Annotated in this window: 157 protein-coding genes, 1 tRNA gene, 1 other RNA gene and 1 riboswitch; of the genes, 105 read left to right on the forward strand and 54 right to left on the reverse strand. The window is 60.9% G+C overall.

All coding sequences use genetic code 11. The annotated features are described in order from the left end of the window. Positions 1–109: 109 nt before the first annotated feature. The 11 genes from WC421_01665 (at position 110) to WC421_01715 (ending at position 10,911) form a co-directional block, all read left to right on the forward strand. Positions 110–1,042: a metallophosphoesterase gene (locus WC421_01665; GenBank protein ID MFA5160927.1), complete on the forward strand. Its 933-nt coding sequence runs from the start codon at positions 110–112 to the stop codon at positions 1,040–1,042. Then, positions 1,039–2,598 (forward strand): hypothetical protein, encoded by a 1,560-nt coding sequence (locus WC421_01670; protein MFA5160928.1) that lies wholly within the window; start codon positions 1,039–1,041, stop codon positions 2,596–2,598. Before WC421_01665 ends, WC421_01670 begins: the two co-directional genes overlap by 4 nt. Before the next feature lie 40 nt (positions 2,599–2,638). After that, complete coding sequence (locus tag WC421_01675) at positions 2,639–3,709, forward strand: deoxyhypusine synthase (protein MFA5160929.1); 1,071 nt, start codon at positions 2,639–2,641, stop codon at positions 3,707–3,709. Between the two features lie 12 nt (positions 3,710–3,721). Continuing rightward, the gene (locus WC421_01680; GenBank protein MFA5160930.1) at positions 3,722–4,624 is read left to right on the forward strand and encodes a hypothetical protein; all 903 of its coding nucleotides are present in this window, start codon (positions 3,722–3,724) and stop codon (positions 4,622–4,624) included. A 20-nt stretch (positions 4,625–4,644) separates the two neighbouring features. Continuing rightward, positions 4,645–5,061 (forward strand): DoxX family protein, encoded by a 417-nt coding sequence (locus WC421_01685; protein MFA5160931.1) that lies wholly within the window; start codon positions 4,645–4,647, stop codon positions 5,059–5,061. Continuing rightward, a complete protein-coding gene (gene dnaX / locus WC421_01690; GenBank protein MFA5160932.1) occupies positions 5,058–6,773 on the forward strand; it encodes a DNA polymerase III subunit gamma/tau in 1,716 nt (571 codons plus the stop codon). The genes WC421_01685 and dnaX overlap by 4 nt, the downstream gene beginning before the upstream one ends. Then, positions 6,770–7,357, forward strand: coding sequence for a recombination mediator RecR (recR, locus tag WC421_01695; protein ID MFA5160933.1), 588 nt, complete (start codon positions 6,770–6,772; stop codon positions 7,355–7,357). The genes dnaX and recR overlap by 4 nt, the downstream gene beginning before the upstream one ends. Before the next feature lie 5 nt (positions 7,358–7,362). After that, complete coding sequence (locus tag WC421_01700) at positions 7,363–7,947, forward strand: SIS domain-containing protein (protein ID MFA5160934.1); 585 nt, start codon at positions 7,363–7,365, stop codon at positions 7,945–7,947. Positions 7,948–8,079: 132 nt separating this feature from the next. Beyond that, positions 8,080–8,526, forward strand: a complete 447-nt coding sequence (locus WC421_01705) for a GNAT family N-acetyltransferase (GenBank protein MFA5160935.1) — start codon at positions 8,080–8,082, stop codon at positions 8,524–8,526. After that, on the forward strand, positions 8,523–10,658 hold the full coding sequence (locus WC421_01710; protein ID MFA5160936.1) for a tetratricopeptide repeat protein: 2,136 nt from the start codon (positions 8,523–8,525) through the stop codon (positions 10,656–10,658). Before WC421_01705 ends, WC421_01710 begins: the two co-directional genes overlap by 4 nt. A gap of 70 nt (positions 10,659–10,728) precedes the next feature. Continuing rightward, positions 10,729–10,911, forward strand: coding sequence for a hypothetical protein (locus tag WC421_01715; protein MFA5160937.1), 183 nt, complete (start codon positions 10,729–10,731; stop codon positions 10,909–10,911). On the opposite strand, the gene WC421_01720 is transcribed toward WC421_01715, so the two are convergent. The 3 genes from WC421_01720 to WC421_01730 form a co-directional block, all read right to left on the reverse strand. Then, positions 10,912–12,507, reverse strand: coding sequence for a 1,4-alpha-glucan branching protein domain-containing protein (locus WC421_01720; protein MFA5160938.1), 1,596 nt, complete (start codon positions 12,505–12,507; stop codon positions 10,912–10,914). It lies immediately after the preceding gene. After that, on the reverse strand, positions 12,494–13,381 hold the full coding sequence (locus WC421_01725) for a DUF4912 domain-containing protein (GenBank protein ID MFA5160939.1): 888 nt from the start codon (positions 13,379–13,381) through the stop codon (positions 12,494–12,496). Before WC421_01725 ends, WC421_01720 begins: the two co-directional genes overlap by 14 nt. 188 nt (positions 13,382–13,569) lie before the next feature. After that, positions 13,570–14,619: a hypothetical protein gene (locus WC421_01730; protein MFA5160940.1), complete on the reverse strand. Its 1,050-nt coding sequence runs from the start codon at positions 14,617–14,619 to the stop codon at positions 13,570–13,572. 43 nt (positions 14,620–14,662) lie between these two features. Beyond that, a riboswitch (cobalamin riboswitch) is annotated at positions 14,663–14,808 on the forward strand. Positions 14,809–14,895: 87 nt separating this feature from the next. Between WC421_01730 and WC421_01735 the strand changes: the two genes are divergently transcribed. Further along, on the forward strand, positions 14,896–16,737 hold the full coding sequence (locus WC421_01735; protein MFA5160941.1) for a TonB-dependent receptor: 1,842 nt from the start codon (positions 14,896–14,898) through the stop codon (positions 16,735–16,737). Here the strand turns inward: WC421_01735 and tsaB are convergent. The 3 genes from tsaB to thiL are packed head-to-tail and all read right to left on the reverse strand — an operon-like array spanning position 16,709 to position 18,832. Then, positions 16,709–17,461, reverse strand: coding sequence for a tRNA (adenosine(37)-N6)-threonylcarbamoyltransferase complex dimerization subunit type 1 TsaB (gene tsaB, locus WC421_01740; protein MFA5160942.1), 753 nt, complete (start codon positions 17,459–17,461; stop codon positions 16,709–16,711). The two genes, WC421_01735 and tsaB, sit on opposite strands and share 29 nt — an antisense overlap. Next, entirely contained in the window at positions 17,458–17,922 is a 465-nt protein-coding gene (gene tsaE / locus WC421_01745; protein ID MFA5160943.1) for a tRNA (adenosine(37)-N6)-threonylcarbamoyltransferase complex ATPase subunit type 1 TsaE, read from the reverse strand. The genes tsaB and tsaE overlap by 4 nt, the downstream gene beginning before the upstream one ends. Continuing rightward, entirely contained in the window at positions 17,885–18,832 is a 948-nt protein-coding gene (gene thiL, locus WC421_01750; protein ID MFA5160944.1) for a thiamine-phosphate kinase, read from the reverse strand. The genes tsaE and thiL overlap by 38 nt, the downstream gene beginning before the upstream one ends. Before the next feature lie 24 nt (positions 18,833–18,856). Here thiL and WC421_01755 point away from each other — a divergent pair, with 24 nt between their 5' ends. The 9 genes from WC421_01755 (at position 18,857) to WC421_01795 (ending at position 29,284) form a co-directional block, all read left to right on the forward strand. Next, positions 18,857–20,020: a phospholipase D-like domain-containing protein gene (locus WC421_01755; protein MFA5160945.1), complete on the forward strand. Its 1,164-nt coding sequence runs from the start codon at positions 18,857–18,859 to the stop codon at positions 20,018–20,020. Then, positions 20,017–20,580 (forward strand): hypothetical protein, encoded by a 564-nt coding sequence (locus WC421_01760; protein MFA5160946.1) that lies wholly within the window; start codon positions 20,017–20,019, stop codon positions 20,578–20,580. The genes WC421_01755 and WC421_01760 overlap by 4 nt, the downstream gene beginning before the upstream one ends. Next, entirely contained in the window at positions 20,577–21,827 is a 1,251-nt protein-coding gene (gene amrB, locus WC421_01765) for an AmmeMemoRadiSam system protein B (protein ID MFA5160947.1), read from the forward strand. The genes WC421_01760 and amrB overlap by 4 nt, the downstream gene beginning before the upstream one ends. Further along, entirely contained in the window at positions 21,820–22,155 is a 336-nt protein-coding gene (locus tag WC421_01770; protein MFA5160948.1) for a hypothetical protein, read from the forward strand. The genes amrB and WC421_01770 overlap by 8 nt, the downstream gene beginning before the upstream one ends. A gap of 3 nt (positions 22,156–22,158) precedes the next feature. Beyond that, entirely contained in the window at positions 22,159–22,560 is a 402-nt protein-coding gene (hypA, locus tag WC421_01775; protein ID MFA5160949.1) for a hydrogenase nickel incorporation protein HypA, read from the forward strand. Next, positions 22,557–23,273, forward strand: coding sequence for a P-loop NTPase (locus WC421_01780; protein MFA5160950.1), 717 nt, complete (start codon positions 22,557–22,559; stop codon positions 23,271–23,273). The genes hypA and WC421_01780 overlap by 4 nt, the downstream gene beginning before the upstream one ends. A gap of 12 nt (positions 23,274–23,285) precedes the next feature. Continuing rightward, a complete protein-coding gene (locus WC421_01785) occupies positions 23,286–25,400 on the forward strand; it encodes a PBP1A family penicillin-binding protein (protein MFA5160951.1) in 2,115 nt (704 codons plus the stop codon). 8 nt (positions 25,401–25,408) lie between these two features. After that, positions 25,409–28,549, forward strand: coding sequence for a DEAD/DEAH box helicase (locus WC421_01790; GenBank protein ID MFA5160952.1), 3,141 nt, complete (start codon positions 25,409–25,411; stop codon positions 28,547–28,549). Between the two features lie 126 nt (positions 28,550–28,675). Beyond that, on the forward strand, positions 28,676–29,284 hold the full coding sequence (locus tag WC421_01795) for a hypothetical protein (protein MFA5160953.1): 609 nt from the start codon (positions 28,676–28,678) through the stop codon (positions 29,282–29,284). A gap of 43 nt (positions 29,285–29,327) precedes the next feature. Here the strand turns inward: WC421_01795 and amrS are convergent, their stop codons facing one another. Continuing rightward, complete coding sequence (gene amrS, locus WC421_01800) at positions 29,328–30,365, reverse strand: AmmeMemoRadiSam system radical SAM enzyme (protein ID MFA5160954.1); 1,038 nt, start codon at positions 30,363–30,365, stop codon at positions 29,328–29,330. Between the two features lie 33 nt (positions 30,366–30,398). Between amrS and WC421_01805 the strand changes: the two genes are divergently transcribed. Further along, the gene (locus tag WC421_01805; GenBank protein MFA5160955.1) at positions 30,399–31,583 is read left to right on the forward strand and encodes a hypothetical protein; all 1,185 of its coding nucleotides are present in this window, start codon (positions 30,399–30,401) and stop codon (positions 31,581–31,583) included. 2 nt (positions 31,584–31,585) lie between these two features. Further along, positions 31,586–32,431 carry a transglutaminase family protein gene (locus WC421_01810; protein MFA5160956.1) on the forward strand — a complete coding sequence of 282 codons (846 nt, stop codon included), beginning with the start codon at positions 31,586–31,588 and terminating at the stop codon, positions 32,429–32,431. Here the strand turns inward: WC421_01810 and WC421_01815 are convergent. Then, a complete protein-coding gene (locus tag WC421_01815) occupies positions 32,422–33,381 on the reverse strand; it encodes a glycosyltransferase family 9 protein (protein MFA5160957.1) in 960 nt (319 codons plus the stop codon). The genes WC421_01810 and WC421_01815 overlap by 10 nt on opposite strands. Positions 33,382–33,403: 22 nt before the next feature. Here WC421_01815 and WC421_01820 point away from each other — a divergent pair, with 22 nt between their 5' ends. Genes WC421_01820 through WC421_01830 form a run of 3 tightly spaced genes read left to right on the forward strand, consistent with a single transcriptional unit; the run spans position 33,404 to position 35,600 of the window. Continuing rightward, the gene (locus WC421_01820; protein MFA5160958.1) at positions 33,404–34,450 is read left to right on the forward strand and encodes an aminopeptidase P family protein; all 1,047 of its coding nucleotides are present in this window, start codon (positions 33,404–33,406) and stop codon (positions 34,448–34,450) included. A 1-nt stretch (position 34,451) separates the two neighbouring features. Further along, entirely contained in the window at positions 34,452–34,979 is a 528-nt protein-coding gene (locus WC421_01825) for an ORF6N domain-containing protein (protein ID MFA5160959.1), read from the forward strand. A 54-nt stretch (positions 34,980–35,033) separates the two neighbouring features. Beyond that, positions 35,034–35,600 (forward strand): LemA family protein, encoded by a 567-nt coding sequence (locus tag WC421_01830; GenBank protein ID MFA5160960.1) that lies wholly within the window; start codon positions 35,034–35,036, stop codon positions 35,598–35,600. On the opposite strand, the gene hypF is transcribed toward WC421_01830, so the two are convergent. Then, positions 35,570–37,834, reverse strand: a complete 2,265-nt coding sequence (hypF, locus tag WC421_01835; GenBank protein ID MFA5160961.1) for a carbamoyltransferase HypF — start codon at positions 37,832–37,834, stop codon at positions 35,570–35,572. The two genes, WC421_01830 and hypF, sit on opposite strands and share 31 nt — an antisense overlap. 25 nt (positions 37,835–37,859) lie before the next feature. Here hypF and queD point away from each other — a divergent pair, with 25 nt between their 5' ends. Genes queD through folK form a run of 3 tightly spaced genes read left to right on the forward strand, consistent with a single transcriptional unit; the run spans position 37,860 to position 39,551 of the window. Then, entirely contained in the window at positions 37,860–38,222 is a 363-nt protein-coding gene (queD, locus tag WC421_01840; GenBank protein MFA5160962.1) for a 6-carboxytetrahydropterin synthase QueD, read from the forward strand. Beyond that, positions 38,206–39,084, forward strand: a complete 879-nt coding sequence (gene folP, locus WC421_01845; protein MFA5160963.1) for a dihydropteroate synthase — start codon at positions 38,206–38,208, stop codon at positions 39,082–39,084. Before queD ends, folP begins: the two co-directional genes overlap by 17 nt. Next, positions 39,066–39,551: a 2-amino-4-hydroxy-6-hydroxymethyldihydropteridine diphosphokinase gene (gene folK / locus WC421_01850; protein MFA5160964.1), complete on the forward strand. Its 486-nt coding sequence runs from the start codon at positions 39,066–39,068 to the stop codon at positions 39,549–39,551. The genes folP and folK overlap by 19 nt, the downstream gene beginning before the upstream one ends. Here folK and WC421_01855 read toward each other — a convergent pair. After that, entirely contained in the window at positions 39,487–40,752 is a 1,266-nt protein-coding gene (locus tag WC421_01855) for a hypothetical protein (GenBank protein ID MFA5160965.1), read from the reverse strand. The two genes, folK and WC421_01855, sit on opposite strands and share 65 nt — an antisense overlap. A 20-nt stretch (positions 40,753–40,772) precedes the next feature. On the opposite strand from WC421_01855, the gene WC421_01860 reads away from it, so the two are divergent. The 8 genes from WC421_01860 (at position 40,773) to WC421_01895 (ending at position 51,975) form a co-directional block, all read left to right on the forward strand. Beyond that, positions 40,773–42,647 carry a tetratricopeptide repeat protein gene (locus tag WC421_01860; protein MFA5160966.1) on the forward strand — a complete coding sequence of 625 codons (1,875 nt, stop codon included), beginning with the start codon at positions 40,773–40,775 and terminating at the stop codon, positions 42,645–42,647. Then, positions 42,647–44,464 (forward strand): asparagine synthase (glutamine-hydrolyzing), encoded by a 1,818-nt coding sequence (gene asnB / locus WC421_01865; GenBank protein MFA5160967.1) that lies wholly within the window; start codon positions 42,647–42,649, stop codon positions 44,462–44,464. Before WC421_01860 ends, asnB begins: the two co-directional genes overlap by 1 nt. Before the next feature lie 18 nt (positions 44,465–44,482). Beyond that, a complete protein-coding gene (locus WC421_01870) occupies positions 44,483–46,045 on the forward strand; it encodes a bifunctional UDP-sugar hydrolase/5'-nucleotidase (protein ID MFA5160968.1) in 1,563 nt (520 codons plus the stop codon). Then, positions 46,042–47,475 (forward strand): 5'-nucleotidase C-terminal domain-containing protein, encoded by a 1,434-nt coding sequence (locus WC421_01875; protein ID MFA5160969.1) that lies wholly within the window; start codon positions 46,042–46,044, stop codon positions 47,473–47,475. Before WC421_01870 ends, WC421_01875 begins: the two co-directional genes overlap by 4 nt. Continuing rightward, complete coding sequence (locus WC421_01880) at positions 47,468–48,514, forward strand: DUF1646 family protein (GenBank protein MFA5160970.1); 1,047 nt, start codon at positions 47,468–47,470, stop codon at positions 48,512–48,514. The genes WC421_01875 and WC421_01880 overlap by 8 nt, the downstream gene beginning before the upstream one ends. A 115-nt stretch (positions 48,515–48,629) precedes the next feature. Further along, the gene (locus WC421_01885; protein ID MFA5160971.1) at positions 48,630–50,111 is read left to right on the forward strand and encodes a trehalose-6-phosphate synthase; all 1,482 of its coding nucleotides are present in this window, start codon (positions 48,630–48,632) and stop codon (positions 50,109–50,111) included. Continuing rightward, the gene (gene otsB, locus WC421_01890) at positions 50,108–50,884 is read left to right on the forward strand and encodes a trehalose-phosphatase (GenBank protein MFA5160972.1); all 777 of its coding nucleotides are present in this window, start codon (positions 50,108–50,110) and stop codon (positions 50,882–50,884) included. Before WC421_01885 ends, otsB begins: the two co-directional genes overlap by 4 nt. Then, positions 50,881–51,975, forward strand: a complete 1,095-nt coding sequence (locus WC421_01895; protein ID MFA5160973.1) for a mechanosensitive ion channel family protein — start codon at positions 50,881–50,883, stop codon at positions 51,973–51,975. Before otsB ends, WC421_01895 begins: the two co-directional genes overlap by 4 nt. On the opposite strand, the gene WC421_01900 is transcribed toward WC421_01895, so the two are convergent. Beyond that, positions 51,860–53,044: a glycosyltransferase family 4 protein gene (locus tag WC421_01900; GenBank protein ID MFA5160974.1), complete on the reverse strand. Its 1,185-nt coding sequence runs from the start codon at positions 53,042–53,044 to the stop codon at positions 51,860–51,862. The genes WC421_01895 and WC421_01900 overlap by 116 nt on opposite strands. 115 nt (positions 53,045–53,159) lie before the next feature. On the opposite strand from WC421_01900, the gene guaA reads away from it, so the two are divergent. From guaA to purH, 10 genes are read left to right on the forward strand one after another with little or no spacing between them, the layout of a single operon-like run. Next, positions 53,160–54,704, forward strand: coding sequence for a glutamine-hydrolyzing GMP synthase (guaA, locus tag WC421_01905; GenBank protein MFA5160975.1), 1,545 nt, complete (start codon positions 53,160–53,162; stop codon positions 54,702–54,704). Continuing rightward, positions 54,691–55,557, forward strand: coding sequence for a phosphoribosylaminoimidazolesuccinocarboxamide synthase (locus WC421_01910; protein ID MFA5160976.1), 867 nt, complete (start codon positions 54,691–54,693; stop codon positions 55,555–55,557). Before guaA ends, WC421_01910 begins: the two co-directional genes overlap by 14 nt. Continuing rightward, positions 55,548–55,994 carry a hypothetical protein gene (locus WC421_01915; GenBank protein MFA5160977.1) on the forward strand — a complete coding sequence of 149 codons (447 nt, stop codon included), beginning with the start codon at positions 55,548–55,550 and terminating at the stop codon, positions 55,992–55,994. Before WC421_01910 ends, WC421_01915 begins: the two co-directional genes overlap by 10 nt. A gap of 2 nt (positions 55,995–55,996) precedes the next feature. Beyond that, a complete protein-coding gene (gene purL / locus WC421_01920) occupies positions 55,997–58,411 on the forward strand; it encodes a phosphoribosylformylglycinamidine synthase subunit PurL (GenBank protein ID MFA5160978.1) in 2,415 nt (804 codons plus the stop codon). After that, entirely contained in the window at positions 58,408–59,142 is a 735-nt protein-coding gene (gene purQ / locus WC421_01925) for a phosphoribosylformylglycinamidine synthase I (protein ID MFA5160979.1), read from the forward strand. Before purL ends, purQ begins: the two co-directional genes overlap by 4 nt. 8 nt (positions 59,143–59,150) lie before the next feature. Then, positions 59,151–60,503 carry an amidophosphoribosyltransferase gene (purF, locus tag WC421_01930; GenBank protein ID MFA5160980.1) on the forward strand — a complete coding sequence of 451 codons (1,353 nt, stop codon included), beginning with the start codon at positions 59,151–59,153 and terminating at the stop codon, positions 60,501–60,503. After that, on the forward strand, positions 60,500–61,762 hold the full coding sequence (gene purD / locus WC421_01935; protein MFA5160981.1) for a phosphoribosylamine--glycine ligase: 1,263 nt from the start codon (positions 60,500–60,502) through the stop codon (positions 61,760–61,762). Before purF ends, purD begins: the two co-directional genes overlap by 4 nt. Beyond that, positions 61,750–62,238, forward strand: coding sequence for a 5-(carboxyamino)imidazole ribonucleotide mutase (gene purE / locus WC421_01940; GenBank protein MFA5160982.1), 489 nt, complete (start codon positions 61,750–61,752; stop codon positions 62,236–62,238). The genes purD and purE overlap by 13 nt, the downstream gene beginning before the upstream one ends. A 1-nt stretch (position 62,239) precedes the next feature. Continuing rightward, on the forward strand, positions 62,240–63,223 hold the full coding sequence (purM, locus tag WC421_01945; protein ID MFA5160983.1) for a phosphoribosylformylglycinamidine cyclo-ligase: 984 nt from the start codon (positions 62,240–62,242) through the stop codon (positions 63,221–63,223). After that, positions 63,220–65,370, forward strand: a complete 2,151-nt coding sequence (purH, locus tag WC421_01950) for a bifunctional phosphoribosylaminoimidazolecarboxamide formyltransferase/IMP cyclohydrolase (protein ID MFA5160984.1) — start codon at positions 63,220–63,222, stop codon at positions 65,368–65,370. The genes purM and purH overlap by 4 nt, the downstream gene beginning before the upstream one ends. On the opposite strand, the gene WC421_01955 is transcribed toward purH, so the two are convergent. The 10 genes from WC421_01955 to smc all read right to left on the reverse strand — a co-directional run bounded on the left by WC421_01955 (position 65,342) and on the right by smc (position 79,672). Further along, entirely contained in the window at positions 65,342–66,655 is a 1,314-nt protein-coding gene (locus tag WC421_01955; protein ID MFA5160985.1) for an FAD-dependent oxidoreductase, read from the reverse strand. The two genes, purH and WC421_01955, sit on opposite strands and share 29 nt — an antisense overlap. Then, positions 66,652–67,677 carry an MraY family glycosyltransferase gene (locus WC421_01960; GenBank protein ID MFA5160986.1) on the reverse strand — a complete coding sequence of 342 codons (1,026 nt, stop codon included), beginning with the start codon at positions 67,675–67,677 and terminating at the stop codon, positions 66,652–66,654. Before WC421_01960 ends, WC421_01955 begins: the two co-directional genes overlap by 4 nt. Continuing rightward, positions 67,674–69,659, reverse strand: coding sequence for a phospholipid carrier-dependent glycosyltransferase (locus tag WC421_01965; protein MFA5160987.1), 1,986 nt, complete (start codon positions 69,657–69,659; stop codon positions 67,674–67,676). The genes WC421_01960 and WC421_01965 overlap by 4 nt, the downstream gene beginning before the upstream one ends. Continuing rightward, the gene (locus WC421_01970; GenBank protein ID MFA5160988.1) at positions 69,656–71,065 is read right to left on the reverse strand and encodes a sugar nucleotide-binding protein; all 1,410 of its coding nucleotides are present in this window, start codon (positions 71,063–71,065) and stop codon (positions 69,656–69,658) included. Before WC421_01970 ends, WC421_01965 begins: the two co-directional genes overlap by 4 nt. 121 nt (positions 71,066–71,186) lie before the next feature. Next, positions 71,187–72,170 carry a hypothetical protein gene (locus tag WC421_01975; protein MFA5160989.1) on the reverse strand — a complete coding sequence of 328 codons (984 nt, stop codon included), beginning with the start codon at positions 72,168–72,170 and terminating at the stop codon, positions 71,187–71,189. Then, positions 72,167–72,793 (reverse strand): retron system putative HNH endonuclease, encoded by a 627-nt coding sequence (locus tag WC421_01980; protein MFA5160990.1) that lies wholly within the window; start codon positions 72,791–72,793, stop codon positions 72,167–72,169. The genes WC421_01975 and WC421_01980 overlap by 4 nt, the downstream gene beginning before the upstream one ends. After that, entirely contained in the window at positions 72,777–74,129 is a 1,353-nt protein-coding gene (locus tag WC421_01985) for an AAA family ATPase (GenBank protein MFA5160991.1), read from the reverse strand. Before WC421_01985 ends, WC421_01980 begins: the two co-directional genes overlap by 17 nt. Positions 74,130–74,168: 39 nt before the next feature. Beyond that, positions 74,169–75,425: a hypothetical protein gene (locus WC421_01990; GenBank protein ID MFA5160992.1), complete on the reverse strand. Its 1,257-nt coding sequence runs from the start codon at positions 75,423–75,425 to the stop codon at positions 74,169–74,171. Positions 75,426–75,458: 33 nt separating this feature from the next. After that, a complete protein-coding gene (locus WC421_01995) occupies positions 75,459–76,196 on the reverse strand; it encodes a metallophosphoesterase family protein (GenBank protein MFA5160993.1) in 738 nt (245 codons plus the stop codon). After that, a complete protein-coding gene (smc, locus tag WC421_02000; protein ID MFA5160994.1) occupies positions 76,193–79,672 on the reverse strand; it encodes a chromosome segregation protein SMC in 3,480 nt (1,159 codons plus the stop codon). Before smc ends, WC421_01995 begins: the two co-directional genes overlap by 4 nt. 102 nt (positions 79,673–79,774) lie before the next feature. On the opposite strand from smc, the gene WC421_02005 reads away from it, so the two are divergent. Beyond that, positions 79,775–81,097 (forward strand): PhoH family protein, encoded by a 1,323-nt coding sequence (locus tag WC421_02005; protein MFA5160995.1) that lies wholly within the window; start codon positions 79,775–79,777, stop codon positions 81,095–81,097. Positions 81,098–81,189: 92 nt separating this feature from the next. Further along, positions 81,190–82,548: a tetratricopeptide repeat protein gene (locus tag WC421_02010; protein MFA5160996.1), complete on the forward strand. Its 1,359-nt coding sequence runs from the start codon at positions 81,190–81,192 to the stop codon at positions 82,546–82,548. 3 nt (positions 82,549–82,551) lie between these two features. Here WC421_02010 and WC421_02015 read toward each other — a convergent pair whose 3' ends face one another. The 4 genes from WC421_02015 to pruA form a co-directional block, all read right to left on the reverse strand. Further along, positions 82,552–84,594 (reverse strand): cation:proton antiporter, encoded by a 2,043-nt coding sequence (locus tag WC421_02015; protein ID MFA5160997.1) that lies wholly within the window; start codon positions 84,592–84,594, stop codon positions 82,552–82,554. Between the two features lie 81 nt (positions 84,595–84,675). Beyond that, positions 84,676–85,188 (reverse strand): hypothetical protein, encoded by a 513-nt coding sequence (locus WC421_02020; protein ID MFA5160998.1) that lies wholly within the window; start codon positions 85,186–85,188, stop codon positions 84,676–84,678. Then, positions 85,163–85,528 carry a hypothetical protein gene (locus WC421_02025; GenBank protein ID MFA5160999.1) on the reverse strand — a complete coding sequence of 122 codons (366 nt, stop codon included), beginning with the start codon at positions 85,526–85,528 and terminating at the stop codon, positions 85,163–85,165. Before WC421_02025 ends, WC421_02020 begins: the two co-directional genes overlap by 26 nt. A 3-nt stretch (positions 85,529–85,531) precedes the next feature. Beyond that, positions 85,532–87,166 carry an L-glutamate gamma-semialdehyde dehydrogenase gene (gene pruA / locus WC421_02030; GenBank protein ID MFA5161000.1) on the reverse strand — a complete coding sequence of 545 codons (1,635 nt, stop codon included), beginning with the start codon at positions 87,164–87,166 and terminating at the stop codon, positions 85,532–85,534. Positions 87,167–87,268: 102 nt separating this feature from the next. On the opposite strand from pruA, the gene WC421_02035 reads away from it, so the two are divergent. The 6 genes from WC421_02035 (at position 87,269) to WC421_02060 (ending at position 91,197) form a co-directional block, all read left to right on the forward strand. Continuing rightward, complete coding sequence (locus tag WC421_02035; GenBank protein ID MFA5161001.1) at positions 87,269–87,979, forward strand: cytidylate kinase-like family protein; 711 nt, start codon at positions 87,269–87,271, stop codon at positions 87,977–87,979. After that, on the forward strand, positions 87,980–88,795 hold the full coding sequence (locus WC421_02040; protein ID MFA5161002.1) for an AraC family transcriptional regulator: 816 nt from the start codon (positions 87,980–87,982) through the stop codon (positions 88,793–88,795). A 72-nt stretch (positions 88,796–88,867) separates the two neighbouring features. Then, the gene (locus tag WC421_02045; protein ID MFA5161003.1) at positions 88,868–89,485 is read left to right on the forward strand and encodes a hypothetical protein; all 618 of its coding nucleotides are present in this window, start codon (positions 88,868–88,870) and stop codon (positions 89,483–89,485) included. Positions 89,486–89,492: 7 nt separating this feature from the next. After that, positions 89,493–90,071 carry a GNAT family N-acetyltransferase gene (locus tag WC421_02050; protein ID MFA5161004.1) on the forward strand — a complete coding sequence of 193 codons (579 nt, stop codon included), beginning with the start codon at positions 89,493–89,495 and terminating at the stop codon, positions 90,069–90,071. Beyond that, positions 90,068–90,580, forward strand: coding sequence for a methylated-DNA--[protein]-cysteine S-methyltransferase (locus tag WC421_02055; protein MFA5161005.1), 513 nt, complete (start codon positions 90,068–90,070; stop codon positions 90,578–90,580). The genes WC421_02050 and WC421_02055 overlap by 4 nt, the downstream gene beginning before the upstream one ends. Further along, on the forward strand, positions 90,577–91,197 hold the full coding sequence (locus WC421_02060) for a DNA-3-methyladenine glycosylase (protein ID MFA5161006.1): 621 nt from the start codon (positions 90,577–90,579) through the stop codon (positions 91,195–91,197). The genes WC421_02055 and WC421_02060 overlap by 4 nt, the downstream gene beginning before the upstream one ends. Before the next feature lie 69 nt (positions 91,198–91,266). Here the strand turns inward: WC421_02060 and WC421_02065 are convergent, their stop codons facing one another. The 4 genes from WC421_02065 to WC421_02080 form a co-directional block, all read right to left on the reverse strand. Next, complete coding sequence (locus WC421_02065) at positions 91,267–93,216, reverse strand: hypothetical protein (GenBank protein MFA5161007.1); 1,950 nt, start codon at positions 93,214–93,216, stop codon at positions 91,267–91,269. After that, on the reverse strand, positions 93,213–94,127 hold the full coding sequence (locus WC421_02070; GenBank protein MFA5161008.1) for a lysophospholipid acyltransferase family protein: 915 nt from the start codon (positions 94,125–94,127) through the stop codon (positions 93,213–93,215). The genes WC421_02065 and WC421_02070 overlap by 4 nt, the downstream gene beginning before the upstream one ends. Before the next feature lie 65 nt (positions 94,128–94,192). After that, a complete protein-coding gene (locus tag WC421_02075) occupies positions 94,193–95,353 on the reverse strand; it encodes a murein L,D-transpeptidase catalytic domain family protein (GenBank protein ID MFA5161009.1) in 1,161 nt (386 codons plus the stop codon). A 44-nt stretch (positions 95,354–95,397) separates the two neighbouring features. After that, on the reverse strand, positions 95,398–96,501 hold the full coding sequence (locus tag WC421_02080) for a hypothetical protein (GenBank protein MFA5161010.1): 1,104 nt from the start codon (positions 96,499–96,501) through the stop codon (positions 95,398–95,400). Positions 96,502–96,692: 191 nt separating this feature from the next. Between WC421_02080 and WC421_02085 the strand changes: the two genes are divergently transcribed. The 28 genes from WC421_02085 to WC421_02220 all read left to right on the forward strand — a co-directional run bounded on the left by WC421_02085 (position 96,693) and on the right by WC421_02220 (position 122,416). Next, entirely contained in the window at positions 96,693–99,176 is a 2,484-nt protein-coding gene (locus WC421_02085) for a TIM-barrel domain-containing protein (protein MFA5161011.1), read from the forward strand. A gap of 2 nt (positions 99,177–99,178) precedes the next feature. Beyond that, complete coding sequence (treA, locus tag WC421_02090) at positions 99,179–100,777, forward strand: alpha,alpha-trehalase TreA (protein MFA5161012.1); 1,599 nt, start codon at positions 99,179–99,181, stop codon at positions 100,775–100,777. 84 nt (positions 100,778–100,861) lie between these two features. Then, positions 100,862–101,680, forward strand: a complete 819-nt coding sequence (proC, locus tag WC421_02095; GenBank protein MFA5161013.1) for a pyrroline-5-carboxylate reductase — start codon at positions 100,862–100,864, stop codon at positions 101,678–101,680. A gap of 79 nt (positions 101,681–101,759) precedes the next feature. Continuing rightward, positions 101,760–102,065, forward strand: coding sequence for a preprotein translocase subunit YajC (gene yajC, locus WC421_02100; GenBank protein MFA5161014.1), 306 nt, complete (start codon positions 101,760–101,762; stop codon positions 102,063–102,065). 13 nt (positions 102,066–102,078) lie between these two features. After that, positions 102,079–103,494: a protein translocase subunit SecD gene (gene secD, locus WC421_02105; GenBank protein MFA5161015.1), complete on the forward strand. Its 1,416-nt coding sequence runs from the start codon at positions 102,079–102,081 to the stop codon at positions 103,492–103,494. Then, entirely contained in the window at positions 103,491–104,465 is a 975-nt protein-coding gene (secF, locus tag WC421_02110; protein ID MFA5161016.1) for a protein translocase subunit SecF, read from the forward strand. The genes secD and secF overlap by 4 nt, the downstream gene beginning before the upstream one ends. After that, positions 104,443–105,093 carry a hypothetical protein gene (locus tag WC421_02115; protein ID MFA5161017.1) on the forward strand — a complete coding sequence of 217 codons (651 nt, stop codon included), beginning with the start codon at positions 104,443–104,445 and terminating at the stop codon, positions 105,091–105,093. The genes secF and WC421_02115 overlap by 23 nt, the downstream gene beginning before the upstream one ends. Before the next feature lie 60 nt (positions 105,094–105,153). Then, a complete protein-coding gene (locus tag WC421_02120) occupies positions 105,154–105,810 on the forward strand; it encodes a lysophospholipid acyltransferase family protein (protein ID MFA5161018.1) in 657 nt (218 codons plus the stop codon). 47 nt (positions 105,811–105,857) lie between these two features. After that, on the forward strand, positions 105,858–106,406 hold the full coding sequence (locus WC421_02125) for an HAD family hydrolase (GenBank protein MFA5161019.1): 549 nt from the start codon (positions 105,858–105,860) through the stop codon (positions 106,404–106,406). After that, positions 106,390–106,974, forward strand: a complete 585-nt coding sequence (locus tag WC421_02130; protein MFA5161020.1) for a DUF1295 domain-containing protein — start codon at positions 106,390–106,392, stop codon at positions 106,972–106,974. The genes WC421_02125 and WC421_02130 overlap by 17 nt, the downstream gene beginning before the upstream one ends. Then, a complete protein-coding gene (locus WC421_02135) occupies positions 106,971–107,777 on the forward strand; it encodes a DUF3108 domain-containing protein (GenBank protein ID MFA5161021.1) in 807 nt (268 codons plus the stop codon). The genes WC421_02130 and WC421_02135 overlap by 4 nt, the downstream gene beginning before the upstream one ends. 3 nt (positions 107,778–107,780) lie before the next feature. Then, entirely contained in the window at positions 107,781–108,770 is a 990-nt protein-coding gene (gene rfaE1 / locus WC421_02140) for a D-glycero-beta-D-manno-heptose-7-phosphate kinase (GenBank protein MFA5161022.1), read from the forward strand. Then, positions 108,763–109,521 carry a 3-deoxy-manno-octulosonate cytidylyltransferase gene (kdsB, locus tag WC421_02145; protein MFA5161023.1) on the forward strand — a complete coding sequence of 253 codons (759 nt, stop codon included), beginning with the start codon at positions 108,763–108,765 and terminating at the stop codon, positions 109,519–109,521. The genes rfaE1 and kdsB overlap by 8 nt, the downstream gene beginning before the upstream one ends. Before the next feature lies 1 nt (position 109,522). Continuing rightward, entirely contained in the window at positions 109,523–111,145 is a 1,623-nt protein-coding gene (locus tag WC421_02150) for a CTP synthase (protein ID MFA5161024.1), read from the forward strand. Between the two features lie 17 nt (positions 111,146–111,162). Beyond that, positions 111,163–112,476, forward strand: coding sequence for a DUF262 domain-containing protein (locus WC421_02155; protein ID MFA5161025.1), 1,314 nt, complete (start codon positions 111,163–111,165; stop codon positions 112,474–112,476). Between the two features lie 103 nt (positions 112,477–112,579). Next, positions 112,580–112,972 carry a hypothetical protein gene (locus WC421_02160; protein MFA5161026.1) on the forward strand — a complete coding sequence of 131 codons (393 nt, stop codon included), beginning with the start codon at positions 112,580–112,582 and terminating at the stop codon, positions 112,970–112,972. A 3-nt stretch (positions 112,973–112,975) separates the two neighbouring features. Further along, on the forward strand, positions 112,976–113,875 hold the full coding sequence (locus tag WC421_02165) for an RES family NAD+ phosphorylase (GenBank protein ID MFA5161027.1): 900 nt from the start codon (positions 112,976–112,978) through the stop codon (positions 113,873–113,875). An 11-nt stretch (positions 113,876–113,886) separates the two neighbouring features. Beyond that, positions 113,887–114,726: a 3-deoxy-8-phosphooctulonate synthase gene (gene kdsA, locus WC421_02170; GenBank protein MFA5161028.1), complete on the forward strand. Its 840-nt coding sequence runs from the start codon at positions 113,887–113,889 to the stop codon at positions 114,724–114,726. After that, positions 114,723–114,986 carry a hypothetical protein gene (locus tag WC421_02175; GenBank protein ID MFA5161029.1) on the forward strand — a complete coding sequence of 88 codons (264 nt, stop codon included), beginning with the start codon at positions 114,723–114,725 and terminating at the stop codon, positions 114,984–114,986. The genes kdsA and WC421_02175 overlap by 4 nt, the downstream gene beginning before the upstream one ends. Beyond that, positions 114,953–115,957, forward strand: coding sequence for a KpsF/GutQ family sugar-phosphate isomerase (locus WC421_02180; GenBank protein ID MFA5161030.1), 1,005 nt, complete (start codon positions 114,953–114,955; stop codon positions 115,955–115,957). The genes WC421_02175 and WC421_02180 overlap by 34 nt, the downstream gene beginning before the upstream one ends. Beyond that, positions 115,947–117,038, forward strand: coding sequence for an LPS export ABC transporter periplasmic protein LptC (gene lptC, locus WC421_02185; protein MFA5161031.1), 1,092 nt, complete (start codon positions 115,947–115,949; stop codon positions 117,036–117,038). The genes WC421_02180 and lptC overlap by 11 nt, the downstream gene beginning before the upstream one ends. Next, a complete protein-coding gene (locus WC421_02190; GenBank protein MFA5161032.1) occupies positions 117,035–117,748 on the forward strand; it encodes a hypothetical protein in 714 nt (237 codons plus the stop codon). The genes lptC and WC421_02190 overlap by 4 nt, the downstream gene beginning before the upstream one ends. Further along, on the forward strand, positions 117,723–118,442 hold the full coding sequence (gene lptB / locus WC421_02195; protein ID MFA5161033.1) for an LPS export ABC transporter ATP-binding protein: 720 nt from the start codon (positions 117,723–117,725) through the stop codon (positions 118,440–118,442). The genes WC421_02190 and lptB overlap by 26 nt, the downstream gene beginning before the upstream one ends. Positions 118,443–118,479: 37 nt before the next feature. After that, positions 118,480–119,784 carry an ATP-binding cassette domain-containing protein gene (locus tag WC421_02200; GenBank protein ID MFA5161034.1) on the forward strand — a complete coding sequence of 435 codons (1,305 nt, stop codon included), beginning with the start codon at positions 118,480–118,482 and terminating at the stop codon, positions 119,782–119,784. Beyond that, positions 119,771–120,349, forward strand: a complete 579-nt coding sequence (locus WC421_02205; protein MFA5161035.1) for a hypothetical protein — start codon at positions 119,771–119,773, stop codon at positions 120,347–120,349. Before WC421_02200 ends, WC421_02205 begins: the two co-directional genes overlap by 14 nt. Next, positions 120,346–120,927, forward strand: coding sequence for a hypothetical protein (locus WC421_02210; protein ID MFA5161036.1), 582 nt, complete (start codon positions 120,346–120,348; stop codon positions 120,925–120,927). The genes WC421_02205 and WC421_02210 overlap by 4 nt, the downstream gene beginning before the upstream one ends. After that, complete coding sequence (gene tsaA, locus WC421_02215; protein ID MFA5161037.1) at positions 120,924–121,703, forward strand: tRNA (N6-threonylcarbamoyladenosine(37)-N6)-methyltransferase TrmO; 780 nt, start codon at positions 120,924–120,926, stop codon at positions 121,701–121,703. Before WC421_02210 ends, tsaA begins: the two co-directional genes overlap by 4 nt. Further along, complete coding sequence (locus WC421_02220; protein MFA5161038.1) at positions 121,700–122,416, forward strand: cysteine rich repeat-containing protein; 717 nt, start codon at positions 121,700–121,702, stop codon at positions 122,414–122,416. Before tsaA ends, WC421_02220 begins: the two co-directional genes overlap by 4 nt. A 59-nt stretch (positions 122,417–122,475) precedes the next feature. Here WC421_02220 and ssrA read toward each other — a convergent pair. Further along, positions 122,476–122,828: a transfer-messenger RNA gene (ssrA, locus tag WC421_02225) on the reverse strand. Positions 122,829–122,933: 105 nt separating this feature from the next. Between ssrA and WC421_02230 the strand changes: the two genes are divergently transcribed. Next, positions 122,934–124,085 (forward strand): ATP-binding protein, encoded by a 1,152-nt coding sequence (locus WC421_02230; GenBank protein ID MFA5161039.1) that lies wholly within the window; start codon positions 122,934–122,936, stop codon positions 124,083–124,085. A gap of 1 nt (position 124,086) precedes the next feature. Next, positions 124,087–125,052 (forward strand): ribosome small subunit-dependent GTPase A, encoded by a 966-nt coding sequence (rsgA, locus tag WC421_02235; GenBank protein MFA5161040.1) that lies wholly within the window; start codon positions 124,087–124,089, stop codon positions 125,050–125,052. Positions 125,053–125,085: 33 nt separating this feature from the next. Here the strand turns inward: rsgA and WC421_02240 are convergent, their stop codons facing one another. After that, entirely contained in the window at positions 125,086–125,988 is a 903-nt protein-coding gene (locus WC421_02240) for a hypothetical protein (GenBank protein MFA5161041.1), read from the reverse strand. 179 nt (positions 125,989–126,167) lie between these two features. On the opposite strand from WC421_02240, the gene WC421_02245 reads away from it, so the two are divergent. The 8 genes from WC421_02245 to WC421_02280 all read left to right on the forward strand — a co-directional run bounded on the left by WC421_02245 (position 126,168) and on the right by WC421_02280 (position 135,879). Continuing rightward, positions 126,168–126,485 carry an Hpt domain-containing protein gene (locus WC421_02245; GenBank protein ID MFA5161042.1) on the forward strand — a complete coding sequence of 106 codons (318 nt, stop codon included), beginning with the start codon at positions 126,168–126,170 and terminating at the stop codon, positions 126,483–126,485. Then, complete coding sequence (locus WC421_02250) at positions 126,469–126,852, forward strand: response regulator (GenBank protein MFA5161043.1); 384 nt, start codon at positions 126,469–126,471, stop codon at positions 126,850–126,852. Before WC421_02245 ends, WC421_02250 begins: the two co-directional genes overlap by 17 nt. Then, positions 126,845–128,008: an iron-containing alcohol dehydrogenase gene (locus WC421_02255; protein ID MFA5161044.1), complete on the forward strand. Its 1,164-nt coding sequence runs from the start codon at positions 126,845–126,847 to the stop codon at positions 128,006–128,008. The genes WC421_02250 and WC421_02255 overlap by 8 nt, the downstream gene beginning before the upstream one ends. A 235-nt stretch (positions 128,009–128,243) precedes the next feature. Beyond that, entirely contained in the window at positions 128,244–128,960 is a 717-nt protein-coding gene (locus tag WC421_02260) for a hypothetical protein (protein MFA5161045.1), read from the forward strand. Next, the gene (gene rlmD, locus WC421_02265; GenBank protein ID MFA5161046.1) at positions 128,957–130,126 is read left to right on the forward strand and encodes a 23S rRNA (uracil(1939)-C(5))-methyltransferase RlmD; all 1,170 of its coding nucleotides are present in this window, start codon (positions 128,957–128,959) and stop codon (positions 130,124–130,126) included. The genes WC421_02260 and rlmD overlap by 4 nt, the downstream gene beginning before the upstream one ends. A 128-nt stretch (positions 130,127–130,254) precedes the next feature. Next, positions 130,255–132,165: a protein kinase gene (locus tag WC421_02270; GenBank protein MFA5161047.1), complete on the forward strand. Its 1,911-nt coding sequence runs from the start codon at positions 130,255–130,257 to the stop codon at positions 132,163–132,165. Between the two features lie 2 nt (positions 132,166–132,167). Beyond that, positions 132,168–133,634: a glutamate--tRNA ligase gene (gltX, locus tag WC421_02275; GenBank protein ID MFA5161048.1), complete on the forward strand. Its 1,467-nt coding sequence runs from the start codon at positions 132,168–132,170 to the stop codon at positions 133,632–133,634. 7 nt (positions 133,635–133,641) lie between these two features. Continuing rightward, positions 133,642–135,879 carry a hypothetical protein gene (locus WC421_02280; protein MFA5161049.1) on the forward strand — a complete coding sequence of 746 codons (2,238 nt, stop codon included), beginning with the start codon at positions 133,642–133,644 and terminating at the stop codon, positions 135,877–135,879. Positions 135,880–135,930: 51 nt separating this feature from the next. On the opposite strand, the gene tdh is transcribed toward WC421_02280, so the two are convergent. Further along, positions 135,931–136,962 carry an L-threonine 3-dehydrogenase gene (gene tdh, locus WC421_02285; protein MFA5161050.1) on the reverse strand — a complete coding sequence of 344 codons (1,032 nt, stop codon included), beginning with the start codon at positions 136,960–136,962 and terminating at the stop codon, positions 135,931–135,933. A gap of 126 nt (positions 136,963–137,088) precedes the next feature. Between tdh and WC421_02290 the strand changes: the two genes are divergently transcribed. From WC421_02290 to uvrB, 3 genes are all read left to right on the forward strand, one after another. Next, the gene (locus WC421_02290; GenBank protein MFA5161051.1) at positions 137,089–137,664 is read left to right on the forward strand and encodes a hypothetical protein; all 576 of its coding nucleotides are present in this window, start codon (positions 137,089–137,091) and stop codon (positions 137,662–137,664) included. Positions 137,665–137,758: 94 nt separating this feature from the next. Further along, entirely contained in the window at positions 137,759–138,124 is a 366-nt protein-coding gene (locus WC421_02295; GenBank protein ID MFA5161052.1) for an FKBP-type peptidyl-prolyl cis-trans isomerase, read from the forward strand. Next, complete coding sequence (gene uvrB, locus WC421_02300) at positions 138,115–140,175, forward strand: excinuclease ABC subunit UvrB (protein MFA5161053.1); 2,061 nt, start codon at positions 138,115–138,117, stop codon at positions 140,173–140,175. Before WC421_02295 ends, uvrB begins: the two co-directional genes overlap by 10 nt. Before the next feature lie 108 nt (positions 140,176–140,283). Here uvrB and WC421_02305 read toward each other — a convergent pair whose 3' ends face one another. Continuing rightward, the gene (locus tag WC421_02305; GenBank protein ID MFA5161054.1) at positions 140,284–141,465 is read right to left on the reverse strand and encodes an acetyl-CoA C-acetyltransferase; all 1,182 of its coding nucleotides are present in this window, start codon (positions 141,463–141,465) and stop codon (positions 140,284–140,286) included. Positions 141,466–141,634: 169 nt separating this feature from the next. After that, positions 141,635–142,879 (reverse strand): aminotransferase class III-fold pyridoxal phosphate-dependent enzyme, encoded by a 1,245-nt coding sequence (locus WC421_02310; GenBank protein MFA5161055.1) that lies wholly within the window; start codon positions 142,877–142,879, stop codon positions 141,635–141,637. A gap of 107 nt (positions 142,880–142,986) precedes the next feature. On the opposite strand from WC421_02310, the gene gdhA reads away from it, so the two are divergent. Both gdhA and WC421_02320 read left to right on the forward strand, forming a co-directional pair. Next, positions 142,987–144,348, forward strand: a complete 1,362-nt coding sequence (gene gdhA / locus WC421_02315) for an NADP-specific glutamate dehydrogenase (protein ID MFA5161056.1) — start codon at positions 142,987–142,989, stop codon at positions 144,346–144,348. Between the two features lie 14 nt (positions 144,349–144,362). Beyond that, positions 144,363–144,521 (forward strand): hypothetical protein, encoded by a 159-nt coding sequence (locus WC421_02320; GenBank protein ID MFA5161057.1) that lies wholly within the window; start codon positions 144,363–144,365, stop codon positions 144,519–144,521. A 164-nt stretch (positions 144,522–144,685) separates the two neighbouring features. On the opposite strand, the gene pssA is transcribed toward WC421_02320, so the two are convergent. The 7 genes from pssA to WC421_02355 all read right to left on the reverse strand — a co-directional run bounded on the left by pssA (position 144,686) and on the right by WC421_02355 (position 149,639). Further along, entirely contained in the window at positions 144,686–145,528 is an 843-nt protein-coding gene (gene pssA / locus WC421_02325; GenBank protein MFA5161058.1) for a CDP-diacylglycerol--serine O-phosphatidyltransferase, read from the reverse strand. Further along, positions 145,515–146,204 (reverse strand): phosphatidylserine decarboxylase, encoded by a 690-nt coding sequence (locus WC421_02330; protein MFA5161059.1) that lies wholly within the window; start codon positions 146,202–146,204, stop codon positions 145,515–145,517. Before WC421_02330 ends, pssA begins: the two co-directional genes overlap by 14 nt. 14 nt (positions 146,205–146,218) lie before the next feature. Continuing rightward, positions 146,219–146,302, reverse strand: a tRNA-Leu gene (locus tag WC421_02335). 77 nt (positions 146,303–146,379) lie between these two features. After that, the gene (locus WC421_02340; GenBank protein MFA5161060.1) at positions 146,380–147,030 is read right to left on the reverse strand and encodes a hemerythrin domain-containing protein; all 651 of its coding nucleotides are present in this window, start codon (positions 147,028–147,030) and stop codon (positions 146,380–146,382) included. 91 nt (positions 147,031–147,121) lie between these two features. After that, positions 147,122–148,204 carry an LptF/LptG family permease gene (locus tag WC421_02345; GenBank protein MFA5161061.1) on the reverse strand — a complete coding sequence of 361 codons (1,083 nt, stop codon included), beginning with the start codon at positions 148,202–148,204 and terminating at the stop codon, positions 147,122–147,124. Further along, positions 148,201–149,301: an LptF/LptG family permease gene (locus WC421_02350; GenBank protein MFA5161062.1), complete on the reverse strand. Its 1,101-nt coding sequence runs from the start codon at positions 149,299–149,301 to the stop codon at positions 148,201–148,203. The genes WC421_02345 and WC421_02350 overlap by 4 nt, the downstream gene beginning before the upstream one ends. Positions 149,302–149,483: 182 nt before the next feature. After that, entirely contained in the window at positions 149,484–149,639 is a 156-nt protein-coding gene (locus WC421_02355; GenBank protein ID MFA5161063.1) for a hypothetical protein, read from the reverse strand. 63 nt (positions 149,640–149,702) lie between these two features. Here WC421_02355 and WC421_02360 point away from each other — a divergent pair, with 63 nt between their 5' ends. Continuing rightward, the gene (locus tag WC421_02360; protein ID MFA5161064.1) at positions 149,703–151,187 is read left to right on the forward strand and encodes a hypothetical protein; all 1,485 of its coding nucleotides are present in this window, start codon (positions 149,703–149,705) and stop codon (positions 151,185–151,187) included. After that, complete coding sequence (eno, locus tag WC421_02365) at positions 151,187–152,464, forward strand: phosphopyruvate hydratase (GenBank protein MFA5161065.1); 1,278 nt, start codon at positions 151,187–151,189, stop codon at positions 152,462–152,464. The genes WC421_02360 and eno overlap by 1 nt, the downstream gene beginning before the upstream one ends. Positions 152,465–152,935: 471 nt before the next feature. Here the strand turns inward: eno and WC421_02370 are convergent, their stop codons facing one another. The 7 genes from WC421_02370 to WC421_02400 are packed head-to-tail and all read right to left on the reverse strand — an operon-like array spanning position 152,936 to position 160,977. Further along, a complete protein-coding gene (locus tag WC421_02370) occupies positions 152,936–153,304 on the reverse strand; it encodes a response regulator (protein MFA5161066.1) in 369 nt (122 codons plus the stop codon). 13 nt (positions 153,305–153,317) lie between these two features. Next, positions 153,318–156,137, reverse strand: a complete 2,820-nt coding sequence (locus WC421_02375; protein ID MFA5161067.1) for a PAS domain S-box protein — start codon at positions 156,135–156,137, stop codon at positions 153,318–153,320. Then, on the reverse strand, positions 156,130–156,504 hold the full coding sequence (locus WC421_02380; protein ID MFA5161068.1) for a response regulator: 375 nt from the start codon (positions 156,502–156,504) through the stop codon (positions 156,130–156,132). Before WC421_02380 ends, WC421_02375 begins: the two co-directional genes overlap by 8 nt. A 40-nt stretch (positions 156,505–156,544) precedes the next feature. Further along, positions 156,545–156,979, reverse strand: coding sequence for a hypothetical protein (locus tag WC421_02385; protein MFA5161069.1), 435 nt, complete (start codon positions 156,977–156,979; stop codon positions 156,545–156,547). Continuing rightward, positions 156,966–158,069: a glycosyltransferase family 4 protein gene (locus WC421_02390; GenBank protein MFA5161070.1), complete on the reverse strand. Its 1,104-nt coding sequence runs from the start codon at positions 158,067–158,069 to the stop codon at positions 156,966–156,968. The genes WC421_02385 and WC421_02390 overlap by 14 nt, the downstream gene beginning before the upstream one ends. Further along, a complete protein-coding gene (locus WC421_02395) occupies positions 158,066–159,451 on the reverse strand; it encodes a glycosyltransferase family 39 protein (GenBank protein MFA5161071.1) in 1,386 nt (461 codons plus the stop codon). The genes WC421_02390 and WC421_02395 overlap by 4 nt, the downstream gene beginning before the upstream one ends. Further along, positions 159,448–160,977 (reverse strand): lipid II flippase MurJ, encoded by a 1,530-nt coding sequence (locus WC421_02400; protein MFA5161072.1) that lies wholly within the window; start codon positions 160,975–160,977, stop codon positions 159,448–159,450. Before WC421_02400 ends, WC421_02395 begins: the two co-directional genes overlap by 4 nt. Before the next feature lie 51 nt (positions 160,978–161,028). Here WC421_02400 and WC421_02405 point away from each other — a divergent pair, with 51 nt between their 5' ends. From WC421_02405 to WC421_02425, 5 genes are read left to right on the forward strand one after another with little or no spacing between them, the layout of a single operon-like run. Further along, a complete protein-coding gene (locus tag WC421_02405) occupies positions 161,029–161,940 on the forward strand; it encodes a glycosyltransferase family A protein (protein MFA5161073.1) in 912 nt (303 codons plus the stop codon). Then, the gene (locus WC421_02410; protein MFA5161074.1) at positions 161,937–164,183 is read left to right on the forward strand and encodes a fused MFS/spermidine synthase; all 2,247 of its coding nucleotides are present in this window, start codon (positions 161,937–161,939) and stop codon (positions 164,181–164,183) included. The genes WC421_02405 and WC421_02410 overlap by 4 nt, the downstream gene beginning before the upstream one ends. Before the next feature lie 46 nt (positions 164,184–164,229). Beyond that, positions 164,230–164,601, forward strand: a complete 372-nt coding sequence (locus WC421_02415) for a response regulator (GenBank protein ID MFA5161075.1) — start codon at positions 164,230–164,232, stop codon at positions 164,599–164,601. Beyond that, on the forward strand, positions 164,598–166,181 hold the full coding sequence (lysS, locus tag WC421_02420; GenBank protein MFA5161076.1) for a lysine--tRNA ligase: 1,584 nt from the start codon (positions 164,598–164,600) through the stop codon (positions 166,179–166,181). The genes WC421_02415 and lysS overlap by 4 nt, the downstream gene beginning before the upstream one ends. A 31-nt stretch (positions 166,182–166,212) precedes the next feature. After that, positions 166,213–167,442 carry an ABC transporter permease gene (locus WC421_02425; GenBank protein MFA5161077.1) on the forward strand — a complete coding sequence of 410 codons (1,230 nt, stop codon included), beginning with the start codon at positions 166,213–166,215 and terminating at the stop codon, positions 167,440–167,442. A 115-nt stretch (positions 167,443–167,557) separates the two neighbouring features. Here WC421_02425 and WC421_02430 read toward each other — a convergent pair whose 3' ends face one another. From WC421_02430 to WC421_02455, 6 genes are all read right to left on the reverse strand, one after another. Next, a complete protein-coding gene (locus WC421_02430; protein ID MFA5161078.1) occupies positions 167,558–170,212 on the reverse strand; it encodes an acyl-CoA reductase in 2,655 nt (884 codons plus the stop codon). Continuing rightward, positions 170,209–171,354, reverse strand: coding sequence for a hypothetical protein (locus WC421_02435; protein ID MFA5161079.1), 1,146 nt, complete (start codon positions 171,352–171,354; stop codon positions 170,209–170,211). The genes WC421_02430 and WC421_02435 overlap by 4 nt, the downstream gene beginning before the upstream one ends. Further along, positions 171,351–172,562, reverse strand: a complete 1,212-nt coding sequence (locus WC421_02440; GenBank protein ID MFA5161080.1) for a GNAT family N-acetyltransferase — start codon at positions 172,560–172,562, stop codon at positions 171,351–171,353. Before WC421_02440 ends, WC421_02435 begins: the two co-directional genes overlap by 4 nt. A 297-nt stretch (positions 172,563–172,859) precedes the next feature. Further along, on the reverse strand, positions 172,860–173,744 hold the full coding sequence (locus tag WC421_02445; GenBank protein MFA5161081.1) for a polysaccharide deacetylase family protein: 885 nt from the start codon (positions 173,742–173,744) through the stop codon (positions 172,860–172,862). A 71-nt stretch (positions 173,745–173,815) separates the two neighbouring features. Continuing rightward, on the reverse strand, positions 173,816–175,015 hold the full coding sequence (locus WC421_02450; GenBank protein ID MFA5161082.1) for a DUF882 domain-containing protein: 1,200 nt from the start codon (positions 175,013–175,015) through the stop codon (positions 173,816–173,818). A gap of 534 nt (positions 175,016–175,549) precedes the next feature. Beyond that, complete coding sequence (locus WC421_02455; protein MFA5161083.1) at positions 175,550–176,290, reverse strand: S24 family peptidase; 741 nt, start codon at positions 176,288–176,290, stop codon at positions 175,550–175,552. Positions 176,291–176,554 lie beyond the last annotated feature (264 nt).

Genomic DNA, 176,554 nt, shown 5'->3' on the forward strand with positions numbered 1-176,554 from the left:
ACGTAACCGCGCTCAACCCGGAAATTCCCTGCATGGCGGACGGGCAACTCGTTAACCTGAAACTTTCAGGCCAGCCCTGTGCGGGGCGGCTTTATTATATAATCATGCCATGCAGTCTAAATTTTTCAGGCCCAGCCGCAAGCTGCGCGACGCCGCGCTTAAAATACCCCCGGGCGGCGGCCCAGCCAAGAACCGGCGGCGGCTGCACGGCAGGGGCAAGGAGCTGGTGGCCGTGGGCGACCTGCACGGCGAGCTGGACGGCTTTCTTGAAATACTGCTTCACGCCGGCCTCATAGACAACCGCGCCAAATGGAAGGGGGGAAATAAAACCCTCGTTCAGATGGGCGATGTGATAGACAGGGGGCCGCACTCCATTCATCTGGTGAATCTGCTGGCGCGGCTTCAGCGCCAGGCGGAGCTTAAAGGCGGCAAAGTGGTGCGCCTTGCCGGCAATCACGAGCTGGAGCTGCTGCGCGGCAACACCTATCTGACGACTTTAAGCCCCGAGCAGGTGGAGCAGTACCGCCGCCAGCTTGCCTGCGATATTCTGGAGGGCAAGACGCTGTCCGCCTATTCCCAGCAGGGGTATCTGTTCACCCATGCCGGGCTTACCGGCGAGCTTGTGGCCATGCTCTCCAACGGCCAGCCGGACGAGGCCGCCCTGGCGGACATGATAAACAAAATCATGGTCGAATCCGTCATGCGCAACGATTACGGGCATCCGATTTTCAATGTGGGCGCGCTGCGCGGCGGGCGGCATCGCTTTGGCGGGATATTCTGGGAGGATGTGCGCGCGCTGTTTTGCTCTGAGGGGGCGGGGGCGATACGGCAGGTCATCGGGCATACGCCGTTAAAGCGGATAGCGCAGTCCGAAAACGGCAGGCTGGTGGCCATAGACGTGGGCATTTTCAACGGGGCGGGCGGGGGGCGCTCCTATATCACAATCAAGCGCGGCAAGGTAACGCCGGTTGAAATACGCCCGGTGAGGGAAATCCTGCCCGCGCTGCATATTCCGCCTCCTCCCCGCCCGCCGGAATTGTGATGCGCCGCGCGGCGTTGGCCGTCATAGCGGCGGCGATGCTGGCGGTTTCATTGCGCGCGCTGAAGGCGGACAGGTGGAGCGGCTGGGATTTTGGCGACGCGCAGACTCTGTTGTGCCTCAACCAGTGGGACAAACACGGCATTTTAACGGATAAATTCCTTTTCTCCCCGCAGGGATACGCGCCTTTCATGCAATTGCTGGACCGGGAGCCGCTGCGCCGCCATGCGCGCGGGATTTCGCCGCGCGCCTCCTCCGCCGGGCCCAGGCTTTTGTACACGCATTATCCGTCCGGCTATCTGCTGCCCCAGGCCGCCGCGTATTTCGCCGGATTTAAGGGGCCGGGGGCGCTCAGGCTTTTGCAGTCCGCTTTTTCCTGCGCCGCGCTGATTCTGCTGTTTCTGGTTTTTGAATCTTTGGCCGGGCCCGCCGCCGGGCTGGCGGGTATTGTTTTTTACGCGCTGTCGCCCGGATTTATGAATTTCGCGGATTCGCTGGCGAATCAGCCGCTTGACGATTTGCTGCGTTTTGCCTTCATGCTGTTGATTCTGCGCAAACGTTACCTGTGGGGCTGGCTGTGCCTGTTTGCGCTTTCGCTTTGCTCTTATGATTCGGTGTTGTTCTGCCTGCTGTGGGTTCCGGCGGCGGATTTTATAGCCGGAACGGACCGGGATTTCCGCCGCTATGCGGCTTTTGCCGCCGCGCCGATGCTGGCGGGCTGCGTTCAGTTAGCCCAGAATGCCTGGTATCTGGGATTTGCGGACGCGGCTGCGGACATGAAATCAACATTCCTGCTGCGCGCGATGACACATAGCGGGCTTAAAGAGCGGCTGGCCAATATGGCGTATCCGTATTACCACAGCTTCGGCTTGTATGGGCTGATTGCGCTGGCTGCGGGGTGCGGCGCGTTTTTCGCCGTCCGTGCGGACGGCGGAAAACGCGCCGCCATCGCGCTGCTGGCCTGCGGGGCGGTTTTCATGCTGGCATTGCCGTCGGCGGCGTCGCTTTCATACCAGACCCGGCAGCTTATGCCGTTTTTCGCGTTCTGCTTTGCCGCCGCAATGACACAATGGCGGGAAATCTCCGCGCGGACGGCGGCGGCTCTTTTATGCGGCGTTTTGGCCTTGTTCCTGCTGCGGCTGCCGGGGAGTTTCGGGCCGGTTCCGCTAACGCGGGACAGGAACATCGCGCTGGCCCGCGCGCTGGATAAACTGCCCGCTGAAAAGCCCGCCGTCCTGTTTGAAACCGGCTTTTTCGGCGATAACGGCTATTGGGAGAAGGATTATGTCAGGGGCTATCACCAGCCGCACCCGCTGCTGGAATACTATTTCGGCAAAAAACTGATTTTGAGCTTTTCGGACCCGCATGACCTGGCCCGCGACATGCGGCTTATTCTGGACGGCTCCGGCCCCGTGTTCACTCCCATTATCGCCGCAAAGGACAAAAAAACCCTGGATGCCGCCACAGCCGCGCTTAAATCAGAAAACATCATAAAAAACGGCTCGGAAGCGCGCGTTTTCGGCGTCGGGGACGAATGGGCGGCGGTTGTTCCTTTATAGTATAATAACCCGAATGCGAGTTTATTCAACGGGAGGCCCCATGGCATACAAAAAATCTGATTTTCTGAAAAAGACCATAGAGCATATAGACATCCGCAAGCATAACGTGGTCAAACTGGTGGAGGATATGGATAAAATGGCCTTCACCGCGCGCGACACCGCCCGCGCCGCCAAAGTCTACGACATGATGCTGCGCGACAAAAAATGTTCCGTGTTCCTGTGCCTGGCCGGCTCCATATTCTCCGCCGGGCTGAAAAAGACCGTTGTGGAGATGGTCAAAAACAACATGGTGGATGCCATAGTCTCCACCGGCGCGCTTATCGTGGACCAGGATTTCTTTGAGGCGATGGGCTTCAAGCATTACATCGGCACACCCTTCGGCATAGACGATAATGTGCTGCGCGACCTGCATATAGACCGCATCTACGACACCTTCATAGACGAGGACGACCTGCGCGTTGTGGACGAGACCATGCACAAAATCGCCGACTCTCTGGAGCCGCGCCCCTACTCCTCGCGGGAGTTCATATACGAGATGGGCAAATACCTCTCCAAAAACGCCAAAAACCGGGATTCCGTGGTGCTGGCCGCCTATCAGAAAGGCGTGCCGATATTTGTGCCCGCGTTTTCGGACTGTTCGGCGGGGTTCGGCATGGCGCTGCATCAGCATATGAACCCGGCAAAGCACATGTCGCTTGATTCGGCGGCGGATTTTCTGGAGCTTACCAAAGTCAAAATGGAAGCCGGCGAGACCGGCCTGTTCATGATAGGCGGCGGCGTGCCCAAGAACTTCGCGCAGGACACCGTGGTCTGCGCCGAGGTGCTGGGCGCGGATGTGCCAATGCACAAATACGCCGTGCAGGTTACCGTGGCCGATGCGCGCGACGGCGCGTTGTCGGGCTCCACACTTAAAGAGGCCAGCTCCTGGGGCAAGGTGTCCACCTCCTACGAGCAGATGGTGTATGCCGAGGCCACCCTGGCCGTGCCGGTCATAGCGGGCTACGGCTACCACAAGGGCGCGTGGAAAACGCGCAAAGCCCGGAATTTTGCCGCGATGTTTGGCAAAACGGAAACAAAACGCGGCCAGCTTTGCGGCTGCGGCTGTCATTAAGGAGGAGGGGAGATGAGAAAACTTATAGCGGTTGTCGCATTGTCGGTATTGCCTGTGTGCGGCGCGAGCGCGTATTTCGACGGCGGATTGGGCGGCGTCTCCGGGGCGGACAGTTACTCCGGTTTCAACGCCTTCGCCGAAGTCGGGATGGACAATTTCTATGTCCGCCCGGCCTACGGCTCTTACAAAAGCGACGCCACCAACAAGAACACCTATTCCACCTATTCCGCGCGGGTGGGGTATGAAAAGCTGATATTCGCGTTGGGCCTGGAAGGCGGAACAACGCCCAAAAAAAGCAACGGCTCCTACGAATACGGCAATAATTACATCTCCGGCGATATCACCTTTTCCGTCTCGCCCACCGGCGGCAGGGCGATGCGCCTGGCCGGCCCGCGTTCCGGCGGCGGCGGGGCAAAGGGCGAAGGCCTCACCCGCGTTGATTTCGGGGCCAGCCTCACCCGCATAAGCCACGACTTCAGCACGCTCTCCGACAAGGTGGGCGAGACCGACGGCTCGGTGTTCGCGGGGGTTATGTTCCTCGGCACGCAGATAAGCGCGAAGTTCGTGAAAAACCTCTCCTACAGCCAGGATATAACCGGCTCCATGCCCGTCCCCATGACGGTGGAACTGCCCGGCACCATGATATGCACGCAGGGGTATATCAATCAGGCGCTCAACGCGCGCGTTGATTTCACCATGCTGCCGCTGGTAACGCCTTTTATCTCCTATACGGCAACTCAGTATAAAGGGGATAATCCGCTGCTCTCGCTGGCCAGCATCTCCAAGGCCTACATGCTGGGCGCGACGGTGGGGCTGGACATGCTCAACATCAACGCCGCCTACCAGATATTTGACCCCGGCGTGGGGCATTCGTCCACCAATTATTTCTCGCTGGGCGCGGGCCTGAAGTTCTGACAGCAACGGACAGATTCTGAATGGTATTTGAAAGCAAGTCGCCGCCGCCGGCGCTGCGCGCCCTTGTTTTGCTGGCGGGGCGGCTGCTGGCGGCGCTTGCTTTTCTGGCGGTATCGCTGGGCCAGGCCCTGCATTATGGCGACGCATGCGCGGCGGCGCGTTCATTGGGAATGCCGTGGGCGGATGTTTATGTGGCCGCCGCGTCCGCCATGCAGTTTGCGGGCGGGCTGATGCTGGGGCTTGGCTGGCGGGCGCGGCTGGGCGCGGCGTTTTTATCTGCCAGCCTGCTGCCGGCGGTGTGGATGTTTACCCTGCCGGCGGCCAACAGGCTTTACCTGGCCGGCGCGCTTGCCGCGCTGGGCGGGCTTATGCCGTATCTGGTTACGGGCGCGGGGCCATACAGCCTGGATAATCTGCGCCGGGTGCTTTCAAAATGACCGAATCACAATACCGTAATTTCGCGCGCAAATACAGGCCGGAAACCTTCGCGGAGATGGCCGGGCAGGAGCATGTAACAAAGACCCTCTGCAACTCGCTCAAGCTTGGCAGGGTGGCGCACGCATACCTTTTCTACGGCCCGCGCGGCTGCGGCAAGACAACGGCGGCCCGCGTGCTGGCCAAGGCGCTCAACTGCCAGTCCAACGACGGCAAGCCCGCGCCGGAGCCGTGCTGCAAATGCCGCCCCTGCCAGGAAATCGCCGCCGGCGCCGACATGGACGTGCTGGAAATGGACGCCGCCAGCCATACCCAGGTGGAAAAAATCCGCGAGGTTATACTGGACACCGTCTCCCTAAGCCCGGCGCGCGACAGATACAAGGTTTTCATACTGGACGAGGTGCACATGCTCTCGGCCAGTTCCTTCAACGCGCTGCTAAAGACCGTGGAGGAGCCGCCCCCGCATGTGGTGTTCATCCTCGCCACCACCGAGCGGCACAAGGTTCCGGCCACCATAATATCGCGCTGCCAGTCTTTCCGCATACGGCCTTTCATGCCGGAGGCGATAGCGGAGCATCTGGCCCGCATCGCCGCGGCGGAAAAAATAGACATTTCGCGCGACGCGCTGGCCTTCATCGCCCGGTCCGCCGGCGGAGTGATGCGCGACGCGCACAGCCTGCTGGACCGCGCCGTGTCCCACTGCGCGGGGAAAATAGAGGCCGCCGACGTTTCCGAAATGCTGGGCGCCGCGCCGGAGGAGCTTATCGGGCAGGCGGTTTCCGCCGTGCTGGCGCGCGACGGCGCCGCGCTGCATGCGGTGTTTCGCAAGGCGAACACGGAGGGTTTTGAGCCCGCCGCCCTGCTGCGCGACATCAGAAACGGCTTTGCCTCCATGTTTTTCTGCCGCATAGACCCCGCCGCGCAGGAGCCTTTCCCCGGCGCCGCCGAACTTGCCAAAAGCCGCCAGTCCGCGGAGCTTGCCAGTCTGGCGCGCAGGATAGGCCGGCTGGCGGACGAGATTCGCTTTTCCGACACGCAGGCCGTCGCTGCCGAGGTGGGGCTGTTCACGCTGCTGGAGTCGGTTCCCGATATTGACGGGTTTGTGCGCAGGCTGGAATCTCTTGAATCCCGCCTGTCCGGCGAGGCCGCCGCGCCGCCCCGTCCTGTTTTGCCCGCCGCCGCAAAAGCCGAAACGGCGGCCGCTCCGCAGCCCCGGCCTTCCGCGGCGGCGCAGCCTGAAACGCTGCCGGAGCCGGCGCGGAAATCGGTTCTGCCGCAAAAGCCCGCGCAGGCCGCGCCGCCGGCCCCATCGGAGCCGGACGGCGTTGTCTGGAAAAAGCTGCTGGACTCGCTTGCCCGCAAGCGGCCCATGCTGCACGATTTGCTGAAGTCCGCTTCCGTTGAATTTTCCGCGCAGGCGTGGACGGTTTCCGTGCCCGGCAATTTCGCCTACCAGTCGGCGGGGCGCAACGCCGCCGCCGTCTCCGCGGAGCTGGAGGCGGTGTCAGGGCGGCATATCAAGCTGCTGTTTCACGAGGCTCCCGCGCAGGAGCCGCCGCCCGACGGCGGCGAAACCGCCCCCGCGGATTCCATCTCGGACGAGGATTCTCTTGCCGGGGCCGCCTGGCAGGACATAAATTCCGCCTCCGCGCCGCAGGACGCGGCGGTGCGCAAGGTGGTAAAGCTTTTTAACGGGAAAGTGATAAAGAAATGAAAACCGTTGAGCGTCTGAAAACCGCTTTCCGGCGGCTGCCGGGCGTGGGGCCCAGGCAGGCCGAGCGTTTCGCCATGCATTTCCTGCGCGCCTCGCCCTCCCAGGCCGAGGAGTTGGCCTGCGCGCTGCGCGATGTTAAAAATTCCGTCAAACTCTGCCGGGGCTGTTTCTCGTACTGCGAGGGCGACACCTGCGCGATATGCGCCGACCCGTCGCGCGACGGGCGCGTCATCTGCGTGGTGGAGGAGCCGCAGGACATAGAGGCTTTCGAGCGCGCCGGCGGCTTCAACGGGCGCTACCATGTGCTGCACGGCGCCATTTCCCCGGCCGACGGCAAAGGCCCCTCCGCGCTTAGGATTGCGGAGCTGCTGGAGCGCGTTAAAACCTCCGGCGCGGACGAAATCATAATCGCCACCGACCCGGACGCCGAAGGCGAGGCCTCCGCGCTTTATATTTCGCGCGAGCTGCGCGGCCTTGCCAGGGTTACGCGCATAGGCTACGGCGTGCCGCTGGGCGCGGACCTGGATTATACCGACGAGGCGACGCTGGGCTGCGCCATGAAAGGCCGCACGCCCATGGGGTGAAAATCATGTCATTTACGGACGATTTTTTCCGGCGGCTTGAGGCCGCGTTCAGAAAAGTTGAGGCAGCCGACGGCTCCGGCGCAAAGCTGTCCGTGCCGGAGGCGGCGGAGGCCGCCTACTCCCTCATGCGCCGCGCCGCCGCGGCGGGGGGGAAAGTCATCATCATCGGCAACGGCGGCAGCGCGGGCATAGCCAGCCACATCTCGCTTGATTTATGGAAAAACGGCGGCATCAGGTCGCTGGCTTTCAACGATCCGTCTCTTCTGACCGCGCTGGCCAACGACCTGGGGACGGAGCGGATTTTTGAAGCCCCCGTCCGCGAATTCGCCGAAAGCCGCGACGCGCTTATAGCCATAAGCAGTTCCGGCAAATCGCCCAATATCATCAACGCCGTGAAGGCCGCCGCCGAAAAAGGCTGCGCCGTCATCACCATGTCCGGCTTTGCGCCCGACAATCCGCTGCGCGGAGCCGGGGCGGTCAATTTCTATGTTCCGGACACCGGCTACGGCTTTGTGGAAACCGTCCACGCCGGCCTGTGCCACTGCCTCGTGGACATGGCCATCAGCGACAGAAAACCCCGCCCCGCATAACCAGTCTCCCGCGAATCCGGCTGTCAACCGCGATTTCCGGGTGCGGGAAAATTTGAAGGAAACAGGCTGCGCCGTTGCGGCCCGTCTGAGGAGAATGGGGTTGTCTGCCGGGAAAGTTCTGGAGCAAGCGTGATGAACTTTGAAATCCGCCGCGCCGGGCGGGAGGATGTGTCCGCGCTGGCCGGCATAGAGGCCGCGCAGCCGTTTGCCGCCGGCTGGGGCGAAAAGGGGCTGCTGGCGGAACTGGACAAGCGCGAATCTCTTCTGCTGGCGGCTTTCGGGCCGGACGGGGCGGCGGGATTTTGCTGCGCGGCGGTGCTGCCGCCGGAAATGCAAATACTCAATATAGCGGTGTCGCCGGCCCGCGCGCGGGCGGGGATAGCCTCCGCGCTTATCGCGGCGGCGCGCTCCCGCGCCGTGCAGGCGGGCTGCGCCCTTGTAACGCTGGAAGTCAGCGCCGCCAATTCCGCCGCCATCGCGCTTTACGGAAAGCTGGGGTTTTCTGTTGTGGGCCGCAGGCCCAAATTCTATAATGGTTGCTGCGATGCGCTGCTTATGAATTTGGAGATAATGCCATGAAATATCTGCTGCCCATGCTGCTTTCCGTTCTGTGCGCCGCGCCCGCCCGCGCCTCCCGGCAGGGCGAGGCGTATATGCGCTATATTCACGGCCTGCTAAGCGAATATGAGGGGAAAAGCGAGGACGCCGCCGCCGATTACGCCGAGGTCATCAAGCTGGACCCGAAGGCCTCCTCCGTGGGCCGGCAGGCGGTGCAGCTGGCCGCGCGGCTGGGCAAAATGGACGAGGCCGCCCGCCTGACCGAGGAATTGGTCAAAAACGACCCCGCCGAATCCGACAACTGGGCCATGAAAGGCGCCGTCGCCTGGGCCAGAAACGACAGGGACGGCGCAATCAAGGCCTACGAGAAGGCCGTCTCCCTCAACCCCGCCAACGCTCCGGCGCTTTACCAGGCGGCGCAGATATTAAAGCCCTCCAACCCGCAGGCCGCCTACGGCTATCTGGACAAATACATGGAGGCGGAGCCGGAAGCCGCGCCGCAGACTCTGGTGGAAATGGCCAACATAAAATTCAAAAACGGCGACCCGGCGCTTGCCGAGACGCTGCTTAAAAAATGCCAGTCTAAATTCCCGGACGTGATAACCTGCCGCTACGCGCTGGCGCAGCTCTATGAAATAAGCGGCGACACCGAAGCCGCGCTGGGCCAGCTTAAATCCGTAGAGCCGCTGGACCCGGCCAGCGCGGCGCTGATGTCGCATCTGGGCGGGGTGTGCATGGCGCTGGGCAAGACGGAAGAGGCGCGCCAGTACTTTCTTAAAACCAAAAAACTTGATGCCGGCAACTCCGACGCCGCCTTCTGGCTGGCCGCGCTGGCCGAGCATGACGGCGATTTCGCCGCCGCGGCGGATTACATCCGCGCCAGCTCCTCCTACGACAGCGACCCGGCCCTGTCGCTGCGCCTTAGCTATTACCTGACGCAGACCGGACGCTATTCCGACGCCGTGGGCGAGCTTGAGCAGGCCCGCAAAAAATGGCCCGATAATTACGAACTGGGCTACTTCCTTGCGTTGGGACTGGACGACACCGGACAGACCCGCAAGGCCATGGACATACTAAAGGACATCACCGCCGCCAAACCGGACTACCGCGAGGCGCAGCTTCAGTACGGCATCATGGCCGAAAAAACCGGCGACATGGCGACAGCGGAGGCGCAGTTCAAAAAACTGCTGGAAAAAACCCCGGACGACGCGATGGTGCTGAATTATCTCGGCTATTCGCTTGCCGACAGGGGCATGAAGCTGGATGATGCCGAAGGCTATATAAAACGCGCCCTGTCCGTTTCGCCGGACAACGGCGCATACATAGATTCGCTGGGCTGGATTTATTTCAAGAAAGGCCGCCACGCCGACGCGCTGGCCCAGCTCAAACGCGCCGCCGGCATAATCAACGGGGACGAAACCGTCTGGCAGCATCTGGGCGACGTGTTCTGCGCGCTGGGGGATTTCAAAAACGGCTGGCTGTCCTATAAAATCTCGCAGGGCATAAAGCCGGACCAGAAAGACATAGCCTCCAAAGCCGAAACCGCGGAAAAGAAACTTTCCCGCGCCGACACCGCCGCGCTGGCGCTGGATTTCATGAAGCAGGCGCGGCCCCGCGCGCTTAAATACGGCGCGCTGTGCGCGCTGACGGCCTCCGGCGGGGGCAAGGCGGCGGAGTTCGGCGCGATAATAAGCTACAGCAGCGCGGCGCTGTCGCTGGACGTGTCGGGGCCGCTGTTTACTCCGGCGGCGGGCTACAAACTATCAGTGGAGGAAGGCGGCGCGCGCGCCTTCTCGTCCTCCTACGGGGCAGGCTCGGATCAACTGGATAAAATAGCGCGGCGGATGATGAATCTGCTTTACGATTACTATTCGGGCGGGATATACCCGCCAAAGCCGGACAAATTCTCCGGCGGCTGCCTGAAAGCCCGTGGCGGGGAAGTCTGTCTGGATAAAACCGGCGCTTTCGCCGAGGAATTCACCCGCAGCGACGACGGCAAGGTATCGCTGAAAACCGGATTTTCAAAGCCGGGCGCGGGAAAAATGCCGGACCTGATGGAATTCAAATCCTCCGGGCTTAAAATCAGCTTCACCGTAACCAAATCGCAATTGGAGCAGCAGCCCCGCCGCTACACGGTCCCGGGACTGGAATAACAGCGCCTCCGCCCTGTTGGCTCCCGCATAAACCCGGAAATCGCAGTTATAGCGAGAACCGAGACGAAAAATGGCAAAGCAGATTCGGCACAAAAAAGCGCGAGCAGGCCCTCAGGCCTGTAAGCGCTTTTTTGGAGATGCGAAGCCGTTTTTCGTCGAATTCCGCTACTCAACTGCGATTTCCGGGCCAATATATCCTATGAAAAAACGCCGCCGCAGCATTGGCTGCGGCGGCGTTTTGTATGCCGAATGATTACGAGCGGTAGTAGCGGTAGTCTATGTGCGGGAATATGTTGTCGCGCCATTCAAGGCCGCGCACAAATTCCTCGTTAAGCCCGTTTCCCAGTATCTGGCTGTAGAGCTCGTTGAAGTTCCTGACATGCTCGGTGGTGCGCTTGGTGGAATAATTGGCCGCGCTGCCCACGGTCATCAGAAATCCCCAGTCCGAAGACTGCGCCAGCACAAGCTCCCGCGCCGCCTGGTTGAGCGCGCGCAGCAGCAGCCCGTCGGCGGACTGGAACCGGTTGGCAAGCTCCGACATGCGCTGGGCGCATTTGAGGAGGTGGCGGTAAATCCAGTCGTTGGTGCCGTTGAGCCAGACCTCGTTATAGCCCTTGTCGCCCCAGGAGGACATGGAGGGCTGTATAACCTGATTGTCCGGATTCTCGGCCAGGTATTCGCTGGCGGTAACCGGGCGGATTGTGTCCTGGTCGTAATGCATCTTGCGGAACAGGAATTCCAGGAAATCCGGCCCCTCGTACCACCAGTGGCCGAACAGTTCCGCGTCGTACATGGAGGTAATCAGCGGCTTTTTGCCCAGGAAACCGTGCAGATATTCTATTTGCCGCTCGCGGTTGAACAGGAAATTGCCGGCGTGGCTGGCGGCAACGTCGCGCGCCTCGCCCGGATTATAGGGCTGCTTTTCGCTGAGCGCGACCTTGCCGGTGATTTTGTGGTATTTGACCGCTATGTTGCGCCGCACCCCGTCGGAGTGCAGATAGGGCTTGATATACTCGTATTCCAGGTCATAGCCCAGGTCGCGGTAGAATTCGCGGTAACGGTGGTCGCCGGGATAGCCCATTTCGGCGCTCCAGACCTGGTGGGCGGATTCCATGTCGCGCGCGAAGGCTGCCACTCCCGAGGGGCAGTAAACCGGCGCGTACACCCCGTAGCGCGGACGGGGCGAGCCGTAAAGCACCCCGTGCGTCTCCATGAAAAAATACCGTATTCCGGCTGCTTTCAGATAGGCGTCGTCGCCCGGATTGTAGGCGCATTCCGCCAGCCATATGCCGCGCGGGTTCCTGCCAAAGCGCCGGGCATAATCGTCCGCCGCTATGCGGATTTGCGCGCCGACAGATTCTTTTCTGAGCTGGAGCGGCAAAAAGCCGTGGGTGGCGCAGCAGGTGATGATTTCCAGCTTGCCCATGTCCTGGAATTTTTTGAAACCCTCCAGCACATTGCAGTGGTAATAATCCTCGTAGAGCTCGCGTATTCTGCGGAATTTGCGGTGGTACATCTGCGCCACGGGAGCGTACGGGGTGTGCTGGGTGCGGCCCATTTCCTTTTCGGACAGCTCCAGCCGCTGATGCAGGTATTTGGAGAAGCGGTTTTTCAGCAGTTCGTCCGACATCATCGCGCAAAGCGGCGGCGTCAGCGACATGCTGATGCGGAAATCCACCCCGTCCTGCGCCAGCCTTTCGTAAACGTCCAGCAGGGGCAGGTAGGTCTCCGTCATCGCTTCAAAAAACCAGTCTTCCTCCAGGAAATCCTCGTACTCGGGATGCCGGATGAAGGGCAGATGCGCGTGCAACTGAAGAAGCAGATAGCCTTTTTCTTTACCGTTTTTCATCTGATGTGGTGACTCTGTTAGCGGTGATGGTTATGCTGCGATGGTCCACATCGTCATTGCTTGTGGCGTGTATGGGCAGTTCAAGCGTTCCGTCCGGGAACGAGAACCGCATGGAGAACGTGCCGTCCGGGTTCAGCTTGACGCTGCGTCCCGCCACGGTAACTTTGGCGTCCGGCTCGGTAGCGCCGTAAAGTATCAGTTCGCAGTCGGCAACCAGCCAGAACTGGCGTTGGCCGCCCTCGCGCCTGCCGCCGGGAAGGGAGGTGATTCCCCAGGAAGCCGCGCGCGAAAACACGGCCTTTAGCATCTCCCAGCGCTGGGCGAGAGCCTTGGCCACCTCTCCGGAACCTTTGCCTATGTACTCCACGCCGGAGAGCTTGAGCAGCCGCTCAAAATCGCCGCTGACCGACATCCAGTTCTCGTCCGTAACATCCGAGACGCGGCCCGCCGGCAGCGAAACGGCGTTGCTGCGGACTATGAGTATGAATTTGCCGTCCGGCGTAACAAGCCCCACGTCGCAGACATAGCTTTTGCCGGCTTCCGGCACGTTCAGATACCAGCTGCGCGCCGCCAGCACTATGGGAACGTCGTAATAGCCGCGGGCGTTGCCGCCGTCAAACTGTGCGATGCCGGTTACGTCGTAGACGCGCGCCACCGGCTTTGCGGCGGAAAAAATATCCTCGCCATGCGCCGCTTTTATGTTTCTGGTGGCATTTTCGGTGATGTCCCACATCAGGAACATCCAGAGCGGGTCCCGCGGCAGAAGATACGCCTCGGTATCGCCGTACGAATCCGGCAGCCTGCCGCCCTCAACCGGCGCGGGGCCGCGCTGGCCCTTCATGTATTCAGTGGATGACACGTTTTGCGAGCCCATGTTTTAGCTCCCCTCATGCTTTACGCCATGAAATCGGTGAACACCCTGCGCCCGTCCCGACATGCCGGACAAGGCTTCACCCCAAACCCGACCGGGCCCCTTCCGCACCCGGACTCCTGCTTAATCCCTTATATCTATTATAGAAATAAAGCGCTTCCCCCGTCAAGCCGCGGTTCCCGCCGCCTGTCTCACTCCGCAATGATTCTCAGCGCTTCGGCGGGACGTTTGAGCGGAAAATAATGGTCCCCGCTTACAATCCTCATTTCAAAAGAACCGGTCGCGTCCCTGAATACCGCGCCCGGCTGCGGCGCGGGAGGGGGCGTCATGTCAAAACGCGCCATCACCGTCCTGGCGAAAGCCCATTTCAGCAGTTGGTCGTTTGCGGAGGCGACCCAGGTCAGTTTGACGCCGTTGTCCTTTACGCGCTTGACGTCGGCATCGCCGAAGCAGAGCTTGGATACCGCGTGAGAGCGGCGCACAATCCCCTCCTGCCAGCCGGGCAGGGCGCAATCTTCGCGCAGCCGCCTGGCAAGCCTCAGCCGGATATGGTCTATCTTTTCCGGCCAGTGGGCGGACAAATGCTCCGCCGTCATGTCAACCGCGTATTTGGAAGCCGACGCCAGCGCCTGCGCCCGGCGCGCCGGCCAGGCCCTCGCGTCAAAATCCGGCGGAGGGGGCGACGCGGCGGCGTACCCGTCCTGCCAGTTCAGCCAGGACAGGAACTGCTCCAGTTGCGCGGCGGATTTGTAAAAATCCTCCAGCTCCGGGTCGCGCGAGGCGTCGCCGGTAAGCCCGTTGCAGAGAACCACCTTCGCCCCCCGCAGCCGCTGCAGCGCGGCGGCGGCCTCGCCGTTGGAATGAAGCTGAATCATTCTCTGAAAAACCACGGTGGCGTAGGAATGCAGCAACACATCCACGCGCGGCGCGTATGACGTCTGCGCCGCGAGGTTTATCATGTGCGCCAAGTCCAGCGCGTCGCAGTCGCCCACGGAAAGCGCGGGTTTCCAGCCGGTGGGGCGGTGGCCGCGCATCCAGTAGAAATACTCGTCCCGCTCCGGCCTGGTTTCCACGAAAAAGATGGATTCCGCCGTCTCCTGCACGGCCAGCCCGCCGGCGCACACCAGCGGGATGCTGCCCATATGCCCGCCCTGGCGGCGTTTATAGCATATCTCCAGCCCGTCGGCGGGACTGGAGAATTTGCCCATGGACCAGCCGTCGCCTTCAAAATAGTCGTTCATAAAATAACCCCAGTATAGTTTAGCATTTTTGATATACTGGACAAGCCTGTTCCGCGGCGGCGGCGCCGCCGCGCGAAAACGGGCCACGATACGGCGAAGGAACGCGGTTGAATTCCGCGGCTGCCCCGCAACGGTAAAGCCTCTGACGGCAGAGGACAAGCCCGGTCTATCGCCGGAATCCGGAATCTCCGCGGGGAGATGTGTGCGCGCGCCAACGCGTGAGACTTTCACAATTCCCCCCGGCATTTTTCCGGATATTCTCGCAAGGAGAGAACCATGACCCGGAAAATACCGCATATCATCCTCACAATATTCCTGTCTGCCGCCGCAGCGGCGGCGCAGGAGCAGTCCGTATACCTCTCGCTTGAGGGCGCGCCCGCCTCCGCGCTGGAGGCCGCCGCGCCGGCAGCGGGACAGTTCGCCATAAAACAGCGCGACGCCGCGCTGAAAATGCCGCAAACCCTGGGAGAGACGCTGGAGCTGGACCCCGAAGTGTCGCTGCGCAGGGGCGGCGCGCCGGGGCTTATGGAGCTTGCCGGGCTGCGCGGCTTTGCGTCCAAAAACACCGCCGTGATGTTCAACGGGAAGCGGCTGGCTCCTGATGTTACGGGAACCACGGACCTGTCGCTTCTCAACCCCGCCGGGGCGGATAAAATCCAGGTGTTCGGGGGCGCGGTCTCGCCGCTCTATGGCGCGAATGCCGAGGGAGGCGTCATAAACATTGTCCCGGCGGGCGCAGCCGGCCCGGCGGGAGCGTCCGCCTCCGGCATGGCGGCGGATTTCGGGACGGGGGCGGCCTACGTCCGGGTACGCGGCGGCGCGGGGCCGCTGCGCGCGGCGGTTTCCGGCGGAAGACGGTATTCCGGCGGCTTCCAGCAGAACGGCTGGTATTCCGGCGCGGACATGAGCGCGCAGGCCGTGCTGGCGGGCCGGGAGACGGGGGCGTTTTCGCTGGAAGCCGCCGGCTCAAGCCAGACAAACGGCATCCCCGGCGGCACGCCCGTGCCGATAGCGGAATGGGACGGCAAAAAGGAGCGGCAGGCCAACTCGCTGACGGATAGGCAGTCCGCCGCGCGCAGCCTGCTGGCGGCGGGATATTCGTCGCCGGAGGGCGCCCCGGTGTCGCTGAGGGCGGAGGCGTGGACTTCGCAATACGACATCTGCGCCTGGCAGTACGGCGGCGCAAACAGGACGAAAACATCGCTCAATTCGGGCAGGCTCACCGCCGCGTTTTCGCGGCGGAGCGCGCTGATGATTCAGTACGAGGACTCTTCCCTGGAGGATTCCTCCGGCTACGGGAATCACTCCATAACATCCAAATCCGCCGCGGCGGAGACGCGGCTGGACCTGGCGCGGAATCTGGAGCTTGCCGCCGGAGCGCGGCTTGAAAGCCCAAACCGCTGGGCGGACCAGCTTTCCCCGCGCGCCATGCTCGTCTGGCGGCCCGCGGCGGGCTGGAAGCTGTCGCTTTCCGCGGTGCGGGCCTGGCAGGCCCCCACCTTCGCCGATATGTACAACCCCTGGGCGCCCGCCAACCCCGGGCTCAAGCCCGAGCATTCCTGGCAGTACGACGCCGGCGCGCAATGGGAAACTTTAAGCGGCTGGGCGGCGAAGGCGTCCGTCTATTACTCCGCCATAGCCGATAAAATCGCGCTGGACCCGAACAACGGCTACGCCGCCTATAATCTGGACGAGGGGCGCATCCTCGGCTTCCAGCCGCAGCTTGTCTGGAAGAACGCGGCGTCAAGGCATGTTCTGTCATGCGCTTTGCTGCGCAGCGAGGTCCGGCCCGCGGGACTGCAATGGAAAACCGCCAATTTCGCGCCGTCGGCGCGGGCAACCTATTCCGGCGAGTTTTACCTGCCGCTTTCGCTGACGCTGGGGGTATTCCTGCGCCATGCCGGGAAGCAATACACGGATTTGGGACGGACAGGCGTGCGGCTGCCGGCTTTCACCACGGCGGATATCACCCTGCGCCGCGAGACAGGAGCCGTATCGGTTTCAGTGTCCGCGCAGAATATCTCGGACGAGCATTACGCCGAAAACGCAGACAGTTTCAACGGCTATTACCCCATGCCGGGCCGCGCCTTCAGGGCCGCGCTGTCGGTGTTTTTGTAGCGGAACAGCCCCGCCCGTTTCCCTCAGCGACCGCGGTTATAAGCAGTTCAAACCGCGCGGGTTTCAGATATAGCGGCGCGACGGGCTTTTTATGCGGTTTTGCGGCAAGGGCGGCGGCCATGAGCGTTTCGGCGGACGCGCCGGTTTTAAGCGGCGGCGCGGCAAAACAATTTTCCGGCAGATACGGCGCAAGGGAGGAGCGGCGTTCCGCCCAGCCGAAGCAATACAGCGGAAATTTAATCCCCGCGAGATATTCCTTCAACTGCGCCGCAGGCAGCCACAGCGGCGGCGCGGCGGGTTTGAGGCCGGAAAAAATCTGGCAGAAAAACTCGCTGCGGAAGGCGCTGGTTATCACCGCCAGCCTGCCGGAAGGGTTATTGCCGCGCCAGCGGAGGTATCCGGGTGTTTTGACGGCCTGCCGGGCCAGCGCCTCAAAAACGGTGGCGGAACATACTTCCGCGCCGTTTAATTCGCCCAGCACGGCGGCCAGAGCGAGCCCTATCCGTATCCCCGTGAATCTGCCCGGGCCGCGCAGCGCGAAAACCCTGTCCACATCCGCCAGCCCCAGCCCGCGTTCCGCCAGCAGCTTTTGCGCCAGCCTGACGGCATGCCGCTCCTGCTTTACGTCCGCGCTGGAGGCGGAAACGGTGTCGCCGCCGCCAAAGCTGATCGCCAGCCGAAGCGGCGTATCGGAGGAATCAACAGCCAGAATAGTTTTGCTCATGAAAGCAGCCTCCCGGACAGCGGGCCGCGCGCGGCGGCGGTTATGCGCCGTTTGCCGCCGGCCAGCAGCTTTATCTCAATCTCCAGCCTGTCCTGCGGCAGGAAATCGGCGGCGGGGTCCGGCCATTCGGCGGCGATTACAGCCGCCGGGTCCTCCAGCAGCGTCTCCAGCCCCAGGTTGGCGGTTTCGCCGGAGTTCAGCCTGAACAAATCTATATGGAAAAGCCGCAGTTTCGGGGAGCGGTATTGGCGCATCAGGTTGAAGCTGGCGCTGGAAGGCGCGGTTTTGACGCCCAGCGCCTTGGCCAGCCCCTGCACGAAAACGGTTTTGCCCGCGCCTATGGGGCCGCGCAGGAAAATTATCTCGCCGCCGCGCAGCCTGCGCGCAAGGCGCGCCGCCAGCCGCCGCGTCGCGGCGGCTGAATCAGAAATGCTCGAAACTTTCGGGGCGGCAGTTCGCATGAATTGTTTTGCCTTTTGTCATCACGCCCAGCGCGCGGGCCCGGGGGAATGTTTTGATGAATTCCGCCGCGCGGCGCGGGGGGACCGCCATCACCAGCCCGTAATCCTCCCCGCCGGAAAGAATATATTCCCGCCAGTCCTTTTTGCGCGCCTTGCAGTATCGCGCCAGCTCCGGCGACAGCGCGTCTTCGGTGATATCAATGAACGCGCCGCAGCCGGAGGCGGCGGCAAGCGTTTTGACGCTTTTATAAAGCCCGTCAGAATTGTCCATCATGGCGGAGGCCAGCTTTTTTTTGCCGATAACCGCGCCCGCCTCCGGTTGAATGCGCGGCAGCCAGAAAGCTTCAACAAGTTTGCCGGTTTTATGGCCGGAGAGCACAAGCTCCAGCCCCGCCCTTGCCTGGCCCAGCGCGCCTATGCCGAATATCAGGTCCCCCGGCTTTGCGCCGCCGCGCCGGATGATTTCCGACGGCCTGGCCTCGCCGGTTACGGTAAGCGAAAAGTGCATTTTGTCCGAGCGGGCCAGATTCCCGCCCGCCAGCGACGCGCCGAAGCGGTTGAGCTCCTTCATCAGCGCGCGGACGAAGGTTTTGGTCCATTCCCAACTGGCGTTGCGCGGCAGTCCCGCGCAGCACAGCGCGCAGACGGGTTTTACATTGCCCATCCCCGCCAGGTCGCTGAGATTTATGCGCGCCAGCTTGCGCCCCAGCAGCGCGGGCGGGCAGCCCGCCGGAAAATGGGTGCCTTCCGCCATCTCGTCGGCGGTCAGCGCCAGCGCATAGCCTGGCCGGGCGCGGACCAGCGCGCAGTCGTCGCCGGGGCCAAGCAGGATGCGCGGGTCTTTCTGGCTGGCCGCAAGCCTGCCGATATGCTCCAGCATTCTGAATTCGCCGACGCGGGCTATGTCCATGTGAATATGATATAAAATACTGCCATGATTGACTTCATCGCCGCATTGCTGCTGGCCGGGCGGCTGGCCGCCGCGCAGGACAGCGTATGGGTGTCCCAGTCCGTGCCGGAGGCGACCGTGTACGGCTCCACCTGCGCGCTGAACCCGCAGCAGACATGGATAGACATGATAAACTCCTCCAGAAAATCGCTGGAGCTGGCGGCTTTCTACATAGAAAGCAAGAAAGGCCAGGCGCTGGAGCCGGTGCTTTACGCCATACGCTCCGCGGCGGAGCGCGGGGTGGACGTCAAAATACTGGCCGACCGCGCGTTCTACAAAAAGATGCCCTCAGAGCTGGACGCGCTGCGCGCCACCGGCGGCATAGCCGTGCGGATTATTGACTTTTCAAAGGCCGGCGGCGGGGTGATGCACGCCAAATATTTCATCGTGGACGGGGAGGATGTTTTCTGCGGCAGCCAGAATATGGACTGGCGCTCGCTGTCTCAGATTCACGAAATCGGGCTGCGAATCAAAAACGCCCGCATCGCGACCGTCTTCCGCCGCGTTTTCTACACGGACTGGGAGGAGGCCGGCGGCGACGTGCCCCGCCTGCCGGGGGCCGAGCCGCTTTCCGCCTCGTCCACGGAAACGTTGGTGATGGGCGGCGTCCGTGTGGGCGCCTACGCGGTTTTCGGCCCGCCGGATTTCCTGCCGCGCCATTTCGGCAGCGAGATAGACGAGTTGATGCGCCTTATAGACGGCGCGCGCAAATCCTTCAGCGCGCAGGTGATGACCTATTCGCTTTCCCGGCGCAAAGGCGGCAAATGGCGGCTGCTGGACGATGCGCTGCGCCGCGCCGGCGCGCGCGGGGTGTCCGTGCGGCTGATATTTGCGGACTGGAGCATGAAAGAACGCAACGCCGCCGACATCAAATCGCTTGCCCGCGCGCCCGGGGTGAAGGTTAAAATATCATCGCTGCCGCAGCTGCCGGCGGGGTACATTCCCTACGCCCGCGTGGAGCATTGCAAGTACGCCGTCATAGACGGCGCGGTATCGGTGGTCAGCACCTCCAACTGGGAGCACGATTATTTTTACGCCTCGCGCGACGCCGCCGTGGTGCTGCTGGGGGAGAGACCAGCGTATATCCTGGGCGGCATATTTGAAAAAGCCTGGAACGGGCCTTATGTGAAACCGGCGGAGAAACTGTGAGGGTGTTCCTGTTTTTGTCTTTTGCCGCGGCGGCGCTGGCTTTTTCCCCGGCGCAGAAGCTGGCGTCGCAGGCGAAAGCCGCCCGCAAACCCGCCGATAAAATCCGGCTGTTTTCAAAGTCCATAAAGCTGGAGCCTTCCGCGCAGGCATACGCGGGCCGGGCGCTGGCGTGCCGCGCGCTGGGCGAAAACGAGGCCGCCCTGTCCGATTTTAATCATGCGGCGAAGCTGCTGCCGGGAGATTACTGGATTTACCTCCAGCGCGCACGCGCATTGGCCGCGTTGGGCAGGTTTGCCGCGGCGGAGGAGGATTTTTCCTCCGCAATCAGGCTTGACGCGGCCTGCTGGCCCGCCTACAACGGGCGCGCCGCCGCCCGCGCCGCCCGCGGCGCCTACGACGAGGCCGTGTCCGACTACAGCCGCGTCATAAACCATGCCTCCGGCGCGGACGCGCTTGAGGCTCGCAAGGGCCGTTCCGCCGCGTTTGCCAGGCTTGGAATGGCCAAACAGTCGCGCGAGGACGCCGCGCGCCTGAAGCCGGAAACGGGGAAAAAACGATGACCAATCTTCCTGTTGATTCGTCTGCGCCGCTGCCGCATTTCCGCCGCTCTATTGACGCTGCCATGGTGGAGCACGAGGGCGAACCCATGCTCATGCTGCGCGACGCCGAAGGCATAACCGAGCATGTGATGCTGGTTTCCCCCTCCGCGCTGATGGTGATAACCCTGATGGATGGCAGGAACAGCCTCTCCGATATAAAGGCGCTGATAATGAAGCGCACGGGCGTCGCCCTGCCGGAGATGGGGCTGGCCAGCCTTGTAAGCGAATTTCAGAAGCTGCATTTCATGGAGAACGAGGAGACCGCCGCGCTGCGGCGCGCCTCGCGCGAGGAGTTTTCGGCCAGCCCGGTCAGAAAGCCGGCGCTGGCGGGCATCTCCTACCCGCGCGACAGGGAGGGGGCGGAGCGTTTTATCGGAGAGGCGCTGAAAGCCGAAGGGGCGCCGCCGGATGACATGTCCGCGCCGTTTGCGGGCGCGCCCGCCGGGCTTGTGGCGCCGCATATAGACATAATGCGCGGCGCGCGCTGCTACGCCCGCGCATATAAAACGTTGCAAAAATGCGCCAGGCCGGACGTGATAATCGCCGTCGGAGTGGCCCATGCCGGGCCGGACGCGCCCTGGGTCCTGACGGACAAGCGGTATCAGACCCCGCTTGGCGAAATGCCGGCGGATGCGGATATGGTCCGGGCATTGTCCGGCTGCCTGTGGTACGACCGCAGGGCGGATGAGATGGTCCACAAAACCGAGCATTCGCTTGAATACCAGGCCCTGTGGCTCAAACACATCTGGGGCGGCGACGCGCCGCCCTGGGTGCCGGTGCTGGCGTCGGATTTCACGCGGTTTGCGCCGGAGAGGCCGCCGGAAAGCGGCAGTTCCGCCGGCGCCGGGCTGGATAAAATGTGCGCCGTCCTTTCCGCCGAGGCGGCCAAAGGCCGGAAAATAATGGTGCTGGCGGCTGTGGATTTGTCCCATGTGAATCTCAAGGAAGAGGGCAACTCGCCGGAGCAGACCGAGGGGCGGGACAAAGCCTCGCTGGAACTGGCCCTCAGGCCGGACCCGGACGGATTTTACCGCGACGTGTGCGCCGGCGGCAACCCGCGTTCGGTGTGCGGGCTTTCCGCGCTGTATACGGCGGCGCGGTTTATAGCCGCGGTTTCCCCTCAGGCGCGCGGCAAATTGCTGGATTACGCCGTTTCCCAGGACCCGGCGGGCGGCGCGGTCAGCTTCGCGGCGGCGATTTATGGATAAATATATTGAAGGGCTGGAAGCGGCGGTTACGGTGTGCGACGAAACCGGCGTCATAACCGCCATGAACGATAAGGCGGCGCAGGTGTTTGCCAAAGACGGCGGCAAAAATCTGATAGGCAAAAACTCGCTGGACTGCCATCCCGAGCCTGCCCGCTCCAAGCTGGCCGGTATGCTCAAAAACCCGCGCGCCAATGTCTACACGATTGAGAAAAAAGGCGTCAGGAAACTGATATATCAGGCTCCCTGGCGCGAGGACGGGAAATTCATGGGGTATGTGGAGCTGTCCTTTGAAATCCCTGCGGAAATGCCTCACCACGTAAGGAAATGACTTATGCACGAATGGGCATTGGTTGACGCCGTTGCCGAAGCCGCCCGCCGCGCCGCAGAGGCGGAAAAAATGAAGCGGGTGGACACGGTGGCGGTGGTGCTTGGCGAGCTGCAGAACATAGACCGCGCCGCGGCGAAAAGCCTTTTTCTGGAAATACGCAAAGGCAAGGGCCCCGCGCTGCGCGGCGCGCGGCTGGCGGTCTCGTCCGAGAAGGCGGCTTTCAAATGCCGCAACTGCGGGCGGGTTTTCGGGATGGCGAAACTTGCCCATAACAAGGCGGAGGCCGTGCATTTTCTGCCGGAAATGGCGCATGTCTGGCTGCGCTGCCCGCGCTGCAAAAGCGCGGATTTTTCGGTTGAAAAGGGCCGCGGAATCTACATAAAAGAAATAACCGGAGAGAAATGAAACTATCCGATTTCCGAGAATTGGGCGCGACGGCGCGGCTGTCCGAAGTGAAAAGGGTGCTGGTTGTAACCGGCTGGAAGGGCGGCATCGGCAAAAGCACGGTCGCCTGCTCGCTGGCGATGGCTTTGGCGAAAACCGGCGCGGAAACCGGATTGTTGGACGCAGACATCACCGGCGCCTGCTGCCATTCGATACTTGGCGTAAAGCCGACTTTCCCGCAGGAGATTGAAGGACTGGAGCCGCGTCCGGTGGCCGGGGTTAAATTCATGTCCGCCGCGTTTTTCAGCGGGGGCGGGGCGGTGGCGCTTAGGGGGGGGGATGTGTCGCGGTCGCTGCTTGAACTGCTGGCCGTTACCCAGTGGCGGGAGCTGGATTTCCTGGTGATAGACATGCCGCCCGGCATTTCCGACGCAGGGCTGGAATTGCTGCGCCTTGTGCCCCGCGCGGAGCTTGTGATAGTCTCCGTTCCCGGCAAGCTGGCGCAGGGGGCGCTGCGCCGCTCGCTGAAGCTGTTCGGGGAATTCGGCGCGCCGGTGGCTGGAATAGTCGCCAACGCCGTCGTCCCCGGCCACCGGCCCGCGGAAAAAAATCTGCTGGGCGCGATTCCCCACGATCCGCGCTATGAGGCCGCCATCGGCAACCCCGCCGTCATCGCCAAAACCCGCGTTTTCAAAGCCGCGCTGGACATAGCCGGCGCGCTGCGGCGTAATTGATATAATATTCCGATGCTTCTTGAAATTTGGCGCGACAAGTACCGGCGCTGGCTGTATCTGGGCGCGCTGGCTGTTGTTGCCTGCTCGGTTTGCGCGGCGGCGGGGCTGCGGTATGTATTCTCCGGCCTGCCGTCAACCGTCGGGCTGGAGGAATACACCCCGTCGCTCACCACCCGCGTTTTTGACGCCAACGGCAAATCCATAGCCGAATTCTCCATGCAGCGGCGCGCGCTTATCCCGCTGGCGCAGATTCCGGTGGATTTGCAGAACGCCGTAATCGCCACCGAGGACACAAATTTCTTCCATCACTACGGCATCTCGCCAAAGGGCATTCTGCGCTCCCTGCTGCGCGACGTTTTGCACCGCCGGGCGGCGCAGGGCGCCTCCACCATAACCCAGCAGCTTGCCCGCCAGATTTTCCTCACGCCGGAAAAAACCATACTCCGCAAAATCCGCGAGGTGATAATAACCTTCCAGATAGAAAGCCGCTTCAGCAAGGAAGAGATTTTGCAGATGTACCTGAACCAGATTTATTTCGGCGAAAGCGCGCATGGCGCCTCGGCGGCGGCGCGGGTGTATTTCAACAAGGAAGTCTCGCAGCTTACGCTGCCGGAGTCCGCATTGCTTGCCGGGCTGATACAGCTGCCGGGCCGCTACTCGCCTTTTTCCAGCCCGGCGCGCGCCAAATGGCGCAGAAGCGTGGTGCTGGAGCGGATGGAGGAGGAAGGCTACATCACCGAAAAGGAGCGCACCTCCGCCAAGAACGCCCCGCTGCCGGTTGAAAAGCCGGCGTTTCTGGCCACGCACGCGCCCTATTTCGTGGAATACGTGCGGCAGTATCTGGAGCCTAAATACGGTGTGAACATGCTCTGGCAGGGCGGCCTCTACATCTACACCACCCTGGACCTGGACGCGCAGCTTGTGGCCGAAAAAGTGATGGACAAGGACCTTTCCGCCATAGACGCCGACGTCGCCAAAACCATAGCCAAAGCGGAGCAGTCCGGCGATTACGAGGCGGATGTCTCCACAAGCGGCATGAAGCTGCAGGGCGCTTTCCTGATGATGGATGTCAAAAGCGGCGCAATCCGCGTGATGATAGGCGGCAGGGATTACAAGGAGACCAAGTTCAACCGCACGGCGCAGTCCAACCGGCAGCCCGGCTCCACCTTCAAGCCTTTTGTCTGGATGACCGCGCTGCAGAACGGCTACACCCCCGCCTCCATGGTGCCGGATTCGCCGCTGGCGTATTATTACGACGGGCGGGACTGGCGGCTTTTTGAGGGCGCCACCAGCCAGTATTCAATCGCCCTGGCCACGCAGCCTTTCGTGGGCAGCAAGGATTTCAAAATCTGGGTGCCGGAAAATTTTGACCATAAAATGCTGGGCGACATAACTCTGCGCAAGGGGCTGGAACTCTCGCGCAACGTGGTGTCGGTGGGCCTGGTGGACAAACTGGGGCCGACGCTGGTGGCCGAAACCGCCAGGAAGGCCGGCATCCGGCGCAAGCTGGACCCGGTGCCCTCGCTGGGGCTGGGAACCTCGGCGGTGTCGCTGCTGGAGATGGTCAACTCTTTTTCCACCTTCGCCAACGGCGGCATACGGACGGAGCCTTACGCCGTTGTCCGCGTGGAGGACCAGCAGCGCCGCGTGCTGGAAGAGCATATCCCATCCGAGACCGAGGTTTTCCCGCCCAATTATTCTTATGTGCTGGTGAACATGATGCGCGGCGTGGTGGACAGGGGAACCGGGCGCGCCGCCCATGTGCTCAACCGCCCGCTGGCCGGCAAAACCGGCACCAGTCAGGATCACCGCGACATGTGGTTTATCGGCATGACCCCCGATGTGGCCGCCGGCGCGTGGATGGGCTATGACGATTTCTCCTCCATAGAAAGCAAAGACTGGACCGGCGGCGGCACCGTCGTGCCCTGGTGGACGGAAATCATGGGCGGGCTGCTCAAAAACCAGCCGCCGCGCCCGTTCCCCGTGCCGGACGGCGTTACCTTCGCGCTGATAGATTCCGACAGCGGCAAGCTGGCCCTGCCCACCTGCCGCCGCAAATTCCTGGAAGCCTTCGTCAAAGGCACCGAACCCAAGGCTTTCTGCGAAATTGACCACGACGCAAATTGACGGTTCTTATGCCGGGCGACATTCAAAACATACACGGCCTTCCCAACGCTGCCGCGAAGGCGCATTTTGCGCTGCGGCTGGGGCTGCCGCGCATTATTTATTGCGCGCCGGACGAGGAGGCGGTGTCGGAATTCCTGCTATCGGCGCGGGCGCTGCGCGGGCTTTCCGGCGGCGCGGATTTTTCTTCCGTGCAGATAGGCGAGGAAGTTTTGTCCCGCTGCGCCGCGCTGGGCGCGCTTTGCGCGGCGGGGGACGGGCCGGTCATCGCGGGGGCCAGTTTCGCCAGCCTGCTGCTGCCGGCGGATGATTTGGCCGCTTTCGCCGCCGCCTCAAGGAGCATACGGCGCGGCGGCGCGCTCAAGCGCGCCGAATTGCTGGACTGGCTGGAAAAATCCGGCTATCAGCGCGCGGAATTCGCCGAGCAGCCGGGCGAATACGCCGCGCGCGGCGCGGTGGCCGATATTTTCGCCCCGGGCGCGCCAAAACCCGCGCGGCTCTACCTCTCCGGCGACGGGGTGGAAAGCATACGGTTTTTTGACCCGGAAACGCAGGACTGCGGCGCGTTTGCGGACGCAATCGCGCTGCCGCCCTGCCGCGCCGCCTCCGGCGAAACGCCGCTGCTGCAAAGGCTGTCCGGCTTCCGTTTCATTACGGACCTGACGGAGCCGGCCCATGAGGCCGTCCCCGCGCCGGAAATACCCGGCGCAATCGCAATCACCCCGCTTTCCGGGGAAAATTACGGGGCGGGCAAAAACCTCTCCTTCAGCGGGAATGTGGAGCTGCTTGTCTCCGAGGTTGCGCGGCTGCGGGCGGGGGGGATAAATCCGGTTGTCTCCTGCCTCAACCGCGGCGAGCTGGAACGGATAGGCGAGCTTGCGCCGGGGCTGGATTTGCGCGTCTGCGCGCTGCGGGAGGGTTTTGTCCACCCGCCGTCGGGCTTTGCCGTCATAACATCGGGCGATATATTCTCGCGCAGGTATTCGGGCGGCTCGCTGCTTAAGAAGTTCGATTCCCCCGGCTCAAAGCGCGTCCGTTTCCGCGACCTCAAGCCGGGCGATTTCGTGGTGCATGAAACCTACGGCATAGGCCGCTACCTGGGCATGAGCGCCCTGCGCCACGACGGGACGCCGGCCTCCCCCGATGATACCGACGCCGCGGACTGCCTGCGGCTGGAATACAAAAACTCCCACCGGCTTTTCGTGCCGTTGTTTGATTTTTCCAAGGTGCAGAAATACGTGGGCGCCGAGGGCAAAGCTCCCCGGCTGTCCGCGCTGGGCGGAAACGGCTGGGGCAATATAAAATCCCGCGTTAAAGAGGGGGTTGAAAAAGCCGCAAAGGAAATTCTGGCCATGGAGGCCGAGCGCGCCGCCGCCCAATCCCCCGCCCTGCCCGGCGACGAGCATATGGAGCGCGAATTCGCCGATTCTTTCCCCTACGAGGAGACGCCGGACCAGACAAAGGCCATCGCCGCCGTGGCCGCGCAACTGTCGCTGCCAAAGCCGATGGACGCCGTGATTGCGGGGGATGTGGGCTTTGGCAAAACCGAGGTCGCCATACGCGCCGCGCTGCGCTGCGTCCTCTCCGGCAGGCAGGCGGCGGTGGTCGTGCCCACCACGGTGCTGGCGGCGCAGCATTTCCGCACCTTCACGCAGCGGCTGGCGGGGTTTCCGGTCAAAACAGCCATGCTTTGCCGCTTCCAGTCAACGGCGGAACAGAAACAGACGGTTTTGGATTTGCGCTCCGGGGCCTGCGATATAATCATAGGCACGCAGCGGCTTTTGTCCAAAGATGTGGCCTTTGCCAGGCTGGGGCTTTGCATTATTGACGAGGAGCACCGCTTCGGCGTCCGCCAGAAGGAGAAAATACGCCGCATTTCCGCCGGCGCGCACACATTGCTGATGTCGGCCACGCCCATACCGCGCACTCTCTACCAGGCGATGTCCGGCCTGCGCGAGATAGCCGTCATAGAAACCCCGCCCGCCGGCAGAATGCCGATAGCCACCCGCGTCGCCCCCTGGGACGAAAAAATAGCTGCCGCCGCCATACGGGAGGAGCTTGCCCGCGGCGGGCAGGTTTATTACGTGCACAACAGGGTGCGCACGCTGGCCTCCCGCGCCGCTTTCCTGAAATCCGCCGTGCCGGAGGCCGCCATAATCTCCGCCCACGGCCAGATGCCGGGAGGCGAGCTGGAGCGCGCGATGTGGGACTTTTTCAACCGCCGCTACAACGTGCTGGCGGCTTCCACAATCATAGAATCCGGGCTGGACATGCCCGATGTTAACACGCTTATAGTGGAAAACGCGCACGAATTCGGCCTTGCCCAGCTTTACCAGCTGCGCGGGCGCATAGGCCGGGGCGACAAAAAGGCGTACTGCTATCTGTTCTATCCGCCCTGGCTGGACAAAAAACCCCCGCCGCCGGACCTCCCGGACGACGAGTATGAGCCGCCCCGCCGCCGCAGGCGGCACAAGGCCCCTCCCCGCCCGGCCATGACCGAGGACGCCGCCAAACGGCTTGCCGCGCTGACCGAGTTCGGCGAGCTTGGCTCCGGCTTCCGGCTGGCGATGCGCGACCTGGAAATACGCGGCGCGGGCGAGCTGCTGGGGCTGCGCCAGCACGGTTTCATAAACGAGGTGGGGCTGTCGCTTTACTGCGAATTGCTGGCGGCGGAGGTCAAAAGACTGCGCGGCGCGCCGGAAGAGGCCGCGCCGCTGGCCTATTTCGACGCGCCGGTTGCCGCCTATATCCCGCCCGATTATCTGCCGGACGAGGCCGCCCGGCTGGACTGGTACCGCCGTCTGCTGGGCGCGGACGAAAATTCCGCCCCGGGCGTGCTGTCCGGGCTGGAAGGGCTTTGCGGCCCCGCGCCGGAGAGCGTGCGCAACATAGCCGAAATAATGAAGCTGCGCCGCGCCGCCGCCCGGGCCGGCGCGCGCGCGCTGGAGATGCGCGACGGCGCGCTTGAAGTCTATTTCCGCAAAGACTCGCCCCCTTCGGCGGAGGCTGCGCGGCGGCTTGCCGCCCGCTACGGCGCAAGGCTGCGCTTTGTCCCCGCCTCGCTTGGCGACGGCGTGCGCATAGAATGCCCGGATGCGACGCCCCTGGCCTTCGCCCGGGAAGTCGTTTCCGCCATAGCATCAAATAAGTAGGTGTCTTTTGCGAGGGTTTGGGCCTTCCGGCCCATGCCCTCATGCCGGTCTTATGCGAGAATTGTAATTGTACTGCTTGGGGGCAGTCCGCGGCGCGGCCGCGGACCGGAAATCGCGGGAGTTGCTATGCCGGAAGCCGGGAATGCTGTCCTTATATGCGGGGATGCCTGTCCGTCTTTTACCACCGCGCATACCGTTTGCGCCTACGCGGCGGAAAAGCTGGCCGCCGCCGGCTGGCGCGCGCGGGTGGTGTTTGCCGGCGACCTGCTGCGCGAGGGGAACTGCGTCCGCAATCTTAAAATCCTGCTGGAAGGGTCCTCGCTGCTTATGGTGGCTTTCGCGTCGGCGGGCGGCTCGCTGCCGGCGCCGCTTGTCAAGATTTTAGAGGCCATAGCCGCCGCCCGCTCCGCCGGGCAGGATACCGGCCTGCTGCGTCTGGCGGCGATAGGCTGCTTTCCCTGCGGCGGCGCCGACGCAGAAAACGCGCTGGACATGTGCCGCTCTTTTGCCAAGGGCACGGGCATGGAATGGTCCGGCGGGCTGGCGGTGTGCGGTTGGTTCACCGGCGGCAAGCCTTTTGCCGCAACGGGCGCGGGCGCGGCCAGGCTGCGCAAAGGGCTGGACGCCGCGATGCAGTCGCTTGCCGCAGGCCAGGCCATCCCCGAATCCGCGATGGAGCAGGTCTCCCAGCCGCCGGATTTGTCCAGCCTGAAATCTTCCGTTAAAAAGTTCTGAATTCCCGTTCCGGCTGAGCCGGAGCCGTTTTCCGCCGGAAACCCTATCCTGCGGCAGGTCCGCTGAAAATCCCCGGTATCGCCGCGCCGCAGTGTTTGCAGGCGGCGGTTTTGCCGTCTTTTGAGGGGGCAAGTCCGGTTATTTTCGCGCCGTACCCCGCGCGTTCCACCAGCGTCTTTGAGCAGTCCGGGCAGACGGTGTTTTCGCTGCCGCCGGGGATATTGCCGGAATACACATATTTCAGCCCCGCCGCCCTGCCCGCGCGGGCGGCGCGCTCCAAATCCCGCGCGGCGGCGGGGCGGGAACCGGTCATCTTGTAATCGGGATGGAAGGCCGTAACATGCCACGGAATTTCCGGCGAGACCGACGCTATGAACCGCGCTGTTTGGGCAAGCCCGGCTTCCGAATCGTTGAAATCCGGCACGACCAGCGTTACAATCTCCGTCCAGATGCCAAGGCTGTGAACCAGCTTTATCGTGTCCAGCACCGGCTGGAGCCTTCCGCCGATGATTTCGCGGTATTTGCCGTCGTCAAAGCATTTGAGGTCTATTTTCCACGCCTCCAGCGCGGGGCGCATATATTCAACCGCCTTTTGCGAGGCAAAACCGTTGGAGACGAAAGCCCGGACAAGGCCTTTTTTGCCGGCCTCTTCAAAGACGGCTTTTGCCCATTCGGCGGAAATGAGCGGCTCGTTATAGGTGGCGGCCATTATGCGCGCGCCGCAGCCGGAGGCGGAGGCGGCCAGCTTTTCCGGGGAAATTTCCATGATTTCCGCGTTTTCGCAGGTCTGGGAAAGCTCCCAGTTCTGGCAGAAGCGGCAGCGGAAATTGCAGCCGGGCATGCCGAAAGAAAGCGCCTTTTCCCCCGGCAGCAGATGGAAAAACGGCTTTTTCTCCACCGGGTCGCAGGCCAGCGCGGACACATATCCCCAGGGCGCGAAAATCTCGCCGTCCCTGTTGAATCTCATGCCGCAGATCCCGCGCCCGCCGGAGGGGATTATGCAGTCGTGGGCGCAGGCATGGCATTGCCCCGCGCCGCCTTCGGTTTTGGAAAACAGTTCCGCGCGCCTTGAATAGTCCATGGTTTTTATATAGTCTCTTATCAGGATTATACTATGAAACTCGCCGCCGCTTTCCTTGCGATTTTCTGCTGCTGCTCCGCCGCGCAGGAACCGGAGCCGTCCGCGCCGGCGCAATTCAGCCTGGACGGGGACATAGACGCTGCCTGGCTTGCGGGGATACGGCATATGTATTCGCTGGATTTCGCGAAAGCCCGCGCGGAGTTCGAGCGGCTTGCCGCCTCAAGGCCGGAGCATCCCGCGGGCGACCTGGCGCTGGCCGGGCTGCTGTGGTGGCAGTATTCGCAGGATTACGACATCCCCAAGCATCAGGTCAAGGCCACCGCCGCCGAATTTGAAAAATACGCCGGTTCCGCCATTGAAAAATCCGAAAAATACCTCAAAACCCATCCCAAGGACGCCGGGACCTATTTCATCATGGGCACGGCCTACGGCCTGCTGGGCCGCTGGTGCGCGGTGGAGCGGCGCTGGTGGCGCGCGTACAGAAACGGCACCAAGGGACGAAAATATCTCAAAAAAGCTCTTGACCGGAACCCGGAAATATACGACGCCTATGCCGGGCTCGGAATATTTGACTATTATTCCGACACCGTGCCGGGCGTGCTGAAACTGCCGGAACTGCTGCTCATCCACGGCAGCAAAAAACGCGGTCTGGCGGAACTGGAACAGGCTGTTACAAAAGGCAGGTTTTTCGTTACCGAATCCAAGCTGTTCAAGATAGCGATAGAGGTCGCTTTTGAGCATGACTGCAAAACCGCGCTGTCGCTGGCGCAGGAGCTGCGCGCCTCCGAGCCGGGCAACGTTTTCTTCCGCTTCACGGAATTTGCCACCAGATTTAACTGCAACGACTGGGAAGGCGCCATGCGCCAGGGCCGGGAGCTGCTGGCCGACAAGGCCGCCGCCTCCGCGCTTGACAGGCAGCTCGCGCTTATCTATCTCGCGATAGGCGATGCGTATATGATGAGCGGCTCCTATACCCTGGCCATAAACGCATTCACGGAAGGCATTGCCACCCGCTACCCGGAAAAGGGCTGGGTTACCTACTGCTATATCCGGCGCGGCCAGTCCTACGAGCTGATGGGCGCGCGGGAGCGCGCGCTGGAGGACTACAAAACCGCCGCCTCGCGCGAGGATTTCTGGAGCACCATGGACGATGCCGAGCGGGGCCTGTCTAAACCCTATTCCAAAGCCGAAATAGAGGCCCAGCTTCAGGCGCACTGACTATGATAAAAACGCTGCCCGACAACGAGTTGAAAGCCCTTATAATTCTCGCGGGGGACGAGGAAGACTCCAACTCCGCCCTTCTGCGCGGGAAGCTGGCGCAGATAGCCGGCCGCGAGCCGGAGCGGCTAGAGGCTATCGCCGAAGCCGAGTTTTCCGGCGGGCTGCCGCCGGCGGTGGCCTCGCTGCTTGAGGAAGCGCGCTGGGCGCTGCTGGAAAACCTGTTTAGCAAGATTGCCGCAAGCCCGTCGCCGGACCTGGAGGAGGGGCTTTTCCTGATTTCCAAATTCGCGTATCCGCGCCTGTCGCTGGCGGATATTTCCGCTCCCGCCGACGCGCTGGCGGCGGACATAAAAAAGACCGCTTCCTCCGCCGGCAGTCTGGAGGAATACATAGCCGCCTTCAATGAAACGGTGTTCAGGAACCGCTCGTTCTCCTGCTGCGACGGCGCGGGCGCGGGGCCGGAAAGCGCGTATCTCTACACCCTGCTGAAAACCCGCCGGGCCGCGGCGCCCGCGCTGGGCGCGCTTTACATCATCGTGGGCAAAAGGCTGGAGGTGCCGGTGTGCGCCTCGGCCATGCCGGGGCATTTCATAGCGCAGTTCCGGGCCTGGGACGCGGAGGTTTTCGTGGATTTGTGCCGGGAGGGCAAAATAGTCTCCCGCCGGGAATGCCAGATGATGACGCTCTCGCGCGGGCTGCGCTGGGACGGCGATTATCTAAAGCCCGTGGATTCGCGCGCTCTGCTGTGCCATACTTTAAGCAGCCTCATCTACAACTACAACCGCGCCAAAGACGCCCGCCGCGCCACCCAGCTTACGCGCTACCTGCAAATTCTTCAGGGGTGAGTTTGCCCGCGCAGTTTCAGATACGCCTGCCAGACCTCGTCAACGGTTATGCCGCGCAGCGAATGCCAGTCTTTTGAGGCGACGGCTACGCCCTCTCCCTGAAGCGGTTTCCAGCATTTTTCGGTGTATCCGCTGTGCAGCGAAATCATGGGCGTTCCGGCGGCGGCTGCCAGATGCATGGTCCCCGTCGCGCTCACCACAAGCATGTTCATCTCGGATAAAATTCCCGCCATCAGCCCAAGCTCCGCCGGGGGGAGGATTGCGTCCACTCCCGCCATTTGCGCCGCGCGGCGGACCTGCGCCTCTTCTCCGGGGCCGCAGAGATATGCCACCCGCGCGCCGGAGGCGGAAATCCTTTTCGCCAGCTCCGCGAATTTCTCCTCCGGCCAGCGGTGGTCGAATTTCTTGTAATTGCCGGTGTGCATCGCGACTGTGAAATCGCCTTTTTTCACGCCGCAGGCGGCCAGAATTTCCCTGGCCCGGCGGCGGCGCTCCTCCGGGATTGAAATTTTCATTTCCGGCGCAAACGGCGCGCCGAAAAAATCCGCCAGACGGCGGTAGCGCTGCTGCATATGCTCGTCCTCGCGCGGCGCGGCCACTGTGGCGGTGTAGAACCAGCCTGCGCGGTATTTGTCAAAAGAGACGCGGCTTGCCGCGCCGCTCAGCCGGGTCAGCGCGCCCGACGCGCGGGAATAGGAGCAGTTCATGTCCACGCACAGGTCAAACTTTTTCAAAAGCAGGGTTTTTGCCAGCGCGGCGATATCGCGCGGCGCGGCGGAAAGGAAAACGGTTTCGTCAACAAAAGGCAGCAGTTCCCGCGCGCCGCGCACATAGCTCCGGGCAAGCAGCGTTATGCGCGCGTCCGGGTATTTTGCGCGCATCGCCGCCATAAAAGGGGTTGACACCAGCAGGTCGCCCAGCCTGCCTATCCAAACCAGCAGAATATTCACACATTTATTATACAATTGAGCCATGCTCAAAAAAACAGACGCCAGGCTTGGGGAATTTCAGGCTTTTATGTCAAAAAACGGGGTGGAAGCTTATGTGGTTTCCAGCCCGGCGGACCAGTATTTTCTGACGGGTTTCAGGATGGACGACTGGACTTTGCTTGTAACCCCCAAACACGCGCGCGGCTTCATGCCGGAAATGTTTGTTGGGCAGTTCCGGGACATAGCCCCGTTCTGCGATGCGGAGAAAGCGGTTTATCCGCACAAGGCGGTTGTCGCGGCGATTAAAGCCGCCAAAATAACCCGCGCCGCTTTTGACGGCGGAAACGAAACTTTCGTCTCCGGCATGTTCTGGCGCAAAAACGGGCTGCACGACCTGCCGGGCGCGGTGGCGCATCTGCGCCGCCGCAAGGACGCTTTTGAGGCCGGGCTTATCGCCAAATCCTGCAAAATCGCGGTGAAGGCGTATAAAACCCTGCTGCCGGAAATCAAGCCCGGAATGACCGAGAATCAGGTCCGCGCGCGGCTTGAATACCTGATGGACATGATGGGCGCCAAAGAGCCGTCTTTTTCCATAATCATCGGCTCCGGCCCCAATGCCGCGCTGCCGCATCACATCACCTCGGACAGAAAACTCAGGAAAAACGAGACGCTGCTGCTGGATTTCGGCTGCCGCTACAACGGGTACTGCTCGGATATAACCCGCACCATATTCCTGGGCAGGCCGACGGAAGAGTTCAGGAAAATCTACGCGATTGTGGACAAATCCCAGGAAGCCGGGGTGAAGGCGGTCAGGGCGGGCGTTATGACCGGCGATGTGGACAAAATCTGCCGCGGCATTATCTCCGATGCCGGCTACGGCGACAAATTCACTCACGGCACCGGCCACGGGCTGGGGCTGGACATTCACGAGCCGCCCCGGCTCAATAACAACCCGGCGCTCAACGTCTCTCTTGAAACGGGCATGGCCGTTACGGTGGAGCCTGGCATTTACCTGCCGGGCAAATTCGGCGTAAGGATAGAAGACACCGTTCTTGTAACAAAAACCGGCTGCGATGTGCTGACGAGATAGCATGGGCAATACAATGCCCGCAAGGGCGCTCAATCTGGAGCAGTCGGTAATAATGCTGCGCGGGCAGCGTGTCATGCTGGACGCAGACCTGGCTGTGTTATACGGTGTCGCCACCAGGGCCTTCAATCAGACTGTAAAGAGGAACCGGAAACGGTTCCCCGCCGATTTCATGTTTAAGCTGACGCGGGCGGAAGTTGCCGGCTTGATGTCACAATTTGTGACCTCAAGTTCCGGTCATGGCGGAAGGCGGTATATCCCTTATGCTTTTACGGAGCATGGCGCGGTGATGGCGTCAATGTTGCTGAATTCGCCGCGCGTCGTTGAAATGAGCATACATGTGGTTCGCGCTTTTATCCGTTTCCGGCAGGTTTTGTCGGCGAATGCGGAACTGGCGGGGCGGCTGGAAATGCCGGAGCGGCGGGTGCATAAACACGATAAATCTCTGGCGCGGGTGTTTGAGGCGATGCGGTTGCTGCTGTCCGGGCCGGAAGCGGAGCCCGGGCGCAAGGTTATAGGATTTTGCGGATAGGCCGGAGTTTCCGCGCAGGATATTCCGGCAGATTGTTAAAACACGGAGGATGATATGGTGATATTCACGGTGGCTGTGGTTGTTGTGCTGTTGTGGGGGGCGGTTACATACAATGCGCTGATAACGTTGCGCAACAATGTGGCCAACGGCTTCCGCCAGATAGACGTGCAGCTCAAACGCCGCTACGACCTGATACCCAATCTGGTCAACGCGGTAAAAGGCGAGATGAAGTTTGAAAAAGAGACGCTGGAGCGCGTCATCGCCGCGCGCGGCGCCGCGCTGGCGGCCAATTCCACCGGCAATGTGTCCGACATCTCCAAAAAAGAGGGCGAACTGTCGTCCGCGCTGGGCAGGCTGCTGGCAATCTCGGAAAATTACCCCAACCTCAAGGCCAGCGAGAACGTAAAAACGCTCATGGAGGAGGTCGCCTCCACCGAGAATAAAATCGCCTTCGCCCGGCAGTTTTACAACGACATTGTAACCGCCTTCAACACCAAACAACAGGTGTTTCCCAGCAATTTCGTGGCGCAGTTCGGCGGTTTTAAGCCGGCGGATTTGTTTGCGATACCCGAGTCGTCGGCGGAGGAGCGTCAGGCCCCTAAAGTGGATCTTGCCGCGTAAACCTGGCCCAGGGCGAGGCCTCCGTCGTTGGCGGGAACCTGCCGGTTGCAGTAAACCTCGTATCCGGCGCGGGCCAGCCGCCCGGTGCACAGACCCAGCAGCAGCCTGTTCTGAAATACTCCGCCGGAAAGCGCGATTTTTTTAGTCCCGCTTTCCGGCGATATTTTTTGAACCGCCGCCGCTGCCGCCGCGCACAGCGCGCCGTGGAAACGCCTCGCCGCCGCCGCGCGCGGAAGCGGATTTTCCAGCGCGGCGCGTATCAGCGGAGAAGGGTCCATAACCCAAAGCCCGTTTTCCTTGTAAATATCAAAATTCCAGCCGTCGTCCGCCCCGCCGCGGCAGAGCGATTCAAATTCCATTGCGGCCTGCGCCTCGTAGCCGGCTTTTGCCGGCCCGCCGCACAGGAAAGACATGGCGTCAAACAGCCTGCCCATGCTTGTCGTATACGGCGAGTTGAAGCCGCTTTCAATCATGCGGGCGGCGGTGTCAACGCCGTCCAGACCGCCAAAGACGCGGCCCGCCTTGTCGCGCCAGTTGTTGCCGTAAACCGACATTATCCACGACAGCGCCATGCGCCATATTTCAACCGCCGCAACGTCGCCGCCGGGCAGGCGCACGGCTTTCAGCGCTCCGCGCCTTTCCCATTTGGCGCCTTCGCAGACCAGTATTTCCCCGCCCCAGATTGAGCCGTCCGGCCCCAGGCCGGTTCCGTCAAAAGCCAGCCCTATGACGGGGCCGTTTATATCATGCTCGGCCATTACCGAGGCGATATGCGCGTAATGATGCTGCACGGCGACAGTCTTTACGCCCAGGGATTTGGCTATGCGCGTGGCGGCGTAATCGGGGTGCAGGTCATGCGCGGCGGTTTCGGCTTTCACGCCCAGCAGCGCCTGCATTTTCTCCAGCGTTTCCAGATAAAACGATTCGCAACCCGGCTCGTCCATCTCGCCGATATGCTGGGACAGGAAAGCCTCCGCCCCGCGCGCCAGGCAGAAAGCGCCCTTCATCTGCCCGCCCGCGCCCAGCGCGCAGCCGCCCCCGCGCCCGAGGCGCACGGACTGCGGAGTGTATCCCCGCGCCCGCCTTATAATACGCGGCTGCCCGTCCTGAACAAATGCCACCGAGTCGTCGCAGCGGTTGTGTATGCCGCGGTTGTGGTCCAGCACGGCGCCGGCCAGGCCGGGCAGCCTTTGCAGGACTTGCTCCTTACTGATGCAGATAGGCTCGTCGCGCAGATTAGCGGATGTCATCACCAGCGGGCCGTCAAAGCCGCGCTTTGCCAGCTCCGCAAACAGCAGCCTGTGCAGCGGGGTGTAGGCCGCCATCACCGCCGCGGTCGCAAGCCCCGGCGACACCGCCGGCGCGTTTTCTTTTTTTCGCAGCATCACCGCGGGCGCGGCGGGCGAGTTGAAAAGCGCCTCCTCCTCCGCGCTCATTTCGCAGAATTTTTTGGCGGCTGCGGCGCAGGCGGCCATGAGGGCGAAGGGTTTTGCCGGCCTGTTTTTGGCCTTGCGCAATCTGTCCAGTGCGGCGGCATTGGCGGCGTCGCAGGCCAGTTGAAATCCGCCCAGGCTTTTTACCGCCGCTATCGCGCCGGATAAAATCAGCCTTGCGGCCTCCGGCAGGGCGGTCTCGCCGGAAAATGTCCGCGCGCCGCATTCCAGCGTTATATGCGGGCCGCAGACGGGGCAGCAGTTGGGCTGCGCGTGGAAGCGGCGGTTGTCCGGGTCGCCGAACTCGCGCGCGCAGTCCGCGCACATTTCAAATTCCGACATGGTGGTGTTGGCCCTGTCATAAGGCAGCGATTTGACTATGGTAAAGCGCGGCCCGCAGTCCGTGCAGTTTGCAAACGGATAATTGAAACGGCGGTTGTCCGGCTCCGCAATATCGCGCGCGCAGGCGGGGCATACCGCCAGGTCCGCCGGGATGATGGCCGCTCCCGCCTGGCCGGAGCGGCTTTGGCGGATTTCAAAAACGGCGTCCCCCGCGGCGGGCAGCGGCGACATTGTGATGGAATCTATCCGGGACTGCGGCGGGCGGCGGGTTTTTAAATCCGCGGAGAAACGCTCCAGCTTTTCCGGTTCGCCCTCGGCCTCTATTATGACTCCGGCGGGGGTGTTGGCCGTCCAGCCGGTTATGCCGTGTTCTTTCGCCAGCCGGCTCACAAAAGGCCGAAACCCCACCCCCTGCACCACGCCTTCTATTTTTATACCGAGTCTGGTTTTGCCCGTCATAAAATAATGATATTATATTGCGGGTATGTTCCTCATAAAAACGTTCTCTTTTGACGCGGCGCATAACCTGGTTGAATACAAGGGAAAATGCGAGCGGCTGCACGGCCACACCTACCGACTTGCCGTTACGGTGGAGGGAAAACCCTCAAAAAAAGACGGCATGGTGATGGATTTTGCGGAGCTTAAAGACATGGTCCGGGAGCTTGTGCTGGAAAAACTGGACCATGCCTATATAAACGACATAATTCCCCAGTCCACCGCCGAGAATATGGCGCGGTGGATATGGGACAGGCTGTCCCCCGCGCTCAGGCGCAGAAAAGTCCGTCTTGCGCGGGTGGAGCTTTGGGAAACCCAAGACAGCGCCGCGGTTTATGAAGGCAAAGATTAAAATCCCGTCAACCGTTCTGGCCGGCGGCAGGGTCATCAAATACCCTTCCACCCGGATGATGGGCGTCATTAACGCCACGCCGGATTCGTTTTACGCCGGCTCGCGGTCGGAGAGCGTATCGGCCGTGCTGAAGTCGGCGGAGAAATTCCTCGCCTGCGGCGCGGATTTTCTGGACATAGGCGGCCAGTCCAGCCGGCCCTGGTCCCGTGAAACCGACGAGAAAACCGAGCGGCTGCGCCTTATCGCCGCCGTGGGCGCGGTGCGAAAGCGTTTTCCGAAAGCGGTCATTTCGGCAGACACCTACCGGGCCTCCTGCGCGGCGGCGGCCATAGACTGCGGCGCGGACATCATAAACGACATCAGCGCGCTGACCTTTGACCCGGAGATGGTTTCTGTCGCCGCCCGGAGCAAAGTCCCCGTCATTTTGATGCACACGCGCGGCAAGCCGCGCGACATGCAGAAAAACACCGGGTATAAAGACGCCCCGTCCGAAGTGCTGGCCTGGCTGAAGTCCCGCGCGGATTTCGCGCGCGAAGGCGGCATACCGGCGCGCAAGATAATCATAGACCCCGGCATAGGCTTTGCCAAGCTGCCGGAGCACAACTTCGCCCTTCTGCGCCGCATAGACGAATTTTTCCAGCCCGGCTATCCCGTGCTGGTGGGCCACTCGCGCAAGATATTCATAGGAATACTGCTCGGCTCCGAGGATGCGCCGCTTCCGCCGGACAGCCGGCTTTCCGGCACTCTGGCGGTAACCGCGTATCTGGCTTCGCGGGGGACGCATATAGTCCGCGTCCACGACGCGGAGGAGAATGCCGCCGTCCTCAAGCTCTCGTCCGCGTTATGGCGGCAGTCTATTTAAGCCTCGGCTCCAATCTGGGCGCGCGGGAGGAAAACATCGCCGCCGCCGTCGCCGCGCTGGTAAAAAGCGGGGTGCGCGTGCTGAAAGCCTCGTCCGTCGTTGAAACCCGGCCCTATGGGCTGGCCGGCCAGCCGGATTTCCTGAACTGCGCGCTGGAATGCGAAACGGAGCTTTCCCCGCCGGAACTGCTTGCCGCCGCCCTGCGCATAGAGGCCGGCCTGGGGAGGGAGCGGCGCGTCAGGTGGGGGCCGCGCACCGTGGACATAGATATTATTTTTTACGGCGGGGAAATCATAAATTCACCGGAACTAACGGTGCCGCATCCCGATATGGCCAACAGGGAATTCGTCCTGGGCCCGCTTTGCGAGCTGGCGCCGGACCTGGCGCACCCGGTGTTGAAGCTCACCGTTTGCGAACTGCGCCGACGTCTTGCAAAGTCTCAAGAACCAGCCCGGCAAGATAAATAGAGCCTATCACCAGAACGAAATTCTTCTCCGCCGGTTTGGGGCCTATCAGCCGCCGGACAAGCGCGGCGCAATCCTCCGTGCAATGCGCTCCGGTCTTTTTCAACTGCTCAAACGGCTTGGCGTGTCCCGGTATTTTAGCGGCGGTTATATCCGGGAAAGCCGCCGATACTTTTTTCAGGAAACCGGCGGCGTCCCTGTTGCCGGAGACGGCGAAGATGACTTTGCCCGGCGGCGGGATTATTTCAAGGCGGACCAGTTGTTTGATAACAGCCAAATCCGCGTCCAGAGACTGTTCGTTATGCGCGCAGGAAAACAGCGCGGGATTGCAGTTTTTGAGCCGGACGATTTCAAGCCTGCCCGCCCAGAAAGCCCCGGCCAGCGCTTTGGCCGCTTTTGGAAAACTGAAATTATTTCCAAGCAGGTATTGCGCGGCCTCCAGCGCGAGGCAGCCGTTTTCGGCGTAAATGCCGCCGAACATGGGGATGCGCAGGTTGTGCCCCCGGTATTCAAATTCCGTGCCGCGCACGGACAGCCGGACGCGGCGCGGCTTCGGCGAAAACGAAAGCTCCGCCCCAGCGCGCGCAGCGGTGTTTTTCAGGATTCTTCCGGCGGTTTGGGGCTGCCGGCAGGAAAACGCCCGGCGGCAGAATTTCAGCGGCGCGGCTTTTGTGCGCGCGATGGCTGACAGCGAATTTCCCAGCACGTCGCGGTGTTCAAGCGATATGGTGGTAAACACCAGGCAGGGGGAGCGGAATGCGCTTACCGCATCATGCTCGCCGCCAAGTCCTGTCTCCAGCACGGTAAAACCTGTTTTCTGCCGTTTGAAAAAATCGCAGGCCATCAGAGTAAGCCTTTCAAAATGGGTGAGGCCGTGTTTTTCAAAAACCGGTTTCAGAGTGAAATACAGTCGCCCGAATTGCGCGGGGGTTATGGCCTTGCCGCCGACGGCAATCCGTTCGCATGGCGAGACCAGATGCGGCGAGGTGTAGAGGCCGCACCGTATCCCGTGCGCCGCGATTATGCGCGAGACGAAAAAGGAGGTGGAGCCTTTGCCGTTGCTGCCTATTATCTGCGCCCGCCCGCAGCCAAGCCCGCCGGTCTCGGCCAGCGCGGCCTCCATGCAGGCGGTGTTGAGCCTGCCGGGCGGCGGGAAGCGCGGAATGGCGTCAAGCTCCGCGACGGCTTTGCCATAGAGATTCATTATGTACAATTATATTACAGATGGAGAGAACCGGCTGGAACAAATTTCTGCCTTTATTGCTGGCCGCGCTGACGGCGGCGGCTTTTCTGCCGTCGCTGTCCAACGGGTTCACCAACTGGGACGACCAGCTCTATCTCACCGCCAATACGGCGGTGCGCTCGCTTTCCCCGGCGGGGGTGGCGGATATTTTCTCGCATTTCCACAGGGGGCTTTACAAGCCGCTGGTTTTTCTTAGCTTTGCGGTTGAATATCATTTTTTCGGGCTTAACCCGGTTGTTTATCACGCGACAAACCTGCTGTTCCATGTCTGCAACGCGCTGCTGGTTTTCTGGTTCCTGTTTCTGGTTACGGAGCGGCGCGGGCTGGCCTTCTGCGCCGCGCTGCTGTTCTCGGTCCATCCGCTGCGCGTGGAATCCGTGGCCTGGATTGCCGAGAGAAAGGACATGCTCTCCTCTTTTTTCGCGCTGCTGGCGCTGGTTTTTCATGTATTGCGCCGCAGGCGGGGACAACCGGTGTTTGCTGTCCTGTCCGGCGTTATGCTGGCATTGTCGCTGCTGGCCAATGCCAAGGCGGTGATGCTGCCCTTCATCATGGCGGTTACGGATATTTATATGGGAACGCCGGTCCGCAAAAGTCTGCGGGACTGCCTGCCGTATCTGGGCGTAACCGTGATGCTGGGCCTGGTCAACCTGTTCGCGCTGCGCTCGGCGGATGCCGGGGCGCGGCTGCCTTCGTTTGCAAGCCCGCTGATAGCGTCTTACGGGTTTCTGCTCTACATCGCCAAGACGCTGCTGCCGGTCCATCTGTCGGTGCTATACCCGTATCCCAAAGGCTATCCCGCGAGCCTGCCGCCGGAATATTGGCTTGCGCCTTTGGCCGCGGCGGTTGCTGTCTGGCTTTTTATCCGCGTTACGCGCGCTGACGCCGCGGCCCGCTACGGCGGCGCGTTTTACGCAGTGTATATTTTCCCTTTTCTGCAATGGATGCCCGTCCAGCCCGGCGTGGCGATGGAGCATCTGAGCTATTTCCCGTCCATAGGGCTTTCGCTTGCGCTGGCGGCGGTGTTTGCCCGCTGGCGCAGCCGCGCCATGCCCGCCGTTTTCGCCGCCGCCATTGCGATGCTTTGCGTTCTCACCTGGCAGAGAAACAAGGTATGGAAGGACAGTTTTTCGCTCTGGAACGACAGAATCGCCGCCTATCCCGATTCAACGGTGGGCTATCTCAACCGGGGCATGGCCTGGTACGAAGCGGGCGACGCCGCCCGCGCCATCGCCGATTTCACCAAAACGGCGGAGCTAAACCCCAAATTCCGCTCCGCTTATGTAAAACGCGGCGAGGCGTATTTCGCCATTGGCGATTACGGCAAGGCGCTGGCCGACGCGCGGCTGGCGGTGGAGCTTTCCGCCTCCGCTGACGATACCGCGCCCAGCCGCGCCGTGCTGGCGGAAGCGCATTTTCTGGAAGGCAGCGTGCTTGCGCTCAACGGCGGCGGCAAAGCCGCCGAGGCCGCCTTTGACGCCGCGCTGGCCCTGGAGCCGGAACATCCGCAGTCGCTGGCCGCCAAGGCGCGCTTTGTGCTGGAGCGCGGCGAAACCGCGCGCGCGGCGGAGATGTTTGCAAAAGCGGCGGGAATATCCCCGCTTTCGCCGGATTTGTGGAACGGGCTGGGCGCGGCGCGCTCGGCCTGCGGGGATTACGCGGCGGCTGCCGCAAGTTACGGGCGCGCGCTGGAAATAAACCCGGCCTATGCCGACGCCTGGGCCAACTGGGCGGTAACCTGCCTCAATTCCGGAGATTTAGCCTGCGCCGGCGAGAAGCTGCGCAGGGCGCAAAGCCTGGGCTACAGGCCCGCGCCGGATTTGATAAAAGCCATGCGCGCCGCGGGGGTTAAATAATGTGCGGATTTTGCGGACTTGTGCCGCTTGACGGAAAAGCGCGCGATGCCGCGCCGGTGAAAGCCATGCGCGCCGCTCTGGCGCATCGCGGGCCCGACGACGAGGGCGAGCTTTCCCTTCCGGGCGGCGCGCTGGGTTTTAGACGTTTGTCCATACTGGACATTGAGGGCGGGCATCAGCCCATGGTCTCCGATGACGGGGCCGCCGCCATAGTCTTCAACGGCGAGATTTACAATCATCCCGCGCTGAAATCGGAGCTGGAAGCCAAAGGCGAAAAATTCCTCACCCGCTCGGATACCGAAACCATACTGCGCCTGTATCTGCGCGAGGGGGAGGGGGCAATCGCCCGGCTGCGCGGCATGTTCGCCTTCGCCATAGCCGATACCCGGCGCAAAAAACTGATTCTGGCGCGCGACCATATCGGCATAAAGCCGCTTTATTACTGCGTTCGCGGCGGCGCGCTGTATTTTTCGTCGGAGCTGCGTTCCCTGCTTAAAGCCGGAATTCCGGCGGATTTCGACCCGGCGGGGCTGCGGGATTATCTGGAAAATAATTTCGTCCGCGCGCCGCGCACTGTCATCTCCGGCGTGTTCAAGCTGCCCGCCGGGCATAAGCTGGTCTTTGATTTGGAAGGCGGCAAAACCCCGCAGCCGGAGCGGTTTTACGCGCTGAAAACCTCGGATGACGGGATACGGGACGGCAATGAGGCGCTGGAAAGGCTGGACGCGCTGCTAAACGACAGCGTGAAGGCGCACCTTTTAAGCGATGTCCCCGTGGGCGCGTTCCTGAGCGGCGGGGTGGATTCCAGCCTTCTGACCGCGCTGATGTGCCGCCATTATCCGGGCAAGGTGAAGACTTTTTCCATAGGATTTTCCGGCGCGCGCGCCGGCATGGACGAGTCCCGCTGGGCGAAGAAGGCGGCTCTGCATCTGGGAACCGAGCATAACGAGATTATGCTGCCGGCGGACGTCCTGGGCCGCATACCGGAACTGCTGCTGGCGCTGGACGAGCCGCTGGGTGATTCGGCTGTGCTGCCGGTTTTCCTGCTCTCTCAATACGCGGCAAAGCAGGTGAAGGTGGCATTGTCCGGCGAAGGGGCGGACGAATTGTTTGCCGGCTACAACCGCTACAAGGCCGCGTATCTGACATATCTTGCCGCGAAGAATCCGGCCTGGCGGGCGGTTATGGCGGCGCGCGGGAATTTTTCCTCGGACGCATTTTACCGCGCCATGCCGCTGGACAGTCAGGACAAATGGATGGAAGCCTCCCGCCATTCGCGCCCGGAGGACGCCGCATATTTTATGAAAGCCGCCGGCGGCGCGGAGTTCTGGCGCGATTATACAGAGCGCGCCGAAGGCTTCAACGGCATGCTGCTGGCCGATTTCAGGACCATAATGGCCGACTGCCTGCTTATGAAAGTGGACAAAGCCGCCATGGCCGCCTCGCTGGAGACGCGCGTGCCTTTCCTGACGCCGGAACTGGCGGAATTCGCCTTCAACCTTTCGCCGGAGCTTAAATCGCGCCGGTTCAAGAGCAAATGGCTGTTGCGGAAACTGGCGGAGAAGTATCTGCCGTCCGATATAGTCTGGCGGCGCAAGCACGGTTTCTGGTCGCCGTGGGAGGAGTGGATAAAATCCGGCCCGCCGGAGGTTTTTGACGCGCTTTCCTCTGGCGCGCTGGGCGGGGACCCTGTTTTTGATTTCAAAAAGCTGGAGGCGGAGCTGTCCGCGCTCCGGTCCGGCGGGAAAACGCGGGACACGGGGCTTGTTTTCAGGGCGGCGGTGCTGGCGTTGTGGAAGCGCGCTTTGAGTTTGTAAAATTCAGGCGGAGGCATCATGCGAAACAAATTTTTCTTATGGCTGCTGGCGGCGCTGCTGCTGCCCGCCGCTTCAAGCGGCAAAACCATAGTGATTTACCATACCGGCGACGTGCACGGCCATTACCGGGCGCAGGCCGTGGACGGCTCCACCTCCGCAGCCGGCGGGTTCGCGGTGCTGTCCGCGCTGGTCAAAAAAGAAAAAAATCCCTGTATACTGCTTGACGGCGGCGACTGGTATCAGGGAACCCCGGAGGGCAATTTCACAAAAGGGATGGCCTCGGTGCAGATGATGAACATGCTGGGCTACAAGGCTTCCGTCATCGGCAATCACGAGTACGATTACGGGGAGGAGAATTTGAAAATGCTGGTCTCCTCGGCCAGTTTCGCGGTGCTGGGCGGGAATATAAAGAACAAGGCGGACGGCTCACAGGTCTCTTACGCCAAGCCTTATACGATGGTGGAGATAGACGGCGTCAAATTGGGCATAATCGGAATTGCCAACGAGAGGACGCCCTCCTCCACCCTGCCGCATAATGTGGAAAACCTGATTTTCACGGACCAGGCGCAGACCGCCGCCGCGCTTGCCGACGAGGTGAAAAAGCTGGGCGTCAACGCGGCAATCGCGTTGGTGCATGACGGCGGCACCTTCAGATACGGCCCCAGGTTTGACGGCGCGCAGTGGATTGCTTCCGATAAGGATGAGGCTTCAGGCACTCTGGCCGTGGCGCGCGCGGCCAAAGGCGATCTGGCCGTGGTTTTCGGAGCGCATTATCACGTGCTGATGGACAACGGCCACCGCGACGGCATCAGCGGCGCGCTGCTGGCCGAAAGCGGCAGCAACCTGCGCGCGGTAAGCCGGGTGGAGATGAATTTTGACGACGCGACTGGCAAATTCACCGGCGCAACGGACCGTGTTATAGACCTGCGCGCCGCCGAAATCGGCGAGGACGCGGCGGTGAACGCCGCGCTTGAGCCGGTGGAAAAGCGCGTCAGCGAGTTAGTGGACAGGCAGATTGCCGTCGCAGCCGAGCGCATTCCGCTGGCGGCCCGCCCGCCGGATTCGGATTCGCCGCTTGGCGATTTGGTCTGCGACATTATCCGCCGGCATTCCGGCAGCGAGATAGTTTTCCAGAACACGTACGGCATGCGGGCTTCGCTGCCGCAGGGGCCGGTAACGTTGCGCATGGTCTACGAGGTTCTGCCGTTTGAGAATACGCTTATAAGCATGACGCTTTCCGGCGCGCAGCTTGAGGACGTCATGCGCGAAAACCTCAGGGCGGGCCATTCCGTGGTCCAGGCGTCCGGCATGGAGGCGGAGTATGCCGTGGACAGGATGGGCAAAATTTCCTCCCTCAAAATCAGTGTTGGCGGCAGGCCGGTGGAAAAGGACCGCCGTTACACAGTAACCACAAACAGCTTCCTGTCGGAAGGCGGCAGCGGCGGCGAGGCTATTTCCCGCGGCCTGGGCAAAAAAGACACCGGCGTCACCATACGGGACGCTTTTCTGGAAGAGCTTAAAAAAACACCCGCACTTGATTTCCCGAAAACCGGCAGGCTCAGGAGGATAAAACAGGGATGAATTCGCGCCGCGCCGCCGTCTGGCTGCTTGCCGCTTCAGTTCTTGGCTGCGGCTGCGCCAGGACCGACGATATCGCCGTCTATTACGCTGGTGGCGCGCATGGCCGCTTCTGGTCCGAGAAAGACGCCGCCTCCGGCGCGGAGACCGGCGGCTTCGCCGCGCTTAAAAAAATGGTCGCCGCGGAAAAAAAGCCGCATATCCTGCTCTCCGGCGGGGACTGGTCCGCCGGCACACCCGAAGGCGCGCTTACCAGGGGCGAGGCCGCCGTGCAGCTTATGAACATGGCGGGCTACGCCGCCGCCGTCCCCGGCGCGGGGGAGTTTGCGCTGGGCGCCGCGCAGCTTGAGGCCGTGCTGCCGCGCGCGCGGTTTCCGGTGCTGTGCGCCAATGTCTACGACGGCGCCAAGGGCGGGCGCGCGTCTTTCTGCAAGCCGTATGTCATAACCCGGGTCGGGCCGGTTAAGGCGGGCATTATAGGGCTGGTGGGGCCTTCCGCCGCGCGGGCCGTGCCGCGCGAGCTTATGCGCGGCCTTTCCATACGCAATCCCGCCGACGAGGCCAGAAGGCAGGCCGCCGCGCTGGCGCGGGAAAACGTCAAATTCATCATCGCGCTGGTTCAGTTTTCTCCGGAGGAGGACGAGGACGCGCTGCGCGCCGCCGCCCCCGGCATCTCGCTTATCGTCGGCGGCAGGCCGGCGTTGGAGGCGGGCGGGCTTTCCCGCGTGCTGCGCTACGACGCGGCGGTAGGCTCGGTTTCCGGCGCGCTGCGGCGCGCCAGCCGCAGCAGTATCGCGCTGGACGCGCGCCGCTGGGGCAAGGACCCCGCCGTTTCGGCGGAGGCCGGGCGCGTGCGTCGCTCGCTTGAAAAAACGCTGTCCCGCGTTGTGGGGTCGGCGGAGGCGCCGCTGCCGCATTCCGGCTGGCCGGATTCCGCCGCCGCCAATTGGGCGGCGGACTGTCTGCGCCGCTGGGGCCGCGCCGACATGGGCATAATAGCCGAGGATGATGTCGCCTCCGGCCTGGACCAGGGGCGCATAACGCTGCGCCGCCTCTACGAATTATACCCGCGCGACGAGAGCGCGGTGTTTTTCAAAATGCGCGGGGCGGATTTGCAGGCCGCGCTTGGAGAATCCCTGTCTCATAAAGGGCGGCGGCTGTTTATAAGCGGGGCCCGTGCCCGGCTGGATGAAAATGGCGGAAAGCTCGTTTCGCTGGAAATAGACGGCAAGCCTGTTTCGGCAAACAAAATATACCGCGTCTGCGCGCCCGACGGGATGCTGCCCGGCGGCGGCGCGGCGGGTTTTTCGCGCGTGGTGGAATTCGCCAATTCGTGCGAACTCGTGCGTGACAAGCTGCGCTGGTGCATGGGCCGCCAGCGCGGCATGCTCCCGCCGGAGGCGGGCCGCTGGGGGAAGGGGAAAAGTGATTGAGTCTTATCTGCCCGTAGTGGCGCTGTCGTTGGTGATGGCGGCGGTGCTGCTGCTGCCGTTTTCCGTCAAAAAAATTGAAGAGGAACTGGAGATTTTCCTGCTGATAATGGGCGTGGCGGCGGTAACCGTTTCCGGGCAGTGGAGCCGCCATCTGCTGGCGGAATCTTTGCGCGAGCCGCTGCTTATCTCCTGCGCGGTGCTGGCGGCGGGGTTCGCATTCCGGGGGCTGCGCGCGGGACTGCATTCGGCGGCGGCGCTGATGATAGAGAAGCTGGGGCTTCCCGCCGCGGCGTTTATCATTGTGCTGGCTCTGGGGATGTGTTCCAGCGGCGTAACCGCCATAATCGCCGCGCTGGCGCTGTCGGAGGCGATATGCGCCTTCGGATTGGACAGGGACGGCGAGGCCGCCGTCGCCGTTTACGGCTGTTACGCGATAGGCCTGGGCGCCGCGTTGTCGCCGATAGGGGAGCCGCTTTCCGCCATAACCGTGGCCAAATTGAAAGGCCCGCCGCATTTTGCGGACTCGGGCTGGCTGTTTTCAACGCTGGGGGCGTGGATATTGCCGGGGGTGGCCGTGTGCGCTTTCATGGCCGCGCGCGCGGCGCGCCGCTGCGGCGTTTCGGGGCGCGAGCATTCGTCCGGGCGTGAATCCTCCGGCGGCATAATACTGCGCGCGCTTAAAATATATGTGTTTGTCGCCGCGCTGGTGCTGCTGGGCGCGGGGCTTGGGCCGCTTGCGGAAATTTCCACAGGCAAACTGGCGCACTGGCAGCTTTACTGGATAAACTCGCTTTCCGCGGTGCTGGATAACGCCACTCTGGCGGCGGCGGAGATAGTCCCCTCCATGACGCGGCAGCAGATACAGTTCCTGCTTATGGGGCTGCTTGTGGCCGGAGGAATGCTTATACCGGGCAATATCCCCAACATAATATGCGCCTCCAAGCTGGGCATTTCAAGCCGCCGCTGGGCGGCGCTGGCGCTGCCGCCGGGCATTGCGCTGATGGCGGTTTATTTCGCGCTTTTGTCGCTGGCGCGGTAAAAAGATACAATCTTGCCGGGTCCGGGAGCGGTTTCCCGGAGGTTTTTGTGATGGTCGGGCCGCCATCCGCAATTATTCCGGGCGGTTTTGCCGCCGTCCGGCAACGGAGGCGGTTATGTGGACAAAAAGCGGGCTTCAGAAACTCACCAGGGAAAAACTGTCGGATTATGTGTTTGTTACGGCGTCCAACCGGCAGCCCTACGTTCATAACAACAAATTCGGAAAAGTAACGGTCAGCCGCGGCTCAGGCGGCGTCATCACCGCGCTGGACCCTGTAATGCAGGCCTGCAACGGCGTCTGGGTCGCCTGGGGCAACGGCGACGCCGATAAAAAAGCGGCGGATGCCTCTGGCCGGCTGGCTGTTCCGCCGGACAACCCGGCATACACGTTAAAACGGATATGGCTCTCCAAAGCCGATGAAATCGGCTATTATTATGGGTTTTCCAACGAGGCGATATGGCCGCTGTGCCATACCGTGTTCAACCGCCCCGCCTTCCGGCAGGAGGACTGGGACAGCTACGTCAAGGTGAACCGGAAATTCGCAGACGCCATCGCCGCCGAGTTGCAGGGGCGCAAGGCCTTTGTGTGGATTCAGGATTACCATCTGTGCCTGCTGCCAGCCATGCTCAAGGAAAAGCTGCCGAACCAGATTATCTCGGCCCATTTCTGGCATATTCCATGGCCGGCGCACGAGGTGTTCCGCATTTTCCCCAGGAAAAAAGAGATACTGGAGGGGCTGCTGGCCAACGACATGCTGGGCTTCCACATCCGCCTGCATTGCAGCAATTTCCTGGATGTCGTGGACCGCGAGCTGGAATGCAAGATAGACCGGGAGCGCCACTCCGTAGTGCGCGGCGGGCGCGAGACGCTGGTGCGCCCCTTCCCGATAAGCGTGGATTATGCCGATATACGCAAATCCCTCTCCCTCCAGAAAATAAAGGAGCTTAAGCAGCAGATAACCGAGGAATTCCCTATCGGCGGCAAAAAGCTGCTGCTGGGGCTGGACCGGATTGATTACACCAAGGGAATACCGGAGCGGCTGCTGGCGGTGGACAGAATGCTGGAAAAGCACCCCGAGCTTGCCGAGCAGTTCGTGTTCCTGCAGATGGGCGAGCTCAGCCGCCTCCACATCCCGCGCTACAAGCAGCTCAACGACGAGATAAACTCGCTGGTTGAGCAGATAAACTGGAAGCACTCCACCGATTCGTGGAAGCCCATCATCCTCATCCGCCGGCATCTGAATTACCCGGAGCCGCTGGCCTTCTACGACTTGGGCGATGTCTGCGTGGTAAGCTCGCTGCACGACGGGATGAATCTTGTCGCCAAGGAATATGTGGCCGCCGCCGGCGAAGACAAGGGCATGCTGGTGCTGAGCCGCTTCACCGGCGCGTCCAGGGAACTGACAGACGCCGTGCTGATAAACCCCTACGACCGGGAGCAGTTCGCCGAGGCGCTCTACTCCGCCGTTACAATGCCGCAGGAGGAGCGCCGCCGCCGCATGCTTAAAATGAAGCAGGTGGTGGAGGAAAACAACATCTACCGCTGGGCGGGAAAAATAATATCGGAGCTGCTGAAACTGGATTTCGCCGAGCAATGAGAAACCTCCTTAAGGCGTGGCCGCATCTGGCCCGGCGGCTGTCCGGGAAAAAGCTGCTGCTTATGCTGGATTATGACGGCACGTTGGCCCCCATACGCGCCGTGCCCGGCAAGGCCGCGCTGCCCGCGCGCACGAGAAAACTGCTTGAGCATCTGGCGGCCAGGCCGTCGGTGATGATAGCCATAGTCAGCGGGCGGGACCTGCGCTATCTGCGCAAAGCCATAGGGCTGAAAAACATCATATATGCGTCAAACCACGGCTTCCGGATATCGGGCCGGGGCATGAAATTTTCCGTGCGCGTCCGGCGCGGGCCGCTGGCGGCCTTCCGCCGGGAGCTGGCGGCAGCGGCGGCGGGAACGCGCGGCGCGCTTGTGGAGAACAAGGAATTTTCCGCCGCGCTGCATTACCGCCGCGCCCGCCCTTCGGACGCCAGGCGGCTGCGGGCGGTTTTTATGAGGCTGCTGGCCCGGCATCCGGGGCTTGAGGCCGGGCGCGGTAAAAAAGTGCTGGAGGCCGCGCCCGTTTTAAGATGGGATAAAGGCCGGGCGGTTTTGTATATTATAGAGAAGGTCCGGGCGGAGGAAGGCGCAATCGTCCCTCTGTATATAGGCGACGACCGCACCGACGAGAACGCTTTCCGCGCGCTCGCCGGCAGGGGCGTTGCGGCCAGGGTGGGCAGGAAAAAAAACACCCGCGCCCGGTATTATCTTGAAAACACCGCAAAGGTGGCGGAACTGCTGGCCGCTGTTGCGCGCGCCGCGGAGGCGACATGACATATAAACATATTCTGGGTTATGCCGTTATGGGCAATGCCGTGCAGCAGTGGCTTATCTGCGCGGCGGCGCTGCTGTCTGCGCTGCTGGCGCTGCATGTTTTCAAGATGTCGGTGATGGCCTTTCTGCGCAAGCTCGCCGAGAAAACCGAGACAACGCTGGATGATTTGCTGCTGGAGGTCTTTGACAGCCGGGTTTACCCGTATTTCTATTTCCTGGCGGTATATTTCTCCGCAAAGTCCCTGACCCTGACACTGCGCATGCACCACGCGCTGGACATGGCCGCGAAAGTGGCTCTTTCGCTGATGATTGTGGTGGCGGTTTCGGACATAGTGTCGCATATATTCAAGGAATATGTTTTCAAGGGAAGGGGCGAGGGCGAGCGCAAACAATTCTCCGGCATCATACTGCTGGTGAAGGCCGCCGTCTGGTGTTTCGGCGGCATACTGATACTGGACAACCTGGGCGTCAAGATATCCGCGCTGGTAGCCGGCATGGGCATCAGCGGCGTGGCCGTCGCCCTGGCCGCGCAGACGGTGCTAAAGGATTTGTTCAGCTATTTCGCCATACTCTTTGACAGGCCTTTCGCCGTCGGCGACTTCGTCATCGTCGGCGCGGAGATGGGAACCATAGAGCATATCGGCATAAAGACCACCCGCCTGCGCAGTTTGAGCGGCGAGGAGATAATCTGCTCCAACAGCGACCTTGTTGAAAACCGGCTGCACAATTACAAGCGCATGTCCCGCAGGCGCGTGGTGCTGCGTTTCGGCATTCCCTATGAAAGCCCTTCCGCGGCGATGAAGCAGCTGCCGGAGGCCATAAAACGCATTGTCGGCGGCGTTTCCGGCGCAACCTTTGACCGGGCCCATTTCGCCGAATTCGGGGATTTCAGCCTCATACACGAAGTTGTCTATTACGTGGAGGACCCGGATTATGCCGTGTTCATGGACAGGCAGCAGGAAATAAACCTGAAGGTCAGGGAAGAGCTTGAGCGGCTGGGCCTGCGCCTGGCGTATCCGACGCGGACTCTGCATGTGCCGCCCGGCGGCTTATCAGCTCAAGATACCGCTGCTCGGTCTTTGCGACCATAGCCGCCGCTGTAAGGTTGGCGAGCGCGAAGTCCAGCGCCTTGCCCGCCATTTGCAGCGCGTCGGCCCGTTTGGACACGGACTCGCGCATAATTTCCGCCAGCCGGCTGGCGTTTCCCGCCGGAAAAATCCTGCCGGAAAAGCCGTCTTTTATTATTTCGCGGTGGCCGCCAATGTCGCTGGCTATCACCGGCACGCCCATCGCCATTGATTCGCGCAGCGAGCCGGAAACCGCCTCCCCCGCGATTGCGGCGTTGACGCTTGCCGACAGGACCGAAATTATTTCCGGCACATCCTCCCGGAACCCCAGCAGGCGCAGACGCTGTTCGCCCAGGCCGAGCTTGCGCGCCTCGCCCTTTATCCATTCCCCGTCGGTGTCCCTGCCGGCGCAGACGAAAGCCGCCTTTACGTTCTGCTTCAGCAGTCCTGCGGCTGCGGCAAGGAAAATGTGCTGGCCCTTGTCGCGGCTGCAATTGCCGATAAGCCCTATTATCGGCATGCCGTCGGGAAAGCCCAGTTCCCCCAGCACGGCCCAGTCCGGCTTGCGTGGCGCAAAGCGCGTTTCGTCCACGCCGCTGTAGACGACGGTTATTTTTTCGCGGGCTATGCCGTAATCGGCCAGTATTTGCGCCACCGCTTCCGCCACGGCGATATAGCCGCTCACGCGCGGGCTTTTGTACTTGAACCGGCTGAACAGGTTGCGCCGCAGCGGATGCGACACCCTGCGCGAAACGATAAACGGCGCGCGGTGCGCCGCTATGTAACAGGCCGCCAGTCCCGCCGCGTGCGCCATGGGATGATGCGCGTGTATTATGTCCGGCTTTTCGGCGTCTATCAGCCTTGCCAGCTTGAGCGCCGCGGCTATGTCGTAATCCTGAAAAGGCTGCCAGTTGATGGTTCTGACCCCGCAGCACGATGCGCGGGCGAAAAGCGTGCCGTTCCGGGGGCAGATGGCCACCACCTCCCAGCCGTGCCTTGCCAGCCCCTGCGCCAGCATCAGCATCTGCGTCGCGCCGCCGGACCAGCCGACGCTTTCGCTTATAAGGAAGATCTTGCCGCGCGAGTTGTCCATATAGAATTAACGCCGCGCCGCGCGCCTTTATTGCCGCCGCGGAAATTTGCTAGATTAAATTGTACCAAGGTGCTGTCCGTTATCCGAAAAAATTTCCGTCGCGGAGGCCCCATTGATGAGCGGAGCCGGAACGATAATTGTGCTGGACTTCGGTAGCCAGTACACCCAGCTTATAGCGCGCAGGCTGCGCGAGCGGGGGGTTTATGCCGAGATACTGCCTTTTCACGCGCCGGCGGGGGAGATAAAAGCCAAAAACCCCGCCGGCCTTGTCTTTTCCGGCGGGCCGGCCAGCGTGCACCAGGCCAAATCCCCCAGGCCGGACCCGGCGGTATACTCAATGGGGCTGCCGGTGCTGGGGATATGCTACGGCATGCAGCTTCTGGCCAGCGAAAGCGGCGGCAAAGTCGCCCCCGCCGGAAAGCGGGAATATGGTTTTGCGGAAGTTTCCGTTTCGCTCAAAAATTGCCCGCTTTTCGCGGGGGTCAAACCGCGCTTCAAGGCGTGGATGAGCCACGGCGACGCCGTTGAAAACACCGGCGCGGGCTTCCGCTCCGCCGCGAAAACCGCCGATTCCGGTTTTGCCGCCGCCGTGGACGCAAAACGCGGTTGGTATGCGGTGCAGTTCCATCCCGAAGTCGCGCATACCGGCGAAGGCGCCAAAATACTGGATAATTTTGCCCGCAAAATCTGCGGCGTGAAAGGCCGGTGGACGCCGGCCTCCATGATTGAGGAATCCGTCGCCCGCATAAAAGAGCAGGCCGGCGGGGACAGCGTCATATGCGGCCTCTCTGGCGGGGTGGATTCGTCGGTGGTGGCCGCGCTTGCCCAGCGCGCGGTCGGCGACCGGCTTTTCTGCATTTTCGTGGACACCGGCCTGCTGCGCGCCGGAGACAGGGAGCGCGTTGAAAAGCACCTTGGCCGCGAGCTGGGGCTGCGCGTCAAAACCGTGGACGCCTCCGCGCTGTTTCTCAAGCGGCTTTCCGGTGTGGAAGAGCCGGAAAAAAAGCGCAAAATAATCGGCAAAACCTTCATAGAGGTCTTTGAGCGCGAGGCCCGCCGCGTCAAAAACGCCAAATTCCTGGCACAGGGGACGCTGTATCCCGATGTTATAGAGTCGGTTTCCGTGCTGGGGCCTTCGGCGGCGATAAAAAGCCATCATAATGTGGGCGGCCTGCCGGAGAAAATGAAGCTAAAGCTCATAGAGCCGCTGCGCTTCCTGTTCAAGGACGAGGTGCGCGCGCTGGGCCGCAGCATGGGCATTTCAGACGAGATTCTGGAAATACAGCCTTTTCCCGGACCCGGCCTTGCCATACGGATACTGGGCGAAGTTACGCCCCAGCGGCTGGCGCTGGTCCGCGCGGCGGACGCCATCGCGCGCGAGGAATTGCGGCGCGACGGCTGGCACAGGAAGGCGTGGCAGTCTTTTGCCGCGCTGCTGCCGGTTAAATCGGTGGGTGTGATGGGCGACGAGCGCACCTACGAAAACGTAATCGCGCTGCGCTCGGTGGACAGTTCCGACGGCATGACCGCGGACTGGACCCGCCTCCCGCACGAACTGCTGCGGCGCATATCCAGCCGCATAGTAAGCGAACTTAGGGGAATAAACAGGGTTGTCTATGACATCACTTCAAAACCGCCCGCAACAATTGAATGGGAATGAGCTGCCTCTGCCGCTTCTGCGCCGCGGCAAGGTAAGGGACGTCTACGATTTGGGCGATAAGCTGCTGCTGCTAGCCACGGACCGCCTGTCGGCCTTTGACTGGGTGCTGCCGACTCCGGTCCCGGAAAAAGGCGCGCTGCTTACCGCCATCAGCGAATTCTGGTTCGGCAAAACCGCGCATATCGCGCCCAATCATTTCATCTCCCGCCCTAAGGAAATCGGCGGCGTGAAACTTTCCGATTGGCAGGCCGCGCGCGCCACGCTGGTTAAAAAGGCCAAACGCATAGATTATGAATGCGTTGTGCGCGGCTGGCTGTCCGGCTCCGGCTGGAGCGAGTATGAGAAAACCGGCGCGGTTTGCGGCGAGAAGCTGCCGCCCGGGCTGCATGAATCCGAGAGGCTGCCCGTCCCGATATTCACCCCCGCCGCCAAAAACGACACCGGCCATGACGAGAACGTCAGCTTCGCCCGCATGGCTGCGGACTTGGGCGCGGAAAAAGCCGCCGCTTTGCGCGATTTAAGCCTCGCCCTTTACAATTTCGGCGCGCAATGGCTGGAGCCGCGCGGCATAATCCTTGCCGACACCAAATTTGAGTTCGGCGAAATAGACGGCGAAATAACCGTCATAGACGAGCTGCTGACGCCGGATTCCTCGCGTTTCTGGGACAAGACTTTCTGGAAGCCCGGCGGCTCGCCGCCCAGTTTTGACAAGCAGTTCGCGCGCGATTACCTGAGCGGCTGCGGCTGGGACAAAAACTCCCCGCCTCCGCCGCTTCCGCCGGAGATAACGGAAAAAACGGCGGCCAGATACAGGGAGGCTTTCTCCCGGATAACGGAGCGGACATGGAAATAGAGGTTTGCCTTAAACCGCAGTTCATGGACGCCGGCGCCGCCGGCGCGATGCACGAGTTAAACCTGGCGGGGGAGGCGGAAATCTCCGCCGCCAGAACCGCCAGGATTTACTCATTTTCCGGCGATATTCCCCGCGCGCGGCTGGGCGAAATCGCGGGAAAGCTGCTCTGCGACCCTGTAACCGAAAGCTGGGGTTTTTCGCCTTACCTTTTGCCGGAAAAGGGCTGGAAGCGGGTGGAGGTTCGGTTCAAAAATTCCGTTACCGACCCCGCCGGCGAAAGCGTGGAGGAGGCCCTTGCCGGGAAACTGCCGCCGGGCTGCCGGGTGCGCTGCGCCGACGTGTATCTGTTCAAGACCGCCGCCGGGGCGCAAAAGCTGGAGCGCGCCGTGCTGGATACCCTCGCAAACGAGCTTGTGTGCGCCGTAAAGGTGATATAACCATGCCAACCCTTGCAAAACCCCTTCCCGTAAAAGCGGAACTTGAGGATTTCCTGAAACTCTCCGGCTCGTCGCTCTTGGCCCTGAGCAAAGAATACGGCTGGTCGCTCAACCGGCCTGAGATGGAGTTGGCGCAAAAGTATTTCGGAAAGCTGGGCCGTCCGCCCTCGCGCGGCGAGATGGAGACCATAGCCCAGACCTGGTCCGAGCATTGCAAGCACAAGACGTTCTCCGGCCCCGTGAAATTCACAAGCGGCGGCAGAACCGAGCGCATCCCCAATCTTTTCAAGGAAACCATAGTAAAGGCCACGCGCGAACTGGACAAGAAATGGTGCCTGTCGGTTTTTGAAGACAATGCCGGCGTGGTGGAATTCGGCAAAGGCGGCAAATGGGCGCTGGCCTTCAAGGCCGAAACCCACAACCACCCCTGCGCGCTGGAGCCGTACGGCGGCTCGGAAACCGGCGTGGGCGGCGTTATCCGCGACGTGTTGGGAGTGGGGCTTGGCGCAAAACCGGTGCTTAACACCGATATTTTCTGCTTCGCGCCGCCGGGACTGCGCGAAAACCTGCCGCAAAGCGCGCTTGCGCCGGAGCGGGTGCTGCGCGGCGTCGTAACCGGCGTGCGCGATTACGGCAACCGCATGGGCATACCGACTGCGGCGGGCGCGGTGTGCTTTGACAAGGGGTATATGCTCAACCCGCTGGTGTTTGTGGGCACCGTCGGCATAATGCCGCGCAAGGCGGTGCATAAGGAAGTCCGCCCTGGCGACCTTATAGTCTGCGCCGGCGGCAGGACAGGCCGGGACGGCATTCACGGCGCGACATTCTCCTCCGCGGATATAGACGAGGATTCGCCGGCGTCGGCTGTGCAGATAGGCCATCCCCTTAACGAAAAGCGGGTGCTGGACGCGCAGCTTAAAGCGCGCGACCGCAGCCTTTACCGCGGGGTTACGGATTGCGGCGCGGGCGGGTTTTCCTCGGCAATCGGCGAACTGGGCGCGGAAACCGGCGCGCGGGTGTATCTGGAGCGCGCGCCGCTCAAGGACGCCGCCGTGCTGGACTGGGAAATCTGGGTTTCCGAATCCCAGGAGCGCATGATATACGCCGTCCCTCCGGGAAAACTGCGCGAGTTTGAGAATGTTTTCGCGGGCGAGGGCTGCCAGACCGCCGTGCTGGGCGAGTTTTCCGGCAAAAGGCTTTGCGTAACCTATAACGGAAAAACAGTGGTTGACCTGGATATGGAATTCCTGCACGGCGCCTGCCCCAAAATAGAAAAACCCGCCGTCTGGAAGCCGGCAAAGCCGCGCCGCGCAAAACTTCGCAAAACCGGCGCCCGGTTTTTAGAGGACATGCTGGCAAACCTCAATATTTGCAGCCGGGAGTTCATGATACGCCAGTACGACCACGAGGTGCAGGGCGGCACGGTCTTAAAGCCGCTTTCCGGCGCAAACGGCGGCCCGCAGGACGGCTGCGTCATCTGGCCGCATGCCGCCACCGGCGACACCCGCGATTATTGCGGCTTTGCCGCGGCGCACGGCATCAACCCCGCCGCCGGCAAAATAGACCCCTACGAGATGGCCCTCCAGTGCGCCGACGAGGCGATGCGCGGCCTGGCCTGCATGGGCGCGGACGTCTCCCGCGCGGCTTTGCTGGACAATTTCTGCTGGGGCAGCCCGGAGAACAAAACGCTCATGGGCGCGCTGGTGCTGGCCGCGCGCGGCTGCTACGACGCCGCAAAGGCGTATCAGGCGCCGTTTATATCGGGCAAGGACAGTTTTTACAACCAGGCCAAAGACGCGCGCGGCAGGAATTTGGCCATTCCCTGCACTCTGCTGGTTTCGGCTGTGGCGCCGGTGGAGGATGTGCGGCGCACAATCAGCTCGGATTTGAAGCGCGACGGCTCCGCGCTCTATATTCTGGGCGCGACGCGCGACGATATCGGCCCCTCGGTATACCGCGAGATGACGGGGATAAGCTGCAACAGCCTTTCAAAGACCGATGCCGCCGGGAATTTCGCGCTCTACAAGGCGCTGGCAAAGGCGATGGGCAGGGGGCTGGTCCTGTCGGCGCATGACTGTTCTCAGGGCGGGCTTGCCGTCTGCGCGGCGGAAATGGCTTTTGCCGGCGGCATCGGCGCGGAAATAGTGCTGGACGCCGCGCCTTATGAAGGCCCCGGCCTTTCGCCGGAGATGCTGCTGTATTCCGAAACCTCCGGCAGAATACTGCTTGAAGTTTCTCCGCAGGACGAGAAAAAATTCCTCGCCGCCATGAAGGGCTTTGCCGCCGCGCGCATAGGCCGCACAGGCGGGAAGGAGCTGGGCTTTGTCTGGCAGGGCGCGCCGTATCTGGCGGCGGATATTGAAAGGCTGCGGCTGCGCTGGCAAAACGGCCTGGTGGCCGCGCTGGAGGGAAAATGAGCAAAGCGAAAGTCCTTGTGGTGCGCGCCCCCGGCACCAACTGCGACTGCGAGACGGCGGATTCCTTCCGCCACCTAGGCGCGGCGGCGCAGGCGGTTGTTATCGGCGATATAGTCTCCGGCAAAACCGCGTTTTCGGATTTTGACATCGCCGCTTTCCCCGGCGGGTTTTCCTACGGCGATTATATCGCCGCCGGCAGAATTCACGCCGCCGCGCTGGATAAAGTGCGCGGCGAACTTGAGCGTTTCATAAAATCCGGCAGGCCGGTAATCGGGATATGCAACGGCTTCCAGATCCTTGTGAAGGCCGGTCTGCTGCCTTTTGCCGGCGGGCAGAGCGCGAGCTTTACCTTCAACGACAACGGGCGCTTCACCGCCAGATGGGTGCGGCTGAAGGTCAACCCCAAAAGCCGCTGCCTGTTCACCCAAAACCTGCCGGCGGAGATTGACCTGCCCATCGCCCACGGCGAGGGGAAATTCGTAACGCGGTCCGCCGCGGTGTTGTCCGAAATACGGGCGGGGCATTGCGCCGCGCTGCAATATGTTGAAAACCCCAACGGCGCGCAGGACGATATCGCCGGGCTTTGCAACCCGGAAGGCAACTGTTTCGGGCTTATGCCGCATCCGGAGCGGTTCGCCTTCCCGTTCCAGCATCCGGGCTGGCGCAAAAACCGCTCCTCCCGCGCCGACGGGATGGATATACTGGCCAACGCGGTCAGATACGTCAACTAGGAAAAAATATGTGCGGAATATTTGCGATAGCCAATCATAAAGACAGCGCGAGGCTGGCCCACCTGGGGCTTTTCTCGCTTCAGCACCGCGGGCAGGAAAGCGCGGGGATTGTCGTGGATAACGGAGGCAAACTCTCCGCCTGCGTGGGGATGGGGCTGGTCGCCAATGTGTTTTCCGACGAGATTCTGGCGCATATGCCCGGAACCGGCGCGGTGGGGCATGTGCGCTACTCCACCGCCGGGGCCAGTATGATAAAAAACGCCCAGCCGCTTTTATACAGCCACATTCACGGGCAGGTGTCCATCGCGCATAACGGCACACTCACCAACGCGCTCGCCCTGCGCCGCGAACTGGAGAAAAAGGGCGCCATTTTCCAGTCCTCCACCGACAGCGAGATAATAGTCCATCTCATGGCGCGCGAAAAAGGCCCGCTGGAAAACGCGGTGGTCAAAAGCCTGCCCAAACTCTGCGGCTCTTATTCCTTTATTTTTCTTGCGCCGGGGAAAATCATCGCGGCGCGCGACCCGCTGGGGTTCCGCCCGCTGGTGCTGGGCCGGGCGGGAAAGTCGTACATTCTCGCCTCCGAAACTCCGGCCATAGAAACCGCCGGCGGCAAAATAGTGCGCGAGATTGAGCCGGGGGAGGTAATCTCCATTTCCGGCGGGGTTTGCAAGACGGTGCACAGGTTCAAAAGCCCCGGAAAAACCGCAATCTGCATTTTTGAGAGGATTTATTTCGCCAGGCCGGACGCAATAGTGGAGGGCAAAAGCATACAGTCCTGCCGTTACGACATGGGCCGGCGGCTGGCGCGCGAGATGAAGGGAATCAAAGCGGACATGGTTGTGCCGGTCCCGGATTCCGGCACTCACGCGGCGTTCGGGTTCTCCAAGGAATCGGGCATACCGCTTAAAATGGCGCTGATGCGGAATCATTACATGGGCCGCTCCTTCATAAACTTCACCCAGTCCATAAGGGAGCTGACGGTGCGCCTCAAGCTTTCCCCCATCACGGATCTGGTGAAGGGAAAGGACATAATCCTCTGCGACGATTCCATAGTGCGCGGCACCACCTCGCGCAAAATAGTCGCGGGGCTGCGCCGGGCGGGCGCGCGGAAAATTTATATGGCCATCTCCTCGCCGCCCATCATCTCGCCCTGCTATTACGGAATAGACACTCCCACAAAAGAAGAGCTTATCGCCAACCGTATGAATGTGGAGGAGACGCGCCGCTACCTCGGCGCGGACGGCCTGCACTACCTGAGCGAGGCCAGCCTGCTGGAAGCCGCCGGCGGGACGGAAAACGTCTTCTGCACGGCCTGCTTCACGGGAAAATATCCGGCAAAGAACCCGGATTTCGCATGAACATACTTTTAATCGGCTCCGGCGGAAGGGAACATGCGGTAGCGTGGAAGCTGGCGCAAAGCCCGTCGCTGGGAACATTATATTGCGCGCCCTCCTCCGCCGCGATAGCGGAGCTGGCGCAGACCGCCCCGGTTGACGCGGAGGATTTCGCCGCCGTCGCGGACTTCTGCGCCGGCAAATCGGTTGATTTGGTTTTCGTGGGGCCGGAGGCGCCGCTTGCCGCCGGAATCGCCGATTTCCTGCGCGCGCGCGGCATTGCCGTGTTCGGGCCGGGCAGGGAGGGGGCGCTGCTGGAAGCCTCCAAAAGCCGGGCCAAGCAGTTCATGCTCAGATACGGCATTCCCACCGCCGCGGCGCGGACTTTCGACGACGCCGCCGCGGCAAAGGCTGCGGTGATGGAATCCCCGCTGCCGGTTGTGGTCAAAGCCGACGGGCTTGCCGCCGGAAAAGGCGTGCGGGTGTGCTTTACCCGCGAAGACGCGCTTGCCGCCGTATCCGATTTCATGGAGAAGAAAATTTTCGGCGGCGCGGGCGCGCGCGCGGTGCTGGAGGAGTTCATGACGGGAAGCGAAGCCTCCGCCATGGCTTTCTGCGACGGCAAAAAATGCCTGCCGCTTCCCCTTGCGCGCGACCACAAACGGCTGCTGGACGGCGACAAGGGCCCCAACACCGGCGGCATGGGCGCCTGCTGCCCGCTGCCGGATGTTGACTCAAAAACCAAAGCCGCCATCGCCTCCATTTTTGACGGTTTCCTGCGCGGCATAGCCGGAGACGGGATTGATTACCGCGGCGTCATATACGCCGGGCTGATGCTGACGCCTCAGGGGCCCAAGGTGGTGGAATTCAACTGCCGGCTGGGCGACCCGGAAACGCAATGCCTGCTGCCAATGCTGGACTGCGACCTGGCGGCAGCCGCAAAAGCCTGCGCCGACGGCAATCTTCCCGCCGGCGCAATCCCCGTCAAAAGCGGGGCCTGCGCCGCCGTGGTGCTGGCCGCGCGCGGCTATCCCGATTCGCCGGAGAAGGGAAAAATAATCTCCGGCCTTGAAAACGCGGCGCGGCTGGAAAACACCGCGCTGTTCCACGCCGGGACCGCAAAAACCGCCGACGGCTGGGTTACAGCTGGCGGGCGGGTGCTGGCGGCAAGCGCGCTGGGCGCGGATTTGCCCGCCGCAATCGCGGCGGCCTACAGGGCCGCCGCTGAAATCCGTTTTGACGGAATGCAATACCGCGGGGACATAGGATTATGGAAAAAATAAAAGTCGCCGTTGTGATGGGAAGCGAAAGCGATCTGCCGGTCATGCGCAAGGCCTGCGACACTCTCAAAACGCTTGGCATAGCGCATAAAACATTCATCGCCTCGGCGCACAGGACGCCGGAGCTGTTGGCTGCTATCGTCGCCCGCTGCGAGCGCGCGGGCGCGCTGGTCTACATCGCCGGCGCGGGCGGCGCGGCGCATTTGCCCGGCGTAATCGCCAGCATGACGCTGCGTCCTGTTATAGGCGTGCCGGTCAATTCAAAGCTCTCCGGACTGGATTCGCTGCTGTCTATCGCCCAAATGCCCTCCGGCGTGCCGGTGGCGGCGATGGCGGTGGACGGTTCAGCCAACGCCGCCATACTAGCCGCGCAGATTCTGGCGGCGGCGGATAAAAACATTCACAAAAAACTGGCGCTGCTGCGCCGGGGCGCGGCTGAAAAAATTTCGCAGGCTAACGACAGGCTCAATAAGGAGTGATATGGCCATAACTTACAAAAAATCCGGCGTTGACATCGCCGCCGGCGACGCGCTGGTTGAATACATACAGAAAAAAGCCCCCGCCGTGGGCGGTTTTGCGGGGCTGTTCCCGCTGGAGTTGGGCGGCAAGCAGTATAACATCGTCGGCTGCACCGACGGCGTGGGCACCAAGCTGAAACTGGCGTTTCTGACCGGGCGGCATAGCACCGTGGGCATAGACCTTGTCGCCATGAATGTAAACGACCTGATAACCTGCGGCGCGAAACCGCTTTTTTTCCTGGATTATTACGCGACCTCCAGACTGGACCCCAAAACCTCGCGCGCCGTCATAGACGGCATACTGGAAGGCTGCCGGCAGGGGGAAATGGCGCTCCTCGGCGGCGAGACCGCCGAAATGCCCGGCTTCTACGGCAAAGGCGAATACGACCTGGCGGGGTTCGCGGTGGGCATAGTGGAAAGCGGGCGTGTCATAGACGGCAGCCGCATCATGCCCGGCGACGCGCTGATAGGGCTGCCCTCCACGGGTTTTCATTCCAACGGCTATTCGCTGATACGCGGGGTGTACAGGGACGCCGAGCTTAAAAAGCGCGCCGCCCGGCTGCTGGCGCCTACGAAAATCTATGTGAAAGACATCGCCGCGCTGCGCGGCGCCGCCATTGCCGCCGGAGCCGACATCCTGGGCATGGCGCATATCACAGGCGGCGGCATTGTGGAGAATGTGCCCAGATTCCTGCCCGGAAACTGCGCCGCCGTCATAGACGCGGCCTCGTGGAAGCGGCCCAAAATCATGAGGGATATCGCAAAAGGCGGCGATATACCCGCAGGCGACATGTGGCGCACCTTTAACATGGGAATAGGGATGGTAATCGCGTTAAGGCCGCAGGCCGTTGAAGCCGCGCTGAAAACGCTGCCGGAGGCCGTGGTTCTCGGGCGTGTGGAGCGCGGCGAAAACAAGGTAATTCTCCAGAACGCGGAGCGGCTATGAAAATAGCGGTTCTTGCCTCCGGCGGGGGGACCACTTTTCAGGCTTTATACGACGCGCAGAAAGCCGGCTCGCTGGGCGGGGGGGAGATAGTTCTTGTAATCTCAAGCCGCCCGGACGCGGGCGTTGCGGCCCGCGCGAAAGCCGCGGGCGTGCGCGCCGAAACCGCCGACCCGAAAGACGACGCTCTGCTCTGCCGCCTCTGCGCGGAGGCGGGGGTGCGGCTTGTCTGCATGGCAGGCTACATGCACAAGCTGGGGCCGGAAATGCTTAAACGCTATGCCGGCGCGGTGCTGAATATCCATCCCGCGCTGCTGCCCGCTTTCGGCGGGAAAGGGATGTACGGGCGGCATGTGCACGAGGCCGTCATCGCCTCCGGCGCGAAATTCAGCGGCTGCACCGTCCATTTCGCCGACGGAAATTATGACGCCGGGCCGGTCGCGCTTCAGCAGGCGGTTGCGGTGGCCGAAGACGATACCGCAGAAACATTGTCCGAAAAAGTCCGCGCGGCGGAGCGCATATTGTACCCCCGCGCGGTGCGGCTGTTTTGCCAGGGCAGGCTGAAAATCAGCGGCGGCAAAGTCTCCGTCCTGCCGGAGAAAACAGAGGCCGGAAAAATCCGCCGCGCGCTTATTTCCGTTTACGACAAAACGGGGCTGGCCGAATTCGCCAAAGGGCTGGACGGGCTTGGCGTGGAAATAATCAGCACCTCCGGCACGGCCAAATTCCTGTCGGAAAACGGCGTTCCCGTGCGAATGCTGGAGACGCTTACCGGGTTTCCCGAAATTCTGGGCGGGCGGGTGAAAACGCTGCACCCCATGGTTCACGGCGCGATACTCATGCGCCGCGGCGACGCGGGGCAGGTTGCCCAGGCGCAGGTTCACGGCATTGAGCCGATAGACATGCTGGTTGTCAACCTCTATCCCTTTGCGCAAACGCTGGCGGGGCATTCCTCCGTCCACGAGCAGGAAGTGATAGAGCAGATAGACATAGGCGGCGTCGCGCTTATACGCGCCGGCTCCAAAAATTACGAGGATGTGGCTGTTCTGACCGAGCCTGCCGATTACCCGTCAGTTCTGGAGGAAATGCAAAAATCCTCCGCGCTTTCTGCGGACACCAAGCGGCGGCTTGCCGCCAGGGGCTTTGCCCACACCGCTGCCTACGACGGCGATATTTCCGGCGCGTTCGCGCGCGCGCAGGCCGGCGGCGGGCCGCCGCAAACGCTGAACCTGAATTTGAAGCTGGCGCAGCCCATGCGCTACGGCGAAAATCCCCATCAGCAGGCCGCGCTTTATTCTCCGGACGGGAAGCTTTCGTTTGAGCAGCTGCACGGCAAGGAGCTTTCCTACAACAATATTTTGGACGCGCATGGCTCCTGGGAGGCTGTCTGCGACTTCGGGCAGACCGCCGCCGTGATATTCAAGCATATCACCCCCTGCGGCGCGGCGACCGGCGCGACCGCCGAGGAGGCGTTCTCCCGCGCCTGGGAGTGCGACCCGCTGTCGGCCTTCGGCGGGGTGATTGCGTTCAACTGCAAAGTTTCGCCCAAAGCGGCGGAGATGGTGAACTCGTTTTTTGTGGAGATAATCATTGCGCCGGATTACGAAGATGCCGCGCTGGATATCCTGCGCGCCAAGAAAAACATCCGCATACTGAGCCGCGCCGCCGGGAAAAATTCCGGCTGGGTGATACGCTCGGCGGGGCGGGAAATACTGGCGGGCGAGGCGGATTCCGCGGTTTCCGCCGGGCAGTGGAAACAGGCGTCAAAACGCGCGCCCTCCGGCGAGGAAATGCGCGCGCTGGAATTTGCGTGGATTGTCTGCAAGCATGTGCGCTCCAACGCGATAGCCTTGTGCGCGCCGGACAGGACCGTAGGTATTGGCGCGGGCCAGATGTCGCGCGTTGACGCGGTGAAAACGGCGGAGATGAAATTTTCGCAGTATCTGGCCAAAAACCCGCGCCCCAAAACGCTGGTTCTGGCTTCCGACGCTTTTTTCCCGTTCCGGGACGCGGTTGACGAGGCGGCCCGGCTGGGCGCAAGCGCGATAGTCCAGCCCGGCGGCTCTCAACGCGACGCGGAATCAATTCAGGCGGCGGACGAGCGCGGGCTGGCGATGATGTTTACCGGCATGCGCCATTTCCGGCACTGACATTCGCGGCGGCTTTGCCGTCAAGAACCGCCTCTTCCATAAAGGAATACTTCCAGCCGCCGTAGCGGCCCGTGCTGAGGCAGCCTTTCTTTTCCAGCCAGGGGAGTATGCGGGACAGCGCATGTGAGCGGTTTGCGTCGTATACCGCGTAGGCGCAGGGGATGGCGATATGCATGCGCGCGGCGGGGGGGGCGGAAATCAGGCCGCAGCGGCGCAGGCCGGAGAGCATTTGCCGCTCCAGCGCGGCGGTGTCCGGTTTTGACGACGGCGGGCTTGCCGTCTCTGTATAAAACGATGAGTAGCCCGCCGGAGAGACATGCCGCGAAAAATGCGAGGCTATGCCGGCGCGGTAGAACGCGAACTTATCCTCCGGGAAATACGCCCAGTGCAGCTTTCGCCGGGCCGGAGCGCGGAAGCCGAAATTGAACACGTCCACCCGGTTATGCCGCAGCAGTTTTGCGCTTTCGCGCACGGCGGCGGGCGCGTCCTCTATTATGCCGCAGAAATCTTTAAGCGGCATGGTGTTTACCAGCCTTGAAAATTCCACTTCTCCGAGATTGTTTATCAGCGCCGTCTTTTTTGAGAGGTTGACGCGCAATACCCCGCAGCCGGGCATAAAGCCGTTGCCCAGCCCGTCCGCAATGGCGGCGCACAGCGCGCCCGCGCCGCCTTGTGACGGATAGTAAAATTCCGTATTGTAGCCGAAGCTGGCGCGCTGCGGGCCGTATGCCCCGGCGATAACCTCTTCCGGCCCCGGGCGCGGCACAAAGGGGGCGCACCAGTCCGCCCTCAGCTGCGGGAGCGGGACGCGCCACAGCTTGCGGTTATAGGGAAACATGAAATGCCGGCATATCCCCTCGCCGAAAACGGACATTGCCCAGCGGTCGAAAGGCGAATCAAAGGGCGGGGTTTTGTTCTCGCGCCAGGCTTTGAGGAAACCGGACACGCAGTCGCTGACCACCCTGTCCGGCAGGCCGCAGAGCGCGGCCTGAAAGGGATAGGGGGTGTAGACGCCGCTGGAATATATCTCCGCGCGGCGGCGCAGCTTTTCCAGATTGCCGCGCAGCATGCGGAAAATGAAACTTTTGCCGTAACCGCTGTGCAGATGCAGCAAATGGCCCGAACAGTCAAAAGAGAAGCCGTTTTGCGAAAACGAGGCGCAAAGCCCGCCGGGATAGTCGTTTTTTTCGGCAAGGATATAGCGCGGCGCGCCCAGCCGCTCCAGATGCCAGGCGCAGGAAAGCCCGGTAAGTCCGGCGCCGATTATAAGGGTGTCGGTTCTCACATTTCCACCCGTGCTATTTTGACGCTCATCAGCGCGAACGCCGCCGCGTCCGCCGCGTACACCACCAGCGCGGGCCATATGGGCAACTGCGTAGCCGAAAACGCGCACAGCACCAGGCCCATGGTAACAACCGCGCTCCAGGCCACTATCTCGTGGCGGGAAAAACCCATTTTCTCAAGCCGCAGGGCGTAATGGTCCTTGCTGCCCGCAAACGGGGAATTGCCGCGCCTTATGCGCAGGAAAGAGACGAAAAACGTGTCGTAAATCGGAACGGCCAGTATAAGCAGCGGCGCGTACACGCCAAGCGGGTTGGTATGCGAGTACTGCGTGCTTACCGACAATGCCGCCAGGGTGTATCCCATGAAAAGGCTGCCGCAGTCGCCCGCGAAAATTTTCCGGCGGCGCGAGAAATTGTGCGGCAAAAACCCCGCCGCCGCGCCCAGCAGCGCAGCGGCGGCGAAATTGACATACAGGTCTTCCGACGGCAGCGCTATCAGCAGAAACCCCAGCGAGGCGGCGGCGGCCTGGCTGGCGCAGAGGCCGTCCATGATATCTATTATGTTGAAGGCATTGGCCACCCCCACCACCCAGACGACCGTCAGCGCGACCGCCAGATAATCGGGCTGTATGAACCTGATGCGCACCCCGTAATGCACCAGCACCAGCGCGGCGGCTATCTGGAAGGCGAACTTTGTCGCCACGGAAAGGCCGGAGGGTTTTTTTATATCGTCCACCAGCCCCAGCAGCAGCATTATCACCGCCCCGGCGAAAAATCCGCGCAGCGTGTGCAGCGTTCCTGTGGGAAAGCTGGTGAAAAGCCTTACCGCCGACAGCGAGATTATAAAAGCCGCCGCTATCGCCAGCCCGCCCAGCAGCGGGGTGGGGTTCTTGTGGGTTTTTACGCCGCCGGAGGGCGTGTCCAGCACGAATCTGAGGCCCAGGGCGCGCGCCAGCGGCGTCAGCGCCAGCGAGGCCGCGAAAGCGGCCGCCGCCGTTATCAGATAGAGTTTCCAGGGGCTCATAACCTGTAGAGCGCGCAGCTTTCAGCCGCGAAAGCCGGCTGTACGGAAAGCATCTCCTCCCAGTTTTTAAGGCCGTTCTCCGAGAAATTCAGCGTGCCGTAAGGATGAAGCCGCCGCATTTCCCCCGGAACATATATAACCCAGTCGTAATCGCGGGCGAGGGTTTGCGCCAGTTCAAGCGGCGAGGCCGCCGCATTGGCCGCCGTAACGAAACCGTTTTGCGCTGTCAGGGCGGTGGCCGCAACATTCCGGCGGACGTAGTACGAGCGCTGCTCCCCTGCCATCAGCACGCGCGCGCCGGGCGGGGACATGGCGTTTACGGCGGCGGCGCACGGATAATAGCGCAGGGTTGCCGACAAATGCTCCGCCCGGCCCGCTTTGCCGAAAAGGTAATTCCAGTTATACGCTAAATCGTTCATGCCGGCCCATAAAACCGCCCGTTCCGCCGCAAATGCCAGCAGCGCCGCGGCCAGGACTATTCCGGCCAGCCGCCCGCCCTCGCGCCGCGCCGCCATGAAACCCTCAGCCGCCAGAATGGAGCCCAAAGGCACTATAACCACCAGAAACCGCAGCACCTTCGCCGTAAAAAACCAGACCGCGAAATGCAGCAGAATATACGCCCCGCACCAGCGCAGTTCCCGGGAGCGCAGCGCGGCCAGCGCCATCAGCGGGGTCGCGGCGAAAAACAGGTTCCAGCCCAGTGTTCCCAGAGCGTCCATCCCGCCGCCGAAATGCGAAGGGGCGGTAAACAGCGTATAAGGGAACATGATGAGCTCGCGCAGCGGGCGGCCCTGTCCGCCGTATTCCGTCAGCATGGAGAAATAGGCCTGTGCCTGGCCCGCAAGGGCCGTGTCCGCATTCAGCAGCCTGTACAGGAACGGGTAGACCGGATTTCCGGTTTCGGCGGCGTTTTTAACCAGCCACGGCGCGCAAACAAGGCAGCAGGCCGCGGCGAATATCAGAACGTCAACGACGCGGGCTCTGCGTTCGCTGAATCGCTGGACGCTGTAGCAGTGGCGCAGCGCCAGCATAAGCAGCGCGGCGGCGGTTATGCCGGCATAGTACTTGGTTCCGAACGCGAGTCCGCAGAAAACGCCGCCCGCAGCGGCCCACAGCCGGGATTGCGGCCCCGCGTTGCGCCGCCACATTGCCAGCGATAAGACTGCGGCGGTGATGAAAAGGCAGGCCGCCGTCTCCGCATAGCTTGCCGACGCCAGAAGCGCGAAAGAGGTGTGCGACAGCGCCAGAAAAAGCGCCAGCCCGCTCGCGCCGGGAGAGGCTTCGCCGGAATTCTCCAGCGTCCTGAGATAGCCGTAAACCCATAACCCCGACAATGCGGCGCACAGCCAGGAGAACAATTGCGCCGCCGTGTCAGAGCCCAGAAGCAGCGCGGCGGTGAAAAGCATCTCGCTGTTTTGCGGAAAATGGCTGTAGACGCTGCCGGGAACCGGCGCTATCGCGTGGTTAAGAGCATAAGCCTGCGGCAGCGCAAGATGGTACACCAGCGAGTCATAGTGCGGCGGCGGCGCAAAGCAGACCAGAAAGGCCCCTGCCAGCGGCAGAAGGGCTGCCAGCTCCCAGCCGGTGCGCGCAACCATGCCCGGCACGGGGAACGGAACAAGCCTTTTCCTGCCGGACCACAAAAACGCGCCAAGCAGCAGAACTATTGACGTCGGGTACAGCAGCTTCATCTCGCCAAGCGCGAAAACCGCCAGCGCCAGCGCGCCCAGCCCCAACGTGGCCGCCGCCGGAACGCGCAGGCCGGGAAAACTGTCCCATTCAAAACCGCAGGATTCAAGCGCGCGCGCGCCGAAGGCGAATGCCGCGGCGGCGGCAATCGCGAAAATTATCACGGAACAGGCCGCGAAAACAATTCCGCTTCCCAGAGCCGCGCGCAGGCCGTATAACGCCGCAGACAGCAGCAGCGCGGCGGCGGCCAGCGCATAAAAAAAAGATGTTTTCGCCGCGGCTCCGGCTGTCATGCCGGGGTTCCGGTTTCAGGCGGCGCGGACCGTCCTGTCTGCGAAGGCGAAGGCGGGGGCGGAGCAACGGCCCGTCCAGTCTGCCCCGGAGGGGGCGGCGCGGCGCGTCCTGTCTGCGAAGGCGAAGGCGGGGGTGGCGCGGCATGACCGGTCCGGGACGGGGGCGCGGGAGCAGCACGTCCGGTCTGTCCCGGGGGCGGCGGTGCGGCGCGTCCCGTTTGGGAAGGGGATGGCGGCGGCGGAGGGGCAGCCCGTCCGGTCTGTCCCGGAAGCGGCGGCACGGCGCGTCCGGTCTGCGCCGGAGAGGGCGGAGAGGGGGCGGGGCTGTCTGCGCGGGGCGGCGCGTCTGGCGCGTTCCGCTCTGTCCCGGGCGGCGCCTCTTTTTCTGTTCGGAAAGGCGGTTTCCCCGCCGTTTCCGGTTGAGTCTCGGATTGTCCGGCGGTTCTTGCTGTTTGCGAAACCGCGTCCGCGGACTGAGCCACTGCACCGTCCGTGCCCGGCGGCTGCGCCGCATCGGGTCTGGCGGAGGCGGCCCTGCGTTTTTTCTGGGCGATGCCGTCGCGCGCCACGGAAAGCGCGTGCACGGGATTCATCATGGCATAACCGGTTTCATCCAGCAGTTTTTTGCTGACAAGGCCGGCAAGCCTGGGGCGGGGGGCTTTTTGACCGGGCTGCGCGTTTACCGGCGTTATCATGTCAGCCGGAATGCCGAGCCGCTGGCAGGCTATCTGCGCGAATTCATACCGGCTCACAAAATCCGGCCCGGCGGCGTGGTAGAGCCCGGTTTTCTCCTTTAGAACAAGCAGCAGGACGGCGGCCGCCAGGTCGGGGGCGAAAGTCGGGGTGCAATACTCGGTTGAGGATAGTTCCATCCGCTCGTTTTTTCCGGCTTTATCCATTATCTGCGTCAGCAAATTAGGCGAATCCGCTCCATAGACCCCGCTACTGCGTATGATGACGGAGCCGAACGAGGCGCCGGCACAGATTTTCTCCGCCTTGAGTTTGGTCTGGCCGTAGACGTTTACGGGATTTGGTTTGGCTGTTTCGTCGTAGGGGCCGCGGGCGCCGTCAAAGACATTATCGGTTGAAAGGCAGGCCAGCCGCGTTTTGTGCAGGTCGCACAGCCGGAGTATGTTGCGCGCGCCCTCTACGTTTACCTGCTCCGCCTGGCGCTCGTTTTCCTGGCATAAATCCGGGTCTGTCATGGCGGCGCAGAGTATGGCGGCATCCGGCTTGAACGATTCAAAAATTTCCTCAAAAGCATGGGACAGCCGTATATCCGCCTTGAGCAGGCCGCCGGCATCGCTTTTAGCGGAGGTGCCTTTGGCTTCAATGGAGTAATTCCCGCATTCGCGCAGAATGGCCCCGCCCACCTGCCCGGAAGCGCCTATGACCAGTATTTTCATCCGTGAAAATTCTAGCAAAATTGCCCCTTGCCAGGCGAAGCGCCCCATGCGTCCCTGCTGTTCGGTAAAACGCGCGCGGAAACATGCGTTTGCAGGTTTCGGCGCAAGCGCGGGGCCGGCGTTACCGTGAAACTTTTTCCGCCGCGCCTGAAAACACCTTGTCCATGGCTGATTTGATGCCGGAGCGCACCGCTTCCGTGGCGGCGCCGTTCCATTGCTTGGGGTCGGCGCGCAGAAAGCTGGTTTTATCCACGCGGTTGTCAAAACGGCCTATGGGCAGGTAAAAAGTCCTGCTGCGGGTTTCCACGGAGATTGCGCCCGGGCGGGGGGAATGCTGCTCCAGCCAGTCCATGTCGTCGCAGCCGTAATCGCCCAGCATGACGGCTTCGGGCACGCCGTGGTGGAGTATGGAGCCGGGGTCGTCCGGGTTGGCGCGCGCGGCGTTTTTGCGGCGGGATTCCTCCGGCGTTACCCAGATATAAAGTATCACGGCTTTTTTGAGAATTTCATCCGACAACAGCGCCAGCGAATGCCTGTAGCCGAACGGCGACTTCAGCGGCATGGGAGAGCCCTGCGCCCCGCCGCGCGCAAATTCTATCACCACCGTTTTCCCTTCAAGCGGGGCATAGGCGGCGGTTTTTTCCCTGATAAGCTTGGCCGATTCCGCTTCAAGCGCGGCGCAGATTTTGGATTGCGCCGCCGCGTCCAGCCGGGAGAATCTTCCCGAAATGCCGCATTTGCCGGCGGCGCGCTCTATGCGCGCCAGCGTCCGGGCGGCGGCATCGCCCGCCGGATAGCTTTTTTGCGCCGCAAGGTCGGCATAATCCTCGTTAATAAGCTCTATAAGCGTTCCCCAGTCGCGCGGGTCGGCGAAGGGTTTGTCCGGCGCGGAAAAAAACATGCGCGGCTTGCCCAGTGCGGCGGCCTCGTCGTCCGCGCGGCGCATGATATGCACATACGGGAAATCGTCCAGCTGGACGGTCGGTCCCATGTGAAAACTGTCGCGGCAGGTTTGCGGGGTCTGGAATTCCAGATACCGCCGCACCTCCGATTTGCCCGAAGCCGGCAGCGCCAGCAGCAACACGATGTCCAGAGTGTCTTTCATAGTGGTTTCTCCTCTCGTCTACCGATAAAAGCGCATGTGACGGAATAATGCGGTTTAAGTTTTCCGTTTTCTGGTTTTAAGTAAGAATCCTCAATAAATCGGTATCCTTCGGCTTTGTTCGGAAAACCTTTCAATATATTATCCAGCGTTATCCAGTGGGTTTTTCTGCGCCCACATAATTTGAAGTCGTCGCGCAGGTTTAGCAACTTTATCATATACTGGCTGTTGCCACCATTCGGCGACACTTTGCCATTACTCAAGTACATGAATATTTTGCTGTCATAGGTGCTGGAATGAGGATCTGTAAATTTCGCTGCGTCGTAGTTATTGCTTTTGTGGTGGCCGCAATGCTCTTTTGTGTTGCATGAGTAAGCAAGGTTGCTATATTCGTATTTGGCATCGGGATAAGTTGAGCGAGGTTTCATATGCTCAATATGCCCATCTTGTGTTGATGGCACAGCCGATTCGCAATAGCAACATAAAAAATGCTGCTCACTAATCAATGACTCTCCAACTTTTTGGTGACAGGCCCCATTCGTTTGCGCAAAAACCCCCCATTCTTGACCTGATGGTTGGCTGCCAAGACAAGATGGCGGAGATGGCGTCCTAGTGATTTTCTTCATTCTTCTTGGCTAAATAGTCCAACTGTTTTATTCGCATTGCGGCATATTGCAAATCTTTATCGCCTGTTCCCAGTTCGTTCTGCAATTCTTCCAGCAACCTGATGGCTTCATCTGTATTATGTTGACGCTTCTCCACCAACCCAAGATATTGAGTCAGTTTTTCTTCCTGTACCGGCGGGCGCGGGGGAACGTCAAAAATTTCCGCCAAAACTCTATTGCTTTCGCTGCCGAGGGTTCCCATGTCATCTGCAATATCGGACAATGCCCCATCCTCATTGATGATTCTTATATGCTTTTTATGCACAGACGTAATCACCTGCGGGGAATGGGTGGTAACGATAAATTGTATTGATGGGAATGCCCTGGTCAGGGAAGGCAGAATTGTTTGCTGCCATTTCGGATGCAGGTGCATATCAATTTCATCAATCAGCACAATGCCTTGAGTGGTTTTGATGGCTTCCTGGGCTGGCAAATGAGAGTTAAGTCTTATCGCGCGGTGGGCAATATCCGCGGTCAGCGCCACCATATTTCTGACACCGTCGCTGAGCCAGTCCACCGGCAGGGTTATGCCGGTAGACGCCTGTTCCATGATAATGCCGTCCTTGGATCCCTTGAAGTCAATGTTTTTCCAGTCCAAAGGCTCAATAATAGCGTTCACGGCTGTTTTGAAAGCTTGCAAAGAGGCTTGTATTTTCTCCAATTGCAGGGGATTGTCTCGTTCGTCAAATGCCGCGCGGTGAAATCTCTCAAACCATTCCGCGAAAATTTTGTAACTAGACATCCCTGACAGACAAAGCATATACCCGGCGGTGCGGGACAAGTTTTCTTTTCTTTTTGTGAAAAACCGCATGTCGCCCCACAAGCGTCCTGTCCCGTAATAGGAGATTAAAGGCAAAGCGACAGACACGGAAGCTGTTTGGACTTGTTTCTGCAAATGTTTGCCAAAATTTATAAGTGGTCTGCTTCCGCCATATGTTGTATGAGACTTGTCTCCGGACAACATTCTTTCCCATTTTTCCTGATTGCCATCTATAATTCCATCAGCAAACATCTTCACGGGAAATTGTTTTTCTGATTCTCTCATGCCTGCGGATGATTCCAAGAGTTTGCGCCTGACATCAGACGTGTGGAATTGAGCGCTTTGCACTGTGCCAAAAACGCCGACAAATGGTCCCAGCGCAATGGCCACAGCATCAAGAACCGCTGTTTTCCCGCAACCGTTTTTCGCCACAAGAACAGTCAGCTTTTCATCAAAAGCAATCGCCAGTTTTTCAAAGCGGCGGTAGTTGTGTAATTCCAGACTTCTTATTTGTAACAGCTTCTTGTCATCGCTCATAAAGTCCCCTTCACACGCCGCCCATATATTACAAAATCGTCAAAGGCTATTTCCGCCGGATATGGTTTGCCTGGCAGCCGCGTCGGCTTTCAGGATGGCGGAAAACTCTTTTCCGCAGTTGAAAAATTCCGCAACCAGCAGGCCTGCGGATGCGAGCGTTTTCATGTTTGCGGGCTTTGGCGCGGGGCCGCCTGAAACTTTCGCCAGCAAAGGCAGCGGTTCCCGGTTGTGATAGCCGTAGTCCGCGCGGTGGGCCATGCCGTGGTCCGCCGTTATTATAAGCAGGTCGCCTCTGGCGAGGCTGCGCATGATTTCGCCCAGCATGGCGTCGGCGGCCTCCAGGCAGCGCAACGCGCCTTCCGCGTCGCGGGTATGGCCGTAAAGACTGTCCGTATCCACGAAATTGGAGAAAATGAAGGTTCCGTTCGGGCGGTAAACGGTTTTGGAGGCGGCAACCGCGTTATATGTCCCCTGCGCCGACAGTGGATTTGTATCCTTGCCCTGCGGATGGATAAAGCCGCGGACAAACTGCGGGGAGACGAAGGCTTTGTCGGCCAGCTTTACTCTCTCGTGCCAGCCGGCGTTCACCAGCTCCGCCGTTTTGCCGACGGCGCAGGCCCATACGCCTCGCACCGCAAGAATGTCCGGCAGGGTTTTGCCCTGCAGCGGCAGCACGGCGTCGTGGCGGTTGGCGGTGCGTATTATCTCGCCGCCGGGGCCGCGTCTGTAGGCGCGCGCTATCGCGCGGGTAACGGGAATGCCCATCTCCTTGGCAAGCGCAAACGCGGCGTCGGCTATGGAGTGCTGCTCGCGCACGGGAATAACGGCCTCGCTCATGGCGATTTGGATGAGCGGGTCGCATTTGCTGGCATAGACTATGGGATGTCCGGTTGTTTCATGCTCCAGCGCGTTAAGCTCTATCGCCTCCATGCCGCCGGCCATTTTGTTGAATATCGTTTTGCGGCCCACAAGCAGCTCCAGCGCGCGTATATAGTTTTCCGGGAAACCGTCCGGGAAAAGGCTGAAGGTGCGGTTATCCACCACGCCCATCATCTCGCGGTGGCCCACCACGCTGTCGGCTGAGGCGGAGGCCTGCTCAACGCGCGCGGCAAAGGAGTCCGCGTCCGTTTTCGCGCCGATTTGGGCTTTGTGCTCCGGGGAAACTATTTCGCCAAGCCCAAGCGCGGCCAGATTTGGAATGTTCAGCGGCCCGGGATGTTTTGAAAGCAGATAATCCAGAGTGTCCAGCCCGACGGCATCTATGACAAGCAGCAGGGCTGTCTTGGAATTGGACATGGGGAACTCCGTCACTTATGCCTGCCTCGATAGCTACCAGCCGTTGCCGATACGCTCCACCAGCAGTTCGGGCAGGCCGGCGGAACGCATCATTTTCTGGGTGGCGGCTATTGGATATTCCAGCCGGAATAACTGGAACGCGCGCTCCTGTGAATCATAGAGCGCGCAGGAGACGCGCGGGTTTCTGTCCCGCGGCTGGCCGACGGAACCGGGATTGAATATATACCTGTGTCCGTCCAGCATTGTGATTTTCTGGCGGTGCGTAAGCCCTTCCATCAGCGGAAAGCGCACGCCCATGCAGCTCATCACGAAAGGCACATGGCTGTGGCCCACTATGCAGGCCCGGGTATGCCAGACCTCCATGCTTTCCAGGAATTGCTCGCCGGTAAGCAGATATTCCTCCGCCGGGTTTTTCGGCGAACCGTGGACTATGGTGATGTCTTCAACCTCCAGCGTTTTGGGCAGGGATTCAAGAAATTGGACGGATTCGTCCGACAGAATGGCGCGGGTAAGCCCCAGCGCCTGCGCCGCGCAGGAGTTGAACCAGCTTACCGGCAGCTGGCCTATGGCCGCCATGTCGTGGTTGCCGATGACGCAATGCAGCCCTTTGAGAGAGCGCACCATCTCCACGCATTCGTTGGGCTGGGGGCCGTAGCCCACCAGGTCGCCGCAGCAGAAGTAGCCGTCCGGCGAAAACTCCTCCAGGAAATTCAGCGCCGCCGCCAGCGCCTCGTAATTGCCGTGAATGTCCGAAATCACTCCGTACTTCATTGCGCAGCCGCCAGAAGGGGCGCTTCCTCGCCGGAGGAGACGGCGGCCACGGGCCGCCCGTCGCGCGAGAGCGAGACCGAAATCACCTTGGAAACGCCCTGCTCTTCCATGGTGACGCCGTAGAGCACGTCTGCGGCTTCCATGGTGCGCTTGTTGTGGGTGATGATGATGAACTGGGTTTTGGAGGCGAATTCCTTTATAAGGCCCACGAAACGCTCCACATTAGCCTCGTCCAGCGGGGCGTCGGCCTCGTCCATGATGCAGAAGGGCGACGGGTTGACGCAGAAAAATCCGAACAGCAGCGCCAGCGCGGTAAGCGCCTTTTCCCCGCCGGAAAGGGCGGAGATGCTCTGGAGCTTCTTGCCCGGCGGCTGGGCCATTATCTCAACGCCGGTTTCCAGCAGGTTTTCCGGCTGGGTCAGAATCAGGTCCGCCTCGCCGCCCACGAAAAGGGTCTGGTAAATGCGGCGGAAATGCTCCCGCACTGCGTCGTAGGTGTGGCGGAAATTCTCGCGCGTGGCGGCGTTTATGCGCGCTATGGCGGATTTGAGGTCTTCGCGCGCGCGCTCCAGGTCGCCTATCTGGCTGCGCAGGAAATCCCCGCGCTGCGACAGCGCGTCGTATTCCTCCGGCGCGGTCATGTTGACGGCGCCCATGCTCTCCAGCCGGCGGCGGAGCATTTTAACGCGCTCTATATCCACCTCTACGCCGCCGTACTTCATGCGGGCTTCCTCTATGGTGGTCTGCCACTCGTCGGCCAGTTTGCGGGCTATTTCGTCGCGCTGGGCGGAGCGCTGGCTTACCTGCGCGCTCAGGTCGTGCGCCTCCAGCTCCAGAACGGAGAGTTCTTTCCTGAAATTGTCGGCGATTCTGGATTTTTCCTCGTACTCGCCGCGCATGGCGGCAAGTTCCTCGCGCAGGGCGGCCTGGCAGGTTTCCAGTTCGGCCAGTTCGGTTCTGCGGGAGGACAGGCGGGCCTGCGCCTGCTCTTTTTCGGCGGCGCACTGCTCTATCTTGGCGCGGGCGCCGCCGCGCTGGGCGGCGCGCTTTTCAAAATTGCGGGTTATCTCCTCCAGGGAGGAGGCCGTCATTCTCAGGTCGGCTTCCAGCCCGTTGATGTTAAAGCGCAGTTCGGACAGCCTGGAGCCGGATTCATCGCGGCGGGATTTAAATGCGGCGGCCTGCTCCACCAACGCCTGCCGTCTTGACCTGACCGCCTCTATCGCGCTTTTAAGCTCCGTCTGGCGGGCGCGGCGGGATTGCAGCCCCTCCTCCGCGGCGGCAAGGGCGGCGCGGCTTTCCTCGCGCTTTGCGGCGATGCCGGTTTTCTCTTTTTCCACGAGGCCAAGCTCCTCCTCGTGATTGGCGCGGGCCTGTTTTTTCGCCTCAAGCGCAGCGGAGAGAATGCTTTCGCGCGAGGTTTCCTCCCCCAGCGCGGCGCGGGCGGCGGCAAGCTCCTCTTCCGCGGCGCGGACTTCGCCCGCCACGGATTCGGACTGGGCGGCCAGCGCGGTTTCCTGCGCGGCGGCGGCCTCAAGGGCTTTGCGGACCTCCTCCTGCCGGCCCCAGTACTGCTGAACGGGGGACACGGAATCCGCCCCGGCCACAAGCCAGAACGGGCCTTCGGTATTGGAGCCCTGTCCCGTGCAGCCCGAAAGCAGCGCGCAAAGCAGATTTTCCAGTTCCGGCGGATAAGACAGCCGGGATTTCACCTCATCCGGCAGCGGCTGCGCGGGCTGAGACACTGCGTTCAGCGCCAGGAAACGGCAGCGGGCATTGCCCTGCGCGCGCACCTGCTCCGCCATTTTCCGGGCGGCATCCAAAGAATCGCAGAGTATCGCGTCCATGAAGGGGCCCAGCGCCTCTTCCGCGAAAAGCTTGTTTTCATCTGAAAATGAAAGGTGCTTGCGCAGCGGGCCTTTGGAGCCTTCGGCCTCCGCTACAGCGCGCGCGCCCAGCCAGTAGGGGTCTTTTTCGGCCTGGGCGCATAGAGTTTCAAGAGTGGCGTTGAGCGCCGCCTTCTCGCTGCGGCAGGCGGATATTTTTTCAGCGGTCTGGGCCGAAAGCGCGCCAAGCACGGATTTTTTGGAATCAAGCAACTGGACATTGTTGCGCGTCTGCTCCAGTTTGGCGCGCAGGGCCGCCAGCTCGGCTTCCGCGGCCTCTATATCCCTGGCGCCTTGCGCGGCGCGCTCGCCAAGCTGCTGCGTTTCCCTGTCCAGCACGGACAAATCCGCGTCGTAATGGCTGATAGCCGACTGCGCCAGCGCCACCCGGTTGGAGCATTCCAGCTCCGCGCGGGAGGCTTCCACAAGCCCGGCATTGGCGGCATCCAGTTCGTTTATGGCGGAGGTTATATCGGTTTCGGCGGTTTCCAGCGCGGCTGAAATTTCGTCGTATTCCTTTTGCAGCGGGGCCGCGCTTTCCGCCGCCGCCGCTATTTGCGCGCGCAGCCTTTCCACCGCCGGTTCCAACTCGGCCTTCCGGGCGGCGGAGGAGGCGTCCTCGTTGTCCCAGTCGCCGATTTGCCGGGAGAGTATGGCGGCGGAGGAATCGCATGCCGCGATTTCGCCTTCCAGCTTGCCCGTGTCGTATTTCGCGCCGGAGATTTTGCCGGCGAACTCCGTGTCCTGCGCCTGCTTGTGTGTCAAATTAAGGTTTAGCGCGGCGACCTCGCCTTCCAGCGCGGAAACACGGCCCTGCTTTTCCGACACCGCCTCATTAATCGGATGCAGTTTCGCCGTCGCGGCGGAGGCTGCCTCGCCGTGGCGGTCCGCCTCGGAAACCGCCAGCGCGATTTCGCTTTCCCGCAGCTCCTCGCGGTTTTTCTGATAGAGGCGGGCCTTTCTGGCCTCGGAATCCAGCTTTTTAATCTGTTCGTCAATAAGGACCACGGCGTCCATCAGGCGGGCCAGATCCTGGTCCACCTTTTCCAGCTTGCGCTGCGCCTCGTCGCGGCGGGACTTGTATTTGGAAACGCCGGCAGCCTCTTCAAAAAGCTCGCGCCGCATCTCCGGCGTGGCGGAAAGCACGAATTCCACGCCGCCCTGGTCTATTATGGCGTAGCCCTCGCCGCCGATGCCGGTATCCAGGAACAAATCGCGCACGTCGCGCAGCCGGCACTGCGTCTTATTAAGGAAATATTCGGATTCGCCGCTGCGGAATATGCGGCGCGTTACCGCTATCTCGCTGAAATCCAGCGGCAGGCGGCGGGCCTCGTTGTCGAAAATCATGTTGACTTCGGACATGCCGGTGGGCTGGCGCTTGGCGGTGCCGTTGAAAATTATGTCCACCATGGAGGCCGAGCGCAGCGATTTCCACGACATTTCGCCTATGCACCAGCGTATGGAATCGACCACATTGGACTTTCCGCAGCCGTTGGGGCCGATGACGCAGGTGATGCCGGGCTTGAAATCCAGCCGGGCCTTGTCCGCAAAGGATTTGAAACCGGATATTTCTATAGCTTTAAGGTACATGTTTCCCAAGATGGTATCATTTGCCGCCAAGTCTAGTCAAAAAGGCGGCGCAATAATGCTAGAATTATCCGCGATGCCAAACCACAGCCTTCAAGGGGAGCTATGCCCAAAACATTCATAATAGACACCAACGTGCTCATACACGACGTCAACGCGCTTAACAACTTCCGCGACAACAACGTGGTAATCCCCATAGCGGTCATCGAAGAGCTGGACCATTTCAAAACCAACGGAGACGAGCGCGGCAAGAACGCCCGCCTGATTTCCCGCCGGCTGGACAAGCTGCGCCTGAAGGGCAGGCTCAATGACGGCGTGAAGCTGGAAAACGGCGGCACGATCAGAATAGCGCTGGATGCGGAGCGTGCCCTTCCCCAGCATTTCATGATGCGCGAGTCCGACAACCGCATTCTCAATATGGCCTACGCGCTGTCAAAAAACAAAAGCGCGCGGGTGATTATAGTTTCAAAGGACATAAACCTGCGGCTGAAGGCGGAGGCCGTGGGCCTTGAAGCCGAGGATTACGAGACCGGCAAGGTCAAGGTTGACGAGCTTTATTCGGGAATGCGCGAGCTGGAGGCGGACACCGGCATGGTGGACGCGCTTTACAAGGACAAAACGCTGGACGCCAGAAAGCTGGACGACGCGCTGCACCCCAACGAATTCGTGATACTGCGCGACGCCGCAAACCCCAAGCATTCCGCGATAGGCCGCGTATTCGCCAGCGCCCAGGGCGACAAGCTGACAATACAGCCCGCCAGCCAGCAGGACCCCGCGCCGTGGGGGATACACCCGCTTAACAAGGAGCAGCGCTTTGCCATGGAGCTGCTGCTGGACGATTCCATAAGCCTCGTTACCCTTGTCGGCAATGCCGGCACGGGAAAAACCCTCATCTCCCTTGCCGCCGGAATGCAGAAAGCGGTGGAGGACAGCGTGTACCGCCGTCTCATAATCTGCCGCTCCACCGTGCCCGTGGGCAAGGACATCGGGTTTCTGCCCGGCACCAAGGAGGAGAAGCTGGGCGTCTGGATGGGCGCGATTTACGACAATCTGGAGTTCCTCTCGGAGAAAAAACACCCCGAGGAGGGGCTGGAGCATTCCGATTACCTGGTTGAAAGCGGCAAGGTGGAGATCGCCTCCGTAACGCATATCCGGGGCCGCACGCTGCCCAAGCAGTACATGATTGTGGACGACGCGCAGAACCTCACCCCGCACGAGGTGAAAACAATTTTAAGCCGCGCCGGCGAGGGAACCAAGGTGGTCGTAACCGGCGACCCGCATCAGATAGACAGCCCGTATCTGGACATAGAGTCCAACGGGCTGACATACATAGTGGACCGCTTCAAGGGCCAGAAAATATACGGGCATATCACCTTCACCAAGACAGAGCGCAGCCCGCTTGCCGCCCTTGTTGCCGAATTGCTGTAGCGGAGCCGGATGCGGGGAGCGCATTTTTCCGCCGCGCGGCGCGCGGCGGAAAAATAGTATTATTTTCGGGAGCGCAGTTTCGGGGTAATTGAATGACAGTATTATGGCTGCTGCTGGCTGTGTCCGCAACGGCGACGATTGTCATACCGTCAGCCGGGGCGTGGCTTATGCTTTTGCGCCCGCTCATAGTGGCTACGGGCGCGGCGTTCGCCGTCTGGGTTTATCAGGACGCGGCGAAGCATTATATAAAACCGCTGCTGTGGTCGCTGTCAACGCTGGTGGTCTGGCCGGTGGCGCTTCCGGCATATCTTCTCCACACAAGGAAAAGCAAAGGCATAGCCCCGTCCGTGGCGGTAGTAGCGCAACTGGGGCTGATAGCGGCCATGATGACCGTTACCGTTTCGCCGCTCAACAGATCGCGCGCCAAGGCGGACGCATATTACGCCAAGGCTGCAGACAGCGGCGCAAACAAGGCAGAGGTTCTGGGCAAGGCCCTGGACCATTATGAGCAGATGCTCTCCATTAACGAGAACGTATGGGACGTGTATGCCATGGTGTTTTTCAGCGCCTACTACTCCGGCAGGGGCGCCGAGGCGGCATCCTACTACAAAAAACTTGTGGAGAAGAAGAAAAAGTACGCCCGCGGGGAAAGGGCGTTCTGGGAGATACACACCGCCATTCTGACATACAACATTCTCGCGCTGGGCAGCGCCATTGGCGTGGCGGAGCGCGCGCTTGAGGTCGGAATTGCGGACGAGGCGGAAAAACAACTGCGCGACATGCTGCGTTACGGCAATGTCATGCGCCAGCTCAAGAGCGAACGCGACACCGCGATGCTCAAGCTGGACGAATCTAGCCGCAGCCGTTTCAGCAAGCGGATAGAGTTTATAGACACGACCTACAACAATTTTTCGATAATCGGAGAACAATCGCTGGAATCTGCGTCCAAGCTGGTGGCAATGATAGACAAAAGCCCGGAAGGCAGAGAGGCGTTTCTTTCCTATGCCAGAGGCATGGCCGCCTTCAGCGACAAGAATAACAAAGACGCCCAGGACGCGTTCTCAAAAGCCATCAGGCTTGCGCCGGATTTCGACAGCGCGCTGCTGATGCTGGCGCAAGTCCGCATGAGGCAGGCCCGCTGGGACGAGGCGGCTAAACTGGCGGGCAGGGCCGCTATCAGCGTAGAACATGACGGTTCCCGCAGCCTGCGCTCCACCAGACGCCAGCTTGCCCAGGCAAGCGCCACCCAGGCATACGCCATATTCAATCTCGCCGTGCAGAGCCGCAGCCGCGCGGATAAGTCGGACAGGAAGAAAAACCTGGCGGATGCCGCCCTCTATTTTGCCGCCGCCACGGAGAGCATCAACAGGGCCTGCAAGCTGGATGCCCAAGCGCCATATGTGGTCGAAATCGCGGCCATGCTTAAATCCCGCGGCATACGGTGCAAGTAAACCTCAGGCGGAGCAGGCCGTGCCGCTCTGCTGGAAAAACGAGTCCGCCTTCCCGCATTGCTCCTCGTTCCCGAATAATATGACAATGTCGCCCGGCGCCAGCCTGGCATGCGGCCCCGGATTGGAGAAATTCGCGCCGTCGCGGTAAATGGCTATTACCGTGGCCCCCGTTTTTGCCCGTATGTCCAGTTCCTGTATGCTGCGTCCGGCAAACGGGCTGTTTTCGTCTATCAGCCAGCGCGCCGTGCGGCTGCGCAGCAGCGGCAGGCCGTCGCCGGAGGCGATTATGCGGTGGAAAGGCTCGCTTGAGGCCAGGCCTATGATATTGTCCAGCAGCCTTTCCGAAAATTCCATGGCAAGCAGAATATGCCTGCGGGCCAGCAGCGCGGATGCCGCCAGCGCCGCCGCGCCCGCCGCGAAAATCCCGCCCGGGTGAAACCACCGGTGGATATACGCGAAAAACGCGCCCGACAAAAGCGCCAGGCAGCAGGCATCCGCCACGGCGTAGGCAAGCCGCACATTCAGCCTGCGAATCAGGTTCCGGGAAAGCGTGGAAACCGACATTGTCACCAGCAGCAGCGTTATATGGCTTGCATAGCGCGCGATGGCGGCAAACGCCGGGGCAAGCGCGGCGGCGGCGCACAGCCATATGGCCGGAATCAGCATCTCCGAGCGCGCCGGCCACGCCGACACCGCCAGCGACGACGCCTCCCCGCCGGCGTATAGCGCTCCGGCCGCCAGCGTCACATATACCGCAAGCCGCAGCGCGTATTTTGAGAATATCGCCGGCTGCCGCTCCGGCTCGGCGTCGGAAGCAGGCTGCCAGAACAGTTTATGGTAGCGCTCCAGCAGCGCCGCCAGCGGGGCGGGAAAATGCGAGGATACTAATTCCTCCGTCTCCGGCATGGCGCGCATGAGATAGGGGAATATGAAGGCGGTCAGCACCGCGGTCGCCACGGTAACTCCGTACAGCCACTCCGGCGCCAGACCGCCGGCAATTCCCGCCGCCGCGAGGATGAAGGAAAATTCCCCTATCTGCGCGCTGCTTATGCCTATTCGGACCGAAGCGCGCAGCTCGTACCCCGCCAGCGCGGAGGCAGCCGCGCCCCACAGGCTCCTTGCCGCCACTGCCAGAAACAGCATCAGCAGCGCGGCGGGCCAGTTGGCGGCCACGCCGCGCGGGTCCGCCAGCATTCCGGCGGAGACGAAAAACAGCGCGCTGAACATGTCGCGCAGCGGAGCGGTCCAGGACTCTATATCATCCCGTCCGGGAGAGGCGGATACAATCGCCCCCATCAGGAAAGTCCCCAGCGCGACGGAAAAATTGAAGCTCGCCGCAATGTATGCCCCGGCAAAGCACAGCCCCAGCGCCGAGATTCCGGTCAGCTCCCTGCTGCGGCGCGCGGTTACCGCCTCCAGCGCCTTCGGGACCAGCAGCAGCCCCAGCGTCAGAAACAGCAGGATGAAAAATGTTATGCGCATGAATGCCAGCGCCGCGCCGGCGGCCAGCCCGGAGGCGGCTGCCGCCCCCGCCCCCGAGATGAGCGACAGCATCACCATCGCCGCGATATCGTCAAATATCATCAGCCCGAATACGGCCCGGGCAAAGGGCTGGCGCGAGAGCCCCGCGTCGAAAAACACCTTGGCTATCACGGTGCTGCCGCTTATGGAGAGCACCGCCCCCAGCAGCAGCCCGCCGGGAATGCCCCAGCCCAGCATTCTGCCGGCGGCAAGCCCGGTAAGCAGCATGCCGCTCACCACTATCAGCGCCGAAACCGCCGCCCTCAGCCCGGCCTGCCGCAGCCGCGGCAGGTTGAACTCCAGCCCCAGCGAAAACATCAGGAACACAAGCCCCAGCTCGGATATTGAGCGTATGGACGCTATGTCTGAAACAAAGGAAAACGGCGGCGTGTGCGGGCCTATTATCAGCCCCGCCAGCAGATAACCGATGACCGCCGGCTGGCGCAGCCTGTGGCAGACATACATCACCACGGCGGCCACCGTCATTATCACGGCCAGGTCTTTGAGAAGAAACCCGGCATGCATGTCTTTAATTGCGCTGTTGTTTTGAGGCTGCCGGCTTTTTCTATAAGCCCGGTGAGCTTTTTTGGCCGGTCCGTTTCATGTTCATCTTTTGACGCAGGCGTGGAAAAACATGCTCAGCATCACAAGCGGCATTACGGGCAGCGCCACTTTCTGGAACGGATAGCGGCCATGCCCGCCGTTTGCGGCCTTTATGCTTTCATACCATTTGGCGCACAGGTAAAAGCTCAGCGAGCCGCACAGCAGCCCCAGCAGCAGCTTGTCCATCCCCCATACGGAGTTGAGAGGCGACATTATGTAGCCCCTCGCGTACAGCGGCGTCAGGAAGGCAAGCCACCACATTGCCGTTGCCGCCGTCTTGTAGCCGGGAAAACGGAAGTCCTTTTTCTCCAGCCATCCCAGCGACCACTGGTTCAGCGCGACGATAAGCCCCCCGGCCCACACGCCGGATATCGTGTCGTCCACGCCAAAGACGCGCGCCGCGGCAAGCCCCGCCCCGGCGGCGACGGCGCACAGAGGGCAGAAGGCCAGCGCCTTGCCCGGAAAAACAGCCAGCGCGGACAGAACCGCGCTACTTCTTAGCAGCAATTTTTTCATTGATGCGGTTTATTATGTCCTTGTCCCCGACATAGCAGCCGGTTCCGTCCCACAGCAGCGGCACGCGCAGGTCGCCCGCGTCCAGCCCGCAGGCCACGGCGCGCCGCTCCAGCGAAATCAGGTTGCGGGGATACCTGGACACCTCGGCCTGCACGATTTTCGGGGCCTGCGGCGTCTGCGCCAGGAAACCCTCCACCACCGCGCAATGCGCGCAGTCCAGCTTGTAATACAGCGCGGCGGGGGCGGTGTAGAGCCGCCAGTCCGTGAATATGCAGACCAGCAGCATTGCCAGCAATGCGGTGTCCGTTATGTAGACGGCGGCGGCGATTACGCGCTTCATAAGCTATTTTTCCGCCAGGAACGGATACCGGTAATCCGCCGGCGGAACGAAAGTCTCCTTCACCGCGCGCGGCGAGGTCCAGCGCAGCAGGTTCAGCATGCTGCCGGCCTTGTCGTTTGTGCCGGAAGCGCGCGCCCCGCCGAAGGGCTGCTGGCCCACCACCGCGCCGGTGGGCTTGTCATTTATATAGAAATTTCCGGCGGTGTTGGCAAGCGCGCGGGAGATTTTCTCTATCGCCGCCCTGTCGTCTGCAAATACCGCGCCGGTCAGCGCATATGGCGAGGAGGAATCACAGAGCCTGAGCGCGCCGGCCAGGTTTTTGTCGTCATAGACATGCACGGTCAGCACGGGCCCGAAAATCTCCTCGCGCATTGTCCTAAACAGCGGGTCTTTGGCCTCTATGACGGTCGGGTTGATGTAATAGCCTTGTGAATCGTCGCATTCGCCGCCTATTATCACCTGCGCGTCCTTTTTGCGCGCGGCTTTAGCCAAGTCTATGTATCCCTTGATGGTGTCATAGGCGCCTTTGTCTATCACCGCGTTGACGAAATTGCGGAAATCCTCCGGCGGGCCCACGCGGATTGAGGCAATCTGCTCCTCCAGCGCGGGGCGCAGTTGTTTCCACAGCGATTTGGGAATATAGGCCCTGCTGGCGGCGGAGCATTTCTGCCCCTGGTACTCAAAAGAGCCCCGCGTCATGGCCGCGGCCAGCGCGCCGACATCCGCCGACGGATGCGCGAAAATGAAATCCTTGCCCCCGGTTTCGCCCACAAGGCGCGGATAGGTCCGGTAGCGGGTTATGTTCGCGCCCACGGTTGCCCACATCCGCTGGAACACCGCGGTGGAGCCGGTAAAATGCACCCCCGCCAGATGCTCGCTTTCAAGCGCGGTGTCGCCCACATCCGCGCCGGAGCCGGAAACCATGTTGATGACCCCGTCCGGCAGCCCGGCCCGGCGCAGCACGTCAAGAACGAACCACGCCGTGTATACCGTGCTTGAGGCCGGCTTCCAGACCACGGTATTTCCCATCAGCGCGGGCGCGGTGGGCAGATTGCCCGCTATGGAGGCGAAATTAAACGGCGTTACCGCCAGCACAAAGCCTTCCAGCGGGCGGTGCTCGCAGTAATTCCACACGCCGCGCGGGGAAGACGGGTTCTGAGAAATTATCTGCTCGGCGTAATAAGGGTTGTAGCGCCAGAAATCTATAAGCTCGCAGGCCGCGTCTATCTCGGCCTGGAAGGCGTTTTTGCTCTGGCACAGCATCGCCGCGGCGTTTACCTCAAAGCGCAGGGGCCCGGCCAGCAGCTCCGCCGCTTTCAGGAATATGGAGGCGCGGGCGTGGAAAGGCATGGCGGCCCAGTCTTTCTGCGCGCGGACGGCGGCGGCTATGGCGAGTTTGGTTTCTTTCCTGCCGGCTTTGTGATAGCGGCCCAGGAGATGCTTATGCTCGTGCGGGCAGCGCGCCTCGCCGAAATTGCCGGTCTTAATCTCTTTGCCGCCTATGAAAAGCGGGATTTCAAGCTGTTTGGAGCGCAGCTCCTCAAGTTTCATTTTCAAAGCGAGTTTTTCGGGGGAGCCGGGCGCGTATCCAAGCACCGGCTCGTTTACGGGAGCGGGAACGTTGGGCCTGCAATTCATAAAGCCTCCTCCGCCGGAAAACGGCGGTTTTCGGAGTTATTATACCAAAGAGGCCTTGCCGTATTCCCCCTGAATTTGGTTTTATGAGGCAAAGGATAATTTATGGAACAACACGACAGGAAGGCGCTGGAGCATTTGGTCAGTTCGCAGGTGGGGAAATGGCAGTTGGCGGCCAAAACCGCAAAGGAAACCGGCAAGCCGGATTTCAGGCCGGTTATCGCGATATCGCGGCTGCCGGGCTGCGGCACGCCGGAAATCGCCCGCGCGGTCGCCGGCAGGCTGGGCTTTGACATATTCAACGGCAGCCTCGTTGACATGGTGGCCGAGGACGCGCATTTAAGCAAATCCGTCGCGCAGACGCTGGACGAAAAAGCCATGTCCGACCTGGAGGAATGGGTCAAAAGCCTGATAGAGGACAAGTATTTTTCCTCGGACAATTTTTTCTTCCGGCTTTCCCGGCTGGTGTCCACCATCGGCGCGCACGGCGGCGCGGTCATCATAGGCCGCGGCGCGGCCTTCATGCTGCCGGAGGCGGACTGCCTGCGCGTCCAGCTCACCGCGCCGCTGGAAGCGAGGATTAGCAATGTAACGCGCAAGTACGGCGTCCGCCAGGAGGATGCCAGGCGCAGCATCATCAACCGCGAATCCGACCGCAAGGCTTATGTCCGCCGGTACTTCAACGCCGACATGTGCGACCCGCTTCATTACGATGTCGTGCTAAACACCGCGCTGTTCAGCACCGAGCAGTCCGCCGACATAATAGTAGCCGCCTGGCGGGCCAAGCTGGCCTGGCGCAGTCAAAATGTGAAGTAAATGCCCGCACAACCGCCCGCGCTCTCGGACAGGCTGCTGGAGACGGATTTTTTCTGTCTTTCACGTTACGAGCATGCCGTATTCCCGCACAAAGACCCGTCAGAGGAATGGTGGAGAGGCTGGCATGTCGTTTTCACCGAAACCGAGCGCTGGCATTACAGGGACGGTTACAGCTGCGGCGAAATAAATTCCAGAACGGCGGTGCTTGGCTCTCCCGGCAGATATTACAAGTGCAGGCATGACGCCGAAATTCCATCCGACGTCTGTCTTGACATTGAATTGCGCGCAGGGCTGGAGAATGTGTGGGAGAAAGGCTTCCCCAACTCGGTTATCCGGCTTACGCCGCGGCTGATGATGCTCAAGCAGAGACTCTATCGTCTGTCCGCCGCCGGGCCTGGCGGCGAGGAGGCCGACAACGCTGCTGGGCAAATCGCGCTGGAACTTGCGCGCATATTCGGGGTTTCCTGGCCGGAAACCGCTGCCGCACGCCGGCGGGACTGCGTTTTCGCCGCGCAGGAATTCATGCGGAAACATTTTTTCGAAAAATTGCGGCTGGCTGATTTATCCGCTTCGGTGGGGATGAGCCGTTTCCATTTCACTAGGATTTTTAGCCGACATTCGGGGCAAAGTCCCTATCAATATCTGGTATCCATGCGGCTTGCCGCGGCGGAGAAATTGCTGGTTGAGACCGGCGAGCCGGTTACGGCCATCGCGCATGATTGCGGCTTTGAGAACTTGAGTCTCTTCATAAATTCGTTTCGCCGGCGGTTCGGGGTTTCGCCATCAAAATACCGCGTCGCGAAATCTGGCAAATAGCAATATTTCGCAAGTTCTTCCGCGCAGCTTTTTCCTTGAATAATTGAAGGGATGGAAATCCCGGGAGGAATTATGTTCAGTATCTGCACGGCAATCATAGCGGACGGGAACATAGATGAAACGTTGGCGCAGTGGAAGGAATCTGAAAAAAAATTCACCCGCGAAATAGGCGTTACGGAGCGTTATTTTTTTCAGTGCGAGTTCCAGACGCATATAGTGTGGTCGCTGACCGGTTGGGAGTCGGAGAAGCATCACAACGACGCGGCGCAGTCCATAATGAAAATCCGCAGGGACGACAGGATAGCGTCGGCTCCCTTCAACGAGCCGTATTTTGAAATTTTCTGCGAACAGGATGCTCTCTCTTTCGGCGCGGTTGCCGGCTGCGGGTTTATAATTGTTGCGCATGGCCTTGTCAGCGTCAAAGCGCGCGGAGAGTATGAGGAATTGCAGCGAAACCGCGTTGCGCAATTCAAGGACAGGTTCGCCTGGTTCGGACTGTATCGCAATACCTATAATCCAAATGAATTCGCGGCCTATATGGGCTTCAAGGACAAAGCTGCCTATGATGCATTGCGCAAGGTCGGAGAAATGACGATTGAAGAGTATTTGCTCACAGGCTTGCGCGTTCCACTGGGGATGTCGCTGATTGCGGGATACAATCAGTTTGTCTGCCGCCGGATACTTGATTAGAGGGCATATGAAAACCGAGTTTGAGTTCAAAACTTTGTCCGGCAGAGTATGGCCGGATTTTGAGCGGCTGATGGGAGAAAAAGGCGGCTGCGGCGGTTGCTGGTGCATGTCGTGGAGAGTGCCGCAGGGCGGCAAACTCTGGAATGAAATGAAGGGTGAAAACGCGAAAAAGGCGATGAAAAAACTTGCGGCGGAAGGCAAAGCGCGCGGCATAATCGCCTACGCCGGCGGCGAGCCGGTCGCGTGGTGCACTTTCGGCCCGCGCGCCGATTTCCCCCGTCTGGAACGGGTGAAGGCTTATCAATCGGAAGATGCAGACGGCGTCTGGTCCGTGCCCTGCTTTTACATAAAGCCCGGCTGGCGCGGCAAAAATCTCTCATTCCTGCTGCTGGGAAGGGCTGTTGATGAGGCGAAAAGATGCGGCGCCAAAATGATAGAGGGCTATCCTGCCACGCTCACCAAGTTGGGCGGCAAACTCCCCGCCGCGTTCGTATGGGTCGGGCCGGAAGTTATATTTCAGCGGCATGGCTTCAAAGAAGTTGCGCGCAGGGCGGTAAGCCGCCCCTTGTACCGTAAAGTTGTATGACCAGGCGAGTGGAACAACTGTTATACGGCGTGGCGGACAGTCCGGTCGGCAAAATCCTTATAGTAGTTTCCGGCAAAGACAACCGGCTTGTTCTGCTTCATTATCCGCTGGCAAGTTCACCGGAGGCAGTTTTTAACTCGCATTTCCGGTTTGAATGCGCGCCTTCTGAAGAAGCTGTGGCGCGGATAAAAAAGCAGTTGCGGCTTTATTTTTCCGGCAGGCTGCGGGAATTTGACCTGCCGCTGGATTTGCGCGGCACGCCGTTTCAGATGAGGGTCTGGAAAGAGCTGCTCAAAATACCCTTCGGCCAGACTATAACCTACGGCGAGCTTGCGCGGCGGATAGGCCAACCCCGCGCCGCGCGCGCAGTAGGAATGGCCAACAACAAAAACCGTATCGGCATTGTCGTCCCCTGCCACCGCGTTATCGGCGCCGGCGGAGCTTTGACCGGTTACGCTGCCGGAACCGGAATAAAGAAAAAGCTGCTGGAACATGAGAGCGCTATATGACGCCAAACATTGCGCGCAAACTTGCCGGCGCCGACGCGACGCTGGCTGCGATAATCAGGCGGGTCGGGCCGTGCGGGCTTCCGTCCAAACCGGCGGGCGGCGGTTATTTTGAGGCTCTGGCGGAATCAATAATATATCAGCAGCTTAACGGCAAGGCGGCGGCCACGATTTTTGAACGGTTCAAGGGAGTTTACGGCGGCAGGTTTCCCGCGCCCGGACGCATACTGCGCACACCGGACGCAAGGCTGCGCGGCGCGGGGCTTTCAAAACAGAAGCTGGCTTATATAAAGGATTTGTCCGCCAAAACCGCCGCGGGGTTGCTGGATTTCGGCTCGCTTGCCGCGCTGCCGGACGAGGAAGTCATCCGCGCGCTTTCGCAGGTCAAGGGAATCGGGCGCTGGACGGCGGAGATGTTTCTGATTTTCACCCTCGCCCGCCCCGATGTGCTGCCCGCCGGCGACTATGGCTTCAGAACTGCCGTGATGAAGGCCTACCGCCTCAGAAAACTTCCGGACGCCGCCAGGCTGGAAAAACTTTCGCACTGCTGGCGGCCTTACCGCTCAACTGCGGTCTGGTATCTCTGGCAAAGCCTCGTTAACCTGAAATTTTCAAGTTAAACCCGGATTGTGCAATAGTGTAGCGGGATTCGACGGCGGCTGGCGGGACATTTCTGTGTAAAATCCGGGTTAAATTATTTTTCTGCTACGCGCGCGGTGTCTGCGCTTTCTGCGGGCTGAAACCCGCACGGCCTGAACCGCCGTAAGCGCGGCCAGCGCGGACACAAGAACAATCCAGAAAACGGCCTTGCCGGTTTTCGGCGCGGCGGAGGAGCCGGCGCCGCTCCAGCCGGAGGGGCCGCGGGTTTCCTCGCCGGAGGCGAACACCTGCGTCCGCGCCGCCTCGGTTGAGAGCGCAATGCCGCCGCCCGGCGGCTCCGCCCCCGGATTGCCGTAATAAATGTATGTTTCCGCCGCCTGCGCCGTTGCGAAATGGATTCTTCTGGTGGAGTAATAGGCGGCGAATTCGGACACTGGCAGCGCGGCCTGTCCGCCGTTGTCTATCTCAAGCCAGACGGCGTCCGTCTGCGGGCGCCTGATTGCCAGGATATAGCGCCGCTCCGTCTGGCCGGGGGTGCGCGACCAGACCGCTTCCCCGAGCATGCGCCTGTCCGCGCCGTCGTATTCGTATGCCTGCGCCCTGTGGGAAAACAATTCGTCCGGCAGCGCGCAGGAAATCTCCGTAAGCGGCAGGGCGGGGCGGGAAAAAACCAGCTTCCACGCGCTTGACTGCCCGCCCGGCGGCTGCGGAAAAATGCGGGGGATTATTTTGCGCGATATTTCGGCGTCGTCTACCGCGTAAGCCGTGTTCGCCTGTCCGGAGACAATTCTTAAATCCGCAAGCGACGGCTGCGCGCGCGAGAGTATTTCCGGCGGCAGTTCCAGGTACTGCGGGCCTTTGGCGGAAGGCTTCAGCAGCGCGCGGTGCCGCCATTTGGAGATGTCGTCGCGCCTGGCGGCGGGCTGGCGCGGCGCCTGCGCGGCGGGGCTGTAATCCGGGTTCTGCTCTGCTGGACGGGAGGGCAGCGCCGCCAGCTTCGCGCCGGAAAAATCAAGCTGGTAGCCCTGCTTGCGGGCGGAGGGGTTGCCCGCGCACAGAAAATACATGCCCGGCCCGGGGGGCAGAAACTCCGCATACACGGGCGCAATCCGCGTCTCAATGCGCGAAAGCGTGAAGGAATGCCCCGCCGGCTCGGTAACGGAGACGGTAAGCGTTTTCGCATGTGTCAGCCGCCGGCGCACGGGAATGGCGGCGCGCTCCACCATGGGATGGCCCTGTATGAACATCCGGTATGCGGTGGCGGTTCCCAGCCCGGTAATCCGCGCGCGCCCGTCCGGCTCCTCCGCGGCGGCGCTTACAGCCACATTGCGCGAAAACACCCTGTCGCGCGAGAACAGGACTATGTCCTGCGCGTAGAGGTTCGCCGCCGGCAGGGTTATCTGGTAATCCTTCCGGTTTCTGGACAGCGAGATTTTGAAATCGGTGGCGGGAATTGTCTCAATGCCGGGAGGCTCCGGTTCCCACAGCACAAGCCCGGCCCCGGAAAATTCGGCGGGCACGGAGCGCGAGTCGTCCAGCGTGATCTGAAGATGGGGATAGAACCCGCGCGGCAGGTCTATGAGGAGGTTTTCCCTGCCGTCGGCGGTGCGGAACACGGGCCGGGCGCGCGCTATGCGCTGCCAGGAGGAGCCGTCGGTTGAATAGGCGGCATCCGCGCTTTTAAGAAATTCCGCAGCCGAGGTTTCAAGCAGCACGCCGGAGAGCGCGTCCGTCCTGCCGGTTTCCAGAGTGATGAGGGTCCGCCCGCGTTCGGCGGTTATGTCCGTGCGGGAGGGCCGCTCGCGGCGTGGCTGCTGCTGCTGCGGAATCACCAGCAGATACGGCTGCTCCGCGCCGGCCTGGTCAAAAATCCGCAGGTCGGAGAGGTCCGGCGCGGCGGAGTCCTGAAGCGCGAAGGAAAGCTTCACCCGCGACGGTTTGGCCGCTTTTACCTGCACGGGCTGATAAACGCGCCATTGCGGGGGAATTGCCGCCTGCGCCGCGGATGCCGCCAGCAGCGCCATAAAAAGGAATTTCATAACGCGCCTGTCTGCCCGGGCTGCGGCGCTTCGCCTTCCCTTTTCCAGCGGTTGTGCGCCCACAGCCACAAATGCGGTTCCTGCCGTATCCAGCTTTCCAGCCTGCCGTTGAGGACGGCTATCAGTTTCAGCAGTTCCTCGCGCGAATAGGCCGGGGCCGGGTATATCGGCTCCTCTAAAATCGCGATTATTTTTCCGTCCCGCCGGGTTACGCGCAGCGGTATTATAGGCGTCTGGGTTTTAAGCGACAGGAGCGCGCTTAGCGGCGATGTGGCCGCCATCGCGCCGAAAAAAGACGTAAACACCTCGCCCCCGGGGCAATTCTGGTCCATCAGCACGCCCAGAAATTTGCCGCGCTTGATGTTGCGCACGCAGGAGAAAAACGGCTCCCTGTGAAAGATAATCTCCCCGCCGAAACGCCCGCGGATTTCGGAAAGCATCCGGTCCACATAAGGGTTGCGCATGTGCCGCGCCACGCCGCATACCGGCAGCCCCATGGCGGCAACCGTCATCGCCGGCAATTCCCAGTTTGCGATATGGCCTAAATGGACTATGGCGGATTTCCCCTGTTTGTGCAGTTCCAGCACGACCTGCTGATTTTCCAAAACACATTTTTCAAAAAGCTGTTCCCCGCTCATGCGCGAGGTCTGGGCCAGCTCGGCTGCCAGGACGCCTATGTTTTCCCACGATTTGAGCGCTATTTCCTCCGCGCGGTCCGACATGTCCGGCAGCGCTTTCCTGATATTCGCGACCGACAGCGCAAACCGCCGCCGCGCCAGCCGCGCCGCCAGCCGCCCCAGCAGCGCGCCGCAGGCTGCGGCGCGCTCCCAGGAAAGCAGCGAGAACGCCGCAACCGCCAGGCGCACGAAAGCATACTCAATCAGATGCCGCAGTCTTTTTGGGAAAGGCATACCAGAATCACATTCTGGCATTTTTGAAGGTGCGCGGCAAAGAAATCACAGGCAACAGGGCGGGGTCAGTATTTCCCGCTCTGGCCGGCGTAGATTATGCTGCCGCCGTTTTTCTTGTCGTCTTTTTTCAGCTTGTCTATAACGCCCTGGACCACTTTGTCGCTGAGCGCCAGGCAGCCCCAGGAACGCCCGGGCTGCACGCTGGCTTCCTGCACATAGCTTGAACCGTGGACCACCACCGCGCGGGCGCGCACGTTTGAGTTGGTGGGCGAGAGCCCGTCCAGCCGCATTGACCGGCCATGATTGCCGGTGTATGTTTCCCCTGTCAGGTAGAACCCCAGCGAGGACATGTGGGAGCCGTCCTGATTGCTGAATTTTGTCGCATAGCCGGTATTGCCCGGGTCGGAGCCGGAGCCGTGCGCCACATGCAGGGCCTTGACCGCGCCGCTTTTCATGTCAATTATGAAAAACCTCGCCTTGCTGGAATGCTTTGTGAAGTCAACCACGGTCACATAGTCGGTGTTGAAAGAGAATCCTCCGCCGGAGATTTGGCCGGCTTTTTTCAATATATCTCCGGCTTGCGTTGTGTCCGGGGCGGTTGCGCTGCCGGGCTTGGCGGCGGAGTCCTTCTCCGCAGAGTCTTTGGCGCCGGAGTCCTTTGCTCCGGACGTCAGCCGTTCCTTATTATGGTTGTAGTACAGCAGGGTCTGCTCAAGCAGGTTTTGCGGCACGGCCTTTTTTGCGTCAATCTTGGAATATTTGGCCAGTACCTTCTTTTTTTCCGCGCCGCTGTAGTTTGGCACGGCAAATTTCTTAAGCAACTCGGAATTGTTGGGCGGGCCTTTTTCGGAGCCTTCCTTGTCCGGGTCGTCCGGAAGTATGTCCACGTCCGGACGGGGAGGCTGCTCCTCCTGCGCTTCCGACATACTGGCTTGCGGCGGCGAGCCGCCGTCCCGTCCGCCTACGGAACCGCCCTGGTCAAACCCCGCGCCGGAAAGCGCGGCGCCCAATCCGGAGACGGAAACACCGGCGTCGTCTGCGCGGCTTGGCGGGGCCGGTTCGGAATCCGTATTGCCTATCTGCGCCGCGCCGCCTATGGCTGTCCCCAGCCTGCTGTCCTCTTGCTGCGCGGATTGCCCCTGCGGGGGGCGGAAATCTGCGGCATTTTCCGCGTATGCGGCGCTTGCGGCGAAAAGCGACAGGACGGCATAATAGGCGATTCTCATGGCCCTGTTATACCTGATGTTTCTAAATTTTTCAAGGGCCCTGCTCAGGAGACCGGGGGATTGCCGAATAACATGTCCAGCCTCAGGGTGAGGACCGTAACCTCGTGGAAGCATCTGTCCCTGGGATAGTTGACGGAGGGCGTCGCCTCGCCGGAAAGCCAGTCCTTCCACAGCCGCCTGCGCCAGGACAGGGACGCCGTGTACTGGTCGCTCTGTGCCGCCGGATAGGAATGCGCCTGCAGCTGGAATGCGGGGGTTATGAGGTCCCGCGCGCTCATTTTCCACGGGAAGGAAAATGTGTGGTAGAGCGTTACCTGCGGATTGTCCGTCTGCCACACCGCGTTGGAATAGGAAGTGAAAGCCCAGTCCGGCAGCAGCGGATGCGCCAGGTAGAGCCCGCCTGTGACGTTAAGCACCGGCTTGGCGCTCCACATGGCCTGGGCGAAGGTTTTGGCGTCCCAGCCGCCAAAGCTGCGGCTATAGGAGGCGTTCGCCCGGGCCTGGGGCTTTAGCAGCAGATACGGAGACTTGCTCTGCGCGTCCACATGCGCGCCGAAATCCACATGCTCCTGCAATTTCCGCCCCAGCCCGAAAATATAGCGCAGCCCGACAAAAGAGCCCGGCTCCTGCTCGCCCGCGGCGAGGCGGGACTGCGTTCTGGTGATGCTTTCCACCGGCAGCACCTCGTTGCTCACATGCTCCACCACCAGGTTCATCTTGCCCTCGGTGCGCGGCAGCTTCAGGCGGACGTTGATATCCGCGGAAATTGTGGAGGTGTCCTCGCCTATCTGATAGGTAACCGAAACCAGCGCGGAACTGGAATTTTCCTCGGTGGTGCGCCTGCGGGAGATCAGTTTGTCCAACGTGTCCGCGCCGGAGACGAATTTGCGCGACACTGCGTCCTGCATCATATCCGCGCCGCCAAGGGCCGACGACATCAGGCATTTGTTGAAAAACAGGCCGCAGCGCGCGTCGTACCAGTGAAGGAACCCCGCCGCCGGCTCCGATGACAGGGCGACCGCCTGCGACGATACCTGAATTAGCGGCGCGCTTTCCTGCGCGGCGGCGGAAAACGACGAAACGGCCACGGGCGCGGCGCTTTCCTGCGCCGCCGCCGCGGCGCACAGCAGGAGGACGTGAATCAACATTCACGGAATTATACACGTTTTGCATTTCCCGCAGCCGGCCAGCAGGGAGCGGCTACGGAAAACGCGACATCCCTATACGGACTTTTCCTTCATAAACAATAAATTGTCCTCAGCCGCCCACCGCCTGGGTTTTCTCTGCCAACTGCGGGGGATGGGTTTGCGCGGCGCGCCGTTTTTAGTAGGATTTTGAAATGGTAAAAACAATTTTCACCGCGTGTCTGTTCGCCGTCAATGCCGCGGCGGCCGATATTGGCGGAATGTCCGAAGCAGGCGCCGTCTCCGGCTATGAAAAAACCGCAGGCGGCGTTTTGATAAATTGCGCGGACGGCTCCCGGGCCGCGATAGAACTGCTTGCGCCGGATATGGCGTGGGTGCGCGCTTCCTTCCGCAAGCCGCTGCCGCCGGCGCCGCATTCCTGGGCGGTGGCAAAAACAGACTGGACAGCGCCGCAATGGACGCTTGCCGAGCAGGGCGATGAAATAATCCTGGCCACGGCGGAGATGGAGATTGTGGTCAAACGCTCGCCTTTTCTTATTTCCTTCCGCGACGCGAAAACGCATAAGACCATCAACGCGGACGCAAAGCCCATGCTTTATGAAAGCACCGGCACGGCGGTCGGCGCGGCGAAAAAATTCGGCCAGGAGGAGCATTTCTACGGGCTTGGCGAAAAAGCCTTCCGGCTGGACAGGCGGCGCGGAAATTTCGCCATGTGGAACACCGACGCCTACGGCTACGGCGAGGGGCGCGACCCTATTTACCAGAGCGTCCCTTTCTATATAGGGCTCAATGACGGGCTGGCCTACGGCATATTCTTTGACAACCCGTTCAAAACGCATTTTGACTTCGGCGCGACGGGGCAGGAATACGCCGCGTTCTCCGCCGACGGCGGGGAAATGAATTACTACTTCTTTTACGGGCCGGCGATGAAAAAAGTGATTTCCCGCTATACCGAGCTGACCGGCAGAATTGCCATGCCGCCGCTGTGGGCTTTGGGCAATCAGCAATGCCGCTGGAGCTATTATCCCGAAGACGTCGTTGAGCATGTGGTGGACCGCTACCGCAAAGACAGGCTGCCGCTGGACGCGGTTTATCTGGATATCCATTACATGAGCGACTACCGGGTTTTCACCTGGAACAGGCAGCGTTTCCCGGAGCCAAAGGCGCTTATTGAGCGTCTGGCGGCAAAGGGCGTCAAACTTATAACGATTGTGGACCCCGGAGTGAAATACCAGCCCTCGGACGTTAAATTTCCCGCCTTCGCCGCGCCGGAGCTGGAGCCGCAGACAACCGCCTATTACGTCTACGAGCAGGGCGCGGCGAACGATTATTTTCTTAAAAACGGCGACGGCAGTCCTTTTATCGGAACCGTCTGGCCGGGCAAGTCGGTGTTTGCGGATTTCACGCGGGACGATGTGTCGCAGTGGTGGGGGAACCTGCACCGCGCCTACACCGACAACGGCGTCGCCGGAATCTGGAACGATATGAACGAGCCGGCGGATTTCGACGAGCAGGCCGCGCAGAAGCAGGCACAGATAGTCTACGACGACAGGGGCCTGCGCTCCGGGCATGACAAAAACCGCAACGTCTACGGGCTGCTTATGTCCAGCGCCACATATCACGGGCTGGAGCGGCTGAAGCCGGGGCTGCGGCCTTTCGTGCTTACCCGGGCCGGCTATGCCGGCATACAGCGCTATGCCGCCGCCTGGACGGGCGACAACACCAGTTCCTGGGATATGCTGGCCTTAAGCATCCCTATGCTTCTCAACATGGGCCTTTCCGGCGAAGCTATGATAGGCAGCGACATAGGCGGCTTCATACAGGGCAAGCCTTCGGGGGAATTGCTGGCGCGCTGGTACGAGGTCAATTTTCTGGCGCCGCTGTGCCGCAACCACCGCAACATAGACGGCTATGACCAGGAGCCGTGGCGCTACGGCTCCTATTACGAAGATATTATCAGGAAATACCTTAACCTGCGCTACAAGCTGATGCCGTATCTCTACACCGCGCTGGCCCATGCGCGCGACACGGGCGTTCCCGTGCTGCGCGCGCTGGCGCTGGAATATCAGGACGACCCCGATTCAGCCAATATAGAAGACGAGTTCATGGCCGGAAGCGATTTGCTGGCCGCGCCGGCGCTGGCTGCGGGGCGGACGGAACGGCTGGTCTATCTCCCCCCCGGCGGCTGGACTGATTTCTGGAGCGGCAAGCGCTATTCCGGCGGCGGGACGGTGAAAGCCGAGGCCCCGCTTGAGACGGTTCCGCTTTATGTGCGCGACGGTTCAGTAATCCCCGCGTGGCCGGAAATGAATTATGTCGGCGAAAAGCCGGCGGACCCGGTTTCATTTTCCGTCTGGCCGGACCGCAACGGCGCGGCCTCCGGCTGGTATTACGAGGATGACGGGCTTACCGACGGCTTCAAAAAAGGCGTCTTCCGCAAAACCGGCATCACGGTGTCAAAAACGGAGCAGGGAACCCGGATAGACATCAAATCCGAGGGCAGCTACAGCCCCGGCCCCCGGAAATGGATTTTCAGGCTGGACCAGGCGGGCCCGCGCGCGCGGCAGGTTATGCTGGACGGCAACCCGCTTGCGCCCGGCGCCTGGAAACATACGGGAAAGCGCGTCTCCGTGGAAATTGAGGCGGACGGCGCGCCGCACACGGTGATGATAAAATGAAAATGACAAAAACTGTTCCCGCCGCAACCGCCGTTCCGGTGTATCTGAAACGGTTTCTCTTTTCGGCGGTGTTGTTTGCCGCTTCCGCCGCATATGCCCAGTATCCGCCAACTCCGGACGCGGTTTACGGAAAACTGTTTGAGGACGTGCAGCTTTCCGGCGTTTTCGGCGACAGCAAGACTTTCCCGGACGCGGTTCCCAATAAATCGCCGAAAGACATACTCAAGGACTACGACAAAGCGCGGGGTAAGGCCGGTTTTTCGCTTGCTGAATTCGTGAAGCTGGATTTCACCCTTCCCGGGCAGCCGTCCTCCGCCGCGGTGGCCGCCGCGCCGGACGCGCAGGCCCACACCCGCGCTCTGTGGCCCGTGCTGGAGCGTCCGGCGGACAAGCCGCAGGAAGGTTCCTCGCTGCTTGCGCTGCCGTATCCGTATATAGTCCCCGGCGGGCGTTTCCGCGAGATTTATTACTGGGATTCCTATTTCACCATGCTGGGGCTGGCGGAATGCGGCAGGCCGGATTTGATGGACAATATGGTGAAAAATTTCGTGTATCTGATAAACACCTACGGCCATATTCCCAACGGCAACAGGACCTATTACCTCAGCCGTTCCCAGCCGCCGTTTTTCACGCTGATGGCAAAGCTTCTTGCCAAAACAAAACACGAGGCCGCTTTGCCTGCGGATAACATCGCGGCGATTGAAAAGGAGTATCAGTTCTGGATGGACGGCGCCGACAAGCTCAAAAAAGACGGCGACGCGGAACGCCGGGTCGTCAAAGCCGCAGGGGCGGTTCTGAACCGCTATTGGGACGACAATCCAGTCCCCCGGCAGGAGTCGTACCGCGAGGATGCCGCAACCGCGCGCGCCGCCTCCGGCAAGTCCAAAAACGTGTACCGCAACATCCGCGCCGCCGCCGAAAGCGGCATGGATTTTTCGTCCCGGTGGTTTGCGGACGGAAAAACGCTGGCTTCCATAGAAACCACGGATATAATCCCTGTGGACCTCAACTGCCTGCTTTACGACGTTGAAATGACTTTGGGCGAGGCATACAAGGCCTCGCAGCCGGAGAAGTCGCGGATGTATCTTGCGCGGGCGGAAAGCCGCAAAAAAGCCGTCAACGAACTGATGTATGATTCCGCGCGGAAGTTTTACTCGGATTACAATTTCAAAAAGCGCGCGCTTACCGGCAGGCTTACGCTGGCGGGGATGTTTCCGTTCTTCCTGAACCTCGCCCCGCAGGAGCGCGCCGCCGGCGCGGCGGATGTAATCAAAGCGGATTTCCTCAAGGCCGGCGGCGTTGTAACCTCGCTTGCCGAAACCGGCCAGCAGTGGGACCTCCCCAACGGCTGGCCGCCGCTGCAATGGATAACCGTAACGGGCCTTCTCAATTACAATCAGAAAGAGCCGGCCTATGCAATCGCCCGCCGCTGGACAGAGGTCAACGAGCATGTTTTCCTGCGCACAGGCAAGATGATGGAGAAATACAATGTGGTCAACACCGCGCTGGAGGCCGGCGGCGGCGAATATCCGGGACAGGACGGCTTCGGCTGGACCAACGGCGTTTATCTGGCGCTCAAAGCCCTGCTTGCCAGGCCGTAAGATTTCCCGGATAACGATCAGCGGGCCGGGGCGCGGCAGGCCGGCAGCATGTTCCGCATATTTTCCCGCGAGGAGGCTTTAATTATGAAAACCGGAAAGAAAATCGCGATACTGGGCGTGGGTAATATAGGCTCCTCCATAGCGCGCGGGCTGGCGGCGTCCGGGGAATTCGCCCCGCGCGATATAACGCTCACCCGCCGCCGCGCCGAGCTGCTGGAGCCGCTGGCAAAAGAGGGATTTAACACTCTCTCCGACAACCGGAAGGCCGTCCGGGACGCGGATATAATCATACTCGCCGTCGCGCCGCGGCAGCTTGAAGGCCTGGTGCGCGAAATCCGCCCCGCGCTGGCGGCTGGCCGGCATATGCTGATTTCGGTGGTTACCGGCGTTTCCACAAGCCAGATTTCCGGCTGGGCCGGCAAGAAAATCGGCGTGGTGCGCGCCATGACCAATACCGCCATTTCAATACGGGAGGCCATGACCTGCCTCTGCGCCGCGCCGCAGCACCGCGCCGAGCTTGGGCAGGCCGCGCGGATATTTGACGCGCTGGGCGCGACTTTGGTCATAAACGAGGAACTGATGCTTTCCGCCACGGCGCTGGCCGGCTGCGGGATAGCCTTTTTCCTGCGCGCGGTGCGCGCCGCCTCCCAGGGCGGCACGCAGATAGGGTTCCACTCCGACGAGGCGCTTCTGCTGGCGGCGCAGACCGCAAAGGGCGCCGCCTCGCTGCTGCTGCGCGCGCAGGCCCATCCCGAAAGCGAGATAGACAAGGTTACCACCCCGCGCGGCTGCACCATAGAGGGGCTTAACGAAATGGAGCATAACGGTTTCAGCTCCGCGATGATAAAGGGCATTGTAACATCCAATAACAAGGCCGCGCATCTGTTCTGCAAGGAAGAGTAGAAAATCGCTCCTGGTGGAACCGGCGGGGGCCATTATTTGCTAAAATTACGGGAGTAGATGCTATTTTTCGGAGGCTGAGATGGAACAACAAGCGCCGGCGTTCTGGGTTAATATTCTTCCGATAGCTGCCATAGTCGCTATCTTTTACTTTACGATGATACGCCCCCAGCAGAAGCAGGAGGCGGCCCGCAAAAAAATGCTTGATGCCCTGGACAAGGGCGACAAGGTGCTCACCTCCGGCGGGATAACCGGCGTGGTCCACGCCGTCAAGGGCGACGAGGTTGAAATCAAAATCGCCGACAATGTAAGGGTGAATGTCCTGCGCTCCTACATCATCACCGTTTTGAAGGACGGCGCGCCCGCGCCGGTGAACCCTCAGTCTTAAAAAGGAAAACATAATGCCCAAACAACTGATGTGGAAATGGGTTGTCGCGCTGGGGACCGTCGTTTTGTCCGTCTGGCTGCTATACCCGACGATTGACTGGTACACCAAAGCGCCCTCCGAAATGGCGGAGCTGGAGCGCGCCAGAATGCGCCCCAAGCGCATACTGGGGTTGGGACTGGATTTAAGGGGCGGCTCGCATCTGGTGCTGGAGCTGGACGTCTCCAAGCTGGACAAGCGCGAGACGGTGCCGGAAGCCATAAACCGCGCCATTGAAATCATACGCAACCGCATAGACCAGTACGGCGTGGGCGAAACCCCCATCACCCGGCAGGGCGACCGGTGGATTTCGGTGCAATTGCCCGGCGTCGCCAACCCGGAGCAGGCCGAGGAAATCATCGGCAAGACCGCGCTGCTGGAGTTCCGGCTGGTGGATGAAGGCGAGAAGGCGCAGGCCGCAATCGCCAAGGCGTCCTCGCTGACGGCGGTCTGGAACGACAAGGGAGTGCTTAATCCCGACGTCGCCAAACTGCTGCCGCCGGACACTGCGCTGTTCCGCGGCAAGGAGCGGGATTTTTACGTGCTTACCTCCTCCGCCGGGGTTACTGGGGCATACCTGCAGAACGCCAATATGCGCACCGGCGGGCAGATGGGGTATCCGTATGTGGAGTTCACTTTCAACCAGGACGGTGCCAAGCTGCTGGACAAGCTGACCGCCAGCAATGTCAACCGCCACATGGCCATTGTGCTTGACGGCATTGTGCAGACCGCGCCCAACATACACAGCCGCATACCAAACGGCACCGGAGTCATAGAGGGCAGCTTCACGCTGGACGAGGTGAAAAACCTCGCCATAGTGCTGCGCGCGGGCGCGCTGCCGGCCCCGGTCAACATCATAGAAAAGCGCACCGTGGGGCCGGGCCTGGGCGAAGATTCCATACGCGCCGGCGTGAAAGCCTCGCTGCTGGGGCTGGCGCTGGTCGTAGGGTTCATGCTGTTCTACTACAAATTCTCCGGCTTTGTGGCCGACATCGCGCTTGTGCTTAATCTCGTGATGCTGATGGCGCTTATGGCCTATTTCTCGGCCACGCTGACGCTGCCGGGCATAGCGGGCATAATCCTGTCGCTGGCGATGGCGGTTGACGCCAACGTGCTGATACTGGAGCGTCTGCGCGAGGAGCTTGCCCTGGGCAAGCCGCTTGTGATGGCCATCAACACCGCCTACGACAAGGCCTGGAGCGCCATCGTTGACTGCCACCTGACCACCTGGATAGCCTCCGTGTTCCTGTTCCAGTTCGGCTCCGGGCCGGTGAAAGGGTTTGCGGTTACGCTGACGCTGGGCCTGCTCATCAGCCTCTACACCTCGGTTTTCGTCACCAGGGCGATTTACGAGTTCTGGCTGACCTCCAACCCCAAGGAGATAAGCATATGATAAAGCTAATTCCCAAGACGGATATAGATTTCGTCGCAAAGCGCTGGATATTTTTCGGAATCTCCATAACGCTCATGGCGGCGGGTATAATATCGGTGGCCGTTAAGGGGCTCAATTTCGGCCTGGATTTCACCGGCGGCACGCTGGTGCAGGTGCAGTTTGACAAGCCCGCCGCGATAGGCGAAGTCCGCGCCGCGCTTGAAAAAGCCGGCATCAGCGCCTCGCTGCAAAGCTATACCGGGCGCAACAGCTTCGCCATAAGCGTCAAGGGGAAACAGGACAACGTCAACGTCATAGGCAACAAGATAAAGGATGCGCTGTCGTCCGCCATGCCGGACAAGAAGTTTGAGACGGAGCGGCTGGAGTATGTCGGCCCCGCCGTGGGGCGCGACATGACCAAGAAGGCGCTGTGGGCCATGGCCTTGTCCTTCCTGGCGATGATAGTCTATATCGCCTTCCGCTTCAGCAATCCGCTCTGGGGCACGATGGGCGTTATTGCAGACTTCCACGACATAATAATAGTGGTAGGCATACTCTCCATGACCGGCAAGGAGATAGACCTGGTGATTATAGCCGCCATACTCACAATCGCCGGCTATTCCATCAACGACACCGTGGTTACTTACGACAGAATGCGCGAGCATCTGCGCCTGAACGTCCGCATGCCGCTCAAGGAGCTTATCAACCGCAGCATCAACGAATGCCTGGCCAGAACGGTGATGACAAACGTAACCGTGCTGCTTGCGGTGCTGTGCCTCTTCATTCTGGGCGGAGAGGTGCTGCATAATTTTGCCTTCACCATGCTGGTGGGCTGTCTGCTGGGCACATATTCCACCATAGCCATCGCCACCCCGCTGCTCTATGAATGGGCCGAGGGCCGCAAATCCGCCGCGCCGGAAGCCGCGCCCCAGCCGCAGGTTCAGCAGCAGTCCAAAAAACAAAAGCGCAATGCGCAAAATACGCCGGTTTAAGCTGCCGGTCCATCAGAGGGAGATTTACCGCCGCGCGGCAAGGCTGCCGGAAGACCTTGCCGCCGCCGGCCTCTCCGGCGAGCGGGAACTGTTTGATTTCGTGGACATGCTCTCGGGCCAGCTGGAGCCGGGCGCGGTTTTTGATTCTTTCCCCAAAACCTCGGATTTGTTTTTCGGGCTGGATATTCCCGGCAACCGCATGTTCAGCGCGGCGATAATCACGCTGGGCCCGAAGCTGGAAGCCAAAATCGCCGCTCTGGAGCCGCAGCCGGCAAGGAAAATAGCAGCTATCGCCGCCTTTGAGCTTATGGAATGCGCCGTGGATCTCATGGACGAGCTTGTGGGCGAGGAGGCCGCAAAGGAGAATTTCACCTGCGAGACCCGCGAGATTCTGATGGAGCCGTCCCTGCCCGCCAATGTCCCTGCGGACGGCGCGTTCCGCCCCAGATTCATGAAAAACGCCCTGCTCCGTGAGGGCGAAACCCGGCTGAAAGCCCTTGCCGCCGTGCTGGACGCGCTTCAGGCCCAGAAAATCAGCGTTTTCATAGCCGACGGCCAGCCCAGCCCGATGATGACCGCCGCCATGCTGATTCCCTGGACCCCGAAGAAAAAACGCAAGGGGAAATAGCGCGGCCTGCCGTATAAGCGCATTCCGTTTTCAGAGTGTTTACAGCAGACAGAAAACTATATGTCCGCGCCCAGATGGATTGACTGCATAGCCCACCGCGTCTTGCCGCTTCTGGCGGAGGGATACATCCGCCTTGCCGGCGCGACCACATCAGTAATCACCGAGGAAAACCCGCAGTCCGCCGCGCTGGAGGCGCAGGGAAAAAATTTCATTTACGCCGCCTGGCATTGCCAGCAGCTTATGCTTATCTACACGCATCGCGGCAGGCGGGCGTGCGCGCTTGTCAGCATGAGCCGCGACGGCGAATATGCCGCCCGCATACTGGAGCGTTTCGGCTTTGCGGTGGCGCGCGGCTCCACCAGCAAGGGCGGCACGCAGGCGCTTCTGGCTTTGATAGACAAGGCGCAGCAGGGCTGGCATCCCGTCATCACGCCGGACGGGCCGCGCGGCCCGGCGCGCACGGTTTCGCCCGGAGTGGTGTTTCTGGCGCAGAAGACCGGCCTTCCGGTGGTTCCCATCGCCTGCGGCCTTAAACGCAAACTAACTTTCAATTCCTGGGACCGTTTCATGCTGCCGCTGCCTTTCGGGAAAGCGGCGGTGGTCTGGGGCAGCCCGGTGGCGGTTTCCGAGTCCGACGACCCCGCTGAAGCCGCCGCCAAAATCCAGCGCGGACTTGACGCCGCCTCCGCCCGCGCCGAGCGCCTCGCGGCAGAATAAGGGCAATCTCGTTTCGGGGCGGGCCTGCGGGATGGCGGTTGTAATTTATGAAAGCCGTATTTCTTGACAGGGACGGGACGCTTATTCACGACAGGCCGGGGCATTATCTTTCCCGGCCAGAGGATATGCGCGTCTATAAAGGCGCGCCGGAGGCGCTGGCGAAACTTTCCGCGCGGGGTTTTAAGCTGTTTATCGTCTCCAACCAGTCCGGCATCGGCAGGGGATATTTCAGCCGCGCGGCGGCGGTCCGCATCAACCGCCGGCTGGAGAAAATACTCGCCGCCGCCGGCGCGGAAATAACCGAGACGGCTTTCTGCCCGCACTCGCCGCAGGACGGCTGCCCCTGCCGCAAGCCTTCGCCGGAAATGGGCAAAAGGCTTGTCAAAAAATATAAAATAGATGTTGCCGCCTCCTTTATGGTCGGCGACAAGCTCATTGACGCGGAATTCGGCAAAAGGCTGGGCGTGCGGACTGTGATGCTTGGCACGGGGCATGGCGCGTCGCAGGCTGCCAAATCCGGCGTGAAGCCGGACCACCGCGCAAGAAACATAATCTCGGCAGTAAACTGGATACTCAAAAATGAAATACAGGATTAAAATTTCGCAGGCCGTAACCGTCGCGCTGCTGCTGGCGGCGAGGCCATGCTCGTGGACTTTGTTTTTCGCCGGGCTTGCCGTGGCCGCCGCGGGCGAGGCGTTGAGGATATGGGCCTCCGGCAATCTTTACAAGGACAAGACCCTCGCCGTGGGCGGGCCTTTCCAGCTTGCGCGGCATCCGCTGTATGTCGGCTCGTCGCTGATTGCGGCGGGGTTTACCGTGATGTGCGTCAACCCGGCATACCCCTACCGCTCCGCCGCGCTGGCATTGTCGGTGATACTGGGCTTCATGTTCGTCTACAGCGCCACCGCCAACGAGGAGGAGGCCCGTCTTTCGCAGCTTTTCGGCGCGGAGTATGAAAGCTACCGCAATTCCGTGCCTAAATATCTGCCCTGCCCGTCGGCATTCGGCGCGGCTTTGCGGACGGATAAATTCTCGCTTTCGCAAATGTTGTATAACAAAGAGCAGATAACCATGCTCGGCTTTGCCTCCATAGCTGGCATTGTCGCGCTGATGGTGTGGCGCGGCCTCAGCATGGCCGGGCTGGTGATGTCGCTATTTTCATGAAGCTGCTGCTATTGCTGCTGACGCCGGTTGTTTCGCCCGCCTTCGCCGCAGAACGCGAGCCGCTCCTTTGTCCTCTCAATAACGCCGCCGTTGTCCAGACATCGTCGGGGCCGGCAACCCCGGCCTGGTTTGGCGAAAAGGTGGAATACGCCATAAGCTGGGGGCTTATCACCGTCGGCCATGCCGATATCTGGGCAAAAGACATCGTGTCCGACACCGGCGGCAGGCCGCTTTACCACATAATATCCACCGCGCGCTCCACCGGCTTCATGGACACTTTCTTCAAGGTGCGCGATATAAACGAATCATGGATAACAACGGACGATTATTCATCCCGCGGCTACCGCCAGATTATGCGCGAGGGGAATTTTTTATGGGACGAGTGGGTGCTTTTTGACGCCGCCGCCAAAAAATTCTCCGGCGAAAACAAGGACCGCGGCGGCAATATAGACAAGCCGCAGGGCGACATTCCGGTTCCCATACAAGACGTGTTGTCCGCGCTGTTTTACATGCGCTCGCAGAAGCTGGAGGTGGGCGGCGAGTTTTCCATAGACGTAAACAACACCAAAAACTGGCCCATGATAGTAAAAGTTACCGAACGCGAGAAAATCAGCCTCCCCGGCGGCAACAAATACGACTGTTTCGTGCTGGAGCCGCTTATGCGCGAGAAGGGCATTTTCGTGCAGAAAGGCAAGCGCATGCGGGTGTGGGTTACCGCGGACCAGTACCGCACCCCCGTGATGATGCGGGCGGAGGTTTTCGTGGGCAATGTAACCGCCTGGGCCGAGAATATAACAAGGTGAGCTATGCCAAAAAACAGGCTTTCACAGATAGTCCGTTCGTTCAGCGGCAAAAAAGTGGTCGTGTTCGGCGATGTGATGCTGGACCGCTTCGTGCGCGGCTCGGTCGGCAGAATATCGCCGGAGGCGCCGGTGCCGGTCGTCCATGTGCTGCATGAGTCCAGCCTTCCCGGCGGGGCGGGGAACGTGGTTTCAAACCTCGCCGCGCTGAAAGCCAGGGCCGCGCTGGTCTCCGTCTGCGGAAATGATGCCGCTGGCAATCAGCTTTCCGGCGCGCTTTCCGGGCACGGGGTGGATGTCTCCGGCCTTTTGCGCGACGGCCACCGCCCCACCATAGAAAAAACCCGCGTCATAGCCGAGCATCAGCAGGTGGTGCGCTTTGACCGCGAGTCAAAAGAGCCTTTTTCCCGCGACATGGCCGCAAAATGCGAGCAGGCGTTTTCTGAAGCGCTGGAAGGCGCCGGGGCCGCGATATTGTCGGACTACGGCAAGGGAATGCTCAACCGGACCAGCATTCCTAAACTGATACAACTGTGCCGGCGCAAAAAAATACCAGTCTGCGTGGACCCGAAAACAGAGCATTTCCGCCGCTACCGCCGCGTAACCTGCATCACGCCCAACACCAAGGAGGCGTGGGAGGGAATGCATTCCGTCCCGCGCGACGGTCAGCCCGCCATAGAGGAGCTGGGCCGCAAAATACTCAAAACCCTTGCTTCCGAGACCGTGCTTATCACCCAGGGCGCGCACGGCATGACGCTGTTCCGGCATGACAAGCCGCATTCCCCTTTCCATATCCCGACCGCTGCGCGCGAAGTTTTCGACGTAACAGGCGCGGGCGACACGGTGATTTCCGTGCTTTCGCTTGCGCTGGCAAGCGGCGCAAGCCACGAGGAGGCCGCGCAACTCTCCAACTGCGCCGCAGGAATTGTGGTGGGCAAGCTGGGAACCGCCACCGCCTCGCAGGAGGAGATTTTGGAGGCGATACTCAATGGCTGACACGGTTTTTGTAATTCCCGCGCGTTACGGCTCGGTCCGGTTTCCGGGCAAGGTGCTGGCGGAAATCTCCGGCAAGTCCGTGGTGCGCCGGGTTTACGAGGCCTGCTCCGCCGCCGGCATGGGCGAGGTCATCATCGCCACCGAGGATGAGCGCGTCGCCAAAGCCGCCGCGGCCTTTGGCGCAAAATACGTCATCACAAGCCCCCGATGCGCCAGCGGCACCGATCGCGTCTGGGAGGCCGCCTCCGGGCGCGGCGAAAAATTCATAATCAACGTCCAGGGCGACGAGCCTTTCATTTCCACGGCTACGATAGCCGCCGCCGCCCGGCTTTTGCAAGCCGACCCGCAAGCCGACATCTCTTCCGCCTGTTTTGAAATCACAAACCCGGACGATATCACAAACCCCAATTCGGTCAAGGCGGTGCTGGACGGGGGGGGGCGCGCATTGTATTTTTCGCGCAGCCCGGCGCCGTATCACCACCAGCTTTCGGAGATAAAGGACAAGGTTCCGTATTACAAGCATTGCGGAATTTACGGCTACCGGCGGGCCGCGCTGGAAAAATTCGTAAGCCTTCCGCCCAGCCGGCTGGAACTGCTGGAGCGGCTGGAGCAACTGCGCGCGCTTGAGGCGGGCATGACAATAAAATGCGCCGTCTGCGAGGAAGCCGGCCCGGCCATAGACACGCCGCAGGATTTAATCCGCGCCGAGGAATACCTCCGCGCGCATAACTTAATAACCAAGGGAGCCTGACATGGGAAAATTCATATTTGTGACGGGCGGGGTGGTAAGCTCGCTGGGAAAAGGGATATGCGGCGCGTCAATCGGGAAGCTGCTTCAGCTTAACGGATTGTCCGTAACGATGGTCAAATGCGACCCGTATATCAATGTGGACGCCGGCACCATGAACCCCTTCCAGCACGGCGAGGTTTATGTAACCGACGACGGCGCCGAAACCGACCTGGACCTGGGCTATTACGAGCGTTTCCTGGAAAACCCCATGACCCGCGCCAACAATGTTACCGCCGGAAACGTCTACCGCGCCGTGATAGAAAAAGAGCGCCGGGGCGAATACCTCGGCTCCACCGTGCAGGTGATTCCGCACGTGACCAACGAAATCAAGTCGCGCTTTTCCGCGCTTTCGGGCAATTTTGACGTGACCATAGTTGAAATCGGCGGCACCGTCGGCGATATTGAAAGCCTTCCCTTTCTTGAGGCCGCCCGCCAAATGCGCATGGACTGCGGCCCCGGAAACGTGATGTATGTGCATGTAACGCTGGTCCCCTATATCCCCGCCTCCGACGAGCTGAAGACAAAACCGACCCAGCATTCCGTCAATAAATTGCGCGAAATCGGCATAGACCCCAACATGATAATCTGCCGCGCCAACAAGCCGCTGGACGCCGACATCAAATCCAAAATCGCGCTTTTCTGCAGCGTGCCCAAAGAGGCGGTGGTGGAAGCGCCGGACGTGCCCTCCATTTATAAAGTGCCGGAGCTGCTGCATTCGCAGGGCGTCAACGAGCAGGTGCTCATGCTGCTCGGCATACGCGCCAAGCGGCACGATTTCGGCAAATGGGACGCTTTCATCAGCCGCATGGACAAGCTGGAGAAAACCGTCAATATCGCGGTGGCCGGGAAATATGTAAAGCTCAAAGACTCCTATAAGTCCATCGGCGAGGCGCTGCTGCACGGCGCGCTGGCCAACAACGCCAAAATCAAGATTGATTATGTGGATGTGGAGGATGCCGACGCCGCCCCGCGTCTGCGCGCCGCCGACGGGATTTTGGTCCCCGGCGGTTTCGGCGACAGGGGGGTGGAAGGCAAAATAAAAGCCATCACCATCGCGCGCGAGATGAAAAAGCCGTTCCTCGGAATCTGCCTCGGTATGCAGTGCGCCGTCATTGAATCGGCAAGGAACCTGGCCGGCTGCAAGAATGCGCATTCAACAGAGTTTGACCCCAAAACGCTCTATCCCGTTATAGACCTGCTGCCGGAGCAGAAAGGCGTCCAGACCAAAGGCGGCAACATGCGGCTCGGCGCATATACCACCGTGCTGGCCGAGGGCAGTCTCTGCGCCAAAGCCTACAAATCGCTTGAAATCAGCGAGCGTCACCGCCACCGCTACGAGTTCAACCCGAAATACGTCAAAACGCTTGAAAAGGCCGGTCTTAAAGTTACCGGCTGGTACAAGGACCGCAAGCTGCCGGAAGTCGTTGAATTGCAGGGCCATCCGTGGTTTGTGGGCGTGCAGTCCCACCCGGAATTCAAGTCGCGCCCGACAAAACCGCACCCGCTGTTTGCCGCTTTCATAGAGGCCGCGCTTAAATCCGCCGACAAAAAGCACCACCCCGCCCCGGAGCACGCCGCGGCATGAATTGACAGGGCTATCTCATGCAGAATAACAATGTCATCGCGCATAAAACTACAACCATGCGCATTGTAGATTTGCGTAATCAGTATGAGAATGGCCATTTGAATCTTAACCCGGGGTTTCAAAGACAGTCCGTTTGGAATGAGCGTGACAGGGCTAAGCTGATTGACAGCATTTTGCGCAATTATCCATTGCCAGCCATATTCCTCTATAAGCGGGAGGAAAACGGCAAGTTGGTTTTTGATGTTATTGACGGCAAGCAGCGGCTGGAATCCATGTTTATGTTCATGGGAAATATGCGCGGCAGGTTTCAGGTATCCACGCATTTACCTGATGCGAGTTCGGCAGAGTATGTTGGCTGGAATACGTTAAAACGTCGGAAATTGCAGTATTTGCTTGAGGGATACGAAATACCTGTTATTGAGGTTGATGGCGATATAGGCGATATTATCAGCGTGTTTGTGCGAATTAACTCCACAGGAAAAGCGCTTACGCCTCAAGAAAAGAGACACGCTCGTTATTACAGAAGCGAATTGCTCAAAGAAGCTTCGCGCATGGCGCGCCGTTTTGAGGACTACTTCAGAGATCATGATATTTTCAGCCATGGACAGTTGTGCCGCATGAAGCATATTGAGTTTATGTGTGAACTCATGCTTTCGCTGGTTACCGGTGATGTTTTGAACAAGAAAACCGCATTGGATCGTGTGATGGAAACACCATCCATGGGACGAAAAGATGTGATGAAAGCGTCGCGTATGTCGGTTTCCGCGCTTAGGCATATCAAACACATGTTCCCCAAGCTGAAAACGACGAGGATGCGGCAAGTGTCTGATTTCTACAGTTTGGCAGTTCTTATCGGGAAATTTGAGCAGGAGAAATTGGTTCTGACCGATAGGAAACGAAACAGACTGGCGTGGGACATTTTGCAGGCGTTTTCCGTACAGGTGGATGAGGTGCGGGAATTGCAGCGCAAAGCCAAGGGCGCAAGAACGGACCAGGAAATTTACCGGGACTATCTGCTGACGGTTTCACAAATGACCGATGATATAAGCCAGCGGCGGAAGCGGGAGCAGATATTGCGGAATCTTTTGCAAAGCCTTTTTGCGCGGAAAGATTCTCAGCGGGGATTTACAGCGGAACAGAGAAGAATATTATGGAATACAGCTTCGGACAGAAAATGCTCTTATCCCGGCTGTTGTAAAAAACTGACATGGGATGATTTCACGGTGGATCATATAAGCCCTTACAGCAAAGGCGGGCAAACTCAACTGAAAAATGCCGCGCTGATGTGTCGCGCGCATAATTCATCAAAGGGGAATCGGAGAGTTGCCTGAAAGGAATTCTGTCGTTCCCTGAAAATCCCGTGGCGAGGGTGGTAAAAAGATGGTATAATAGTGGTATAAGAATGGTAATGTCTTGTTTCCGCCGGGAGGGGTTATGCCGACTGCCAGCCTGAATCCGTTTTCCATGGTTCCAAGAAAGGACTACCTTTCATTTTTTAACGGCAGGCATCCGAGATACAAGAAAATTCTCTCGTTTACCGATTTCCAGAAAAAGGATGTGGCTTTTGCCGCCGGAATTCCTGTCGCCTCCGTTCGTTACGACAACAAGCTGCCGGCGGAGGTTGAAACCCGTTTCCGCGAATGGGCAACGCTTCTGAATCTGGTGGCGGAACATTTCAGAGGCGATGCGGATAAAACCGCGCTTTGGTTCGTCATGCCCAATCCGATGCTTGGCAATATAGCTCCTCGCGACATGATTCGCATGGGGCGATTCAACAAGCTGCTTAAATTCATAGTCAATGCCATGTCGGAAAATCAGCGTCCATAAATCATGGCAAAGCATTTTCGCGCGAAACCAATACTGCTGGATTGTTTTCATGCGGTGGATGTTTATCGGACTGCGGCAATAAGGGATAAATGTCTTCGGTATCACAGTGAGCTATATAATGCTCTCGCTATTGAGCGGGATAAGATATCGGATTGTCTGAAAAAAGCGCTGCTGGAAGCTGCAATCGGTCCGTTCAAATTTTCCGGCTGGCAGCGGCTTGTCAAATACAGGTATTCGGACAATCCGCTGTCTCCCGAAGGAAGCTTGCTGGAACCGGGAGGGAGGTTTAACATCCCGGATATCAACCCGTTGCGGTTTCCCAGATTTCCGGCGCTCTATATAGCCGAAGACCGGAAGACCGCTTTAGGTGAAGCGTTAGGCGGCGAAGGCGACGGCGCAATGTCCGCGCTGGATTGCGCGCTTGTCAAAAGAGAATCAATAGCCGTTATCTCGCTGGAAGGAGAGTTGGATTCCGTCATAGATTTGAACAAGGCCGAACGGCTGGAACCTTTTTTAAGGCTTATTGCGGGAATTTCCCTGCCCGCAGAAAAGGAGAAGTTGCTGGCGGACATGGGCAAAGCCGCCGAAATTGAACCAATGCAGCTTGTGCGCACAATGGATGAATTGGCAAATGCGCTGTTTGCCGGGGAATGGCGCAGAATGCCCATGCTCTATGATATTCCGGCGCAATGCCAGGTATTCGGACAGCTTGTTTTTAACGCAGGTATTGATGGGATAGTTTATCCGTCAAGAGTGTCTCCCGGCAATTGCATCGCCATATATCCGAGAAATTTGATTCCTGGTTCGTATGTGCAATTGTCCGGGGCTGTTCCTGCAAGTCTGAAAATTACTAGATTAGATAGGGTGAGTTGGCCGGCTATGCGCGGAACTCTTGATTACTGAATGGTGGCGCCATGACTGCAAACATCAGACAAACAAAGGTCAAAATCGGCGGGGCGGAGTTTTGCAATGCCGGGCCGCTGGCTTTTATCGCCGGGCCTTGCGTTATTGAAAGCGAACAGGGCTATCTGTCCGCCGCTAAAAAGCTGGCGGAAATTTTCCGCGCCGCTCGGCGTTCTTTCGTGCTCAAAGCCTCTTTTGACAAGGCCAACCGCACCTCGGTGAAATCGTTCCGGGGGCCCGGCATGGCGCGCGGGCTGGAAATTCTGGCCAAGGCCAAAAAGCTGACCGGCGCGCCGCTGCTGGTGGACGTGCATGAGCCGCCGCAGGCGGTTGAAATCGCCAAAGTGGCCGATATTCTGCAAATCCCTGCCTTCCTGTGCCGCCAGACGGACCTGGTTCTGGCCTGCGCGCGGACGGGGAAAGCCGTCAACGTCAAAAAAGGCCAGTTTCTCGCGCCGTGGGATATGGGTAATATCGCGGCGAAGATAGAATCCGCCGGAAACCGCAATATAATGTTCACCGAGCGCGGGACCAGCTTCGGCTATGGGCGGCTGGTGGTGGACATGTCCGGCCTTGAGGTGATGAAGCGGACCGGCTATCCCGTCATTTTTGACGCGACGCACTCCGTCCAGCAGCCGGGGGCCCTGGGAAGCGCCACGGGGGGGGATTCGTCTTTGATCCCCGCTCTGGCGCGGGCCGCCGCCGCCGTGGGTGTGGCGGGGCTGTTTTTCGAGGCGCATCAGGACCCGCGCAGGGCATTGTCGGACGGACCCAATTCTCTGTCATTGAAAGATGTGCCCAAACTCGTTAGAATCGTATGTAAGCTGGACGACGAGGTCAAAAAAACATGAAGTGCCTTTCCTGCGCCCAGGAAAACAAGCCGGGCGTTAAAATCTGCAAGAAATGCGGACGCGAAATCGCGCTGGCGCCCGCCTGGTTTCCCGACTGGAAATGGCATTTGAAAACGCTTTCCATCATATACGCCGCGCTGGTGCTGTTTTTTTTCGGCGCGCATTTTCTGCTGAAAAAACTGCCGCCGCCGTATAATCTGCGCAGCATTCCGCCGGAGATGACGCCATGGCTAAACCCAAAAACTCCCCCCAATCCGTAACAGCCTTAGCGCGCGCCGACATGCTGGCCGAATCCCGCGCTGTGGCATCGGCTGCGCGCGCCCTTGACGGCGCGGTTTTTTCCCGGGCGGTAAGAATTCTGCGCGGCGCGCTGGGCCGGGTGGCGGTAACGGGGCTTGGCAAATCGGGCCTTATAGGCCGCAAAATAGCCGCCACGTTGTCTTCTACCGGAACCTCGGCGGTGTTTGTGCATCCGGTGGAATGCCTGCACGGCGACCTAGGCATGATTTCCGAGGGAGACGTTTTGCTGGCCCTGTCCTCCTCCGGCGAGACTGACGAGGTTTGCAAGCTGGCCGCGCTTTTGAAATCGCGCGGCGTGAAAGTGGCCGCCCTCACCGCAGGCGCCAATTCCCGGCTTGCCCGGATTTCCGACGCCGGCATCGCCCTTAAAATTTCAGGCGAGGCCTGCCCCCACAACATAACCCCCACTTCCTCCACCACCGCCATGCTGGCCGCTGGCGACGCGCTGGCGCTGGCGCTTATGCGGCTGTCGGGCTTTGGCAGGGAGGATTTTGCCAGGCTGCATCCGGGCGGCAGTTTGGGAAAAATGCTTTCACTGAGAGTCAGGGATTTGATGCGCACCGGCGCGGCAAATCCCGTCATGCTCCAGACAAAAACCGTGGCCGACGCCCTGCCGCTTATGACGGAAACCCGGCTTGGCGCGGTGTCGGTCGTGGATTCAAAAGGCCGGCTGGCCGGCTTTTTCACTGACGGGGATTTGCGGCGCGGCTTGCAAAAAGACACTGCGCTGCTTTCCCGCAAACTGGCGGATGTGATGACCAGAAAGCCCGCCTTTGTAACCGCCGATACTCCCGCCATAGAGGCGGCGAGGCTGCTGTCCGGCAAAAAAATAGACAATATCCCCGTGCTGGACGGGCGCGGCAGGCCCGCCGGCGTTCTGGACGAGCAGGACCTTATAGATGTGCTGCCGCTGGTCCGCGATGAGCAGTAAACCCCCGTTTTTGCTGGCCCTGGCGCTCTGCCTTTCCGGCTGCGGCTATTACGGCGCGGACGGCGGCGGCGCGCGCGCGGTTCCGGTGCATAAAATGCAGAAGCTGAAAATGTACGAGATTGCGGGCAGCTCCCGCCCCTGGACGCTGGATGCCAAATCCGCCGAGCTTAAAGACGGCGAGGATACTGTCCGGATGGAGGAGCCGTTGGCGGTTTACGCGCACGGCGCTTCCACGTCTACGGTTAAATCGCGGCAGGGACGTTTCAACATGGAGGACAGCACCGCGGTTTTCAGCAAGAATGCGATAGCCTTCACCGACGGCGGGCGCATAAAGCTTGAAACCGAGGAACTGAAGTATTCCCCCAAAAGCGACAGGGCGTGGAGCGATGTTAAAGTTGATATAACCCGCGTCAAAGACGGCTCCACCACCACGGTTTCCGCGCAAAAGGGTTTTTACAATCTGGCGCGGAAAGACGGCGCGCTGTCGGGCAATGTGGTGGCACATGAGTTGCGGGATAATGTTACGTTGGAGACGGAACAGCTCAATTACTCGGAGAAAAACGCGCTGATGTGGTCCGACAAGCCGGTGAAAATGACCGAAATCCGGGAGAACTCCCCTACGGTGGTTACAGCCTCCAGCGGCAGCTACGATTTGAACGGCAGGACGGCGGTTTTCAGCGGCGATGTCGTCGCGCTGGAGCAGAAGGACAATGTGGAGCTTTACACCGACAGGCTGGTATACAATCATCAGACTGCGCTGCTGTCGTCGGAGTCGCCGGTCAGAATGAAAACCGTCAGGGATAATTCGGTTTCCACCGTTACCGCGCGCAAGGGCAGTTACGATGCGGCGGGGCGTTCGGCTGTTTTCACCGGCAATGTGGTGGCGCGCTCGGAAAAGGACAAAACCATGCTGGAGACCGAGAAATTGTTTTATTCCGCAAAGCGCGCGCTTATATATACCGACGAGGCGGTCCGGCTGACGGGCGATAGCACGGTGGTCCGCGGCAGGGGCTTTGAGGCCAAACCCGACCTGTCGGAAATATCGGTTATGAATCAGGAAACGGAGCTGCCTAAAAAATGAGGCGGATTTTCGGGATGATTTTGGCGGTTGCCGCGGTCCCCGCGTTTGCGGGGGACGCCGCCGTTCCGCCCATGCTGGGCGGCGTGGTCAAAAGCGATAAATGGACCATGCACCGCGCCGAGGGGACCGAGGAGTTCTCCGGCAACGTGCGCTACCGCAGCGACCAGTACGAGATGCGCGCCGATTGGGGCCTCTACAACCGCAACACCGGCGAGTTCAGGACGTCCGGCAATATAGACGGCGCGAAACGCTGGCCCGACGGGGCATTGTCCCGCGCGCGTTCCGACAAGGCTCTCTACCGCATGAAAGAGGAGACCGCGCTGCTGGAATCCGATGCCGGGCGTCTGGTGCGCATAGACCACAGCAGCCCGGTCTACGGCGTCTGGAACAGCGTCTCAAAAACGGCTTTCGCGGACCAGAACGCGCGTTTTGCGCGGCTGGAAAAAGAAGTGGTCATAACCAGCACATCCTCCGTCGCGCATTGCGACAGCGCGGTTTACAGGTACAGCGAGGACGGACGGCACGCCCTGTTTGACCTTTACGGCAGGCCGGTGATTACCGGGGTTCACGACGGCTACGATTACGCCGTAGTGGGCGACACCGCCGCCGCGGACATTGCCATGGACAAATTCACAATCACTGGCCGCGTGAAGGGCTGGATACGGCCCGCGGCAGGGAGCCGGCATGGAGCTTCGCGCTCGTTCTATTGAGAAAAACTACAAGGACCGCAAGGTTGTAAAAGGCATAGACATTTACGTCCGCACCGGCGAGATATGCGGGCTGCTGGGGCCCAACGGCGCGGGGAAAACCACCACTTTCTACATGCTGGTCGGTTTTATCAAGCCGGACGGCGGCAATGTGTTCATAGACGACAGGGATATCTCCGCCCTGCCGATGTACGAGCGCGCGCGGCTGGGCATAGGCTACCTCGCCCAGGAGCCGACCATTTTCCGTGGGCTTTCGGTGGAGGACAACCTGCTTGCCGTGCTGGAACGCATAATGCCCTCCAAAGCGCAGCGGCTGAAAAGGGTGCAGAGCCTGCTTGAGGAATTCGGCCTGTGGCGGCTGCGCAAACAGCAGGCCTGGACCCTTTCCGGCGGAGAAAAGCGCAGGCTGGAAGTGGCGCGCGCCATGATAAACGACCCGCATATCATGCTGCTGGACGAGCCTTTCGTGGGCATAGACCCCATAACGGTAAGCGACCTCAAGCGCATAATTTTCCAGTTGCGCGACAAGGGCCTGGGCGTGCTTATCACCGACCATAACGTGCGCGAGACGCTGGACCTGACCGAGCGCGCCTATCTTATACACGACGGCAAAATCCTCACCGAAGGCTCGCGCGACGTGCTGCTCAACGACCCCGGCGCGCGCAAATTCTACCTCGGCGAAGATTTCAAGATGTGATGGCGGGCGCCGCCTCATAGATTCCGGAGCCAGTTCAATGCCGCTTGAAATAAACGGGCTTAGTTTCCGCCACTGCGGGGCGCGGGATTTCGCGCTGCGCGGCGTTGATTTGCGCATCCCCGCCGGGGAATGCGCCTTCGTGCGCGGCGAAAACGGCTCCGGCAAGACCACTCTTGTGGCGGCGGTGTCGGGCATTTCTCCGGCTTTCGGCGGGGGGGAGATATCCGGTTTGCTTGATATTTGCGGCGCAAGGCCCGCCTCCGTGCTGCAAAATATAGACGCCCAGATGCTGCACGAGACCGCCGGCGGCGAAATGGAATTCTACGCGCGCTACGGCGCGCCGGGGCCGGTTTCGGTTAATGAAGCGGCGCGCGCCATGGGCGTTGAAAAGCTGCTGGAACGGCAGACTCACACACTTTCTTCAGGCGAGATGCAGCGCGCCGCCATCTCCTGCGCGCTTTTCTGCTCCGACGGGAAACTGCTGGTGCTGGACGAACCGGCCTCCTGCCTGGACGCCGCCGGGCAGCGCCTGCTGGCGGAGAGGATTTGCGCGCTTAAATCCGGGGGCGCCTCGGTGCTGGTTACCGGCCACGGCGCGGGCGCGCTGGCGGACTGCGCGGACGCGGTTTACGAGCTAAGCGGCGGCGCGCTGCGCCGCGCGGGCTTTGCGCCGCAGGAGGAGGCCGCCGCTCCGGCGGCCCGTCCGGGCGGGGTTTTGCTGCGGGCGGAAAATGTCTGCGCCGAAAGCGAGGCGCACGAGATTATGCTGGCCCCCTCGCGGCTGGAGATGCGGGAGGGCGAAGTCGCCGGGATAACCGGAGCCAACGGCTCCGGCAAGTCCAGCCTGGCCAAGCTGCTGGCCGGCTGGATTGCGCCGAAAGCCGGATATATTGAATTTGAGGGAAAGCGCGCGGATTGCTCCTGCCTGCGCCGCCAGTCCCGGCTGCTGGGGCAGAACCCGTATCACGGGCTTTTGTGCGCCACCGCCGCCGAGAATCTTGAGCAGGCGCGCCGCCGCGCGCTGCGCCCGGGTTTTGACGCCGCGCGCGCGGTTGAAATACTGGAGGCAGGTCCCCTGCTGCCGCGCGACGTAAACCGTCTCAGCTTCGGACAGGCGCAGCGCGTGGCGCTGCTGTGCGCGCTGGCGTATAACCCGCGCGTTCTTATTCTGGACGAGTTTACCGCCTGCCTGGACGCGCGGGGAATAGCGCAGTCCGCGCGGCTGCTGCGCGAATACGCCGCCGCCGGCGGCGCGGCGGCGGTGGTGTCGCATCTGGAAAGCCATCTGGCGCCGTTGTGCGGGCGGATTTTGGCAATGAAGGATATTTATGCGCCGGGCTGACAGGATACGGCTTGTGGTTTTTCCCACGGCTTTCGGCGCGCTATGGGGGCTTATAGAGTTGCTGGCGGGGGGCTGGCTGCACGCGATGCGCGTGCCGGTGGCGGGCGCGTTTCTGGGCTCCGCCGGCGGAATAATACTCTGCGCCGAGCGGGCCTTCACCCCCGTCCGGGGGGCAACGCTTTGCACCGGGCTTACCGCCATACTGGTCAAGCTGATGTTCATAGGCGGGCTGCAATTCAACATCGTCATAGCCCTCGCCCTGGAGACCGCGGTCGCCGAGGCGGTGCTGACGGTTTTCGGCGTAAGCGCGCTTTCTTTTTTCCTTGCGCCGCTGCTGTGCTGCATGGAAAGCTCGCTGCATTTTCTTATAGGCAACTGGCTCAAGTACGGCGGCGATATTTTCGGGGCCTATGCCATCGCGTTGCGCAAAATAGCGGCCCTGTTCGGGATTAAGCCGGATTTCTGGAAGCTGGCCGTCGCGCTGTGGGCGGGGCTGCATCTGGCCATCGGCGGGGCGGCGGGGCTGGTGTCGGTGCGGGTGGGCAGGTATTTGAGAAAAATATGAAACGGGGAATCGCGTTCAAAACCGCGCTGCTGCTGTTTGCCGCGGCGCTGTTTCTGCCGGGCAGACGGTGGCAGGCAGCCGCCGACGCGGCGGCGCTGCTGGCGCTGGCCTCGCGCGACGCGGGCGCGCTGAGGGCGGGCTCGTTCCGGTTCTGGTTTTTTCCGGCGGCGCTGGCGGCGGCTGTCTCCTTTTTCTCCGCCGATGCCGACGCCAGTTTGCTGGGATACGGCTACTCGTCGCGGCAAATGGCGGCCGGCGCGGTGATGATGTTTCACGCCTATGTGTTTGCCGCGCTGGCCAGGTTTGGGCGGCGCAACTTCACGATGGGCGAGATAGTCTCCGCCGCGGACAGGGCCGGCGCAGGCGGGGCCGGGCTGCGCGCCGCGCTGGCGCTGGCCTCGGCGCGGATACTAAAGCGCATGCTGGCCGAAACCTGGCTGCACTACTGCGTCTCAAGGCCCGGAAAAAAGGAGCGGCTGCTGGATATGGACATATTCTTCGGCGCGGCGGTCAGAAACGCCGCCTCCGCGGCGGAAAACATATCGGTGCTGCTGCACATAAGGAACGTCGACATATGATGCTGCGTCCGGTGGGATATGTGGCCAGCCCGGTCAAGCGGCGGCATGACATGCCGCCGGGAGGGGTTGCCGCCTCTATACGGATACTGCCGCGCTACGGGGCTGCATTGAAAGGAATCAGCAACTGCTCCCACCTGTGGATTTTGTGCTGCTTTGACAGGGCGGACCGCTCCGTCCTGAAGGCCGCGCCGCGCAAAATATCCGCCTCTCTGGGAAAGCGCGGGGTGTTTGCCATGCGCTCGCCGGACAGGCCCAATCCGGTATCGCTTACCTGCGCGGGGCTGGTTTCCGTCAAAGGCCGGCTGCTGGAGCTGGACGCGCTTGACGCTGTGGACGGCACGCCGGTGGCGGACATAAAACCCTACTCGCCGGGGACGGACTGCGTCCCCTCGGCGGCCAGGCCGGATTTTTCGGAAAGGTACCGGCTTGCGCCGGATGAATATGTGGCGGCTTCGCTGGCGCGGACTGTTCGCAATTTCTGCGGGCCGGGCGCGGAAGGGATGAAAGCCGCCGCGCTGGCATTCAAGTATTGCCGGCTGACCGGCGTTGCCCCGGAAAGCGGCGCGGAGCGGCTGGCAACCGGTCTGCGCGGCGGCGGCATTGACGCGCTGCATGCCCTGTTTGCCATTCCGCCGTCGCGCGCCATAACGCGGGGGAATTACAAATCTCCCGCGATAATGGTAACATTGCATGGAAGGCGGGTTAAAATCCGGCTTGAGCCCGGGGATTTGCGCCGGTTCATGGCGCTTGCCGCCACGGCAGGGAGGTTTGGATGAAAAAGGTAATAATTCTTACGGCTTTTTGCGCGCTGGCGGTTTGTTCCGCGCATGCGCAGCGGGCGGGTGTTTCCGCATCGCAGGAAAACGGCCCGTGCGCGGCGGATACCGACAAGGTCTGTCCCGGCATGAAAAACGGCGGCGGGGCGCTTATGAACTGCCTCAGGCAGCGCAAGGCGGACGTTTCCTCTGCGTGCAGGGCTCATATAGACAAGGTTGTCGCCCAAGCCGAGGCGGACAGTGCGGCCTGCAGGGCGGACGCGGAATCTTTCTGCAAAAACCTGCCCCCGGGCGTCGGCCTGGAGCTTAAATGCCTTGCGGATAATTTCACGAAACTCTCCGCCGCCTGCAAGGCGAAAGTGGGCAAAGCCGCCCCCTGCCGCGCAGAGGCGGAAAAATTGTGTCCCGGAATAAAGCCCGGCCCCAAGATGCGCGAGTGCCTGAAAGCGCGCGAGTCCGCGCTGTCCGCCGAATGCAAAAGCCGCATGTCCCAGCCCGGCGACGAAATAAAGGCGAAGATACAGGCGAAAATGCAGGCCTGCAAGGCCGATATCCCCAAATTCTGCGCGGCTGTCAAAACCGGGGGCGGAGCGGTGTTCAAATGCCTCAGGACGCATGAGGAAAATCTTTCGGCGGAATGCAGAGCAGTCCTCCCCAAAGGCCCCGTGGAGATAAGCGAAAAAGTCAAAGCGCGGAAAACCAAAAAGAGCTGAGCCGGGCAAAGGGTTTGAAATGAAAGCGGGCATGTCCAATGGACATGCCCGCTTTCATATGGTGGAGGCGCCGGGATTCGCACCCGGGTCCGTACGCCGCGTAACCGCGCCACTACAGGTTTAGCCCCGGCTTATTTCGCAAGGCCCCGGCGTCGGGGCGGCCAAAGCCCTGCCTGCTCCGTGTGTCTTTCCGCGCATGGGACGAAGCCAGCCTCTGCGCGGGCAGCCCGCTTCTTTGACGCCTTACGCGCACCTGCGGGCGGGGTGCGCGGGGCGAGGCTCACTTAAGCGTGGGCCCAAGCCATTTCTGATGTGTTGGCTTTTCTTGTTTTTGACCCTTTTTAAGCCGGCCAGGGTCGCCCGGCACCTGCGACGCCAGCCCCGCCGGCGCGCGTCGATCCTATTCGCCCCCATAAGATGCAGATTCAACAGCTTCCTGCTACTACTATTATTATAGCGCATTTTACGAGAGAAGTTGCCCGCGCGCGCAAAAATGGTAGAATTCTGGCGGGATTTTATGACAGAATTCAACCCGGAAACGCATTTCGCGCCGGCTAAACGCTCCTCCGAGCAGGAGATAAACGTCCAGGCCCTGAAGCTGCGCGCGGAACTGGCTTTCGGCGCCGTGCTGGACGCCGTCTCCGAACTGGTTTTCATCCTTAACATGGACAGGCAGATAGTCTATGCCAACCGCCGCGCCGCGGACGCCTTCGGCGCCGCCAGGCCGCTTGCCGGGCTGCGCCACGGCGAGGCGCTGGGCTGCCAGAACGCGCTGAAATCTTCCGGCGGGTGCGGCACGGCGCCGCTGTGCAAGTATTGCGGCGCGATGCGCGCGCTTGTGGAAACCGCGCTTCTGGGCAAGCCTTCCGTGCAGGAATGCCGGCTTACGGTGAGTCCGGGCGGGGTGCGCGCGCTGGATTTGACGGTGTCCACCTATCCGCTGGATATAGACGGGGAGCGTTTCATAGTTTTTCACGCCGCCGACATAGCCGCCGGTAAGCGGATGGAGGTTATCGGCCAGGTGTTTTTCCACGATATGCTAAACACCATGACCGCGCTAAGCGGATTTCTGGATATTGTGGGCGCGGAAGCGTCGCGGCTGCCGCCGGAATTCCAGGGGTATTTTTCACGCGCCAGGACGCTGGCGGTCATAATTCAGGACGAGATGCTCTCCCACCGGCTGCTGGTGGCGGCGGAGGCCGGGCATGTGCCGGTGTCGCCGGTCAAGATAAACACGGGCGCGTTTCTGCGCCAGTCCGCAGGTTTCTACGGCGGCTGCAACATAGCGCGTGGGAAAGCGCTGGAACTGGTTCCCGGTTTTGCCGAAACGGATATTGAAACCGATAAATCCTTCCTCAACCGCATAATAAACGCGATGCTCAAAAACGCGCTGGAAGAGACCGAGAAAGGCGGCAAAGTCGCGCTGAACTGCCAGGCGCGGGACGGCAAGGTCGTTTTCAGCGTGCATAACAGCCGCCATATGACCAGGGAAACGCAGTTGCAGGTGTTCACCCGCTCTTTTTCCACCAAAGGCAAGGGCCGGGGGCTTGGCACCTGGAGCATGAAGCTATTCGGCGAGCGTTTCCTGAAAGGCCGCGTCTGGTTTGAGACGGATTCTTCCAAAGGCACCACATTCTTCCTGGAATTGCCCGTAAAACTTCCCGCCTGATATGCGCCATGCCTGCGCCCTGGTTACCGCACATCACCGCAGCGGCTACACCATACGCGCCGGCGAGAGGGAATTCCTTGCCCGGGTGAGCGGCAAATACATGGCCGCCAGCTCCGGCAGGCCGGATTATCCGGTGGCAGGGGATTTTGTCTCCGTCCGTTTTGAGGGCGAGGCGGCGGTTATAGAGAAACTGCTGCCGCGCAAAAGCCTGCTGGCGCGCAAAAAGCCCGGAGCGGGCAACGAAACGCAGCCCATCGCCGCCAATGTTGACATGGTGTTTTCGGTTATGGGGCTGGATGGCAATTTCAATCCGCGCCGGCTGGAGCGGCTGCTGGCCGCCGCCGCCGGCAGCGGCGCCGAATGCGCGGTGATTCTGACAAAGCGCGATTTGCTCCCCGCCCCGCAGCTGGAGGAAAAAATCCGGCTGGCGCGCCCGTCCTGCGGGAATGCGCCGCTGTTTTGCGCCAGCGGGCTTACGGGCGAAGGCGTCGCCGGAATACGGGCCGCGATTTCGGAAAAAACGGTGTGTTTTATCGGCTCTTCCGGCGTGGGCAAAAGCGCGCTTATAAACCGGCTGCTGGGGGAAGAGGCCGCCAAAACCGGGCCCGCCCGCCCCAATGACTGCCGCGGCAGGCATACCACCACGGCGCGGCAGATGTATTTTCTTCCGGGCGGCGGCGCGGTCATAGACACCCCCGGAGTGCGCGAGATGGGCCTGCTGGAGGAGCGGACTGCCGGCGTGTCTGAAGTTTTCCCGGATATAGAGGAGGCCGCCCTGAACTGCCGGTTCACCAGCTGCCACCATGAAGACGAGGCCGGCTGCGCGGTCAAAGCCGCTGTTGAGAGCGGCGCGATAACGGCTGAAAGATACTCAAGCTACATGAAGCTCAAGCGCGAGACCGCCCCTCCGCCGGAATACCTGCGCCGCAAAATGCTGCGCCTGCGCCGGCAGGGCGGAGGCTGCTGAGCGCCGTCGCGGTTTGTTCAATAATGCTTCAGGTTAGTTGTCAGAATTACTGACCGAGGAAGAGATGTCCGAGCATGATTTGCCGTTTTCATTGGTTTCGCATGCCCGGAGTCGTCCGTTGCCGTAGACGCTGTAGACAGTCGCGTAGGAAAAAGTTTTCGGGACCGTTTTCACGACGGTGTTGACTACCAGCGGCAGAACAGCCACTGTCGCGCCTCCGGGGCCGGATTCCCTCTCGGGATTGCCGATGCTGACACTCATATTCACCGAGTAGCCCCACCATATATTCTTGTGCACGGCATAGGCCGTGACATTGGTCAGATAAGAACCCTTGCCATTGTGCTTCAGATTGTATTTGTATTCCACGACATACTGTATCCTTACCGGTATGCCCAGCATATTTTTGTGAGTGAATGAGCGCAGATACGACGCTTTGCGCCCTCCCGTCAATTGTTCCCAACTTGCCCCGGAAGGAATGGCGTTGGCGAAATTGGTGTTTTCAGCCGTAGTGTCGGGCTTGCCTGAATTTATCATGAACCAACTGCCGAAAGCGGTATTGATTAAACCAATGGCAATTCCCCAGTCGATGATGGCGGCTTTGTACGGCTCGTCCTGTCCATAGGAGGCGTCCGCGCTCTGCGCCGCTTCCATGGTGTCCTGCGTAGTTTTGCCGCCGAAATATTCCCTGGGGAATGCGCGCGCCACAAGCTCCTGCTCCCGCGGGTTCAACTGCCGCCCGGATTCAGCCGCTTTGCCTACCGCCGCCAGCGCCTCGTTTTTTGCGGCGCACTCCTGCTGGCTGCGGCAGTTGCCCGCGCGCGCCTGCAGCGCGGAGTATGCCGCCTGCATATCAACGCCGTCATTTGCCAGCGCCTTGAAAGGGAAGCCCGCCGTGGATATCAGAAGGGATAGTGTAATGCTCGCGCATCGCCGCATGGTTGATTGCCTCCGCTGAAAAATGAAACTGCGTATCTGCAATCAAAGTATAGTTTCTGCGCCGTTTTGCAACAAGGGCCGAAGGGCCTATCCGGCGGCGCGATTGCGGAACGCATTCCATTTTTCTAAAATCTACGGCAGTGCCCGTCGCGCGGGAAATTTTCGGAAGCGGGAGTTCTATGCCTGAACAGGATAAAATGCGGGTTACGGTGGATGCGGAGTTCGCAAGCCTCGTCCCCGGCTATATGGAAAACAGGCTGCAGGACGCCGACAACATAGTCCGCCTGGCAGGGCAGGGGGATTTTGAAAAGGTCAGGCGGCTGGGCCATTGCATGAAAGGCTCCGGCGCGGCATACGGCTTTGACGGCGTGTCCGAAATCGGCCTTGCCATAGAACTGGCGGCGAAAGAGCAGAATGTCCCGGCGCTGACAGCCCAGGCAGACAAGCTGAGGGAATACATTTCCAACGTAGAGGTTACATATGACGAACCAGCCTAAAGCGGGCATATTCCTGGTTGACGACGACGCCGACACACTGGCCATGGTAGAGTGTATTTTAAGGAACCGGGGTTATGACACCGTAACCGCCAGGGACGGAGAAGAGGCGCTGATGCATCTGACCACTCAGCATTTTGACCTTATAATATCGGATGTAGACATGCCCAGGATGGACGGCCTGCGCCTGCTGGAGCTGCTGCGCACCAATGTTATCACCACGCCGCTGATATTTATCACGGTGAACGCCACGCCGGAATGCGAGATTAAGGCAAAGGAATACGGCGCGGCGGAGTTCATAAGCAAGCCGATAAGAAAACAGCTTCTTCTTGAGAAAGTGTCTTCGGTGCTGGCAGCGGCGGATGCATAATTTCGTTTTCCGCAATCCGACTAAAATCGTTTTCGGCAGGGGCGTTATTTCCGGCCTGGGAAAAGAGGCCGCCGCGCGCGGCGGCAGGGCGCTGCTTGTGTTCGGGCGCGTCAGCGCCAAAGCCGGGCCGGTTTACGGCGAGTGCGTCAGCGGCATGTCCTCCGCCGGGCTTGAAATTATTGAGCATGGCGGCGTAAAGCCCAACCCCGAAATAGGGCATATCCGCGCCGGCGCGGAGCTTGCCAGAACCCGGCGCGCGGACCTGGTTGTCGCGGTCGGGGGCGGCAGCGCGATGGATGCGGCCAAGGCGATAGCCGCCGGCGCGCTCTACGACGGGGACCCCTGGGATTTTTTCTGCGGCAGGGCAGCTCCCGCAAAGGCCCTGCCTTTAATCGCCGTGCCCACGCTTGCCGCCTCCGGCTCGGAGATGAACGGCAATTCCGTTGTGTCCAACCCGGAAACCGGGCAGAAGCTGCCAACCGCCTCCGCCGCGCTCTATCCCGCGGCGGCTTTCATGGACCCGGAGGCCACTTTTTCCGTTCCGCCGGACCATACGGCATACGGCGCGGTGGATGCGCTTTCGCATATAGCGGAAGGCTATTTCACGTCGCAGGAGCCGCATGAGCTGCAACTGGAGCTTGCGGAAGCGGTAATGCGCAATATAATACGCTGCTCCGGCGCCGCGCTGAAAAATCCGCGCGACTACGATGCGCGCGCGGGGCTGATGTGGGCCAGCACCCTTGCCATAAACGGGGTTCTCTCCTGCGGGCTGGGCCCGGTGGTCTACATAAACCATTCAATAGAGCATTCCGTCAGCGCGCTTTACGATATAGCGCACGGCGCGGGGCTGGCGGTGGTCATGCCCGCCTGGTTTGAGTGGAGCCGCAGGCGCGGCCTTGCGCCGCGGCTGGCGCGTTTTGCTCGCAACGTGTTCGGCTGCGGCGAGCCGGAAGATTCAAAAGCCGCCGTCATGGGCATAGAAAAATTCAAAGACTGGTGCGCGCGGATGAATGTGCCGCCGGCGCTCTCCGGCTGGAAAATACCGCAGTCCGCCGCAGCCGGCATAGCCGCCAACGCCGCCGACGCCATGCGGCTGCGCGGGCTGGAGGGATACTCCATGGCGGATATAGAGCAGATACTGCTTCTTGCAGGTTAAAAGCCGCCGGCTTCGTGGCGGAGCGAAGGTATTTATGAATAAAACCGCAGCCATCTCAACAGACTTGTCCCCCAATAGGCTTTATGGCAGAAATACAGGGTTTTGGCCCGCAGCGCAGCGGGGTGAGGCGCGCACACTACTGACGGGCGTGTGCAAGCCGAACACCGCGAAGCTGCGGGCCAAAAACCGAAATTTATGCCGTAAATGCTATTGGGGGACAAGTCTGATATGCGCTTTGTTTCTGCTGTCGGGCTGTGTGCGGCGGGATGACGGTTTCGTATACAGCGGCGCGGACGGAGCGGAGCCTGTCATCGTCTGGCAGCCTTCGCATCAGCGGGACACTTCCGAAAAAATAAACGAGGCGCTGGTCTGCAACGGCATAGCCGAAGCCGCCATGGCTGCCGCGCCGCATTACCGGGAATATAAGGTGTGGAGCTTCAACCGGAAAGGCCTTCACGACGGCTCCCGCGGAACAAATACCGCGCTGGCAGACACTTCCGCCGTTGTGGACGGCAAGAAATCCGGCTATGCGTGGGAACTGGAAAAGGCCAATTCCGTAAAGCCGCTTGTCTTTATCGCCATGCACAACAATAACGGCGCGGGCGCCAATGCCGTCTGGGGCTATATCCACGACGGCGACGCCATGGAAAGCGCCAACCGCGAGCTGGCCAAACTCATCACCGCGCGGATTTCCGCCGCCACCGGGCTTGCGGACCGCGGGGTTTTGCACGACAGCTCCACGGGCCGCAACGATTACCGCTGCGCCGCCACCGGCAGGCTGGCCTTCTACAGCATAGACGAGAATGTAAACTCCGCGCCGTACCGCGTGCTGCTTGAAATAGGCGACGGCGACCTTGCCCCTGAATTTCTGGGAGACCCCGCCAATCAGCGCAAAATAGGCGAGGCGATAAAGCGCGGCCTGGCGGAGTTTCTGCGCTCCGCGCGGAGATGAGCGCCTTCTGCCCCCATTTCGGCATTTGCGGCGGCTGTAAAACCCAGAATCTCGGCTATCCAGAACAACTGGAGCTAAAGCGCAAAATGCTGGCGGAGCTTTTTGCGCCGTTGTATCCGGGCGAAATAACGGTGGAGCCGTCTCCCCGCGTCCAGTTTTACCGCAACAAGATGGAATTCTCTTTCCTGCGGCAGGTGGCTGCCAAAAACGCCGACGGGAGTCTGGTTTTCGAGCAGGCTTTCGGCCTCAAGGCCGCGGGCCGCTGGGACAGGGCGGTGAATCTGGAGCGGTGCGATATTTTCTCTCCCGGAGCCGGGACGCTGCTGCAATCGGCGCGGCGCTGGGCCGCCGAGTCCGGCGAGGAGTTTTACGACGCCAGAAAGCGCACCGGCTCGCTGCGACAGCTGCTGGTGCGGGAGGGCAAAAACTCCGGCGGTTTCATGGCGGTTCTTTTTTCGGCAAAGCCGCTCCGGGACGAGGCGGGTTTTGTCCGCGCGGTGCGGGAGGCCTATCCCGCTGCCTGCGTCCTGTGGGGGCTTAACGACGGAGTCGCCGACGTGGCGGCGGCAAAGGAACTCAAACTGCTTGCCGGAGAAGGTTTCCTGCGCGAGGAAATAGACGCGGGCAAACTGCTGGCGGCGCGCATTTCGCCGCGCTCGTTTTTCCAGACCAATACGGACGCTGCCGCCATGCTCTACCGGCTGGCGCGCGATATCGCGTGGCAGGCGCGCCCGCCAGCCGTCTACGATGTTTACGGCGGGGCCGGACTGTTCAGCCTGGCCTGCCGCGATTTTTGCGGCAAATGCGTTTGCGTGGAATTGTCGCCGGATTCCGTGGCGGACGGGCGGGCGAATGCTGAACTCAACGGGGCGGATATAGCTTTCATTGAATCCGCCGCGGAAGATTTCCTGCAGGCCCCGCCGGCGGATTTCGCGCAATCCCTGTGCGTGATAGACCCGCCGCGCGCGGGGCTGCATCCAAAAGCGGCGCAGGGGCTGCTCGAGTCCCGTCCGGCGCGGCTGCTGTATGTGTCGTGCAATCCGCGCGCGCTGGAGCGGGACCTTAAAATTCTCGCGCCCCGCTACAAAACGGAATTCATACGCGCTTTCGACCTGTTCCCGCACACGGAGCATGTGGAAACCGCCGCATTGCTGCTGCCGGCATAGAGCTTTCCCGGTTGCTTCTTCCGCGCTGTATAACGGGCGCGCGCGCCGGAATGCCCTTGACGGGTATACGTTTACATATTATGCTTTTATAAGCCTGCTCCGTTGGAAGCGGGAAAAAGGTGTTTGGAATGAATGCGGCTTTTGCGATATTATTTTGCGCGCTGAATCTCCGCGCCGTCTGGGCCTACTCCGAGCAATGCGAGGCCCTGGCCAAGGCGAAGATAGTTTCCTGCTGCGCGGACGGCTCCGGCCGGGACGATTGCATCAATGCCGCGCTGAAAGAGGTCGCCTGCATGGATTATGCCGGCGATGCCCGGTTGCGCGGCGTTCTTTCCGCTTACTATAACAAGCTCAAGGCCGAGGCGGAGCAGAATGTCAAGCCCGCGCAGCCGGCCCCGGCGGATTTGTTCGCGAAGCTCTCCAACGTCGTGTTCGTGAAGGGGCGCTATTCCCAGGCGCTGCGCGGAGCGCAGTCCGCCCTGACTGGCGCCGCGCCGGCCTCTCCCGCGGCGCGCGTTGCGGAAAAGCCGCATTCCCCCTCAACCGAGCAGTCCGCCGGGCCCGCGCCCGTTTCCCATGCCGATTACCAGAAATCGCTTGACCATGCCGCCAAGGCGGGCATAAAACTCGCCCTGAAGGATTATTCCGGGGCGCGCAGGGAGGCTTCCGCCGCCATAGACGCCGATCCCTCCAACCGCGCGGCATACCTGGTGCGGGCGCAGGCCTGCAATCACCTGCACCGTTACGAAGACGCGGAAAGCGACGCTTCTTTTGTGCTTAAAAGCGAGCCGCTCAACGCCACCGCCTATACCATCCGTTCCTGGGCCGCCGCGCAAAGGGGGGACGCCGCCGCCGCCCGCGCCGACGCGGACCGCGCCATACAGTCCGATCCCGGCATGGCCGAGGCGTATTACAACCGCGCCCGCGTCTCGGAAAAAACAGGCAATTACCGCCAGACGCTGGAGGATATGCGCGAGGCGTCCCGCATAGACAAGTCGTACCAGACGCGCTTCCGCTCCGCCGCGGTCAGGTACAAGACCCGCGCCGAGGGCTTTGATTTCACAAGCGCCGGACTCTCCGACGGGGCGGACCAGGTCCGTTCCGCGCCAGGCCCGCTGCACTGGAGAAGGCTTTACACGTTGATTGCCGCCCTCGCCGCCGGCGCGCTGATACTGATGCAGCTTGTAAAGGCGCTGCGCTCCCGGAGCGCGACCAGGGAGAGGGCGCCGTCCCCTTCCGCCGCGCCGCCGCTTTTCGTGAATCAGTTCGCGCTTGTGCGCAAAATCGGCGAAGGCGGCATGGGAGAGGTCTACGAGGGTTTTGACAAGACGCTAAAGCGCAAGGTCGCCATAAAAAAGCTCAAAACAAGCGCCACCATTTCCGATGAATCGCGGGAGCAGCTGCTTAACGAGGCCCGCACCGTCGCCGTGCTGCGCCACCCCAATATCGTGGAGATATACTCGGTTTTTGAGGACAGCGGCAGCCTCTTCCTGGTGTTTGAATACGTGGAGGGCATGACGCTGGACGCCCTGCTGGAGCGCGACGGGCGCCTCCCGCTGGACGAGGCCGTAAAAATATTCAGGCCCATATGCCGCGCGCTGGACTACGCGCACGAGAACAGCATCATACACCGCGATCTCAAGCCCGGGAACATAATGATTTCCTCCTCCGGCGTGGTAAAGGTGATGGATTTCGGCGTGGCCCGCCAGCTGGACGCCCGCCGGGGGGAGAAAACCTGCTCCGGCACTCCGGCCTACATGTCGCCGGAGCAGCGCGCGGGCGCGGTAAGCAGGGAATCCGATATTTATTCGCTGGGCATTTGCCTCTACGAGACTCTTACCGGCCATCTGCCCTCCGATTTGCAGGGATTTGACCCGGCGCGCAACAGGATAACGCCGCCGTCGTCGGTGGCGCCCTTCCTGCCGCCGGAGGCCGACAGGCTGCTGGAATCCGCGCTGGACCCGGACCCGGAAGCCAGGATTTCATCGGCCTCCCAGTTCTGGGCAATGCTTGAAGCGGTAAAACAACAGGAGGCATGACAATGCCAGGCATAAGAGTAAGATTCGCGCCGTCTCCGACGGGGCATCTCCATATCGGCGGCGCGCGCACCGCGCTGTTCAACTATCTGTTCGCGCGCCAGACCAAAGGAACCTTCATTCTGCGCATAGAGGACACCGACGAGCTGCGTTCCACCGATGAATCCACCAGGGCGATTTTCCACGCCATGAACTGGCTGGGGCTGGACTGGGACGAGGGGCCCCTGCCCGGCGGCGGCGAAAAAGGCCCACACGGCCCCTATTTTCAGAGCGAGCGCGCCGCAAAGGGCATATACAAGCAATACGCCGACAAGCTGATTGCGCAGGGCATGGCCTATCACTGCTACTGCACGCCGGAGGAGCTTGAGGAGGCCCGCCGCCGCGCCCAGCTGGAAAAACGCCCGCCGAAATACGAGGGGATCTGCCGCCATCTCACCGAAAGCCGCAGGCGCGAGCTGGAGGCCCAGGGCCGCAAGCCGGTGGTGCGCTTCAGAATGCCCGACGAAGGCGCTACTTCCTGGAACGACCTTATCCGCGGCGAGGTGAAATTTGAAAACCGGCTGCTTTATGATTTCGTGATGGTGAAGGCCTCCGGCTATCCGACCTACAATTTCGCCTGCGTGGTAGACGACCATCTGATGGAGATGAGCCATATCATCCGCGGCGACGACCATATTTCCAACACCCCGCTGCAGGTGCTGCTTTACAAGACGCTGGGCTGGCCCCTGCCGGAAATCGCGCACCTGTCCATGATACACGGCCCCGACGGCACCAAGCTTTCCAAGCGGCACGGCCACACCAGCGTCGCCGAATACGAGAGCGCGGGCTATCTGCCGGACGCGGTCAAGAACTATCTCGCGCTGCTGGGCTGGTCCACGCCGGACAGCCAGCAGATTTTCGCGCCGGGCGAACTGATAGAGAAGTTCAGCTTCTCCGGCTGTCAGAAGAACCCGGCGATGTTTGACCCGGTCAAGTTCAAATGGATGAACGGCGAGTATATACGCCAGCTCGGGCCGGACAGGCTGGCCGAGGCGGCGCTGCCTTTCCTTGACGCCGCCGGAGTGGGAAAGGGGGCGGACCGGGAGACGCTCAAGCGGGTTATTCTGCTGGAGCAGGAAAAATACAAGCTGCTTGGCGAAATACCCGCTCTGGTGGATTTTTTCTTCACCGAGCCGCCGGTTTACGACCCGAAGGCCGTGGAGAAAGTGCTTAAAAAACCCGGCGCGCGCAAGATCATAGAGGACATGCGCGCCCGCTATCTGGCGCTGCCGGAATTTTCGGAAGCCGCGCTTGAAAAGGCCGCGCGCGACTACGCAGCCGAGGCCGGCATCAAGGCCGGGCAGGTGTTTCACCCTTTGCGGGTCAGCGCCAGCGGCAGGACGGATGGGCCCACGTTGTTTAAGATGCTTGAATATCTGGGCAGGGAGGCCGTGGCAAAGCGGATGCAGAACGCGCTGCCGCTTTGCGATTGAACTGAAAATGGCTGACGAGACTAAATACTGGCTTTACCAGGACGGCGAGATAGAAGGCCCCTTTGACTCTCAGGAGCTTTCCGTCCAGCCGGATTTCTGCCCAGCCAGTCTCGTCTGCCAGGACAACGGCTCCGGCGAGCCGTGCGGCCAGTGGCGCATGGCCTCTTCCGCGCCGGGGCTGGCCGAAGAGGCCGCCATGCTGCGCGACTGGACCCGCCGCCATGCGCCGGAGGAGAGCCGGCCCGCCGGGGAGGCCGGTCCGCCGCCCGGGGGGCAGGAACTGGCGTCGTTCCTGAAAACTTTCGGTTTCACCGAGGATGACATAGCCAGGGCGGCTGATTTCGCCGTGGAAAAACCCGATTTGCCCGCGCAGTCCGCGGGACAAGCCGCGGCAAAGGCGGCGCCGGTTCCGCTTTCGCGCGCCGTCGGCGCGGCAAAGCCCGCGCAGCAGCCTAAATTCCTGGGCCAGGCCGAGCCGGAATGGATAGCGCAGCTTGAACTTAACGAGAAGCTGCAGACTCTTGCCGGGGATTCCGCCCGTTTTGCCGCGCTGGCCGATTACGGCGGAGTTCAGCCCGCCGTGGAGGATTTGGAGGAGGATGCCGGATACGCGGAAGATGAGGAGGAGGAAGAAGCGCCTCCCTCTTCCCGTTCAAGACGCGCGGCAAAGCGCAGGGGCCGCAAAGCCTCCCGCCGCAGGCGCAGGGAGGAGGAGCCGGAAGAGGAATTTCCACAGCAGTTTCCGGGGCCTGCCGCCGCTTACGGCCTGCCGCCGTTTCCCGCTGCGCCTGAAGCCGCGCCCGCAGCCGCGCGGCAGGAGGAGCTCCCGGACGTCAGTGAGGAGATTATCCCTCCGCCAAATTCCGAATTTGAAAATTTCACCGGCCTGCCGCCCATGCCGGCTCCCGAACCGGTCGTCGCGCCGCAGCCTGCCCCGGCTTCGGCACGGGAGACGTCCACTACCGACAAAAGCGATATAACCGCCCCGCTGGAAAGCGATCACCGGCCCCTGCCGGACACGGGCAATATACCGGAAATAAATATCGCTCCCACGGCGGATCGCATAAACCCCGATGCTTTTGGGGCGCAGAAGGCGACTTCAGTCGGGCTGGAGGATGCCCAGGGAAAAGCCAGGGTAACCGGCATAGACACGGCAGGCGCTCAGGATGGGCAAAACCGCAAAACCAACGAAACCATGCAGGTCGCCTCGGCGCTGGACGCCATGGGCGTTCGCGGCGATGGGAAAACCACTGCCCTGGGGCCGGATACCGGGTCGGGACTGTTCAAGGCCGCAATGCCGGACAAGCAGCAGCCCACGCAGCAGGGGGCGTCCTATACCATGAAGGTCGGCGCCATTATGGACGCCACCGGAATCAAGTCCACGCAGGTGTCCAATTCTGCAACCGTTTCCGGCGGCGCGGCTGCGCTGCAGGGCATGCCGTCGCCAACAATCGCCACCGTGGATTTGACGCGGGCCGCCGCCACAGCGTCCAAACAGTCCGTTTTCAAGCGGAGGAAGCTGATAATAATAACAGCGGCGGCGGCGCTGGCGTTGTTTGTGATAGTGGTGTTTCTGTATCTGTTCAAAGGCGGTTCCAAGCCGCCGGCGAACAAAGATGCCGCCCAGAGCCAGCCGCAGGCGGATGCCGGCGCCGCCCAGCAGGCGGGCGCGTCAGCGCCGCAGCAGACCGCGGCGGCGATAGGCATAGTCAAAAATTACCAGCTTGGCGGGGGGCGCGGCACCATAAGCGAATGGCTGCGCAACTCATACATGGGCGGTCAGGAGAGCTGGAGCGCCACCCATTTGCACGGATCGGATTACGTTGTTTCCTACAAATTCACGCAGCAGCGGCTTGAGCCGGTGGTGTACGAGTTCGATGTGAATGTGCAGACCGGGAAAATCGTGCGCGGGATAAACAATGCCGCGGTGTCGCTGCTGGCCAATCAGTCCGCCGCGGCGCAATTCGGCGCGACGCCGGGGCGGCAGCCGCAGCAGTTTTTCACCACAAAACCCGGGCAGCAGACTTCCTCCGTGCTGCCGTCCGTGGCGTTGCCTGCGGTAGAGGCGCCGCCGCCGGCTGCGCCCGCGCCCAGTCAGCCGCCTAAAAAGAAGAAAGCTGTCAGGAAAAAAGCTCCGCAACCCAGAAAGGACGAGGTGGAGCTGCTTCCTTTGCCGCCAGATCCGAGGGGTAAAAAGAAGAAATCCGGCTCGTTTGCCCCCATGGACTTTGACCCGGATTTCTGACGGCGGGGCGGTGTTTGCCGCCTGCGCTTTCCAGCGCCGCAGGCGGTTCCGCTACACGGACGTCCAGTCCAGTATTATTTTCCCCGACTGGCCGGAACACATCAGTTCAAATGCCTCCCGGTAATCCTTCATCGGGAAGCGGTGGGTGATTACGGGTTTTATGTCCAGCCCGCTTTGCAGCATGGCCGTCATTTTATACCAGGTTTCAAACATTTCCCTGCCGTATATGCATTTGAGCCGCAGGCCCTTGAATATCATCTGGCCCCAGGGGATTTGGGTGTTGTCTGGCAGAATGCCAAGCAGCGCTATTTTGCCTCCCATGCGGGTGGCGCCCAGCATGTCGTTGAAAGCCGCCGGGCTGCCGGACATTTCCATGCCTATGTCAAACCCCTCCGTCATTTTCAACTCGCGCATGACCTCTTCCAGCGTCTGCCTGCGCGCGTCCACGACCTTTTCCACGCCCAGCTTTTTCGCCAGCGCCAGCCGGTAGTCGCTTATATCGGTGATGACCACATGTCTTGCGCCTATGTGCCGCGCTATGGCGGCGGCCATTATGCCTATGGGGCCTGCGCCGGTTATAAGCACGTCTTCGCCCACCACATCATGGGAAAGCGCCGTGTGCGCGGCATTGCCGAACGGGTCGAAAATGGCGGCCTCGTCGTCGGAAATGTCGTCGGGCAGGGGGAATACGTTGCCGGCGGGCATCGCCAGGTATTGCGCGAAACAGCCGGGGCGGTTCACACCGGTGCCTTTGGTGTTGATGCACAAATGCCGCTGTCCGGCGCGGCAGTTGCGGCAGTGGCCGCAGACTATATGCCCCTCGCCGGAAACGCGTTGTCCCACGGAGAGGCCGCGCACGGCTTTGCCCAGGGCGGCCACCTCGCCGGCGAATTCGTGGCCCACGTGCATGGGGACTGGAATGGTTTTCTTTGCCCAGTCGTTCCACTCGTAAATATGGGCGTCGGTGCCGCAGATTGCGGTTTTTCTTATTTTAATAAGGACTTCGGTTTCACTTATTTGAGGCTCCGGCACGTCTTCCAGCCAGATGCCGCGTTCGGATCTGCTTTTGACAAGAGCTTTCATGCCGCAATTTTAGCAAATTGGGACCATTTGCCCCTTGCGGAAAATGCAAACAGGGGCTATGCTACGCCCATATCTGCCGTGCGAAACACGGCAAAAGCGCCGTGCTTCGCCCGGAAGGAGGCTGGAATGAGAATTGGTCGCGCATGGCTGCCGGTTGCGGCGGCGATTTTGTTTGCGTGCGGTTTAGCTTATTCCCAGGAGGACGGCGGCAGCGGCCAATCGTCCGGCGGGGACGAGTCCTCCCGGCAGTCCGGCGGCGGCGATTCGGGCGGACAGGGAAATTCCAAAAAGGTCAAGAAAGCCGTGGCCAAAGCTCTCAAAAGCGAAAAAAAAGGAGGCAATTCGGGACAGAAAAAGGACCTGAAATCCCTGGATAAGTATCTGGCGGCCGCAAAAAACGACAAAAGCGGCCCCGCCAATCAGGACGCGATGGAGGCGGCAGTCGCCAAATGGTACAGCAACAACGGCGAAGCCAACGGCGCAAACGACAGCAGGCCCCCGTCGGCTGAGGGAAAGAAGTTTGCCAAAAAAGTGATGAAGCTGATGAAATCCGGCGGAAAGGAGGGTAAAGGCGGCAAGGGCGGTGGCGGTTCCTGCTGCGGAGGAGACGGTGGTGATGAAAGCGGCGGAGGAGGTGGTGGTGACGAAAGCGGCGGAGGAGGTGGTGGTGACGAAAGCGGCGGAGGAAGCGGCGGCGGATAGCAGGTTTCCCGTATCATTCGCCGTTGGCGGAAAAATCCGCCGGCGGCGTTTTTTTTTATAATATTGTCTCGGATACGAAACAACAGGAGGTATTATGCCCGACAATGAAATGACCACCAAATCCGGCCTGCGCTATGCTGAGACAAAGCCCGGCGACGGCGAAATGCCCTCCCGCGGCAAAAAAGTCACGGTCCATTACACCGGCACGTTCGCCGACGGCAGGAAATTTGACAGCTCACTTGACCGCAAATGCCCGTTTGAATTCGTAATCGGCATGGGCCAGGTCATAAAAGGCTGGGACGAAGGCGTCATGACCATGAAAACCGGAGGCAAAAGGCGGCTTTACATCCCCTCTGCGCTGGCTTACGGAAAACGCGGCGCGGGCAGCGTCATTCCGCCGGACACCGACCTTGTTTTCGACGTGGAGCTGCTGAAGGTGGAGGACGCCGATTGCTTCTGAAGCTCTCCGCCCCGTTTGCTCCCTCCGGCGGCCAGCCGGCGGCTATAGAGACGCTTTGCCGCAACATCTCCTCCGGCAGGCGCGACAATGTGCTGCTGGGCGTAACCGGCTCCGGCAAGACCTATACCATGGCCTGCGTGATGGAGCGGCTGCAAAAACCCGCGCTGGTCATCTCGCCCAACAAGGTGCTGGCCGCCCAGCTTTATGCCGAGTTCAGGAGTTTTTTCCCCGAAAACGCGGTGGAGTATTTCATCTCCTACTACGACTATTACCAGCCGGAGGCCTATGTCCCGCAGACCGACACCTATATTGAAAAAGACTCCGCCATCAACGAGCATATAGACAAGCTGCGGCTCAAGGCTACAACCTCGCTGCTGACACGGCGGGACACGGTGGTGGTGGCGTCGGTTTCCTGCATTTACAATATCGGCTCGCCGGAGAGTTATGCGCAGATGCGAGTGCCTTTCGCAAAAGGCGCGGCCGCTTCCCGCGTGGAACTCTCGGCCAGGCTGGTGCAGATTCATTATGAGCGCAACGAGGCGGAATTCTCCGCCGGAAAATTCCGGCTGCGCGGCGGCGCGCTGGACATATTCCCGCCCTATTCGCAGAATGCGCTGCGCGTGGTTGTGGAGGGCGGCGCCATCGCCTCAATCCATGAAATGAATCCGCTGACGGGCGACCTGCTCTCGGAGCTTGGCGAGGCGCTGGTTTACCCCGCAAAACATTTTGTCGCCACAAAAGACGGGGTGGAGCGCGCCGTGTCCGCCATACGCGCCGAACTAAAAGGCCGGCTGGCGGAGCTTAAATCCGACGGCAAACTGCTGGAGGCCCAGCGGCTGGAGCAGCGCACCGGATACGACATTGAAATGCTGGAGCAGATGGGCTGGTGTTCGGGGGTGGAGAATTATTCGCGCCATCTTGACGGACGCTCCCCGGGGCAGAGGCCGCTTTCGCTGCTGGACTATTTCCGGTCCGGCGATTTTCTTGTTTTCATAGACGAATCGCATGTAACCGTGCCGCAAATACGCGGGATGCACGAGGGCGACCGCTCCCGCAAGCAGACTCTGGTTGACTTCGGCTTCCGGCTGCCGTCCGCTTTGGACAACAGGCCGCTTAAATTCTCCGAATTTGAATCCCTGCTTCCGCCGACGGTGTATGTTTCCGCCACACCCGGGCCTTATGAACTGGAAAAAACCTGCGGCGCGCAGGGTAAAGCCGGTTTTGCCGCCTGCTCCGGCAAGGACGGCGTGGCCGAGCAGATAATACGCCCCACCGGCCTTGCGGATCCGCCGGTGTCGGTGTATCCGGCAAAGGGCCAGATTCAGCATTTGTCGGAAAAGATAAAAGAGCGCGCCGCAAAAGGCGAACGCACTCTGGTGCTGGCTTTGACTAAAAAGACCGCGGAGGATTTGTCGGCCTATCTTGCGTCCAAAGGCGTCAGGGCCCGCTACCTGCATTCCGACATAGAGACGCTGGAGCGCATAGAGATTCTCAACGCGCTGCGCAAGGGCGAGTTTGACGCGCTGGTGGGAATCAATCTGCTGCGCGAGGGGCTGGACGTGCCGGAAGTCTCGCTTGTGGCCATACTGGAGGCAGACAACGAGGGATTTCTGCGCAGCGAGACCACTCTTATCCAGATAGCGGGCCGCGCCGCCCGCCATGCCGGAGGCGAAGTGGCATTGTATGCGGACAGGCGCACCGGCTCCATGGACCGCGCCCTTGCCGAAATGTCGCGCCGGCGGGAAATTCAGCTTGCCTATAACAAGGCGCACGGCATAACGCCCCGGACCATAATAAAAGCCGCGCGCGAGCTTGAGGAGCTGCGGCAGGATTCCCGCCGGGCCGGGCTGGACGCGCTGAACGGTTTTGAGAAGGAAAACATCACGCCCGAAAACCTGCCTAAGCTGGCGGCAAGCATGGAATCCCAGATGCGCCATGCCGCCGACAATCTGGATTTTGAGCTGGCCGCGCAATTGCGCGACAGGCTTTTTGAGCTTAGGGACATGGCCGTAAAACCCGCCGCGAAATCAAAATCCCGCCGCAAGCGGTAGGCGGTGGTCCCGTTTTACGCAACCGGACAGCGGAGTCCGGCGGCGGCTGCCGGGACATTCCCGCGCCAGCCGCCGCCCAGGTTCACGCTGCAAACTGCAATTTCGTGGTTATGCCAGTTCAACGCACATCGCTATGCCCATGCCGCCGCCTATGCAGAGCGTGGCCAGGCCTTTTTTGACGGCGCGGCGCCGCATCTCGTAAAGCAATGTTATCAGTATGCGCGCGCCGCTTGCGCCGATGGGATGGCCCAGCGCTATCGCGCCGCCGTTGACGTTTACGATATCGCCGTTAAAGCCCAGCTCCTTTGCGACCGCAAGCGACTGGGCGGCGAAAGCCTCGTTGGCCTCTATAAGGCCGACGTCGGAGAGTTTCCAGCCCGCCTTGGCCAGCGCGGCCCTGACGGCCTCCACCGGCCCTATACCCATCACCGACGGGTCCGTGCCGTGCCAGGCGTATGAGGCAATTCTGGCCAGCGGCTTGAGGTTGTTGGCTTTCACCGCTTCCTCGGAAGCCACGATAACGCAGGCCGCGCCGTCGTTGATGCCGGAGGAATTGGCAGCGGTAACCGTGCCGTCCTTTTTGAACGCGGGGCGCAGCGCGCCCAGCTTCTCCGCCGTAACGCCGGCTTTGGGAAACTCGTCTTTTTCAAAAGCCACCGGCTCGCCCTTGCGCTGCGGTATCATCACCGGGAGGATTTCATCCCTGAACTTCCCGGCGGCGATGGCCTTTTCCGCCTTGTTCTGCGAGGCGGTGGCGAAAGCATCCTGCTCCTGGCGGGTGATGCCGTATTTGGCGGCCAGATTCTCTGCGGTTATGCCCATGTGGTAATTGTTGAAAATGTCCCAGAGACCGTCGGCAATCATGCTGTCCACAAGCTCGCCGTTGCCCATTCTGTAGCCGGTGCGGGCTTTTTTAAGCAGATAGGGCGAATTGCTCATGCTCTCCGTTCCGCCGGCCAGCACAAGCTGCGCGTCGCCGCATTTGACCGACTGCGCCGCCATCGCCACCGCCCTCATGCCGGAGCCGCAGACCATGTTCACGGTAAGCGCGGTCTTTTCCTTTGGAATGCCGGCGTTCACGGCGGCCTGCCGCGCCACGTTCTGGCCTTGCCCGGCCTGAAGGATGCAGCCCATCAGCACTTCATCAACCGCGGCGGGGTCCAGCCCGTGTTTTTTAATCAGCCCGGCGACCACAGTCCTGCCCAGCTCCGCCGCCGTCACGTCGGCCAGCGCGCCGCCGAAATTTCCTATGGCGGTCCTTGCGCCGCCCGCTATGTACGCCTGTGTCATATTCCCTCCGGTAATGTGCTGGCGATTCTTCCGGCATAAAATGAGAACCGTGAATCACCATTCACTTTTTAGCAAAAAGCGCCCGGCCTGTCAACCATTTCCGGCGCGCCGGAGGGGCCCGGGCCGCGCCCGAAGGGCCGGGATATCGCCGGAGAACCCCGCGCCGGGGCTACATCAGTTTTCTGGCTTCGGCAAGGGATTCGCCTATCATGTCCGCCGCATGGGAGAGGTCTTTATCGGTATGGCGGTAGGCGATATAGCCGTGATGATACGGCTGGAGGAAAATTTTCCGCCGTATAAGCTGGGTGTAGAATTCGTTGCGCAGTTGCTTGTAGAGCTGCTTGTCGTCCTTGTCAAAGGTGATAAACGGCATCCACGGCGCGCCGCTCAGGCGGCAGGGCACGCCGGAGGCGGCCAGGATTTTTTCCGTCTTGCGGGCGAATTTTTCGCCCTTGGCGCGGATTTTGCCCAGAATGTCGTCGCGCCGCATGATTTCTATGGTTTTCAGCGCGGCCACCTGCGCCAGGCTGTTGGGAAAGAATGTGGAGCTTAAAAACACCTTCTGCTCCAGCATATTCATGATTTCGGCCTTGCCGGCGACGACGCTAAGCTCGTAGCCGTTGGCTATCGCCTTGCCGAAGACCGACAGGTCCGGGGTTACGCCGAACTCCTTCTGCGCGCCGCCGATATTGACGCGGAAGCCGGAGCGTATCTCGTCAAAAACCAGCACCGCGCCGTGTTTGCGCGCCAGTTCCCTGACGCCTTCCAGGTATCCCGGTTTGGGCATCTGCACTTCATGCGCCAGCGGATGGCCGACGGGGGTTATTATCACCGCCGCCGTGTCCGGGCCGTGGGTTTTAAGCAGGGATTCCAACCCGTCCAAATCGTTGTAATGGAATTCAAAAATATCCTCGTAGAGTTTGGGCGGCACGCCGCCTTTGACTTCAACGCACCAGTCATGCCAGCCGTGATAGCCGCAGCGCAGCACCTTGGTCCTGCCGGTAAATGCCCGCGCCACGCGCACCGCCACTGAAGTGGCGTCGGAGCCGGTTTTTACCAGCACGGCCTTCTCGCACGAGGGGATGATTTCCCTGAGTTTTCTGACCAGCTCGTTCTGGTAGGATTGCGTCAGCGACATGCAGAAACCTTTGCTTTTTATCTGGGAGATGACGGCATTGTCAATCTCGCGCTCGCGGTGGCCTATGATGATGGGGCCGTAGGCGCAAAGCATGTCCAGATACTCGTTGCCGTCCACATCCGTAACCTTGCCGCCTTTGGCGGAGTCAAAGAATATCGGATATTCTCCGGGGACGAAATTATAAGGCCGCCTTATGCCGGCGACCGCGCCGGGAACCAGCTCCCAGGCCTCTTTATAAAGGGAATTAGTTTTTTCCAGATTTAGTTTTTCAGTCATAGGGCAATTATACAAAACCAAGCGCGGTTCATTGACACGCCGTCGCAAAAGTTCCAGAATGTGGGAAAACAGCACCTGTTTTCGCTGTTTTATAACAGGAGGCAATCATGCCAGTCACTCAGACCAGCCGCTCCTATGCGGAAGAACTGGTTGCAGAAGTAAAACGTAAAAACCCCGGAGAAAAGGAATTCCACCAGGCCGTTGAAGAAGTAATGGCCTCGCTGGCGCCGGTCATAGAGCGCCACCCCGAATACAAAAAAGCGAAAATCCTTGAAAGAATCGTGGAGCCGGAACGCACGATTTCCTTCCGCGTCACCTGGACCGACGACAAGGGCGAAGTCCACGTCAACCGCGGTTACCGCGTGCAGTTCAACAGCGCGCTGGGGCCGTACAAGGGCGGGCTGCGCTTCCATTCCAGCGTTTATGTGGGAATACTGAAATTCCTGGGATTTGAGCAGGTTTTCAAGAACAGCCTCACCACGCTGCCAATGGGCGGCGGCAAGGGCGGCAGCGATTTTGACGCGCGCGGCAAATCGGAGGCGGAAGTGATGCGCTTCTGCCAGGCTTTCATGAGCGAGCTGTTCCGCCACATCGGCCCGGATACCGACGTTCCCGCAGGCGACCTCGGCGTGGGCGGACGCGAAATCGGCTACATGTTCGGGCAGTACAAAAAGCTGGTCAACCGCTTTGAAGGCGTGCTGACCGGCAAGGGGCTTTCGTTCGGCGGCAGCCTCATACGCACGGAGGCCACCGGCTACGGCCTGGTCTATTTCGCGCAGGAGATGCTGACCGCGCGGGGAGACTCGTTCAAGGGCAAGACCTGCGTCATCTCCGGCGCGGGCAACGTGGGCCTGCATGCGATAGAGAAAATCAACGAGCTGGGCGGCAAAGTCGTGGCCATGACCGACTACGACGGCACGGTCTACGACAAGGACGGCATAGACCCCGAAAAGCTGGCCTGGACCAAAGAACTGGTGTTTGCGCGCCGCGGCAGCCTGCGCGAATATACGCGCAAGTACTCCAAGGCGGAGTTCCTGGAAGGCAAGAAATCCTGGAGCGTCAAGTGCGACATCGCGCTTCCCACCGCCTGCGAAAACGAGCTGGACGGTGACGCGGCGGAGACGCTGCTTGCCAACGGCTGCTTCTGCGTGGCGGAAGGCTCCAACATGCCCTCCACGCCGGAAGCCATAGAGGCGTTCCGCCGGGCGAAAATACTGTTTGCCCCCGGAAAGGCGTCCAATGCCGGTGGCGTGGCGACATCGGGGCTTGAAATGTCGCAGAACAGCATGCGCCTTAGCTGGTCCCGCGAAGAGGTTGACAAATACCTCCAGCGGATAATGAAGGACATTCATTCCTCCTGCGCCAAAGCGGCGGAGGAATACGGCATGAAAGGCAGCTATGTGGACGGCGCCAATATCGCCGGCTTCAAGAAAGTGGCCGACGCCATGCTCGCGCAGGGAATTGTGTAATTGCGCCCTCAGTCATGAAAAAACCGGCCATTGAAGTGGCCGGTTTTTTTATGACGCAGGCCGGGAGACGCTACCTTGGCCGCGGGATTAGCCTGAATGTTTCAGTTGGATTGCGGGATTCGGCGAAAAATCGCTTCATACTGCCTTCACAAAATTATCCTTTCGCGCAGTGAGGCGCGCGCGGATAATTTTGTTCGGCATTATTTCGCGCTTTTTCGCCTCGGTCCTCGCAACCAACTGAAACATTCAGGTTAGATGAGCATACCGCAAGGAAAATTCTGCACAGGAACGTCCCGCCGGGCTCCGCCGAATTCCGCTGTCCAGCTGCAGTTTTTGGTTACATGCCCTCGGGATGGGGGGCCGGAGGATCCGTCTGTTCATGCGGCGCGCCGGTGCGGCGCTGCGCCGCGCCGGGAAGCAGTTTTCTGACCATGGCCCAGAACCCCGCCGCCAGGCCAGAGAGCACATACAGCGAGAACGCCACGAAAAGCGAATCCTGCGGATACCTGTAGGCCGTAAAAATGAATGCCACCGCAAACAGCAGCCCCCATATCGTCTTGGGGCGGAACAAGTTGGACTGCTTGAACGCCGCATACGGTATGGTGGACACCATCAGAAATCCCAGCCCCAGCATCAGAAACGGCAGAATGTTGTAGAACACCGACATGGGGGCCGCCAGCAGCCGGAAGGAGTGCATCTCGCCGCTTGCCTCCATGAGGCTGTAGGCTATCACAAAAGATGCCAGTATGCCCGCCGCGCCCGGTATCGGCAGGCCGGTGAAATTCTGCTTGGAGCTTTTGCCCTCCAGGCTCATCACGTTAAAACGCGCCAAGCGCAGCGCGCCGCACATCGCGTAGATAAACGCCACCGGGTAGCCCCAGAAGCCGTAATCCTTGAGATGGAACAGATATAGTATCAGCGCCGGCGCCGCGCCGAAAGACAGGAAGTCCGCCAGCGAATCCATCTCTATGCCGAATTTGGTTTCGCCCTTTACCATGCGGGCCACCCTGCCGTCCAGGGAATCCATCAGCATCGCGCCGATTATAAACCAGCCGGCGCGGGCGAACTCCTTGTCTATCGCCGATATGATGGCGAAAAAGCCGAACGCTATGTTGGCGATGGTAAACAGCGACGGCAGTGTAACCTGTCCGGTGCGTTTCAGTTTTTCAATGGTTATCATTCCACAATCCCAGCACGGTAAGCCCGCCTTCCACCTTTTGCCCGGGCTTTACCAGCACCCGCGCGGTGTCCGGCAGGTATATCGCCGCCTGCGAGCCGAAGTATATCAGCCCTATGCGCTGGCCGGCTTTGACGGCATCGCCCGGTTTGACCCAGCATGCTATGCGCCGGGCGATGGCGCCGGTTATCTGCTCCACATGCGCGTAGCGCGCGCCGCTTTTTATCTGGATGAGGTTGCGCTCGTTCTGTGCGGCTTCCGGCGCGCTGGCCACCGCGAACCGGCCTTTTGTGTAGACGACTTCCCCAATATCGCCGTCCATTGTGGCGCGCTGTATGTGCACGTCGAATACCGACAGGAAAATGCGCACCACGGTTACGCCGGGCTGCCCCTCGTTTTTCACACTGAGGACGCGCCCGTCGGCGGGGCAGGCGATTTCATCCGGCGCGAACACGGCGGCGCGCTCCGGGTTCCTGAAAAAATAGGCGAAGGCGAAGGCCGCCGCAAACCCCAGCGGCGCCAGTCCCAGCATGTCTCCGAGAGTGGGCCAGAGGAATTTAAGCGCCACGCCCGCGGCGGCCACATACAGCGCGCCCCAGATGAAACGCTTTCCCTCCGCCGTGGGGCTGAGCATTCCGGCGAAAACCTGCTCCAGGAATTTATTTATGTCGGCAATCATGCGCAATCTCCGGTTGGGCGGGGCGGGAATTGAACCCGCAAGACCTTGCGGCCAACGGATTTTAAGTCCGTCGCGTCTGCCAGTTCCGCCACCCGCCCTTTAGGGCAGATACCGATATGATAGCAAATGCGGACTGTCCAAAGCCCTTCATCCGTTGCCCCGGGGCAGGCGGCAGCTATGTAACTTTGGTGCCGCAGCTGCTGCAAAACGTCGCGTTGGGCGGCAGGCTCAGGCTGCAGGACGGGCAGGTTTTTGTTTCCAGATTCTCGCCGCAGTTGGTGCAGAATTTGCCGGTGCCGGTTATCACTTCGTTGCATTTGGGGCATTTGGCGACGCCCAGCAGGAAGCCGCACTGCCCGCAGAATTTTCCTCTGCCCGCCGGATTGCCGCATTTGGGGCAGATGACTTCCGTTCTTGTTGTTGTTTCCGCGCCGCCGGAGCTTTTGATGAATGCGCCCCACTGCATGTCGGCTTTGGTCACATGCAGCACCAGCCAGTCTATGATGTCGCGGTGGACTTCTATGGGGAAATCCGGCGCCAGGCAGGATTTGCGCTTTATGTTCTGGAATTTCTTCCTGAAATACTCGTGCTGGGTGACGTGAATGTCCACATCCGGATATTTCCTGTCGCGCAGCAGCTTCTCTTCCTCGGTAAAGTGCAGGTTTATGAATCTTTCCAGAAATTTGAACAGGTACCTTGTGCCTTCCTCCACCTGGTTTTCCGCGATGTTGCGGCTGTAGAGGTCAAGGCACTCGAACAGGTCTTTGTAATGCCTGTCCAGGCTTTCCAGGCCGGTTTCCCTGAATTCGTTCCAGTACAGAACCATAGGTCTCCCTGATAGTCTAAGATGTTCTGCCTATGTATAGTATATACCAAATATAGTGAGGTTTCAACAAATATGCAATTTGATGTAGGTATCAGAGGCCTGATTTCCGCACCAGAAAAAACGCGCTGGCGCCGAAGGCCGCCGCCGGCAGCCAGGCCGATACTGCGGGAGAGAGCATCCCCGCCTCTCCCGCGCTTCTGGCGATGGAGGCCGTCCACCAGAAAACAAAAGCCAGCGCGATGGCCGCCGTGAAATGCAGCATCTTCCCGGCGCGGCGCACTTTTACCGCGAAAGGCAGCGCCGTAAGGCACAGGAACAGATTCACCCAGGGCGCGGCCAGCTTGAAATGCAGGAACACCTCTTCCCTCCGCCGCGAGGAGCCGGTGCGCTTTAACACCTTTATCCGGCGCAGCAGTTCCGAAACCGTTACGTCCTCCGGCCAGATTTTATCCGCGCTTATCAGCTGCGGCTCTATATCCACGCCGGAATCCCAGGAGTCGAATTTTTTAACCTCCACCCCGCCTTCGGGCGAAAAAGTGCGCTGTGTCCCGTTGAAAAACATCCAGCGCCCGGTTCGCGGCTGCCAGCGGGCCAGCGGCGCCTCGGCCTGGAATTTGGCGCGCCCCGCGTCCTGGCGGGTGTAGGACGCGGTTTTCATCTCGCCGGAGGCGATGTCAAGCTCTGCGGCGGAAAGGAAAACGCCCTCGGACGCGCGCGCGGCGATGTCTTTTTTTATTTCCTGATGATAGTTCTTGTTGCCGGATATTTCGCGCTCGTATATGAACTCCGCGCGGCGGCGCAGCGAGGGGGAGACGGTTTCCGTCAGCGCGAAATGCGCCGCGCAGACAAGCGCGCAGCAGGCGATAACCGGCGCCGCCAGCTGGCGCGGCCTGTAGCCGCTGGAAACCCCCGCCGTCCATTCTCCCGACGCTATCAGTTCCGAGACGCAGAACAGCTCCGCCAGCAGCGCGGCCACCGGCACTATCATAAGCGACCAGAACGGCAGGCTGTGCGCGAAATAGTTGAAAATCACGCGGGTCGGAGCGGAGGTTTTGGAGAAGGCGGACATGTGGTCGAAAATATCGGTCAAAAACACCAGCGCGGAAAACACCCCCAGCCCGAAGAAAAACGGCCCCCAGAATTTTGACGCGATATAGCGGTATAGGATTTTCATCTTCTTGCCGTTTTAATCCACAGCGCCGCGCCGGCGGCCATGCCCAGCGCGTCGGGCAGCCAGGGCCACCACCAGGCGGCAGGCCCGTCGCTGCGCCGGCCCAGGTTGACGCCGCAGGCCGTGGCCGCGTAGAAACCGAACAGTATCGCTATGCTCAGCACCATCGCCCAGGCCCGGTTTTTGGGCGTTACCGCGAAAGCCAGCGGGCAGCCCAGGCAGAAAAACACCAGCGGCGACAGCGTCAGCGCCAGCCGGGCGGCGGCCTCCGCCCTGTATTCCGCGCGCCGCCTCTGCGTAAGCTGGGGGGAGGCTGCCCCCCGCGCAATCTCCGGCGTTGACATCTCGGTTAGCGAGACGGAGCGGTTCTCCAGTTTCGCCTCCGGCGGTATTGAGACGCCGTAGCTGCCGTATTCGGCGATTATGGTGCGCGACGAATCCCCGGCGCAGACGCGCTGCATCTCTCCGTCGTAGAGTTCCAGCAGCAGGCCGGAAGGCGACACCGCATAATGCCCGCGCGGCGCGCTTACGCGCATTGTCCAGTTGGCCTTTCCGCTGCCGGAGGGGTATTTGAACAGCAGCACGCGCTCCAGCGCGCCCGTGGCCGCATCCGCCTCGGCGGCGTAGAACTGCCACTGCCCGATATGCAGCATGGTTTTGGGTTCTATGCGCAGCGATTTTATTTTCGCGCTCACCGCGTAGCCGGATTCCCTGAACCGCCGAAATCCCTCCGGCGCGGCGAAATTGTTAAGCCACAGCATCGCGCCGCACAGCGCCAGCGACGCCGCGCCGAATGGCCATGTTATCTGCCGGAACGAGAACCCCGCCGCGCGCAGCGCCAGCAGCTCTCCCCGCTCGGCCATAAGCCCCATCGCCAGCAGCAGCGCGGTCTGAAAGGCCATGGGCAGGCTCATCGCCAGCATTCCCGGCGCCAGCTGCGCCATGCTGTAGAATATCCAGCCCGCGGGCGCGCCGATTTTGACGGCCTCGCCCATCACGCGCGCGAACTGGTTCATGAACAGCACGGCATAGAAAACCGCCGCCGACAATGCCAGATACGGCAGCACAAGCCGCAGAATATACCGCGGAATTATTGCCACGTTCCTATTTTACCCATTTTCCGCAGTTGGTTGCGAGAACCGAGGCGGTGGATGGCGCGGACAGTCCGGTGCAGAGTTTTTCCCAACCTGAAAGGTTCAGTCGGCGCGGGAAGCAGGAATTGCCGGCGGTGCAGCGGCAAACACCGGGGAGGCCAACAACAAACACAGCGATGTTGTTGTTTTCATTTCCACTCCTCCGCTTTGTGGTTGGCTATTGTATCCAGCGCAATGGAATAATCCGTTGTAAACGTCTCACTCAATTTTTCCACTTTCTCCTCATTACCCGTGTTTGCCTGGTTCATTACTTCTTTTACAGCCGCCTTGATGGCTACATCCAAATTGCAACACTCGTCCGGCCTCGCCTATGAAGGTCGGCGCGTTTTTGATATAGTTTATCTGCTATGCAGACTATAAAATTCGGAACAGCGGGCTGGCGCGGACGTATTGCGGAGGATTTCACCGCAGTCAACGTGCAGCGCCTCAGCCACGCGATATCAAGCCACGTCACGGAAAACGCCGAGTACGGCTTCAAGGGCGACCAGTACAAACGGCATCTTTCTCTCACTAAAAAGGCGATGCCTAAATCACCGGCGATCATAATCGGGTATGACACCCGTTATATGTCGGAGCATTTCGCAAGGCTGGCGTCCGGGGCGATGGCCGCCGACGCGATAACCGTGCGGCTGTCCAAAAGCGCCGCCCCCGCGCCGGTTATCGGCTGGGCGGTGGTGGACGGCGCCGCCGTCGGCGGGATGACAATAACCGCCAGCACCGGCCCCTACCACGATAACGGCATCAAATGGACGCCGTTCTGGGGCGGCCAGGCCATACCGGAAGTTACGCTGGACATAGAAAGCCGCCTCTCCGGCGTAACGGCGGCGATGCTGCGCGCCTCTCCGGCGGATTTCATGCGCGAAAGCCCGCTGGTTCAGGCATGCGACTTCCGGGAAGGGTATTTCGCCCATCTGCGCAAGATGATAGACGTTGCCGCGCTGAAAAAAAGCGGAATAAGGCCGGCGGTGGATTCCCTCTACGGTTCGGTAACCGGCTACCTGCGGCCGTTCCTTGAAAGCGCCGGAATCAAAACCGCCGGGCTGCACGAGCAGCGCGACGTATTATTCGGCGGCTATGCGCCCTACACAGGGCCGGAGCCGCTGACGGATCTGCGCAAATTCGTCCCGGCCAATAAAATGGATATCGGCCTGGCCTGCGACTGCGACGGCGACCGCTTCGGCATAGTGGACGCGGACGGCACTTGGGTCTCGCCCAACGAAATCATGGCGCTGGTGCTGGACCATCTGGTCAAAAACCGCAAGATGAAGGGCCGCGTCTGCCGCAGCGTGGTAACATCCCATCTCATAGACGCCGTGGCCAGAACGCATAACCTGGAAGTGCGCGAAACCCCGGTAGGGTTCAAGTACATCGGCGAGCTGATGCGCACCGGCCAGTACCTCATAGGCGGCGAGGAATCGGGCGGACTTTCCATAGCCGGGCACATACCGGACAAGGACGGCATTCTCGCCTGCCTGCTGGTGCTGGAAATGCTGGCCTGCGAGAAAAAGCCCCTCTCCAAAATCCGCCAGGAATTCGCTAAGCGCTACGGGAAACACGACAGCGTCAAAATCAGCGTCCCGGTGGCGGCGGGCAGCTTTAAGACGGTGGAGGAGCGGCTGCTGGTCAAGCCGCCGCTGGACCTGGGCAAATTCTCGGTCTGGCGCATAGACCAGACGGACGGATTCAAGTTCATACTCAAAGATGGCAGCTGGCTGGGGCTGCGCCCCTCCGGCTCGGAGCCGGTGGTCCGGCTTTATGCCGAATCCGCAGACAAAAGCAAGCTGGAGCTGCTGGCCCAGGAAGGCCGCAAAATAATAAAGGGAGAATTCTGATGAAAAAAATAAAGAAGGCCGTTGCAAGGGAAATCTTGGATTCGCGCGGGTTCCCGACCGTGGAAGTGGATGTTATACTGGCCGACGGGACCGTCGGGCGCGCAGCCGTGCCAAGCGGCGCCTCCACCGGCACGCACGAGGCGCTGGAACTGCGCGATGGCGGCAAACGCTTCCTGGGCAAGGGCGTGCAGAAAGCCGTAGCCAACGTCGCAAAGATAAGCGCGAAAATAGCGGGCAAAGACGCCGAAGACCTCCCCGCCCTTGACGGGGCGATGCTGAAACTGGACGGCACGCCCAATAAATCCAAGCTGGGCGCCAACGCGATACTGGGCGTTTCCATGGCGGCGGCCCGGGCGGCGGCAGCGGCAAACAAAACGCCGCTTTACCTGTGGCTGCGCAAGGTCTACGGAATAAAGGGCAAGGATTTCCTTATCCCCACGCCCATGCTAAACATCATAAACGGCGGCAAGCACGCAGACAGCGGCATAGACGTGCAGGAGTTCATGATAGTCCCCGCCGGAATGCCCAAATTCAGCGAGGCGCTGCGCGCCGCCAGCGAGGTTTACCACTCCCTCAAAAAGCTGCTTGCCGCGCGCGGGTTCACGGTCTCCGTGGGCGACGAGGGCGGATTCGCCCCCAAGATCGCAAAGCATACCGTGGTGCTGGACACCATAATGGAAGCGGTGCGCGCCGCGGGATACTCCGACAAGCAGATTTCGCTTGGACTGGACAGCGCGGCCAGCGAGTTCTTCAAGGACGGCGCCTACAGCTTCGAGAAAAAGAACCGCGACGCAGTGGAGATGACCTCCATATACGCCGGCTGGACCAGAAAGTACCCCATAATCTCCTGCGAGGACCCGCTTGCGGAGGACGACTGGCAGGGCTGGAAGCATTTCACCGCGCATCTGGGCGGCGACATCCGCGTGATAGGCGACGATTTGTTCGTCACCAACCCGGAACGGCTCTACCGCGGCATACAGGACGGCGCGGCCAATGCCATACTTATCAAGCTCAACCAGATAGGCTCGGTAACCGAGACCATGCGCGTCATCAAAATGGCGCATGACGCGGGTTATTCCACCGTAATCTCCCACCGCTCCGGCGAGACAGAGGACGCCTTTATCGCCGACCTTGCGGTGGCCACCAACGCCGGCGCCATCAAGACCGGCGCGCCCTGCCGCTCCGAGCGGCTGTGCAAGTACAACCAGCTCATACGGATTGAGGGCGAGCTGGGCGCGAAAGCCGCCTACGCCAAAAACGCGGCCTTTAAGCTGTAATTATCCGCCAGCAGAACGCGTCCCCCGCCCCCAACAGGGCGGGGGACGCGTGTTTTCAACCCCGGATACCCCCGGGCAATACGATAGAACCCGGATTGTGCAATAGACTTGTCCCCCAATAGGCTTTATGGCAGAAATACAGGGTTTTGCCCGCAGCGCAGCGGGGTGAGGCGCGCACACTACCGACGGGCGTGTGCAAGCCGAACACCGCGAAGCTGCGGACCAAAAACCGAAATTTATGCCGTAAATGCTATTGGGGGACAAGTCTAATAGATAGCGAGGACCTAGACGGTGGATGGCGGGGACAGTTCGACTCAAAATTTATCGCTGACAGCCGTAGCTATCGGCGAGAAATTTTCAGACCAGGGTATGTGAGGAAAATTCCGCGCGGGACTGTCCCGTTTTCGCAACCGGATGCCGCTGCCCGGCGTTGCCGTGCGGAAAGACTTCCTCTCTGCCAGGGCTGGCGGGTCAGCCTATCACTTTTCTTATGGCGGCCACTATTTCGGACGGATGGCTGGCCTTGGAAATATACATGCGCGCGCCGGGCTTGTAAACCGCGGCGGCTTCCTCCGGGCTTACCATGCTGGTCAGAAAAATAACAGGTATGGAGGACAGGCGCGGATCCTCCATCAGATGCCTGGCCACCGTGCCGCCGTCCATGCCTGGCATGACTACGTCCAGCAAAATCAAATCCGGCGCGGTTGCCCTGGCTATGCGCAGGCAGTCCTCCGGCGTTTGCGCGGCGGAGACAGTGTACCCGTATTTAGAGAGCATGTCGCTGTAAATAGACAGCATGTCCTTTGCGTCGTCCATTATCAGAATTTTTTTCGCCGCCATAAATCCTCCCGTTTTACCGCGCCGCGGGCTGCGACACCGGCAGGGTGAATGAAAACACGCTGCCCCTGCCCGGCTCGCTTTTGACGCATATCGTCCCGCCGTGCATCTCTATGAGTTTCTTGGACAGCACAAGGCCCAGCCCGGTCCCCTCGTGCTGGCGCGCGCTGCCGGCATCAACCTGCGAGAACGGCTGGAACAGCTTTTCCGCATCCTCGGGCTTTATGCCGATGCCGGTGTCCTCCACGATTATCCTCGCGCAATCCGCGCCGGTTCCGGCGGCGGTTTCCGAAAAGCATTTGCCGTAGCCGTCGTCCGCCGCGCCGCCGGACGCCATTTCCGCCGCCAGCCTGACCTGTCCGCCGGGATTTGTGAATTTCAGCGCGTTGCTCATAAGGTTGAATATAATCTGTTTCAGCTTGCGCTCGTCGGCGTCTATGGCGCGGCGCGCGGCGGGGGCGATATCCAGCTTCAGCCGGATGTTTGACTGCTGCGCCTGCTCCATGAACATCCGCATGGAGTATTCCAGCAGTTCATCCAGTTTGACCGGCGCCGGCGTGAATTTCATTTTCTGCGCTTCCACCTTGGAAAGGTCAAGAATATCGTTTATGAGGCTTAGCAGATGCTTGCCGCTGCTGCGGATGTAACCGACGTATTCGTGCTGCTTTTCGTTCATGGGGCCGAACATGTTCTCCCACAGCACGCCGGAGCAGACTATTATGGCGTTGAGGGGGGTGCGCAGCTCGTGGCTCATGTGCGCCAGGAAAGAGGATTTGGCCTGATTGGCTTTTTCGGCGGCGGCTTTCTGCACCTCAAGCTGGCGGGTGCGCTCGGTTATTTTGCTTTCCAGCGACCGGACAAGGCGCGCGTTTTCCAGCGTGATGGCGGCCTGGTTGGCGAACACCTGATAGAGCTCCACGCGCTCCTCGCTGAAAAATTCCGGCTTGTCGCTGTAGACTATCAGCGCGCCCAGGACGCCGTGCTCGCCGGCCAGCGGCGCCGACAGCGCAGAGCGTATCCCGCAGGCCAGGGCCTTCTCCTGCCATGCCGCAAACGAGGCGTCCTTTGTTATATCCGCGCAGACCACTGCCTTGGAGGTTTTGACTGCTGTTCCCGTTGGGCCGCAACCCTCCGGCGAGCCGTCCCATTTCACGGAGATGGCATTTATGTATTCGTCCGGCAGCCCGGACCAGGCGACGGGCAGGACGTCCTTTGATTTTTCGTCCGTCAGTCCCAGCCAGACCATTTTCGGCTCGCCTATGCGGCGCGCGTTTTCGCAGATGGCGGACTGGAGCCCGGCTATGTCCACGATGCCGGTTATCTGGTTGGAGGCGTGGGCGAGGGCGGAAAGCTCCTCGGCGTAGACGCGGAACATCTCCTCCATTTCCTTTTTGCGGGTGATGTCCAGCGAGATGCCGCTTGTGCCTATTACCGCGCCGTTTTCGCCGAATATGGGGGTTTTCATGGTGTGGAACCAGCGGGGCGTTCCGTCCGGCGCGGTTACCAACTCCTCTATGTCTATGCGCCTGCCCGCACCGAGGTCGCTCTCGTCCTGCTGGTCGCGCGCGGCCATTTCGGGCGGAAGCACGTCTATGCCGGTCCTGCCGGTTATGTCCCCGGCGGGGCGTCCGGTGAATTTGGCCAGCGGCTCGTTTACGGTCATAAATATCCCGCCGGTGTCCTTAAGCCAGGCCATGGCGGGGATATTGTCCAGAATCGCCTTCTGGCGGCGGCGCTCCTCGTTTATGGCGGCTTCGGCGCGTTTGCGCTCGGTCAGGTCCACGAAGAAAAACATCAGGCAGACGGGGTTGTTGTCGTCGTCGCGCACGAGGCTGCCTATCATGTCCACGTAAAATTCGCTGCCGTCTTTGCGCGTGGCGGTATGCTCGCCCTGCAGCATGTCCACGCCGGAGCGGCCCGTTTTCACGAAATCGGACATCTGCCGTCCGCGTGTCTGGTTTTCCTCGTGGCCCCACAGCCGCGTGAAGGCGGGGTTCACCTGAAGCACCTCGCCGCGCAGATTGGCCATCACTATCGGATTGGCGGAGGAGGCTATGGCTTTGCGCGTTATCGCCTGGGAGGTCTGGAACCTGCGGTCTATGGTTATGTCGCGGAAACCCATCACCGCGCCGATTGCGGAGCCGTCCGCGGCTATTATGGGCGCCACGGTGTAGAAAACCGACTGCTCTTTCCCGCCGTTTGCTATCAGAATGATGTCCCTGCCGGAGGAATCCGCGCCGTTCCCGCCGGAGAGGACCTCCTGAAACGGGTCGGCAAGCCGGCGGCGGGTGCGCTCGTCCACCAGGTGCATGATTTCGGAGGCGGGTTTGCCCAGCGCGTCGGCCTCTTTCCAGCCCGTGAGGTATTCGGCCATGTAGCTGACCAGAGTGGTTTTGCCGTCCCGGTCAACAGCCAGTATGCCGTCGCCTATGCTGCGCAGCGTAACCGCCAGCCGCTCTTTTTCCAGATACAGCTGCCGCTGGAGGCTTTTGCTTTTTTCCAGTTCCTCCGCGCTCAGTTTGCTCAGTTCCTCCGCGCGCGCGAAAGAGATGTAGGCCACCGCGAAAAGCGACGCTATGGCCGCCAGCGCCACCGCATATTTAATCCAGCGGTATGCCTCGCCGCCGCCGGAGGCGGCGTGCGCCAGCCACAGCAGCGCGCCCATCGCGGCGAGAAAAGCCAGCAGCGACATCGTAGCCCTGTTGAAATATTTGGAGAAACGCCATCCGCGGCGCAGCCGCCGCGTTGAAAGCTGCTTTTCCACCTCCGGCTCGCCGGCGTAGAAAGACGCCAGTTTCCGGGCAAGCAGCTTCATGCGGCGCGTTATGTCAAGCATCCGGGTTCACTTTGCTTTTGACCAAAGCCACCATATCGTTCACATCATAGGGTTTGGAAATGTAGTCGTCTATCCCGGAGGCGAGAATTTTGCTTTTGTCGCCTTCCATCGCATAGGAGGTTACGGCCACCAGCGGTATGCTTTTTGTTTCCGGGAACGATTTCAGCAGTTTCCCTGTGTCGTAGCCGTCCAGCCCGGGCATCTGTATGTCCAGCAGAATGAGGTCCGGCTTTTCCCTGCGGGCGATTTCTATGCCCTCGCGCCCGGCGGCGGCCTCCAGCACCTCGTATTTCTGGCACAGCAGTATGTCGCGCAGAATGATGCGGTTGCGGTCGTTATCCTCTATGATAAGGATTTTCTTTGCCATGGGTCCTCCCGCCAGCATTATAGTAAATAATTGTTTATTATTACGTTCCCCCGTACATGCCGATGTATTTCAGCTTGATAGTGCCGTCCGGCCTGATGACATTGGGCGAGGCTGAGGCCCGAATCCAGCCGGAGCGTATGAAATTGGTTATGGTGATGCGCACGGTTTCCGGCTCAAAAAGCACGGTGTTGCCGGTTTCGCTGAACTCGCGGTTGGCGGAGTGGTTGAAACTCAGTTCCACTTCAAGCGGCTTGTCCTCCGAGACCAGGCAGCAGCGGTCCATGCAGGCCCGGTAGCGGTTCACGCGCAGCCCGGCTTCCGGCGGGTCAAATTTGAGGCGCAGCCGCACGCAGTACTCGCTGGCCGATGTGTTGTCCACTGTAACCCAGGCGGCGTTTGTGCCGCGCCGCACGCTGGCGCAGCCGCACAGCGCGGCGCAGCATATCATCAGAACCGTTATGCTATAAGCTCTCATATATCCTCTCCAGCTCCGGGATGACGGCGTTCATGGAATAGCCGCGCTCCACCGTCTGCCGCGCGGCGCGGGAAAATTCCGCATATTCCCCGGCGGAAAGCGCGGCGGCTTTGCGCACGGCCTCCGCCAGCGGCGCGGCGTCGTCAGTGTTTGGCAGGCTGAAGCCGGTCCTGCCGTTTTCCACCATTTCGGTGCCGCCGGATTCGCATGCCAGCGGCACGGCGCCGCAGGCCATGGCCTCCACGAGGGCGTTGCTCATCCCCTCGCTGCGCGACGGCAGCGCGAAAAAATCCGCCGCCCGCTGCCACCCGGATATGTCCGCCTGCGCCCCGGCGAAAATGACGCCGCCCCGCGCCGCCATCGCCCGCCATTGCGCGTCAAGGCTGCCGCTGCCGGCCATCACAAGCCTTGCGCCCTCCGGCTTTGCGGCCAGAAACGCCCGGATGATTCTGTCCCCGCCCTTTACATGCTCAAATCTTCCCGCGAAAAGGAAGATTTTTTCGTTCTCCGGCAGCCCCAGCCCGCGCCGCAGCGCGGCTTTTTCTTCCGGGGAGGCGGGGCTCAGCCGCGCCGTGTCGGCGGGGTTTGGAACGGTGAAAATCCGTTCCGCGGCTATGCCCGCCTCTTTAAATTCGCGCGCGCAGTGCGGCGCGGGGCAGATGAATCTTGCGCCGGAGGCGGCTATATGCCGCCACTTCAGCCCCGCGAATCTGCCGAACCCGCTGGTGTCGCGCGGGCCGCCGAAAGCGCCCGCCCCGCCGGCGGATATCACGGTTTTCGAGCCCCGCGCCAGGCAGCAGATATTAGTTAAAGAGGAAAGCAGAAAATTATGCAGCGCGTCAACACGTCCGCGGCGGCGGAAAATCTCCCGCGCGAAGGCGGGCAGGTCGGCCCGGACGCCGCGCTCGCCTCCCAGCCGGATTATGTCCGCTCCGCTGTCGTTTTCCAGCGCGGGGGTTCCGGGCAGGCGGCGGGTAAGCACGGTTATCTCGTGGCCGCGCGCCGCCAGCGCGCGCGCCAGACGGGAGGCCTTTATCTCAGCCCCGCCCACCACTGGGGGATATTGCGCGATTACGAAAAGCACTTTCATGCGCGCCTCGCGTAAAAACCGTAGCCGTGGGATGAAAATATCCGCCCGTAGCCGCGCGCGGAGATGTAATTTTCAATCCATTCCGGCGGGCCGCCTTGAACCAGCATAAGGGCGGGCGGCCTGGCCTCCAGAGAGGCAAGAACCTCTTTTTTCTCGCTTTCCCCGAAAACGAAAATGGTGTTGAAATAGCGCGAGGGCGACAGTCTGCCGCTGTAAGCCTGCGCCGGGCTGGCGCGATGCTCGCAGACGTAAACATAATTCCCGGGCGCGGTCAGCCGTCCGGCCTCCAGCCCGGCGAACTCGCCGTCATGCCGCGCGCGGCTGTCCCAGCGGGCATACAGCTTCAGTCCCGACGATGCCGCCACCGCCAGAGCCAGCAGCGAAGCATAAACCGCCCTTGCCGGAACGGCGGAGGCCGCAAGCCCGCAGGCCAGCGCCAGCGAAGGGATAACCTGCTTGAACTGGTGCGTGTAATAATCCCCGGAGAGATTGGCTCCGCAGAAATCCGCCAGCAGCCATATTCCGGCGGCGCAGCCGTACCGGATTCGCCCCAGCAGCGCGGCAAATACCGCAAGCGGCGGCGCAAACCACCACCAGCCGGACCAGCGCTCCACAAACATCCGCCAGTGCCCGCCGGCGGACGCGGTGGCCGCGCCCGGCACCCGCAGCAGTTTGAAAAGCGAAAGCCAGGCGCAGTCAAAGTATTGGCGCCAATATCCGCCGCAGGCCAGTAGCGGAATCTCCGCCGCAATATTGACCGCCAGTGCGCCGCCGGCGATAATTCCGGCCTGCGCCAATTTTTCGCGCATGGTTTTGCCTTTATGCAGAAACGGCCATGCCATAAGCGCGGCCATGCTGGCCAGCGCCACCTGCTTGAACAGCACCGCCGTGCCCATCGCCGCCCCGGCCCAGAAAGCGGCTGCGGGTTTTGCGCCCTCAATGCCGCGTGCGTAAATGTAAAACGCCAGTATGGAAAAGCAAATCATGAAACTTTCCGTGGCGGCGAGATTGAAGGCTTCGGTCTTGTCCAGCAGAAGCAGCGCGCAGTAGGCGGCGAGTGTCCATATTCCCGCCGCTTCCCCCGCCAGCATGTCCGCCAGCCGTTTGAGCAGAATGCCCGCGCCGCAAAGCATGGCCGCAGCCAGGAATCTGGGGAACAGGTAATTGTTCTCGCCGAGAGTATTTGCCGCCGCGAACACATAGAAAATCCCCGGCGTCTTGTTTTCAACCCCGCCGGCGTAAGGCGGGACTCCGGTTTTCAGCCATACTTTGGCGATATAGGTCCACATTCCCTCGTCGGCCATCAGTCCAGGCGGGAAAAAACATTGCGCGGCAAGCCCCGCCGCCAGCAGCGCGAGAATGATGATTGCCGCCCGCTTCATAACCCCGGCCTGCCGCGCAGCAGCGATTTGGCGAAATCGTCTATATCCCCGTTGAGCCGGTATCTGTTGTTTATGAGCAGCGCGGCTATGCAATAAAGCGAAAATCCCGCGGCGAGCTGCCATGCGGGGCCGGCGGGAATCAGCTTGGCCGGCAGCGCGGCAGCCAGCGCGGCCAGCGCGGCGGCGCAGGCGGGGGCCAGATATTCAAGCGCGGCGGAATAATTTATCCCGGGATATACTTTTCTGAAATAGAGCCACAGCCCCGCCGCGTTGAGCGCGGCGAAAACGGCTGTTGCCGCCGCGTATCCGCGCGCGCCCCATGCCGGCACGCAGAGCGCGAAAACCGCCGCCGCGGCCATGCCGGAGAATATCTGGTAAAACATAGCCTCGCGCAGCCGCCCGAAGGCCATGTTCAGCCGCGCCGCCAGCGTGTTGAAAGCCGCGAAAGGAATGGCCAGCGCCAGTATCATCAGATACGCGGCGGCTTCATTGACAGTGTGCGCATCCATCCTGCCGCGCAGATAAAGAATTCGCATTATTTCGCCGGAAAACGCGCAGATAAACGCCGCCGCGCAGGCCAGCGGGAAAACAAGCGCCCTTGCCGCGCGGCTGAAAACCGGGTCCAGCTCCGCCGCTGTTTTGGCGGAGGCGGCGGCCTCGTTGAATTTTATTCCCGCCACCGCCGAAAACTGGTTGGTAAGCGCCAGATGCGGCATGTCCGCGGGCTGGCGGGCGTAATTCATCGCGCTGACCGCGCCCTGCCCGCAGCCGCTCAGCAGGTACAGCGGCAGATACCCCGCCAGCAGCGAGGCGGCGTTTCCCGCCTGGCTGTAGAATATGTTTCCCGCCGCGCGGGAGGCGGCGCGGAAATCCGCTGTGCAAAAATCCCAGCCGGCATGGCGGCGCAGCAGCGCCGCCAGCAGCGCGGACTGAAGCGCGCCTCCCAGCACAAGGCCGGTCATGGCGGCGGCTATCGCGCTTGCGCGCGATGCCAGGACGCAGGCAATCACGGCGCCGTTGAGCAGGACATTGGAAATCATCGGCAGTGTGAAGAGTTTATTCGCCGCCGCCACATCCGCCATGAAAACGTTTGCGATGTTGAACGCCAGCGCCAGTCCCGCAAGCCGCAGCAGCGGCGCGGCGCCCGCCAGCGCCTCGGAATCAAAGCGCGACAGCGCGCCGAAAATCTCCGCCGGACGCCAGAATGCCGCAGCGGCAGCCGCAGCCCCCGCGCAGAGGTAAACGCATAGGAAGCCGTTGGCAAAGCCGATTGCCGCCCGTCGGCCCCGCGCGGCGTCAATGCGCATCATTTCCGGTATGACGGCGGCGCCGTTTAACGCCACGATGAAGCCGGAAACCAGCGTTATCGCCCCCAGCGAGTAGAAGTAAATGTCTGCCCCGCGCCCCGCGCCGAAATAAAATCCGATGACAAGGCTGGCCGCCAGCCCCGACAGCCGCGCGAATACGTTGAATAACAGGGACAGGAACATCCCCCGCGTATAGGTTTCGCTCTTTATAAATCCCATAGACTTGCCTCGCGCGCGTTGTTACAATAATACATTATTGCGTTTACGCTTATGCGCCCGACATTCACCGTGTTCACCGCCACATATAACCGTGCCCGCACGCTGCACCGCGTGTGGGAGAGTTTGTGCGCCCAGACTTTCCGTTCCTTTGAATGGATTGTCGTTGACGACAATTCCGCCGACAATACCGCCGAACTGGTGGAAAGCTGGCGTGCTCAGGCGGATTTTCCGGTGCGCTTTTACCGCCAGCGGAAACCGGGCAAGCACATGGCCTCCAACCTGGCGGCGGAACTGGCCGGGGGCGAGCTGTTTTTGCCGCTGGATTCGGACGATGGCTGCGTCCCCAGCGCGCTGGAGCGCTTCATTTTCCACTGGCGCGCCATACCCGAAGGCGAGCGCGCCGGTTTTTCCGCCGTAACCGCTCTGGCGGCGGACCAGCACGGGCGGCCCGCTGGCGGGAAATTCCCCAAAGACATCCTGGATTCCGATTCGCTGGAGATGAAATACCGTTGGCGCGTCAAAGGCGAGAAATGGGGTTTTCAGCGGACCGATGTGATGAGGCGGTTTCCTTTCCCGGACCAGCCGCACCGCGCGCTGCCCGAAGGCATTGTCTGGAGCGGGATAGCGCGCCACTACAAAACCCGCTACATAAACGAGGTTTTGCGGATTTACTGGATAGAGCCGCGCTCCGGCGCGATGACCGGCGGCGGGTTTGCCTCCGCCTGCGCCGCCGGCTACGGCTACTGGCATCAGAACGTGCTTAACACCGAGCTGGACTGGTTCCGTTTCGCCCCGCTGGATTTTCTGGCTGCGGCGGCGCATTACGCGCGTTTTTCATTTCACGGCGGGCTGAACCTTTCGTGGCAGTGGCGCGGGCTGCGTCCGGCGGCGCGCGCGTTGTGGCTGGCGGCCTTTCCGCTTGGTTTTCTGGCTTTCCTGTCCGATAAAATGCGGGACAAATGACAACCGGCCTTCCACTCCCGGCTTTGAGAAGCGGCGCCATGAAAATCGCGCTGCCGCTGGCGTTTGCCAGCGGCGCGGCGGCGCTTGTCTATGAAACCGTGTGGCTGCGCATGCTGGTGCGGCTGTTCGGGATTACGGTCCACGCCGTGGGGTTTGCGACCGCGTTTTTCCTGCTGGGGCTGGCGCTGGGCGCGGCCATCGCCGGAAAACTGACGCTGCGCCCCGGCAACTGGCTTAAAATTTACGGCTTTGCCGAGGCCGCGCTTGCGGCGCTGGCGTATCCGGCCAGTCTGCTGCTGTCCGCCGCGCCTGCCCTGTCCGGCGGGAATATGGCGGCAGGCTGCCTGCTGGCCGGCTGCGCGATACTGATTCCCTCCATGCTTATGGGCGCGACGCTGCCGCTGCTGCTGCGCGCCTGCGAAAGCGGCCTGCCGGAGCGCGACATCGCGCTTGTCTACGGGGTGAACACGTTGGGCGCGGTGGCGGGCACGCTGTTGGCCGGATTTTTCACAATCGCCGTTTTCGGGGAGAAAGACAGCGTTCTGTTCGCGCTGTCGGCCAATGCCGGCTGCGCGCTGTCGGCATTGGTTCTGTCGGCCAAAAGGCCGCCGAACCTGCCCGCGCCGGAGGGCGGGGCCGCGCTTTCCCGAGACGCCATGTTCGTGCTGGCGCTGATGGCGGTTTCCGGCTTTTGCGCGGCGGGGTATCAGGTGCTGTGGTCCCGGCTGCTGACCACAATCACGGGAACATCCATTTATGCCTTCGCGGCGATGCTGGCGGTGCTGCTGGGCGGCATGGGAGCGGGAAGCTGCGCCGCCGCAAAATTGCTGCCGAAACTTGAAAATCCCATGGCGGCCTTCGGCTTGCTGGAAATCGGGCTGGCGGCGCTGGCGGCGTGCGGGCTGGTATTCTATCGCGCGATAGGGCTGCTGAAGGATTCTCCCCTGTATCTGTATTCGCCGATGCTGTCCTGGACGGACGCGCTGTCATTTTTCTCCGGCGCGGCGGTTATAGTGGCTCCGGCGGCTTTCGTGATGGGGCTGATTTTCCCGCTGGCCGCCGGGCTGTGCGCCCCCCGGTCCGGCGGGGCGGGCTATGTAACCGGCAGGCTATACCTCTGGAACACCGCCGGCTGCGTGGTGGGGGCGCTGGCGGCGGGGTTTGCGCTTGTGGGCCTGGCGGGGGTCAAATACGGCTACGCGCTGCTTATTGCGCTTAACTGCATTATCGGGCTGGCGGCTTTATCGCGCGCGGGGGTGCGCCTTTCCGCAGCCGCTGCCGTTGCCGCGCTGGCAATAGCCGCCGCGGCGGTTCCCGGCGACCCGTACAGGGCCGTCATACTAAACCGCTGCCGCGCCGCATACGGCGACATGCGTCTGCTGTTCCACGAGGACGCCGCCTCCGGAACCGTAACCGGCGTGGAGCATGGCGGCGCGCGGACGCTGCTTATCAACGGCATAATAATTTCCGGCAACGGCGACAACGGCAAGGTTATGATGCAGATTCCGGCGGCCATGAACGGCAGGCCGCGCAGGGCACTGGTCATCTGCTTCGGCGCGGGCGGCACCTTCCGGGCGGCCAGCCGGCTGGCTGAAAAAACCGATGTGGTGGAATTGTCCGCCGCGGTGCTGGCCCATGCGGCGGACTTCAGCCCCGATGCGGCGCTGGCGCTGCGCGCCCCCGGCGCGCGCGTTTTTGTCAAAGACGGGCGCAATTACCTGCTTTCCAGCCGCGACAAATACGACGTCATCGTGGTGGACGCCTCCCCTCCGGTTTTCAGCGCGGGCGCGGTGAATTTGTACAGCAAGGAATTTCTGGAGCTGGCGAAAACCCGTCTCTCCGGCGGAGGAATTTACGCGCTGTGGCTGCCGCTGCCCTGCCATGAATACGCCGCGCTGAGCATAATAAAAGGATTTGCGGAGGTGTTCGCGCATCAGGCGGTATGGGCCCACCCGAACATGAGTGGCGGGTTTCTGGTGATGGGTTCCGGCAGCGCGTTTGAATGGCCAGCCGGGGAGCTGGACAAACGGCTGTCCGCCTCATGGGGAGACAGCTCCCTGCCCCGGCTTACAGAGCGCGCGCTGCGCGGCTCAATAGCGGCGGTGGACGGGCAAATCTCCGGCAGGCTGGCGGCGTATCCCGCGGTAACCGACGACAGGCCGCTTACCGAATTCCCGCTTGGCCGCTTCTGGCGCGGGGAGCCGCTTATGGCGGACCCCGGCTTCTTGCGCGCGGTGTTTTGATATATTGTAAAATCGGAGTATCGCAAAGCAGTCAAGGAGCGTTGGCATGGCAGTCAAAATTCTTATAGTGGAAGACGAGCAGGATCTGGCGACGCTGCTCCGGTTTATCTTTGAGAAATTCGGCTACGCCGTCATGGAAGCGCACAACGGGCAGGAGGCGCTGGACCTTATAGATTCGGTGGCGGAGCCGCCGGACGTCATTGTTACCGACGTGATGATGCCGGTGCTTGACGGCTACAGCATGGTCACACAGCTTCAGGAAAACCCCGTAACCCGCAAAATCCCCGTGATAATCATCACCGCCAAGGGCCAGACCAAGGAGCTTTTCCAGATAGCCAATGTGGTCGGCTTCATAGAAAAGCCCTTTGAGCCCAAGCATCTCAAGGAACTGGTGGACAAGCTGGTGGCTAAAAAATGACGGAACAGCATTCCGCCCTGGACGCAATCATAAGCGCCCGCTACGAGGAAATCCGCCAGCTGCGCGGACAGGGAACAGACGTTTATCCCCACAGGTTTGCCCTTACCCACACCGCCGCCGCCGCGCTGGCGGCGGAGACGGATGCCGCCGTCGCGTGCGCCGGGCGCGTCGTGCAGCTGCGGCTGATGGGCAAGGCCGCCTTCGCGCATATACAGGACATGAGCGGCAAGGTGCAGCTCTATATCAAAAAAGACGAGTTGGGCGACGCCGCCTACGATTTTTTCAAAAAGCATATCCATGCGGGCGATTTCGCCGGCGCGGAAGGCCGGATGTTTGTTACCCACAGCGGCGAAAAGACGGTGCATGTCAAAAAGCTGACCCTGCTTTCCAAAGCGGTGCGCCCGCTGCCGGAGAAATGGCACGGCCTCCAGGACACAGAGACCCGGCTGCGCGAGCGGCATCTGGACCTGCTCTCCAACGAGAATACGCGCAAAATTTTCGCCTCGCGCACCAGAATAATACGCGCCATACGCTCCGTCTTTGACGCCGAGGGGTTCCTGGAGGTGGAGACGCCCACCCTTACCCCCAATGCCGGCGGCGCGGCGGCCACGCCTTTTGTCACCACGCATAACGCGCTCAAGGCGCAGCTTTACATGCGCATCGCGCTGGAACTTTATCACAAGCGGCTTATCATCGGCGGGCTGGACAGGGTTTACGAAATAGGCAAAGTCTTCCGCAACGAGGGGATAGACACCCGCCATAACCCGGAATTCACGCTTCTGGAAGCGTATCAGGCCTACAGCGACTACAACGGCATGGCGCAACTGCTGGAGAAGGTGGTTTCCGGCTGCGCCGCCGCCATGGGCGTTGAGGAAGTGGACTATCACGGCCACAAAATATCGCTGAAACCGCCGTTTAAGCGGCTGTATCTGCCGGAACTCTGGAAGCAGGAGACCGGCGAGGATATTCACAACATCCTCAACGGCAAGGCGTTCAACCGGCAGAAACTCTCGGAACTGGCGAAGCGGCTGCATGTGGAGCATGACGAAAACACCCCCTCCGCAAAACTCTTTGACCGGATTTTTGACGCGAAGCTGCTGCATCACGTGATACAGCCCGCTTTCGTGATGGATTATCCCACGGCAATCACCCCGCTTGCCAAATGCAAACCCGGCGACGAGGCTTTGGTGGAGCGTTTTGAATTTTTTGCCGGCGGGGGGGAAATCGCCAACGCCTATACCGAGCTTAACGATCCGGAAGACCAGGAAAGCCGCCTTAAAGAACAGCTCCGCCAGCAGGCCGACGAGCATAACGACGAGGCCGACATCATAGACCGCGATTTCATAACCGCTATGGAAGCCGGAATGCCGCCGACCGGCGGCATAGGAATAGGCATAGACCGCATAGTGATGCTGCTGACCGGACAGCCCTCCATACGCGAGGTGGTCCTGTTTCCCGCGATGAAGGAGGCGGCTGCGCCCCAACCCGCCCCCGGCCCGGACGAGAAAGAGGAGACCGCGCGCCATCCCGGAGAAACCCTGCTGAAAATCGTGCGCGAGGACAGCCAGCCCCGGGAATAGGCGCGGACAGGGATTCCGCGCGCCCGCAAAAATGACATTTGAACTTTTTGTCGCAGGGCGGTATCTGAAGGCCAAGCGCAAGGGGCTGTTTGCGCTGGTTACCACTCTTATCGGCGTGGCGGGGGTGGCGGTGGGGGTGGCCGCGCTGCTTACCACGTTGTCGGTGATGAACGGCTTCCAGGGCGATATCCAGAAAAAAATTATCGGCGCGCAATCGCATATAGTGATTTTCGGCCAGCTTGCGCCGGAGGCTTATTCCGCGCTGGAGGCCAAAGCGCTGCGCGACCCCGACGTCGCCGCCGCCGCGCCTGTTGTGCTGGGGCAGGCCATTCTCGCTTTCAACAAACGCTCCTTCGGCGTTATGCTGCGCGGGCTGGAGCCGGGCAAAGAGCGCAATGTAAGCCTGCTGGAAAATTCTTTTACCGAAGGCGGCTGGACGCCCAAACCGCGCCCCGGCGAAAAAACCGTTCCGCCACCGGTTGTGCTGGGCGAGGAATTGTCGCGCAACATGAACATCTACTGCGGCGACGACGTGATTTTGATTTCCCCCGAATCGGTCAACACCGGGCTTGGCATACTGCCGCGCATGAAAAAATTCCGCGTCAGCGGGCTGCTCAAGACCGGCTATTACGAGTTTGACAGCGCCATGGCCTACGCCAAACTCTCCGACGCCTCCGATTTCCTGGGACTTGGCGGCGCGGCCACCGGCATGGAAATCCGGCTGCATGATATGAACACGGCCCGCGCGGCGGCAAAGCGGCTGTCTGCCCTGGCGGGGTTTCCCTACGCGGTGCGCACTTTCGCCGACATGAACCGCACCCTTTATGCCGCGCTGCGGCTGGAAAAATTCGTGATGTTTATAATTCTCATACTGATAGTGTTTGTTGCCGCGCTCAATATCGCCTCCAACCTGATTTTGCTGGGGGTTGAGAAGCTGCGCGACATAGGCATAATGCGCGCCATGGGCGCCCCGCCGGCGGTGATACGGCGCATTTTTCTGTGGGAAGGATTTCTAATCGGCACCACCGGAATTGCGCTGGGGCTGGCGCTGGGGTTTGCGCTGTGCTGGGTTATCGCCACCTTCAACATCGTGGAGCTGCCGGGCGATATTTACTACATAACCCGCGTGCCGGTGCAAATCAAATTATCCGACGTGGCCGCGATAATAATCGGCAGCTACGGACTCTGCTTTCTGGCCACGATATATCCCGCCAAACGCGCTTCTTCAGTTAGCCCGGTGGAAGCCATTCATTACGGCTAGCCTGAATGTTTCAGTTGGCGCGAGGACCGAGGCGAAAAAGCGCGAAATAATGCAGAACATAATGCAGTATGAAGCGATTTTTCGCCGAATCCCGCGGCCAACTGAAATTTTCAGGCTAGCGTTGGTCTATCACTTTGCGGATTTTGCCGGTGCGTTCTATGCGGGGGATTTTTCCGGCGGGGAGAATCTCTATTTCAGGCGGCTCCATCCAGCCCTGCTCAAGCGAATAGGCCAGATCTTTGCAGTTCCGGTGTATTGATTGCAGAAGCTTTTTTTCGGCGTCCGGCGGGGGGGGCTGGCCTTCTTTAAGCTCCGCACGGAGTTTCAGCCTGTCCTGCGGGCCGCGTTTTGAGATTTCCAGCTGGAAATTAAGGCTCAACTCCGGCAGGGCGGACACAGCCGTGCTTAAATCGTTGACGAATATATGCGCGCCGCCGGCGTGAATTCTGTCGTCGCAGCGGCCAAGCAGTTCAAAGCGGCGCGCGGCGCTGCCGCAGGCGCAAGTCCCGCCCGTCCAGCGGGCCAGGTCGCCGGCGCGGAAGCGGATTACCGGCATATGCTTTTTGTTGAGAACAGTCAGGACTATTTCGCCTATGGCTGCTTCGTCCGCTGTTTCGCATGGGCGCGGCTGCGGCAGGGGGATGGCGGTTTGCGGGTCTATTATTTCCATGAACTGCTCGTCCTCGCAAAGATGATGGATGGAGCCCGCGCAATGCGGGCATTGCCAGCCGACCACTCCCGTGTCAACCGTCGCATATCCCGCCGAGCGCATAATCGCGCCGGGAAAAACCGAGTTAAAATACTGCGCGGCTTCTTTGCCGGCGTATTCGCCGCCGTAGAAGACAAGCCGCAGCGGGAAACGACGCGCTTTGGGAAGCGTAGCGCAGTATTGCGCCAGCTTGAGCAGGAAAGACGGCAGCCCCAGCACCGCCGTAACCTGGAATTCATGCAGATAGCGGGCTATCTCCTCCACCGGCAGCGCGCTGCCTATGGGGACCGAAACGGCGGGGGTTTTGGCCAGCGCCTTTTCAACCGAAATCCAGCTTGACCACAAATTGCCGGAGACAAACAGGTTTGCCGCCCTGTCGCTCTCGCACAGCCCGCCGCGCATGAAGCATTGCGCCAGCGCGCGGCTGACCCTGTCATACTCGCGCCCGTTGTAGAAAATGTATTTCGGATTGCCGGTGGAGCCGCCGCTGGCGAAAAATATCCCGCCGGTGGCCGGGCCGGTGAACATGCCGGAATTTTCGGGCGGGGTGTTGGCCAGAATGTCTTCCTTGAGCAGAAAAGGCAGCTTCCTGAAATCCTCCAGCGACTCTATGCGCCCGCTGCCCGCGAAATGCCGCTTGTAAAACGGACTATTGGCGCGCGCGTATTCCACTATGGCCGATAACTTGTCCAGCGCGGAAGGCAGGCCCTCTATTCCGGCAAAACGCACCAGCTCCCGCATCGGGAAAACGCCGTCATGCGGCGAACCGGCGGGAGCCTCCAGCATGGCGCCGATATCCGTTATCCGCGCCACGCCCAGCGGGACCAGCCGGCGGGCGATGCCGGTTTTTTCAGCCAATGTGCCCGCCACGCCCGCGGTCTGTATAAGCCCGCGCATGGCCGCGGTCTGTTTTTCTATCTCGTCCAGCGAGGAAACGCATTTCACATACAGCGTCCTGTTCTGCGGCGAGACCGAGAATTTCGGCGATTTTTCCGAGATGACGGTCCAGTCCGTCTTCGGGAACGCGCTTTCCACATAGGCGGCGTTCACCGCCATGTCTATTTTAGCGAGTTCGCGCGCTTTGGTGATTTCAACCTGCTCGTCAACGGAGAGTTTGGCGGGGGGCAGCTCGCCCGCAAGTTGCGCGAAGGCGCGCGCCAGCGCGCGGACAAAATCTTTCGCCAGCGGGTCCCGCTCATGCAGCTCCGGCGAGACTATATAGACGCAATGCGGCGAGGCGCAGGCGCTCTGCTCCCAGAGGCTTGCCTGCCGCGCGGCCTGCATGGCCAGCGCGTCCGCGCCGCGCGATTTCATGGCCGAGGGCATTATCACCGCGAAGCTAGTCTTGGGCCCGAAGCCTATCACATGTGCGGACGCCGGCGCGGCCTTGCGCCAGCCGCGCACCGCCTCCCCGCCGCCCCAGACTACTATCGCGTCCGCATGGCGGGCTATGGCTTCTTCAACATCGGCGGAGCCGCCGGGCCAGTTCAGCACGGCGATTGAGGAGGATAAAACGCCTGTCTTATCGCAGGTTTTCAGCGCCTGCGCGAAATGCACGGCGGATTCAACGCCCCCGCTTGCCGTTTTGACTATGTTGACGTTGCGCGTCAGCATTCCCATCACAAGCGAATCCAGTATTCCCAGAAACACGTTTCCCGCCCCGATATGCAGCGCCACGCCGCGCGGCGCCGCGGTTACAAGCCCGTCATAGCCCGCGCGGGAGATGCAGGCGTCCAGGGCATTGGGAAGGAACAGCTCCAGCCGCAGCCGCCTGGACATTTCCGATTTGTCCAGCAGTTTAGGCAGCAGCGAAAGCGAGATTTCCACGGTTTCCCTTGAAAAACCGGAGGCCGCCGCCACCTGCCGGAATGCCCGTTTATACCAGAGGCTGTTTTTGTCGGCATAAAGCCTGCCGGTCGCGTGCAGCGTGTCCAGAATGTATTCAACAGGGACCTGCCGCATGGCGGGCAGCCGTTTCCCGGCCGCCAGGCCGAGTTTGTCGATATCGCCGGCGTTCCATTGATTTTTGCGGACGGTTTTGCCGAATATATAGGCGCTCATAGCAGCGTGGCCGCGGAAATGGCGCAGCCTTTAAGTTTTTTCACCCCCACCCGGCCCGCTATGCGCAGCACCGGCCCGCCGAGGCCGCAGGCGCAGCCTTTTTCAAGGCTTCCCAGGTCGGACGATAAAATGGATATGGACGGATAGCTGGACAAGTACGGCGTCATGAACTGCAAAAGCCCCGTCCTGCCGTATCCCATGTTTTCCAGCGAGGCGGGATGGCGGACTATGATTTTGCCGTATACCGGCACATGGAAATTGCCCAGCGGGCAGTCCACATAAGGCACGCCGTGCTCCACCATGCCGAACAGGTCGCGCACTTTGGCGGTTTTAAGCCCCAGCGCGGCGGCCAGCCGGCGGCGCATTTCTGTTTTATCCAGGGCGCGGTCCTGGTTGTCTTTCCACCCGCCGCCGGTGATGACCCAGCCGGAAGGGTTCAGCCGCGCGTTCCTGCCGTGCTTTTTCCTGAAGGCGGCGCACAGCGCCAGCGCATGGGCTGGGAATCCGACTATCCGTGTCTGCCTTCCCCGTTTTTCAAAACGCTCCAGCGCGGCCAGCGCGCCTTCTTGGTCAAAAAAGAACCCGCCGCCCGACGGCCTGATGGCGTAGAAAACCTCTCCGGTTCCGGTAAGCCCGGTCAGCAGTTCGTCGGTGAAGGCGGTGCCCAGGTTTTTTGCGGCGCGCGGGTCATAGGTAAAGCACAGGTAATCCGCGCGGGATTTGGCATCCGCCATGCCCAGCCCGTTAAACACCTGCCAGGCCATTCTCCGCACCCGCAGCAGCGAGGCCTTGTCCAGCGCCATTCTGCTTTTCTGGCCCGATGTGCCGCTGGAGGTCAGCTCCAGCGCGATTTCGCTGCGTGGAATGCCGCACAAATCGCGCTCCTTGAACGCGGAAACGCCGATAAACGGGATTTTCACGATGTCGGCGGAGGTCTTTATATCCTCCGGCGAAAACCCGGCCTGCCGCCACAATCCCGCGAAATGCCGCTCCCGCCTGAAATGTATGGCCGCGCTTTCGCGCATGGCTTCCAGAAACAGCCGCTCCGCCTGCGGCGAATAGTCAAAAGGCGGGCATTCCAGCAGCCCTGCCATGCGGCTTTTGTCGGACAGCGGGCGGGCTATGGGCGATGACAAAGTCATTTTTTACCCGTAAGCGCGGTTTCTATGTAGAGCTTGTCCCAGATTTGCAGGTATTGCTTCAGATACTGCCGGTATGCCGGCATGAGGCTTACGTTGCGGAAATCCAGCATGTCAAAGGAATGCGAGAATATGATGTAATCCCACCGCTTGCCGCCGTGCAGCCGCATGGCGGGAAAATACGCGCTGGGCAGAAAACGCGCGTGCAGCGCCTGCTGCTGCAATTGCGGCGAATAGGCGTCCACCAGATGCTCCACATAGCTCACTTTCAGCTCGCGCAGCGCGTTTGCCGCGCTGCGCAGTATGACGGAGAGGTCCTTTTCCTCGCTCCTGCCACCCAGAATCGCGCTGTAGCCGTCCTTTTCGCTGTAGTGGATATATATCTCGGTTTTCTGGTCATGCGACAGCAGAATCAGGTTCGGCTCGTGAAACGGGACGTAGGCGTTTTCAAAAACGCCGGAGTTGCCGTGCGCGCGCCAGCGGTGCGCGGCGAAGTGCGGGGCGTCTATAATCTCAAAGGGAATCTGGGGAGCGTTTTTTACGGGCGGCTCGCGCCCGGAATCCTCCGCGCGGACTAGTTCGGGTTTTTCAAGCTCCACCCCGAATTTCGCCAGCGACTGGCCGGCCAGCCGGTGCAGCGGCTCCAGTTCCTCCAGCAGTACGGCGGGGGCGCGCCTGTGCTGCCAGGACTGCGGAATGAAATGCCCCGCCAGGCAGTGTGTTTCGTTCTCAAAAACCTTGTGCGCGTTCGGGAATATCCCCAGCGGCGCAAACCCCAGCCCCTCTGTAAGCTGCTGCGGCGCGGTGTTGGCGGTGCGGGTGGTGGCGTAGACGACATCGGCCCAGCCGGCGGAGATTATCGCGTCCAGAATAAACCGCATCAGCGTGTTAGCCAGGTTGAGCTTGCGATACTCGTTTGAAACCACCGCCCCCAGCGCCTTGGAAATCCGTTGGGTGCGGTCCAGCGTGTAAAACAGGCTGGCGATGATGCGGCCCTCGTGTTCGCCGACAAGCCAGAAATAATCGTCGCTGGCGATGGCTTTTTTCATTTTCTCGCGGTCGGTTACCACCGACACCGAGTAGCTGGAGCCGTAAACTTCCGAATAAAGCGCCTGTATGCGGCGGGCGTCCTCGGAGCGCGCGTTGCGCACGCGGATTTCGCGCCCTTCCGTGCCGGAATCTATAAGCATCTCCACATGTTTCAAAGCCATCGGAAAAACCCCCTGCCGGAACCCTGTCCCACGATAATATTATATAAAAACCGCGGCGGCATAGCGCATCACCTGAAAGTTTCAGTTGGCGCGAGGACCGAGGCGAAAAAGCGCGAAATAATGCCGGACAAAATTATCCGCGCGCGCCTCACTGCACGAAAGGATAATTTTGTGAAGGCAGTATGAAGCGATTTTTCGCCGAATTCCGCGGCCAACTGCAATTTCCGGGCTTATGACTGCCTCAGCGAACAGGGAAAGGTCAGCAGATGAAACACGGCAATTGAGAAGAAGCGCGGCCTATTGCGCAAACGCCTGTTTGAGCCGGGCGGGCGGCACCACCGTAAACCCGTTATCCTTCAGCCAGGGAAGGAGTTTGACAACCACGGCCCGGCTTTGCGGATGCACATCATGCATAAGCACTATCCCTTTTCCGCGCTGCCTGATCATTGAGGTAAGCTTGGAAAACAACTCGCCGGGATTTTTTGTTTTCCAGTCCTCGGAATCTATGGTCCAGCCTACGGGAATGAGCTTCAGCTTCCTGTATATTTTTTTGGCATCCTCCGGGCGCAGGCTGCCGTAGGGCGGGCGGAAAAACCGCGGCGCCTTGCCCGTAGCTTCGGTTACGCGCTCTATGCCGCCTTTTATGTCAAATTGCACGGTGTCCCAGTCCAATGATGTATAGGGGTTGCCGCGGTCGTCCGGCGTGGCGTGGAAATACCCGTGAACGCCGACCGTTATCCCGTGTCCGCTCTCACTCGCCGCAAGAGACTTGGCGGCTTCGCTCTCCAATTTGGAGCCAAGCACAAAAAACAATGCCGGAGCATGCGCTTTCCTGAGGGCTTCAACGATGCTTTTCGTATTATCAGGGGCCGGTCCGTCGTCAAATGTCAGTATAATTTCCCCGGGGTTGAGGAAGTCGTCTTTCTGATTCAGAAACGGACGGCCCTGGGTATCGTTTGTAAAGGTGGCATACCCGCTGCCGGATGCTGCGGAAAATCCCGCGTTTGCCGCCTCATATCTGCGCTCCGGGCCGGTTTCCTGGGCATTGCTGTAGCTCATACCGGCAGGCTCCGGTATTTGCTGCGCCGCATCCGCCGTTGCGGCCCAGTTCCCTGCATCCTGAGCGTGTGCGGACGGCAACGAAACAGCAATCAGCAGCGCAACCGCCGCGTATTTACCCACGCTATCACTCCTCCGCGCGGCGCTGCAAACGCGCCGCGCTTTCCCAATATTTTCAGCAGAAAAAGGGGGGGTTATTTGCCGCCCCATGTGCGCACAGGGCCCACGTCCACATGGGCAAAACTTGAGTATTTGCCGCAGCCGCCCGCTTTCAGTTTCACGCAGGCCTGATACATCTTGTCCGCCGAAGCGCCCTGCACCTGTATATCGGCCGCATTGCCTTTCATGTGCTGGCTCTGGCTTGCCCCGCCCACCATGGAATTCAGCTTGGGGCTTCTGTAGCCGCTGTTGAGCGTTACTTTCACATTGCCGCCTTTGCTGCCGGAAGACTCCGCCGCCACGGCTCCTATAAGCTGTATGAGTTTCTGCGGGATATCGTGCTCCTGCTTGGTCAGCCGGCAACGGAACACTTTCTTGACCTGTCCCATGGAGGAGGAATCAACCTTGCCGTTATTGACCTTGATGGTTACGCTCCCGCTCCCGTGGGACGAGGTTATGGTGAACTGTTTTATTTTGCCCATCTTGGATTCCAGCTTGGGGTCGGATTTTCCGCCGCCGGATTTTCCGGCAGAGGCCTCTTCTATGCCGCCGCCCGATCCGCCGCTGGTGTCTCCTCCGTCGCCGCCTCCGCCTCCGCCGCCCTGTCTGGCGTCGTCCAGCAGGTCTTCCGCGTATTCCTTGGCTTCTTTCTCATCCTTGAAAGCGCCTTTATTCACAAGGCCCTTGGGACCGTAGCTGGCCATCAGATTGCTGGTAACCTCGTCCAGAGTCTTCAACTGCACTGCTTTGTCATCGGGTTTGGGAGTCTGGGCTTCCTCTCCGCCGCCGGCCCCGGGCGCGCCGCCGCCTGAAGAGCCTGCGCCGGAAGAGGCTGTGGCGCCGGGCAGGTCTCCCATTGCCGGGGAGGAATCCGTTCTTTCCTCGCTTGCGAATTTGGGCTCGCTGAACTCCCTGCCTTCCGGCGCGGAACCCTGCGCGCCGGAGGACGAAGCCTGCTCGGTTCCTGAATCGTTGCGGGTTACCTGCGGACCGTTCCGCAATGCGGTGCCGGTGCTAAGCTCCGCCGCTTTCTGCGGCTGCATGTCCCGCTGCTGCGGGGGCTGTTGCTGCGCGTTGTCCTGCGGTCTGTGAAAGCTGTATGCCGCGTTATCGGTTTTGACAGGCTCGCCCTGCCTTTCGGGGGGGCGGAAATCAACCGCATAATCGCCGGCCGCGCACGGCGCGCACGCGGCGAGGGCGACAACAACAAGAGGCCGGAGCAAATTCGTTTTCATGGCGCTAGTATAGCCCCTGTCCGCTAATTCCGCAAGGGCCTTTTCGCATCGCGGAAAAATGCGGTTTCCCCGAATGAAGCTACCGTGGTTTTTGTCCCAAAACCTGTTATTGATGCCTGCATAAATAAAGCCTATGCGACTGAGCCGATTTCGCAGCGAAACAAGAAGCCAAAGGCCGGACATACTGTCCGTATGTCCAGCCTTTGGCGACGCGGTTGCAGCCCGAAAGCGGCTCAGCCCCTTCGGGGAGGCCCGCCTTCAGGCCGCGCACGTCGTTGCGGCTGTTTGCAGTGCGGACAGCACAGCGGCGCAGCCGCGCCTGGCGCGCGGCCTGAATTCGGGCCTTCGCATGGGCTTTTATTTACCTGAAAGTTTCAGTTGGCGCGAGGACCGAGGCGAAAAAGCGCAAAATAATGCCGAACAAAATTATCCGCGCGTGCTCCACGGCACGAAAGGATAATTTTGTGAAGGCAGTATGAAGCTATTTTTCGCCGAATCCCGCGGCCAACTGAAATTTCCAGGTTTATGCAGACATCAATAGCCGCAGGGCTTGCGCAGCACCAGCAGCAGTTTTCCGGCGACGGCGATTTCCTCCGGTTTAAGCCTGCGCGTCCTGCCACCTATGGCGGTTATCTCCGCGCAATTCCCGTCAACCCAGCGTAAAACGCCGATGGTGTACTCCTCGTCTCTGTGGACAAGGGCGATGCTGCCGTCTTCGGCAAAAGACGTCAAGGCTACAAGCAGATATTCCCCGTCCGCCGCCAGCGGTTTTAGCCCGCCGCCTCTTACGCGCAACGCCACGGTCTGCCGCTGCCCGCCGTGCTGCGGCACGGGCAGAAACTCCTCCGCAACCATGGACGGGATGTCCCGCATTCGGAATTCCGGGCCGGATATGGAAGCTGCAACCGCCGTGTACTCCGCCGGGCCCGGCGCGGCCGCGCGCGCATGGTTTTGCGCGCTGTCGCGCAGTTCCAGTTTCACGGGGGAGGCGCTGTTGCAGCGGAGAGAGGGAGGAATATCGTCAATGGTCAGGGGGATGCCGGCGCGCTCGCGGCGGCTGCAGTCAAGCGCGGATATAAGCTCGTCCACGGAAACACCCAGCTCTGCGGCCACGCGAAGCCGCATGTCGCTGGAGGGGGTGCAGCGTCCGGAATTCCAATGGCAAACGTTGTAAATGCCGGTGTCAAGCGCCTGCGCCAGCTTTTTCTGCGCGCCTGCGCTTTTGCCGCCGTTGTATCTGGCAAGCAGTTCCGCGAATGTCATGGCACGATTCATAATCCCCTCCGCATCGTGAATATTCCACCGCTTGACAACTGGTCCAAGTTGTCGTATACTTGTACTGTTGGGGCGTGCAACTTTGCGCCTGTTCCAAAGCGCGGCATTATAGCCGTTTTTTCAGTCGGAAACAAGTCCGAGAATTATCCAATGCAAGATGAGCCTGAAGGAATGCTCGTTTCCAACACAAGATGAGCCTGAACCGCGCTGAAATCGTCCGTTTGCGCTCTGTCGTTCGTAAACTAAGCCATGACGCTGGAAATG

This window comes from Elusimicrobiales bacterium, assembly GCA_041651175.1.
GTDB lineage: Bacteria > Elusimicrobiota > Elusimicrobia > Elusimicrobiales > Elusimicrobiaceae > JAQTYB01.

Coding starts and splice junctions, on each gene's coding strand:
- WC421_01665 (MFA5160927.1), top strand. CDS start 110: ATGCAGTCTAAATTTTTCAGGCCCAGCCGCAAGCTGCGCGACGCCGCG.
- WC421_01675 (MFA5160929.1), top strand. CDS start 2,639: ATGGCATACAAAAAATCTGATTTTCTGAAAAAGACCATAGAGCATATA.
- WC421_01680 (MFA5160930.1), top strand. CDS start 3,722: ATGAGAAAACTTATAGCGGTTGTCGCATTGTCGGTATTGCCTGTGTGC.
- WC421_01685 (MFA5160931.1), top strand. CDS start 4,645: ATGGTATTTGAAAGCAAGTCGCCGCCGCCGGCGCTGCGCGCCCTTGTT.
- dnaX (MFA5160932.1), top strand. CDS start 5,058: ATGACCGAATCACAATACCGTAATTTCGCGCGCAAATACAGGCCGGAA.
- recR (MFA5160933.1), top strand. CDS start 6,770: ATGAAAACCGTTGAGCGTCTGAAAACCGCTTTCCGGCGGCTGCCGGGC.
- WC421_01700 (MFA5160934.1), top strand. CDS start 7,363: ATGTCATTTACGGACGATTTTTTCCGGCGGCTTGAGGCCGCGTTCAGA.
- WC421_01705 (MFA5160935.1), top strand. CDS start 8,080: ATGAACTTTGAAATCCGCCGCGCCGGGCGGGAGGATGTGTCCGCGCTG.
- WC421_01710 (MFA5160936.1), top strand. CDS start 8,523: ATGAAATATCTGCTGCCCATGCTGCTTTCCGTTCTGTGCGCCGCGCCC.
- WC421_01715 (MFA5160937.1), top strand. CDS start 10,729: ATGGCAAAGCAGATTCGGCACAAAAAAGCGCGAGCAGGCCCTCAGGCC.
- WC421_01720 (MFA5160938.1), bottom strand. CDS start 12,507: ATGAAAAACGGTAAAGAAAAAGGCTATCTGCTTCTTCAGTTGCACGCG.
- WC421_01725 (MFA5160939.1), bottom strand. CDS start 13,381: ATGGGCTCGCAAAACGTGTCATCCACTGAATACATGAAGGGCCAGCGC.
- WC421_01730 (MFA5160940.1), bottom strand. CDS start 14,619: ATGAACGACTATTTTGAAGGCGACGGCTGGTCCATGGGCAAATTCTCC.
- WC421_01735 (MFA5160941.1), top strand. CDS start 14,896: ATGACCCGGAAAATACCGCATATCATCCTCACAATATTCCTGTCTGCC.
- tsaB (MFA5160942.1), bottom strand. CDS start 17,461: ATGAGCAAAACTATTCTGGCTGTTGATTCCTCCGATACGCCGCTTCGG.
- tsaE (MFA5160943.1), bottom strand. CDS start 17,922: ATGCGAACTGCCGCCCCGAAAGTTTCGAGCATTTCTGATTCAGCCGCC.
- thiL (MFA5160944.1), bottom strand. CDS start 18,832: ATGGACATAGCCCGCGTCGGCGAATTCAGAATGCTGGAGCATATCGGC.
- WC421_01755 (MFA5160945.1), top strand. CDS start 18,857: ATGATTGACTTCATCGCCGCATTGCTGCTGGCCGGGCGGCTGGCCGCC.
- amrB (MFA5160947.1), top strand. CDS start 20,577: ATGACCAATCTTCCTGTTGATTCGTCTGCGCCGCTGCCGCATTTCCGC.
- WC421_01770 (MFA5160948.1), top strand. CDS start 21,820: ATGGATAAATATATTGAAGGGCTGGAAGCGGCGGTTACGGTGTGCGAC.
- hypA (MFA5160949.1), top strand. CDS start 22,159: ATGCACGAATGGGCATTGGTTGACGCCGTTGCCGAAGCCGCCCGCCGC.
- WC421_01780 (MFA5160950.1), top strand. CDS start 22,557: ATGAAACTATCCGATTTCCGAGAATTGGGCGCGACGGCGCGGCTGTCC.
- WC421_01785 (MFA5160951.1), top strand. CDS start 23,286: ATGCTTCTTGAAATTTGGCGCGACAAGTACCGGCGCTGGCTGTATCTG.
- WC421_01790 (MFA5160952.1), top strand. CDS start 25,409: ATGCCGGGCGACATTCAAAACATACACGGCCTTCCCAACGCTGCCGCG.
- WC421_01795 (MFA5160953.1), top strand. CDS start 28,676: ATGCCGGAAGCCGGGAATGCTGTCCTTATATGCGGGGATGCCTGTCCG.
- amrS (MFA5160954.1), bottom strand. CDS start 30,365: ATGGACTATTCAAGGCGCGCGGAACTGTTTTCCAAAACCGAAGGCGGC.
- WC421_01805 (MFA5160955.1), top strand. CDS start 30,399: ATGAAACTCGCCGCCGCTTTCCTTGCGATTTTCTGCTGCTGCTCCGCC.
- WC421_01810 (MFA5160956.1), top strand. CDS start 31,586: ATGATAAAAACGCTGCCCGACAACGAGTTGAAAGCCCTTATAATTCTC.
- WC421_01820 (MFA5160958.1), top strand. CDS start 33,404: ATGCTCAAAAAAACAGACGCCAGGCTTGGGGAATTTCAGGCTTTTATG.
- WC421_01825 (MFA5160959.1), top strand. CDS start 34,452: ATGGGCAATACAATGCCCGCAAGGGCGCTCAATCTGGAGCAGTCGGTA.
- WC421_01830 (MFA5160960.1), top strand. CDS start 35,034: ATGGTGATATTCACGGTGGCTGTGGTTGTTGTGCTGTTGTGGGGGGCG.
- hypF (MFA5160961.1), bottom strand. CDS start 37,834: ATGACGGGCAAAACCAGACTCGGTATAAAAATAGAAGGCGTGGTGCAG.
- queD (MFA5160962.1), top strand. CDS start 37,860: ATGTTCCTCATAAAAACGTTCTCTTTTGACGCGGCGCATAACCTGGTT.
- folP (MFA5160963.1), top strand. CDS start 38,206: ATGAAGGCAAAGATTAAAATCCCGTCAACCGTTCTGGCCGGCGGCAGG.
- folK (MFA5160964.1), top strand. CDS start 39,066: ATGGCGGCAGTCTATTTAAGCCTCGGCTCCAATCTGGGCGCGCGGGAG.
- WC421_01855 (MFA5160965.1), bottom strand. CDS start 40,752: ATGAATCTCTATGGCAAAGCCGTCGCGGAGCTTGACGCCATTCCGCGC.
- WC421_01860 (MFA5160966.1), top strand. CDS start 40,773: ATGGAGAGAACCGGCTGGAACAAATTTCTGCCTTTATTGCTGGCCGCG.
- asnB (MFA5160967.1), top strand. CDS start 42,647: ATGTGCGGATTTTGCGGACTTGTGCCGCTTGACGGAAAAGCGCGCGAT.
- WC421_01870 (MFA5160968.1), top strand. CDS start 44,483: ATGCGAAACAAATTTTTCTTATGGCTGCTGGCGGCGCTGCTGCTGCCC.
- WC421_01875 (MFA5160969.1), top strand. CDS start 46,042: ATGAATTCGCGCCGCGCCGCCGTCTGGCTGCTTGCCGCTTCAGTTCTT.
- WC421_01885 (MFA5160971.1), top strand. CDS start 48,630: ATGTGGACAAAAAGCGGGCTTCAGAAACTCACCAGGGAAAAACTGTCG.
- otsB (MFA5160972.1), top strand. CDS start 50,108: ATGAGAAACCTCCTTAAGGCGTGGCCGCATCTGGCCCGGCGGCTGTCC.
- WC421_01895 (MFA5160973.1), top strand. CDS start 50,881: ATGACATATAAACATATTCTGGGTTATGCCGTTATGGGCAATGCCGTG.
- WC421_01900 (MFA5160974.1), bottom strand. CDS start 53,044: ATGGACAACTCGCGCGGCAAGATCTTCCTTATAAGCGAAAGCGTCGGC.
- guaA (MFA5160975.1), top strand. CDS start 53,160: ATGAGCGGAGCCGGAACGATAATTGTGCTGGACTTCGGTAGCCAGTAC.
- WC421_01915 (MFA5160977.1), top strand. CDS start 55,548: ATGGAAATAGAGGTTTGCCTTAAACCGCAGTTCATGGACGCCGGCGCC.
- purL (MFA5160978.1), top strand. CDS start 55,997: ATGCCAACCCTTGCAAAACCCCTTCCCGTAAAAGCGGAACTTGAGGAT.
- purQ (MFA5160979.1), top strand. CDS start 58,408: ATGAGCAAAGCGAAAGTCCTTGTGGTGCGCGCCCCCGGCACCAACTGC.
- purF (MFA5160980.1), top strand. CDS start 59,151: ATGTGCGGAATATTTGCGATAGCCAATCATAAAGACAGCGCGAGGCTG.
- purD (MFA5160981.1), top strand. CDS start 60,500: ATGAACATACTTTTAATCGGCTCCGGCGGAAGGGAACATGCGGTAGCG.
- purE (MFA5160982.1), top strand. CDS start 61,750: ATGGAAAAAATAAAAGTCGCCGTTGTGATGGGAAGCGAAAGCGATCTG.
- purM (MFA5160983.1), top strand. CDS start 62,240: ATGGCCATAACTTACAAAAAATCCGGCGTTGACATCGCCGCCGGCGAC.
- purH (MFA5160984.1), top strand. CDS start 63,220: ATGAAAATAGCGGTTCTTGCCTCCGGCGGGGGGACCACTTTTCAGGCT.
- WC421_01960 (MFA5160986.1), bottom strand. CDS start 67,677: ATGAGCCCCTGGAAACTCTATCTGATAACGGCGGCGGCCGCTTTCGCG.
- WC421_01965 (MFA5160987.1), bottom strand. CDS start 69,659: ATGACAGCCGGAGCCGCGGCGAAAACATCTTTTTTTTATGCGCTGGCC.
- WC421_01970 (MFA5160988.1), bottom strand. CDS start 71,065: ATGAAAATACTGGTCATAGGCGCTTCCGGGCAGGTGGGCGGGGCCATT.
- WC421_01975 (MFA5160989.1), bottom strand. CDS start 72,170: ATGAAAGACACTCTGGACATCGTGTTGCTGCTGGCGCTGCCGGCTTCG.
- WC421_01980 (MFA5160990.1), bottom strand. CDS start 72,793: ATGAAGAAAATCACTAGGACGCCATCTCCGCCATCTTGTCTTGGCAGC.
- WC421_01985 (MFA5160991.1), bottom strand. CDS start 74,129: ATGAGCGATGACAAGAAGCTGTTACAAATAAGAAGTCTGGAATTACAC.
- WC421_01990 (MFA5160992.1), bottom strand. CDS start 75,425: ATGTCCAATTCCAAGACAGCCCTGCTGCTTGTCATAGATGCCGTCGGG.
- WC421_01995 (MFA5160993.1), bottom strand. CDS start 76,196: ATGAAGTACGGAGTGATTTCGGACATTCACGGCAATTACGAGGCGCTG.
- smc (MFA5160994.1), bottom strand. CDS start 79,672: ATGTACCTTAAAGCTATAGAAATATCCGGTTTCAAATCCTTTGCGGAC.
- WC421_02005 (MFA5160995.1), top strand. CDS start 79,775: ATGCCCAAAACATTCATAATAGACACCAACGTGCTCATACACGACGTC.
- WC421_02010 (MFA5160996.1), top strand. CDS start 81,190: ATGACAGTATTATGGCTGCTGCTGGCTGTGTCCGCAACGGCGACGATT.
- WC421_02015 (MFA5160997.1), bottom strand. CDS start 84,594: ATGCATGCCGGGTTTCTTCTCAAAGACCTGGCCGTGATAATGACGGTG.
- WC421_02020 (MFA5160998.1), bottom strand. CDS start 85,188: ATGAAAAAATTGCTGCTAAGAAGTAGCGCGGTTCTGTCCGCGCTGGCT.
- WC421_02025 (MFA5160999.1), bottom strand. CDS start 85,528: ATGAAGCGCGTAATCGCCGCCGCCGTCTACATAACGGACACCGCATTG.
- pruA (MFA5161000.1), bottom strand. CDS start 87,166: ATGAATTGCAGGCCCAACGTTCCCGCTCCCGTAAACGAGCCGGTGCTT.
- WC421_02035 (MFA5161001.1), top strand. CDS start 87,269: ATGGAACAACACGACAGGAAGGCGCTGGAGCATTTGGTCAGTTCGCAG.
- WC421_02040 (MFA5161002.1), top strand. CDS start 87,980: ATGCCCGCACAACCGCCCGCGCTCTCGGACAGGCTGCTGGAGACGGAT.
- WC421_02045 (MFA5161003.1), top strand. CDS start 88,868: ATGTTCAGTATCTGCACGGCAATCATAGCGGACGGGAACATAGATGAA.
- WC421_02050 (MFA5161004.1), top strand. CDS start 89,493: ATGAAAACCGAGTTTGAGTTCAAAACTTTGTCCGGCAGAGTATGGCCG.
- WC421_02055 (MFA5161005.1), top strand. CDS start 90,068: ATGACCAGGCGAGTGGAACAACTGTTATACGGCGTGGCGGACAGTCCG.
- WC421_02060 (MFA5161006.1), top strand. CDS start 90,577: ATGACGCCAAACATTGCGCGCAAACTTGCCGGCGCCGACGCGACGCTG.
- WC421_02065 (MFA5161007.1), bottom strand. CDS start 93,216: ATGAAATTCCTTTTTATGGCGCTGCTGGCGGCATCCGCGGCGCAGGCG.
- WC421_02070 (MFA5161008.1), bottom strand. CDS start 94,127: ATGCCTTTCCCAAAAAGACTGCGGCATCTGATTGAGTATGCTTTCGTG.
- WC421_02075 (MFA5161009.1), bottom strand. CDS start 95,353: ATGAGAATCGCCTATTATGCCGTCCTGTCGCTTTTCGCCGCAAGCGCC.
- WC421_02080 (MFA5161010.1), bottom strand. CDS start 96,501: ATGTTGATTCACGTCCTCCTGCTGTGCGCCGCGGCGGCGGCGCAGGAA.
- WC421_02085 (MFA5161011.1), top strand. CDS start 96,693: ATGGTAAAAACAATTTTCACCGCGTGTCTGTTCGCCGTCAATGCCGCG.
- treA (MFA5161012.1), top strand. CDS start 99,179: ATGACAAAAACTGTTCCCGCCGCAACCGCCGTTCCGGTGTATCTGAAA.
- proC (MFA5161013.1), top strand. CDS start 100,862: ATGAAAACCGGAAAGAAAATCGCGATACTGGGCGTGGGTAATATAGGC.
- yajC (MFA5161014.1), top strand. CDS start 101,760: ATGGAACAACAAGCGCCGGCGTTCTGGGTTAATATTCTTCCGATAGCT.
- secD (MFA5161015.1), top strand. CDS start 102,079: ATGCCCAAACAACTGATGTGGAAATGGGTTGTCGCGCTGGGGACCGTC.
- secF (MFA5161016.1), top strand. CDS start 103,491: ATGATAAAGCTAATTCCCAAGACGGATATAGATTTCGTCGCAAAGCGC.
- WC421_02115 (MFA5161017.1), top strand. CDS start 104,443: ATGCGCAAAATACGCCGGTTTAAGCTGCCGGTCCATCAGAGGGAGATT.
- WC421_02120 (MFA5161018.1), top strand. CDS start 105,154: ATGTCCGCGCCCAGATGGATTGACTGCATAGCCCACCGCGTCTTGCCG.
- WC421_02125 (MFA5161019.1), top strand. CDS start 105,858: ATGAAAGCCGTATTTCTTGACAGGGACGGGACGCTTATTCACGACAGG.
- WC421_02130 (MFA5161020.1), top strand. CDS start 106,390: ATGAAATACAGGATTAAAATTTCGCAGGCCGTAACCGTCGCGCTGCTG.
- WC421_02135 (MFA5161021.1), top strand. CDS start 106,971: ATGAAGCTGCTGCTATTGCTGCTGACGCCGGTTGTTTCGCCCGCCTTC.
- rfaE1 (MFA5161022.1), top strand. CDS start 107,781: ATGCCAAAAAACAGGCTTTCACAGATAGTCCGTTCGTTCAGCGGCAAA.
- kdsB (MFA5161023.1), top strand. CDS start 108,763: ATGGCTGACACGGTTTTTGTAATTCCCGCGCGTTACGGCTCGGTCCGG.
- WC421_02150 (MFA5161024.1), top strand. CDS start 109,523: ATGGGAAAATTCATATTTGTGACGGGCGGGGTGGTAAGCTCGCTGGGA.
- WC421_02155 (MFA5161025.1), top strand. CDS start 111,163: ATGCAGAATAACAATGTCATCGCGCATAAAACTACAACCATGCGCATT.
- WC421_02160 (MFA5161026.1), top strand. CDS start 112,580: ATGCCGACTGCCAGCCTGAATCCGTTTTCCATGGTTCCAAGAAAGGAC.
- WC421_02165 (MFA5161027.1), top strand. CDS start 112,976: ATGGCAAAGCATTTTCGCGCGAAACCAATACTGCTGGATTGTTTTCAT.
- kdsA (MFA5161028.1), top strand. CDS start 113,887: ATGACTGCAAACATCAGACAAACAAAGGTCAAAATCGGCGGGGCGGAG.
- WC421_02175 (MFA5161029.1), top strand. CDS start 114,723: ATGAAGTGCCTTTCCTGCGCCCAGGAAAACAAGCCGGGCGTTAAAATC.
- WC421_02180 (MFA5161030.1), top strand. CDS start 114,953: ATGGCTAAACCCAAAAACTCCCCCCAATCCGTAACAGCCTTAGCGCGC.
- lptC (MFA5161031.1), top strand. CDS start 115,947: ATGAGCAGTAAACCCCCGTTTTTGCTGGCCCTGGCGCTCTGCCTTTCC.
- WC421_02190 (MFA5161032.1), top strand. CDS start 117,035: ATGAGGCGGATTTTCGGGATGATTTTGGCGGTTGCCGCGGTCCCCGCG.
- lptB (MFA5161033.1), top strand. CDS start 117,723: ATGGAGCTTCGCGCTCGTTCTATTGAGAAAAACTACAAGGACCGCAAG.
- WC421_02200 (MFA5161034.1), top strand. CDS start 118,480: ATGCCGCTTGAAATAAACGGGCTTAGTTTCCGCCACTGCGGGGCGCGG.
- WC421_02205 (MFA5161035.1), top strand. CDS start 119,771: ATGCGCCGGGCTGACAGGATACGGCTTGTGGTTTTTCCCACGGCTTTC.
- WC421_02210 (MFA5161036.1), top strand. CDS start 120,346: ATGAAACGGGGAATCGCGTTCAAAACCGCGCTGCTGCTGTTTGCCGCG.
- tsaA (MFA5161037.1), top strand. CDS start 120,924: ATGATGCTGCGTCCGGTGGGATATGTGGCCAGCCCGGTCAAGCGGCGG.
- WC421_02220 (MFA5161038.1), top strand. CDS start 121,700: ATGAAAAAGGTAATAATTCTTACGGCTTTTTGCGCGCTGGCGGTTTGT.
- WC421_02230 (MFA5161039.1), top strand. CDS start 122,934: ATGACAGAATTCAACCCGGAAACGCATTTCGCGCCGGCTAAACGCTCC.
- rsgA (MFA5161040.1), top strand. CDS start 124,087: ATGCGCCATGCCTGCGCCCTGGTTACCGCACATCACCGCAGCGGCTAC.
- WC421_02240 (MFA5161041.1), bottom strand. CDS start 125,988: ATGCGGCGATGCGCGAGCATTACACTATCCCTTCTGATATCCACGGCG.
- WC421_02245 (MFA5161042.1), top strand. CDS start 126,168: ATGCCTGAACAGGATAAAATGCGGGTTACGGTGGATGCGGAGTTCGCA.
- WC421_02250 (MFA5161043.1), top strand. CDS start 126,469: ATGACGAACCAGCCTAAAGCGGGCATATTCCTGGTTGACGACGACGCC.
- WC421_02255 (MFA5161044.1), top strand. CDS start 126,845: ATGCATAATTTCGTTTTCCGCAATCCGACTAAAATCGTTTTCGGCAGG.
- rlmD (MFA5161046.1), top strand. CDS start 128,957: ATGAGCGCCTTCTGCCCCCATTTCGGCATTTGCGGCGGCTGTAAAACC.
- WC421_02270 (MFA5161047.1), top strand. CDS start 130,255: ATGAATGCGGCTTTTGCGATATTATTTTGCGCGCTGAATCTCCGCGCC.
- gltX (MFA5161048.1), top strand. CDS start 132,168: ATGCCAGGCATAAGAGTAAGATTCGCGCCGTCTCCGACGGGGCATCTC.
- WC421_02280 (MFA5161049.1), top strand. CDS start 133,642: ATGGCTGACGAGACTAAATACTGGCTTTACCAGGACGGCGAGATAGAA.
- tdh (MFA5161050.1), bottom strand. CDS start 136,962: ATGAAAGCTCTTGTCAAAAGCAGATCCGAACGCGGCATCTGGCTGGAA.
- WC421_02290 (MFA5161051.1), top strand. CDS start 137,089: ATGAGAATTGGTCGCGCATGGCTGCCGGTTGCGGCGGCGATTTTGTTT.
- WC421_02295 (MFA5161052.1), top strand. CDS start 137,759: ATGCCCGACAATGAAATGACCACCAAATCCGGCCTGCGCTATGCTGAG.
- WC421_02305 (MFA5161054.1), bottom strand. CDS start 141,465: ATGACACAGGCGTACATAGCGGGCGGCGCAAGGACCGCCATAGGAAAT.
- WC421_02310 (MFA5161055.1), bottom strand. CDS start 142,879: ATGACTGAAAAACTAAATCTGGAAAAAACTAATTCCCTTTATAAAGAG.
- gdhA (MFA5161056.1), top strand. CDS start 142,987: ATGCCAGTCACTCAGACCAGCCGCTCCTATGCGGAAGAACTGGTTGCA.
- WC421_02320 (MFA5161057.1), top strand. CDS start 144,363: ATGAAAAAACCGGCCATTGAAGTGGCCGGTTTTTTTATGACGCAGGCC.
- pssA (MFA5161058.1), bottom strand. CDS start 145,528: ATGATAACCATTGAAAAACTGAAACGCACCGGACAGGTTACACTGCCG.
- WC421_02330 (MFA5161059.1), bottom strand. CDS start 146,204: ATGATTGCCGACATAAATAAATTCCTGGAGCAGGTTTTCGCCGGAATG.
- WC421_02340 (MFA5161060.1), bottom strand. CDS start 147,030: ATGGTTCTGTACTGGAACGAATTCAGGGAAACCGGCCTGGAAAGCCTG.
- WC421_02345 (MFA5161061.1), bottom strand. CDS start 148,204: ATGAAAATCCTATACCGCTATATCGCGTCAAAATTCTGGGGGCCGTTT.
- WC421_02360 (MFA5161064.1), top strand. CDS start 149,703: ATGCAGACTATAAAATTCGGAACAGCGGGCTGGCGCGGACGTATTGCG.
- eno (MFA5161065.1), top strand. CDS start 151,187: ATGAAAAAAATAAAGAAGGCCGTTGCAAGGGAAATCTTGGATTCGCGC.
- WC421_02370 (MFA5161066.1), bottom strand. CDS start 153,304: ATGGCGGCGAAAAAAATTCTGATAATGGACGACGCAAAGGACATGCTG.
- WC421_02375 (MFA5161067.1), bottom strand. CDS start 156,137: ATGCTTGACATAACGCGCCGCATGAAGCTGCTTGCCCGGAAACTGGCG.
- WC421_02380 (MFA5161068.1), bottom strand. CDS start 156,504: ATGGCAAAGAAAATCCTTATCATAGAGGATAACGACCGCAACCGCATC.
- WC421_02385 (MFA5161069.1), bottom strand. CDS start 156,979: ATGAGAGCTTATAGCATAACGGTTCTGATGATATGCTGCGCCGCGCTG.
- WC421_02390 (MFA5161070.1), bottom strand. CDS start 158,069: ATGAAAGTGCTTTTCGTAATCGCGCAATATCCCCCAGTGGTGGGCGGG.
- WC421_02395 (MFA5161071.1), bottom strand. CDS start 159,451: ATGAAGCGGGCGGCAATCATCATTCTCGCGCTGCTGGCGGCGGGGCTT.
- WC421_02400 (MFA5161072.1), bottom strand. CDS start 160,977: ATGGGATTTATAAAGAGCGAAACCTATACGCGGGGGATGTTCCTGTCC.
- WC421_02405 (MFA5161073.1), top strand. CDS start 161,029: ATGCGCCCGACATTCACCGTGTTCACCGCCACATATAACCGTGCCCGC.
- WC421_02410 (MFA5161074.1), top strand. CDS start 161,937: ATGACAACCGGCCTTCCACTCCCGGCTTTGAGAAGCGGCGCCATGAAA.
- WC421_02415 (MFA5161075.1), top strand. CDS start 164,230: ATGGCAGTCAAAATTCTTATAGTGGAAGACGAGCAGGATCTGGCGACG.
- lysS (MFA5161076.1), top strand. CDS start 164,598: ATGACGGAACAGCATTCCGCCCTGGACGCAATCATAAGCGCCCGCTAC.
- WC421_02425 (MFA5161077.1), top strand. CDS start 166,213: ATGACATTTGAACTTTTTGTCGCAGGGCGGTATCTGAAGGCCAAGCGC.
- WC421_02430 (MFA5161078.1), bottom strand. CDS start 170,212: ATGAGCGCCTATATATTCGGCAAAACCGTCCGCAAAAATCAATGGAAC.
- WC421_02435 (MFA5161079.1), bottom strand. CDS start 171,354: ATGACTTTGTCATCGCCCATAGCCCGCCCGCTGTCCGACAAAAGCCGC.
- WC421_02440 (MFA5161080.1), bottom strand. CDS start 172,562: ATGGCTTTGAAACATGTGGAGATGCTTATAGATTCCGGCACGGAAGGG.
- WC421_02450 (MFA5161082.1), bottom strand. CDS start 175,015: ATGAAAACGAATTTGCTCCGGCCTCTTGTTGTTGTCGCCCTCGCCGCG.
- WC421_02455 (MFA5161083.1), bottom strand. CDS start 176,290: ATGAATCGTGCCATGACATTCGCGGAACTGCTTGCCAGATACAACGGC.